We start from the raw sequence: 213,352 nt of genomic DNA on the forward strand, positions 1-213,352 counted from the left end.
CAGTTCGGTGAACGCGTTCGCGGCCTTCGAGACCTCGGCGAGGAGGTCGTTGTAGGTCAGCGACCGGGAGTCGCCGGGCTCGCCCTCGAAGTGAATGGCGACGCGGTCACCGTTGCCTGCCTCGACGTGCCGGTCGACGCAGTTGTAGGCGACGTTCAGCGACCCGCCGACGAACCATTTCGCGACCGGGGCGTCGGACCAGTCGAGTACCTGCGTCCACGGGGTGGCCCAGTCCAGGCGCTTGGCCTGGGTGTCCCAGAATGCGAGGCGGTCCGCATCGGCAGCTGCCTGCAACTCCGGCCCCGCATTCGCCTGCGCGGCGAACCCCGGGCTCGGCGGGTAGATCTCGGATCCGTGCTCGGTGGCGTTGGTGTCGGCGGTGCTGGTCATGTCGCCCGTACCCTCGTTTCGGTGTCGTGATGCGGTTGTCGGCGCAGTTGTGAGGGTAGTCACATGGCATCCCGGACGCATCGTTGCATCCCGCTGCAACGGCGTTCCTGCGATGGCCGGTCGTTTCGGCGCGACCGATGGTGGCGCCACGCGACGAATGGTCCGGCGGGGTGGCGGCGCAGGTGTGGTTGGGTGGAGGCATGCGTCAGCACGTGAATGTCGTCACCCTCGGCGTGGCAGACGTCGGGCGATCGCACCGCTTCTACGTCGACGGCCTCGGATGGACCGCGACGCTGCACGTGCCGGGGGAGGTGCTGTTCCTTCAGATCGGCGGCGGAGTCCTGCTCGCGCTGTGGTCCGTCGACGCGATGACCTCCGAGGCAGGCGCGACCGCGCGGCCCGACGGCGAGCAGGGTCGGGCGGCCGTCACGCTCGGACACAACGTCGCGGACGAGGCCGAGGTGGACGCCGTTCTCGCCGACGCGGTGCGGGCAGGCGGTACGGTGCTCGTGGCGGGGGCGCGCAGATCCTGGGGTGGCTACAGCGGGTACTTCCTCGACCCCGACGGCTTTCGCTGGGAAGTTGTCCACAACCCCGGACTCGTGGTTCGTGCCGATGGAACGGTCGTGTTCGAGGGGTAGGCCCTACTGCATGTGGTACCGGTCGCACGGGTAGCGTCGACCGATGTGAATGATCCGCTCCAGGCCCTGGTGGAGTTGCCCGGTGTGCGCGAGGCGTCCGATCGTGCGCGCGACGCGCTCGGCGAGGTGCATCGGCACAAGACCAATCGACGGGGATGGCCGACGACCGCGGCGGAGGCCTCTGTGCGTGCGGCGCGGGCGTCCGCATCGATCGACGGTGGCAGCACCGAACTGCCCGCCGCCGGTGTTGCGGGGGATCCGGTACTGACCGGGGCGTTGCGGGTCGCGCAGGCACTCGACGGTGACGCGTTGACGATCACGGTCTCCACCTGGCAACGGGCGCCGCTCCAGGCCTTGGCGAAGCTGCACGTGCTGGCGGCGGCGGGACTCGTCGAGGACGAGTCGGATCTCGGGCGCCCTCGAACGGACCCGGGGGTGGCGGAGCGGCTGGATCTGCTCGCCCAGCTCGTGACAGGGGGGACGAAGGCCCCCGCCCCGATTCTGGCGGCAGTGGTGCACGGCGAATTGATGGCGCTGAAGCCGTTCGGGACGGCCGACGGTGTCGTTGCGCGCGCGGCGTCGCGGTTGGTGGCCGTTTCGACGGGACTCGACCCGCACAATCTGGGCGTGCCCGAAGTCAGCTGGCTGCGTCGTCGGCAGGCCTATCTGGACGCGGCGGTCGGGTTCGCCGCGGGCACGGCTCACGGGGTTGGTAGCTGGGTGGTGCTGTGCTGCGGAGCCCTCGAAGCCGGTGCCAGGGAAGCGCTTTCGATTGCGGAGTCGGCGGCTCCCTGATCTGGACCCGTCTGGCCGTGTGGATGTGAACTGCGAATCGTACTGCGCTGTTGGGTGGTTCGCGATTCACGTGAAACGGGCGACGCTGCCGACCTCCGTCGACTTCGCCGCCCGCTAGCACGGACTACCTGGTTACCATGCGTGCAAAAGTGGCCTGTGTTCCGGCCTCGGCGTAGGCGCGGGAACCGTCGGTTCGCCTCTGCAACATGTGCAAGGTTCTCGCCAACGTGTACCCGAGTCACGCAGGCCCACAATGACTCTGCCCTTATAGTGGCTTGCGCTCCGCGTGGGTGCCTGGTGTCCGTGCTGGGACTTTACGACTGGGAGACCGCCCCTTCTCTTCCGAGTCGATCCTGGCCTGCCGTTCGTCCGTAACTCCTTTGTACCCGTTGGCTCCGTCCACTTCAAGGGTTAAACGCGCTGGATCGACTCGAGTTTTCCGGGCCCGTCAGCGACGCTTACGGAGCGCCGCGTACACGAGCGCGCCTGCGGTCATCGTGGCCAGCACCATTGCCGCCGTAGCGACGGTCGACGTGGTGTCGGGTGTCGGAATTCGGGACCTGATCGGAACCGGGTTGGAGAAAGTCAGTACGGGCCAACCGTTTTCGGACGCAGTACGTCGCAGTGGGCGATCGGGGTTCACTGCAGTCGGGTGGCCGACGGCTTTCAGCATCGGAAGGTCGGTCGACGAATCCGAGTAGGCGTACGACCGGTCCAGGTCGTAGCCGTACTCGGCGGCGAGTTCGCGGATGACGTCCGCCTTGCCTTCGCCGTGGCAGTAGAACTCGAGTTCGCCGGTGAAGCGGCCATCCTCGACGTCCATCCTGCTGGCCGCCGAATGGTCGGCGCCGAGCATCGCAGCGATCGGCGTGACCACTTCGTCGCCGGACGCGGACACCACGATCACGTCGTGTCCGCGCGCCTTGTGGTCGGCGATGAGGTCGGCGGCTTCCGCGAACACCAACGGTTCGACGACGTCGTGGAGGGTCTCGGCCACGATCGCGCGGACCTGGTCGACGTCCCAGCCGGCGCACATGTTCGTCAGGTGGACGCGCATCCGCTCGGTCTGGTCGTGGTCCGCGCCGGAGACGAGGAAGAGGAATTGGGCGTAGCTGCTCTTGAGCACGGAACGTCGGTTGATCAGCCCCTGGTCGAAGAACGGCTTGCTGAAGGCGAGCGTGCTCGATCGAGCGATGACCGTCTTGTCGAGGTCGAAGAAGGCCGCGACCCGTTGTTCACCGAGCCTGTCGTGCGCGTTCGCCGTCACCGCTTCAGGATAGGCGGGACGCGGTCCCGGAGTGGGGCGGCGACCGGAAATGGACATGTGACCAGATGAACTTGCAGATTCTCGGTCGCCCAGGTGTAGTATCAACGACACCTGGACTTGATCTAGGTGTGTTCAGTCCGACCCCCCGGGACTGAACACCGAAGACCCCCGCCTCCTCCCCCCCCTGGCGGGGGTCTTCTCTGTTCTCTCCCCCGAAATCGGGGCAGTGCCCCCACCGTGATTCCTGTCCTCGGGCCGTGCCCGGACGGTTTGTCCACAGCCCGCGAAGTTATCCACAATCGCCTCACACCCCCTGGTGACGGCGTCGCTGCGGCCGCACGCTCGATTCATGGACACCACGAACGCCGGGTCGCCCGTGCTGGCGATCACCTCCGACGAGGAACTCGCCGCCGGAATCCGACGCGCCTGCGCCGCCGCGGACCGCGACGTCCAGGAGCTTCCGGTACCCGTACCCCGACGCGTGTGGGCCCGCGCTCCGCACGTCGTGCTGGATACCGCGGCGGCCCGGGCCTGCCGGGACGCCGACCTGCCGAGACGCGCCGGGATACACCTGGTGTCCGGGGGCGTGGCGGGGCTCGCCGAGTGGCAGACCGCAGCGGCAGTAGGCGCCGAATCCGTCCTGGTCCTTCCCCTCGGTGAACCGGACCTCGTCGTCGCACTCGCCCGCCGCGTCGAGGCCGCAAGCGGTAGCGGCCCCGTAGTCGCCGTGGTGGGAGGCCGCGGCGGCGCGGGTGCGTCCACTCTGGCCGCAGCGCTCGCACTGACCGCCGAGACGCGATTCCCCGGCCGCCGGGCGCTGCTCGTCGACTGCGACTCGACAGGGGGAGGACTCGATCTGCTGCTCGGGGTCGAACACCGCCCCGGACTCCGGTGGCCGTCGCTGATCGTCGAGGCGGGCGCGGTGTCGGCCTCCGCGCTGCACGCGGCGCTCCCCGGGGTCGGGGGCAGCGTTTCGGTTCTCTCGTGCGGGCGCGGGTCCGGACCGGTCGAACCGGGAGAAGCCGCGCTGACCGCGGTCGTCGAGGCAGGCCGTGCCGCGGGTGACATCGTGGTGTGCGACGTCCCGAGACAGTCCCGCTCCGTCGCTGATGTCGCACTCGGACTCGCCGACGTCGTCGTTGTGGTGGTGCGGGCGCAGGTTCGCGCCGTGGCGGCCGCCGGATCCCTGATCGCGGGAATCGCGCCAGACCATCCGAATGTCGTTGTGGTGGTGCGTGGTCCGTCTCCGGGTGGGTTGCGCAGTGGCGAGGTGGCCGACCTGCTTGGCCTGCCGGTCCTGGCAACGATGCGGCCCGAACCGGGCCTGGCGACCGCTCTCGAGCGCGGTGGGCTGCGGCTGGCCAGACGGTCGCCACTGCGCCGCGCGGCCGGCGCCGTGCTCGACATCCTCGCCGGAGGTGCGGCATGAGCGGGCTCGTGTCGGCCGCGTTGCTCGACCGGGTGCGGACCCGACTGGCGCTGACGTCCGACACACCGACCGCCGCCACTGTTGCCGCGGCCATCCGTGCGGAATCGTCAGGGGTGCTCGGCGACACCGACCTGCTCGACGCGCTGCGCACCCTGCAGACGGAGTTGACCGGTGCGGGAGTGCTCGAATCGCTCCTGACCCAACCGGACGTCTCCGATGTCTTGGTGACGGCGCCCGACGAGGTGTGGGTCGATCGCGGTCACGGACTCGAGCGTGCCGATGTCGACTTCGCCGACGAAGCGGCAGTGCGCCGACTCGCTCAGAGGCTCGCCCTGGCCGCCGGACGCAGGCTCGACGATGCGCAACCGTGGGTCGACGGCCGGCTTCCCGGAACGCCCGGCGCGAACTTCGGAGTCCGACTGCACGCAGTGCTGTCCCCGGTCGCGCAGGCGGGCACCTGCCTGTCGCTTCGCGTACTGCGTCCGGCCACGCAGGGGCTGGACGCTTTGCACCGTTCGGGAACCCTGAGCGACGAGGCCTACGAGCTGCTGCAGCGAATCATCACGTCACGTCTGGCCTTTCTCGTCGTAGGAGGTACCGGCGCGGGCAAGACGACACTGCTCGCCGCGTTGCTGGGCATAGTGTCGTCGCGGGAGCGGATCGTCTGCGTCGAGGACGCGGCAGAGCTGGCGCCGAGCCATCCGCATGTGGTGCGCCTCGTCGCGCGTCCCGCGAATGTCGAAGGAGTGGGCGAGGTTTCGGTACGGCACCTGGTTCGGCAGGCCCTGCGGATGCGTCCCGACCGGATCGTGGTCGGCGAGGTTCGCGGCGCCGAGGTCGTCGACCTGCTGACCGCGTTGAACACAGGGCACGACGGAGGTGCGGGCACGGTACACGCGAACTCGCCGGAGGAGGTGCCCGCCCGGCTGGAAGCGCTTGCCGCACTGGGTGGAATGGACCGGGCGGCGCTGCACAGTCAGCTCGCCGCCGCAGTCCAGGTCGTGCTGCACTGCCGACGGGACGCGGGCGGCAGGCGCACACTCGCCGAGATCGCGGTGCTCGAGCGCCCTTCCGGTGACGAGGTCGTCGTCGTGCCTGCATGGCGTGACGGGTGGGGACCCGGCGCGGACCGCCTCCGCGCACTCCTGGAACGGGCGAACCGATGACGGCCGCGTTACTCGTCGCCGCGCTCGCGGTGCTGTGTGCACCGACGTCCGTGGCCCGTCGCAGGCTGACACCGCCGACGTCCGGTGGACGTCGGCCCGGTATCACCCGGCCCGGGGTCGGTGTCGCGGCGGTGGTGGCCGTCGTCGCGGGTGCCGTTCTGACGGCACCGACCGTCGGCATCGCGGCGGCGACGGTCGGCGGCACCGTGGCCCACCGGATGCGCCGCGCACATCAGGACCGCCGTCGGGACAGGGAGGTCCGGGCACTGCTCGCGGGCCTCGACGTCGCGGTCGCGGATCTTCGGGTGGGTGCGCACCCCGAATCCGCTTGCCTCGCTGCAGCGGCCGAGTCCACGGGCCGGCCTGCCGAGGCATTCCGATCCGCGGCGGCGACCGCGCGGCTCGGCGGCAGCGCGGCAGCCGGGCTGCTCACCGGGGCGCAGCGCGGAGACAACGACGCCTCCGGCGTCGCCTCGGACCTCGGGCGTATCGCCGTGGCCTGGCGGATCGCCGAACGACACGGCATCCCACTCGCCGAACTTCTCGATGCTGCTCGAGCGGATCTGTTGGGAAGAAGAAGGTTTCGCTCACGTGTCGAGTCGGGACTGGCGGGTGCACGCTCCACCGCCGCCGTGCTCGCCTGCCTGCCGGTCCTGGGCATCGCGCTCGGTCAGATGATGGGCGCAGACCCGGTCGGCGTCCTGCTGTCGGGAGGGATCGGCGGTGTCCTGCTCGTCGTCGGGACCGCCCTCGCCTGTAGCGGGCTGGCTTGGGCAGACCGGATGACCCGGGCGGTGACGGCGTGAGCGCCGCGGCGCTGCTCGTTCTCGGTGTCGCGCTCGTCGTCGCGCCGGGCGCCGGCGCCGCCCACGCGCGGTTGCGCGGCCCCGCAGCCGACGCAGGCGACTCGAAGCCGACGACGTCCCCGTCGGATCCGCTGGCACTCGCAGGCTCCTACGACCTGCTCGCCGCGTGCCTACGAGCCGGGATGCCGGTCGCGTCCGCCGCGACCGCGGTCGCCGAACAGGCCCCCGAACCGCTCGGTGAAGCGCTGAGGCGTGCCGCGAACCTGCTCTCTCTCGGCGGCGAATCCGACGCCGCGTGGCAGTACGCGGGCGCGCACGTCGAGACGGAGGCCCTCGCACGCCTTGCGCGCCGCTCCGCCCGATCGGGCAGCGCATTGGCCGATGCCGTCACGGAACTCGCCGCGCAGCAGCGCGCGGCCGTCGAGGATTCCGCGGCGGCCGCCGCGGAACGAGCCGGGGTGCTCATCAGCGGGCCGCTCGGACTGTGCTTCCTGCCCGCATTTCTGTGCCTCGGCATCGCGCCGGTCGTCATCGGGCTCGCCGCGCACGTTCTCGGGGAGGGAGTGCTGTGACACCACATGCACGTGGTCACGGATCGGCCGTGACGCGAAACAAGGGGGAACAAGATGAGGAACAGCGCACTGCGTGTGGTCTGGACGATCCGGGCCCGGCTGCTCATCGCGGCGACGGCGGACGACGGCATGTCCACCGCGGAATATGCGATCGGCACGATTGCCGCCGCGGCGTTCGGCGCGGTCTTGTACTCGGTCGTGACAGGCGATTCCATCGTGTCGGGGCTCACCGAGATCATCGACAAGGCACTGGACACCGCGGTCTGAGGGCGGTCCGTGCCCCGGTCCGCGACGACCGGGGTGCGGTCACCGTCGAGGCGGCGATCGCGTTGGCGGCGATCGTCGTCGTGGTGGCGCTGTGCATTGCGGGCATCGTCGCCGTGACGGCCCAGGTCCGGTGCGTCGACGCTGCTCGCGAGGCGGCGCGGCTGGTCGCGCGGGGCGACGCCGACGAGGCGCTGTCCACGGCGCGGCGGGTGGCGCCGTCCGGTGCCCGGATCGAGGTCCGACAGGAGAACGGTCACGCGGTCGCCCGGGTCTCGGTCGACGCCGCACTGCTGCCCGGACTCGACGTGTCGGCGGAGGCGGTGGCCGCCATGGAGGAGCAAGCGACCGAACCGAGCGCCGGGCCGGCACCGCGATGAGGGACGACCGAGGGTCGGCGAGCGTGACGGCGTGCTTCGCGATCCTGGCGTTGGTCGCGGTGACCGTGGCCCTGGCTCACGTCGGTTCCGGGGTGGTCGCGCGCCACCGCGCCCAGTCGGCTGCCGACCTGGCGGCGCTGGCTGCGGCTGCGGAATCGGTGCGCGGCGCGGAACGGGCCTGTTCCGCTGCGGGCGAGGTCGCCGGACGCGTCCGAGCCGCCGTGCGCGGCTGCCGGATCGACGGCTGGGATGTCGTGGTGACGGTGACCGTCCCGGTGGGACTCGGATCGGGTGTGGCGACGGCCGCGGCGCGTGCGGGGCCCGCGGGCGAGACCTGACGGCTGTACCAGCAGTCCCTCGCGCAACACGCGCGCAACACCGGCGCGGCGCCGCGGAAGCAAAATGGCAGGATGCCGGATGTGACAGTCCACCGACCCGCTCCGCGCCCGCTCCCGGAAGATGCCGTTCCACTCGGGCGCCGCAGGTCGGTACCAGGCACCGCCGAATGAAGGTCGACGGCCGGGAAATCCCGGTACACGGGAGCTTGCTGCAGCCGCTGCGCCGCCGGACCAGTGACCAGATCCGGGTTGCAGTGTCCGGGCTCGCGGTGGTGGCCGTGGTGCTCGTGTCCTACTACACCAAGGGCCGCTGGGAGTCGCTGGAGAACTCGATCTCCGACCTCATCGGGGTCGCGTCACCCGAACTGTCCAACCGCGTCTACACCCTGTACGGGGTGGCGATCCTGGCCCTGCCGTTCGCGATCCTCGTCGGCATCGTGTTCGGGCGACGGTGGAAGCTTCTCGCCGGCTACGCGGCGGCCGCGGTACTCGCGGGCATCGCACTCTCGATCACCGGTGACGGGATCGCGGCCCCGCAGTGGAACCTCGACCTGCGCGAGAATCGTGCGACGTTCCTGTCCCAGTTCCTGGACGACTCGCGGTGGATCGCGATGCTCGCCGCCGTGCTGACGGTGTGCGGGCCGTGGCTGCCGCGCCGGTGGCGCCGCCTGTGGTGGGCGCTGCTCCTCGCATTCATCCCCATCCATCTGTTCGTCAGCGCGGTCGTCCCGGCCCGCGCGCTGCTCGGACTGACCGTCGGATGGTTCGTCGGCGCACTCGTCGTCCTCTTCGTCGGTACGCCCGCGCTCGAGGTGCCCGTCGATCTGGCGTTGCGCGTCCTCGGCAGACGTGGACGCGGCGTGCAGGCACTCACCGTCCTGAGCCCGGCCGGACCGGGACCGCTCGTCCTCGCGGCGCGCTGCAAACTCGAACCCGGCCTCGACGTCGGACACGGACCCTTTCCGCCCGTCGAACCGGTCGGGGATCGGACGCCGCCGGGAGACGGCGAGCCGGAGGAGACGACCCTCGTCCTCGACCTCTTCGGGCAGCATCAGCGCAGCGAGGGCGTGGTGCGGCAAGCGGGCCGGTGGCTCACCTTCAGGAGCACCGAGACGCTGCCCCCGTTCGCGTCACTGCGTCGTTCCGTCGAACACCGGGCCCTGATGTCGACGGCCTTCGGGTCGTTGGGGCTCGCCGCGAACGTCCCGGTCGCCGTCGCCGTTCTCGACCGCGGCTGGATGATGTACGCCCACACCACCTCGCGCGGCGCACCCCTGGACCGGCACGATCCCGCCCACCTCGACATCGCGTGGGACGGACTGCGGCGGCTGCACGCGCACCAGATGTCCCACGGCGACCTGCGCCCCGAGAACATCCGCATCAGTGACGGCGCGGCCCACTTCGACGGATACGCGCGGACGGAGGTCGGCGCATCCGACTCCCTGCTCCTGTCCGACGTCGCGCAACTGCTCCTCGTCACCGCCGACATGTACGGCGTGGAGCGCGCGGTGTCGGCGGCGATCGACGCGATGGGAGCCGACCGCGTCGTGTCGGCGTCGGGGCGACTGACGCGCACCGCCACCCCGAGCAGGATCCGGCGGGCCGTACGCGACCCGGGGCAGTTGATGGCCGCCACCAGAGCAGAAGTCCGGGCCCGCACCGACACCGACGTCATTCGCGATCAACAGGTCACCCGGTTCTCTCGCAACCAGCTCATCCAGCTGGTCCTGCTCATCGGACTCGTCTACGTCGCTTACCCCTTCGTCAGTCAGGTCCCGACTTTCCTGACGGAGATGGGATCCGTGATCTGGTGGTGGGTGCTGCTCGGTCTCGCGGTGTCCGGCCTGACGTACATCGGGGCCGCCGCCGCCCTGTGGGCGTGCGCGACGGAATCAGTGAACTTCCGGCACCTGACGATCATGCAGTTCGCCAACACGTTCGCCGCCACGACGACGCCCGCAGGCGTGGGCGGCCTCGCGTTGAGCGCGCGATTCCTCCAACACAACGGGCTCGGCGGGGTGCGCGCGACCGCGGCCGTCGCACTGCAGCAGACGGTGCAGGTCGTCACGCACCTCGGCCTGCTGATCGTGTTCAGTGTCGTCGCGGGCAAGAACGCCGACCTGTCCCACTTCATCCCCAGCGCGACCGTCATCTACCTCATCGTCGGAATCCTGCTGGGCGCCGTCGGCGCGTTCATGGTGGTGCCGAAGCTGCGACGCTGGCTGCGCGAGGACCTGCGGCCCCAGATCGCCGACCTGACGACCGAACTCGTCGACCTCGCCCGCGACCCCGGACGCTTCCTCATCATCGTCGGCGGCTGCGCCATGACCACCGTCGGAGCGGCACTGGCACTGTGGGCGTCTGTCGAGGCATTCGGCGGGGACGTCGCCTTCGTGACCGTCACCATCGTGACGATGGTCGGTGGAACGCTCGCCTCCGCCGCGCCGACACCCGGCGGTGTCGGCGCCGTCGAGGCGGCACTGATCGGTGGCCTCGCAGCCTTCGGCGTTCCCGCCTCGGTCGCGGTCCCGTCGGTGCTGCTGTACCGGGTGCTGACCTGCTGGCTGCCCGTGTTCATCGGGTGGCCGACCCTGCGCTGGCTGCAGCGCAACGACTTGGTCTGACCCCGCCCGCGTTCCCTGATGTCACATTGGGGGTCGCCAAGTGAGCCGATGTGACATCAGGGAACACGCGGCGGAAAGGTCAGCGGGACAGGGCGCCGAGGACGGCGGTGAGGAGGCGTACCGCTCCGGCCTTGTCGAGAGGGTTGTTGCCGTTGCCGCACTTCGGGGATTGCACACACGACGGGCAACCGGCGACGCATTCGCAGGCGTCGATGGCGTCGCGGGTCGCGGTCAGCCACGGACGCAGTTGGGCGTGTCCGCGGTCGGCGAATCCGGCGCCGCCCGGATGCCCGTCGTAGACGAAGACCGTCGGCAGGCCGGTGTCGGCGTGCAACGCTGTGGACACCCCGCCGATGTCGCCGCGATCGCACGTCGCGACGAGGGGGAGCAGTCCGATCGCGGCGTGCTCGGCAGCGTGGAGTGCTCCGGGGAGCCGGTCGGCGGGAATCCCGGCTGCTTCGAGTAGTTCCGTTGTTGCCGTGTACATCACGGCTCGCGTCGGCAGGGTCTGCTCGGGCATGTCCAGTTCGACGGAGTCGAGGACCTCGCCGGACGGGAGTCGTCGGAGGTAGCCGACCACCTGATGGGTGACCTCGACCTCGACGAGCGCGACGGCGACGGCGCCGTGATCCGCGTGTTCGACGACGCGGGTGATGGTGATGTCGGTGGTCTCGCGAGCGGAGGTCGTCCACTCGGGGGTTTCGGGGTGGACGAGGGCCAACCCCTCCTCGAGGTCGAGCGTGTCGACGACGAATGTCTCGCCCTGATGCAGGTAGACGGCCCCGGGATGGGTGGTTGCCGGGGCGCGGCCACCGTCGACGGTGCCGAGCAGGCGGCCGGAGTCGGCGTCGACGATCGCGACCTGGACGCCGATTCCGCCGCGGATGTCGACGAAGGCGTGCGGGTTGGAGTCGGCGGTGACGAACCATCCGTGTGCGCGACGCCGGATCAGGCCCTGTGCGGCGAGGTCGGTGAGCAGGTCGACGGCGTCGTACTCGGCGACCTCGGTGTCGGTGAGGGGCAGTTCCATTGCGGCGCACAGTAGTTGCGGGCCGAGGACGTACGGGTTGGTCGGGTCGGTGACGGTGGCCTCGACGGGCTTGTCCAGCAGGGCCGCCGGATGGTGGACGAGGTAGGTGTCGAGGGGGTCGTCGCGGGCGACCAGCACGACGAGGGAGCCTTCGCCGCGTCGCCCGGCGCGTCCCGCCTGCTGCCAGAAGGACGCGACGGTTCCGGGGAACCCGGCGACCACCACGGCGTCGAGTCCGGCGATGTCGACGCCCAGTTCGAGGGCATTGGTGGTCGCCGCCCCGAGCAGGGTGCCGTCGGCCAGGGCCGCCTCGAGGTCGCGACGGTCCTCGGCGAGATAGCCTGCGCGGTAGGCGGCGACACGATCGACGAGATCCGGATCGACTTCCGCGAGAATCTTTTTGGCGCCCATCGCAGTCAGTTCCGCGCCTCGCCGTGAGCGGACGAACGTGAGGGTCCGAGCGCCCTCGACGACGAGGTCGGCCATGATCCGGGCGGACTCGCTGCCCGCCGCGCGCCGCACCGGTGCGCCGTTCTCGCCGGTGACGTCGGTGAGCAGTGGGGGTTCCCACAGCGCGACCGTGCGAGGCCCGTGCGGGGATCCGTCGTGGACGACCTCGGCGCAGGGAGCACCGACCAATCGGGTGGCCGCGGCTCCGGGGTCGGAGGTGGTGGCGCTGGCAAGGACGAACACCGGGTCGGCGGCGTACCGGTGGGCGATGCGGCGGAGGCGGCGCAGGACCAGTGCGACATTGGAGCCGAAAACTCCACGGTACGAGTGGCATTCGTCGACGACGACATAGCGCAGGTGTCGGAAGAAGTGCGCCCAGCGTTGGTGTGATCGCAGCATGCCGACGTGCAGCATGTCGGGGTTGGTGAACACCCACCGTGAGTTGGCGCGCACCCACTGTCTGACCTCGGTTGGGGTGTCCCCGTCGAAGGCGCTCGGATAGGCGTCGACGAGCTCGTCGACGCCATCGCACAGCGTTACGGCGGCGCGGATCTGGTCGGCGCCGAGGGCTTTCGTCGGGGCCAGGTACAGCGCCGTCGCTCGCGGATCCTCCGCAAGCGACGTCAGCACCGGTAGCTGGTAGGCCAGGGATTTTCCGGATGCGGTGCCGGTGGCGACGACGACGTTGGTGCCGCCCGCGGCGAGTGTTGCGGCGTGTTCCTGGTGGGTCCACGGAAGGGGGATGCCGGAGTCGCGGAGTGCGGCGACCACTTCTGGGTGGGCCCAGGCCGGCCATTTGCCGTAACTCGACGCGCGGGCAGGCAGTTCCGCGATGTGGGTGACGGGCTCTTCGTGGTTCGGGGTGCCCGCAAGGACTCGATTCAGGAGTTGACGTCCGTAACTCTCGTCCACTCGCTGTTCTCCGCGTTCTGTATCGGCCGGGTCGTGCGGTCGACCTGGGTTTTTGATGCTACTGGTGGCGCCTGGGCGTGTCAGTGTGGGCCCCGGAGCGCGGACCTGGGGGGTCCTGAACTGGGGTTACCCGCGAGTACAATGCAACAAGATCATTTCATTGTGGTTTTAGGCTGTTGCACTCGCACGAAGCGTGGTTGACTAACTCCCGGTCGCAGCTTCTGTGTTCGTGTACGCGCTCGCAGGACGATGTTGCGAGCGCGGTGCGCGATGCTTTCCTGAGGGGGAATCAGCGGTACAGCGGTCGGAACCGGCCCGGTGGGCTGTGAGCGCCGCCCGCCGCATCCGGTGTTAGAAAGAGAAGGAACAGCATGGCACAGGGCACTGTGAAGTGGTTCAACGCGGAAAAGGGATTCGGCTTCATCGCCCCCGAAGACGGATCCGCTGACGTTTTCGTCCACTACTCCGAGATCCAGGGTAGCGGCTTCCGCACCCTCGAGGAGAACCAGCGCGTCGAGTTCGAGGTCGGCCAGGGCACCAAGGGTCCCCAGGCGACCGGCGTTCGCGCCATCTGATTCGAGTACCGCAACAGGTTCGAATCCCTCGTCCCCCGCCGCCATGCGGTAGCGGGGGACGAGTCGTGTCCGGAGCAATTCGGGACATGTTCGCGCGGTAGGTCGCACCTGCATCCGCTGAAGAACCCCACGACCGGGGTTACTGTCCTGAAGGTGAACCAGCTGTCCTTCTTCTCTGCGGACACCGTCCCACCGGAGATTGCGGACCTCGACGGTCTGCTCGCCGGGCCGGGTCAGATCGTGGCCACCGCCGACCGTGCCCGGGTGTCGGTGGTCGTCGACGCGCAGTGGCGAGCCGACGCGATCGCCGAGATGATCGAGGACGCGGGACTCGTCGCCGAACTCACGCGATCCGACGAGGGCAGCCCGCTCGTCCGCACGGCGTCGGTGCCGGAGCTGGCGGTCCTCGCCGCGCGCTGGACGAGAGGCGCCGTGAAATCGGTTCCGAGCGGATGGGTACCCGGACCTCGCGCATTGCGGGCCTGGGCGTTGGCCGCCGGGCGCGCAGACAACGACGGCAGCAGGTTCGTGCTCGGCCTCGACCCGCATGCGCCCGACACCCATCCCGTCCTCGCGCAGTCGCTGATGCGGGCAGGTGTCGCTCCGACCCTGTTCGGTACCCGCGGCACCGGCCCGGGACTGCGGATCGTCGGGCACCGTCGCCTGCTGAGACTGGTCGAGAACATCGGTGAACCGCCTCCAGGGGCGGAGGCGGTGGCCGCGTGGCCGCGGGTGTAAAACGGTCGACACGGAACTGATCTGCAAGGATTGTTCCGCGGTGTGTCACTCTGGTAGCCGGGTGATCGCCGAACATTGGGCGAGAAAGGTGCAGGCAGAGACGTGGCAACTCGGGACAAAGACACAGCAGGGGACACCACCACTGCTGCCGGCCGGACGCGTCGGCTCGTGATCGTCGAGTCGCCGACCAAGGCCCGCAAAATCGCCCCGTACCTGGGCAAGGACTATGTCGTGGAGGCCTCGGTCGGGCACATCCGTGACCTGCCGCGCGGCGCCGCGGACGTCCCCGCCAAATACAAGGGCGAGTCGTGGGCACGTCTCGGCGTGAACGTCGACCACGACTTCGAGCCCCTCTACGTGGTCAGCCCCGACAAGAAGTCGAAGGTCACCGAGCTCAAGAGCCTGCTCAAGGACGCGGACGAACTGTTCCTCGCCACCGACCCCGACCGCGAGGGCGAGGCCATCGCCTGGCACCTCCTCGAAACCCTGAAGCCGAAGATCCCGGTCCGCCGGATGGTCTTCCACGAGATCACCAAGCCCGCGATCCTGGCCGCCGCCGAGGACACCCGCGATCTGGATCAGGACCTCGTCGACGCGCAGGAGACCCGCCGCATCCTCGATCGTCTCTACGGCTACGAGGTCAGCCCGGTCCTGTGGAAGAAGGTCATGCCGAAGCTGTCGGCGGGCCGCGTCCAGTCGGTGGCGACCCGCGTCATCGTCCAGCGTGAGCGTGAGCGGATGGCGTTCCGTTCCGCCGAGTACTGGGACATCTCCGCCACCCTCGACGCCGGTGCGCAGGCCAGCCCGCGCACGTTCGGCGCCCGCCTGGTCGCCGTCGACGGCAACCGGGTGGCGACGGGCCGCGACTTCGGCGCCGACGGTGCGCTGAAGGCTGCGAGCAACGGGACCGCGTCCGGCGGAGTGACCGTCCTGAACGAGGCGGCGGCGCGCACCCTCGCGGAGGCGTTGCACGGAGTCGACCTCACGGTCGCGTCCGCGGAGGACAAGCCGTACACCCGCAAGCCGTACGCGCCGTTCATGACGTCGACGTTGCAGCAGGAGGCCGCGCGTAAGCTGCGGTTCTCGTCCGAGCGGACGATGCGCACCGCGCAGCGGCTGTACGAGAACGGCCACATCACCTACATGCGTACCGACTCGACGACGCTGTCGGAGTCGGCGATCAATGCGGCCCGCGCGCAGGCCACCGAGCTGTACGGCGCCGAGTACGTGAGCCCCTCGCCGCGCCAGTACACCCGCAAGGTGAAGAACGCGCAGGAAGCGCACGAGGCGATCCGTCCCGCCGGCGACGTCTTCGCGACGCCGGGCCAGTTGCACAGCCAGCTCGGCACCGACGAGTTCAAGTTGTACGAGCTCATCTGGCAGCGCACCGTCGCATCGCAGATGCAGGACGCCCGCGGTACGACGCTGACGCTGCGCATCACCGGGACCGCTCGGTCCGGGCAGGAAGCGACCTTCTCGGCGTCCGGCCGCACCATCACGTTCCCCGGCTTCCTCAAGGCCTATGTCGAGTCGGTCGACGAGGAAGCGGGAGGCCAGTCCGACGATGCCGAGTCGCGCCTGCCGGTTCTCGTTGCGGGACAGGGTGTCACGGCAACCAAGCTCGATCCGGACGGTCACACGACGAATCCGCCCGCCCGATTCACCGAAGCGAGCCTCATCAAGACGCTCGAGGAACTCGGCATCGGCCGGCCCTCGACCTACGCGTCGATCATCAAGACCATTCTCGACCGCGGTTACGTCTACAAGCGAGGTAGCGCGCTCGTGCCGTCGTGGGTGGCGTTCGCCGTCATCGGCCTGCTGGAAGCGCACTTCGGCCGGCTCGTCGACTTCGACTTCACCGCTGCGATGGAGGACGACCTCGACGAGATCGCCGGGGGGCGTGAGCAGCGCGGGAACTGGTTGTCCGGCTTCTACTTCGGAGGCCAGGAGGGTCCGGAGGGATCCGTCGCCCGCGCCGGTGGCCTGAAGAAGATGGTCGGGGAGAACCTCGAGGGCATCGACGCCCGCGAGGTGAACTCGATCCGGTTGTTCGACGACGCCGAGGGCCGCGAGGTGCACGTCCGGGTCGGCCGGTTCGGTCCGTACCTGGAGCGGATGGTCGTCAATCCTGATGACCCCGACGGCGATCCGATCTCGCAGCGGGCGAACCTGCCCGACGATCTGCCGCCCGACGAGCTCACCCCGGAGTACGCGGAGAAGCTGTTCGCGACCCCGCAGGACGGCCGTCGTCTCGGTGTCGATCCGCTGACCGGACACGAAATCGTCGCGAAGGAAGGACGATTCGGGCCGTACGTCACCGAAATCCTGCCCGAGCCCGAACCGACCCCGGAACCCGACATCGTCCCCGTGCCGGTCGCCGATGCGTCGGTCGACGGTGCCGCCGCCGTCGCGACCAAGGCGCCCGCCAAGAAGGCGGTCAAGAAGGCCGCGAAGAAGGTCGCAGGACCCAAGCCGCGCACCGGGTCGCTCCTCAAGTCGATGGACGTTGCGACGGTGACGCTCGAGGACGCGCTGCGGTTGCTGTCACTGCCGCGTGTGGTCGGCATCGACCCCGAGTCGAAGGAAGAGATCACCGCGCAGAACGGTCGCTACGGCCCGTATCTGAAGAAGGGCACCGACTCTCGCTCGCTCGCGAACGAGGAGCAGATGTTCACCGTCACCCTCGAGGAGGCGCTGAAGATCTACGCCGAGCCCAAGCGTCGTGGACGTCAGGGTGCCGCAACACCGCCGCTGCGCGAACTCGGCAACGACTCGGCGACCGACAAGCCGATGGTCATCAAGGACGGACGCTTCGGGCCGTACGTCACCGACGGCGAGACCAACGCCAGCCTGCGCAAGGGTGACGAGGTCGAGACGATCACCGACGAGCGTGCATCGGAACTGCTGGCGGACAGGCGTGCTCGTGGCCCGGTGAAGAAGAAGGCCGCGGCCAAGAAGGCGCCCGCCAAGAAGGCTCCGGCGAAGAAGGCGGCAGCCAAGAAGGCTCCGGCGAAGAAGGCTCCGGCGAAGAAGGCTCCGGCGAAGAAGGCGCCCGCCAAGAAGGCATCCGGCACCGAGGACTGACGCGGTCGCCGTGTACCGGGAACTGCCGATCGCGTTGCCGGGCACGGTTGCCTGGTCGGTGGACGCGCTCGGTTCGGGCGGGGCGTTCGTGCTGCCGGACGGCTGCATGGACCTGATCTGGCACGAGGGCGGCATCCTGGTGGCGGGACCCGACACCCGGGCCCATCGCACCACGGCGGCGGGCCCGCGTGCGATCGGATTGCGGTTCGCTCCCGGGCTCGGCCCGACGGTTCTCGGGGTCGCGGCCGACGAATTACGCGACACCAGAGTCGAATTGAACCAACTCTGGTCGGACGCCGCCGTCCGTCGGCTGTCGGATGCGGCGGAACGCGACCCGCTCGATGCCCTCGCCGGCGAGGTCCGACGCAGGCTCGGTGCGGCGGACCCGCCGGTCGAGGCGACGATCGCGGCCCGGTTGGCGGCGGGCGTGTCCGTCGCCGAAGTCGCGTCCGCACTCGGCTGGAGTGTCCGGAAGCTGCACCGGAAGTCGTTGGTCGCCTTCGGCTACGGCCCCAAGATGCTCGACCGGGTACTGCGTTTCGACCGCGCACTGTCGGCGGCCCGCGCAGGCGTCGGGTTCGCGCGCGTCGCAGCCGACGCTGGGTATGCCGACCAGTCGCACCTGGCGCGTGAAGTGCGCGCGCTCGCTGGTGAGTCGCTGTCGGAACTCCTGTCTCAGCCGGGCAGTGCGGCGAACAGGTCGACGTGATTGCCGTCCGGGTCGGTCAGCGTCGCGTACCGCTGACCCCAGAACGCGTCGAAGGGCGCGAGCGTCGAGGTGCCACCGACGGTGAGCAGGTCCGCATACGTCGAGTCGACGCCGTCCGGCGTGCCGCAGTCGAAGGCCAGTGACGGGCCACCGCCGGTGGTGTGGACGAAGTCGGGGTCGAACGAGCGGATCGTGGCGACCGTGTCGAACGCGAGTCGCAGACCGCCGGGCAGGGTGACCTCGACGTGCGGCTGCGCCGCCGCCTCCTCCGGGATGTCGAGGCCGAGGCGGCGGTAGAAGGCGAAGGTACGGGCGAGGTCGGCGGAGACGAGGCCGATCACGGAGAAAGTCGGGGTCATGCCTCGACGGTAGGCGCCGGGCACCGTGGCGTCTTGAACGTTTCGGACACCGCAGCCCGTCATCCCCCCAATCGGGCGGGAGGATGTCGCGACGGGAGTGGCCGGTGGGCGAGCAGGATCAGGTGAACATGAGGGCGACGGCGTCGGCCAGTTCCTCGCCGGTCACCTCGACGGCGCCGTCGAGCCAGGCCGTGACCAGTTCGGCCATGCCGCCGATGAACAGCAGGCCCGCGATCTCGCTGCGGTTGCGGTTCTCATCGCCGGTGCCCCACTTTCCGTGCGTTTCCTCGGCTGCGAGGTGTCCGAAGTGGCGGAGCAGTTGGGTGCGACGCCGGCGCAGTGCGGGGATCGCGACGGACTCGATGATCGCGACCCGCCCCTTCCTCGGGTCACGTTCGACGAGGGCGACGAAGGCGAGGACGGATGCGCGAACGCGGGCGGTGAGGTCGTCTCCCGCGGCGTCGGCTGCTGCCGTGCTCGTCTGCTCGATCTCGGTGGCGATCGTCTCCATCACCGCGGTCAGGGCGTCGTCGACGGTGCGGAAACTTTCGTAGAAGTAGCGCTCGCTGAGGCCGGCTTCGGCGCAGATCCGCGTCATCGTGACGCGTTCGTCGCCGGACCAGACGGACAGCGTCGCGTCGAGTAGACGGGATCGACGCTGGGCAGCGCGGTCCTCGGCGCTCACTCCGCGGTATGTACCCGACTGCACGGCCATGCCGAACAGCCTTGCACGACGACGTCGCGGGCCACATATTGACAGAGCATCCTTCCTGAATGATAGTGGTGCCGATCACACTCGTTTGGCCTGTACACGGCACCGAAGGGGGAGTTTGCGATGGTCGGATCGTCGAGTCGCCTTTCCGATACCGCGGAGTCGCCCGCACGGGACCTGCCGCCGATCCGCCGCGCCGACCGCGGGATGCCCGTGCTGGGTCGCGCGCTCGACTACGCCCGGTCGCCGATGGTCATGTTCGAGCGGCAGTGGGACCACTACGGCGAGATCACCCCGATCCGGATGATCGGCCGCACCTGGGTCGTCGCGCTCGGTCCCGACGCGTGCGAGGAGATCCTTCTGAACCGGAGCAAGGCCTTCGCCAACGGTCCGGCGTGGACCTACGTGGTGGGTCCGTTCTTCCGGCGCGGGTTGATGTTCCTCGACTTCGACGAGCACCTCCTGCACCGGCGCATCATGCAGCAGGCGTTCGCCCGCGCGCGCCTCGACGCCTACACGACGGCGATGCACCCCGCGATCGAGACGGCACTCGAAAAGTGGGGGAGCACCAAGGGATTCAAGGCCTACCCCGCGCTCAAACAGTTGACACTGTCCATCGCCACCGACACATTCATGGGTGGGGCGCCCGACACCACCCCGGCAGAGATGGACCGCATCAACCGGGCGTTCATCGACTGCGTCCAGTCGGCGGCGGGGATCGTCCGCCTCGACATCCCGCTGACCCGCTGGGGTCGCGCGCACCGCGGCAGGCGCAGGCTCGAACGGTTCTTCCGCCACTACCTGCCGTCGCGCCGCGCGACCCGCACCGACGATCTCTTCTCCGTGCTGTGCCACATCGAGAGTGAGGCCGGCGAACGCTTCAGCGACGACGACGTCGTCAACCACATGATCTTTCTGCTGATGGCCGCGCACGACACCTCGACGAGCACCCTGTCGGCGATGCTCCAGTACCTCGGCCAGCATCCCGACTGGCAGCAGCGGTGCCGGGACGAATCGCTCGCGCTCGGGCCGCGGCCCACACTCGCCGAACTGGAGGCGCTGGAATCGCTCGACCTCGTGATGAAGGAGTGCCTGCGACTGCGGCCACCGGTGCCGGTCGTCGTGCGCCGCAGCATGACCGACGTCGAGGTGCGCGGCATCCGCATTCCCGCAGGTACCGACGTCGTGGTGACACCGCAGTTCTCGCACATGATGGACGCGTACTGGACCGACCCGCAACGCTTCGACCCCGAGCGGTTCGGGCCGGAGCGTCGGGAGGACCGTTCCCACCACTACGCATGGGAGCCCTTCGGCGGCGGCGTGCACAAGTGCCTCGGGATGCATTTCGCGGGCGGCGAGGTGAAGGCCGTCATGCACCACCTGCTGCGTGGGTACGAATGGCGGGTCGACCCCGGTTACGTCGCGCCGATCAACAACCATTCGCTGCCGTTCCCCAGCGACGGTCAGCCGATCGACCTCGTGCGCCGCTGACGACCTCGTGCGCCGCTGACACGTTGTCGTGGCCGCTCGATAGGGTGGGCGCATGGCGGGAGTGTTCGATCGGCTGGTGGGCCAGCACGAAGTCGAGGTCGGGCTGATCGCTGCCGCCACTGCGGCGCGAGGCAGCGTCGACGCGACCGCCCCCGAGGGTTCCGGCTCCCGGATGACGCACTCGTGGCTGTTCACCGGCCCGCCCGGGTCGGGTCGCTCGGTCGGCGCGCTGTGCTTCGCCGCAGCCCTCCAGTGCACGAGCGACGGCGTCCCCGGCTGCGGGCAGTGCCATGCCTGCACCACAGTTCTCGCGGGCACCCACGGCGACGTGCGCCGAGTGATCCCCGAGGGCCTGAGCATCAGCGTCAAGGAGATGCGCGAGATCGTGCAGACCGCGGCGCGGCGACCCAGCACAGGACGCTGGCAGGTGATGATCATCGAGGACGCCGACCGCCTCACCGAAGGCGCCGCGAACGCACTCCTGAAGGTCGTCGAGGAACCACCGGAGCGGACGGTGTTCCTGCTGTGCGCGCCGTCCGTCGACCCCGAGGACATCTCGGTGACCCTGCGGTCGCGGTGCAGGCACGTGGGGCTGGTCACCCCCTCGGTCGAGGCGATCGCCGGGGTGCTGCGCGAGCGTGATGGGCTCGACGAGCAGACCGCGCTCGATGCGGCGCGGATCAGCGGAGGCCATGTCGGGAGGGCCCGCAGGCTGGCCACCGACGAGGCCGCCCGGCGCCGACGCGACCAGGGGCTCGGCCTCGCGTCGGCCGCGACGAGGTGGTCGACGCGCTACTCCCTCGCCGAGGAACTGGTCCGCGAACTCGAGGTCGAGGCCAAGGAACTCAACACCGAGATCAACGACCGCGAAACCGAGGAACTGCGCACCGCCCTCGGGGCAGGTGGCACGGGCAAGGGCGCGGCCGGTGCCCTGCGCGGGTCGGCCGGTGTGCTCAAGGACCTCGAGCGCAGACAGAAGTCACGCGAGACACGGATGAAGCGCGACGCACTCGATCGGGCGCTGATCGACCTCGCGGGCCTGTACCGGGACGCACTCGCCGCGGCCTTCGGATCGTCCGCGACGGCGAACCATCCCGACCGCGCCGATCAGGCCAGGAAGATGGCAGGCGTCGGCAGTCCCGACGCACTACTGCGCTGCATCGAGGCGGTGCTCGACTGCCGCGAGGCGCTCGACACCAACGTGAAACCCCAGTTCGCGGTGGCGGCCATGATGGCGAAGCTCGGCGCCGAGCTGGGCTGACGGACCCCGTTTTCGTATTCCGAGGCCGAGCCGTTAGACTTCCGTTGCTCGGTCGACAGGCCGGGCGCGCTGCCTTAGCTCAGTCGGTAGAGCATTTCACTCGTAATGAAAAGGTCGAGAGTTCGATTCTCTCAGGCAGCTCAGCGAAACCCCAGGTGAGAGTACAAGTCACCTGGGGTTTTCTGGTTTCTCGAACCTGATTGCCTTGCCGCTGGTTAGCCTGCCGGGGTGAAGAAGCTGATGGTGGCGGCGGTCGGTCTCGGAATGCTGTTCGTGGCGGGGTGCGGCAGCGACGACTCGCCGGCCACCCAGGGGGACACGGCCACCCAAGGGGACACGGCCACTCAGGCGACGACAGCGGCGGCGACGTCCACGGCAGCTCAGCCGTCGGGCACGCCTGGCGTGTTCAAAGTGGGGGAACCCGTCGACAACGGCGGGCTCACGGTGACGATCGCGTCGGTCGAGACGGTGCCTGCCGTCGCGGTCTCGGATGGCACGGGCGGATACGGCGATCGGACGGCGCCCGAAGGTCAGCAGTTCGTCGTCCTCGACGCCGACATCGCGAACGGAACGACCACCCCGATCGACCTGAGTTGCGGCACGACGATCGGAACCCGACTTCTCGACACACAGAAGCGGCAGCACAACGTGATCGACGACCTCGAGTCGGTGCAGGGCAACCGGCCGTGCGGCGACCAGGTCGCGCCCGGCGCCGGCGGTGAGATCCGGTGGGTGTTCGAGGTTCCCGCCGATGCGGTGCCGAGGCTCTTCGCCTTCCTCAACGAGGCAGGTCCGGATCCGACAGCCGTGACGGTTGTCGATCTGTCGGTGAGCTGACGGCACCTGCAGTCAGTGCCTGTGGACAACTCGGCCGGGCGGTCCGGTGACCACGGACGAAGCCCGGTCGAGTTTGCCCGATCGGTGCCGGAAGAAAAGTTGTCAACAGGTACGAACGAACGGATGTGCGCAGGTCGGGAACGTTTAGCTCCAGTGATCCTGGGCACTATCCACAGTTATTCACAGTCTGTCCACACCCTGACCAGGCCGTGTGAGTTGTTCGTTCCACAGCTGTGGACAACTTGACCGGCAGGGTGCACAGATTCGGGCTACCTTTCCACTACCGGACATCCCGGGACGGAAAGGATGGTTGTGATGACCGATCCCGAACACCCGGACGCGCAGTCCCCGGGCCCGGCGCAGCCGCCGCCCGGCTTTCCGCAGCACGGCCCTCCGCAGCAGGGCCCTCCGCAGCAGGGCCCTCCGCAACAGGGCCCTCCGCAACAGGGCTACCCGCAGCAAGGTCCTCCGCAGCAGGGTTACCCACAGCAGGGTTACCCGCCGCCCGGCTATCCACAGCAGGGTTACCCGCCGCCCGGCTATCCGCCGCAGTACGCGGCGCGGCCGATGCCCGTCTACCCGTACGCGTCGTGGGCGTCTCGGTTCGCGGCCTACCTGCTGGACGGCATCGTCATTCCCCTCGTCGGATACGTGATCGCGGGGATCGGCGCGTTTCTCGCCTTCAAGGACGCCAGTTCCACCACCGTCACCTACAGCGGTGACTACTACGATGAGACGACGACGAACCTGGACGGCGTCAACGGTGCCGGAATCGCGATCATGGTCGCGGGGTTCCTGCTCGCGGTGGCGCTCGTGGTGTGGAACAACGTCTTCCGTCAGGGGCGCACAGGGCAGACCGTGGCGAAGTCGTGGATGGACATCGCGGTCGTGCGGGAGGTCGACGGGCGACCGCTCGGCGCGGGAATGGCCTTCGTCCGGTGGCTGCTGCTCGTCGTCCTCGGCGATCTGTGCTTCCTGAATTTCCTGTGGCCGCTGTGGGAGGAACGCAAACGGTGCTGGCACGACATGCTGGTCTCGACGGTGGTGATCCGGACGGCGTGAGCACGACTGGCGAACTCGACACCGCGGCACCGACCGGGCGTGCCGGCCCCAGACGCTGGGCGGGCCCGGTCGCGGTCGCCGCCGCGGCGCTGGCCGGGGCAACGCTGCTGTACGTGCGTGACCCACACCGGCCGGGGGCCTACGGGCTGTGCCCGTTCCAGGCGCTGACCGGGCTGTGGTGTCCGGGCTGCGGCGGCCTGCGCGCGGTCCACCACCTCACCCACGGTGACGTGGTGGCGTCGCTGTCGAGCAACGTGTTCGTGCTGCCTCTGGTACTGGTCCTCGCCGTTGCGTGGGTGCGATGGGTGGGGAAGCGGTGGCGGGGCGAGAACGGGAGGATGATCGTGTTGGGGCCTGTCGCGACAGCGGTCGTGCTCGGTGCACTCGCCGTTTTCACCGTCGTCCGCAACACCCCGTGGGGTTCGGTCCTCGCACCCGGCTGACCCTCGACCGTGCGAATCCGAGGAGGAATTCGATGGCCATGCAGATCTTCTCGCTGATCGTGCTGATCGGCGCGCTCGTCATGCTGATCCCGGTGGCGCGGCGCGTCTTCGGCAAGCGCGACGAGTAACGCACCACCACGCCACCGCTCTCGACACAGGCACGAGAACGGACCATGCTCAATCATGGCCGAATCACTGCGTGACCGGGTCCGTGAGAAGTTGTTGCGCCAGATCGCCGAGGACGGCGGTGGGCCGTCGGAGCGTGCTGAAGACGATCCGCGCCTCATTTCGCTCGACGACGATCTCGCCGTCCTCGATCGCGCTCAGGACGGCGACCCGGTGATCGAGGAGCTCGCCGCCAAGTACTGGGTTCCCTAGTTCCGAGCGCCCACCCCACCCTGCCGGATTTCTTTCGCCTAGCGTATAAATACATCTTGTGTCTAAGTTGCGTTCCGCGTCCGAGCAGGTCTACTTGGAGGTCAAGGAGCGGATCCTGTCCGCGACCCTCCCCGGCGGTGAGCTGATCAGCGAGGGCGAGATCGCGTCCGAGATGGGGACGAGTCGCACCCCCGTCCGTGAGGCCTTTCTGCGTCTCGAGGCCGAAGGCTGGATGAGGCTGTTCCCGAAGCGCGGCGCGCTCGTCGTCCCGGTCGCCGACGGCGAGACCGAGCATGTTCTCGCGGCGCGTCTGCTCCTCGAATCCGATGCCGCGCACGCGGTCGTTCGCGGCCCGGCACACCTGCGCACCGACCTGGTCGAAGCGCTGCGCGCCAACCTCGACTCCCAGCGAGCGGCTGCAGTGAACGCCGACGTCGCCGAGTTCAGCGGCCTCGACGCCGACTTCCACGGGCTGATCGTCCGTGCGGGCGGGAACCCGCTGCTGGTGACCTTCTACATCGGTCTGCGCGAGCGTCAGCGCCGGATGACGGCCAAGTCCCTGGTCCGCGACCCCCGGCAGTTGCAATCGATCATCGACGACCACACCCGTCTCGCCGACCTGATCGAGGCTGGCGACACCGACGCCTTCACCGCATCCGACGACGCCCACATGCGCCGCGTCCACGGACTCCCGATCGCCACCGAGGACGGTGCGCGATGAGCGTCCAGTGTGACACTGCCGTCGACACCCCGACCCCGTCGCGGTCGCGGATCGCGCCGTGGGCGCTGGTCTCGGCGGCCATGTTCGCCGTGGCCTGGGGCGGCAACGAGTTCACGCCCTTGCTCGTCATGTACCGGCTCGACCACGGGTTCTCGCCGGTCGTCGTCGACGCCTTCCTGTTCGCGTACGTGCTCGGCATCGTGCCTGCACTGTTGCTGGGCGGACCCCTGTCGGACCGGCTGGGTCGCCGTCCGGTCATGCTCCCTGCGCCCGTCATCGCCGCCGCGGGTTCTCTCGTGCTGGCGTTCGGTGCGGATAGCGCGCTGCTGCTCGTGATCGGACGCATCCTCAGCGGGATCGCGCTCGGGCTCGGCATGGCGGTCGGTGGCAGCTGGCTCAAGGAACTGTCGGTGCCGCCGTGGGACACCGCCGCCGGGCCCGGCGCGGGCGCCAGACGCGCGGCGATGAGCCTGACGGCCGGGTTCGCGATCGGTGCGGGAACTGCGGGTGTGCTTGCACAGTGGGCGCCGTGGCCGAGCGGACTGGCGTACGCACTGCACATCACGATCACCATCGGCGCCGGGATCGCGCTGGTCGCGGCACCCGAATCGCGCCCGGCGACCCCTGTGGGTGAGCGGGCGCCGCTGATCGACGACCTGAAGATCCCGGCCGCGTCCCACCGCAGGTTCTGGCTGGTCATCGCCCCGGTGGCGCCGTGGGTGTTCGGCGCGGCGAGCTGTGCGTATGCCGTCATGCCCGCGCTGATGGCGGACCACAGCGGCGGCCGTCCCATCGCGTTCTCCGCACTCCTGTGCGTTGTCGCGTTGGGCTGCGGGTTCGCGATCCAGGCGCTCGGACGGCGCATCGACACCCCACGCAGCGCTCGTGCCGTGATCGTCGCACTGTCCTTTCTGGTGGTCGGCATGGTGCTGGGCGCTGTCGCCGCCGGCCGGTTGACCGTGCCGCTGGCAGTGCTCGCGGCCGCGGTCCTCGGCTGCGGATATGGCATGGCGCTGGTGTCCGGGCTGCAGGAGATCCAGCGCATTGCGCGACCCGACGACCTCGCCGGGCTGACCGCGGTGTTCTATTCGCTGACGTACATCGGATTCGCGATTCCGGCGATCCTCGCGCTGGTCGTCGAGAACTGGCCCGCGGTGGGGTATCCGGTGATGTTCCTGTTCGGAGCGGCCGTGGCCGCTGCGAGTCTGGTGCTGGTGATCGGTAACAGCCGGGCGCATCTCCCGGAAACAAGCAGTGACAGAGGGAATCCGGATCGTTAGGGCGTGCGCCCGGATCGTGGGCTGATCGCGACCTTTCGGCGACCACGCGGCCACATTGCCGGGCGTAGCGTTGCGGGTGGGGAACGTGAGAGTGAGGTGCCGTGGTCGCATCGTCCGCGGCGCGGAGCGTCGGGAACCTACCCCACGAGCTGACCAGTTTCGTCGGTCGGCGCCGCGAGGTGACCGAGGCGCGGCGCTGCCTTGCCTCCTCCCGGCTGGTCACCCTCACCGGGATCGGCGGCGTCGGCAAGACACGTTTGGCGCTGCGAGTGGCGCACGAATCGCAACGCTCGTTCGCGGATGGCGTGTGGCTCGTCGAATTCGGCGGGTTGTCGGCACCGGAGCTCGTCGAGAACGCGGTCGCGGCCGCACTCGGGATCCGGGAGATAATGCCGGGGCAGCATGATTCCGTCGTCGACCACATCGGGGATCGAAACCTGATGCTGGTCCTCGACAACTGCGAGCACCTCGTCGCCGCCGTCGCCGAACTTGCCGGCCGCCTGCTGCGGAGCTGCCGGAATCTGCACATCCTCGCCACCAGCCGCGAACCACTCGGGGTGACCGGGGAAACGGTGCTCCGCGTGCCGCCGCTCGGTGTACCCGACCCGGATCACCCTCGCCGTCGGGGCTTGATTCACTCCGAGGCGGTGACGCTGTTCGAGGAACGTGCGGGCGCTGTGGTTCCCGGTTTCGACCTCAACGACACCAACCGCGCCGCGGTGACCCGGATCTGTCAGCGCCTCGACGGGCTGCCACTCCCGATCGAACTGGCCGCGGCAAGGCTGCGCGCGATGTCCCCGGATCAGATCGTTCAGCGCCTCGCGGACATGTTCATGCTGCTCAGTGCGGGTGGCAGGGAAGTGCCGACGCGGCAACAGACCCTGCGGTTGTGCATCGACTGGAGCCACGACCTGTGCACCCCGCGGGAGCAGGCGGCGTGGAGTCGGTTGGCGGTGTTCAGTGGGCGGTTCGAACTGGATGCGGCCGAGGCGATCTGCGCCGAGACGCTCGCGTCCCACGAACTGCTCGACGTGGTGACGTCCCTGGTGGACAAGTCCATCCTGATCCGGGACGAGGAGGCAGGCGGAGTGGGCTACCGGATGCTCGAGACACTCCGCGACTACGGGCGGGAGAAGCTCGAGTTGACCGGTGACGGTCCCCGCCTGCGCCGTCGCCACCGCGATTGGTACGAGGCGTTCGTGGTGCCGGTCGAGGAGGAACTGCTCGGTCCGGGGCAGGCCGAATGGCTCGCCCGGCTGCACAGCGAACGCCCCAATCTGCGGGCGGCGATGGAGTTCTGTCTCGCCGATCCGATGGAGGCCGAGTCCGGCTTGCGGATCGCGACCGCGATGTGGCCCTACGCGTTGTCCCGTGGCCAGTTGGAGGAGGGCCGGTACTGGTTGGAGCGGGCGCTTGCCCATCAGGGTGGCGAGGCGACTGCCGTGCGGGCGCGTGCGCTGTGCGCGTACATCCTGCTTTCCAGCAACGAGGGCAGAACGGATGCGGCGGGCGCCAGCCTCGACGAGGCGCGCGCCGTCGCTGCAGCCGTGGGAGATCCGGTCATCGATGCGCAGTTCGCGCACGCCGAAGGATACTTCGCGTTGTTCTCCGGTGACGTGAGCGGAGCGCTGGACCGGTTCGCCGCCTGCCTCGACGTCTTCCGTGCCAGCGATCCGCTGCGGCTGGTGTCGGCGCTGCTCGGTATCGGTCTGGCGGCCGGGATCCTGGGCGACGTCGACCGGGCGGTGCGATACCAGGAGGAGGCGCTGGCCATCGCGGAGGCGCACGACGACTCGGTCTACCGCGCGTACTGCCTCCTCGTGCTCGGCTTGGCGCTCGTACGAACCGATCGCGACCGGGCGCGGACACTCCTCGACCAGGTCGTGCGCCTCGAAAGGGATATCGGCGACCTCCTGGGGACAACGGTGGCGGTCGAGGCGCTGGCCTGGGTCGCAGAGGCGGACGGGGAGCCTCAGCGAGCGGCGGTGCTGCTGGGATCGGCTCAGTCGATGTGGAACGCCGTGGGCAGCGGCAGCGTGAACGTACTGGCGATGCGCGCCTTCCACGACGACTGTGTCGAGCGGACGACCCGCGCGCTCGGCGTGGCCGCGTACGCGGCGGCGTTCCGGCGCGGACTGGAGTCGAGCACCGAGGATTCGGTCGCGTACGCGCTCCGGGAGGCCACCGTCGACGTGGCCGCGCCGGCCGACGACCTGACGCGCCGCGAACGGCAGGTCGCGGACCTTGTCGCCGACGGTCTCACCAACCGGGCCATCGCGGAGCGACTGGTCATCTCGCCCCGGACGGTCGAGGGTCATGTGGAGCACGCGCTGACCAAACTCGGGTTCCGGTCGCGCAGTCAGCTCGCGGCCTGGGTCGCCGAGCAGAAGCAGCGAAAGCGCTCCGACCACTAGAAATGGCCACCGGTGGAGATTCGGGTACGGCGCCCTGCCGGGAAAAACAGGTATGCGAACGGGTACTTCTGCCGTCGTCGATCGGTGCATCGATCGGGAACATGGAACATGACAGTTCCAGTGCTCCAGGCAGAGGTGCGTTCGATGATCGAAGGCTCACATGTCGCCGTTCTTCCCCACGTCGCGGCTGACCGTCTGATGCTCCGCAGTTGCGACGACTGCAGCGCGCTGTCCGCTCCGGGCAGCGCTCACTGCTCGGACTGCGGCGGAACCTCGCTGTCCCGCGTCCCGTCGTGCGGCGTCGGGTCGATCGTCTCGAGCACGGTCGTCACCAGCCGCCCACGACGCGGCCCGGCCGCGGTCGAGGTGCCCTGCACCATCGCGATCGTCGAACTCGACGACGGACCGTGGACGTATGCGTGGATCGAAGGGCGCCCGCCCGCGCGGTCCGATGCCCGGGTCCGCGTCCGGTTCGCCCACGAGGAGCCGGGGGAGCGGTACCCGTACTTCGTCTGCGCGGCCTGATCCGAGGTTGCGCGTACGTGCGCGGGTGGCTCAGGCTCCGTCCCGGAGCGCGGGCAGGTTCCTGTCGAACAGCCAGCCGTCCCACAGCGGCCGGAGCGAGTGATCGGCGAAGTGCGCCGCCAGGTCCGTGAAGTCCTCGGTCGTGACGGTTCCGTACCGGTGCTTGGCGGTCCACCTGTGGAGCAGCGCGAAGAAGTTGTCGTCGCCGAGTTCCGTGCGCAGCGCGTGCACGGTGAGCGCACCCCGCTTGTAGACCCGGTCGTCGAACATCAGCGTCGGTCCCGGATCGCCGAGCACGAGGTCGTACGGCAGCCCCGACTGTGTCCGATGCACCTGGACTGCGATCTCCCGGGCGGTGGGGCCGCCGGAGTTCTCCGCCCACAGCCACTCCGCGTAACAGGCGAATCCTTCGTGCAGCCAGATGTCTCGCCACGCGCCGAGCGTGAGGCTGTTGCCGAACCATTGGTGCGCCAGTTCGTGAGCGACGAGCCGCTCCGATCCGCGCCTGCCGTCGCAATGGTTCGCGCCGAACACGGAAATTCCCTGTGACTCAACAGGAATCTCGAGTTCATCGTCGGTGACGACAACGGTGTAATCGGCGAACGGATACGGTCCGAACAGTCGGATGAACGTCTCCATCATCTTCGGCTGACGTCCGAAGTCGTGGTCGAATCGGGTGCGCAGACGCTGCGGCAGCACGGCGTGCATCGGCACCGACGTGTTGTCGGCGACCCGGCGCCGTTCGTAGTGGCCGATCTGGACGGTCGCCAGATACGTCGCCATCGGCTCGCTCTGCTCGTACACCCAGGTCGTGTGGCTGGCGCGAATCTGCTTGCGCACCAACGCGCCATTGGCGACCACATGGTAGGGAGAATCGGTGGTCACCGAAATCTGATAACTCGCCTTGGAGCTCGGATGGTCGTCGCACGGGAACCAGGACGCCGCACCATTGGGCTGGCTCGCGACGAGGGCGCCCTCGCTCAGCTCCTCCCAGCCGACCTCGCCCCACGGCCCGCGGACCGGCTTCGGGGTGCCTGAGTACTGGACCGTCACCGACAGTGCTCCGCCCGACGGGATCTTCTGGGCGGGTGTGATGGTGAGCTTGCCGTTCTGGTGCGTGTACTTGGCGGCGCGTGAACCGTTGACCGTCACCTTGGACACGGCCAGTGTCTGCGACAGGTCGAAGGCGAACTTGTTGCGCGTCTGCGTCGTTGCCGCTGTGATGATCGCCTTCCCCGACAGTCGGTTGCTCGCGACCTTGTACGTCAGGTCCAGTTCGTAGCGCGACACGCGGTAGCCCCGGTTGCCCGCCTTCGGCATGTACGGGTCGATCGGCTCCTCGTAGAACTTGTTGCCTGCGCCGCCGGCGGCAACGGCTTTGGCAGTACCGCCGGTGGCAGCGGACTTGCCTGCACCGCCGGGGACGGCCATCTTGCCCGGTTTCATGTCAGGCACCCGTCCACGGGCCGATCGGGTTGCCTTGCCATCGGGTGCTCGGCGGCACGACGTCACCGCGCATGACCAGTGAGGCCGGGCCGACCGTCGCGCCGTCGCCGATTCCGGATGCGGGCAGCGCGACGCAGTGCGGCCCGAGGGTCGCGCCTGCGCCGAGGGTGACGGTGTCCATGGCCATGATCCGATCATGGAAGAGGTGTGTTTGCACGACACATCCGCGTTCGACCGTGGCGCCGTCGCCGAGGGAGACCAGGTCTGCCTCGGGTAGCCAGTACGACTCGCACCACACGCCTCGGCCGATGGTCGCGCCCATTCCTCGCAGCCACACGTTCAGGACTGCGGTGCCGGTCGCGGCCCGTGCGAACCAGGGCGCCGCAACGGTTTCGACGAAGGCGTCCGACACCTCGTTGCGCCATACGAACGAACTCCACAGCGGGTGCTCGGTGCGGCCGATCCGGCCAACCGTCAGCCACTTCGCCGCGACCGAGATCACACCGGCGGCGGCACCGGCGACCAGCAGCACGACACCGCTGAGGAGGGCCGCCGCCCAGTATCCGACGGCCCCGGCGAGCGCCTGCAGCGCGAACAGCACACCCAATCCGATGCCGAACGTCACCATGACCGGCAGCAGGCGGCACGTCTCGACGGCGGCCCTCGCGACCTTGAGTCGCGTCGGCGGCGCGAAGGTGCGCTCGGCGTCGCCGTCGCTGGCCGCGCGCCGCAGCTTCACCGGCGGACTGCCCAGCCAGGACGAGCCGGACTTCGCCTTGGTCGGTGCCGCCGACAGCACCGCGACGAGGCCGTTCTTCGGGACGCGGCGCCCGGGCCCGGCCATGCCGGAGTTGCCGAGGAAGGCGCGCTTGCCGACCTTGGCCTCCTGGATGTGGAGCCATCCGCCGCCCAGTTCGTAGGACGCGACCATGGTGTCGTCGGCGAGGAACGCGCCGTCGGCGACGGTGGTGAACTTCGGCAGCAGCAGGACGGTCGACGCCTCGACGTCCTTGCCGATGTTCGCGCCGAGCAGTCGCAGCCAGACCGGGGTGAGGAGGCTGGCGTAGAGCGGGAACAGGAAGGTGCGCGCGGAGTCGAGGAGGCGTTCGGTCGCCCACACCTGCCAGCCGACGCGGCTGCGGACGGGGTGGTAGCCCTCGGTGAGTCCGATGCCGAGGGCGCGGACCGCGGCGACGGTGAGGGCGGCGAACACGAAGAGGGCGAGCAGCGTCGCGACGGGCAGCCACAGCAGTGCCCGCGGGACCGCGGAGCCGAGGTCGGGTGCGTCGGCGATCGCGGCGCCGATCACGGCGATGCCGGCCGCGAGGGCGATGATCGGCAGGGACGCGATGGCCAGCGACGTCAGGCCGTACACGGGAACCCACTGGCTGGCCTGCTGTGGTCGCTGCGTCGGCCACGGATGCTCGGCCTTGCCGACCTTGACTGCCGGTGAGCCGGCCCAACTCTGGCCGGCCTTCACGCGTCCGATGACGGCGGATCCGGGAGCGACCTCGGCGTTCTTGCCGATTTTCGCTCCGGGGAAGAGGGTCGAGCGGGAGCCGATGGCGGCGCCGTCGCCGATGCGGATGCCGCCGATGTGGATGACGTCGCCGTCGATCCAGTGCCCGGACAGGTCGACCTCGGGTTCGACGGAGCAACCTTCACCCAGTTCGAGCATCCCGGTGACGGGAGGAAGGGTGTGCAGGTCGACGCCGCGTCCGATCGTGGCGCCGAGCGCGCGGGCGTAGTAGATCATCCACGGCGCGCCGGACAGGTTGGCGGCACCGCTGGCCTCGGTGAGCCGGTGCGCGACCCACAGCCGCAGGTGTTCGCGCCCGCCGCGCGGGTAGGTGCCGGGTTGCAGGCCGCGCAGCAGGATCCGGCAGCCCGCGACGGCGATGCCCATCCGGCCGATCGGCGTGATGAACAGGAGCACGCCGAGGAGCACCCACCACCACGACACCGCGGGCGCCCAGGGCACGTCGGCGAACCAGGCGAGGACGTTGTTCACGACGGCCAGCCACGTCACCCACTGCAGACCGGTCAGGGTGGTCAGCGGGATCGTCCACAGAATCTGCTTCCACTGCGCCGACCGCGGTGTCGGCTCGACGGTGCGAATCTCGACGGCGTCGGTGGGGGCGAGGGAGTCGAGGTGTTCGGCGAGCGAACCCAGTCGGGGGTGGTCGTAGAGTTCGGCGACGGTGACCTCGGGGAATCGCTCACGCAACGCCGTCACGAGCTGCGCGGCCGACAGCGATCCGCCACCCGCGGCGAAGAAGTCGTCGTCGGCGCCGGTGATCTGTGCACCGAGGATCGACGACCACAGGCCCGCGACCCAGGCGGCGGTTCCGTCGAGTCCGGACTCCACGGCGGAGTCGTCGGCGCCCGGCAGCGGCCACGGCAGCGCGGCCCGGTCGACCTTCCCGGACGTTCGGGTCGGCAGCTCGGCCATCAATGCCAGGCGTGGGACGAGGGCGGCGGGCAGTTGCTCGGCGAGGAGGGTGCGTGCGGCCGCGAGGTCGAAGTCGGGGTCGGTGCTCGCGAGATAGCCGACGAGGATCGAGTGGCCCGTCGAGGTCTTCCGGACCGCGGCGGCGGCACCGGCGACGCCGGGCAGGTTCTGCAACGCGTTGTCGACCTCACCCAGCTCGATGCGTCGCCCGCCGATCTTGACCTGGTCGTCGGCGCGACCCTGGAACAGCAGCCCGTCCAGTTCGAGACGCACCAGGTCGCCGCTGCGGTAGGCGCGTTCCCAGCCGAGCGACGGCATCGGCGCGTACTTCTCGGCGTCCTTCGCCGGATCCAGGTAGCGGGCCAGCCCGACACCGCCGATGACGAGTTCGCCGACGTCGCCGACCTGGACCGGGTTGCCGTCCCCGTCGACGACGGCGAGGTCCCAGCCGTCGAGGGGGAGTCCGATGCTGACGGCGGACGTGCCGTCCATCTCGGCGGCGCACGCCACGACGGTGGCCTCGGTCGGGCCGTACGTGTTCCACACCTCGCGGCCCGGGGTCGCGAGCCGTTCCACCAGTTCGGGCGGGCAGGCCTCGCCGCCGAAGATCAGCAGCCGCACGTCCTCGAGGGCTTCGGCGGGCCACAGCGCTGCCAGTGTCGGGACGGTGGAGACGACGGTGATGTCGCGGGACACCAGCCACGGGCCGAGGTCCATGCCGCTCCGGACCAGCGAGCGCGGGGCGGGAACGAGGCAGGCGCCGTGGCGCCACGCCAGCCACATCTCCTCGCATGACGCGTCGAACGCGACCGACAGGCCTGCGAGGACGCGGTCGCCTGGGCCGAGCGGTTCGCCCTGCAGGAACATGCGGGCCTCGGCGTCGACGAACGCGGCGGCGTTGCGGTGGGTGACGGCGACACCCTTCGGCGTCCCGGTGGACCCGGACGTGAAGATGATCCAGGCGTCGTCGTCGAGGGCCGGGGGGTGTGGTGTGTTCTCGCGGGCGGGTGCGGTGCCCGCTTCGACGCCCTTGCCGGTGAGGACGGCCGCGACCTGGGCTTCCCCGAAGACCAGGTCGGCGCGTTCGTCGGGGTCGTCGGCGTCGACCGGGACGTAGGCCGCGCCTGCGGCGAGCACGGACAGAATCGCGGTGTAGAGGGCGTGGGAGCCGGACGGCATGCGGATGCCGACGCGGTCGCCCGCGCCGACTCCGAGGTCACCGAGCCACTGCGCGCCCCGCTGGATCTCGTCGAGCAGTTCGGCGTAGCTGAGAGTGGTGTCACCGTCGTCGATGGCCGGGGCGTCGGGATGCGCCTGCGCGGTCGCGGTGACGATGTCGACGAGGGTGCGGGGTGCAGGAGCCAGTGGCGACCGAAGGTACGCGGCCGGGATCTGTTGGGAGCGATCCGAAGGTGATTGCAGGTGCAACGCCGGTGGTTCCTTCTCTCGTGGCTACCGAGTCCCCTGACCAGTGTCTCTCATGGTCGGCGGGCCTCGTGCCGGCGAAGTCGTGACCTCGCCGGCCGTTCGCGTGGTTCTCTCACGTCAAGTTTGCGAGTTGGTGAACGGATTTGCCGGACCGACGCGCGGCGAGCCTGCGCCGAGACCCTGTTCAGCGCCGTGTCGCAGCGGGTAGGTGGTGGTACGGCCGATACGCTGCGCCGATGAACTCGCTCGCGACGATCGGCCGCCTGCGTTCGCTGATCGAGCATCCGAGGACCGGCGCCGAGGAACGAGATGCCGCCCAGCGGATGCTCGACCGACTGCTCGCAAAGACCCCCGGGACGGCAGGCTCCGGCCGGTCCGGTGCGCGCCGCGCCGGACTCGGCAGGCACGTGCGGATCGATCCCATCGTGGACGCCATCCGAACCGACATCACGCTTTCCCGGACCGTGCGCCTGGTGTCGGCGGTGCCGGGGGTCGCCGTCCGCGACCTGATCCGGGACGCACCGGACGGCGTCACCTTCGATGTGGCCGCCGACGGCGAGTGCGCGATCGTCGTCACCATCGAGGGCGTTCCGCCGTCCTGGGGATGGGTGGACGACGGCGGTGTGGAGTCGGTGAGCCCGGAGCTGCAGGCCCTCGCGGACCGGCTCGCCGACGTCGTGAAGGGATACAACGACCGCGGTCCCGACGGCACGCCGCGCTTCTTCGGACGTGTCCGGATTCCGGGGCACACGCTGGTCTGGTAGCGGGCGTCTCAGGTGGGCGGCCCCGGGTACGTCGCCCGCCGCGCTGCCAGCGCCGCGACGAGTCGCACCACGTCCGGTGCCGACGCGACGTCCAACGCGGTCAGCGCGGCCACCTTCCGCAGCCGGTAGACCACGGTGTTCGGGTGGACGTGCAGTGCGGACGCCACGGCCGCGCGGTCGCATCCCGCATCGAGGTACGCCTCGAGCGTCTCCAGCACGGCCGGGTGGGAGTCGAGGGGCGACAGCAGGTTCGCGAGGACGGGGGACGCGGTGGTCGGCCGGGTGAGCTGGTATTCGAGTGCGACGTCCCGCAACTGCATCGTGCCCGAGCGGTGGCCGTAGCGGAGCGCGACGTCGAGGATCTCCTGGGCGTGCACGTAGGCCTGCGGGACGTCGGCAGGCGCCGCCACCGCCACACCGGCCAGGACGGCGGCGCCGATGGCCCGCTCCATGTCCCGCAGGCTCCGGCTCAGCTGTGTGTACTGCGCGCTGTCCTGCCAGTCTCCGGCGCCGGGTTCGGCCGCGAGGATCGGGATGAGCACACCACCGCCGCTGCCGGACAGGTTGCTCAGCGCCTCGTCGCGGCCGAGGGTGTCGAGTTCGCGTTGCAGGCGCCGCACCTTGCGACGCTCGGCGACGACGGCGTCGACGGCAGCGGACTGCTCGTCCGGGTGCGGCTCCACGTGCAGCGCGACCACCCAGTAGAGCCTCGGCAGTTCGGCGCCCGTGCGTTGCGCGGCCACCGTCGGGTCCGCGCCCGACGTCAACGCCACGAACAGGGCGCGCCGTGCGGAGTCGTCGTCGCCGGGCAGCGCCCGGTCGGATCCGTAGCCGGCGAGCACGGCTGTCGTCGCGGCGAGCAGGTGCGAGTGGAGCAGGGTGCCCGCGCGGGCCACGTCGCCGGTGTCCTCGGGCCCGGCCAGGTCGCCGATCGCCGTCCACCAGTGCTCGACCCCGAGGTGGTACGCGCGGAGCACCTCGGCCAGCGGCACCAGTTCCTCGGCGCGTCGCCGCGCCGAATCCCGTATTCCCGCGAGGTCGTCGGCCTCGAGTGGTCGCAGTGACCGCAGGCTGGCGACGAACAGCTCGAGGTTGCGCCGGACGATGGCGGTGACGTCACCGCGCACCGCTTCATCGGGCAGCGACCGGTAGTAGGGCACCTGCGTCCACACCGCCTCGACGGTGGCGGTGGTGATCGCGTGGGTGCGTTGGGCCAGATGATCCGCGAGGGGGCGACCACCCACGACGATCGGTTTGTCTGTGGACACAAAATCCCCTTGATTGTCGATTCGGACACACAACGACCACCTGCTGCTTTCTGGCCAGTATGTAATCCACGCCACTCGGGATCAGACAAATCCGTGCATCCGGCGTCACCGAACCGAAGGAGACGAGTCTCGTGCACCTCAGGACCCGAACGGCCGTCGTCGTCGCAGCCGCAGGCTGCCTGCTCGCCGCCTCGGCAGGCGGTTCCGTGGCGCAGCCCGCCGGGACACTCGACTACGTCGCGCTCGGCGACTCGGCCGCAGCAGGGCCGCTGATTCCGGACCAGGACCCCGCGACCCCGGGCTGCCTGCGGTCGCTGCACAACTACCCGTCCGTCGTCGCGCAGTCCCTCGGCGCCCGCCTCACGGACGTGACGTGCTCGTCCGCGCGGAGCAGCCACATCGCCGACGCCTCGCAGACCACGTTCACCGGCGCCGTCCCACGGCAGGTCGACGCGCTCACCGCCGACACCGACCTCGTCACCGTCACGATCGGCGCCAACGACGTCAACCTGTTCACGACGGCGCTGCGGTGCCTCAACCCGCTGCCCGAACCGTCAGGCACCTCGTGCGCCGACACGTTCACCACAGGTGGCGTCGACCAGATGCGCGGACTCGTCGACCGCGCCGCTCCGCAGTGGGGCGAGACCCTGGACGAGATCCGGGCGCACGCCCCGAATGCCGAGATCGTCGTCGTCGGCTACGGCACCTACACCCGCCCCGGCGGATGCCCCGACCGACAGCCGATGTGGCCGCGCGACGCCGACTACCTGCAGCGCGTGATGGATTCCGTCAACGACGCGATGGCGGAGCAGGTGCGTTCCCGCGCAATGACCTTCGTCGACATCCGGACCGTCACGGCCGGGCACGACATCTGCGCCGATCCGAGCCGGGCGCACTACGCCGGTGCCGTTCCGGCGGAATCCGCGGCGCCGCTGCACCCGACCGCGCTCGGCATGCAGGCGATCGGCGCGTACGTCGCCGACCAACTCCGCTGACCCGAAGTTCCCTCCAAGTCTCCCCGACCCGTCGACACCGAGGTTCCCCATGACGCGACCCGCGACGATCACCCATGCCCCGGCCACCGGCCGCACCACCATCCTGTCCGGCGCGCTGGTCGCGCTGTTCCTTGCCAATCTCCTCAACTTCTTCGACCGCGCGATCCCCTCGGTCGTCGCCGAACCCATCAAGACCGAATTCGCGCTCAGCGATCTGCAACTGGGCCTCGTCACGTCGGCGTTCACCGTCGTCTACGCAATCGCCGGACTCCCACTCGGCAGGCTCGCCGACCGGGGGAACCGCCCGGGGATCATCGGCGTCGGCCTGCTCGTGTGGAGCGGTCTGACTGCGGCGACCGGCGCCGCAGGCAACTACGTCCTGTTCATCCTCGCCCGGCTGGGCGTCGGGGTGGGGGAGGCCGCCTTCACGCCCGCCGCCAACTCGATGATCGGCGACCTCTATCCCGCGGATCGCCGCTCGCGGGCGGTCGGCATCTTCATGCTCGGGCTTCCGGTAGGTCTCATGCTGGCGTACTTCACCGTCGGACGGATCGCCGAGACCTTCGACTCGTGGCGGGCGCCGTTCTTCTTCGCCGCGGTCCCCGGTGTCGTCCTCGCGCTGGTGATGCTCCGGATGCGTGACCCCGAACGCGGTGCCGCGGAACAGGTCTCGACAACGGACTCAGGTCCGGTTCCGAACCCGATCCGGCACCTGCTGTCGATCCCCACACTGCGGTGGCTGATCCTCGCCGGGCTGACCTTCAACTTCGCGGCCTACGCGGTCAACTCGTTCACCGTCCCGCTCCTGATGCGGCAGTACGAGCTGAAGCTGACGTCCGCTGCCGTCCTCACCGGCGTGATCGTGGGGCTGACCGGGTTGTTCGGTCTGCTGCTCGGTGCCCGTTACGCGGACCGCGCCTCGGCCACGTCGCCGCGGGCTCGGCTCACCATCGGGGTCGTCACGACCGCAGCCGCGGCGCCGCTGACCGTGTTCGCGTTGATGCAGAACGGTGGGAGCGTCGCCGCGTTCACCGCCCTGTTCGCATTCGGCTGGCTGCTCGCCTACGGCTTCTACATCAGCGTGTACCCGGCGATCCACGACGTCGTCGTGCCGCGACTGCGAGCGACGGCGACCGCCCTGTTCTTCGCCGCGATGTACCTCCTCGGCGGGTTCGCCGGACCGGTTGTCGTCGGCGGGCTCTCCGACTTCTTCGCCGAGCGCGCAGCGGAAAGCGCAGGGGTGCAGGATGTCACGGCGTTCGCCGGCGACGGCCTGAACTCCGCGATGTATCTGGTGCCGCTGATGCTCGCGCTGACCGCAGTGTTCATCCACCTCGCTGCTCGCCGCGTCGGTGCGGATTCGGCGCGGATGCACGCAAGCCTGACCGAATGACCCTCGAACCGAAAGGTGAACCAGCAATGCCGAAAGCGCGTGTGATGCTCCGCAGGACCGCTCTCGCCGCCGCCGTGTGCGCGGTACTCGGGATGACCGTGCCGATGGGCACGGCCACGGCCCAGTCGTCCGCGATCCCCGAGGTGGGTCATCGCTGGGCCGATGCGGGGCCGTACACCCCGGAGGTCTCGATCGGGGTCGTGCACACCCTGTACTACCCACGTGAGCTCGGTGCCCGCGGCGAGAAGCATCCGGTTGTGTTGTGGGGCAACGGGACCGGCGTCGTTCCCGGCGCCTACACCTCGCTGCTGCGTCACTACGCGAGCCACGGATTCATCGTGGTCGCGGCGAACACTCCGACGAGCAACTTCGCGATCACCATGCGGTCCGGCATCGATCTGGTCGCGGCCGAGGCGGCCGACCCCGGGAGCAGGTTCTACGGCAAGGTCGATCTGGACCGCATCGGTGCTGCAGGGCACTCGCAGGGCGGCTCCGGCGCGATCAACGCTGCGATCGACGACCGCGTCGACACCGTCGTCGCCATCCAGCCCGGGCCGCTCAACGACGTCGACCTCATCGACGAGCCGGTGCTCTATCTCGCGGGTCAGGTCGACCTCGTCGTCTGGCCGTCGGTGGTGCGCGCGATGTACCGCGACGCCGACCACGTACCCGCCGAGTACCTGGAACTGCGCGGCGCCAGCCACTTCGGCACCGGCATCACCGGCGGTGCGATGCGCGGCCCGAGCACGGCCTGGCTGAGGTACTGGCTGCTCGACGACCCTAATGCCCGCGCGGAGTTCTTCGGCCAGAACTGCGGGTACTGCTCGGACACTCAGCAGTTCTCGGGTTTCGACCGTAACGATCTGGCCCGGCAGATCCCGGGCTGATGCAACCTCGCGATCAGGTGATCACCGGGTGGCCAGGAATCTGCGGCGCTGCAGCAGATCCCGGCCCATCCGGCCCATCTGGTCGCGGACGTCGCCTGCGACGTCCCGCCCCGCGACTCCGGGACGCCGCAGTGCGCTCGCGACCGCGGCAGTGTTCCGGAGCGGTGTCTGGTCAGTGGGTGGCGATTCGCTTCGGAACCACTCTTGCCGATTGGGCAAGGTTCATTGCCGAAGTGCGGCTCTCGCGGCAAGGTTGTCGGGGAGATCCACAGAGGAGTGACGGATGAAGATGGACGCCCGGTTCTGGGACGAGAGGTACGCAGGCACGGAACAGCTGTTCAGCGGTGCCGCCAACGGGGTGCTGGTCACCGAGGTGGCCGACATGACGCCCGGACGAGCACTGGATGTCGGGTGCGGTGAGGGCGGCGACGCGCTGTGGCTGGCCGAACAGGGCTGGCGGGTGACGGCACTCGACGTGTCCCAGGTCGCCCTCGACCGCGCCGCCGCGCTGGACGTCGACGGCCGCGTCGAGTGGAGGCAGGCCGACCTGACGGCGTCCGCACCGACCCCGGGCTCGTTCGATCTCGTGTCCGCGCAGTACTTTCCGGTCGTCCGGCAGCACGACCACGCGACGGTCCTCGGCCTGCTCGCGGCGGTGGCGCCGGGCGGAACCCTGCTGATCGGCCATCACGATTTCGGGGACCTGCCGCCGCGCGAGGAACTCGACTTCGACCCCGCCGACTTCTACGCGCCCGCCGACATCGCCGACCTCCTCGGCGACGAGTGGACGGTGGAGATCAACGAGACCCGGGCGCGGACGGCGCCTGCGCCTGCCGGGACGCACCACTCGCACGACACCGTGCTCCGTGCCCGCCGCGTGAGGTGACGACGGCGACCACGGCCCCGACCTGCGCGGTGACCTCGCGGCGGTCGCGTAGACGCAGCGCGAGCCCGAGCATCGCCAGGTGTGTGCGGACATGGGGCCACGGGAACGCCTCGGTCATCAGGTGGGCCAGTTCGAGGTGATCCCACTTCGCCGCGTCGGTGCTCGCGGTGCGGGCGTCGTACATCTCGGCCTCGTATGCGGAGTGGACACGGTCGGGCATCGTCGGCATCGGACTCTTTCGGCTCGGGCTCTCGGGACGCGGTGCGCGCTCTGGACCATGCTGGCCGAGCCATGCTTAGCGGACGCTGAGTAGCTGTTCGCCGGGTAGGGCGTCCTGGCTACTGTCGTTTCCGTGCGACCCCGAATCTCGACGTTGGCGGGTCGGGTCCGGCGGTGGGCTCGACCGGTACGTGTCCGCCTGACGCTGCTGGCGACGCTGCTCGTCGCGGTCACCGTGACCGTTGCCGCGGGTGCGGTGCTCGTCGCGCTCTACCGCTCGGCGGGGTACTCGGCCGACGTTGCGACCACGGCCCGGGCGAGGCAGATCGAGGACATCGCGCGTTCGGACGGTGTCGGGGCCCTTGACGAGTCGGTGCTGACACCCGGCAGGCATGTGGACATCGTCCAGGTCGTCGACGGTGACGGCCGCGTCATCGTCAGCGGTCAGCGGTACCCGTCGGGATCGTTGGGTCCCGCACTGCTGCCGGGCGGATCGGACCGGATTACCGGCGTGCGGGCCGGTCCGGATGGAACCCGGTACCGGGTCTCGTTCATCGGTGTCTCGACGCCGGACGCGGGCCCGGTCACAGTGGAGGTGGGTGCCGACGAGACCCGGCTCTACTCGCGGGTCCTGTTCCTCGGCGCGCTCAGTGCCGTGGTGATCCCGTTCGTCGTGCTGGGGGCCGCGTTGCTCGCGTACTACGTCATCGGCCGTGCGCTGACACCGGTGCGGGACATTCGCAGGCAGGTCGACGAGATCTCCGGCGGCGACCTGAACCAGCGGGTCCCGGTGCCGGACACCGGTGACGAGATCGCCACGCTCGCCGTCACGATGAACGCGATGCTCGACCGGATCGACACCGCGCGCAGCGAGCAGATGCGGTTCGTGAACGATGCGTCGCACGAGCTCAACAGTCCGCTGACCACCCTCGTCGGTCTGCTCGACCTGTCGCGGACGACGCACCGTCCGATCGACCCGGAGACCGTCGAGACGGTGATGATGCCGGAGGCGCTTCGGCTGCAGGGCATGGTCGCGGACCTGCTGTTCCTGGCCCGCGCCGACGAGAACGGTGTGCCGCTGCGCGTGGCGGACGTCGATCTCGACGAGGTGGTCGCGGCGGATGTCGCCCGCCTGGAGGCGCTCGGCGGGCGGGTGGTGACCGCGCACATCGTCGCGGCGCGTGTTCGCGGCGACGAGGAGAAGTTGGCGCGCGCCCTGCGGAACATCACCGAGAACGCGGTCAGGCACGCCGACGGCAGCATCGACGTAACGATGACCGTCCGGGACGGGCGGGTGAGCGTCGTCGTCTCCGACGACGGACCGGGAATCCACGAGTCCGACCGGGAACGTGTCCTGGAGCGGTTCGTTCGCCTCGACGCCACCCGTGAACGGGCGCGCGGCGGGTCGGGTCTCGGTCTCGCGATCGTCACCGAGATCGTCCGTGCGCACGACGGTCACGTCACCGTGGCGGGCGCCTCGAGCGGCGGCGCGGCGGTCGGGTTCGAGCTGCCGCTGCAGACGTGGGCGGATCAGCCGCCGGAGACATAGGGCGGCTCAGCCGCCGGAGACATAGGGCGGCTCAGCCGCCGCCGTCGGCCGCGAGCCGGTAGCCGACACCACGGATCGTCTCGATGGCCTTGCAGCCGAACGGGGCGTCGATGCGGCGCCTCAGATAGCTGATGTACACCTCGACGACGTTCTCGTCGCCCCGATAGTTGACGTCCCACACCGCCTGCAGGATCTCCGCCTTCGTCACGACCTCGCCCTTGCGTCGTGTCAGGTACTCGAGCACCCCGAATTCTCGTGGTGTCAGGGTCAATTCGGTGTCGCCGCGCATCGCGACATGAGACGCGGGGTCGACGGTCAACGATCCGGCCGTCAGCACGGTCGGTCGGGCCGGCGCCCCTCGACGTACCAGCGCACGCAGTCGCGCCGTCAGCACCACGAACGAGAAGGGTTTCGTCAGGTAGTCGTCGGCGCCGAAGTCGAAGGCGTCCGCCTGGTCGTACTCCCCGTCCTTCGCGGTCAGCATCAACACCGGCGTCCAGACGCCCGTGGTCCGGAGTTGCCGCACCACCTCGTACCCGTTGAGCCCGGGCATCATGATGTCGAGGATCACGACGTCGAAGTGTTCCGTACTCGCCTTCTCGAAACCGGCGCGCCCGTCGTGCGCCACGTCGACGACCCAGCCCTCCGCAACCAGCATGCGGCGGACCGTTTCCGCCACGCCGGGGTCGTCGTCCACCACGAGTACTCGCACGGACCCCACTATTCCCGTTCTCGCCGCCGCCGTGTTGTGCGTCGCGGCGGCGAGAACGGCCGGGCTACGGGGTGACGATCGCGAAGTCCGGGTCGGGCTCGTCGAGGTAACCGACCATCTCGACCAGCACCGCCGGGTCGCCGCCCACGGTGATCGTGCCGTCGGCGATCATCGCGGCCATGTCGCCGCCGCCGATCAGCGCGGAGTGCAGGGCGGGGTTCGACAGCGTGAAGGTCGCGTCGGGGCTCGCGAGGTCACCGGTCACGTCGAAGTGGACGAGAAGCCCATTGCGCAGATGGGTGCGGTGCACGACGTCGGAATCACTCACCTTCCAGTCGATGGCAATGTCCGCGGACCACGCCTTCGGCCCGTCGACGCGCAGCGCGATGGCGTCGAAGAGCTGCTCGACACTCAGCGCATTCGCGATGTCGGGGGACGCGGTCGCCGTCGGCGTCCCGACCGGTCCGTTGCGCAGTTCGTAGGCGCCCATCAGGAAGAAGTTCCGCCACGTGCCGTTCTCCGACCCGTACCCGAGCTGCTCGAACGCGTCCGCCTGCAGTGCCTTGGCTTCCGCGTTGTCGGGCTCGGCGAAGATCACGTAGTTCACCACCTGCGTCACCCAGCGGAAGTCGCCCTCGTCGAACGACTTTCGGGCCTTCTCGAGGACCGCGTCGACGCCGCCCATGAACTCGACGTGACGCGCCGCGGACTCGGCGGGCGGATGCTCCCACAGGTGCGCCGGGTTGCCGTCGAACCACCCCATGTAGCGCTGGTAGATGGCCTTCACATTGTGGCTGACCGAGCCGTAGTAGCCGTGCGTGTGCCACACCTGCTCGACGCCGGGCGGCAGTTGGATGTCCTCGGCGATCTCGATTCCGGTGGCGCCCTTGTTCAGTGCCCGCAACGTCTGGTCGTGCAGGTACCCGTAGAGGTCGCGCTGCACCGACAGGAACTCGGTGAGCCGTTCCGTCCCCCACGTCGGCCAGTGGTGCGACGCGAACAGCACGTCCGAGCGTCCGGCATACCGGTGGATGGACTCGGTGAGGTACTTCGCCCACACGTGCGGGTCGCGGACGAGCGCACCGCGAAGCGTCAGCAGATTGTGCAGGGTGTGCGTGGCGTTCTCCGCCATGCACAGCGCCCGCAGGTCGGGGAAGTAGAAGTTCATCTCGGACGGTGCCTCGGTGCCCGGCGTCAACTGGAACTCGATGGTGATGCCGTCGACCACCTCCGTCTGCCCGGTGTGGTCGATGTCGAGGGTCGGGTTGATCAGCGTCGGGGTTCCGGTCGACGTCGTCGGGCCGAGACCTGCGCCGATGGAGCCGCGCGGTCCCCGCGGCAGTGCGGCCCCGTACATGTAGGCGGCACGCCGTCCCATCGCCGTTCCGGCGTAGACGTTCTCGGCGACCGCGTGCTCGACGAAACCGGTCGGTGCGAGGACAGGGCAGCGGCCCGCGTCGACGTCCTCCTGTGTCGTGACACCCTTGACGCCGCCGAAATGGTCGATGTGGCAGTGTGAATAGATCACGCCCGTCACCGGACGGTCCCCGCGGTGCTCGCGGTACAGGGCCAGGCCCGCGGCGGCCGTCTCCTCGGAGATCAGCGGATCGATCACGACGACGCCCGTGTCGCCCTCGACGAGAGTCATGTTGGACAGGTCGAGTCCGCGGATCTGGTAGATGCCGTCGGCGACCTCGTACAGGCCCTGCATGGCGCACAGTTGCGACTGGCGCCACAGGCTCGGGTGGACGGTGTCGGGGCACTCCTCGGAGAGGAACGCGAAAGCATCGCTGTTCCAGACGGTCTCGCCTGCATCGTTGCGAACGATGCCCGGTTCGAGTTTGGCGATCAGGCCGCGCTGCGCGTCTTCGAAGTCCTGGGTGTCCGAGAATGGCAAGGCGCGCCTCGACTCGGCGTGCTGTGCATCGATGCTCGCGACAGCGGGTTTCTGGTCGGTCATCGTTCTCCTCGTTCAGTTGGTTCGGGCGGACCTCGCGACACCGCTCAGCAATGTCACGATGGCGATTCCGACGACGAAATAGATGGCCGCGCTGCAGAGCCGGGACGCGACCGTCCCCGCGGCCGCGAACGGCAACAGTGCGACGGCGATGGTCGCGAGCACACCGATCCAGCCGAAGAAGCTCGTCGCCCGGGGCGTGGTGAGCAGCAGGACGTGGAGCAGTGCGGTGGCGATCAGGGCAGCGACCACCGCGTGCCCGGCAAGGTTCGCGGCCTGGGAGTCCCCGATCCCGGTCGCGGGCGTGATGACCGGAACATCGAGGACGTCGCGGACGAGGAGCAGTCCCACGAGTGCGGCGAGCGCCGCGACCAGGGCCGTTGCAGCCCCACCCGCCCACAGTCGCTTCGCGTCGACCGTCGTGGTGGATGGCTCGGGTCGATTCGTGGTCAACGAGAACCCCTTCCGTCGGTGCCGTCGGTTACCGGTTCCGACGCTAGGGTGTCCGGGCGGACCCTGGCCTCATCCCACGCGGGTGAGGTGTGGACGCCTTGGCAGGGCAGAGAATGGCGCGGCTCCGCTGCCTGGGGCGGAGGGGCCGCGCAGGTGTACGCGGCCCTTACTGCCGGGCCGGAACACGGTGCTCCTCCGGGTGTGGAGTGAGCGACCGCGCGGGTTCGCTCGCCGACGCGGTGATGCCGATGCTCGCAACCACGACGAGTGCGATGGCAGCGAGGCGGGTGAGCCCGACGGACTGGTCGAGGAGCAGCCATCCGGCGACGAGCGCCATGATCGGCTCGAAGCTGAGGAGCACCCCGAAGACGTGACGGGGCAGGCGGCGCAGGGCGGCGAGTTCGAGCGTGTACGGAATCACCGACGCCAGGACGGCGGTGGCCGCCGCGATCGCGAGCAGTCGCGGGTCGGTCAGCGCACTCGCGGCACCCGACGCGCCGACGGGGAGCACACAGACCGCCGCGACCGCCAGTGCGACCGCGAGGCCCCCGTGGCCCGGCACGGTCTCGCCCACCTTCGCCGTCGCGAGCACGTACAGCGCCCAGAACACCGCCGCGACGAGAGCGAAGGCGATGCCGACGGGGTCCAGGGACGATGCGGTCAGGGCGTTCTCGAGTCCGAGGAGCGTCATGCCCGCCAGTGCCAGCGCCACGCACGCGAGATCGCGCCGGCGTCGGGAGAGGACCGCAGCGAGCAGGAGTGGACCGAGGAACTCGATCGAGACCGCGACCGCGAGGGGAATGCGGGCGATGGAGGCATAGAAGAACCCGTTCATCCCGGCGAGGGCGCCGCCGAGGACGAGCACGGACCGCCACTGATGACGTGTCCACCTGTCCGCGCGGGGACGGACCACGACGAGGAGGATCGCCGCCGCGATCGTCAGTCGCAGCGCCGTGACCGCCCACGATCCCATGACGGGAAAGAGGCGGGCGGCCGTCGCCGCCCCGAACTGCAGCGAGACGCACGATCCGAGGACCAGTGCCACGGCGGGCGCGTTCGCGCTGGCGCGAGTGGGGCGGGGGAGGACGGTCACCTATTCAGCATTGTCACCGCCGTATCATCAGTCCAGCGAATTGTTCTTCGCTATTTCGGTCAGTTGAACTAATCAATGGGTGGAGTCGCCGTGCTGAACGTCATGCGGTTGCGGATGCTGTGCGAACTCCACCGTCGCGGCACGCTCGCCGAGGTCGCGCAGGCACTGTCGTACACGCCGTCCGCGGTGTCGCAGCAGTTGTCGCTGCTCGAACGGGAGACGGGCGTGACGCTGTTCGAGCGCGTTGGCCGGGGAGTGCGCCTCACCGACGACGCCGTCGGTCTCGTCGCGCACGCCGAGGCCGTGCTGGCCCGCCTCGAACAGGCCGAATCCGAGCTTGCCGCCGCGCAGCCCCAGATCCGGGGCACGCTGCGCGTCGCGTCGTTCCAATCCGTCGTCGTCGAGTTGGCCCCGCCCGCACTGACCTTGCTGGCGGAGCGGCATCCGCAGCTGCGAGTGGAGATCAGTCATCGCGAGGTCGGGCCCGCCTACAGTGCGCTCCTGTCGCATCAGTTCGACGTCATTCTCGGGGAGGAGTATCCGGGTCTGCCCGATGAGATCCGGGTCGGCGTCGACCGAGCCGATCTCGTCCGCGACCGGCTGTGCCTGGCCGTCCCCGCCACCGGACCGTGGGCGTCGGTGCCGACTGTGTTGGCGGATCTGCGTGCGGCGCCGTGGGCGCTGGACCCGGCGGACTCGCCGACCGGGGCGTGGGGGCGGGCCGTCTGCCGCGCCGCGGGGTTCGAGCCTCCGATCGCGTTCGAGAACTCCGATCCGCTCCTGCAGGCACACCTCGTGAGCTCGGGACATGCCGTTGCCTTCATTCCTGCGCTGATCGCCGGACGGCATCAGGGCGGTGTCCAGCTGATCGGCCTGCCCGGCGACCCGCATCGGACGCTGCACACCGCCGTGCGCGACGGACGGGCGGCGCATCCCGCGGTCCGTGCCTTCCGGGCGGCGCTCGCGGAGGTTGCGTCGGAGCGCGCGGCGATCCCGGTCGCGCGGTGGCTGGACGACGCCTGACAGAGGCTCTTTCGTGTGCCGGCGATGCAACGTTCGTGTGACGCTTGCGTTACCACTGCCGGGGTCATGATTCCATCGGGTTGCCAAGTGCTGCAACCCGATCCGCGTTAACTCAGAGTTCACGCGTACCGCTTGCGTGCCGTGAGGCGGCGGTCCACTCTCGGGTGACGACGATTCCCTCCGTAAGACGGGCGTCGCACCCACCGCCGATCGAGCGGTGGCTCCTTCGAACGTAAAGGTGGACCGCATGGATCAGGCTCTTGCCGCGGCCAATACCGCCTGGATCCTCGCCGCCACCGGCCTGGTGGCGTTGATGGTTCCGGGTCTGGCGCTCTTCTATGGCGGCATGGTGAGTGTCCGCAGCACCCTCAACATGATGATGATGACCTTCGGTGCGTTCGCACTGGTCGGCGTCCTGTGGGTGCTCTTCGGCTACTCCGCGGTCTTCGGCGACTCGCTCGGCGGCGCCGGACTGCTCGGCGACCCGCTCGAATACCTCGGCCTCGGCCAACTTCTCGAGGCTCCGGCCGAACCCGGACTGCCGCCCGCCCTCTTCGCGGCGTTCCAGATGCTCTTCGCCGCCATCACCGTCGCCCTCATCTCCGGTGCCGTCGCGGACCGCCTCAAGTTCGGCGCGTGGATGGGCTTCACGGCAATCTGGCTCACCCTCGTCTACTTCCCGGTTGCCCACTGGGTCTTCGCATTCGACAGCTCCGACGGCTCCGTCATCGGCGGCTGGATCGCGAACACCCTCGGTGCCATCGACTTCGCCGGCGGCACCGCCGTCCACATCAACGCAGGCATCGCCGCCCTCGCGCTGATCCTGGTGCTCGGCAAGCGGCACAACTTCGCGAACCCGCCTCGCCCGCACAGTCTTCCGCTGACCATGCTCGGCGCAGGCATCCTGCTCTTCGGCTGGCTCGGCTTCAACGGTGGCTCCGCGCTCGCGGCGAGCAACAGCGCTTCGGTGGTCGTGCTGAACACCCTCGCGGCGTCGTGTGCAGGCATCTGCGCCTGGCTGCTCGTCGAGCGGATCCGCACCGGCCACTCCACCACGCTCGGTGCGGCCTCCGGCCTAATCGCGGCACTCGTCGCCATCACCCCCGCCTGTGGTGCGGTCTCCCCGATCGGCGCTCTCGTCATCGGCGCCGTCGCCGGTGCGGTGTGCTGCGTGGCGATCTCGCTGAAGTTCAAGCTCGGCTACGACGATGCACTCGACGTCGTCGGCATCCACCTCGTCGGCGGTGTGCTCGGCACCCTGCTGATCGGGTTCCTCGCCACCGAAGCGGCCCCGAACGGTGTCGCGGGCCTGTTCTACGGCGGCGGACTCGGTCTCCTCGGCAAGCAGACGGTGGCCGTGGTTGCGGTCCTCGCCTACTCGTTCGCTGTCACCTGGCTCATCGCCAAGGGCATCGACAAGGTCACCGGCCTGCGCGTCGACCACGAGGTCGAGCGTGACGGCCTCGACGTCGCGGTGCACGGCGAATCCGCCTACTCCGTCGAGGCACCCGAACTCGGCGGGGCGGTCGTCACCACCGACGCCGACGACGTCGCCGTCGCCGCGGAGGCCATCACCGAGAAGGCGGTCACCGAGAAGGTCACCTAGGGCATGTCACCCGATCCCTCGGGTTCAGGGGTAGGACCGTCCCCAGCAACGCGGTTCTGAACCCGAGTACGCGAAAGACCCCCGGTGTCGCGTCGTCCTCCACGCCGACATCGGGGGTCTTTCCCTGTGTTCCTTGCCCTTTCGGGAGCTAGTTCTTCGGGACCCGGATGATCAGGGCGTCACCCTGTCCGCCGCCGCCACACAGGGCAGCCGCACCGACACCGCCGCCGCGACGCCGGAGTTCGAGGGCCAGGTGCAGCGCGATGCGGGCCCCCGACATGCCGAGGGGGTGGCCGAGCGCGATGGCGCCGCCGTTGACGTTCACCTTCTCCGCGTCGATGCCGAGTTCGCGGGCCGAGACGATTCCGACCGCGGCGAATGCCTCGTTGATCTCGATCAGGTCGAGGTCGGTCGGGTCGATGCCCTCCCGCGCGCAGGCCTTCGCAATGGCGTTCGCGGGCTGGGACTGCAGAGTCGAGTCCGGTCCGGCGACCTGTCCGGAGGCGCCGATCTCGGCGATCCAGTCCAGGCCGAGTTCCTGTGCCTTGGCCTTGCTCATCACCACGACCGCTGCCGCACCGTCGGAGATCTGCGACGCCGAACCGGCGGTCACGGTGCCGTGCTTCGAGAACGCCGGACGCAGCGTGCCGAGCGACTCGGCGGTGGTGTCCGCGCGGATGCCCTCGTCGGCGGCGAAGAGGATGGGGTCGCCCTTGCGCTGCGGGATCGAGACGGGCACGACCTCGTCGTCGAAGATGCCGTCCTTCCAGGCGCGGGCCGCGCGCTGGTGCGACGCGGCCGCGAACGCGTCCTGCTCGGCGCGGGAGACGAACCGCTCACCGGCATTGGCGGATTCGGTCAGGTTGCCCATCGCCTGGTCGGTGAATATGTCGTGGAGGCCGTCGTACGCCATGTGGTCGCGCAGGGTCACGTCGCCGTACTTGAAGCCGGCGCGGGACTTCTCGAGCATGTGCGGGGCCTGGGTCATCGACTCCTGGCCGCCGGCGACGACGATGTCGAACTCGCCTGCGCGGATCATCTGGTCGGCCATCGCGATGGCGTTGACGCCGGACAGGCACACCTTGTTGATGGTCAGTGCGGGCACGCTCATCGGGATGCCTGCGGCGACCGCGGCCTGCCGTGCGGGGATCTGTCCGGCGCCCGCGGTGAGGACCTGGCCCATGATGACGTAGTCGACCTGCTCGGGGGCAACGCCCGCCTTGTTCAGGGCGCCCTTGATCGCGACCCCGCCGAGATCGGATCCCGAGAAGTCCTTCAGCGATCCCTGCAGGCGTCCCATCGGGGTACGGGCTCCGGCAACGATGACCGAGACGTTGTTCGTCATGTGTTCGACCTTTCAGACGAGTTCGGGGAGTCGGACGTCGAGCTGGGCGCCGGTGGCGGCGACGACGTCGTCGACCGTCACGCCGGGCGCCAGCTCGACGAGTGCGAGGGTGCCGTCACCGACGACGTCGATCACCGCGAGGTTGGTGATGATCCGGTTCACGACGCCCTGACCGGTCAGCGGCAGGCTGCAGGACTCGACGATCTTCGCGCCGCCGTCCCGGTCGTTGTGCTCCATGACCACGATGACGCGGTTCGCGCCGTGCACGAGGTCCATCGCGCCGCCCATGCCCTTGACCATCTTGCCGGGCACCATCCAGTTGGCGAGGTCGCCGGTGGCGGAGACCTGCATGCCGCCGAGGACGGCGGTGTCGATGTGGCCGCCGCGGATCATGCCGAACGAGAGCGCCGAATCGAAGTATGCGGCACCGGGATTGACGGTGACGGTCTCCTTGCCCGCGTTGATGAGGTCGGCGTCCACGGCGTCCTCGGTGGGGTAGGGGCCGGTGCCGAGGATGCCGTTCTCCGAGTGCAGCGTCACCTTCACGTCGTCGGTGAGGTAGCCGGGGATCAGCGTCGGCAGGCCGATGCCGAGGTTGACGTACTCGCCGTCGATCATCTCCGCTGCCGCGCGGGCGGCCATCTGGTCGCGGGTCCATCCCTGCGTCATCGCGAAACTCCTTCGGTGACAGTGCGCTTCTCGATGCGCTTGTTCTGGGGTCCGGTGTGCACGATCCGCTGGACGAACACGCCCGGCAGGTGCACCTGGGCCGGATCGAGCTCGCCGGCCGGAACCAGTTCCTCCACCTGCGCGATGGTGACCTTGCCCGCCATCGCCGCGAGGGGGTTGAAGTTCAGGGCGGTCTTGTCGAAGACCAGGTTGCCCGCGGTGTCGCCGCGGACGGCATGGACGAGGGCGAAGTCGGCGTTGATGCCGAGCTCCATCACATACCGCTTGTCGCCGAACTCGCGGGTCTCCTTCGGCGGCGACGCGAGTGCGACGGACCCGTCGGCGTGGTAGCGCCACGGGAGTCCGCCGTCGGCGACCGGGGTGCCGACACCGGCGGGGGTGAAGAACGCGGGGATACCCGCGCCGCCCGCACGGAGTCGCTCGGCGAGGGTGCCCTGCGGCGTCAGCTCGACCTCGAGCTCACCGGAGAGGTACTGCCGCGCGAACTCCTTGTTCTCGCCGACGTATGAGGCGGTGACGCGGCTGATCTGCTTGGCGCCGAGCAGGATTCCGAGGCCGTGGTCGTCCACGCCGCAGTTGTTGGAGTACACCTCCAGGTTGCCGACACCGGACGCGGCGAGCGCGGCGATCAGGGCGTCGGGGATCCCGCACAGGCCGAAGCCTCCGACTGCGATCGAGGCGCCGGTGCCGATGTCGGCGACGGCCTCGGTCGGTGTGGCGAACACGGTCGTTCCCATCCGATTCCTTCCTCCCTGCCGTGTCCATCGAACGGACACCGCGGATTGACTCTGCGGACCAGTTAAACGAGCAGGTAATCAACGTTCAAGGTCAGCGGACTCTCGGGGCGGATTCTGTTCGGATGATGAAACGTGGACGCCCAAGTGTTCACTGAATGGACGTATGATCGGGCGCATGGAGTCCGACGCCAAACCTCAGGTGATCCGCCGGGTGGGTGCCCTGCTGCGGGCCGTGTCTGCCGCCGAACCGGCCGGAGCCTCGACGTCGGACCTGGCGCGCGCCGCGGAACTGGCCAGGCCCACCGCCCACCGCCTGCTGGCGTCCCTGGCCGAAGAGGGCCTCGTCGACCGCGACAACAAGACGGGACGCTGGTCGCTCGGGCCGGAGCTGTACCTGCTCGGGGCGCAGGCCGCGACGAGGTACGACATCTCCGACGCGGCCCGCGACATCCTGCGCGAGTTGGCCCGCGACACCGGCGAGAGCGCGTTCCTGTCCGCGCGCCGCGGCGACGAGACGGTGTGTATCGCAAGCGAGGAGGGCAGCTTCCCGCTGCGCTCGCACGTCCTGCACGTCGGACTGCGGCTCCCGCTCGGCGTCGCGTCCGCCGGGCTGGTGATCCTGTCGCACCTGCCGGACCGCGAGATCGACGACTACCTCAACAGGCGAGAGCTCGCCGAACGCTGGGGAGACGAACACAGCACCGCGGGCATCCGTGATCGCATCGACGCGACCCGGCTGACCGGCTACTGCCTCAACCCCGGACTGCTCGTCGAAGGCAGTTGGGGGATGGGCGCCGCCGTGTTCGACTCCGCCGACCAACCCGCGTGGGCGCTGAGCCTGACCGGAGTCGAGTCCCGCTTCCCGCCCGAGCGGCGCGGCGAGCTCGGCGAACTGCTGCTCCGGCAGGCACACCGGTTGACGCAGCGGCTGCGCGGTGGGCGTTGAACCGACGCTCCCTGCGCGTGACGCGGCGGTGACCCGACATCCGGCCGGCCGGGAACGTCACCGGCGGATGCAGCGAAAACCGATGTGGCTCATCCCCGTGTCGACCATCTGCGGTCGCCTCGCGGAGGGCCGGTATCGCATGCAGTAGCTGTCCGCGCAGAGGAACGAGCCGCCTTTGACGACCCGGCGAGGGATCGCGAACCGAGGCTGGGACGGATCGTAGGACTCGGTGCCGCAGCACGGCGTGGTCGACCGGTCCTCGCCGTAGAAGTCGGCCGTCCACTCCCAGACGTTGCCGGCCATGTCGAACAGGCCGTAGCCGTTGGCCGGAAAGCTGCCGACCGGAGTGGTCTGCCCGTACCCCTTGTCCGGGAGATACGGGAACTCGCCGTGCCAGTAGTTGGACAGCTTCTGGTCGGCCCGCTCCGGCTCGTCGCCCCACGTGTAGGTCGCGCGATCGAGCCCGCCCCGCGCTGCGACCTCCCACTCTGTCTCGGTCGGCAAGGATTGCGCCGCCCACTCGGCGTACGCCTCCGCATCCTCGTACGCGATGTGCACGACAGGATGGTTCTCGCGGCCTCGCACCGACGACCGCGGCCCGCGCGGGTGCTGCCAGCACGCGCCCGGCGTCCACGTCCACCACTGACTGAGGTGTCTCAGGTCCACCGGGCCCGCCGTGCGGTGGAACACCATCGACCCGGGCTGCAGGTTCGCAGGCGGTGCACCGGGGTAGTCGGCTGGGTTCAGCGGACGCTCCGCGACTGTGACATATCCTGTGGTGGAAACGAATTCGGCGTACTGGGTGTTGGTCACCTGATGCTTCTGCATCCAGAATCCCTCGACCGAGACCGTCCTCGGCGGCCCTTCCTCCGGGTAGTCGTTGTCGGCGCCGACCGTTGTCGACTGCGCGGGGATCCAGACCGCGTCCGTGTCCAGGCCGGGATCGGTTGTGAGAGTGTCAGGCACCGAAAACCGTCTTCCAATCGTTCTTGATGCTGGCGACGACCCACCCGTCGTCGGCTGCCCTGTGCAGCGCCGTCTCTGCGCCCGACCTGTAGTCGAACTCGCGTTCGGCGTCGTCGTGCAGGATGAGCAGTTGCAGCGAGGGATGCCCGGACGAGGCGGTGAACTCCAGCATCTCGATGTCGCCGTTCGAGTTGCCCGCCGCGAAGACGGGTCTGCGTCCGATCCGATCCCACAGCCGGACTGGCTTGCCGGGCCCGTCGTCGACGAACTGCAGGTCGGCGGTCGTGTACACGTCGGCATCCCGATAGACGAGGTTCACCGTGCTGCCCACCACCCGCTCCGGCGGAATCCCGTACATCGGGCCGGATATCGGACGCATGAAGTCACGTCCACCGCCCGACACGATGTAACAGGTGAACCCGTTGTCCTCGAGGTACCGCAGCAACTCGACCATCGGCGAGTACCCGCATTCGGTGTACGGGCGGCCCAGTGTCGGATGCCGGGCGGCCTCGAAGAACTCGGCGATCACGGCCGCATGCTCGTCGACCGAGATCTCCTGATGGGCCGCGAGGATCGCGGCCGTCAGCGGGGCGAAATCGCTGTCGTCACCCTGATAGTGCTTCGCAACTGCGCCACCGAGCCACGCCAGGTCGCCGGTCCAGGCGGCCTTGTACGGCTGCGCCTCCCGTAGTGCCGGGTCGGCCTCTGCCTGTTCCCGGAATCGCCGGATCAGGAAGTCCAGTTGGACGTACATCGGCTTCTCGCACCACAGGGTGCCGTCGTTGTCGAAGACGGCAACCCGGGCATCCGGTTCCACGTGGTCGGGTCCTTCGGCGGTGACCCGCTCGACGAAGTCGACTATCGCCGACTTCGTCGAGCCGTTCGTCCAGGTGTCGAGCACGGCTCAGTCCCTCGCCAAGAACTTCTGGAGCTTCTCGACAGCGTGGTCCACGTTGAAGCTGGCCGGTTCGTGTCGTGGCGGGAACTCCTCGAAGGTCTCGAGGAACTTCGAGGCCATCGCGGTCATGTAGAAGATGAAGTAGTCGTGCCGCAAGAACCATTCGTAGTAGGTGTTGGAGGTGATGTCGGCGAACTCGTACGGGTCGGTGCGCAGGTTGAACAGCTTGGGCACACGCAGGTGCACGAACGGCTCCGCCCACACCTGCAGGGTGCCCGGGCAACGTTGCTCCAGGAACACAGCCTTCCAGTTCTCGAACCGCATGGCGACGAGATCACCGTCGTCCGAGAAGTAGAAGAATCCGCGCCGGGGGCTCGCCTCGACCTCACCGGTGAGGTAGGGCAGCAGGTTGAACCCGTCGATGTGAACCTTGTACTCGGTCTCGCCGTCGGCGCCGGCGGCGTGGCCCGCCTTCAGCTTCTCGACGATGTCCGGTTCGCCCGCGGCAGCCACCAGCGTGGGAAGCCAATCGTGGTGCTGGACGATCTCGTTGGACACCGAACCGGCCTCGATCTTCCCCGGCCAGCGGATGAGCTCCGGGACCCGGAACGCGCCCTCCCAGTTCGTGTCCTTCTCGCTGCGGAACGGTGTCGTGCCGGCGTCGGGCCAGGAGTTGCGGTGCGGTCCGTTGTCGGTGGAGTAGATGACGATGGTGTCCTCGGCGATTCCGAGCTCGTCGAGCACGTCCAGCACCGTCCCGACGTTCTTGTCGTGGTCGATCATCGCGTCGTGGTACGGCGACTGCCACAGTCCCGCCTGGCCGCGGCTCTCGGGTTTGACGTGCGTGTACAGGTGCATGTGGGTGAAGTTGCACCACACGAAGAACGGGTTTCCCTCCTCGTTCTGCCGCTTGATGTAGTCGACGGTGAGGTTCGCGATGTCGTCGTCGATCGTCTCCATGCGTTTGGCGTTCAGCGGGCCGGTGTCCTCGATGGTCTGCTTGCCGACCGGGCCGAACCTCGGATCGTCGGGCTCGGTGGACACCTCGGTCGTCGCCTTGCACCTGAGTACGCCCCGGGGGAGCGCGAAGTCGTGCAGCCTGGGGAACTGGTCGGCGTGCGGGTAGTCGACGTTCTCGGGTTCCTCCTCGGCATTGAGGTGGTAGAGATTGCCGTAGAACTCGTCGAAGCCGTGGACCGTCGGCAGGAATTTGTTCAGATCCCCGAAGTGGTTCTTGCCGAACTGGCCCGTCGCGTATCCGAGGGGCTTGAGAAGCTCTGCGATCGTAGGATCTCCTGCGGCCCAACCGATGTCGACACCAGGCACGCCGACCTTGCTCATTCCGGTGCGGTAGACGCTCTGCCCGCTGATGAAGGCCGCACGTCCGGCGGTGCAGCTCTGCTCACCGTACGAATCGGTGAACCTCATGCCTTCGTCGGCGAGTCGGTCGATGTTCGGTGTGCGATAGCCCATCAGGCCGTCGCTGTAGCAGCTGAGATTGGAGATTCCGATGTCGTCACCCCAGATGACGAGAATGTTCGGCTTGCCGTTCGGCATCGTCAGAGGCCCCTTCGTTCGATCGAGACGTCGAATCCACTGATGCGTCGAATTCTATGGGCGATGGGTGGTGTCCGCCGGGTAACCGGGCCACCCCGGCCAATTCAGACCTGCGGCGTGCCGATCTCCACCACCTGTGCCCATTCCGGTGGCCGGTCCGAGCCAGCGTCGTGGTCGGGCCGGCCCCAGGGGCGCGCCCGGGGGAACAGGCCGACCACGGTCCGGCATGCCGGTCGGCTGCTCGGCCAGGGCGTCTGCCCATCGGTGAGGACGACCACCACATCGGGTCCGGGCCGTGTGCGCAGGGCTCTGGTGAATCCGGTGCGCAGGTCCGTGCCGCCGCCCCCGAACAGCGGGATGCCCTCGGCCCGGCACAGCGGGTCCACAACCCGTGCCGCCGCGTCACACGACAGCACCGTGACCAGGTCCCGGCGCCCGCCCACGGCCCGCGTGATCGCGGCCACCTCGAGCAGTGCGCTCCCCAGGTCCGCGTCGCTGACCGATCCCGACGTGTCGACGATGACGCTGACCCGGGGTGGGGTGCGTCGCAAGCTCGGTAGCACCGCGCCGGGCACGGCGGCCGAGCGGCGAGCCGGGCGCCGATAGGTGTAGTTCTCGCCGGTGCCTGATGACGTGGTGGCCGTGCGGATCGCCGCACCGAGCAGGGCTCGCCACGGCTGCGTCGGGTGCAGGGCCTCCTCCGCCCACCGCTGCCATCCGAGGGGTGTGTCTCCACGCCGACCGACAATGCTGTGCGCCACCCGGAATCGAATTGCGTCGCGTTGCTGTTCACTGAGAACGTTCGCACCGTCGGGACCCAGTTCCCACTCCCGAGGCAGTCCGTCGGCGCCGCTGCCACAGTCGAGCCACGTCGCCGCGTCGGTGCTGGGACCGAGGCTGAGCCGGCCGAGGTAGTCCTCCATGAGCTTGCCGCTGGGCAGCCACAGCGTCGACGGCAGAACGGCATCGTCGGGCGTCGGCAATCCGTCGCCGAACGCGTCATCGTTGATCTCCGCATCGGCGGCGAGGTTCATCCGTAGTCGATCCGCGCGGGAGGTCAGGTCGTGTGCGCGGGCGTAGCGGTCGCTGCGGTCGTGGTGGTCGCGCAGCAGATGCGACACCTCGTGCACCAGCATCGAGGCCAGCTCCTCCACCGGCCGCTGTGCGACGAAGGCGGGGGAGACGTAGCAGCGCCAGTGCCGGTCCACGCCCATGGTCGGTACGCGGGGCGACGCGACGATGTTCATCGCATACAGGGCGGTCGCCAGGTAGGGCCGGGCTCGGGCGGCGTGCAGCCGGGCGGCGTAGATCTTGTCCGGGTCGAGCGCCGACGACACTGTCATCGCCGGGCCCGCGCGGCGGCGCGGTCCGCCACCATCGACACGGACACCACACCGGCGAGCTGGTCGATGGCCGCCGGGGCCTCCCAGTCGTCCCGGCGCAGGGTCGCCAGTGTCGTCGCAGGCACGACCACGAGGTCGGGTGGGCCGGTCTGCACCGCTGCGACGAGGAGCGTCCACGCAGCGTCCCAGCGTGCCTTGTCCGGCCGCCGGCGGACGGCGGCGACCACGGCGTCGAGAACGGCCTGACGCAGATCGCCGCGATCGGGGAGGTCGGCGGAAGCCGGATCGGCGAGCAGTGTCTCGGGATCGGGGAGGTCCATGCGGTCGATGGCGGCCAGCAGCTCGAAGCCGGGCCCGTCACCGACGCTGCCCCGGACCAACAGGGACAGCACATCCGTCGACGACGAGGCGGCGGTGGCGAACGCGACCAGCCGCACCGTCATGTCCCAGCTCCGCGGCGACGGCCAGGCACCGCCCCGGCGGGTCTGACTGCCGGGGAGTTGGTGCACCAGGGCGGGGCGCGCGGTGAGAAGCTCACAGACCGCGCGGCGGGCGAATGCCACCGCGTCGGAGAACCTCTGCGGGTCGAGGTGGGGCAGCGTGGCGCGCGGCCAGGTGCCGCTGAGGCCGCGGACGACCACCTCGTGGTCGTGGGTCCAGTGCAGGTGCACGAAACGGTTGGCCAACGGTGGACTCAGCTCCCAGCCGTCCGCGGCCGAGGACGGCGGGTTGGCGGCGGCCACGATGCGCACTCCGGACGGGAGTTGCAGTGCCCCGATTCGCCGCTCCAGGACGAGACGCAGCAGGGCCGCCTGCACGGCGGGCGGTGCCGTCGACAGTTCGTCCAGAAACAGCAGGCCCCGCCCGGCCTGCACGAGCCGCACGGCCCAGTCGGGCGGGGCCATCGGAACACCGTGTGTCGCCGGATCGTCCCCGAGGACAGGCAGACCCGAGAAGTCCGACGGCTCGTGCACGCTTGCGATGACTGTGGTCAGTGGTAGGTCCAGCGCCTCGGCGAGCTGGGTCAGTGCGGCGGTCTTGCCGATTCCCGGCTCGCCCCACAGCAGCACCGGGAGATCCGCCGCCACCGCCAGGGTGAGGGCCTCGAGTTGGTCGTCCGGTCGTGGCTCGGTGGTGACGGTGTCGAGCATCGACAACAGCGTTGCGGCACTGTCGAGTTCGGTGGTGTCTCGGGTTCGGGTGGGGAGGAGTATGGCAGACATGTGCATCACCTGTGGTGTGGGAGGGGTCGCCGGATGGGGCCATCCGGTCGCAGTGCGGGGGCCTTGTCGGGGTGGGAGGCAGGGTCAGCGCGCGCGGAGCCGACGCGACCGCCTGGGGTGGCGAGCTCGCGACGTGGGCGGCGGCTCCACCGGTTCGGTGCGGTACCGGTCGTACCTCTCGCGGCGGTCCACCGACGCGTGGAGTTCGTCGAGCAAGGGGCCGTCGCGGAAGACGGCGTTCGGGCCGAGGAGACCTTCGACGACGGCCAGCGCCCCGGCGGCGTCTCCGTGGTCCAGGCGTCCCTGGACGTCGGGCAGCCAACCCGGACGACGATGGGCCAGGTCGACGGCCTGCAGGCACGGCAGCGGGGTACCGCCCAGTGCCGCCAGCAGTTCCTCACGTCGGAGCACGGTGGGGTCGTGATCGAGTGCGGTCAGTGCGCCGTTCACCAGGGCGATCCGGTGCCGTTCGCCGCGGCAATCGACTAGGTGAATCCGGTTGTCCCGGTCCGGTGCCCGGGTGGGAGTCGGCGGTGTCCACTCCGGCGCCAGCGCGGCGGCGACCAGCGGGTGCAGGCGGTCGACGGTGATCGCTCCCGACCGGATCAACTCCAGGTCGGGCAGCACCCGGGTCGCGGCATCGGGCAGCACCGGGAGTGCGCCGAGTCGGCCACGCGGGTAGTCGTCGACCAGCCGTACCGCAGCTGGATCGCCGTCGTCCGGCTCCACCACCAGGTCGTGCCGGCCGCCGCACCGCACCCGCACGGGGCCGTCGCGCCGACCGTCCGCGCGGAGCAGAATGCCGACTTCGGCCGTCCAGCGGTCGACGGCACAGCCCTCCGGAACCGCCCGTGCGAGGCGATGTCCTTCGGGCAGTCGTCCTGTCCCGCAACGTATTCGCAGTTCATCAGATCTGCGCGCGTCCCACAGGTGCCGATGGAGGTCGAGTCGGTATCGCCGGTTGGGTCGGGGATGGGGATGCCTGGTGGGCTCCGAGCCGTCCCACAGGGCCAGCGCGATTCGCTGGCCGCCGTCCGCCCACACCGGGGCCGTTCGGGCCACCAGGTGCACCGAACCGCCTCCACCACAACGACTTCGGTGCTGTTCGGGTCCGTACCGGGCCAGCGTGACGGTGAGTGCGGGGCGCAGCAGCCCGTCGGGGGCGATCCGCGGCAGGTGCCAGCGCAGCAGATCGGGTGCCAGATGTTGCAGGTCGGCGAGGACCTGTGCCGCGATGTCGCGGCCGTGCTCGCGGGTCAGTGCCCGCAGGTCGATGTCGGTGTCGAAAGCCGCTGCGGCACAGGCGCCGGACCAGTCACCGGCGAGGCGTCGGTCGGTTGCGGTCTCGATCATGGACGGCGGCACGGCGAACTCGCGCACGCGCAGCCAGAAGGACGGTCGGGGATCGGTCCCGTTCGCGATGGGAGGGTGCATCAGCACTCACCGTGAGCGAACTGGGCCCCCAATCTTGGATCGGAGTAAGTAGACATCGGCGCAATCGTAGCGTGCCGAGGCGATCTCGGCCAGTTCTTCGCCGTCAGAAGTCGTACCGTTGCGGGTGATTCCTCGGGCTCCCGGGGAACAGGATCCGCAAAGGAGGGAGATGCGCAGTGAGCGATCCACTGACCGATCTCGGTGAGATACTGGCGTCGCTCGACGTCACGGTCCGACCCGATCCCTACGTCTTCGCAGTCGTGGACGCCGGGTCACCTGTGGTCGGTGACGCGCACGCGGTGATCGTCGAGGACGAGGGCGTCACGGTGGTCGTCACCGCCACCCGTGCCCGGGACCACGTAGTCGCGGATGTGCCGGCATTCGCCTGGCTGGCGCTCACCGTGCATTCTTCGCTCGAAGCCACAGGGTTGACGGCGGTGGTCTCGGCCGCGTTGGCCGACGCGGGGATCAGCTGCAACGTTCTCGCCGGATACCACCACGATCACCTGCTCGTTCCGTGGGCGGAGCGACACCGTGCGGTGGCCGTGCTGCGCGCTCTACGCCCACCGGCGTGACGACCTGCGCGTGCTGTTCGGCGCGAGAGCCCACTGTCCTCCACGTGCCCCCGGTGTCGGCGGCTTGTGACACGATCGCGCCATGTCCGCCATCCTCGACTACTTCGCCGCGGCCTCGGATCAGCACGCCGCCGCCGCGCTCGACAACCTCGTCGACCTGGATCCCGACACGATCGGCGACATGCCTGGCCTGTCTCCGGACACACCGGCCCGGCCACGAATTCGGTTGGCCGCGAGCGGCACCCCGGTACTCCAGCTGAAGGGCGTCGAGCCGATCGTCGCGCTCGGCAGGCTCGAGGCCGCGCTCACCGCTCGCCCGTACGACGAGGTGGCGTCGGGCGCGCGCCACGGGTCTCTCGTCGCCATGAGCGACGACGGAGACTCCCTGGTGCTCACCGTCACCGACGAGTTGCGTGATGCGCTCGCGGAGCTGGATGCCGCCGCTGTCGCCGCCGCTGCGCGTGTCTGGGCGATCGACGAGGAGGGCGAACCCTCGAAGGAGTCGGTTCCCGTTCTCTCCGCGTTCGTCGAGCTGTCAGCGGGAGCCGTGAATCGCGGCGAGCACATATACTGCCGCGTCATCGTCTGAGGTTCAGCCCTGGTGGTTGTCCGGGTAGGCGGTGATCGCGAGGAAGCGAATCGGCAACTCCACCAACTCGTTCGGGCCGTGCAGGCCCTCCCCGTCGAGGAGCAGTGCGTCGCCCGGCTTGAGTCGGTACTCGCTCTCGCCGTGCCCGTAGACCATCTCCCCCTCGAGCATGTAGAGCAGTTCGGTACCCGGATGCTGGAAGAGCGGAAACACCTCGCTGGCGTTCGTCAGCGTCACCAGTACCGGTTCGAGGCGCTTGTGCTGCCCACGCAGCGCGCCGAGCATCTCGTAGTGGTGGCCGACGCGGGTGCCTCGGCCGACGATCTCGGCGCCCTGCCCGGCGGAGGTGAAGACGGCGTCCCGTGTCGAGTCCGCGCCGCGGAACAGGGACGTCACGGGAACGTCGAGGCCGGCGGCGAGCCGCGCCAGCGTCGAGAGGCTGCACGAGGTCTGCGCGTTCTCGATCTTCGACAGCATCGCCTTCGAGATGCCGATCTTCGTCGCCATGTCGCCGACCGACAGCCCGGTCGCCAGCCGGAGCTTGCGCACCTGCCCGGCGATCACGCGTTCGAGATCGACGCCGGTCGGTGTGTCCGCCGGAACTTCACGCGGCTCGGTGTCGTGGTGCACGGGGCGGTTGGGGCTGGACATTCACCCAGGATAGCGACGGGTTTCTCCACAGTGGACGCGGCGCGCGATGAGTTCCGGGCCCTCGCGGCGTCCACCCTGTAGTGGGACACTCACGCGAGGAGGCGTGTCATGGGCACTGCACTGGACAGAGAGTTCGTCGCCACCCTGGTCAAGAGCCCCGCGAAAGGCGGCTGGACGTACCTGGTGTGGCCGGAGTCCGTCGAGTACTTCGGCACCCGCGGCCTGGTCAAGGTTCGCGGCACCGTCGACGGGCACCCGTTCGAGAGCTCGTTCATGGCGCTCGGCAACGGCGCCCACAAGCTGCCGGTCAAGGCGTCGGTGCGCGACGCGATCGGCAAGCAGGTGGGTGACGAGGTGACGGTGCGACTGCTCGAACGCCTCGCCTGAACAGCCCGGTCAGCGGTCTGCGGCCCCCGCTGCGGCGATGAGATCGGCGGCCAGGGAGCGCAGTTCGCCTGCGGGGCCGTTCGCCGGATAGAGCCCACCCGTCGTCAGCGCACCCACGATCACCAGGTGGAGCCGGTCGGCCAAGCGGTCACTCTCGGCGATGCCGAGCCGCCCGGTCGCCTCTCGCAGCCGGCGCCGGAGTTCGTCCTCGTGCGCTAGGCAGCGTTCCCTGATCTCGGGCGACTCGTCGCCGTCGAATTCCGCTGCGGTGTTCACGAAAGCGCAGCCACGATAGCCGTGCAGGGTCGCGAGATCCTCGATCCACGACAGCTGGGCATCGAGCTGCTCACGCGGGTCGGGTCGGCGCACGGCGGTGGCATCCCACTGTGCCCAGAACAGGTCGTCGCGCCGCTGCAGCACGGCGAGAACGAGGTCGTTCTTGTGTGGGAACCAGCGGTACAGGCTCGCTTTCGCGACCCCGGCCCGCCGGACCACCTCGTCGACCCCGACGGCACGAACACCGTTGGCGTAGAACAGCTCCGCTGCGATGTCGACAAGCTTGTCCCGCAGCGCCTGTCCCCGTACCTGCTTGGACTCCTCACCCACCGGCCTCACGGTACGCCCGTCACGATCGCGGCCTTGCCGAAGCCGGCCCGGTTCTGCACCCACTGCTGGGCTTCGACGGCGCGGGACAGGTCGAACTCCGCGCCGACGACCACCCGAAGTCGGCCCGTGTCGGCTAGGGCGGCGATCGCCCGCAGTGCCTCGGGATCCGGTTCGACGAGATACGAGACCGCCCGGATCCCGTACGTCGCGGCGGCGGCCTCGTAGTCGGGGATCGACCACGCGTTCGCCAGCGAGATCGAGCCCCCGGCAGCGACGAGGCCGAACAGCGACCGGCCGAACTCGCGACCGACGAGATCGACCACGGCATCGACCGTTCCGATGGCCGCGACCGCCGCCGGGTCGGTGTGGTCCGCGCACGAGTGTGCGCCCAGTTCGTACAGGGCCGCGTGATTGCCGGGCCGTGCGAGGGCGACGACGGTGGCGCCCCGCGCGGCCGCCAACTGCACGGCCAGGTGCCCGACCCCGCCGGAGGCGCCGCTGACGAGAACGCGATGCCCGGCGAGGTCCCGAGTGCCGTTCGCGGCGACGGAGTCCAGCATCTGCCACGCCGTGAGCGCCGCCATCGGCAGGCACGCTGCTTCGGTGAACGACAGCGATGCGGGCATTGCTGCCAGGTGGTGCGCGGGGACCGTCAGGTACTCCGCGTAGGTTCCGGCGGGTTGCGGGAACGACGCCAGTCCGAAGAGTCGGTCACCGACGGCATGGCGGGTCACGCCGTAGCCGACCGAGTCCACGACGCCCGCGACATCCCAGCCGGGGATGCACGGCAGCTGCATGGACTGTTCGTAGCCGACGTTGTACCCGGTGTAGATGTCGATCGGATTCACGCTTGTCGCCTGCACCGCGATACGTACCTCACCCGCTGCGGGTTCGGGCCGGGGAACCTCGGCGATCTCGAGCGCCGCACCCCACTCACGATGCAGTGCCGCGCGCATCGTGGCGCTGCTGGGTCGGCGGCCACCGACGATCACGACGCCGCCACCAGGTCGGATGCCTCGACGCCGCACTGACGAGCGACCCCGGCGACGTCGAAGTGGAAGCTCTCGTAACTCACGCGGCCGTCCTCGAATCGGAACAGCATGAAGACCGGCACCGTTGCCCGCACCCCGTTCAGTGCGACCCCGGTCCACGTGAACGACGGAGTGAACGAGATCTCGCCACAACAGCACAACGTCTCGCCGTGCAGTCCGTGACCGTCGACGCGAACGGTGTAGTCGGGTGCGAATGCGAACCACCCCACGACCGCGTTCTCGACCTCGGGCCCCGCGTGCCGAGTTCCCAGCGGCGGTGACTCGAGTACCGCGTCGGGGTGGTAGACCGCCATCGCCGCAGTCACGTCCTGCCGGCTCTTCGCCTGCGCCAACCGTTCCACGATCCCCATCGCATCGGTGGCCGAAATGAATTGTTCGATCATCCTGCGTTCGCCTCCCCTGAAGTCCGTATCGAGACAGATCTGTCTCTATTTAGCATCGGGGAGGCAGGTCGTGTCAATGGGACGCGAAGGCGCGGCGACCGTGCGCGACGAGTTCGCGGACCGCCGGGCGCACCGCGTCCTTCCACACCAGGGCCAGCAGCGCGGGCGCCCCCGCGTCGTCGATCCTGCGGGCGACCAGATCGGGGTAGGCGGTGGCCATCGACTCGCTGAGGATCGCCACCCCCAGTCCGCGCGCGGCGAGGTCGGCGATGGCGTCGGAAGCCCCGGCCTGCAATGCGATCCGTGGGGTGAGACCCGCTGTGGTACAAGCATTGTCGAAGACGGCGCGCAGGCCGGTTCCCGGCGGCATGCACACGACGGTGTCGGCGCACACGTCCCGCAGGCTGACCCGGCGTCGTCGGGTCAGGGGGTGATCCGCGGGCGTGACGACGACCAGAGGCTCGCTGACGACGGTGATCGATTCGAGGTCCGTGGGGGGCGCCGCCGTGCCGATCAGTGCGAGGTCGACGGTGCCGTCGCGGACGGAGTCGAGCAGGCGGTCCGAGTTGTCCTCGAGCAGGCTGAGTTCCACGCCGGGGTGCGCACGATGGAACCCTGCGAGTGCATCGAACAGTGGGGTGACCGTGCATCCGACGACCATCCCGATGGTCAGTTCGCCGCGGATCAGATCGGTGACCTCGCCGACTGCCTGCGTGAGTGCCTCGGCCGACGCGAGCGCGGCACGGGCGTGGGCGAGTGCGGCCTTGCCTGCGACGGTCAGGGTCGCGGTGCGGGCGGAGCGGTCGAACAGTTCGGCGCCGAGTTCGCGTTCGAGCGAACGGATCTGAGCGCTGACCCCGGACTGGCTGATGTGCACCCGCTCGGCGGCGCGGGTGAAGTTTCGTTCCTCGGCGACCGCAACGAAGTACTCGAGCTGCCTCAGTTCCATAACTAGTAATTCTAGAACTGATCAGAACCATCTGTTGGACTTCTCGTCGGGGGGCGGCGACGCTGGAAGACGAACCGAACGCGAGGACAGGAGAACGTCATGTACGAGAAGGCCATGCATCCCGAGGACATCACCCGGCTGTTCGTCGAACGGTCCAATGCAGGCGACGCGGCCGGCGTCGCGGCGCTGTACGCGGAAGACGCGGTGATGGCCTACCCGCCCGGCAGTCGGACCGTCGGCCGCGCCGCGATTGAGGAGTTGTGGGCAGCCGTCCTGGCTGGGCGCCCCCACTTCGTGCCCGAGGAGTCGTTGCCGACGCTGATCAGCGGCGACCTCGCCCTGACGTCCACGCCGCCGCGAGACGGTGCGGGCGCCCGCGCTCAGGTCGTCCGGCGTCAGCCCGACGGGAGCTGGTTGCGGGTCCTCGACCAGCCGGAATTCGTGCCAGTCAGCGTCGAGTGAGCGCTTCCGCGATCGGTGTGCCGCCGTTGTTGAACCCGATGGTGCGGCCGACGGTGGTCGGGTCGGCGAGGGTAGCCGCGACCACCGCGGCGACGTCCTCGCGCGACACCGACGTGGCTGCCGGAGTCGGGCTCACCTCGATGCGCCCGGTGCCCGGCTCCAGGGTGAGGGTCCCGGGTCCCAGAACCGTCCAGTCCAGGTCGGTGCCGCGCAGGTGCTCGTCGGCCGCTGCCTTCGCTTCGGCGTAGGCGAAGAACGAGTTGTCCTGAGGGACACCGTGGTCCGTGCGCGCACCGAGGTACGAGACCATCACGTACCGGCGCACTCCGGCGGCCGCGGCAGCGTCCATCGAACGGATCGCGGCGTCGCGGTCGACGGCGTAGGTGCGTGCGGGGTCGCCGCCGCCTGCACCCGCGGACCACACGACCGCATCGTGGCCGTGCAGGACATCCGCGATCTGATCGGTGGTCATGTTCTCGACGTCCGCGACCTGCGGCCGTGCGCCCGCCGCCTCGATGTCGGCGGCGTGGTCGGGGTTGCGTATCAGTGCGGTCACCTCGTCACCGCGTTCGCTCAGGATTCGTTCCAGGTGCAGGGCCACCTTGCCGTGGCCACCGATCACGACGACACGAGTCATGCGTCCAACGCTACGGCGGCGAAGCGGCTACCGCATCTCGCCGGCGCCCTCGTACGGGTTGAGACTGAGCAGCAGATCGCCCTCCGCGAACCGGGAGTACCGGAAGTCGTGCGGGTTCACGTTCGGAAGGGTGGTCGCGCCGTCGTCGAGGAGCATGTCGGCGACTAGCTTGCCGACAGCGGGGGAGATCTTGAAGCCGTGCCCGGAGAAGCCCGTCGCCAGGAACAGGCCGTCGACAGGTGCCGGGCCGATGATCGGGTTGTAGTCCGGTGTCACGTCGTACGCGCCGACGTAGCTGCTGGTGATGCGCGGATCGGGCATGTCCGGCAGGCGGTTGCCCAGCTTCATGATGTTCTTCTCGATCGTGCTGTCGTCGGCGCGGTTGCTGTAGTTGTCCGGGTCGATGTACTCCGGTGCCTGGTGATCCGAATTCCCGACCAGCAGTTCACCGTTCGGCTCCCGGCAGATGTACTGCAGGCCCGCGAGGTCAGACAGGACCGGGACCTCCGGGGTGGGGACGCCCTGATCGACGAGGACCAGCTGCGCGCGTTGGGCCTTCACGTCCACGTCGACACCGACGCCCGCCGTCAGCGCAGGCGTCCACGGCCCGGCGGCGACGATGACGTGCTCGGCGTGCACCTCGGAACCGTCGGCGAGGACAACGCCGTACACGCGTCCGACCGCGTTCTGCAGCAGTGATGCGACCGGCGTCGACTGCCTGATCCTGACGCCCATCTTCCGGGCGGTCGCCGCGAACGCCATGCCCGTCATGTACGCCTCACCGCGACCGCCGAGCGGCTCGTACGCGAACAGCGCGAAGTCGTCGAGGTGCATGCCAGGCCACAGGTCGGCCATGGTGTCGTGGTCGATGAATTCGGTGGCAATGCCGAGTCCCTGCATCATCTCGATGTTCGCCTCGAGTGGCTTGACGTTGTTCTCTCCGACGCCGACCACGTAGCCGCACTGCCGGAATGCCATGTCGTCGCCGAAGATCTCGGTCGCACGGGTGAAGATGTCGACGCCGTACCAGGACATCGCCGCCAGGGATGGCGTCCCGTAGTGGCAGCGCACGACGCCGCTGGATTTGCCGGTCATGCCGGAGCACAGCGTGTCGCGCTCGAGCACCAGCACGTCGGACTCGCCTCGGTCGGCGAGCGAGTAGGCGATGGCCAAGCCTTCGAGGCCGCCGCCGACGATCAGGAACTTGGTTGTCTGCGTCACGTGAGGATCCTTTGAACGGTGGTCGGGAGATTCAGGAGTGGAGACGGATGCGAACGAGCAGACCCCGTGCGTTGCCTCGCAACGGGACTTCGCCCTGACGGACGACGAGGCAGTCGCCAGGCTCGGCCCGGTGGACCTCGGCGATTGCGGTGCCCGTGTGGACGAACAGTGCCGTCACCTCGGCGGGTCCGGTGACGATCGGGCCGATGTCGAGATCGACGGTCGTGACCGCGGCGTCCGCGGCTCCGGCAGCCACCATGACGTTCAGTGCGCTGGTCGCGCCCGCCGGAATGCAACGCGGTGCCTGCCCGCCTGCGAACGAGTGCGGGCACCACGGCGGCACCGTCGCGCAGTGCGTGTCCCACTCCAGCGTGACGCCGTGGTCGCCGACGACCGTGAAAACCCGGTCGACGCCGTCGAACGCGGAGAATGCGGTCGGTGATTCACCCAGATCGGCGAGACTGATCCGCCAGAGCGGCGCTCCCGCAGCGGTGTCGGGGCAGGCGGCGATCTGCTCCGTGAACCCGGCGCCGTTCCGCCACGCGACACGACGACGATCCGCGGCGCGGACCAGGCGAACTGTCGCCATCACGCACCGGCCGTCCAGTCCGCCATCACGTCCGCGAGAGCCTCGGCGCCGATGTTGCAGTCGTCCGGCTCGGCGAACTCGTGGGGTGAATGCGAGACCCCGGTCGGATTGCGCACGAACAGCATTGCGGTCGGCACCTTCTCCGCAAGGATGCCTGCGTCGTGTCCGGCCTGGGTGGGCAGGACCGGGATGTCGCCGAGGTGGGAGAGGGCGCGCCTCAGACGTTCTCGCGGTCCGGAGGGAAACTCGACGATCGGCGTAATCGACTCGGCGAACACGTCGAGTGCGATGTCGTCGACGGACGAGTGGCGACGCGCCTGCGCCTCGATCTCGGCGACCAGTGTGGTGAGCGTTTCCTCGTCCGCGGCGCGGGCGTCCAGCCACGCCTTGATCTCCGACGGAATGGCGTTGGCGCCGTTCGGGAGAACTTCGAGCTTGCCGAACGTCGCGACGGCACCGAGGTCGGCGGCGCACGATCGTGCGCTGTGCACCGACGACGCGTAGGCCAGCATCGGGTCGCGGCGGTCCACCAGACGCGTCGCACCGGCGTGGTTGGCCTCACCGGTGAACGTGAACTGCCACCGCCCGTGCGGCCAGATCGACGACGCGACCGCGACCGGCGCGTCCACGAGGTCGAGTGCCCGGCCCTGCTCGACGTGCAGTTCGACGTACACGCCGACCCGGGCGACCAGCGTGGGGTCGGCGCCGACGTGCTCGGGGAGGCGTCCGGCGCGGGTCATGGCTTCCGCCAGCGTGATTCCGTCCCGATCTCGCAACCCCAACGCCCTGCCTGGTGCCAACCCGCCGGTGGTGAGTTGGCTGCCGATGCACGCGACCCCGAATCGGGCGCCCTCCTCGTCCGAGAATGCGGTGATCGCGATCGGGACGGTCGGGATGACTCCGCGGGCACGCACGATGTCCACGGCGGCGAACGCCGACACGACCCCGAGTGGGCCGTCGAAGGCGCCGCCGTCGGGCACCGAGTCGAGGTGTGATCCGGTGACGAATGCGTCGGTCGGGTCGCCCACCCAGCCCTCCGGAAGCCACCACGCCCACAGGTTCCCGTTGCGGTCCTCCTCGGCATCCATGCCACGCTCGGCGGCGCAGCCACGGAACCACTCGCGGAGCGTGAGGTCGGCGTCGCTCCAGGCGAAGCGGCGGTAGCCGCCGGTGGTCGCGTGCTTGCCGACATCGATGATCGACGCCCAGAGTGAGTCGAATGCGGTCATGAACAGCTGTCCTTCCGACGAGAATTCCTGGAGCTCAGTACTGGCCGGGAATCCAATTGGTGCCTGCCAGCGGTACGCGGGCCATCGCGGACGCCTCGACGGTCAGCGCGACGAGGTCCTGGGGCTCGAGGTTCCGCAGGTGCGACTTGCCGCAGGCTCGGGCGATGGTCTGTGCCTCCATCGTGAGCACCCGCAGGTAGTTCGCGAGACGGCGGCCGCCCTCGATCGGATCGAAGCGCGCCTGCAGCTCCGGATCCTGGGTGGTGATGCCTGCCGGATCCTTCCCGTCTTGGAAGTCGTCGTAGAAGCCGGCGGCCGACCCCAGCTTCTCGTACTCGGCCTGGTACCTCGGATCGTTGTCGCCCAGCGCGATCAGAGCGGCGGTGCCGATCGCGACGGCGTCGGCGCCCAGGGCCATCGCCTTGGCGACGTCGGCGCCGGACCGGATACCGCCCGAGACGATCAGCTGCACGCCACCCGGAGTGCGGTGCATTCCCATCTCCTGCAGTGCCTGCACCGCCTGCGGGATGGCGGCCAGCGTCGGGATGCCGACGTGCTCGATGAACACGTCCTGGGTGGCGGCGGTGCCGCCCTGCATGCCGTCGACCACGACGACATCGGCGCCTGCCTTCACCGCGAGCTTGACGTCGTAGTAGGTGCGGGTGGCACCGACCTTGACGTAGATCGGCTTCTCCCAGCCGGTGATCTCCCGCAGCTCGACGATCTTGATGGCGAGGTCGTCCGGGCCCGTCCAGTCCGGGTGCCGGCACGCGCTGCGCTGGTCGATGCCGACCGGCAGGGTGCGCATCCCTGCGACCCGCTCGGTGATCTTCTGGCCCAACAGCATTCCGCCACCGCCCGGCTTCGCGCCCTGGCCGAGCACGATTTCGATCGCGTCGGCCTTGCGCAGGTCGTCCGGGTTCATGCCGTAGCGGGACGGCAGGTACTGGTAGACCAGGTTCTTCGACTGCCCGCGCTCCTCGGGCGTCATGCCGCCGTCGCCGGTGGTGGTCGACGTCCCGACCTCGCTCGCCCCGCGACCCAGCGCCTCCTTGGCGCGGCCCGAGAGCGCACCGAAGCTCATCCCTGCGATGGTGACCGGAATGTCCAGGTGCAGTGGAAACTTCGCGTTCCGGTCACCGAGCACGACATCGGTGTCGCACTTCTCGCGGTAGCCCTCGAGCGGGTAGCGGGACATCGATGCGCCGAGGAACAACAGATCGTCGAAGTGCGGGAGCTTGCGCTTCGCGCCCCAGCCGCGGATGTCGTAGATGCCGGTCTCGGCGGCGCGCTGGATGTCGTGGATGACGCCGCGGTCGAAGGTGGCCGACTCGCGCAGTCCGGGCTGGAACGTCGTCATGGTGTACTCCTGAAGTGTTCGCGGAAGTGGCGGGGTAGGGGCGCCGGGATCAGTACGCGGACGTGTTGTCGACGTGGAAGTGGTAGAGACTGCGGGCGGATCCGTAGCGGGTGAAGTCGGCCGGGTCGGCGTCGAGACCTGCGGCCGTCAGCAGTTCGCGTAGTTCGTCCAGGTGCTCCGGCCGCATGTCCTTCTTGACGCAGTCCGCGCCGAGCGAGGCGACGGTGCCCCGCACGTAGATACGCGCCTCGTACAGCGAATCACCGAGCGCCTCACCGGCATTGCCGAGAACGACGAGGCGTCCGGCCTGGCCCATGAAAGCGCTCATGTGTCCGATGTCGCCGCCGACCACGATGTCGACGCCCTTCATCGAGATACCGCAGCGGGCTGCGGCGTTGCCCTCGATCACCAGCAGTCCGCCGTGCGCGGTGGCGCCCGCGGACTGCGAGGCGTCACCGGTGACCCGGACGGTGCCCGACATCATGTTCTCGGCGACGCCGACGCCGACGTTGCCCTCGACGGTGACCGACGCGTGCTTGTTCATGCCTGCGGTGTAGTAGCCGGTGTGGCCCTCGATGGTGACGTCGACGGGGCGGTCGAGGCCGCAGGCGAGTGCGTGGGCGCCCTGCGGGTTGACCGCCCGCACGGTGGCGGGAGACTCGGTCGCGTGCAGCGCGGCGTTGAGCTCACGCGTCGAGATCTCCGCCAGGTCGTAGGTGGTGGTGACGGTGGGGGTGTCGGTCAGTGTCACGGTCGGCTCCGGAAGGTCAGGGGTGGTCGGGTCAGCTACACGGGACGCAGAGCGCCGGCGCCATCGAGCGCAGGACGTCAGCGGTTCCAGACGTAGACGCGGTCCGGTTCGGGTTCGAACAGGTGCGCGTCCGCGATGCCAGGGAGGTGGGCCAGGGCGCGGAACTCCGACGCCATCGCGACGTAGGCGTCGGTTTCGGCGACGATCGCGGGCTTGCAGGCGATCGGGTCCCGCACGACGGCAAAGGAATCGGCGGTGGAGACCAGCAGGGTGTAGAAGCCGTCGAACCGCTCGCCGAGCAGGCGGAGCGCCTTCTCGAGGTCCGCTCCCTCGGCGAGGTGCTTGGCGACGAAGCGGGCACCGACCTCGGTGTCGTTCTCGCTGTCGAACTGCACGCCTTCGGCCTCGAGTTCGCGCTTGACGGAGAGGTGGTTCGAGAACGAGCCGTTGTGCACCAGGCACTGGTCGGGTCCGACGGCGAACGGGTGCGAACCGGCGGCAGTGACCGCGGATTCCGTGGCCATGCGGGTGTGCCCGACTCCCTGCCAGCCGGAGGCTGCGGGCAGGCCGAATCCGCGGGCCAGGTCCAGCGGATCGCCCATGCCCTTGAGGACGGTGACCTCCTCGCCGAGGCCGATGACGGTCGCACCGGGGTCGACGGACCGGATGACCGCGGTCAGTTCGTGTGCCGGAACGGGGGCGTGCAGCACGGTCGTCGGCGGGAGGTCGATGGCTGCCACGTCCACTCCGAGGACGGCGCCTGCGGCGGCCGCCAGGCCGGTGTCGGCACCGAGCACGGACACCGACGCGTGGCCGGCGGGGGAGAAGATGGGGTCGCCGTAGATCGCCATACCCGCGGAATCCGGTCCGCGGTCGACCATTTCACCGAGCATTCCGGTCAAGAGTTCACCCAGTCGAGGGTGGAGGGAGGGCTCACGCAGGTGGAGCCCGACGATGCCGCACATGGCAGTCTCCTAGTTGTGTTGGACGCAGTGGGGGTCGGTTTTCGGGGGCCTAGAAGGCGGTGAGGTAGGTGTCGACCTCCCACGGCGTCACCGTGTTGTGCCACGAGAAGAACTCCTCGCGCTTGAGGCCGGCGAAGTAGTCGGCGACGCCGGGACCCGCGGCGTCGAGTGCCCCGCAGACGACGGGATCGGCAGCGAGTGCGTCCATCGCGTGCAGCAGCGTCATCGGCAGCGTGTCCGGGCCCGATCCCGCTCCGGGCTCGCCCGGGTCGAGGTCGCGGTCGATGCCGTCGAGTCCGGCCCCGATCGCAGCGGCCGCGGCGAGGTACGGGTTCGCGGAGCCGTCGCCGCCGCGCAGTTCGACTCGGTTGTGGTCCGGCACGCGCAGGTAATGGGTGCGATCGTTGCCGCCGTAGGTGGCGTAGCGGGGTGACCAGGTGGCGCCGCTGCTCGTCGCGGTGGCACCGGTTCGCTTGTAGGAGTTGACGGTCGGCGCGATCACGCCCTGCAACGCGCAGGCGTGTTCGAGGATCCCCGCGATGAACGAGTAGGCGGTCTTCGACAGACCGAGGCCGCGCGGGTCGGAGGCGTCCGGGAACGCGGATTCGCCGTCCCTCCACAGGGACAGGTGCATGTGGAGGCCGCTGCCGGTGCGGTCGGCGAACGGCTTCGGCATGAACGTGGCGGTCATGCCGCGCTCCTCGGCGAGTACCGAGATCAAGTAGCGCAGCGTCACGACGCGGTCGGCGGTGGTCAGGGCGTCCGCGTAGTTGAAGTTCTGCTCGAACTGACCGTTGCCGTCCTCGTGGTCGTTGGCGTAGTTGCCCCAGCCGAGGGAGTTCATCGCCGCGGAGATGGACGTCAGGTGCTCGTACATGCGGGTGACGTCGCGGGCGTCGTAGCAGGGCTGCCGAGAGGTGTCGAGAGCGTCGGCGGTGCGCAGTCCGCCCGTGTCGTCCTTGTTGACGAGGAAGTACTCGATCTCGGCGCCGATGTTGACGTCGAGGCCCTTCTCGGCCGCTTTGGCCAGCATGTTCTTGAGGATGACGCGGGGCGCGAACGGCCAGGGCCTGCCCTCGACGTGCGGGTCGCAGTGCACGAGCGCGAGGCCGGGCCGGACGAACGGGATCGGGGTGAAGGAGGACGGGTCGGGAACGGCGACGAGGTCGGGGTCCTTCGGCTCCTGGCCCATCGCGCCCGCCGCGTAGCCGGCGAAGCCGACGCCGTCGGTGGCCAGCTCGTCGACGGCCTCGACGGGAACCAGCTTCGCACAGGGCTTGCCGGCCAGGTTGACGAAGATCGCCAGGATGAAGCGGGTACCGGTGGCGTGGGCGAGGCCGGCGAGGTCGGTGGGTGCCGTGTGGGACGACGAGGGTAGACGCGTCACGTTCAGGTCGGTGGTGTCGAGCGTCATCAGGGCTCCTGGTCTCGGCTGCGAGTCGTTCTGCATGTCGTTTCACTGTGTGAATCGCTGTCGAATACCAGGAAACATAACATCCATGACGGGCGTGTTACGGATGCGTCAGGTTGTCGTGACGAGCCCTCGGGTGGCCGGGTTGTCGAATTCGGTTGAGCGAGAGAGGAATCGGTTACACGAGTTAACCGCCGCGCAATTGCCGGGAGGGTTTCCTCTCAGTAGCGTCTGTTTCACGCCAGCGATTCGGCGCTTTCCTCCACCCCCGCCGGCCCTCACCCGGCCCCATCGCCAGGAGCAGTCATGGCAGACGTCACCACCACCGTTCGCGCCAGCAGCGACACCACGGCGGTTCCCGCCAGCAGCGACACCACGGCGATTCCCGCCTTCCGGGTCACCTCCGGCTTCTGGAAGTCCCTCCCGCAGATGCCGGTGGCCGAGTTCCCCGGCACCGAGGGCTACATCGACGACGTCTACCCGAACCCCGAGGGCTCGGAGATGGCCGCCGGCTACTTCAAGCTCGACCCCACCGACGCGCCCCTCGACTACACCTACGAGTACGACGAGATGAAGGTCGTCCTCGACGGCGAGTTCCGCCTCGAGAACCTCGACACCGGGCAGGTCGAGACCGCGGGGCCGCGCGACGCGATCTTCTTCCCGAAGGGCTCCCGAATCCGGTTCACCACTCCGGCCGGAGCGCTTGCGTTCTACGTCGGCCAGCGCAGCTTCGCGCCGTAGGGGTCCGGCCATGACCGTCTGTATGGGCACGACCACCGTCGGACGGTGGCACGCCGAGCGGACCGCCGTCGCCGACGGCGGCCGCACGGTCACCGTCCTCTCGTTCGGCGCCGCGGCCGGACGCCGCGCACAGGAACTCGTCGGCAGTTTCGCCGGCACCCGCGTGGACTGGCTCCGGCTGCCGCCGGACTGGACGCAGATCGCGTCCGACGTCCTCGATCGCAGGCTCGCCGCCGCCCGGGTCGGGTGGCGGCTGGTCCTCGTCGGCGCCGAGGCGCCGGTGCTCGCTGCCCAGGCGAGAGCGCAGGGCGCGGGCCTGCTCGATGCGGAGATCCTCGCCGAGGTCGTCGACGACGGAGGCCCCGATGCCGACATCCGCAGCGTCCACTGCGCGCACTGCGCCACCGTCCACCTCGCGGCGGTGCCCGTCGGCGGACTCACGCGTTGCCCCGAGTGCGCCGCCGATCTGATCGTGTACCACCATCTCTCGCGCCGAACCGGCGCCTACCTCGGCTACATGCACGATGCGGAGGAATGCCCGTGACCCTGACATCCGACCTGCCGGTCCGCGGTGACGCCGCTACACGCCCCGTCGTCGTCGACGCCGTCGACACCCCGGTGGACGGCGTCCGCCACGCGAGATTCACCGACCCCGGCGGCGCACCCCTGCCGTCCTTCACCCCGGGTAGCCACATCGTGGTGTCGTGCGGAATCGCCGCCGACGGACGGCCCCGACGCAACTCGTACTCGCTGACCGGACCCGAATTCGAGCCCGACGCCTACGAGATCTCCGTCCGCCTGAACCCCACCGGGCGCGGCGGATCACGATGGATCCACGACCTCGCCGTCGGGGACGTCGTCGAGATCAGCCGTCCCCGAAGCACATTCGCCCCCGTTCTCACGGCCCGTCATCACCTGCTCGTCGCGGGCGGTATCGGCGTCACGCCGATCCTGTCGCATGTCCGGGCGGCCGTGGCCTGGGGTCGGTCGTTCGAGGTGCACTACACCTTCCGGCCCGGCGACGGTCCGCACCTGGACGAGCTTCGCGAGCTGTGCGGCGACCGGTTGCACTGCTACCACACGCCGGACGAGTTCTGGGGTGCACTCGGACCCGCGCTGTCCGACAGCCCACTCGGAACCCACCTGTACGCATGTGGTCCTGGTGTCCTCATCGACGATCTCGTCGCGCGAGCGGGTGCGGCCGGCTGGCCCGGTGCTCGAATCCACTACGAACACTTCGGTGTCGGCGACCTCGACGCGGGCGAACCGTTCACGCTACGACTGCGGCGCAGCGGCATCGACGTCCCAGTACCAGCCGGGGTCAGCGCGCTCGACGCGCTGGAACAGCAGGGTGTCCCGGTCCCGAACCTGTGCCGCCAGGGCGTCTGCGGCGAGTGCCGCACTGCAGTCGTCGGTGGTACGCCCCTGCACCGCGACCTCTATCTGACCGACAGGGAGAAGGAGTGCGGCGGCCACTTCATGCCCTGCGTCTCTCGCGCCGACGGCAACCGAATCGAGGTCGACCTGTGACAGCCTTTGCCCTGCCCGCCCGCGTGGCCCGATTCCCGTTCCCCTTCCCGCACGAGACCTACCGCTACAGCACCAACGTCGAGCCGGCAGGTACGCGGGCCGTCACCGCCGCGGGAAGCTGGGGCGAGGATCCCGTTGACGTCGACGAGTTCTACCTGGGCGATCTGGCGGAGCGTGACCGCATTCTCGGCGCCGATCCGGATCGCTTCCAGGCGCTGCCGCACATGGAGGCCGCGCAGTGGGAAACGATGACGACGCTCATGCGGATGCTTGCCGACGCCCACCCCGACCGGTTCTCCCTGGCTCGGGACGGCGACCGATGGCATTGGCGCAATGGTGAACTCGGATGGGATCAGTCCTTCGTCGTCGGGGTCGCCGACAGTCTGCCCGAGCCGCCACTGCGGTACATCGGAAGGCAGGTCCAGGAGGACGTCGTCCTGCTCGACCAGCGTGAGGGCGCGCTGTGGGGTGACGCAGGTCTGGTCACCTTCGCTGCCGACTGGTCGTTGCGGTTCGATGTCGGGATGAGCTTCCTGCAGATCCACGGACCCGTTCCCCGCGTCCACGAGGAGGGCGTCATTCCGCGGGCGCAACAGTTCCTGATGGGACTGCAAGCGGGACAACGGTACCGGCGCACCAACTGGACGCTGACCGTCGACCGCAGGCTCGACACCGCCACCGAGACCTACCCTGACTGGGGTCGCGACCGGCGTCTGCTCGGGGAAGGCCCGTTGGCCGACGTCGGACGACGCCTGCACCTGCGAGTCGAGGTACAGCACCTCATCCGCCTGGGCGCGTCCAATGCCATCCTGTTCCTCATTCGCACCCACCTGCTGCCGTTCGAGGACGTCGCGTTGGTTCCCGAATGGGCGCAGCGACTTCACGACATCCTCGTCGAACTGCCCGACGACATGGCCGACTACAAGGGCATCGCCCGCACCCGAGGACCCGGAATCGACTGGCTCCGTGCCCATACGGGGGTGAACGCATGAGCATCGGATTCGACCACCTATAGGTCGCAGGCCATCCCACCGGGCAGTGCCTACAGCGCGCTGCCCGCGCGCCACTGGTCCCAGGGCAGGCTCCAGTCTCCGTTCTGCCACACCTCCAGCGGTGCGCCGCCGGTGTTGCGGACCTCGACGACGTCTCCCGGCTGCGAGAAGCCGAAGAACCACTGCGCGTTCTCGGGATTGAGGTTGAGGCAGCCGTGTGAGGTGTTGGTGTTGCCCTGCGCCCACACGCTCGACGCCAGCTCGTGCAGGTAGATGCCGTCCGAGCTGATCCGCGTTGCCCAGTTGATCGTCTCCTTGTATCCGAGCCGCGAATTGATCGGCAGCCCATACGTCGACGAGTCCATGATCACCGGGTTCGCCTTGTCCATCACCGTGTAGACCCCGGGTTGCGTCCAGAACGACAGCGTCGTGTCGCCGATCGTCTCCGTGCCACCCATGCCCATCGACGTCGGCATCTCCCGAACCACCTGGCCGTTCTCGTAGACGGTCACCATCTTGGTGTTGTCGTCGGCGATCGAGACGTGGGAGTCGCCGATCCGGAAGGACACCGCCTCGTCCTGCTCGCCGTACAGGCCGTTGCCGAGATCGGTGCCGTAGATCTTCGCGTCGACCGACACCGTCGTGCCGGGCGCGTAGTACTGCTGTGGGCGCCAGTGCGCGTTCTGGTCGTCGACCCAGAACCACGAGCCCTGGACCGGTGGATTCGTCGTCACCGCCATCGCCTTCTCCGCGGCGGCACGGTCCCCGATCGGCTCGTCGAAGTGCCCGACGACGACCAGTCCGACGCCGTAGGTGCCGCCGTCGACGAGGGACTGTCCACCGGTGGTGTTCAGGTACAGGCGGGTCTGGTTGTTCGGGGTCACGGTGGTGAACGTGGCGTCCCGAGACGTTGCGACGCCGCGACCGTCGACCGCCTGCGCGGCCAGGTCGTACGTCTTCCCGTAGCCGAGAGGCTCGCCCGGCTTCCACGACGTCTCGTCCGGCGTGGTGATGCCCTCGATCACCTTGCCCTCCGGGTTGGTGAGCGTGACCGATGTCAGTGACCCGTCCGCCACGTCGACGGTGATCGGGCTGAGCGGGTCCACCGGCGCCGTGAGGTCGGCGGGGGTGAAGGTGATCGTCGCGTCGGAGTCCTGCGAGCCCGACGCGGCCGGACCGGACGAGTCGGAGCCGCCCGAGCATCCGGCCACCAGCACGACCGCTGCGACTGCAGCCGCGAGGGCGATGGACATTCGACGAAGATTCGGCACGAGACGCCTCCCAGGTTCGAACTGTCCGACCAGCCTATAGACGGACCGGGAACAGGTGTTTTCCGCTGGTGGGCGGGCTCGCGACCGTTGCGTTCGGACACGGGGGAGTGATGGAGGTCACCGTGGGGCCTCGGAGCTTCGGGTTGACAGCCGCTCGGCAAGGCTGCCATTCTCGCTGCAGGTTATGAGTGCCAGCGCTTAGCCCCGGCTTGCTGGCCGGCAACCCTCCACCGCGGTGGGGTGCCCCGGGTGACGACCTGGCCGTGAATCCAACACCGGACACGGCAAGCGCGGACTCGATGCACAACCACCTCACGCACGGGTCCCTGAGTTCAAGGGATGACGCCATGACCGCAGTTCTGGAATCCACCGCCTGTGCCGACCTCTCGGTCAATGAAAATGCGTGCGACACTGCCGCTTTCGCTCCCGTGTGCGGATCCGACCTCGTCGCCCCGCTCGCCGACGGAACCTCCGCCACGTACGCGAACTTCGATTACGCGGCCAGCGCTCCCGCACTGACCGCGGTCGCGGAAGCCGTGCAGAACCTGCTGCCCTTCTACGCCAGCGTTCATCGCGGCGCGGGCTTCGCATCGCAGGTGTGCACCGAGCGGTACGAGGGTGCGCGCGGCGTTGTCGCGAACTTCGTCGGAGCCCGTGAGGACGACGTCGTCGTGTTCACCCGCAACACCACCGACGCCCTCAACCTGCTGGCCTCCTGCGTGCCTGGCGACACCGTCGTCCTCGACATCGAGCACCACGCAAACCTGTTGCCCTGGAACCGGAATGGCGCCCGGGTCGTGCGGTCCGCCGATACGGTCGAGGAGACCATCCAGCGGATCGTCGCCGAGCTCTGCACGCGTCCCGCCGCGCTGCTCGCCGTCACCGGGGCGTCGAACGTCACCGGTGAGGTCCTGCCGATCGCCCGCCTCGCCCGCATCGCACACGAGTGTGGTGCGCGCATCGTCGTCGACGGCGCCCAGCTGCTGCCGCATCGTCGCGTCGACATCGCCGAACTCGGCGTCGACTACCTCGTCTTCTCCGGGCACAAGCTCTACGCACCGTTCGGTGCCGGCGCCCTCGTCGGCCGCGCAGACTGGCTCGACGCCGCCGAGCCGTACCTTTCGGGCGGCGGCGCCACCAAGAACGTCGACCTCGACGACGTCCAGTGGGCCACCGCACCGCAGCGGCACGAGGCGGGCACCCCGAACGTTCTCGGTGCCGTCGCCATCGCCGCTGCATGCGAGGCGCTCGCCGGATTCGACGCCGACGAGGCCGAGCTCCACGAGCGGATTCTGTGCGACCGGCTCACGGTCGGACTCTCCGACATCGACGGCGTCGAGATCCTTCGGATCTGGCCCGACTCGCCGGACGCGGTCGGCATCGTCACCTTCACCGTTGCGGGCGCACAGCCCCGCGAGGTCGCGACGTTCCTGTCCGACGGGTACGGCATCGGTGTGCGCGACGGCCGCTTCTGCGCCCACCCGCTGCTCGCACGTCTCGGGCACGTCGAGGGGGCCGTTCGTGCCAGCCTCGGACTCGGCAGCAGCAGTGGCGACGTCGACCGGTTGGTCTCCGCCATCGCGGATTTCGTTCGTGAGCGCGCGACGACCTCCGCAGCGGGACGCTAGTATCGGGCGCATGACTTCGGAAGCGGCAGAGACGATCGGCGGCCAGTGGTGCCGCAGGCATGTCGATCTGTGCCGCACCGCGTCGGGCATCTGTCCGGTCTGAGTATCACCTCGACCGCCCCGATCATCCCCGTCACATTCCGAGGACAGTCATGTCTGCTTCCTTCTCGAACCCGTCGTCCAGGCCGCTGCACGTGGCCGTCGAACTCTCCGGTGCCGGTCGTCACCCGGCTGCCGCCGCCCACACCGACTTCCGAATTCCACTCGGCCTCAGCGACTACTGGGTCGAACTGACGTCGTCGACCCTCGACCTCGCGGGCGACCCCGACTCCGTTGTCAGGATTCGCGCGCACGACCTGGGGGAAGCGCAGCGTCGGCGCGACGTCGCCCGAGCCCGCGCCGAACGCGACGGCCGCGATCCCGATTCCGTTGCCGTTCTGCTCGACGTCGAGGTGCTCCTCGCCGACGACCATCGCGGAGCCCGACGCGAACTTGCCCGGCTCGACGCGGGACTGCGTGAACCTCGTGTGCCGGAATCGATCTCGTACGTCGGCACTGCGTCCGGGCTGGTGGGTCTGCTCGCGGACATCCGGGCCGCGGGTGTCGCGGACGGCGTCACCCTGCTCCCGCTCGTTCTGCCGCAGGTGCTCGACAGGGTCGTCGACGACGTCCTACCGGTGCTGCACGAGCAGGGGGTGACCCGGCCGTCGACGGTCCTGGGCGAGATCCTCGGCCGGTTCGGCCTCACCACGCGCGCCCTCGCCTCCTGACCTCCGCTTCGACCCCTCGGGGTGAGGGGAGCCCTGCCCGGTCCGACCGCCTTCGGGTTCCCCTGACACCGAGGGGTGGGGTGCTCAGTCGACGTCGATGGGCAGGCCCGCGGTGATGCGGACCAACTCGCGGAAGGTCGTTCGGAACACCGCGTCGGGGTGGCCGGCGGCCGCCCACAGTTCCGGAAACGCCTCGAGCGAGGCGTCGACGTAGGTGGACAGGTTCGTCGGATGACCGACCGGGGCAACCCCGCCGATCGGTTGCCCGGTCACCTCGCGCACGAGCGACGCGGGTGCTCGCGCCAACGTCCCCTCGAGACGTTTACCGGTGCGCTCGGTGTCCACCTGATGTGCTCCGGAGACGAGCAGCACGACGGGCTCGTCGTCGAGCAGGAACACCAGCGACTTCGTGATCGCGCCGATGTCGACGCCGAGGATCGCGGCCGCCTCCGCCGCGGTGTGGGTCGGCTGGTCCAGCGTGACCACCACCCCGTGGTGGCCCCGCGCGATCAGCGTCCTCGCGACGTTCGCCGCGTCCGGATGCAGTGTCCTCGCCATGACCCACCTTAGGACGTGAGAGGCACCGCTCGCTCGGCGAAACGTTCGTCAAGCGGAACGTGTCCGCCGAGATCGGACGGCGGTGAATCCGAACACGGCCGCGAGGCCGGCGACTGCGTACACGACCAGTGTCACGACCGGCTGCCCGAGCCCGGTTCCGTGGAAGTACACGATGCTCCGCACACCCTCCGTCCCGGCTCCCGGCGTGATCCACCGGCCGATCGCGGCGTAGAACGAGGGCAGCACATTCGACCCGAATGCGCCTCCTGCGCTGGGATTTCCGAGCACGACGAAGATCAGGATCGCCAGCGGAACGGCGAGGATGCCGATCGCCGCCCGCAGACCCATCGTGAACATGCCGGTCGCGAACACCACTGCCGCGCCCAGCAGGGACAGGGGCAGCAGATGCCCGGTGAACGTGCCGAGGATGTTGGTGGCGATGAGCGCGCCGAGGAATCCCGACACCACCGCGTACGCGGCCATGAGCGCGGTGTGCACACCAGCTTCGCGCAGCGTCCTCGGTGCCCCGATGAGCAGGCCGATCGCGGCTGCCAGCAGGTATCCGCCGACCACCCAGCCGATCGACAGGTAGAACCCGGACAGGCCACGGTTGTCGTGCGCCCCGACGGGTACCTCGTCGCGGACGACGAACTCCCTCCCCATGTCCGCTGTCGCGGAGGTGAAGATGCCCTCGAGCGCGGTCGCTGCGGAACTGCCTGCTCCGCTCGCGACGATCAGGGTGTCGGGGCCGGATGACGCGATGACGTATCCGCCCATGACCTCCCGCGCGCCGATCAGGGTGCGTGTCTCGTAGGTGCCGGCGGCGAGCCGCGCCTGGACCGGATGCCCGTCGATCGCGTTGAGGCGGTCGACGACCTGCTGGCCGGTGCCCGCCGGCAGTGCGGAGTCCGCGACCACGGTGATCGGGATGTCCCGCGGGGTCGGCTGATGGAAGGCGGCGACGTAGCTGGTGATGAAGCCGATCTGCAGCAGCAGGACGCCGATCGCGACGGCGACCAGGATCTGTCGCTGGCTGTACCTGTCGGTGGGGCTGGTGGATCGGTGCGCCACCGTGTCCTCCCGAATCGCGCTCGTCTCGCGCGCGTTCGCGTCGACTGTCGTGCTCATGTACGCCCCTGCCTTGTCGATACCTGAAGTATTGAATACCGTAGGTATCGAAAATTGGAGTCGTCAAGCCGGAAAATGGACATCGTGGAAACTGAGTCGAGCGCGACACCGGACCAACTGCCGCGGATTGCGCCACACGGCGAGCCGATCGCCCGCCCGTCGCGCAACGAGGTGCGACGGCGGATCCTGGGTGCCGCGGCCGAGGAATTTGCCGTTCGAGGCTTCGCGGCCGCCAAGCTCACCGAGATCGCGCGGCGTGCGGGCTTCACCAAGGGGGCCGTCTACTCGAACTTCGAGTCCAAGCAGGACCTCTTCGCGGAACTGTTCGCCGAGCGCTCACTCGAACTCGCGGGCCGGGTCCTCGCGGAGATCGCGGACCTCGACATCGCCGATGCCGTCGGCCGCGGCGGCGAGACGATCAGCACCTGGCTCGTCGGGGAACCCGGATGGGCGTTGCTCGTCCTCGAATTCGGAGTCCAGGCCGCACGCGAACCGGCCATTGCCGAGGCGTACCTGCGGGAGCGGCGATCGCTGCGGAGCCAGCTCGAGGACCTCATCGCCGGACGAGCCGACGCGTGGGGCATCGCGGACCGTGTCGACGCCCACGTCCTCGCGATCACGATCATGGCGCTGATCTCGGGGCTCATGCTCGAACACGCCGTCGACCCCGAACAGGTCGATCAGCAGGCGGTGCAGTCCGCCGTCGCGGGAGTGTTCGCCGGCGCCTTCGCGCGGCCCTGACCTGCGAATATCCTCAGTAGTAGTTGTCGTAGCCGCCCTCGGGCCCGAGCATGCGCCGGATCCTTGTCCGGTTGACCTTCGCCAGTTCGCCGAGCATCGTCTTGCGCTCGATGTCGGGGGAGTGGGACATGCGCAGGTCGAGGTCGCCGAGCAGATCGACGGCGTCACGTCCGGATGCGCACCACAGGTACGGGTATCCGAACTGGCGTAGGTAGCGGTCGCATGCGGCGACGACGGCGAGCATCGTCTCCTCGTCGGGCGCCCAGACCGCGCACTGTTCGAGCGACGAGGCGGTCGTGCGAACCCGGTGCGCAATGCCCCGGTGTGAATGCAGAGCGGTGTCGACGGCCTCCGGGGAGAGCTCGAAGAGTTCGGAGTCCGCCCTGGTCAGAAGGGCGTCGTGGGTGGCGTAGGGGCGGCCGGACGCGAGTGCGCCTGCCCAGATCACCGAGGAGCAGCATTCGAACAGGGCATGGGTCGCCCGGCGCTCGGACAGGGTGTTGAACCCGTCGAGTCCGATTCCCTGGTGCATCAGCATGTGGCCTCCCTGCGATGCGGCCGCCCGTCACATCGGATCGGCGGTGGTCCCTTCATCCTGAGCGGTGGTCGCCGGTCGATCCAGCGGAAATCGATGAAGTTTTCCCAGGCTTAACGGGCGCCCGGCGCGAAGGTTACTCTTGAGTAATGACTCAACATTCCTGGAAGGCCTTCACGGTCGACATCAAGGACAACGTTGCTCAGGTGACGCTGATCGGTCCCGGTAAGGGCAACGCCATGGGCCCCGACTTCTGGGACGAGCTGGTGCCGCTGTTCGCCGAACTCGACGCCGACCCCGAGGTTCGCGCCGTCGTCCTCGCCGGCGAGGGCAAGCACTTCTCCTTCGGTCTGGACCTCCAGGCGATGGCACCCGCCATGGCACCGGTGCTCGCCGACAAGGCGCAGGCCGCGCCGCGCACCGACTTCCACGGCGTCATCCGGAAGATGCAGAACGCCATCACCGCCGTCGCCGACTGCCGCAAGCCGGTTGTCGCGGCCGTCCAGGGCTGGTGCATCGGCGGCGCCGTCGACCTCATCACCGCCGCCGACATCCGCTACGCCAGCGCCGACGCGAAGTTCAGCGTCCGAGAGGTCAAGGTCGCGATGGTCGCCGACGTCGGAACCCTCGCTCGACTGCCCCGGATCATCGGCGACGGTCACCTGCGTGAACTCGCCCTCACCGGCAAGGACATCGACGCCGCCCGCGCCGAGAAGATCGGTCTGGTCAACGACGTGTACGCCGATGCCGAGGCCACCCTCGCCGCTGCGCACGAGACCGCCGCCGCGATCGCCGCCAACCCGCCGCTCGTGGTGCAGGGCGTCAAGCAGGTCCTCGACCACACGCGCAAGCCCGCCGTCGACGACAGCCTCCGCTACGTCGCCGCGTGGAACTCCGCCTTCCTGCCCTCCGAGGACCTCGGCGAGGCCATCGCCGCCGTGTTCCAGAAGCGGGCACCGGAGTTCAAGGGCCGCTAGAAGCGAGGGTCAGCCGAGAGGCTTCGGGTGACCGGCCGAACATCCCCAGCGTGCGGGCGTGCTGGTGGATGCGTCGGCTGGTTGCCCGAGTGACGGGGAACACCACATACTTGCCGTCAGCACACAGTTGGTGAGGCCCCGAGGAGTGACAGTGACAACCCCGCCCGACCGCGAGATCGAGCCGACGTCGGACGACGTCGACTCGCTCGCAGACCGCATCGGCAACCACCTCGTCCGACTGCAACGGGTTCGGGACCGGACCATCGCGCACGCGAAGGCCACCGACGGGATCGACCCCGCGGCGTACGCCTGCCTGTTCCGGCTGATCCACGACGGACCGATGCGGTCGGGCGCGCTCGCAGAGGTCATGTACTCCGATCCGTCGACCGTCAGCAGGCAGGTCACCCAGCTGGTCGAGCGCGGCCACGTGGAGCGCCAGCCCGACCCGACGGACGGTCGCGCCAGCGTCCTAGCGGTCACCGAGAGCGGAAGGGCAGCGGCCACACGAATCCGCGCGCTCCGCAACGAGAAGCTGGGCCAGGTCGTCGCGGAGTGGTCCATCGACGACCTCAACGAGTTCACGCGCCTGCTCGACCGCTTCGTAGAGGACTACGAACGAATGCGGCCGATCTTCGACCGGGCGCGGGACGCGCGATGACCCTGGCGGAAGCCGCAGACCAGAACGCACCAGAACGCACCGAGAGCCACCCGACAGGGGACGAGGCTCCGGCGTCCGAGGGCGTTTTCACGCATCGGCAGATCCTGGTCGTTCTGTCCGGGCTGATGCTCGGCACGTTCCTCGCCTCGCTCGACGAGATGATCGTCGCCACCGCGATCCGCACCATCGCCGACGACCTCGACGGCTATGCCATGCAGGCCTGGGTGACGACCGCATACCTGGTCACCGCAACGCTGGCCACCCCGCTGTACGGCAAGCTCTCCGACATGTACGGCCGAAAGCCGTTCTACCTGGCGGCGGTCACGATCTTCGTGGCCGGATCGCTGCTGTGCACCCTCGCACAGTCGATGTACATGCTCGCCGCGTTCCGGGCGATCCAGGGACTCGGTGCGGGAGGACTGCTGGCGCTGGGCCTGGCGATCCTCGGTGACATCGTCGCGCCGGCGGATCGGGCCAAGTACCAGGGCTATTTCCTCGCCGTGTTCGGTTCGTCCGCCGTACTCGGACCGGTGCTCGGCGGAGTGCTCGCCGGGCAGGACGTCATCGCGGGGATCACAGGCTGGCGCTGGGTGTTCCTGGTCAACGTCCCGATCGGTGCGTTCACCCTGGCCGTGGTGTGGAAGGTGCTGAACCTGCCGAAGACGCGCCGATCGGGGGTCCGGATCGACTGGTGGGGTACCGCGGCGCTGGTGGTCGGCCTCGTCCCGCTGCTGGTCGTGGCCGAACAGGGACGCATCTGGGGTTGGGGGAGCAGCCGATCGATCGCCTGCTACGTCGTCGGCGCGGTCGGCGTGTGCGTGTTCGTTCTCGTCGAGCGGCGTATGCGGGACGCGGCCGTGATCCCGTTGCGGATGTTCCGCAACTCCACCTACGCGCTGGGCGTCGTCATCTCGATCGTCGTCGGCGCCGCGATGTTCGGCGCCATCGCCCTGCTCCCGCAGTACCTTCAGGTGGTCCAGGGGTCGAGTCCGACCCTCGCCGGCTTCCAGATGCTCCCGATGATGCTGGGTACGGCGACAGGCTCGATCCTCTCCGGGCAACTGATCGCCAGGACCGGCAGCTACCGGATCTACCCACTGATCGGCGCCGCGACGCTCACCGTCGGGGCGTTCCTGCTGCACTACGTCACCGCCGACAGTCCACTCGCTCTCGTGATGGCGGGCATGGCGATCATCGGGTTCGGTCTCGGCAACCTGATGCAGCCGCTGACCCTCGCCATCCAGAATTCGTTGCCGCCGCAGGACATGGGGGTGTCCACCGCATCGGCCACCTTCTTCCGGCAGATCGGCGGCACCCTCGGCGTCGCGGTCTTCCTGTCCATCCTGTTCGCACAGCTGACGCCGAACATCACCGGTGCGTTGCACTCCGCCGCCGCCGATCCGGCGTTCCGTCAGACCGTCATCGACAGCCTGCACAGTGACAACCCCACCGACGCCGCGCTCGCCGCCGGCCTCGTGAGCGGTGACACCTCCGCCGCTGCCGAGGTACTGGACGACAGTTCGGTGATCCAGCAGCTCAGCCCTGTGTTGTCGAAGCCGTTCAAGGTCGGCTTCGCCGAGTCCATGTCGGCGGTGTTCCTCGGCGTGACCGTCATGTCGCTGATCGGTCTGGTGCTGGTGGCCTTCTGGAAGGAGGTGCCGCTGCGCACCGGCGGTGGTCTCGCCGCCGCAGCAGCAGAACGCGACAGGCGCGACTGAACGAGCCGGGCGTGGCGTGCCGTTCGTGCGGCACTCAGGTGGGAGGATCGGCGCGAGCGGGACTCCAACCGGACGAGGCTCGGGAGTGCACATGACGTCAACGGACACGCTTCGGTCAAGAAGATGCCGCCGCCGAACACCCTGTACACCCGCGACACCACGCGCTGGCTCTACAGCGGCGTCACACTCAATCCCCTGTACTGGCCTGCGCGGCACGACGAGACCCTGCTGATGCATGCGATCTACCGATTCCATCCCGACTTCACCGATGCCACCGTGTGGTGGGGTGGTGCCGAGAAGGACTGGGGATTGGCGACTTTCGAAGGTGGCGACGTGATGCCGGTCGGCAACGGCGCGGTACTCAGGCATCCACACCTTTTCGCTGCGGCCCGGTGACAAGGTGCCCGAGGTGACCGAGGAGACCAAGCCGTTCGTTGACGTGGTTGCGGAGGCGCTGAACTTCGACAAGCTCCGTGTGGTGCCGACCGGAGGCGGCTACTACGCCAACGAACGGCAGCAATGGGACAGCGGCAACAACCTCGTCGCGGTCGAACCGGGTGTGGTGTTCGCGTACGACCGCAACACCCACACCAACTCGGCGCTGCGCAAGGAGGGGGTCGAGGTGATCACGATCGTCGGAGCCGAACTCGGCCGCGGACGTGGCGGCGGACATTGCATGACCTGTCCGATCGTCCGCGACCCCGTCGACTTCTGACGTCCGCCTCAGAGGCGGCGCATCACCGAGACGACGCGACCGAGGATCGCGGCCTCGTCACCGTCGATGACCGGGTATGCGTCGTTGCGCGGTTCGAGGGTGACGTGCCCACCGCGGCGGCGCAGCACCTTGACGGTGGCTTCGCCGTCGATCATCGCCGCCACGATCTGTCCCGAATGCGCCTCCTGCTGCTGGCGCACCACGACGATGTCGCCGTCGCAGATGGCGGCATCCACCATCGAGTCGCCGCGCACCCGCAGGCCGAACACCGTGCCGGAGCCGACCAGGTCGCGCGGCAGGGACAGCACGTCGTCGGTGTGCTGCTCGGCGAGGATCGGGGTTCCGGCCGCGATGTCGCCGACAACGGGGACCTCCACCGACGCGTCCGAGGCGGAGCGTGCCGTAGTGCCCTGCAGGAAGGGGCGCACGTCGATCGGTCGCGACACCGCGGGGCTGCGTCCGAGGAAGCCCTTGTCCTCCAACGACTTCAGATGCTTCGACACCGTCGACGTCGACTGCAGGCCGACTTCGTCCGCAATCTGCCGGGTGCTCGGCGAATATCCGTGCGCGACAACCCAGTCCCGGATCGTGGCGAGGATGCGCTGCTGGCGTTCGGGCAGCGCGCTGGGGTCGAGGCCGCCGAAGGGGTCGAGGTCGTCGTATCCGGTCACGTCGCGAATCGTAGTGGCGACCACCGACATACCCCGAAACGACAAGTGCGGCATTCCTCCGGTTTCCGGGGGGAATGCCGCACTTCTCGGATGAACTCAGTGGCCGCCGTTGGCCTTCAGGCGCTCGAACGCCTCCGCGATGACCTTCTCGGCCTCCTCGCGTCCGACCCAGTCGGCGCCGGTGACGTGCTTGTTCGGCTCGAGGTCCTTGTAGTGGACGAAGAAGTGCTTGATGGCATCCAGCTCGAACTGCGAGACGTCCGAGATGTCCTGGACGTGATCCCAGCGCGGGTCGCCTGCAGGCACGCACAGCACCTTGTCGTCGCCGCCTGCCTCGTCGACCATCTTGAACATGCCCACGGGGCGGGCCTCGACGATCACGCCCGGGTACACGGACTCGGGCAGCAGCACCATCGCGTCCAGCGGATCGCCGTCCTCGCCGAGGGTGTCCTCGATGTAGCCGTAGTCGGCGGGGTAGCCGAACGACGTGTACAGGTAGCGGTCGAGCTTGACGCGTCCGGTGACGTGGTCGACCTCGTACTTGTTGCGCTGACCCTTGGGGATCTCGATGGTGACGTCGAACGACACGCGTCTTCCTCGCTTTGTCTCGGTGAATGGTGCGACGAACAGGGTAACCGGTCAGGGATAATGGCGGACAAAGTACGACATGCAGCGTCCGGAGCCACGCGCCCGGACCATCAGATCATCGGAGGGATGTTGGGCAACGCAGGGGCGAAGGACCGCAAGATCGGGTCCCTGGCCGCACGACGGCGCACACGGGTCCGGCTCCTGCTCGGGGTGGCCGCTGTCGGCGTCCTCGCCGCGCTCGCCGCGGTCGTCGTGATCCAACAGCCCGGATTCGGGGCCGACGCGACGACCGCCACCACGGTCGCGGCGCCACCACCGGTCACCGCGCAACCGCAGGTGGCGCCCGTCTCCGACGGCGCACCGACGCCGACACCCGAAGCGCTGGCAGCCGCGCTGGCGCCCGTCGTCGGCAACCCGGACCTCGGCGCATTCACCGGAGTCGTGTCCGACGCGGTCACCGGGAAGGTCCTGTGGAGCCAGGGGCCCGACATCCCGATGATCCCGGCGTCGACCGCGAAGGTGCTCACCGCCGCGGCCGCGCTCCTCACGCTGCCACCCGAACACCGCGTCGCGACCCGAGTGGTGCAGGGCACCGAGCCCGGCCAGATCGTGCTGGTCGGCGGCGGCGACCCCACCCTGACAGCGCAACCGGCCGGTCAGCCCGGCTACTACCCCGGCGCTCCACGGCTCGACGACCTCGTCGCCCAGATTCGCGGCACCGGCACCGCCGTGACGTCCGTCGTCGTCGACAGCAGTGCCTACGTCGGTCAGGCGATGGCCCGCGGCTGGATGCCGACGGACATCGCCGCCGGCTACATCGCACCGATCGAGCCCGTGATGCTCGACGGTGCCCGCCGCGAAGCGCTCGTCGACGAGTCGTCCCGCAGCGCGACCCCCGCGCTCGACGCGGGCCACGCGCTCGCCGCCGCCCTCGGAGTCGCACCCGAACGGGTCACCGCGGGTGTCGCGCCGTCGGGCGCCGCACCCCTCGCCTCCGTCGAATCCGCGCCGCTGCGGAACCGTATCGGCCAGATGATGGAGCACTCCGACAACGTGCTCGCCGAGACGATCGGCAGGGAGATCGCGGCAAAGGTCGGTGCCGAGCCGTCCTTCGCGGGCGCGACCGCGGCGATCGTGCAGGTCCTGGGCGACGCCGGGTTCGACGTCAGCGGCGTCGCGCTGTACGACGCGAGCGGGCTGTCCGTCGACGACCGCATCCCCGCCCGCCTGCTCGACGAGATCCTCACCGCTGCGACCGGCGACAGCATGCCCGAACTGCGTCCGATGCTCGACGACTTGCCGGTCGCGGGCGCGACCGGAACCCTCTCCGCGCGCTACGGAACCGGTGCCGGAGCCGGCTGGGTGCGCGCGAAGACCGGGACGTTGTCGCAGGCCAGCGCGCTCGTCGGATACGTCACCGATGTCGGCGACCGCGTCCTCGCGTTCGCGCTGATGTCCAACGACCGGTCGCCGGACGTGAGTCGTCCCGCTCTCGACGCCATCGCATCGACCCTACGGTCCTGTGGGTGCACTTAACGCTTCCCATGCCTGAAGGCAGGAGATTCCACGCTCAGACCGCAACCCGACCAACTCCTGGAGGGAGGTGATCAGATTGACTGACATCGTCAACACGTGTGTGGCCGCGCTCTGCCACAGCCAGGACCACCCCGGCAGCGTTCCGATCCCGACCCTCTACATGACCACAGGACCAGCATCGGAAGACTCGTTCACCGAGCCCGAGGCGCTGCTTGGCTCTCGCGAAACACCTCGAACACGTCATGCTCGTGTACGTGGGCCGCACCAACACCACCTTCCGGCCGGCCCGCACGCCCCGTTCGATCAACTCTCGCTTCGCGCCGCCGATCGCAGCATCGGCGGCCTTGCGCGCCATCGTCGACTTTGCCAGGAATCTCGGCGTGAAATCCTCCACCGCGATCAACTCGTGACTGTCGACGACGCGTTTCGCCCACACCCGCGAATCGTGTGCGGTCTGTCGGGCCGCTTGCTTCTGCAGCCTCGCGGCCTGACGCTTCGCCCGCCCGTAGCCCTTGGATTGCGGGCCCCGCTTTCCGGTGTGGCGGCGGGCCATTGTCCGCTGCGCCTTCGCCAACTCCGCCGCACACCGCTTCCGGTGGCCGAGATACGCCAGGTCGAAGGCGGCGTCGGTGGTGGTGGCCGTGGTCGTCACACCCCAGTCGATGCCGATCCCACCCGTCGCATCCGGGACAGGTGGAACCTCGCGTCGGACGACGAACGAGGCGTACCAGTGGCCGAGCGAATCCCGGGTGATCTGGACACTCGACGGCTCCGACGGCAACTCCCGCGACCACACCACGGGAACGGAAACGCCTTTCGGCAGAATCAGCCGACCGTCGTGGATCCGGAATCCACGACGCGTGAACTCCAACGTCAGAGGTGCCTTCTTGCGGGCTTTGAATGTCGGCCGGCCACGACCCTTCAGCGTGAACGACTGATCAAGCGCCCGCGCATGCGTGCGCAGCATCTGCTGCTGCGCGACTTGCGATCCCTCCCGAAGCCAGGCGTTACGCGCCCTCGCCTTCGTCAGCATCTTCGACAGGGTTCCGAGTGTCGGCCGTGTGCCCGACTTCTGTTGGTGGACGGCCTCGTTCCACAGGAATCGGCACCGATCCCACTCCGCGACCAGGGCATGCTCCGCCTGAGCGCCGGGCCGGAGCCGGAACGTGTACCGAACGACCTCTTCCCCCATGCACGGCAACGTATCGGAGACCCCCGACAGACAGGAGGATGGCGCTTTCACTCTCCCGTGAACGAGGGAGTACCCGCGCCAAACATCTGATGACCGATGACCGGACCGGTGGACTCGGTGGGGCGGTGGACTGGGATGTCGCCGCACGCACCGGTGTCCGGCTGGTTCGGTCCGGGCCGCGCATCACCAGGGAGGAAGCCGAACGGGTCGTCGACGACCTGGCGGATGCGTCGATCCGTGCGGAAGGACCGGTCCGTGACGTCACCGGACTCGCCGACGGACTGCCGGTCCCGCAGGCCCGGATCGTGGACAGGAGCGGCTGGATCAGGGCAGCGTCCGCGTCGATGGCGCACCTGACCGGTGACGACACCCCAGGAAGGACCGGGCTGCTCGGTGGGCGCCCGGCCGGGGTCCAGGCAGGCGCGATGCTGGCCTTCCTGTCGTCCGCGATCCTCGGCCAGTACGACCCGTTCACCGGCGAACACGGCACCCTGCTGCTGGTCGCGCCGAACGTCGTCTCGGTGGAGAAGTCCCTCAAGGTGCCGTCCGCCGACTTCCGGTTGTGGGTGTGTCTGCACGAGGTCACCCACCGGGTGCAGTTCTCGTCGGCGCCGTGGATCGCCGACTACATGCGGGAGACCGTCGCGACGCTCGGGGAGATCGGCGACGACTCGATCCTCGATCTCGCGGGCCGACTCACGGGAGCGCTGCAGTCGCGGCGTCAAGGCGCGGACCAGCCGCCCGAGGAACGCGGCATCGTCGGCCTCCTCCGAGCCACCCAGGCGCAACCCCAGCGGGACGCCCTCGACCGGTTGCTCATGCTCGGCACCCTGCTCGAGGGGCACGCCGACCACGTGATGGACGCCGTCGGACCCGACGTCGTTCCGTCGGTGGCCCTGATCCGCCGCGCCTTCGACCGGCGCCGCGCCACCCAGAGCAATCCGGTGCAGCGACTGCTGCGTGCGCTGCTCGGCATCGACGCGAAGATGGCGCAGTACGTGCGAGGCAAGGCATTCGTCGACGCGGTGGTCGAGCAGGTCGGGATGGCCGAGTTCAACACCATCTGGACGGGTCCGCAGACGCTTCCGCGCACCCAGGAGATCGAGAACCCGCAGGCGTGGATCGACCGGGTCCTGGCATGACCGAAACGCGCGGACGCCTGCCCGAAGGGCCCGCGCTCCTCGAGGTTCGGCACGGAATCCGGCGCTGGCTCGCCGCCCACGATCCGGTCGACGGTGTCGCGGTCGCGCTGTCGGGGGGAGCCGACTCGCTGGCGCTCACCGCCGCGGCGGTCGCCGAGATCGGAGAAGTACACGCCCTCGTCGTCGATCACCGACTGCAGGCAGGCTCGGGCGATGTGGCGCAGCGGGCAGCGGACCGGGCGCGGACGCTCGGCTGCGCCTCCGCTCGGGTGTTGGCCGTCGACGTGACCGGGCGCGGTGGTGTCGAGGCGGCCGCTCGTTCCGCCCGCTACGCCGCGCTCGACGGCGCCCGCGCGAACCGTCCGGTGCTGCTCGGACACACCCTCGACGATCAGGCGGAGACCGTCCTGCTCGGGCTCGCCCGCGGCTCCGGGCCCAGGTCGATCGCGGGCATGCGGGACTGGGACGAGCCGTGGGGACGGCCCCTGCTCGGGGTGCGGCGCGACACGACCGAACGGGCGTGCGGCGAACTGGGACTACAGCCGTGGCACGACCCGCACAACGCCGATCCGGCGTTCACGAGGGTCCGGCTCCGGACCGAGGCCCTGCCGCTGCTCGAGCAGATCCTCGGCGGCGGTGTCGCGCAGGCCCTCGCCCGGACCGCGGCCCAGTTGCGCGAGGACGGGGAGGTTCTCGACGCGTCCGCGGCCGAATTGCGACGAGCCGCGACGGTGCATTCGGAGACGGGGGGTGACGAACTCGACACCGACGTCCTCGGTGCCGCACATCCGGCGATCCGCAGGCGAGCGATGCGAGAATGGCTGCAGGTCAGTGGGGTCGTCGGTCTCACCGACGTCCAGTTGCGGGCCGCCGACGACCTGGTCGGTCGGTGGCGCGGGCAGGGTGGTGTCGCGCTCGGTGGCGGTCGTCACGGCGCCAGGTTGGTGCTCACGCGGCGGCGTGGCAGGCTGTCGGTCGGGTTCGTCACGAGTGAACCCGCAGGTCGATGAACGAAGGGGCTAACGCCGTGTACGAAGGCGACATCGCATCGGTTCTGATCTCCGAAGAGGAGATCCGCGACAAGACGGCCGAACTGGCCGCAGCGATCGCCGAGAAGTACCCCGAAGGTGCGCCCGAGGGTGACCTGCTCCTCGTCGGCGTGCTCAAGGGCGCGATCTTCTTCATGACGGACCTCGCGCGGGCGCTGCCGATCCCGACGCAGATGGAGTTCATGGCCGTCAGTTCCTACGGCTCGTCGACGTCCTCCTCCGGTGTCGTCCGGATTCTCAAGGACCTCGACAAGGACATCGCCGGGCGCAACGTCCTGATCGTCGAGGACATCATCGACTCCGGTCTCACGCTGTCGTGGCTGATGCGCAATCTGTCCACCCGGAACCCGGCGTCGCTGACGGTCGTGACGTTGCTGCGCAAGCCGGAGGCCACCAAGATCGACGTCAACGTCGAATGGGTGGGCTTCGACATCCCCAACGAGTTCGTTGTCGGCTACGGCCTCGACTACGCGGAGCGGTACCGCGACCTGCCCTACATCGGCACCCTCGAACCGAGTGTCTACGGCGGCTGAGCCCGTCTTCCTCCGCGCATAATCGGGTGATGGACCCGGATTTCACCGCCACTTCCATCGCCCGTCGAGTACGCGCGGGGACGTTGACGCCGGTCGACGCCGTCGACGATGCGTTGGCCCGGATCGCGGCCAGGGATCCGCGGCTCGGGGCGTTCGTTGCCGTCCGGGGCGAGCAGGCCCGCGCCGAGGCCGCGGCGGTGTCCGCACGGCCCGATCTGGCATCGCTGCCACTGGCCGGAGTCCCGATCGCCGTCAAGGACAACGTCCCCGTCGCCGGTCACCGGCTCGGCAACGGTTCGATGGCGTCGTCGGCCGAGCCCTCCGAAGCCGACCATCCCGTCGTCGCGCGCCTCCGGGCCGCAGGCGCCGTCGTCGTCGGGCTCACCGCCGTTCCGGAACTGTGCGTGTGGGCCGCGACGGACACCCCGGACGCCGTCACCCGCAATCCCTGGAACCCCGGGATCACCTCGGGTGGCTCGTCCGGGGGGTCCGCGGTCGCGGTCGCGTCCGGAATGGTTCCCGCTGCGCACGGCGCCGACGGGATGGGGTCGATCCGTATCCCCGCCGCGGCGTGCGGGGTGTTCGGCATCAAACCGGGGCGCGGGGTGGTGCCGGCGGAGTTGGGCGTCGACTCCTGGTTCGGGATGTCGGAGAACGGGCCGATCGCGACGACGGTCGCCGACGCGGCGCTGTTGCTGTCGGTGATGGCGGACCGGCCCGACCTCGCCGACATCGAGGACCCGGGCCGCTTGCGGATCGCGGTGTCGGTACGTTCGCCGCTGCCGGGCGTGCGCGTCGATCCACACTGGCGGGCGGCGGCCGAGCGGGCCGCGGCGGCGCTGGGCGCCCTCGGTCACCACGTCGCCACCGCGCCGCTGCCCTATCCGGCGAATCCGGTTCCGCTGCTGTCGCGGTGGACCGCCGGAACGGCCGCGGACGCCGCCGGTCTCGACAGAGCGCTGCTGCAGCGTCGCACCCGAGGTCACATCGCTGCGGGAAAAGTGATGCGCCGCTGGGTGAATCCCGCACAGGTGGAGTCGGTCGACCGAGTTCTGCGTCGCTTCTTCACCGACCATGACGTCGTCATCACGCCGACGCTCGCGTCCGTTCCCATCGCGGCGGAGCGCTGGAGTGACCGCTCGTGGCTCGCGAACCTGGTCGCCAACATCCGGTACGCGCCCTTCCCGTCGCTGTGGAACTTCGCCGGGTGGCCTGCCGCGAGCGTGCCACTCGGAATCCACCCCGAGACGGGCACTCCGCTCGGGGTGCAGATCGCCGCGCCTCCTGGTGGGGAGGCGCGGATCCTGGCGGTGGCGGCGCAGTTGGAGTCGCTGTTGCCATGGCCGCGGGTCGCGGCGGTGTGAGAGCAGCGGGTCGCGGCGGTGTGAGAGCAGCGGGTCGCGGCGGTGTGCTGTCGTCGCGCCAGCCCTACTCGGCGGGCAGGACGCGTTCGACGACGGCGGTGATCAGCTCGCCCATGCGGTCCCCGGGGAAGACGTCGGGCAGGGTGAGGTGTTCGACGATGAGCCAGTTCATCGCGAGGTACAGCGTGAGCACCGTGGTGGCGTCGCCGGGGAGTCCGGAGTCGAGGTGGTAGGCGACGTTCGCGTCGACGTCGGCGCGAATCCTGTCGGTGAGGACGGTGCGGAGTTCCGGCCGTCGGGTCGCCTCCAGCCGTAGTTCGAGCAGCGCGAGGTAGCCGGTGCGGAAGGCGCTGATCCGATCGACGAGTTCGTGCATCAATTCGACGACGCGGGCGCGGTCGCGGGGACCCGCCAGGCTGCCGGCGAGGGTCGGTGCATCCGGTTGGAGCCGCTGGTAGATGCGGCTTCCCGCCTGGGTGAACAGGTCGTCGCGGTTGGTGAAGTAGTTCGATGCGGTGCCTGCGGGCACGTCGGCCTGGGTGTCGACGGATCGGAAGGTGAGCCCGCGGGCACCTTCCCGTGCCAGGACTTCGATCGCGGCGTCGACGAGTGCTGCACGACGTTCCGGGTTTCGCCTCACCATTGACACCACTCCATCTGTAGTACTACGTTGCTACCACTTCAACTATAGTGGTTTGGCAACGAACGGGGTGGAGCATGCGCAAGCTCGTGTATTACGTGGGAACGTCCATCGACGGCTACATCGCAGGACCGGAAGGAGAGTGGGATTTCTACCCGGTCGGTGCCGACCTCGCCGAGTACATGAACACCCAGTTCCCGGAGGTGGTCCCGGCGCACGTCCGCGAGGCCATCGGCCTGGAGGCCGACCCGATCCGCTACGACACCCTGGTCATGGGCCGCGGCACCTACGAACCGGCGCTCGCCGTCGGGATCGCGAGCCCGTACTCGCCCCTGCGGCAGTACGTCGTGTCCTCCACCCTCGGCGCGGTCGATCACCCGGATGTGGAGGTGTACTCCGGCGACCCGGTCGACCTCGTGCGCCGACTCAAGGGCGAGGACGGTCGGGACATCTACCTGGCGGGCGGAGGCCGGCTGGCGGCTGCACTGCTCCCCGAGATCGACGAGATGATCGTGAAGCTGTATCCGGTGGTCGCGGGTACCGGAATCCCCATGTACTCCGGAGGATTCCGGCCCACCGCCTTCACGCTGACCGGCTCGCGCACCTTCGACAACGGCACAGTGGTGCTGAACTACGCCAGGACGTGACGCGTCAGTCGGAACGTGACGCGGTGTCGTGGGAGACGACGCGCTCGAGTGCCTGCAGATCCGTTTCGAGTTGCCGGAACAGCCAGTAGGCGCCGACGAACGCGAAGATCGCACCCACCGACAACACCCTGACCGCGCCGATCACCTCCCCGATCTGCGCGGGGGTCAGGAACGTCACTCCCGCGACCGCGACCAGCGGCACGGACGCGGCCACCGCGAGATAGCGGGTGCTGCGGCGATCCAGACCGCGGAGTTCACGGTCGTCGTCGCTGCTGGTGATGCCGAGCGGCAGCAACACCGGATACAGGTAGCGCACGGCGTAGAAGGTGACGAAGAAGAACGGGTACGCCACCGCGATCGCCCCACACACCAGCAGTGACCCGACGAAGTGCAGATACGCACTCGGTGGGATGCCGCCCGCGATGATCTGCAGTGTCACCGGGTACACGAGGCCCGCGATCGCCCACAGCGTGAACACGACCGCCACGACCCTGTCGCCGAGCAGCAGGGTGTCGGTGCGGGCCCGCGCGAGGGTCGGGGCGTCGTAGCGTCTGCCCTTGCGCAGCCCGCGCGGCACGGTCAACGGATAACGACACAGGTAGAGCAGGATGGCCGCGCCGAGCGGGAACGCGATCGCGTTGATCACGTACTGGATCTGGTCGAAGTTCCGTTGTACGAGTGGGTCGAGATTGTCGATGATCAGCGTCTTGTTGTGGTGGTAGTTGTAGGCGCCCGCGAGGGCGTTCGGGACGGCGACCGCCGCGATCAGGATCGGAACCGTCCAGCGCTGAAGCAGTCGGCGGCGCCGGCTCGGAGGCGGGTCGACCAGGTCACGGGCGTGCGGGTCGAGGCACAGATCGAACTGGCGCGCCAATTCGGCGCCGCTCGGCCAGCGCCCTTCCGGATCGGGATCCAGGCAGGTGCGCAGGACCCGCACGAGGGTCGCCGGGCAGTCGGAGGGCAATGCTGCCTGCGCGTCGCCGCGGACCCCGGACTCGCGCAGTGCCAGCATCCCGTCCAGCGGATCGGCGTCCGGTACGTCGGGGAAGGGCCGGCTCCCGGCGAGCAACTCCCACAGCACGACGCCGAGAGAGTAGACGTCGCTGCGGGTGTCGAGGTCGGCGGCCGTGCATGCGCGGCCGGGGTGACAGGCCCGCAACTGCTCGGGCGACATGTAGGCGAGGGAACCGCCGAAATAGGCGACGGGGCTGGTGTCGGCGACGGATTCGCTGAAACTGATGTTGAAGTCGGCGAGCTTCGGCACACCCTCCGCCGTCAACAGCACGTTCGCCGGTTTCACGTCGCGGTGCAGAACCCCGCGACGGCCCGCGTAGTCGAGTGCGTCGGCGAGTCGTCGGCCGAGCCAGGCGACGGTCTCCGGCCACGACAGCGCCGCGATCTCGGCCCGGACGCTGGAATCGGTCGGCACGATCTCGCCCTTCGCGGCGAGTGTCGCGTCCACGGCCTCGAGCAGCAGCGCACCCGACCGCTGCTCAGGCGGCGTCTGCCGGACGCGTCGCAGCACCGACAGCAGCGTCCCGCCCGGGACGTACTGCATGTACAGCACCTTCATCTCCAGATCGGGGACGAGGCGCTGATCGAAGACTCGGACGATGTAGTCGTGGTCGAGTTGTGCGAGGGTCTGTGGCTCGGTGCCGTGGTCGCGGGAGATCTTCACCGCCACCATGCGCTGCATCGATCGCTGCCGGGCCAGGAACACCCGCGCGAACGCCCCCCGGCCCAGTGCGACGAGGAGATCGAAGTCGTCGACACGGTCACCGACGTCCAGGTCGTCGAGTGTGACGCCGTCTCCCGCGGGGCGAGTGGTTGTGGCACCGCCCGCGGAGCGGGTGGTCGGGTCGTGATCGTCGGCGGGCGCCGTGGCGGTCGTCGGGTCGAGTGCGGTGGCGGTCGCGACCTCCGTTGCCTCGGCGTCGTGGGGTGCGGGCGACCCCACCGTGGCGGTCGCCGCCACGGTTTCGTCGGGAACGGATCGTGCTCGGCGCTGTTTCACGAACACCTGCTCCGCAGTTGTTGTGTCATGAACACCCTGCCGGACCGCTGTGTGCCGGCATCGACTCCTCGGGCCTGAACCCTCAGGATAGTCCCGGAGTCAGAACGGCCAGGTGGGAACGGTGGGGAGGTCGGGCCGGGTGGGACGACCGATCAGCCATGCCAACAATTCGGCGCGTGGCAGCGCAGGCGGCACGAGGTCCGGTGCCAGCGCAGCCAGTGCCGGCAGTTCGGTGGCGAGCGTGGACTCGACGAACGCGGAGGGCCAGTCATCGCAGGTGTAGCCGACAGCGAGGTCGAGATGGTGGATCTCCAGCTCCCGCCAGCGGAGGGCCGGGATGAACCGGGCGGGCACAGGAGTGCGCCACTTCACCGGGGTGTCGAGGCCGGTGGACCCGACGGCCCGCAGGTCGTCGATGAGGCGGCCGCCCGCGAAGCGGAGATCGGCTGCGAGCAGGTCGACGGGACGGTCCGCGCCCTCCTCGATGGCGGCGGCACGCGCGTCGGGTCCGCCTGGGTACATCTCGGATGGAACGCCGGACCGTACTCCGACGACGAAACGACGCAGGCCGTCGGCGTTGCGCGCGAGATGTGTCGCCACGTGCCCGCGACTCCAGCCGGGCAGCGCGGACGCGCCCCGCGCCTGCTCCTCGGAGAGCCCCGCCAGCGTCAGGTCCAGCCGCGCCTGCGACCGCTCGACATGGTCGATCGTGTCTTCGTATGTGTCCCCCACAGTGGTCGAGAGTAGTGGGGGCGGCCGACATCGCGCGCCCGGAACCATCGCATCCGTCCGCACGTTGGTCTAGTGGAGTCGGTGTGGGATCCTCGCCGGAACGCGGGTGACGTGGCCTCGGAGATCACCACCCCGGTTCGCGGTAATCTGAGGTGTCCGGTAAGCAGCCGGAAGCCGGCGCACCGAGCTCGACCCGAGCTGATTGGCTCGACCGGAACTGGAAAGGACTGGCCCTCGCGGCTGAACCTGTATGAACCGTAAGACAGTGTTTCGCAACCTGGCGATCGTCGCCGGCATCCTGCTGATCATCTACGCGTTCAGCTACTTCGGCAACGACACCCGCGGGTACACGACCGTCGACACCTCGGTGGCGATCGCGCAGCTCGACGCGAAGAACGTCACAGACGCGCAGATCGACGACCGCGAGCAGCAGATCCGGTTGACCCTCAAGCAGGGCAACGATGCGACCGAGAACGCCACGCAGATCCTCGCCAAGTACCCGATGGCGGCGTCCGAGCAGATCTTCACCGAGGTCCAGGACGCCGGACTCGAGAACTACAACACCAAGGTCAGCACGCAGAGCTGGCTGACCCAGATCCTGCTGTTCGTGCTTCCGATGATCATTCTGCTCGGCCTGTTCGTCTTCGTGATGGGCCGGATGCAGGGCGGCGGCCGCGGCGGCGTCATGGGCTTCGGGAAGTCGAAGGCCAAGCAGCTCTCCAAGGACATGCCCAAGACCACGTTCGCCGACGTCGCGGGCGCGGACGAGGCCGTCGAAGAGCTCTACGAGATCAAGGACTTCCTGCAGAACCCGGCGCGCTACCAGGCGTTGGGCGCGAAGATCCCGAAGGGCGTCCTGCTCTACGGTCCGCCCGGAACCGGCAAGACTCTCCTCGCGCGCGCGGTCGCGGGTGAGGCCGGGGTGCCGTTCTTCACGATCTCCGGTTCCGACTTCGTCGAGATGTTCGTCGGTGTCGGCGCGTCCCGCGTTCGTGACCTGTTCGAACAGGCCAAGCAGAACAGCCCCTGCATCATCTTCGTCGACGAGATCGACGCGGTCGGCCGCCAGCGCGGCGCAGGCCTCGGCGGCGGTCACGACGAGCGTGAGCAGACCCTCAACCAGCTGCTCGTCGAGATGGACGGATTCGGCGACCGGCAGGGCATCATCCTGATCGCCGCGACGAACCGGCCCGACATCCTCGACCCGGCACTGCTGCGTCCCGGTCGCTTCGACCGCCAGATCCCGGTGAGCAACCCGGACCTCGCCGGTCGCCGCGCGATCCTGCGGGTTCATTCGCAGGGCAAGCCGCTCGACCAGCACGCGGACCTCGAGGGCCTCGCCAAGCGGACCGTCGGCATGTCCGGCGCTGACCTGGCGAACGTCATCAACGAGGCGGCGCTGCTCACGGCCCGCGAGAACGGTGCCGTCATCACCGAGGCTGCGCTCGAGGAGTCGGTGGACCGAGTCATCGGCGGCCCCCGCCGCAAGAGCCGCATCATCAGCGAGCACGAGAAGAAGATCACCGCGTACCACGAGGGTGGTCACACCCTCGCGGCGTGGGCGATGCCCGACATCGAGCCGATCTACAAGGTCACCATCCTCGCGCGCGGCCGCACCGGCGGTCACGCCATGACGGTGCCCGAGGACGACAAGGGCCTGATGACCCGCTCCGAGATGATCGCGCGCCTCGTCATGGCGATGGGTGGCCGCGCGGCCGAGGAACTGGTGTTCCACGAGCCGACGACCGGTGCGTCCTCCGACATCGACCAGGCCACGAAGATCGCCCGCGCGATGGTCACCGAGTACGGCATGAGCGCCAAGCTCGGCGCGGTCCGCTACGGGCAGGAGGGCGGCGATCCGTTCCTCGGCCGGTCGATGGGTCAGCAGTCCGACTACTCGCACGAGGTCGCCCGCGAGATCGACGAGGAGGTGCGCAATCTGATCGAGGCGGCGCACACCGAGGCATGGTCGATCCTCAACGAGTACCGCGACGTGCTCGATGTGCTCGCAGGGCAACTCCTCGAGCACGAGACCCTCACACGCAAGGACCTCGAAGCGCTCTTCACGAGCGTCGAGAAGCGGCCGCGGATCACCGCGTTCAACGACTTCGGTGACCGGGTGCCGTCGGAGAAGCCGCCGATCAAGACGCCGAAGGAACTGGCGATCGAACGCGGTGAGCCGTTGCCGGAGGAGCCCTCGCGCGTCCCGACGTATGCGAGTCGTGACACGGCGTCGCAGCCCGTCCCTCAGCAGCCCGCCCCGCCGCAGCCGCAGAACGGATACCAGGTCCCGCCCGCCGGGTACCCGCCGTACCCGCCGCCGCAGCACCAGCAGGCCCCGCAGGGATCGGTCCCCGACTACGGCGCCCCCGCCGGATGGTCGGCGCCGGGTTGGCCGCCGCGCGGAGACACGCAGCACGCGCGTCCCGCGACGAACCCCTACCCGGAGTCGGAGAATCCGTACGCCGGATATCCGCAGTGGAACCCGCCGCCGCAGCCGGCGCACCCTCCGGCCGACGACAAGGATGCGTCGACGCAGCGTTGGGACGGGCCGAACGGCAAGGAGTAGGCCCCGCTAGTGTTTGACGAGGTTCGCCGAGGTGCGGATCGGCGGTTCGAGCGAGGTGGAGGTGCGGTCCAGGTGTCGGTTCATCAACTCGGTGGCGCTGGAACAGGTGAGGCGGGCGACGTGTTGCAGTCGATCGAGTCGGGGCGTGTCTTCGACCAGCCGCGAGCCGAAGCAGCGGTCCGGGAACTGCTGATCGCGGTCGGCGAGGATCCGGACCGTCCCGGACTGCTCGACACCCCGGCGCGGGTCGCGCGCGCGTACCGCGAGGTGTTCGCCGGTCTCTACACCGATCCGGACAGTGTCCTCGACACCACTTTCGACGAGGGACATCAGGAACTCGTGCTCGTGCGCGACATCCCTATGTACTCGACCTGCGAACATCACCTCGTCTCCTTCCATGGTGTCGCGCACGTCGGCTACATTCCGGGACCGACCGGCCGGGTGACCGGCCTGTCGAAGCTGGCACGCGTGGTCGACCTGTACGCGAAGCGTCCGCAGGTGCAGGAGCGGCTGACGAGCCAGGTCGCGGACGCCCTGATGCGCAAACTGGACCCCCGCGGCGTCATCGTCGTCGTCGAGGCCGAGCACCTGTGCATGGCGATGCGCGGCATCCGGAAGCCGGGCGCCAGCACCACGACCTCCGCGGTCCGTGGCCTCTTCCAGACCAGCGCGGCCTCCAGGGCCGAGGCGCTGGACCTCATCGTCCGCAGATGACCGTGCTCCCGACACCCGGACGATGCGTGGTGATGGGTGTTCTCAACGTCACCAGCGACTCCTTCTCCGACGGCGGGCGCTACCTCGACCGGGACGCGGCGATCGCTCACGGACTCGAACTGCGCAGGCTCGGTGTCGACATCATCGACGTCGGTGGCGAGTCGACGCGTCCCGGCGCACAGCGGGTTGATCCCGACGTCGAGGCGCAGCGCGTGGCCCCGGTCGTCGCCGACCTCGTCGCCGAAGGCATCCCGGTCAGTGTCGACACGATGCGGGCGTCGGTGGCGCAGGCCGCGATCGAGGCGGGTGCGCACGTCGTCAACGACGTGTCGGGTGGTCGCGCCGACCCGGCGATGGCGTCGGTGATCGCCGATGCAGGCGTGCCGTGGATCCTGATGCACTGGCGTTCGGCGGGGGAGTACGTCCACGCGGGCGGGGTCCTGCACTACGGCGATGTGGTCGCCGACGTCTGTGCCGAACTGACCGAGACGGTCGACGCCGCGGTGCGCGCGGGCGTCGACCCGTCGCAGTTGATCGTCGATCCCGGTCTCGGTTTCGCCAAGACGGCAGAACACAATTGGGCGCTGCTCGGTGCATTGCCCGAATTGCGGGCCCTCGGTTTCCCCGTGCTGATCGGCGCGTCCCGCAAGCGTTTCCTGGGCACACTGCTCGCCGACCGGGACGGCGATCGCGCCCCCGACGGCCGCGAGATCGCGACGGCGGTGGTGTCCGCGTTCGCCGCTCGCGGAGGAGCGTGGGGTGTCCGGGTGCACGACGTCCGAGGATCGCGGGACGCGATCGCGGTCGAGCAGGCATGGCGTGGCGCACAGGAGGCTCGAGGTGTCTGACTGCATCGAACTACGTGGACTGCGGGTACGCGGGCATCACGGCGTCTTCGAGCACGAGAAGCGCGACGGCCAGGACTTCCTGATCGACGTCACTGTGTGGATGGACCTCGCGGGCGCTGCGGCGTCGGACGACCTCGCCGACACCCTCGACTACGGCGCGCTCGCGCAGACCGCGGCCGACATCGTCGCGGGGCCGCCGCGGGACCTGATCGAGACGGTTGCCGCCGAGATCGCCGACGCCGTGCTCACCGACGGTCGCGTCGCGGCGGTGGAGGTCACCGTGCACAAGCCGTCCGCTCCGATCCCGCTGACGTTTGCCGACGTTGCGGTGGTGGCGTACCGGTCGCGGACGGGGTCGCGCTGATGGCAAGGGTGGTGCTGTCGATCGGTTCGAACCTCGGCGACCCCCTCGCGAATCTGCGTTCCGTGGTGGACGAACTCGGCCCGCGGCTCGTGGCGGTCTCGAGTGTCTACGCAACCGCGCCGTGGGGTGGCGTGGATCAGCAGGATTTCCTCAACGCGACGCTGATCGCGGATGACGACGAGCTGGACTGCCGGGGCTGGCTGCGATTCGGGCAGGATCTCGAACAGCGCGCGGACCGGGTGCGGGATGTGCGGTGGGGACCCCGGAGTCTCGACGTGGACGTGATCGACTGCGGCGGTGTCGTCAGTGTCGACCCGGAGTTGACGCTTCCCCATCCGCGGGCACATCTGCGGGCGTTCGTGCTGGTGCCCTGGTTGGAGATCGATCCGGACGCCGTGCTCACGGTCGACGGGTCGGCGGTCGGGGTCGCCGAACTCGCGCGGTCGCTGGACCCTGCGGACGTGGCCGGTGTCCGCCGCACCGACATGGTGTTGGCGGTGTCGTGATGAAGCCGACACGGGGTCGTGACCTGGTGGCGTTGGCCGCATTCGCGGCCGTCGTGACGTGGATCCTCGTCCGGTCCTTCTACGGCTCACTACCCCCGGTGTCCGTATTTGCCGGAGCCTCGCTGTATCCGGTGGCGCTGATCGAGTTCGTCCTGGCTTTCGTCATCCGCTCCCGGGTCGACGACCGCAGGATCGGGACGGACCGGCATCAGCTGCACCCCATCACCGCTGCGCGAGCCGTCGCTCTTGCGAAGGCGTCATCACTGGTGGGGGCGGCCAGTGCGGGTGTGTGGTTCGGCTTGCTCCTGTATCTCCTGCCGGAACGGGCCGAGGTCGATGCCGCGGCGCAGGACACCGCCGGAACCGTCGTCGGGTTGGTCGGCGGCGTGGTTCTGGTGGCGGCAGCGATGTGGCTGGAACATTGCTGCCGAACTCCCGACGAGCCGCCGGACGAGCCCGCGATGTAGCTCGGTTCGGCCGGACATCGCGTTCCGGCGTCCCGGACTCCAGGCCGCCGACGGCTATCCTGGGCGCCATGACGTTTTCTGGTCGCGCGGGTTCGATTCGAAGGAACAGGCGCAGCGCGAGCCAGGTCATCGTTGCCGGTCTCGTGGTGCTGGCGGTCGTCGCCAGCCTGTTCCTCATTTTCGGTGACAGCGTTCAGATTCTGCGGATCGGACTCGTCGCCGCCCTGTGGGCCGCCGTCGTCGGTGCCATCGCCATGACGAAGTACCGGCGCGAGTCCGCGGCGGACAAGGCGAAGATCCGGGACCTGCAGACGGTGTACCAACTGCAGCTCGAACGTGAGGTGACCGCCCGCCGCGAGTACGAGGCCGGTGTCGAGGCGCGCGTGCGTAGCGAGACGAGCCTGGAGGCGTCCGAGATCGCCGCGCTGCGGGCCGAGCTTGCGGCACTGCGCGGCAGTCTCGAAGTGCTGTTCGAGGGCAGGCTCCCCGCCGACCGTGTCGCGATCGAATCGGAAGGAACGCGTCGAGGTGAGCTCGGTCCGGGTGCGGCCGGCGCCGTGCCCTTCGCCCCGAAACCCGCGTACGCGGATCCCGGAGCGGGCCCGAAGTTCGCCTCACCGGACGACGAGCCCGTGACCGCCGAGGTGGACGTCGTGCCCGAGGACGAGACCGGGCCGATTCCCGTCCCGGGCCGCGCGCCCGATCCGGTCCCCGCCCGTGGGCGCGTGGACAGCAGTGCACCCGTCACCGCGAACGACGACAGGCCGCAAGCGCCGGAACCTCCCGACGAAACACCGTCGCCGGACGCCGAGGAGCAGGACGAACCCGACCTCGAGCCGGCCGAGCCCGACCCGACGGGCCAACCCGGTCCTACAGCGGAATCGCCGGCCCAGGCGCCGACGACTCGGGGTGGGCGGCGACGCGCCGCCGAGGGCGAGGAGGGTGACGGAGCACATTCGAGTGGACTCACCGTCGCCGAGATTCTCGCGAACGTACGCGCCGAGAAGTCCGACGCCGACGGACCGCGACAGGGCCGTCGCCGTCGTGAGTGAGCCGTAGATCACTGTTTCCACCGTGGCGGCGCGCTGGAGCGGCCGACTATCCTCGCTGTGAACGTCCGGTACCCGCCATGCGGGACTGGAACGAACTGAGAGGAACAACGGTGACCTCTTCCGAGATCACTCGAGGTGGGTCCTTTTCGGACCCGGCGCCCGCACGGCTGACGGTAGGAATCGTCTCGGCGGGACGCGTCGGCACCGCTCTGGGTGCAGCACTCGAACGCGTCGGCCACCTGGTCGTGGCATGCTCCGCCGTCTCCGAGGCGTCGGTGCGGCGTGCCCAGCAGCGCCTTCCCGACACCCAGATCCTGCCCGCCGCCGACGTCGCGTCGCGGTGCGAACTCCTGATCCTCGCCGTTCCCGACGCCGAGCTCGCGGACCTGGTGCACGGTCTCGCCGCCACCGGCTCGCTCCGTCCGGGGACGATCGTCGCGCACACGTCCGGCGCCAACGGCATCGCCGTCCTGTCGCCCCTCACGGCGCGGGGTGCGGTTCCCCTCGCGATTCACCCCGCGATGACGTTCACCGGCCACGACGAGGACGTCTCCCGGCTCGCGTCGACCTGCTTCGGGATCACCGCCGCCGACGAGGTCGGGTACGCGATCGCGCAGTCCCTGGTGCTCGAGATCGGTGGTGAGCCGGTCCGCGTTCGTGAAGAGGTGCGGCCGCTGTACCACGCCGCTCTCGCGCACGGCAGCAATCACCTCGTCACCCTGGTCTCCGATGCCGTCGCCGCACTTCGCGTCGCGTTGTCGGGTGACGAACTGTTCGGGCAGCAGGTCGTCGATGCCGCGCCGAACGGTGTCGCGGAGCGGGTGCTGGCACCGCTGCTGTCCGCGGCCCTGGACAACGCGCTGCGCCGCGGACCCGCGGCCCTGACCGGTCCCGTCGCACGCGGCGACCGGACCGCCGTCGCCACACACCTGCGGGTGCTCGGTGAGGTGGACCCACAACTTGCCGCCGGCTATCGGGCGTTGTCGCTGCGGTCGGCACAGGTCGCCGGGGCGGACCCGGCGTTGATCGAGTTCTTGGAGGACCAATCGTGAACGGCTACACGCGCGGCGAGCTGACCGTGCACCACGAACCCGCAGAGCTGACGCGGGTCACGCGGGCACTGCGCGGTGTCGGACGGCAGGTGGCGTTGGTGCCCACGATGGGCGCCCTGCATGCCGGGCACATCGAGTTGGTGCGTCAGGCCAAACTGCGCGGTGCGGTCGTGGTGGTCTCCATCTTCGTCAATCCGCTGCAGTTCGCCGCGGGCGAGGACCTCGATGCCTACCCGCGGACACTCGATGCCGACCTCGAACTGCTGCGCGGCGAGGGTGTCGAACTCGTCTTCGCTCCGTCGGCAGCGCAGATGTACCCGAACGGACCGCGCACCACGGTGCTTCCGGGCCCGCTCGGCGGCGAACTCGAAGGTGGCAGCAGGCCGACGCACTTCGCCGGGATGCTCACGGTGGTCGCGAAGTTGCTGCAGATCGTCGCCCCGAACACCGCGTACTTCGGCGAGAAGGACTACCAGCAGCTGACGCTGATCCGTCAGATGGTCCGCGATCTGAACTTCGACGTCGAGATCCGCGGAGTGCCGACTGTCCGTGAGCAGGACGGGCTCGCGCTCTCGTCGCGCAACCGCTACCTCGACGAGGAGCAGAGGGCCGCGGCGGCAACGATTTCCGCGGCCCTCGTCGCGGGTGCACACGCCGCTGCGGGTGGCGCCGAGGCGATCCTCGCGGTGGCGGGCGAGGTGCTTGCCACCACCCCGGAGATCGTCGTCGACTACCTCGAGGTGCGCGGCGTCGATCTCGGTCCGGCGCCCGAGCGGGGTGACGGGCGACTGCTGGTCGCTGTCCGGGTGGGAAACACCCGGCTCATCGACAACGTCGGTGTCGCCGTCGGCACCGGATTCCTCGAGCGGGACGAGGATCCCGCACTCATCTCCAATGTTGCCGACGATCAGATCGTTCGCTAGAACCGTAAGGGGCAGTACATGTTTCGCACGATGATGAAGTCGAAGATCCACCGCGCCACCGTGACCCACGCCGACCTGCACTACGTCGGCTCCGTCACCGTCGACCAGGACCTGATGGACGCCGCCGATCTCCTCGAGGGCGAGCAGGTGTGCATCGTCGACATCGACAACGGTGCCCGCCTCGAGACCTACGTCATCGCGGGGGAGCGCGGCACCGGCGTGATCGGGATCAACGGTGCGGCAGCGCATCTCGTCAACCCGGGCGACCTGGTGATCCTCATCGCCTACGGCGTGATGAACGAGCAGGAGTGCCGCGACTACAACCCGCGCGTCGTGTTCGTGGACGCGGACAACAAGCAGGTCGAACTCGGGTCGGATCCCGCACACGCGCCCGAGGGCTCCGGTCTGATCACCCCGCGGATGCTGAGCACCCTCGAGAACACCTCGGCACTGGTGTAGGCCGTGCTCCTTGCGGTCGACGTCCGCAACACCACCATCTCGCTCGGGGTGTTCACCGGATCAGGGGACAACGCTCGGCTGGAACAGGATTGGCGGATGCGCACCGATCCGCGGATGACGGCCGACGAGCTCGCCCTGCTGCTGCGCGGGTTGCTGGGGTCGCGGGTCGAGACGATCGTCGGCGTGTCGGCACTGTCGACGGTCCCGTCCGTGCTGCGCGAGCTTCGGGTGATGCTGAGCCGGTACTGGGATCACGTCCCGCATGTCGTCGTCGAACCCGGCGTCCGTACGGGTGTGCCGCTCCTCGTCGACAACCCCAAAGAGGTGGGTGCCGACCGGATCGTGAACAGCCTTGCCGCGCATCATCTCTACGGTGGACCGTGCATCGTCGTCGACTTCGGTGTCGCGACGTGCGTCGACGTCGTGTCGGCGAAGGGGGAGTTCCTCGGGGGCGCGATCGCGCCGGGGCTGGAGACGTCCACCGACGCCCTCGCCTCCCATTCGGCCGCGCTGCGTCAGTTCGAACTGGTCCGACCACGAGCGGTCGTGGGCAAGAACAGCGTCGAGTGCATGCAGTCGGGTGCGGTGTTCGGATTCGCCGGCCTGGTCGACGGATTGGTGCGCCGCGTGCGCGCCGAACTGCCCGCGTTCGCTGGGACGGACGTGACGGTGCTCGCGACGGGAGACAGCGCGCCGTTGGTGATGCCGGAGTCCGAGACCATTGCGCACCTCGAGCGTCACCTGGCGCTGGAGGGGCTGCGCATCGTCTACGAGCGCAACCAGGCCAGACGGGCCGCGAAACGCGCCCCCGTGGTGTGAGCTTGTCCCTGCACCCTTTGCCGATCCCGGATTCTGTGTCACACTTGTCGGCGTGATTGCTCGCATGGTTGCTCAGGAGTGTTGTCGAGGCTGACTGCCGCCTCGATCTGTTCGAGGCATGTCCTTTGCCCTCGAACGATTCCACCTCCTGGAGCTGTTTCCATGCTTTCCACACCTGTCTTTTCCGGGCCTCGTCCCGCGCGACCATCGGTGTCGCCCACCCGCCTCCGTCCCGCTGACCTGCTGCGTATCACCGATCAGGGTGCGCAGGACGTGCTCGACGGCCGTTTCGCCCACCTCATCCCCGGTGCGGACGAGTGGCCCGTCGCCGAGCGCTGGTCCTCCCGGTTGCACGCCGACGACGACGTCGACGTCTGGCTGATCAGCTGGGTTCCCGGCGAATCGACGGAACTGCACGACCACGCAGGTTCCCTCGGTGCGCTCACCGTCCTCAGTGGAACGCTTGCCGAATACCGCTGGGGTGGAAGCGAACTCAAGTACCGCACGTTGGCCGCGGGCGACCAGGCGTCGTTCCCTCTCGGCTGGGTGCACGACGTCGTGCAGGCGCCCGACACCGAATCGGGTCCCGGTGCACCGACACTCAGCGTGCACGCGTATTCGCCGCCGTTGACCGCGATGTCCTACTACGAGGTCACCGACCAGGGCAGCCTGCGTCGCACCCGCACCACACTGACCGATCTTCCGGAAGGGCTCTCGGCATGACCATCGACGAAATGCTCGACGAGGCCCGGTCCCGCATCGACCGGATGTACGTGTTCGAGGTTGCCGACGCCGTTCGCCGTGGTGCCGTCTTCGTCGACATCAGGCCCCAGGCCCAGCGTGAACGCGAAGGCACCCTGCCCGGCGCGCTCGCGATCGAACGCAACGTCCTCGAATGGCGGACCGATCCGACCAGCAGCGCACACCTGGCCCTCGCCGTCGATCACGACGTCGAATGGGTGATCGTCTGCTCCGAGGGGTACACGTCGAGCCTTGCGGCGGCGTCGCTGCGTCAGCTCGGCCTGCACCGGGCGACCGACCTGGTCGGCGGCTACCAGGCGTTGCGGTCCGCCGGACTGCTCGGGGCGCTGATCGGGCAGACACACTGCACCCGCGAACTGTCGACGGTCGCCGCACACTGACCATTTCGGGTTCAGCTGCAGTTCACCGACCGTCCAGTTCTGGTCTTCTGCCCCGGCTAGGGTCGCGGCGAGGACGCGCCGCGTCCGAACCGCCGACCATCCAGGAGACCCGACAATGCGTCTGACAGGACGTCCCGCCCTCGCCGCCATCGCGGCGGTGACCGTGTTCGGCGGCCAGCTCACAACCGCAGGTATCGCCGCCGCACAGGTACCGACCGGTCCGCAGGCCGTTCAGATCCAGGGCGGCGCCGCCGCCGCAATCGAGTCTGCACTCGGCTTGCCTGCAGACGGATACGGGCTCGACCAGCTCGCGCGCATCTACCCGTCGGACCTCCCGGCACGCGGCACCTACATCGCCCTGATGGACGGCTTCAACGCTCTGCGCGCAGAGCGACCCGATGTCATCGCGAAGAACCTGCAGACGGTCGTCGACGTCAACAACTCCGCCGACACGCGGACAGTGGAGCGCGCGATCTTCGACAACTACGAGGACCGCGAGATCTCCCTCGCCGACTCGCTCGGCGACGAACTCGGTGCGGCGTTCCTCGACGCCTACGAGGGCGGGCGGCTTCCCAAGGTGAAGGCGTTGCTCGGGGGGTACCTCTCGCGGGCAGGCGGACTGGTCAACTCGTCGCTGATCGAGAAGACCGTCTACAACAATCCCCGCCCGTTCGTCGTCGACCCCGCCAGGATCGTGCGCCACGACGACGCCCGCGGCACCGTGTACTCGTCGGTCGAGTCGAGCGGCTCCTACCCGTCCGGCCACACCTCGGGCGCGTACCTGACGGCCTCGCTCCTCGCCACGATGGTTCCCGAGTTGGCGCCGAAGATCCTGACCCGCGCCTCCGAGATCGGCAACAGCCGCATCGTGCTCGGCGTGCACTACCCGCTCGACGTGATCAGCGGCCGCATGCTCGGCACCGCCGCCGCCGCGGACCGGCTCGCCGACCCGGCGTTCGCTCCGCTCGTCGACGAGGCAGGAGTCGAGCTGCGGACGGTGCTCGAACGCGAGACCGGCCGGCCGTTGTCTCAGGTGATCGCCGAGGACTCGGCCTACCTGTCGGCGGACGAGGCGACGCGCGTCTACCGCGAGCGGATGACGTACGGGTTCGACCGGGTCGGGGCGTCGGGCGTGCCGATCGAGGTTCCGGCGGAGGCCGCCGCGCTGCTGCGCGGAGTGTTCCCCGACCTGACCGACGCGCAGCGCCTCCAGGTGCTGGCACAGACCGCCGCCGACTCCGGGTACCCGCTGGACAAGACGGGCCCGCAGGGTGGGTGGCAGCGCCTCGACCTCGCAGCCGCGTCGGCGGCAACGGTGACCGTCCGCCCGGACGGCTCCGTGGCGGTGTCCTGAACCGAGACATGTCCGACCGCCGCGCGGCCCAGCAGTCGCGCGGCGGTGGTGGCCCTATAGTCTTGGAGCCCGTGAGTGATGCACCGGCCCAGCATGTAGACGACACCCCCGAGCAGCTGCGTATCCGCCGGGAGAAGCGTGAGCGTCTCCTGGAACAGGGACTGGAGGCGTACCCCGTCTCGGTGCCCCGGACCCATTCGCTCGGCGAGATCCGCGCCAAGTTTCCCGATCTCGAACCCGACACCGCCACGGGCGAGCAGGTCGGCGTCGCGGGCCGCGTCATCTTCGTCCGCAACACCGGCAAGCTGTGCTTCGCGACGCTGCAGGAGGGTGACGGAACCCAGCTGCAGGCGATGCTGTCCCTCGCGAACGTCGGCGAGGACGCGCTGGCAGCGTGGAAGGCGGACGTTGACCTCGGTGACCACGTCTTCGTCCACGGCGAGGTCATCAGCTCCCGTCGCGGCGAGCTCTCGGTCATGGCGGACGCGTGGCAGCTCGCGTCGAAGTCGCTGCGTCCGCTCCCTGTCGCTCACAAGGAGATGAACGAGGAGTCGAGGGTCCGCCAGCGGTATGTCGACCTCATCGTGCGGCCGGAAGCCCGCGAGACCGCGCGCAAGCGCGTCGCCATCGTCCGGGAACTGCGGAACGCGCTCGAGAGCCGCGGCTTCCTCGAGGTCGAAACCCCGATGCTGCAGACGGTCGCAGGCGGTGCGGCCGCGCGGCCGTTCGTCACGCACTCGAACGCACTCGACATCGACCTGTTCCTGCGTATCGCGCCCGAGTTGTTCCTCAAGAGGTGCGTCGTCGGCGGAATCGAGAAGGTCTTCGAGATCAACCGCAATTTCCGCAACGAAGGCATCGACTCGACGCATTCGCCGGAGTTCGCGATGCTCGAGACCTACGAGGCGTACGGCACGTACGACGATTCCGCGACGATGATTCGTGAGCTGATTCAGGAAGTCGCGCAGAACGCTCTCGGGACGCAGGTCGTGACGCTGGTCGACGGTACCGAATACGACCTGAGCGGCGAGTGGAAGACGATGGAGATGTATCCGTCGTTGTCCGCGGCCATCGGTGTCGAGGTCACGCCGGACACGACCGTCGACGAGTTGCTCGCGCTCGCCGCGAGGGTGGGGCTCGAGGTTCCGAAGGACAAGGGCTACGGGCACGGCAAGCTCGTCGAGGAGTTGTGGGAGCACCAGTGCGGCGACCAGTTGCACGAGCCGACGTTCGTCCGGAACTTCCCGGTCGAGACGTCCCCGCTGACCAGGCAGCATCGATCGCTTCCCGGCGTCACCGAGAAGTGGGACCTGTACGTCCGCGGGTTCGAACTGGCCACCGGCTACTCGGAACTCGTCGACCCGGTGATCCAGCGTGAGCGGTTCGTCGATCAGGCGCGTCTCGCGGCAGCGGGCGACGATGAGGCGATGGTCCTCGACGAGGAGTTCCTTGCGGCAATGGAACACGGCATGCCGCCGACCACCGGCACCGGTATGGGTATCGACCGACTGCTGATGGCATTGACCGGATTGGGTATCCGCGAAACCATCCTGTTCCCAATTGTGCGTCCTTCTGCGCGTTGATCGAATTACAACGGAATTCTCAGAATTCTCGGTAATCGTGATTCTTGTTCCGGGGGTAGACTCGCCGAAACCGGTTCACCGGGGTTGGTAATGATGCGCTCAATTCGAAGGGAACTCGACTCATGGCGAAGAAGGTCACGGTCACACTGATCGACGACGTGGATCAGGAGTCGGCTGCCGATGAAACTGTCGAATTCGGCCTTGACGGCGTGACCTACGAGATCGACCTGTCGTCCGAGAATGCGGAAAAGCTGCGTGACCAACTCGCGGTGTGGGTGACGCACGCGCGCCGCTCCACCGGTCGACGTCGCGGGAAGGTTGCTGCGCCCACCGGCAAGGCAAGGGCCGCAGTGGATCGTGAGCAGAGTGCCGCGATTCGCGAGTGGGCGCGTCGCAATGGTCATCCGGTCTCCGCGCGCGGTCGAATCTCCGCGGAAATCACGGAACTGTACAACAAGGCGAACTGACCCGCCGAGTTTTTCGTTCGTTCTGCCTGTTCGCGTTCGGCTCCCCTGTTAGCCTGCCGCGAACAGGCGGAACGAACGAAAATGGGGGGCGCGGTGCGTGTTCGAAATGTAGTCGCGGCATTGGTTGGGGTGGCCGCACTATTCCTCGGGTCGGGTACGGCGGGCGCGGATCCGCTGCCGGTTCCCTATCAGTTCCTGGCCGGAGTTCCGTTGGAACTGACCAATCCCGGCGGTTCCGCCCCCGGATCGAACGATTGGTCGTGCAGGCCCACCGCGGAGCATCCGAATCCCGTCGTTCTCGTGCACGGCACCGCCGGTAACCGCCAGACCAACTGGGCGACGTACGCGCCCCTCCTTGCGAACGAGGGCTACTGCGTCTTCTCGCTGACCTACGGGGCCCACGAAGAACTGCCCTGGCCGCTCAGCGCGATCGGCGGCATGAAACCGATGGATCAGAGCGCTGCGCAACTCGGCGCGTTCGTGGATCAGGTGCTCGCCGCGACCGGCGCAGAGAAGGTGGATCTCGTCGGCCATTCCCAGGGCACCCTGATGCCGACGTACTGGGTGAAGTTCCTCGGTGGCGCGGACAAGGTGGACAAGTACGTCTCGCTGGCTCCGGTCTGGAAGGGGGAAGGCGCCTTCGACCTCGATCGGAACGCTGCCGCGCTACGCGCAGGCGGCATAGACGTGGCCGGACCTGCGCTGGCGCCCCTCTGCGGTGCGTGCGGACAGCTGGTCGCGGGTTCGCCTTTCATGAACGCCGTCCGGGACGGTGGAGTCTACGAACCGGGCATCACCTACACCAACATCATCACCCGCTACGACGAGATCGTGATCCCGTACACCAGCGGGTACGAAGAGGGACCGAACACGACGAACCTCGTTGTTCAGGACTTCTGCGACCGCAACTTCGGCGAGCACCTCTCGATCGCCGGTGAGCCCGTCGCCGCGGCTCTTGTCCTCAACGCGCTCGATCCGGCGAATCAGCGTCCCGTGCCGTGCGTGTTCGTTCCACCGGTCTTCGGCTGACGATCAGCCGAAGGTCAGCACCTGCGCGACCGGCCTACGCGGCGTGATGTTCAGCGGCGCCGGGTGGGTGGATGTGCCCACCCGGAGCAGCAGTTGCGGTACACCCGCACCGGGCGCGAGTGCCCGGATCGTGTCGCGGCTGCGTTCGATGTCGGTCAGGTGCGTCAACGGGCACGTCGCCAGGCGTTGCACCGTCGCCTCCAACGTCACCGCCGACATCGCCTCGCCGCATCGAATCCAGTCGGTGGGGGAGTCACCCGGTGTGCTGAGCAGCATCACCGTCGACTGGTCCGATGGTCCCGGCTCCGCGGACACGACCGCGTGCGAGTCCGGGAAGGCGCGGCCGACGGGCACCCGCTCGCGCTCGGCGCGCGAGGCCAGTGCGGTGTCCGGAATTCCCTCGGTGTCGAAACCGTGCCCGGCCCACCAGTGCAGTTCGGCCTGGTAGGACGCGTCGTAGCGGCGCACCGCGGAGCTCATTTCGGTGGCCGCCGCCAACGCGGGCCGCGTGTCCTCGCCGAGAACCGTCAGGGTCGCATCGGTGCCCGCGGCGGTCCGCAACAACTCGGGCAGCAGCGGGTTCACCGGCAACGGTTCGAACGGGGTGCGATCGGTGCGGCGGCGGCGGATGGCGGCGAGCAGGTCGAAGTCGTGGGACTGAGGGCGCGCATCGCGACTGAACGTGACCGACGCGACCAGTCGCGGCGCCAGCGGGTCGGGGAGCAGGCGAACGTGGGTACGCCAGCGCAGCGACGTCATCGCGACCGTCAGATGATGCAGTGCGGCGCCGCAACTGATGAGCAACTGACGTCCGCGGGGGTCGGCGGCGACGAGGAGTCGCGTCGGGTCGGCATACAGGTCGAGTCGGCCGGCGTCGTACCGCCACTGCCACGGCTGACTGTTGTGCACCGACGGTGCCCGGCACGCCAGATCCACCGCCGTGCGTACGACATCGGTATCGGGAATGAGCGCGTCCATGATCGGTCCTCACTGTGCGTCCTGATAACCAGTGTCGATCTGCTGGAATCGGGCGACTAGGGCCGATGGTCCCGACTTGGGCGCTACTTCCAGCCGAGTCGGGTGAGCATCTTCTCCAGCGTTGGGACGGCCTGCGTGCACCACGTCTCGTCGGGATCGAGGCCGGCGGCGGCGACCTTCTCCACGCTGGGTGAGACGAGAAGGAACAGGCCGCGCCCGTCCTCGAACCGTCCGTGTGCGAAGCATCGATCCGGTGATTCGGTCAGCACCACGTCGACACCCGCGATCTTCTGGGGGGCGGAGTCCGGGAGGCGCCCTGGTACGCCGATCACCACACCGATCATTCCCGCGGGGGCATTGTCGGGCGGAAGCCAGTCGCATGCGGCCCCTTCCTTGTCCGGCGGGACTTGCCTGCTGGGCGTCAGCGGTGCGAATCCGACTGCGTCCTGCGCCTCGGCGGCGGTCAGCAGAGTGCACGGGTCGATGCCGATTCGGTTGACGGCATCTTCGGCGGCTGGTGCTTCGGTCAGGCCGGTGCTTGTCGCGGTGGCAGTACTCGTCGCGTCTGCGTCGGATTCCGACGTGGAGCAGGCGGGCGCCACGGCGAGCGCAACGGCGCACAGTCCGAGCCCGGCGAAACGGCTGAACTTCACTGTTCTCCTGTCGAGGGGCGGGATCATTCCCAAGGAATGCGGTACGGCTCGGGCTCGTCCGGCTCGAGAGCCGGCGGCGGTGTGGCGTTGGGATACCAGCGATAGATGCCGGAGTTCTTGATGTGGTCGACCTCGGGGGGAATGGGGTGGCACCGGGATTCGATTTCGTGCCAACGGCATTCGTCGGCCGCGACGCGCACGGCATAGGCGCGGATCGCGGGGGAGGCGTCGTCGAGCTGCGCGGTCCGTTCCATGATCGCGTCCGTGACGTCGATCAGATCGTCCCAATCGCCTTCGCGGACCTTCGCGGCACGTATTCGGGCGGTGGCGGAAACGTCGATCGCGTCCATCAGACGGTTGTAGGCGGAGCGCAGGAAGGGTGGGATGTCCTCGGTCATGCTGCGTCTTCCCATGGTTCGGTGCCGGCTCCCGGTGAGTAGTCCTCGTCGGGTCGGTGCAGAGGCCCGTCTGCGTCGGCAGCAGCCTTGATGTCCAAACCGATTTCGGCCTTCCGCCGCGTGTCCCGGACCCGCTCCGCGATCGGCCCCAGAGTTTCTTCGGAGATCGCGTTGGCGCTGTCGTTCATGGCGATGAGCGGTTCGAGGAAGCTCTTGATCGCGTCGACGATGCCCTGCACCTGTGCGACCAGCTGTTCGACCCTGCCCTTGACGCTGATGATGATGTCGTAGACCGCCCAGGCCTGGTAGGACGTCCCGACGACGGGAATCTTCTTCGCGAGCAACTTGACCAGGCTCTTGATGCTGTCGCCTTCCACCTCCTTGGCCAAGAGGTCGGCGAGCTGCCGCACGACCTCGATGCATGCGTCCTGTATCTCGGTCCCGGCGGCGTCGAGGGCCTCCTTGGTGAGCCGTCCGACCGGCCCCTCCCACTTCATCGACTCGACCTGTCGGCGCGCGTAGTCCTGGAAGGACTCCTCTGCCTTTCCGCTCCAATGGTCGGCGACCTGCTCTGCGCCGGCCTCGAGGTTCTTGCCGCACTTCTCCATCGCTTCACCGGCGATCTTGTGCGACTCGCCGATTCGCTTGAGTTCGTTCCAGTTTCCGCTGATCGGCTTGATGACCTCTTCGAGCGCGGACCACTTGGTCACCGCCTTGACGGCGTCGTCGACGTCGCCGAGCCAGCCCGCCTCGTCGGCGATGATCTTTCGGATGTCCTCGGCTGCGGTCTCCGGCGGATCGAGCTTGACCGACTCGCGCGCGACGTACCGGGCCGGGTTCTCGTAGTCGTTGGCGAGACCGGGGGCCGGCGCCGTGTCGCTGTAGCTCGCAGGGTCGAGGTTCTCGAGGCCGATCACGTTCGCGTTGAGCGCGGCGTAGTTGCGGGCCTCCTGGTCGTGGTACATCCACGCCGTCCGGTTCAGGTTCACGCCGATGCCGCGGCAGTTCTCGTGGTTGGCGTCGTAACGTCGGACCACGGCGTCGCTGTACATGCCGAGTGGCTCGTACAGGGCCCACATCGCGCCGTCGCCGAAGTCGCCCAGAGGTGGTGTGTGACTGCGGGCGAAGTTGGTTGTCTCCCAGGCGTCGTCGGCAATCTTGTGGGCGAGGACCGACAGTCCGGCAATCTCGGTTGGTTCGGACTTGAATTTTTCACGCATGTCGGGGGTTCCCCTTTTCCATCTCAGGACGGGCGGAGGGTGCTGATGATCTGGTCGGCGACCGTCTCGTCGAGTGATTCGGGAAGGCCGAGCGCGCTGTCGATGACGAGGAGCATGACGTCGGCGGTCGCGAGGGCGGGGGTGGCGACGATGTCGTAGCGGGCCTCGGGTGGGTCGCAGTCGACTTCACGTGGCAGTCCCGTCACCGACAGAGTGATGCGGACGGCGGATCGGCCGTGAATCCGGACCTCGGTCGGTGCCGTGCGATGGAAGCGGATGTCCGGCGCCTCGGGTTCGGTGAGGCTGCGTTGGATCTTGTCGGCCTCGTCGACTGCGGCGGTGGCGGCGTCCATTCCGCGGCGGCCGGTGGCGCCGGACATGGCCAGTTGTGCGTAGCCGGATTCAGGGCAGTGATCGTCGCCGAAGAGTCCGACGGCACCGTACGCGACCGATTCCGAGTGGCCGTTCCAGCCGGCCACGCCGGTAGAGAAGTTCCGCCAGTCGGCGGGGATGTCGTAGGTGAGACCGAACTTGGTGGCGATCGGCTGGGGTTGCCCCTCCGGCACCTCGATCTTCGGTGGCGGTCGGTCCATCGAGGGGAAGCCCGGAGGCAGCGGTGGCGGCGCCGAGGTCGCGACGGCTGCTGCGCTGGTGCTGGGGACCAGGGCAGTGGCGAGCGTGTCCACGTCCGGCACGGCCTCGTTCTTCTGGTTCGCGACCTGGGTCACGCCCCAGACCACGACAAAGCTTCCGGCGATGATCAGCAGTCGGGTGCCGATGGACCGTTTCGAACGCAAGGCGCCGTTCCCCCCGTGTGACCGCCGCCTCCCCCTGAGACGACCGGCGCGAGCGTAACAGGGTGATCGGTCTGAAATTGTGTCCGCTCAACCGGGCAAATCGGCCCCACAGGCGTGTTCGCTGCGGGCGTAGCGCTGATCGGGAAACGAAAGCCCTGGCTGCTGCGTTGGTACCCATGAGCAGGCAGACTGTCCGCAGTGAATGGGGATGGACACGGCGCAGCCCGTATCACCGGCCACTACAGTGGAGGTACGGCTCGTAAATCCCGCTTGGGGATCTACCCATAAAGAACGTGAGGGAGAGCGATGTTCGAGAGGTTCACCGACCGCGCACGGCGCGTTGTTGTCCTGGCCCAAGAAGAGGCCCGGATGCTCAACCACAACTACATCGGCACGGAACACATCCTGCTCGGCCTCATTCACGAGGGCGAAGGTGTGGCGGCGAAGTCGCTGGAGTCGTTGGGCATCTCCCTCGAGGGCGTGCGCAGCCAGGTGGAAGAGATCATCGGGCAGGGGCAGCAGGCTCCGTCCGGTCACATCCCCTTCACCCCGCGCGCCAAGAAGGTGCTGGAGCTCAGCCTGCGTGAGGCGCTGCAGCTCGGCCACAACTACATCGGCACCGAGCACATCCTGCTCGGCCTGATCCGCGAGGGCGAGGGCGTCGCCGCACAGGTGCTCGTCAAGCTCGGCGCCGACCTGAACCGGGTCCGTCAGCAGGTCATCCAGCTCCTGTCCGGTTACCAGGGCAAGGAGCCCACCGAAGGTGCAGGCACCAGCCGTGGCGAGGCAGGAACGCCGTCGACGTCGCTGGTCCTCGACCAGTTCGGACGCAACCTGACGCAGGCCGCTCTCGAAGGCAAGCTCGACCCGGTCATCGGCCGCTCGAAGGAGATCGAGCGCGTCATGCAGGTCCTGTCCCGCCGCACCAAGAACAACCCGGTGCTGATCGGTGAGCCCGGCGTCGGCAAGACCGCCGTCGTCGAGGGTCTCGCGCAGGCCATCGTCAACGGTGAGGTCCCCGAGACCCTCAAGGACAAGCAGCTGTACACCCTCGACCTGGGTTCCCTGGTCGCGGGCAGCCGCTACCGCGGTGACTTCGAGGAGCGACTGAAGAAGGTCCTCAAGGAGATCAACACCCGCGGCGACATCATTCTGTTCATCGACGAGCTGCACACCCTGGTCGGTGCAGGCGCGGCCGAGGGCGCGATCGACGCGGCCTCGATCCTCAAGCCGAAGCTGGCCCGCGGCGAGCTGCAGACCATCGGTGCGACCACCCTCGACGAGTACCGCAAGTACATCGAGAAGGACGCCGCCCTCGAGCGCCGGTTCCAGCCGGTGCAGGTCGGCGAGCCGACGGTCGAGCACACCATCGAGATCCTCAAGGGTCTGCGGGATCGGTACGAGGCTCATCACCGCGTCTCGATCACCGACGGCGCGCTGGTCGCGGCGGCGACGTTGGCCGACCGCTACATCAACGACCGGTTCCTGCCGGACAAGGCGATCGACCTCATCGACGAGGCCGGTGCCCGGATGCGCATCCGCCGGATGACCGCTCCGCCGGACCTGCGCGAGTTCGACGACAAGATCGCCGACGCGCGCCGGGAGAAGGAGTCCGCGATCGACGCGCAGGACTTCGAGAAGGCCGCGAGCCTGCGCGACAAGGAAAAGCAGCTGGTCGCGCAGCGCGCCGAGCGGGAGAAGCAGTGGCGTTCCGGTGACCTGGACGTCATCGCCGAGGTCGACGACGAGCAGATCGCGGAGGTCCTGGGCAACTGGACCGGCATCCCGGTGTTCAAGCTGACCGAGGAGGAGACCACCCGTCTGCTCCGCATGGAGGACGAGCTGCACAAGCGGATCATCGGCCAGGAGGACGCTGTCAAGGCGGTCTCGAAGGCCATCCGCCGCACGCGCGCAGGCCTGAAGGATCCGAAGCGTCCGTCCGGATCGTTCATCTTCGCGGGACCGTCCGGTGTCGGTAAGACCGAGCTGTCCAAGGCGCTGGCGAACTTCCTGTTCGGCGACGACGACGCGCTCATCCAGATCGACATGGGCGAGTTCCACGACCGCTTCACCGCGTCGCGGCTGTTCGGTGCCCCTCCGGGATACGTCGGCTACGAAGAGGGCGGCCAGCTCACCGAGAAGGTGCGCCGCAAGCCGTTCTCGGTGGTGCTGTTCGACGAGATCGAGAAGGCGCACCAGGAGATCTACAACACGCTCCTGCAGGTGCTCGAGGACGGTCGTCTCACCGACGGTCAGGGTCGCACGGTCGACTTCAAGAACACGGTGCTGATCTTCACCTCGAACCTCGGTACGTCCGACATCTCGAAGGCCGTCGGCCTGGGCTTCACGTCCGGCAGCGGCAGCGAGTCGAACTACGAGCGGATGAAGAACAAGGTCCACGACGAGCTGAAGAAGCACTTCCGGCCCGAGTTCCTCAACCGTATCGACGACATCATCGTCTTCCATCAGCTCACCCAGGAGCAGATCATCCAGATGGTCGACCTGATGATCGGGCGAGTCGAGAAGCAGCTGAAGAACAAGGACATGGACATCGAGCTGACCGAGCAGGCGAAGTCGCTGCTCGCGAAGCGCGGGTTCGACCCGGTGCTGGGTGCGCGGCCGCTGCGTCGCACCATCCAGCGCGAGATCGAGGACCAGCTGTCGGAGAAGATCCTCTTCAACGAGCTGGGCCCCGGGCAGATCGTGCTCGTCGACGTCGAGGGCTGGGACGGCGAAGGCTCCGGAGAGAACGCGAAGTTCACGTTCGCCGGATCCCCGAAGCCGGTCAAGGTTCCCGATTCGCCCGCCGAGGCGCTGGCAGGCGCAGGCGAGTCCGACGTCGCCTCCGGCGAATAGCAAGCGCACGAACCGACGCCCCGCACGCATCGCGTGCGGGGCGTCGCGTTTTCGGGCCCTCTCACGGCTGTCCACACACCTTTTCGAGTGTCCGCAGCGCTCTTGCCCGACGAAAAGGGGTGCGGACGCCGCAATAGGTGTGCGGACCTGGGCGGTCACGGCGAGCGGAAGTCGGTCTGATCGCGCACCATTGACTCTGTGACCACGCTCACCGACGGCCGCCCCGCGCGCGCAAACCTGGTTCTGGCGTCGCTGATTCTCGTCGCCGCGGTCGCGAATCTGAACCTCGCCGTCGCGAACGTCGCGCTACCCGACATCGGCAAGGCCTTCGACGCCAGCCAGACCTCGTTGAATCTGATCGCCGTCGGGTTCTCACTCGGACTCGCGGCCTCCGTGCTGTACCTCGGCGCGGTGGGCGACCGCTATGGGCGCAAGACGTTGCTCGTGCTGGGCATGTCACTGTCGGTCCCAGCGTCGCTGCTCGCGGGTTTCGCCCCCAACGAGCAGGTGCTGTTCCTGGCGCGGGTGATCGGTGGGCTCTCGGCAGGCATGGCGTACCCGACGACCCTCGCGCTCATCACGGCGTTGTGGTCCGGCGCGGGGCGGACCAAGGCGATCGCCCTGTGGTCGTCGATCGGCGGCGGCCTCTCCGCGTTGGGGCCGCTCGTTGCAGGTGCGCTGCTGGAGTGGTTCTTCTGGGGTTCGGTGTTCCTGGTGACCATTCCGCTCGCGGTGATCGCACTGGGCATGACGCTCTGGTTGGTGCCGAGCCACGTCAACGAATCCACCGACTCCGTCGACCATTTCGGCGGCATGGTCTCGGTGGTGTTCGTCGGCGCGCTGGTGCTCGGAATCAACTTCCTGCCGATCGACGGGATGAAGACCACCGCGGTGATCTCGCTGGGAGTGGCGGTCGTGGCGGGAATCGTGTTCGTGCTGAGGCAGATGCGAGCCCGCAATCCGCTGTACGACCTGCACGTTGCGGCGCGGCGGATCTTCTGGGTTGCCGCTGTGGCAGGCATCGTCGTCTTCGGCACCCTGATGGGCGTCATGTACATCAGCCAGCAGTACATGCAGAACGTGCTGGCGTACGACACCCTCGAGGCGGGGTCGGCGGCGCTGCCCGCGGCGATCGTCATGGTCCTGGTGGCACCCCAATCGGCGAAGCTGGTGGAGGCCAGGGGCGCGCGATTCACGTTGCTCTGCGGATACGTCGCGATCCTGCTCGGTCTCGCAGTGGCGCTGCTGCTCTGGGACGAGAGCACCAGCTACTGGGCGATCGCGCTCGGGTTCATGTTCCTCGGTGCGGGCGTCGGGCTGGCCGGAACGCCCGCATCGCATTCGCTGACCGGATCGGTCCCGGTGTCCCGGGCGGGAATGGCGTCGGGGACCGCCGATCTGCAACGCGATCTCGGCGGTGCGATCGTGCAGTCGATCCTCGGTGCCCTGCTCACCGCCGGGTACACGGCATCGTTCACGGCGACCGTTGCTGCGACGCCGCAGGCGGCATCGGTGAGCGAGCAGACGGAAGCCGCGTTGGAGAAGTCGTTCGCGGGCGCGGTGAACATCGCCGAACGCTATCCGCAGTACGCGCAGCAGATCATCGGTGCCGCGCGCTCCGCCTTCCTGGACGGGGATACCCGCGCGTACACCGCGGCGATCGGGATCGTGCTGATCGGTGCGGTCCTCGTCTTCTTCGTCTTCCCGAAGCGTGACGAGGAACGTGCGCTGCTCGCCCGGTACCAGGCCGAGGACGAGTCGTCGGAGGGTGCCGTTCGCAACGTGTGACGCGCACCTCGGTTCGGGAGAAGACAGTGCAGGGAAGATTCGTCGCCGGCCGGATGGCCGGCACCACGGAAAGGTTGGTCCATGCCCACTCGTACAGCTCGCACCGCCTGGAACGGAACGTTGCAGGACGGTGGCGGCCAGACCGAACTCACCAGCTCCGGACTCGCGACGTTCGACGTGTCGTTCCCCAAGCGTGCCGCCGACGACGCGAACGGTGCCACGAGCCCGGAAGAGTTGATCGCCGCCGCGCATTCGGCGTGCTACGCGATGCAGTTGTCGGCACTGATCGGTGAGGCGGGCGGCGTCCCGCAGAGCCTGGAGGTGACGGCCGTCGTCGGGCTCGGCCCGGACACCGTCGGCTTCAAACTGACCGGGATCACCTTGACGGTGCGCGGTGAGGTGGAGGGACTCGACGCCGACGGTTTCGCGCAGGCGGCGCAGGCTGCGAAGGAGACCTGCCCGGTGAGCAAGGCGCTGACCGGCGTCGAGATCACGCTGGACGCCGCCCTGGTCTGAGCCGTTCACCCCGGGGGTGTCGCGACGGTCGCGGCACCCCTGTTCTTCGCGATCGCTATTGACGTTGACGTCAACGTCAACACATACTGTGACAGTGACCACGAGCGAGCAGCAGGAGCAGGCGAGGTCGGCGCGACGCGCGTCCGACGGCCGGCGCCGCCGGGACCTGCTCGAGGCCGCGACGTCGTGCTTCGGCGAGCTCGGCTACGAGGCGACAACCGCGCAGGCGATCACGGCGAGGGCGGGAGTTTCCCGGGCCACCTTCTACGCCTACTTCTCCTCCCGCGAGGAGATCTTCGGTGCGGTCGCCGGGCAGGTGTGCCAGGAACTCCTCGACGCCCAGCATCTCGAGGGGGCGATCGTCGACGACCTGCGCGAGGTCCTGCGTGCCACGACGACCGCCGTGATCACCGCATACTTCCGGCACGGCGCGATCGTCGGACTCGTCGACCACCGTGCGCGGCTCGACCCGGCGATCGGAGACCTGTGGTCGTCCGTCCGGGAGCGGCTCGTCGCCCGCTACGCGCGGTTCATCTCCCGAATCGCGGAAGCGGGGGAGGCGACGCCGTGTGCTCCGCCCGCGACGGTGGCGCAGACCCTTGCCGACGCGCAACTCGTCGGCTCCGCTCGGCTCGCATCCGCCTCGGATGACGAAAGGGCACAGTACATTTCGGACATGATCGTGATGTCCGAGCGACTCATCGGTTTCACCTGATCGAACCGGGCCGGAACGCATGCGTCCGGTCTTCGGATCGCTGAGAGAACGAAAGCGGGCACCCATCGTGACATCAATTCTCGACACCGCGCTGGCCGAACTGCGGGAGTTGCAGCAGGCGCACTGGCCTGCCGACGTCCCGCGCGACATCGAGTACCCCCTCGCGGGAGGAGGGCTCGTCGACTACCTGCGGCACTGGGCGTCGGAGCGGCCGGCCACGGTTGCCATCGACTACTACGGCCGCGAGATCACCTACGCGGAGTACGACGAGTTCTCGGACAGGTTCGCCGGGTGGCTGCTGGCGAACGGTGCAGCGCGCGGTGATCGGATCGGAGTCCACCTGGGCAACTGTCCGCAGTTTCACATCGCGATGCTCGGCATCCTCAAGATCGGTGGCGTCCACGTTCCCGTCAACCCCATGCTGCGCGAACACGAACTGGCGCACGAGCTTTCCGACGCCGGGGTTACCGTGGTGTTGACGATGCCCGCCCTCGCGCCGCTGGTCGAGGCGGTGCGCGCGCAGACGCCGGTGCGGCTCGTCGCCGTCACCGACATGTCCGACATGTCCTCCGGATCGGCGGAGAACGCGGTGGTCACGGACTGGTCCGCCATCATGGAAAGCGATCGCGCGGAACCGATTCCGACGGACCCGGACGCACTCGCCGCACTGAACTACACGGGTGGAACCACGGGACTGCCCAAGGGGTGTGAGCACACCCAGCGGCACATGGTCTACACGGCAGCGACCGCCACCGCAGCGGCGGGTCGCCGTGTCGGCGACAGTTCGCTCACCGCGCTGGTGTTCCTGCCGGTGTTCTGGATCGCAGGTGAGGACTTCGGCATTCTCCTGCCCCTCGTCAACGGTGGGACGGTGGTGCTGCTGTCGCGGTGGGATGCGGGAGTCGCCCTGGCCTCCGTGGAGAACCGCCGCGTCACGTCGATGGTCGGCACCGTGGACAACTACGTCGAGATGATGGACCGCGAGGACTTCGCCGACCGCGACCTGACCAGCCTGGACACGCCGATGGCAGTCTCGTTCGTGCTCAAGTTGGACTCCGCGATCCGTGCGCGATGGCGGGACGCGACCGGGCACGTGCTGCGTGAGGGGAGTTACGGCATGACCGAGACGCACACCGCCGACACCATCACCCTCGGCTTCCAGGACGACGACTACGACCTGAGCGGCGACCCGGTGTTCTGCGGAATTCCCGTGCCGGGCACGGACATCCTGATCGTCGACGCGGACGGAGTTCCGGTCCCGATCGGCGAGCAGGGACAGATCATCGTGCGCAGCCCGTCGGTGATGACGGGTTACCACGGCAACCCGGCGGCGACCGCGGACGCGTTGCGGGACGGATGGCTGCAGACCGGCGACCTCGGCAAGTTCAGCGAACGCGGTGCGCTGCATTACCTCGCGCGCAACAAGGAGATGATCAAGACCAACGGGATGAGCGTGTTCCCGTCCGAGGTCGAGGCGCTGCTCATGCTGCACCCGGCGATCGAGAAGGCGGCCGTGGTCCCGAAGCCCGATGCCGCCCGCGGTCAGGTTGCGTTCGCGTTCGTCCAGCTCGTCGACGGGACCGACGCCGGCGCAGACGAACTCGTCGGATGGGCACGCGAGAACATGGCCGGCTACAAGGTGCCGCTGATCGAGATCCTGGACGTGCTCCCGATGACCGCGACCGGCAAGGTCCGCAAGGGCGACCTGTTCACCATGGCTGAGGAGCGCTGACGATGCCCGATCTGTCCACGGTGCTGGTCGCGAACCGCGGCGAGATCGCCCTGCGGATCATCCGGTCCGCAACGGAACTCGGCCTCGATACCGTCGCGGTCTACGCGACCGACGATGCCGACGCGCCCCACGTCGCCGCCGCGACGACGGCGGTCGCGCTCGCCGGATCCGGCCCGTCCGCCTACCTGGACCGTCGCGCGATGCTCGCGGCGGCGACGACGACCGGCGCGACCCTGGTCCATCCCGGCTACGGATTTCTCAGCGAGAAAGCCGATTTCGCTCGGGACTGTGCGGCCGCGGGGTTGACGTTCGTCGGTCCCGACGCCGCACTGCTCGACGTGTTCGGAGACAAGGCGTCGGCCCGCGCGGCGGCGATCGCGTCGCGGGTTCCGGTGCTCGCCGCCACCGACGGCGGCGTCGGTGAGGACGACGTCCGCGCGTTCCTGGCAGCCCACCCGGCGGGCGTGATGATCAAGGCCGTCGCGGGCGGTGGGGGTCGCGGGATGCGCGCCGTCCGCGGAACCGACGAGGTCGCGGACGCCTACCGCGCTGCCGCTGCCGAGGCCGAGCTGGGATTCGGCAATCCGGCCCTGTTCGCGGAGGCGCTGTGCGTGGGTGCCCGCCACATCGAGGTACAGGTCGTCGCCGCGGTCGACGCGGACGGCCGCAGCCGAGCACTCGCACTGGGCGACCGGGACTGCAGCGTGCAGCGCCGCCACCAGAAGCTGATCGAGGTCGCGCCCGCCCAGAATGTGAGCGACGCCGTTCGCCTCGGGCTGCACCGTGCCGCGGCCACGCTGTGCGCGGACCAGGGCCACCGGGGTCTCGCCACCGTCGAATTCCTCGTCACCGGAGACGAATTCGTCTTCCTCGAGGTGAATCCGCGGATCCAGGTCGAGCACACGATCACCGAGGAGGTCACCGGAACCGACCTCGTCGCCGTCGGTCTCGACATCGCACGGGGCGCGTCGCTCGGTGACCTCGACCTGCCCGGCGGTGTCGTCGCGCACGGCGGTGTCGTCACGGGCACCCCCGCCCGCGCGCGCGGCATCGCGATTCAGGCTCGCGTCAACATGGAGTCGATGACGCCGGACGGCGCGACCGTGCCGTCCGCTGGCACGCTCACCGCCTTCTCCGTACCCGCAGGGCCCGGTGTGCGCGTCGACACCTTCGGTCGGACCGGGCTCGTGACGAGTGCCCGCTACGACTCCCTGCTCGCCAAGGTCGTCACGCACACCCGCGCCGACGACTTCGCCGCCGCGATCCGCAAGAGCGACGCCGCGCTCCGCGAGTTCACCGTCGAGGGAGTGGCGACCAACATCGGCTTCCTGCTTGCGATCCTGGGGGACAAGGACTTCGGCTCGGGTTTCGTGCCGACGACGTTCCTCGGTGAACGCATCTCTGATCTGGTCGCGGACACGGGCGCCGCCCCGGCGCCGGTCTCGGCCCCGGACCTCGCATCGGGGGAGGGCGTCGTGCGGGCCGCGTTGCCGGGCACCGTCGTCGAGGTCGCGGCAGTCGGCGACGAGGTCGCGTCCGGTGCGCAGGTCGTCGTGCTCGAAGCAATGAAGATGCAGCATGTCGTCGTCGCGGAGTCCGATTCGCAGATCCTGCGACTGCTGGTTCGGCCGGGCCAGGTGGTGAACGTCGGCGACCCCCTCGTGGTCGTGGCCGCGAGCGACACGGGATCCGCGGCCGACGTGGACGCGACATTCGACGCCGACCGCATCCGGCCCGATCTCGCGGAGGTGCTCGACCGGCACGAGGTCACACTCGACGCGCGGCGCCCCGCCGCTGTCGCCAAGCGGCACCGCTCCGGTCGTCGAACGGCCCGCGAGAACATCGCCGACCTCGTCGACGAGGGCAGCTTCGTCGAGTACGGAGCGCTGGCGCTCGCGGCCCAGCGGACCCGGCGCTCGGAGCAGGACCTGATCGAGAACACGCCCGCCGACGGACTGATCGGGGGAGTCGCGACGATCGGTGCCGACACCTTCGGCGCGGCCGCGGCGGAGGCGGTCGTCGTCTCCTACGACTACACCGTCCTCGCAGGCACGCAGGGCATGCGCAACCACACCAAGACCGACCGAATGCTGGAACTGGCCGCGCGCAAGCGCATTCCGTTCGTCCTGTTCGCGGAGGGCGGTGGCGGGCGTCCGGGCGACACCGACGCGAACGGAGCAGCCGGGCTCGAACTCGGGACGTTCCGTGCGATGGCAGCGCTGCGCGGTGTCGTCCCGACCGTCGCCGTCGTGTCGGGACGCTGCTTCGCGGGCAACGCCGCGCTCGCAGGCGCCTGCGACGTTCTGATCGCGACGCCCGACGCCAACATCGGGATGGGTGGTCCGGCGATGGTGGAAGGCGGCGGTCTCGGGGTGTTCCGCCCCGAGGACATCGGCCCGATCGACGTCCAGACCCGCAATGGTGTCGTGCACGTGCTCGCCCGCGACGAGGCGCACGCCGTCGATCTCGCGAAGCGGTACCTCTCGTACTTCCAGGGCGCCGTCGACGACTGGACGGCGCCCGACGAGCGCCTCGCACGCCACGTCGTCCCCGAGAACCGGTTGCGCGCGTACGACGTTCGCGAGGCGGTCACGGCGATCGCCGACGTCGACTCGGTGCTGGAACTGCAGCCCGACTACGGTGTCGGGTTCGTGACGGCGCTGATCCGGGTCGAGGGCGTCGCGTACGGCGTCCTCGCCAATTCCAGCCACCACCTCGGCGGTGCGATCGACGCCGAAGCGGCCGACAAGGGCGCCGAGTTCCTGGCACTGTGCGAGGCGCACAGGCTGCCGGTCCTGACCCTCTGCGACACGCCGGGATTCATGGTCGGCCCCGACTCGGAGCAGGAGGCGACGGTGCGGCGGTTCAGTCGACTGTTCGTTGCGGGAGCCAGGCTGACCGTGCCGTTCGGCACGATCATCCTGCGCAAGGGGTACGGGCTCGGTGCGATGGCGATGGCGGGCGGCTCGTTCCACGCGCCGCAGTTCACGGTCGCATGGCCGACCGGGGAGATCGGGCCGATGGGGCTGGAGGGCGCGGTACGACTCGGGTTCCGGAAGGAACTCGAGGCGATCGACGATCCGGCCGAACGCGACGCCCTGTTCGCGACGCTGCTGGGGAAGGCCTACGAGCACGGCAAGGCGCTGCACGCGGGTACGACGTTCGAGGTCGACGACGTGATCGACCCGGCGCGGTCCCGAGCCTGGATCCGGCAGTTGGGACGCGCGCGGGCCTGACGGAACAAACCGGCGGTGGTGGACGTTTCAACTACTTGTGAGCATCGAATCTCCCGAGAAGTCCACCGCCGCCGCTGTCGTGCTGGAGGTGTGGTCCGACATCGCCTGCCCCTGGTGCTACATCGGCAAGACACGGTTCGAGGCGGCGCTCGCGCAGTTCCCGCATCGGGATCAGGTCGAGGTCGTCTGGCGCTCCTACCAGCTCTCCCCGGACACGCCCGCCGGACTCCGGCGTTCCGAGATCGACACGCTCGTCGAGATGAAGGGCATGCCTGCCGGCCAGGTACGACAGATGCTCGCGCACGTCGCGAGCACCGCGGCCGCCGACGGCCTGGCCATGGACTTCGACACCGTCATCGCCGCCAACACCTTCGATGCGCACCGGCTGATCCACTTCGCGGGTGACCGCGGCACGGAAGTCATGGCGGCGCTGTTCCGCGCGCACTTCGAGCAGGGCCGCGTGATCGACGACCGCGACGAGCTGGTGGCCGTCGCGGCCGAGGTCGGGCTCGACGCCGACGCCGTGCGCGCGGCCCTGGGCTCGGATGTCGAAGCGGATCGCGTCCGCGACGACCTCGCCCAGGCCCGAGCCCTCGGGGTCACCGGCGTCCCGTTCTTCGTCGCCAACCGCGCGATCGGCGTCTCCGGCGCCCAGCCCGTCGGGGTGTTCACCCAACTGCTGGAGAAGGCATTCGCCGACGCGAAGCCGATCGTCACCCTCGCCGGAGCGGCCGATGCGGACGGCGCCTGCACCGATGGGTCCTGCGCGGTCTGAGATCCTGCGTTGCCCCTGCTCCGCTCGACCGACTGTGGCCGTTGATCACGTGAAGTGATCAACGGCCACATTCGGTCGGTGCGGGGATGGGGTTGACGGGCGTCAGTGCGCGCCGGCGAGCGCGGGCTGTGAGCGTGTGGCGCGTTCGGTGAGGAACGCGAACGCAGCGCCGAGCGTCAGCCACAGCGTCGCCTGGATCGCCAGCGACGAGATCCGGAAGTCCCACAGCAGGGATGCGGGGAAGTCGGCGCCGACTTCGTTGATGTCGGGCAGCACGGCGTAGCCGACCGCGACGATCACCAGGAATGCCACCACCGGCGCCGCGACCTGCGCGGACACGTAACCCGACGCGGCGACCAGTTGTCGCACGTAGGCGGCGACGGCGACCGCGAACAGTCCGAACACCACCGACGCCAGCCACAGCCAGGTGCGCTGGTTGATGGTGTCGGGGTCGCCGACGGCAGGCGGGTTCGCCGGGTACTTGAAGAACGGCACCACCTCGATCGCGAGCCATCCCAGCCCGGCCAGAGCCAGCGCCAGGACCGGTCCCGACGCGGTGGTCACCCGGCGAGCGTAGTGCGCGACGGCCGCGAAGATCGCGCCGAGCGCCAGCCCGGCGAGCGTGGTCGCGAGGAACAGGCCGACCTTCTGGCCGTCGCGGCTGACCAGGGCGTCCTCGCCGTGCGAATGGCCCTCCTCGGCCGCTGCTCCGGCGTCGTGCGAATGGCCTTCCTCGGCCGCTGCTCCGGCGTCGTGCGAATGGCCGGCGTCCGCCGCGGGCTCGGCGTCCGCGGAGGCAGCTTCCTCGATCGCGATGGCGGCCTCGATGTGCGGCTCGCCGAGAACGAAGGCGACGGCCCCCGCCAGCAGGCCTGCGACGAGTCCGGCCAGCAGGCCGCGGATGAGGAGTTGCGTGAATTTTCCGGTCAGTGGCACGGAAGCCCCAGCAGGTGACGACCGTCGTGCATGAGTTCATGCATGTACATGCCGGTCCGCGACACCGCGCCCTGGTCGAATCCGACCAGGTAGAGGGTGAGCATCGCGAGCAGGACGACGCCAGCCACGATGAGTGCGATACCGGCCGACTCGGTCGACCTGTCCGGGGTGTGAACGACAGCCATGGGTTCCTCCTGGGATAACGCGTCCCGTAAATCCTTGCGCCGTCGACGGTGTCTGGCTTCTCGAGGCGTACCTCGATCACAGTGGCGCGACCGCTCCGGAGTTGCACCGGAATTCCCGTTTCGACGTCGCGTTTACTCGCGCACTGTCGCATCGACTCGCCGTTGCTGTCAACAGCCCGACCCAGCCGTCGCCGGTCCGATCTGAACCGAACCGGCGACGGGACGGCTCAGGACGGAATCTTGTCGAGGAACCCGAGGACGTGCGCCAGTCGTCCGTCGTCGCCGCGTTCGATGACGTCGAATCCCTCGATCAGGTTCTCCGCTCCTGCGGGTCCGAGTTGCCAGCCGAAGCGTGCTTGTTCGTGGTGGCCGTCGACGTCCCCGCGGAGGCGGAACCGCATCCCGGCGAACTGGCCCTGCACTGCAGCGATCGCCGCGTCGATGTCAGTGTGACCGTGCGCGGCGACGGCGGGATCGACGTACCGTCCGTCCGGTGCCCACAGGTCCTCGATCGCGGCGCGTCGGGCATCCGGATCGGTCTCGTTCCACACCGCGATGTATTTCGTTGCGAGGGTGTCGAAGTCGTTCATGTCGTCGCTCTCGTTCTCTCTGTGCCGGCGCTGGCCGCCGGGCGATGAGACAACTGTGCGGCGGGCGTTGCGGCGCGTCGATTACCTCGGAGGTAATGGTCCTGCTTCCGTCGCGAATCTAAGCTCGCCCCATGACCACGCTCGCCGAACCGACCGTCGGGGTACTGCTCCGGAACTGGCGTGAGCGCCGCCGGATGAGTCAACTCGAGTTGGCGGCCCGAGCGGAAGTGTCCGCGCGGCATGTCAGTTTCGTCGAGACGGGTCGGTCACGTCCGACGCGTACGATGCTGCTCAAACTCAGTGACCAGTTGGAAATTCCTCTGCGGGAACGTAATTCACTGCTCCTGGCAGGCGGGTTCGCTCCCGCGTATCCGGAGCATGCACTCGGTGACGTTCCGATGGCGTCGGTGTCGCGGGCGATCGGTCAGATTCTGCACGCGCACCGGTCGTCGCCTGCAGTGGTCGTCGATCGGCACTGGAACCTCGTCGATGGCAACGATGCCGTCGCTCTTCTCGTGGACGGGTGTGCCGCGGACCTGTTGGAACCGCCGGTGAACGTCTTACGCCTGAGCCTGCACCCCGACGGCATGGCCACCCGAATCGGCAACCTCGGACAGTGGCGAGTGCATCTGCTGCATCGCCTCGATCATCAGATCGCGGTGACCGGGGACGCCGAACTCGTTGCGCTCGCCGCGGAACTCGCGGGCTATCCGTGCGACGATCCCGATGTCGACATGGAACCGGGCGCACTCGTCGTCCCCATCAGAATCGCGACGGCAGCAGGGGAACTCGCCTTTCTCAGCACGACGACGGTGTTCGGGACGCCACTCGACGTCACCGTTGCCGAGCTCGCGATCGAGACCTTCCACCCGGCGGACGAGGCCACCGCCGAGGCGTTGCGCCGCCACCTGGGATGACGGCGGGCACCGGCCGCCCGACGGGCGACCGGTGCGGGGAGTGCTGCGTCAGGACTGCTTGGCGGCGACGTCGAGGACGACCTCGAACTCGAGCAGCGAGGCGCCGGTCGCGACCGGCTTCTTCGCCTCACCCGCATGCGCGGCACGGGCGTCGCCGTCACGCCACGCCGCGAACGCGTCCTCGGACTCCCACTGCGTCACCACGAAGTAGCGGGTCTCGCCACCGGTGGGGCGGAGCAGCTGGAAGCCGAGGAACCCGGGCGAGTTCTCCACGGTTCCGGCGCGCGCTGCGAACCGCTTCTCCAGTTCGGGACCGGCGCCCTCGGGCACCTCGATTGCGTTGATCTTCACCACTGCCATGGCCGCGAGCGTACTCGCGCGACACACGGGGCGGGCGCGACCTCGTAACCGAAAAGCGAAACCCGACGGGAGTCGCGGTGCCGGACCGCTAACCTCGGTGCCGTGCTCCATGACGAGGGTGGGACCGGCGAACCGATTCTGTTGCTACACGGGCTGATGGGCAGTGCCCGCACCTGGCGACGGCACGTGCCGTGGCTGCGTGAACACGGCCACGTGTACACCTTCGACGCCGCGGGGCACGGCCGGCCGGCCCCCGCCGAGCCGAGCACCGAGGCGTTCGTCGCCGACCTCACCGAGGCCGTCGCGTCGATCACGGAGCCGATGATCGTGATCGGCCACTCGATGGGCGGTCTGCATGCGTGGTGTTTCGCTGCCGCACATCCGGATCGGGTGCGCGCCGTCGTCGTGGAGGACATGGCGCCCGACTTCCGTGGTCGGACTGCCGCCGACTGGGCGGCGATGATCGCCGCCTGGCCGACACCGTTCCGCGACGAACCGACGATGGTCGAGTTCTTCGGCCCCGTCGCGGCCCAGTACTTCATGGACTCCTTCGAGTTGCGCGACGACGGATACCACCTGCACGGCGAGGTCCCGGTCTGGCGGGACATCTCCGAGGAGTGGGGGACCAGGGACTTCTGGACCCAGTGGCGGTCCGTGCAGGCGCCCGCGCTCCTGCTCGAAGGGGAATTCACGATCACGCCCATCGGTCAGATGCGCGAGATGGCGGGCACCCCGCGGCAGGCGGAGACCCGCTACGAACTCGTCGCGGGCGCCGGTCACCTCGTGCACGACGACCGCCCCGCCGAGTACCGCGCCGCGGTGGAGTCGTTCCTGACCGACCTCTGACGCCCGGTCAGCGGCGGGCGTCGCCCTCTCCGGCGAGGGCGAACAGGCCGCCGTCGGTCTGCTCGACCAGTCCGTCGACGAGCAGCGAGTCGAGGGCCCGGTCGCGCTGAGCGGTGTCCGTGAGCCACACCCGGTCGAGCAGTGCGCGCTCGACCGGGCCGTCGCTGCCCCGCAGCACGTCGAGCAGTCGGCCGCGGACCTGACGGTCGGTGCCCGCGAACTTCTGCACCTTGCGGGCGGGTCCGGTGTGCGCCGGACGTCCGGCCGTCACCCACGCGCAGTCGTCGAGGGGGCAGCGTTCACATTCGGGGCTGCGCGCGGTGCACACCGTCGCGCCGAGTTCCATCAACGCGGCCGAGAACACCGCCGCCCGGGCCCGCGTGCGGGGCAGCAGGGCGTCGGCGTCGGCGAGATCGCGTCTGGTCGACGGATTGCCGGGTTCGGCGGCGCCGTGCACCGCTCGGGCGATCACCCGTCGAACATTGGTGTCCACCACCGGAACCCGCTGTCCATACGCGAAGCAGGCGACCGCTCGCGCGGTGTAGTCGCCGATTCCCGGAAGCGACAGCAGCACATCTACGTCGTCGGGGACCACGTCCCCGTGCTCGGAGGCCAGCACTCCCGCGCATTCGTGCAATCGCAGCGCCCGACGCGGATAGCCGAGCTTGCCCCATGCGCGCAGCACCTCGCCCTGGCTCGATGCGGCCATCGCCGACGGCACCGGCCAGCGTTCGACCCACTGCTCCCAGATCGGCGCCACCCGGACCACCGGGGTCTGCTGCAGCATGATCTCGCTCATCAGCACGTGCCATGCCGTCACGTCGTCGCGACGCCACGGCAGGTCGCGGGCCGCTCGCTCGTACCAGCCGATGAGTGCGGAGGAATTCACGGGATCGTCATACCTTCCTTCTGGGCTTTCTCCAGGTCGGGCCGTCACGGGATTCGGTGCGGGGTGCACAATGGCAGGCATGCCCAACTCGAATCCCATTTCGGCCTGGAAAGCCCTCAAGCAGGGTAACGAGCGGTTCGTCGGCGACACGTCGATACACCCGAGCCAGGGAATTGCCGATCGCGCGAAGCTGGTCGGCGGCCAGCACCCGACCGCGGTGATCTTCGGCTGCGGTGACTCACGCGTCGCGGCCGAGATCATCTTCGACCAGGGACTCGGCGACATGTTCGTCGTCCGCACGGCAGGTCACGTCATCGACAGCGCGGTTCTCGGTTCCATCGAGTACGCCGTCGGGATCCTGAACGTCCCGCTGATTGTCGTCCTCGGCCACGACAGCTGCGGTGCCGTCGCAGCGACCCTCAACGCTCTCGACAAGGGCGAGATTCCGGGTGGCTTCATCCGCGACATCGTCGAGCGGGTCGCTCCGTCCATCCTCGTCGGCCGCACCGAGGGCCTGACGACGATCGACGAACTGGAGTCCCGTCACGTCGAAGAGACCGGCAAGCTGCTCATGGAGCGCTCGCGGATCATCGCCGACAAGGTGGAGAACGGCACGTGCGCGATCGTGGGTGTCACCTATGCGCTCGACGACGGCGGTGTGAAGCTGCGCAGCGTCGTCGGCGAGATCGGCGAGGTTGCCGACGAGACAGCCGCACTCTGACAGTGCCGCCGACGCGACACGCCGGACCTGGTGGAGGTGGCGGGAACCCCGGACACCTACCGTGGTATCCGTGATGGAACCGTCCGGGCCGCTGCCCCCCGAGATCTACCGGCGCCGCCGCTGGCTTGCCATCGGTGCGGCGGTTGTCGCGCTCGTTCTGCTGATCTGGATCGTCTCCGCGGTGCGTGGGGGAGGCGACGACGAGGCCACCGACGCGGCCGCCGCCAGCGCGTCACTGACGACGACCACGACGGCGTCGCCCTCGACGTCCGCCTCCGAATCGGGATCGGCCTCGAGTTCGGGGTCGAGTGGTTCGTCGTCCGTCACGGATTCGGCGTCGGGCACGGCGGACGCACCGGCTACGCCCGTGGCCGCGGGGCAGTGCCCCGACAGCTCCCTTGCCGTCAAGGTCAGTGCGAGCAAACCCACCTACCCTGCCGGTGAGGAACCCGAGTTCGGCATCGTGGTCACGAACATCGGCAACGCGCCCTGCGACCGGGAACTCGGGGCAGGCATGCAGCAGGTGCTGGTCTACACGCTCGACACCCAGCAGCGCCTGTGGTCGAACAACGACTGCTTCCCCAACGCGGCGGCGGACGTCCGTACCCTCGCCGCCGGTGAGCAGGCCGCGTTCACGGTCAAGTGGTCCGGTGCGACCTCCGAACCCGGGTGCACGGCACCGCGCGAGCCGGTGCCTGCGGGCGCCTACTCGGTCGTGGGCCAGCTGGGGAACCTGCGCAGTGCTCCGGAGCCGTTCAATCTGAGCTGACGCGGCTCCGCCGCTGTGCGTGACCTTCACCCTCACCGGGGTGAAGGTCACGCACAGCGCTTCAGTCGAACGGTCCGGTGATCGACGTCTCCGCCAGCCGCGACAGACCCTCCCGGATGTGCCTGGCCCACAGTCCGCCGATCCCTTCGACGGCCTGCAGGTCGGCCGCGGTGGCGGCGAGCAGGCCCTGCAGCGTCCCGAACGACGCGACGAGCCGGTGCACCTGATGGAACTGCAACCTCGGCACGCGGGCGAGCACCCGGTAGCCCCGGGGGCTCATCGGTGCATCGAGCGACTCGATCGTCGCGGGGTACCCGAATGCCCGCGCCAGGGTCGTCAGGTCGAGCAGGTCGGCGTCGGTGAGTTTGTCCAGCGCCGCGAGGGTCGCTTCGACCGCCTCGGACGCGGGCTGACCGGCGCCGGCCAGGTAGTCGCGGGCGACCAACTGCCGCGCGACGTCGTTGTCCCCGACGAGTTCCTCCAACTGCAGCGCCAGCTGCCGCCCATCGGTGCCCAGTTCGAGCACGTCACGTTCGATCTCGACGGACACCCGTCGCACCATCTCCAGTCGCTGCGCCACCGTCAGGGCGTCACGGAGTGTCACGAAGTCCTCGATCTCCACGACGGAGAGCGCGCTCGTGACCTCCGTCAGCCGCGACTTGTAGCGTTCGAGAGTGGCCACGGCCTGATTGGCGCGGGACAGGATCGTCGACGAGCCCTCGAGGACGTGCCGGACCCCGCCGACGTACACCGAGACGATGCTCATCGACTGGCTGACGGAAACCACCGGATATCCGGTCTGAATTGCGGTCCGCTCGGCAGCCCGGTGTCGGGTCCCCGATTCGACCGTCGGGATCTTGTAGTCGGGAACCAGCTGCACGTTCGCCCGCACGATGCGGGTGCCGTCCGTCGAGAGCACGACCGCGCCGTCCATCTTCGACAGCTCACGCAGGCGGGTGGGCGCGAACTCGACGTCGAGGACGAAACCGCCGTCGCAGAGTTCCTCGATCTCGTCGTCGTAGCCGAGCACGATCAGTGCGCCGGTGCGTCCCCGGAGGATCCGCTCGAGTCCGTCCCGCAACTCGGTTCCCGGCGCCAACCGTGCGATTGTCTCGCGAAGCGTGGCCGCGGTGTCGTCCATCGCCGTCCCCCCTGCCTCGCAGGAACCTTGCGGCCCCGATCCGACGCGACGGAGCCTCTGGCTCCCCGCGCACATGTCGCGACTAGATTACCGAGACATGAGCGGTACCTGGATATTGCCCGACGATCTCGAGATTCCGAGTCGCCCCGACTTCTTCCCGGAGCCCGGAGGCGCACTGCCCCAGCACTGGGCCAAGTGCTTCGGCTGTGGCGACGAGCAGCCCACCGGGCTCGCGATGCACTTCACCGCAACCGAGGGGATCGAGGTCGTCGGACAACTGACCGTGGCGTCGCGCTACCAGGGTGGACCCGGCGTGATCCACGGCGGCATTCTGACCACGGCGTTCGACGAGACCCAGGGCATGGCGTGCATGGTGCTGGGGACGCCGGTGGTGACCGGCCACCTGCAGATCGACTTCGCCCGGCCGATCCCACTCGGTTCGGTACTCGAATTCCGGGCCCGGATCGACGGGACGATCCGACGGAAGGTCTACGCCAGCTCGGAGGCCCGCATCGTGGAGGGGCCCGCGGCGAGTAACGAGGTTGTCGCCACATCGCGCGGGTTGTTCCTGCGGATCAAGCCGGAGCACTTCACGCCGATGGCCGAATTCGTCGACGGTGTCCCGACGATGCCCAACTTCGGGAACTCGACCCTCTGACGCAGGCCTAGTCCCGGACCGCCCTCGCTCGCCGCGGCACGACGCGCAGCGCGTCCTGAAGGTTGCCGACCTCGATGACCTTCACGCCCTTCGGGTACGGGCCGGAGCCGCCGGGCACCACAGCTTCGGTGAACCCGAGCCTGCCCGCCTCGGTGAGCCTGCGGCCGACGGCGCTGACGCGGCGGACCTCGCCTGCGAGTCCGACCTCACCGAGCACGACGAGCCCGGACGGCAGCGACGTGTCGCGGTCGGCGGACGCGATGGCAAGGGCGAGGGCCAGGTCGGCGGACGGCTCGGTGACCCGCATGCCACCTACCGTCGCGGCGTAGACCTCCTTGTCGTGGGTGCGGATGTTGGCGTGCTTGGCGAGGACCGCCAACACCATCGCGACCCGCGCGGAGTCCATGCCACTGACCGCTCGCCGCGGAGACGGGTTCTGCGTGGGGACGACGAGGCCCTGTACTTCGCCGAGCAGGGCCCGCTTGCCGTCCATCGTGACGGTGACGGCGGTGCCGGGCACCATCGCCTCACGGTGGTGGAGGAACAGTCCCGACGGGTCGGAGACGCACTCGATGCCCTCCTCGTGCAGCTCGAAGCAGCCGACCTCGTCGGCCGAGCCGAACCGGTTCTTCACTCCGCGCAGCATCCGGAGGGTCGAGTGCCGGTCGCCCTCGAAGTGCAGGACGACATCGACGAGATGTTCGAGAGCCCGGGGGCCTGCGACCGCACCGTCCTTGGTGACGTGACCGATCAGCAGTACGGGGATCCCGCTGGTTTTCGCGAGTGTCGTCAGGGCGGCCGTGATCGCCCGTACCTGGGTGACGCCGCCGGTGACGCCGTCGACGTCCGCAGCGAGCATCGTCTGGACCGAGTCGACGATCAGCAGTGTCGGCTGCACCTGCTCGACGTGGCCGAAGATGGTGGCGAGGTCGGATTCGGCGGCGAGGTACACGCGGTCGTGTACGGCGCCGGTCCGGTCGGCCCGCAGCCGGACCTGACCCGCCGACTCCTCGCCGGTCACGTAGAGGGACCGGTCGTCCGGGCCGCGGCGCGCCCATCGATGCACGACCTCGAGCAGCAGCGTCGACTTTCCGACGCCCGGCTCTCCGGCGAGGAGCACCACGGAACCGGGGACGATGCCGCCGCCGAGCACCCGGTCGAGCTCGGGTACACCGGTCGGCTTCGCCTTGCTGATGGTGGAGCTGACCTGGGTCAGCGGCATGGCGGGGGAGTTGGGCACGAGCGCGGTGGCCGCTCGTGCGGCGCTGGCACCCGGCCGGTTGGTGACCGGGGTGAGGGCGGGGGCCGCCTCCTCGACGGAGCCCCACTCACCGCATTCCGGGCACCGGCCCACCCACTTCGCGACCGTGTACCGGCAGGCGGTGCAGCGGTAGCTGGTCTTCGTTTTCGCCACGGTGCCCAAGACTAGGTGTGGGCACCGACATCACTCAGGACGACGTCGCGGCCCGGTGCTTCTTCGCCAGTGCCTTGTAGCCCTCGGCGTTGAACTCGATATGACGGACCTCCTCGTCGGTGAGTTCGCGGCGCACCTTCGCCGGAACTCCCGCCACCAGGGACCGCGGCGGGACAACGGTGCCCTCGAGGATCACGGCCCCCGCGGCGACGAGGCAATTCGCGCCGAGCGTGGCACCGTTGAGTACCACCGCGCCCATCCCGATCAGGGAGGCGTCACCGATCGTGCAGCCGTGCACCACAGCGTTGTGTCCGACGCTGACGTTCGCGCCGACCGACAGCGGGAACCCGGGATCGGAATGCATCGACACGTTGTCCTGGACGTTGGTTCCCGCGCCGATGCTGATCGAGTCGGCGTCGCCGCGCACGACCGCGCCGTACCAGACGCTGGCGTCCTCCCCGAGGGTGACGTCGCCGATCACGGCGGCGGTCGGGGCCAGCCAGGCCGAGTCGGCGATGCGCGGCGTCGCGCCGTCGTCGAAGGACACCACGGTCGGTCCGGTCATGTCACGCTCCTGTTCGTCGGAAAGTGGGTCGACCCTATCGACCCCGACGACGGCAGGGACACCGGCCGTCCCGAGGCAGCGACACCGGCCCCCGACGGCAGCGGCCCCCGACCTGTGACAGGTCGGGGGCCGCTCGGTGTCCGTGGGACGGTCAGTGACCGCCGACGATCTCGGCGAGGGTGCCTGCACCCTCGTTGCCGGACTTGTCGGACTCGTGACGATCGGTGGCCGGGCCCGCGTCGACGGGGACGTCGACGGTGATGTCGCCGGCCCGCTCGAAGCTGAACGTGACCGGGAGCGTGAGGCCGGGGTAGACGTCCTGGCCGATGTCGTTGAGCGTCACCAGGATGATCTTCGACTCGATCTCCTCGCCCTCGTCGACGACGGTGGCGTCGACGGTGCCGGCTGCGAGCGCGGTCTGCGGCGGGATGATCCGATCGCCCGGCTCACCCGCGATGGTCACGGACGCGGCCTTGTCGGTCGTGATCTTGGTCAGGCGCTCGGCCTGGTATTCGCTCTCGTTGATCGCGGTGAACGCGAGCGCAACGGTGCCACCCGGCTCGAGGCTGTACTCCTCGCTGTTCGGGTAGACGACGTGCACGTTGCGCAGCGAGATGTCGCCCTGGTTCGCGTAATTGCCGTTGACGGCGGAAACCTGGGTGGCGGTCTGGGTGATCTGTCCCGCGCTGCAGGCGGACAGCGAGATGGCAGCTGCTGCAGCCAGGGCAACGGCGGTGGCGACTCGGCGAGTCGACGCATTGAGTGCTGTCACGGGGTGTCCTCCACGGCGTCGGGTCGTAACAACTAGGCAGAGTAGTAGTCATCGCGCGGGCGGGCGTCCCCGGGTCGACGTTCGGGCCGTACGTGTCGCCCGCGGAACGGCTCGAAAGGCGTTCCGGGCGCCTGCCCGACCGCCCCGCCGATGCATGTTCGTGACCTGGTGTCAACCCCCGTTATCTTCGCTCTGCGCGTCTGACCAGCGACGTTGGAACCGCCCCTTGTGGAACCCGTGATAAACTGGGCAGATCGAAAGGGGCACGGGACAGATGATTTTCAAGGTCGGAGACACCGTCGTATACCCCCATCACGGCGCGGCGTTGATCGAAGCAATCGAGACTCGCACCATCAAGGGTGAACAAAAGGAATATCTGGTACTGAAGGTCGCCCAGGGCGATCTCACCGTCCGGGTCCCCGCAGACAACGCCGAGTACGTCGGCGTTCGTGACGTCGTCGGTCAGGAAGGCCTCGACAAGGTCTTCCAGGTGCTGCGTGCACCGCACACCGAGGAACCCACCAACTGGTCACGGCGGTACAAGGCGAATCTGGAGAAGCTGGCCTCCGGCGACGTGAACAAGGTGGCAGAGGTCGTTCGTGACCTGTGGCGCCGGGAGCAGGATCGTGGCCTGTCCGCAGGTGAGAAGCGGATGCTGGCGAAGGCTCGTCAGATCCTCGTCGGTGAGTTGGCGCTCGCCGAGGGCACCGACGACGCGAAGGCCGAGATCATCCTCGACGAGGTTCTCGCGGCAGCGTCCTGACGGCCGCGACAGCATTCGATAACAGATGAACATCGTGAACGACCCGGTCGACGCGCGCAGCGGTGGCCGGGTCGTTGCATTGGTGCCCGCGGCCGGGCAGGGAACTCGCCTGGGTGAGGGCATACCCAAGGCCTTCGTGGCACTGCGCGGCCGGACCCTGCTGGAGCGTGCGGTCACCGGTCTGCTCGACTCCGGGGTGGTCGACGAGGTCGTGGTGATCGTGCCGGAGGAGCGTGTCGACGAGGTTCGCGCGGACCTTCCCGCCGGTGTCTCCGTGGTGGCCGGGGGAGCGGAGCGAACGGATTCGGTTCGTGCGGGAATCGAGGCGGCCCCGGACGCCGACCTGCTGCTCGTACACGACGCCGCCCGCGCGCTCACGCCGCCGGCACTGATCGCCAGGGTAGTCGCAGAACTGCGGGCCGGACGCGAGGCCGTCGTGCCCGCGCTGCCCGTCACGGACACGATCAAGACGGTCGATCTTCTCGGCGTCGTCGTCGCGACGCCCGAGCGGTCGGAACTGCGGGCCGTGCAGACTCCACAGGGGTTCGACGCCGTGCTGCTGCGCCGCGCCTACGCGGGATCCGACGTCGCCGCGACCGACGACGCCGGACTCGTCGAGAGGGTCGGAGCGAAGGTCCGCACCATCGCGGGCGATCCCCTCGCCTTCAAGATCACCACTCCGCTCGACCTCGCGTTGGCGCGGGCGTTGACGGACCCGGACACGAACGAATAGGAGTCACACGCCGTGCGAGTGGGCATCGGGACGGACGTCCATCCGATCGAGGCAGGTCGGCCGTGCTGGGTGGCGGGACTGCTGTTCGAGGGAGAGGACGGCTGCTCCGGACACTCCGACGGCGACGTGGCCGCGCACGCGTTGTGCGACGCCCTGTTGTCGGCGGCAGGTCTCGGCGACCTCGGTTCCGTGTTCGGCACCGGACGGCCGGAGTGGTCGGGTGCCAGTGGTGCGACGCTGCTCGCGGAGGTGCGCCGACTGCTCGAGGTGAACGGTTTCGCCGTGGGCAACGGTGCCGTCCAGGTGATCGGCAATCGGCCGAAGATCGGTCCCCGCCGCGTCGAGGCGCAGGAGGCGCTGTCGGCTGTCCTCGGGGCGCCGGTGTCGGTGTCCGCGACGACGACCGACGGTCTCGGATTGACCGGTCGGGGTGAGGGCATCGCCGCGGTTGCCACCGCGCTGGTCTTCCCTGCCCCTGCGGACCGGTAAGATCGCACGTCGTGACCCTGCGACTCTTCGACACCGAAACGCGGGCCCTGCGTGAGTTCGTTCCGCTGGTCCCCGGCCACGCGTCGATCTATCTCTGTGGGGCAACCGTGCAGGGGGAGCCGCACATCGGCCACGTCCGCAGCGGTGTCGCGTTCGACGTGCTGCGCCGGTGGTTGGCCGCGCACGACCTGGACGTGGCGTTCGTCCGCAATGTCACCGACATCGACGACAAGATCCTGAACAAGGCCGCGGATGCCGGCCGTCCCTGGTGGGAGTGGGCCGCCACCTACGAGCGGTCGTTCACGTGGGCTTACGACCAGCTCGGGGTGTTGCCGCCGTCGGCGGAGCCGCGAGCGACCGGGCACATCACCCAGATGGTCGAGCTGATGCAGCGCCTCATCGACGCCGGGCACGCGTACGCGGCGGCAGGCGACGTCTATTTCGACGTGCTGAGCTGGCAGAAGTACGGCGCGCTGTCCGGACACAAGCTGGACGACGTGCACCAGGGCGAGAGCGCTGCCGAGGGCAAGCGCGACCCCCGCGACTTCACGCTGTGGAAGGCGGAGAAGCCGGGTGAACCGTCGTGGCCGACGCCGTGGGGTCGCGGCAGGCCGGGCTGGCACCTCGAGTGCTCCGCGATGGCCGAGGCGTATCTCGGTGGCGAGTTCGACATCCACTGCGGTGGTCTCGACCTGGTGTTCCCGCATCACGAGAACGAACTGGCGCAGTCGCGCGCCGCGGGTGACGGGTTCGCGCGGTACTGGCTGCACAACGGCTGGGTCACCATGGGCGGCGAGAAGATGTCGAAGTCGCTCGGCAACGTGCTTTCGGTGCCGAACGTCCTCAAACGTGTACGGCCGCAGGAACTCCGGTTCTATCTCGGCGGCGCCCACTACCGGTCGATGCTCGAGTACTCCGATCACGCGCTCGACGTCGCGGCCGAAACGTATCGAGGCATCGAGTCCTTCGTGCTCAAGACGGCCGAGCGGGCGGGGCAGGTTCCGGTCGGGACCTGGACGGACGCGTTCGCCGCGGCACTGGACGACGATCTCGGCGTCCCGAAGGCGCTCGCCGAGATCCACGGCCGTCAACGCGAGGGAAACCGCGCGCTGGCCGCGGGCGACCTCGACACCGCTGTCGTCATCGCGGGACAGGTCCGCGCGATGATGGGCATCCTCGGCGTCGATCCTCTCGATCCGCACTGGGCCGCGGGGTCGACGGATGCGTCTGCCGCGCACGCGGCGCTCGATGTGCTGGTGCAGTCCAGTCTGGAAGCGCGTCAGCAGGCCAAGGCGGACAAGGACTGGGCGACCGCCGACGCCATCCGGGACCGGCTCGCCACGGCGGGCATTGCGGTCACCGACACCGCGGGCGGACCCGAGTGGTCCCTCGAGAAAAACCACGACGAAGCAGGGTAGACATGGCAGGCAATTCGAGCAGGCGCGGCGCAGTTCGCAAGTCCGGTACCAAGAAGGGCCAGGTCACCGGGTCCGGCGGCAAGGGCAGGCGCAGCCTCGAAGGTCGCGGCGCGACCCCGCCCGCCGTCGAGCGGACCAAGCATCCCGCCGCGAAGCGTGCCCGGGCGGCCGAGAAGGCAGCTGCCTCGGGACGCCCCGGCGGCAGCGCTCCGCGTGGCCGTGGCGGGTCCCCGCGCAAGGGTGAGGCAGGGCCGGAGAACGTCCTGGGGCGCAACCCCGTGCTGGAGTGTCTGCGGGCCGGGGTTCCCGCGACCGCGCTGTACGTGGCGGTCGGCACCGAGAACGACGACCGACTCTCGGAGAGCGTGCAGATCGCGGCGGACAACGGTATTTCGATCCTGGAGGTGCCGCGCACCGATCTGGACCGGATGAGCGCCAACGGGCTGCACCAGGGTGTCGCGCTGCAGGTCCCGCCGTTCCGGTACGCGCATCCCGACGACCTGATCGCCAACGCCCGCACGCAGCAGCAGCCTGCGCTGCTGGTGGCGCTGGACAACATCACCGATCCCCGCAATCTCGGTGCCGTGGTGCGTTCGGTCGCCGCGTTCGGCGGTCACGGTGTCGTGATCCCGCAGCGCCGGAGCGCGTCGGTGACGGCGGTCGCGTGGCGCACCAGCGCGGGCGCCGCAGCCCGGCTGCCGATCGCGCAGGCCACCAACCTCACCCGCACCCTGAAGGACTGGGCTGCGAAGGGTGTGCAGATCGTGGGTCTCGACGCAGGCGGTGACACCACCCTCGACGAGTACGACGGCTCCGGTCCTGTTGTTGTCGTCGTCGGATCCGAGGGCAAGGGGCTCTCGCGGCTCGTGCGCGAAACGTGCGACACGATCCTGAGCATCCCGATGGCCGGTCCGGTCGAGTCGCTCAATGCTTCCGTCGCGGCGGGTGTCGTCCTCGCTGACATCGCGCGTCAGCGCCGCTGACGCGCCCGTGCGTGGTTGTCACCCCACCGGGGTGACAACCACGCAGGGCTCGTGACCTGCGAGAACCGGATCACATCGCCGGGGGCCAGTTGCGCCGCCGCGCTCAGGTCGTCGTCGACGACGACCGCGATCACCGGGTAGCCGCCGGTCACCGGGTGGTCGGCGAGGAACAGGACCGGCTGCCCGCTGCTCGGTACCTGCAGTGCTCCCGGAACCATGCCCTCGCTCGGCATCTCGGTGGTGTCGGATCGCGTCAGGGCACACGAACCGGCGAGCCGGGCTCCCACCCTGTTCGTGTCCGGGGTCACCGTCCATTCCTGATCGGTCAGGACGCGGAGGGAGTCGGCGTCGAACATGGTGTGGCGCGGGCCGATTCGGACTCGAAGCACGACGGGACGGAGCCGCGCGGGCGGCGGCGGAGCGAGTTCCGTCGCGGGCCACTCGCTCCGTTCCTCGCCGATCGGCAGCCGGTCTCCGGGCCGTACCGGGTCGGGGCCGAGTCCGGCGAGGGTGTCGGTGGCGCGACTGCCGAGTACCCGCGGCACGTCGATGCCGCCGCGCACCGCAAGGTAGCTTCGGAGTCCGTCCGTCGGGTGTCCGACGGTGAGCTCGTCGCCGGCTCCGAGATGGAGTGTGCAGTAGTCGGGTACGTCGATTCCGTTGACGGACAACCGAACACGTGCACCTGTCGCGGCGGCCGTCACGCTCCCGGTGGCGCGGACACGGAGCCCGCCCAGCGTGACTTCCAGGGTTGCGGCTCCGGGCGCGTTGCCCACCAGACGGTTGGCGGCATCGTGCGCGGCGAGGTCGGCGGCCCCGGATCGCCCAACGCCGAGGTGCGCGAATCCGGGCCGGCCCCGGTCCTGCACCAAGACCAGGGCCCCGACGCGCTGCACCTCGAGCCAGTTCACGAAACCCATTGTCGCGCACCTCGCCGAGGGTGCCCATTGCCGACGCGTCCACTCGTGTGTCGCGCCGGCGGGTGCACGCCCGGTGCGGTCGTGTCGTGCGTCGTACCATCGCCGCATGCTGACAGCCACCCTCTACGGACTCGGTACGGCCCTGCCGATGCTGATCGGTGCCGTGGTCGGGTTGCGCTACGACCTGCCGCGTCCGGCGCTGGCCGGGCTGATGGCATTCGGTGCGGGCGCGATGGTCGCGGCCGTGTCCACCGAGCTGTTCCAACCGGCGTTCGAAGCGGAAGGGGTTGTCGTTGCGGGCGTCGCTCTCATGCTGGGCGCCCTCGTCTACGTCGTCGCCGACCACCTGATCGAGAACCGTCTCGGCCCGGCCGCTCTGGGGTGGGCGCTGATGCTCGGCGCACTGCTCGACGGAATTCCGGAGAACACCGCACTCGGTGTCTCACTGAGCGCGGAAGGGGGACTCGTTCTCCTGGTGGCGATCGCGGTGGGCAACGTGCCCGAAGCGGTGGCCGGTGCGGCGTCGATGCGTACCCAGCCGAACTTCGATGCCCGCCGGGCGCGGCTGCTGTGGGTGGTGACAGCCGTCGTCCTGGTGCTGGTCGTGGTCGCCGCGAATGCGGCGGCGGATTCGATCCAGCCGCAGCAGATTGCGGTGATCCAGGCGTTCGCCGGTGGCGCGACGATCGCGGTCCTCGCGGATTCGTTGATGCCCGAGGCGTACCGGGAGGGCGGTTGGTGGGTCGGTATCTCGACCGCGGCCGGTTTCCTCGTCGCGTTCGCGCTCGGCGGCTGATCCGGGGCGCCTCGACCGCAGGTGCGCACGCGGTGGGGTCAGACGGCGCGGAATCGGACACCGACACCCGGTCGCAGCAGCGCGGGCGGATCGCGGTCGGTGTCCCACAGGCTGACGTCGGTGCTGCCGATCAGTTGCCACCCGCCGGGGGAGGAGCGGGGGTAGATGCCGGAGAACCCGCCTGCGAGCCCGACCGACCCCGATGGTACGGACGTGCGCGGACTCGACCTCCTCGGCACGTGCAGTGACTCCGGTCCACCGACGAGATACCCGAACCCGGGAGCGAATCCGGCGAACGCCACCGTCCAGTCGGCCCCGGTGTGCGCGGCGATCACACCGGCGACGCCGAGCCCGGTGAGGTCGCCAACCTCCTCGAGGTCGGGGCCGTCGTAGTGGACACCGATGTCGATGGCGTCGGCGCGAACCCCCTCGGCCGTGTCGACGGGTCGGATGTCGCGGAGCCACGCCCGCACGGACTCGCGGTTCGTGACCCGTCGATCGAAGCGGACCAGAATCGTCCGGGCCGCAGGCACGATGTCGTCGATACCGTCAGGGCGGGACGAGTCCAGGGCGCGGAACGCGGCGAGAACGGCGTCGAGGGTGCCGAATTCGACGAGCACCGCGCCGTCACCGACGTCGAGGACACGCATCACACGAAGGGGGCGAGGTCGACTCCCGCCGCGGCGAGCAGGTCGCGGATCGCGACGGTCATCGCGACGGCATCCGGGGTGTCGCCGTGGACGCAGACCGATTCGGGTCGGGTGGCGACGACGGTGCCGTCGACGGCGTCGACCCGACCGTCCTCGACCATCCGAAGGACACGCGCCGCGACGAGGTCGGGGTCGGTGAGCACGGCGCCGGGCTGGGTGCGCGGGACGAGTTCGCCGGTCGGGAGGTAGCCGCGGTCGGCGAACGCCTCGGCGACGGTGCGCAGGCCCGCGGCCTCCGCTTCGGCGAAGAAGACCGACCCGGGCAGTCCGAGGACGGGCAGGGTGGGGTCGTAGGCGACGATGGCGGCGACGACGGCCTTCGCCTGCTCCCGGTGGTGCACGATCGTGTTGTAGAGCGCCCCGTGCGGTTTGACGTACCCGACCGCCGACCCCGACGCCTGGGCGAGGCCGTCGAGGGCGCCGATCTGATAGATCACCTCGGCGGTCAGGTCGGCGGAGGAGATGTTGACGAAGCGGCGTCCGAACCCGGCGAGGTCGCGGTAGCCGACTTGCGCGCCGATCCGCACGGCGCGATCCGCGGCGCCGCGACAGGTCGCGAGCAGCGTCGCCGGGTCGCCCGCATGGAATCCACAGGCGACGTTGGCACTGGTCACCAGCGTCAGCATCGCCTCGTCGTCGCCGAGTCGCCAGGCGCCGAAGCTCTCACCGAGGTCACTGTTCAGGTCGATGGCCACGACCCCAGACTAGGCCGCCGCGACGGCAAGCCTCCCCGCACAACAGGCCGCCCCGAATCAGGCCGCGACGAGCCGCCCCGCACATCAGGCCGCGACGAGCCGCCCCGCACATCAGGCCGCGACGAGCCGCCCCGACACATCAGGCCGCGACGAGCCGCCCCGACACATCAGGCCGCGACGAGCCGCCCCGAGTGCGCGCGGCGCCGCGACCCGATGAGGCGGCAGATCAGGTAGATCACGAACGAGATGGTCGTGACGAATGTCGACACCGGCACGCCGGGGGCGAGGGACAGCACGATTCCGCCGACCGCGGCGAGTTCGGCGAACAGGATCGCCAGCAGGGTGGTTTTCAGTGGGCTGGAGGTGACGCGGGCGGCCGCGGCTGCCGGGGTGATGAGCAGCGACAGCACCAGCAGCGCGCCGACGATCTGCACGCCGAGGGCGGCGGCGACTCCGACGAGCACCGCGAACACCAGCGACAGTCCGCGGATCGGGACGCCGCGGGCCCGCGCGACGTCGGGGTCGGTGCTGGCGAACAGCAGCGGCCGGTACACGACCGCGAGGACGGCGAGAACGACCACCGCGCACACCAACAGCAGTTGCAGTCCCTCGTTGCCGACGCCGACGATCTGGCCGACGAGCAGGGAGAAACTGGTGCCGGTGCGGCCCGGGTAGAGCCACATGAACAGGACGGACAGGCCGAGACCGAACGACATGATGACACCGATGACGGAGTCCCGTTCACGGGCCTTGCTGCCGAGCAGCGCGAAAAGCACTGCGGCGACGACGGATCCGATGATGGCACCGACGCCGACGCTGATGCCTGCGAGGAGGGCGGCGGACGCGCCGGTCAGCGACAGTTCGCTCGTTCCGTGCACCGCGAAGGACATCTGCCTGCTGATGATGAGCGGACCGATGGCACCCGCGAGGAGCCCGAGAATCGCGGCGGCGAGGATCGCCTGCTGGACGAAGTCGTACTGGAGCAGATCGAGAGTCGTCTGCCAGTCGAGCATGTTGCCGAGCGCCTCGGACAGTTTGTCGTTCATGCGTGGTCCTCGTGGTGTGCGCAGTCGGTGCTCAGTTCGCCCGCGCCGCCGAGCGCGTCGATGGCGTCACCGGTACCGACGACGACGAGTCGGTCACGGACGCGCAGCACCTCGACCTCGGTTCGGTACAGCTCGGAGAGCACCGCGGAGGTCATCACCTCTGCGGCGGTACCGATGCGGAAGCGTCCGTCCACGAGGTACAGGACGCGGTCGACGAGCGGCAGGATCGGGTTGATCTCGTGGGTGACGAACAGGACCGCGGTGTCGTGGCTGCGGCGCCGGGCGTCGATGAGGTCGGCGACGCGTCGCTGGTTCGCGAGGTCGAGGCTCAGGAGCGGTTCGTCGCACAGCAGGACGCTGGGGTCGCCGACGAGTGCCTGTGCGACGCGCAGTCGCTGCTGCTCACCTCCGGACAGGGCGCCGATCGGCGCGCCCGCATACGACTGCGCTCCGACCTCGGCGATGGCAGCGTCGATGATGGCGTTTCTGGCGCGTCGACCACGAAATCCGAGGCCCCAACGGTGTCCGTCGACGCCGAGTCCGACGAGGTCGCGGCCGCGCAGCGGCAGTCCCTCGTCCATCGTCTTCTGCTGCGGGATGTAGCCGATGTGCGGGTTTCCCGCGCGGACGGGTTCACCGGCGATGCGAGCGGTCCCGGACGTCAGCGGCACCTGCCCGAGCAACATCTTCAGCAGCGAGGTCTTGCCGGACCCGTTGGGGCCGAGGACCGCGACGAATTCGCCTGGCGCGACGTCCAGGTCGAGTCCCGACCACAGGGTGCGGGGTCCGTAGGACAGTTCGGCGCCCTGCAGGGCGACCGTGGGTGTCGCGGTCACTCGGACGCCTCGACGGATGTGCCGTCGAGGGCGGCGGCGAGCTGCTCGGCGATCGAGACCTGCCACTGCACGTAGTCGACGCCTTCGGGCAGGGTTTCGGTGACCTCGACGACGGGGATGCCCGCTGCTTCGGCGGCCGAGCGCATGTCGCGGGTGACCTTGTCCTCGGTCTGGCTGTTGTAGACGAGGACGGCAACCTGCTTGGCGCTCATCAGGTCCCGGGTCGCGGCGATCGCGGCGGGCGGCGGGTCGTTGCCCTCCTCGATCGCGCGGGTGAAGTCCTCGGGGGTGCGGTCGTCGAGTCCTGCAGCCGCGAGCAGGTAGTAGGCGGTGGGCTCGGTCTGGGCGACCGGCGTATGCGGGTGCTTCGCGGCGACGTCGGCGGTGATGGCGGACACGTCGTGCAGTTTCCCGTGGAACGCCTCGGCGTTCGCGGTGTAGGCGTCGGCGTTGGCGGGGTCGAGTGCGCTCAGTTCGGCTGCGATCGCGTGCGCGACGGTGTCGACGGTGGCGACATCGTACCAGACATGTTCGTTGACGCCGCCGTGGCTGTGACCGTGACCCGCGTGCGAGTCGGCGTCCTCTGTCGCATCGTGCTCGGCCGCTCCGGTTGCTGCCGTGTCCATTTCGGCTTCGTGGTGGTGCCCGGCATGCAGGTCGGATTCCGCGCCGTGCAGTTCGAAGGCGTTGACGGTCGGCTTGTCGCCCTCGGCCGCGAGGATGTCGTCGATGAACTCGTCGTAGCCGCCCCCGTTGTAGACGACGAGGTCGGCATCGGTGACGTCGGCGGCGTTGCGCGGGCTGGCCTCGTACGAGTGTGGATCGGCGGAGGGTTCGGTGATGATCGCGGTCACGTCGGCACGGTCGCCCGCGACGGCGGCGGCGACGGATCCCCACACGTTGGTCGAGGCAACGACGCTGATGCGACCGTCGTCGGCGGCGTCGGAGGTGGCGCTGCAGCCGGCGAGAACCAGCGCGGTGGCCATGGTCAGCCCCACTGTCACCGCGGTCGCGCGTCCGGTTCGTCGGTGACGACGGGTGTGGGCACGGCGACGTGCGTGGGGTGCGAGGGGCATGGCGTAAATCTTAATGGAAACCGTTTCCGTTGTACATTGGCGGGGTCGTGCTTTCGATCACGCAGGGCACCCAGTACCGTCCCGATATGCCCCGCTCCGGTCATCCGCGTCGTCAGGCGACACTGGCGTCCCTGGCCGCCGAGTTGAAGGTCTCCCGCACGACCGTCTCGAATGCGTACAACCGGCCAGACCAGTTGTCCGCCGAACTCCGCACCCGGGTTCTCGAAGCGGCCAAGCGTCGCGGCTACCCCGGTCCCGACCCGGTCGCGCGCTCACTGCGCACCCGGAAGGCGGGCGCGGTCGGTCTCCTGCTCACCGAGGCGCTCAGCTACTCGTTCCGAGACCCCGCGGCGACGAGCTTCGTCGCCGGGCTCAGCGAATCGTGCGAGGAGGTCGGACAGGGGTTGCTGCTCATTCCCGCCGGCCCCGGACGCGACGACGTCGAGGCGGCGGCCGTCGTCCAACAGGCCGGAGTGGACGGGTTCGTCGTCTACTCCGTAGCCGACGACGACCCGTATCTCGCCGCCGTCCTCGAACGGCGACTGCCCATGGTCGTGTGCGACCAGCCTCGCGAGATCGAGGGTGCGTCACTGGTCGGCATCGACGACCGCGGCGCGATGCGGGAACTCGCCGACTACCTGCTCGCTCTCGGGCACACGCGCATCGGGGTGCTGTGTATGCGCCTGGGGCACGACGCCCGAGACGGCCGGGCCGACGCCGAACGCTTGCAGTCCCCGCATTTCCACGTGCAGCGCGAGCGCATCGCGGGGGTGCAGGACGCGATGCTGGCCGTCGGTCTCGACCCGGCGACGTTGACGGTCGTGGAGAGTTCCGAGCACACGGTGAATGCGGGCCATGCGGCCGCGGAACGCACGTTCGCGATCAACCCCGACATCACGGCGCTGATCTGTACGACCGACGTACTGGCGCTCGGTGCACGGGAATTCGCGCGGTGGCGCGGCATCGACGTGCCCTCCGAGTTGTCCGTGACCGGTTTCGACGGCGTTCCCGAGGCACTCGCGACGGGTCTGACAACAGTGCGTCAGCCGGCCGAGGAGAAGGGACGCCGAGCAGGCGCGCTGCTGCTGCGCGACTCGCATTCTGGTGTCCCGAGCGTCGAGATCCTCGACACGGAACTAATTCGCGGGCACACCGCCGCCCCGCCCCGCACCTGGCAGCGGGGCCCGGCGGAATAGGCGCCACGAGCTGCGCCCCCCTTACGGGGGACGCAGCTGCCTAGCTCAGAAGCTGGGCGCAGCGGAGCAGGCCGATGTGGCTGTACGCCTGCGGGTGATTGCCCAGCGAGCGTTCGGCGACCGGGTCGTACTCCTCCGCGAGCAGTCCGGTCGGGCCCGCCGCGGCGACCAGCTGCGCGAACAGGGCTTCGGCGTCGGCGCGCTGCCCGATCAGCAGGTATGCCTCGACGAGCCAGGCCGCACAGAGATGGAACCCACCCTCGCCGCCGGGCAGGCCGTCGTCGTGGTGGTACCGGTACACCGTTGCACCGCTGCGCAATTCGGCCTCGGTGGCGGTGACGGTCGCCGCGAATCGCGGATCGGACGGGTCGATCAGCCCCGACAGCCCGATGTAGAGGGTCGCGGCGTCGAGGTCGGTGCCGTCGTACGCGGCGGTGAACGAGTTGGCGCGGTCACTCCAGCCCCGGTCCCGGACCTCGTCGGAGATCTCGCGCCTGAGCGCCGCCCAACCGGTCCCGGCGTCGCGCCCGAACTCGGCGGCCAGGGCCAGGGCTCGGTCCACCGTCACCCAGCACATGACCTTCGAGTACACGTGGTGACGCGGGTTCCCGCGGATCTCCCAGATGCCGTTGTCGGGTTCGGACCAGCGGCGTTCCACCGCGGATACCATGGCCAGCACCAGGTTCCAGTCCCGGTCCGTCAGCGCCTCTGTGATGCCCTTGTCGCGGCGGGCATGCGCCAGATGCGCGATGAGTTCGACGATCGGCCCGAACACATCCAGCTGGACCTGCGAGTTCGCGGCGTTGCCGACGCGGACAGGCCGCGAACCTCCGTATCCGGGGAGTGAGTCGATGACGGCCTCGGGCGGCAGGTTGGAGCCCTGGATCGTGTACAGCGGATGCAGGCGTTCCGGCCCGGGCAACGTGTCGAGGACGCGGTGCACCCATTCGAGGAACGCCTCCGCCTCGCCGAGCGACCCGAGTGCCACGAGGGCCGAGGCGGTCATCGACGCGTCACGCAGCCAGCAGTAGCGGTAGTCCCAGTTGCGGACACCGCCGAGATCCTCCGGCAGGGACGTGGTCGCGGCGGCCAGGATCGACCCCGAGTCGGCGTGGACGAGCCCGCGCAGCGTCAACGCCGACCGCTTCATCAGTCCGGTCTTGCGGGAGGGCAGCGTCAGGCCGTCCGCCCAGTCCCGCCAGTACGCCTCCGCCTCGCCGCGGCGCTCGGCTTCCGGCGTGACCGACGGCGTCAGGTCGGCCGTGCCGCACCGTAGTTCGAGAATGACGGGACCGTCGCTCGGATCGACGACGGCGTGCGCGGTCTGCTGGACGCCGTCGCTGGTGATCTCCCAGGCGACGCCCGGCGATCGGAGGACCATCGGGTCGTTGGACCCGTACACCCGCAGGCCGTCCTCCTCCTGCTCGAGGTGGATCTGGACCTGACCGAACTCGGGACGCGGCGCGAACGTCACGACCGCCTTCGCGCGGCCGGTGATGACGCGAGTCAGTTCGGTGCGCCCGGTGGGGACGTCGTGCGGCAGGTAGTCGGTGACCTGCAGGCTCGCCCAGCTGGTCCGGACCGTCATCGTGCCGTCGACGTATCGCTGGCTCAGGGGCAGGCCGGCACGGTGCGGCTCGATGCTGAAGTGGCCGGCGCCGACGCCCCCGAGGAGGTGCGCGAACACGGCGGCGGAGTCGGGTTCCGGATGACACAGCCAGGTGACGGACGCGTCGGGTGTCAGCAGGGCGACGGTCCGCGGGTTGGCGAGCATCGACAGCCGCTCGATCGGGGGCGCGTTCTCGCCGTGCAGCCAGGTGCGCCGCTCCTCGAGGAGGAAGGCGAGTGCGGTGCCGACGTCCTCGGTGTTGTCGATGCGGAACTCGGCAAGTGAGTCCCCGGGGCCGATCTTGACGCCGATGTCGGGACCCTGCAGGCGTGCGAACGCCTTCTCGTCGGTGACGTCGTCGCCGAAGAACACGGCTGCGGCCGCACCTTCCCGGTGCCGCAGGATGTCCAGGGCCTCGCCCTTGTCGGTGACGATCACGGCGAGTTCGATGACGGCCTTGCCCTCGGTCACCTGGACGCCGTTCCACTTGGCGGCGCCTTGCCGCACCCGCTCGAGGGCGCGCTCCCCGACGTCCGGGTCCGCGTTGCGCACGTGCAGCGCCGCGCTGGCCGGCTTCGTCTCGACGGCGACGCCGGGCGCCTCCTGGGCGATCGCCTGCAGTTCGGCGGTGACCTCGCGCAGCAACCTCTGGGCGTCGTCGCTGATCTCGTGGACGAATCCGACGTCGAACTCGGAGCCGTGGCTGCCCACGAGCTGTACCTCGACGGGGAGCCGCGAGAGCATCGCCAGGTCGCGCAGCGCACGACCGGAGATCACTGCGGACGTCGTCCCCGGGAGGATCGCCAGCGCGCGCATGGCACGCACCGCGTCCGCGTGGGGAAACGCCTTGGCTGGATCCGACACGATCGGCGCCATGGTGCCGTCGTAGTCGGACGCCACGAGAAGACGCGGCGTCCGCGCGATGGCGACGAGACGTCGTCGGAGCTCGACTGGTAGATCCTGCGCACTCACTGCGCAGAGTCTACTTACGATCCCGCTTGATCCTTGTAGCCACCGAGCAACAGTTCGACAGTCAGTTCCAGACGCTTCGCGACATCGGTCGCCGACGACCGTCGGGTCAGCCACGCGACGAGGTTCGACAGCCACACGTCGGAGACGACGCGCGCGATCTGGAGCTGCTCTTCGGAGGGGACACCGTCGCTCATCGCGCGGGCGAACAGCGAGTCCATCAGGCGACCGACCTGGTCGACCTCGGCGGCCGCGGAGGCGTCTGCGAACATGAACGCCCGGGTCATCGCCTCGGTGAGCAGCGGGTCGCGCTGCATGGCGCGGGTGATCTGTCCGAGGATCAGGTGCATGCGCTCGATCGGGCTCTCGCCGGGGGGCATCCGCCTGCGCGCGTCGATCTTCTCGAACTCGCGGGCCAGGGCCGAGACGAGCAGGTGCACCTTCGACGGGAAGTACCGGTACAGGGTGCCGACGGCGACGTCGGCGCGTTCTGCGACTGCCCGCATCTGAACGGCTTCGTACCCGCCCTTGGACGCGAGCGCGAGCGTAGCGTCGAGGATGCGCTTGCGACGTTCGCGCTGGGCGTTGGAGCTCAGGTCGTCGTCCGTCAGGGTGGAGACGGCGCCGTTCGTCCCGGCCTTCGCAGCCGGACGCGTGCGGGGGGAGGAGGTCATCAACAACTTCCTTGAAATCGCTAGGGGAGCTATGTACGGGCCCGGTCTTGACTGAGAGCCGACTAAGAGATTAGAACACGTTCTAGACGGTTTTGTCAGTACTGAGAAGGGCGACCAGGCTTGTGACGATAGCCACGACAGACGAGCAGCGAGCAGTGCAGGAATCGATTCGGTCCTGGGCGCGCTCCGCGAACCCGGTCGAGACGTTGCGTCAGGGACCGGCCGATTCGTGGCGGACGCACTGGGATGCGCTCGCCGAACTCGGCGTGTTCATGGTCGCCCAGTCCGAGGAAGTGGGCGGTGCGGACGGTGAGGTCGTCGACCTCGCCGCCATGCTCGAGGCCACCGCGGGAGCCCTGGCCTCCGGCCCTGTTCTCTCCACGGCGCTGGCCTCGCTCGTGGTCGGTCGCAGTGGCGAACCCGCCGCCAAGCAGTGGGGGCCGGAACTCGCCGAGGGTGCCCTTCCGGTCGGTGTCGCGCTCGGCGGCAATGTGACGGCGACCGTCGAGGCCGACGGGTCGCTGGTGCTCGGCGGGGCGGCCGGGTACGCGCTCGGCGCCGCACCCGACCTCGGTGTCCTGCTGTCCGCGACGCGCGGCGACGACGTCGTGTGGTGCCTGGTCGAGGCCGGTGCGGCGGGGCTGACGGTCGACGCTGCGCAGAACGTCGACGTCACCGTTCCGCTGGCGACGGTGACCTGCGACGGCGTGCGGGTGTCGGGCGACCGCGTGCTGACCGACGTGCCGGCGGGCCGGGTCCGCGACCTCGCCGCCACCCTGGTTGCGGCGGAGGCCGCGGGCGTCGCAGGCTGGTGTCTGACCACCGCTGTCGAGTACGCGAAGATCCGCGAGCAGTTCGGCAAGCCGATCGGGTCGTTCCAGGCAATCAAGCACCTGTGCTCCGAAATGCTGTGCCGCACCGAGCAGATCCGTGCCGTGGCGTGGGACGCCGCCGTCGCGGCCGAGACGGGCGAGGAGCTGCCGATCGCGGCGGCCGTTGCCGCGGCCGTCGCGCTGGACGCGGCCGTCGACACGGCGAAGGACTGCATCCAGGTGCTCGGCGGCATCGGCTTCACCTGGGAGCACGACGCTCACTTCTACCTTCGCCGCATGATCTCGCTGCGCCAGCTACTCGGCGGCGGCGCCGCGTGGCGCGCCCGGGTCGCCGAACTCACCCGCGGCGGTGCCCGCAGGCATCTCACCGTCGACCTCGGCGACCTGGAGTCGCAGCGCGAGGGCGTCCGCGCGGACATCGAGGCGATCGCGGCACTGCCCGAGGCGGAGCGGCGTGTCGCGTTCGCCGAGTCCGGTTACCTGGCCCCGCACTGGCCCGCGCCGTACGGCAAGTCCGCGAAGGCTGCGGAGCAGATCCTGTTCGGCGAGGAGCAGTCCCGGGCTGGACTCGAGACCCCGAACCTGGTGATCGGCTGGTGGGCGGTGCCGACCATCCTCCAGCACGGCACGGCCGAGCAGATCGAGCGGTTTGCGATGCCGACCCTGCGTGGCGACCTGATCTGGTGCCAGCTGTTCTCCGAGCCGGGCGCCGGGTCCGACCTCGCCGCCCTGCGCACCACGGCCGACAAGGTCGACGGCGGCTGGAAGCTCAACGGGCAGAAGGTGTGGACGTCGCTCGCCCGTGAGGCGGACTGGGCGATCTGCCTGGCCCGCACCGACAAGGACGCACCCAAGCACAAGGGCATCACCTACTTCGTCGTCGACATGCGCAGCGCCGGGATCCGGGTGTCCCCACTGCGTGAGATCACCGGCGACGAGCTGTTCAACGAGGTGTTCCTCGACGACGTGTTCGTGCCCGACGACTGCGTCGTCGGTCAGGTGAACGGCGGCTGGAAGCTCGCCCGGACCACGCTCGCCAACGAGCGGGTCGCGATGAGTGGCGGATCGTCGCTCGGCAAGGCGATGGAGGACCTGCTCGAACTCTCGGCCCGCGGCGGCATCGACCCCGTCATCGAGGACCGGATCGGCTTCCTCGTCGGTGACGCGATGGTCGGCTCACTGCTCGAGCACCGCACCACCCTGCGGCAGATCGACGGGCAGGATCCCGGACCGGAGTCGAGTGTGCGGAAGCTGGTCGGTGTGCGGCATCGGCAGGCCGTCGCCGAGTTCGGACTCGAATGCGCGGGCATCGTGGGCGCGGTCGAGGGTCCGCTGGCCAAGCAGTTCCTCAACACGCGCTGCCTGACGATCGCGGGCGGTACCGAGCAGATCCTGCTCACGGTTGCCGCGGAGCAGCTCCTCGGGTTGCCGCGTTCCTGAGGCCTGAACCGGTTCGCCGGGTCCGCCACTGGCCGGACCTCGGTGAACCTGATACAACTTGGAACACGTTCTAACTCGTAGGCGGGATGTTCAGCGTGGATTTCTCTCTCGATCAGACTCAGGAAACGGTGGCGGAGATCGTCGTCGGGCTGCTTGCCCGCGAGGCCTCCGACCCCGCCGATCCCAGTGGCGTCAACCCGGCGCTGTGGGAGGCGATGGCGAAGGCAGACCTGCTTTCGCTCGCGCTTCCCGAGCGCCTCGGCGGTGCGGACCTCGGGCTGCCCGAGGTCGCGACCGTGCTCACCGAGGTCGGCCGCGGCGCCGCCCCGGTGCCTGCGCTCGCGACCCTCGGCTTCGGCCTGCTGCCGGTGCTCGCACTCGGCACCCCCGAGCAGCAGGACGCGCTGCTCGGTGAGGTCGGCACCGGACGGGTGCTGACCGCGGCCCTGTGCGAACCCGGCGCGGCGTTCCCGGCCACGCCCGCGACCACCGCGGTCGCGGACGGCGACGGCGTCGTCGTCACCGGGCTCAAGGTGGCGGTGCCGTTCGCGGACACCGCGTACCGGATCCTCGTTCCGACGGACGCCGGTGTCGTGCTCGTCGACCCGACCGCGGACGGCGTCACCCTTGCACCCATCTCGACGTCCTCGCGTGGACCCGAGTTCTCGGTGCGCCTCGACGGTGTCCGGGTGCCCGCGGCCGAGGTTCTCGGCGGCGACAACCAGGTGCTGTACCGGATCGCGTTGGCCGCGATCGGCGCTTACGCGGACGGACTGCTCGCCGGGGCGACCACGCTCACGGCCGAGCACCTGCGTACCCGCGAACAGTTCGGCAAGCCGCTGGCGACGTTCCAGGCCGTCGCGCAGCAGATCGCCGACGCGTACGTCACCTCCCGGACCCTGCACGTCGCGGCGCTCGCGTCGGTGTGGCGGGTGTCCGAGGGGCTCGATGCCGACAGTGCGATCGAACTCGGTTCCGCCGACGGCGATCTCGAGGTGTTGTCCTACTGGCTCGCCGCCGAGGTGCCCGCCGCGATGCGGACCCTGCACCACCTGCACGGTGGTCTCGGTGTCGACGTGACCTACCCGATGCACCGCTACTTCTCCATTGCCAAAGACCTGGCCCGCCTCGTCGGCGGAGCCTCGTCCCGACTCGACCTCGTGGGGGCCCGGTGTTCATCGATCTGACACCGCAGCAGCGTGAGCTGCAGGCGGAACTGCGCCGATACTTCGCCAACCTGATCTCGCCGGAGGAGGCCGAGGTCATGCTCACCGAGCGGCACGGTCCCACCTACCGCGAGGTGATCCGCCGGATGGGCAAGGACGGCTGGCTCGGTGTGGGCTGGCCGACCGAGTTCGGTGGCCGCGGCTTCGGCGAGATCGAACAGCAGATCTTCGTCAACGAGGCCGTCCGCGCGGACGTCCCGCTGCCGTCGGTGACGTTGCAGACCGTCGGCCCGACCCTGCAGACGTACGGCACCGAGGAACAGAAGCAGAAGTTCCTGCCCGCGATCCTGGCCGGCGAGGTGCACTTCGCGATCGGCTACTCCGAGCCCGACGCCGGAACCGATCTCGCGGCGCTGCGCACGACGGCCGTCCGCGACGGTGACCACTACGTCGTCAACGGCCAGAAGATCTTCACCACCGGCGGCCACGACGCGGACTACATCTGGCTCGCGGTGCGCACCGGTGACGCGGACTCGCGCCACCGCGGCATCTCGATCCTGATCGTGGACACCAAGGATCCCGGTTTCACGTGGACCCCGATCATCACCGCAGACGGTGCGCACCACGTCAACGCCACGTACTACTCCGACGTCCGGGTGCCCGCGAGCATGCTGGTCGGCGAGGAGAACAAGGGCTGGAAGCTCATCACCACCCAGCTCAACCACGAGCGCGTCATGCTCGGACCGGCCGGCCGTGTCGCCGGGCTGTACGAGAAGGTGCACGAGTGGGCGGCCAAGCGCGATCTGCTGTCCGAACCGGACGTACAGCGCGGGCTCGGCGAGATCCACGCCACCTACCGGCTCAACGAGCTGCTGAACTGGCAGGTCGCCGCCGCGACCGGTGACGTCGACGTCGCCGACGCGTCGGCCACGAAGGTCTTCGCCACCGAACGCATCCAGCGGGTCGGACGCATCGCGGACGAGATCGTCGGCGCGCACGGCGATCCCGGCGATCCCGAGACCGCGAAGCTGATGCGCTGGCTCGACGTGCAGATCAAGCGCAACGTCGTGATCACGTTCGGCGGTGGCGTCAACGAGGTCATGCGTGAGCTGATCGCGATGGCCGGGCTCGGACTGCCGAAGGTGCCCCGATGACCGTGACGGAGAACCCTGTGAGCGAGAAGGAAGCCTCGATCCTGGCTGCGGCGCAGCGGGTTCGGGACGGCGGCGCCAGCAAGGCCCGTGCAGGACGCGATCCGATCAACATGCCGATGATCCGCAACTGGGTCGAGGCGATCGGCGACGAGAACCCCATCTACGTCGACGAGGACGCCGCGGTCGCTGCTGGCCACGGCGGCATCGTCGCCCCGCCCGCGATGGCGCAGGTGTGGACGATGCGTGGTCTCGGTGCCGTCCGCGAGGAGGACGATCCGCTCGGCCGGATGACCGAGATCCTCGACGAGGCCGGGTACACCTCGGTCGTCGCGACGAACTGCGATCAGACCTACCACCGGTACCTGCGTCCCGGCGAAGAGGTGACGATCGAGTCCGTCCTCGAAGACGTTGTGGGACCGAAGAAGACGGGCCTCGGTGAGGGCTGGTTCTTCACCACTCGCAACTTCTGGAAGGTCGGTGACGAGGTCGTCGCCGAGATGCTGTTCCGCATCCTGAAGTTCGCACCGCCCGCCAAGGCGGAGGCCGCGCCGGCGCGCGAGGCCTCGTCGAGCCTCGGCGAGTCGCTCGACGACCTCGACCCGACCCGGATGCTGCGTCCGTCCGTTTCGCGGGACACCGAGTTCTTCTGGGAGGGTGTGGCCGCGCACGAGCTGCGCATCCAGCAGCGTCCCGACGGATCGCTCCAGCACCCGCCGGTGCCCGCGATCTGGAAGGACAAGACCGAGCGCACCGACTACGTCGTCGCATCCGGGCTCGGCACCGTGTTCAGCTTCGTCGTGCACCACGCCCCGAAGGTGCCCGGACGTTCGCTGCCGTTCGTCGTCGCGCTCGTCGAACTCGACGAGGGTGTGCGCATGCTGGGCGAGCTGCGCGGCGTCGACCCTGCCGACGTGACCATCGGAAGCCGTGTCCAGGTCGAGTTCCTCGACCTGCCCGGTGACGACGAGACCGATCAGAAGCCGTGGACGCTGTACGCGTGGCGTCCCGCGAAGGAGCAGTGATGAGCTCGACCCTGCAGGTGAACGTGGGGGAGACCCTGCCCACCCTGTCCATTCACGGCGACCCGACCTTCATCGTGTCGACGGCGTTGGCCACCAGGGACTTCCAGGACGTCCACCACGACCGGGACAAGGCGCAGCAGCGCGGGTCGAAGGACATCTTCGTCAACATCCTCACCGACACCGGCCTCGTGCAGCGGTACGTCACGGACTGGGCCGGCCCGCGCGCGGTGATCAGGTCGATCAAGCTGCGCCTCGGTGTGCCCTGGTATGCCTACGACACCCTGACGTTGACCGGCACCGTCGCCTCCGTCGAGGACGGACTCGTCACCCTCGACATCGTCGGCAAGGACAGCCTCGGCGACCACATCAAGTCGACGGTCACCCTCGTGATGGACGGAGCGGACGCATGAGCGACGCACTCTCGGGCAAGGCCGCGATCGTCGGCATCGGTGCGACCGACTTCTCCAAGGACTCCGGTCGCAGCGAACTGCGTCTCGCCGCGGAGGCGGTGCAGGCCGCACTCGACGATGCGGGTCTGAAGCCGTCCGACGTGGACGGGCTGACGTCGTTCACGATGGACACGAACACCGAAGTGGCCGTGGCCCGTTCGGTCGGCATCCCGAACCTGAAGTTCTTCTCCCGCATCCACTACGGCGGCGGCGCGGCCTGCGCGACGATCCAGCAGGCGGCGATGGCCGTGGCCACCGGCGTTGCGGACGTCGTGGTCGCGTACCGCGCGTTCAACGAGCGTTCGGGAATGCGCTTCGGGCAGGTCAATTCGGCTCTCGTGCAGCAGGTGAACTCGTCGGGTACCGACAACGCCTTCTCCTACCCGCACGGCCTGTCGACCCCGGCGTCGTTCGTCGCGATGATCGCGCAGCGGTACATGCACGTGTACGGCGCGACCAGCGCGGACTTCGGTGCCGTCGCGGTTGCCGACCGCAAGCATGCGGCGACCAACCCGAACGCGTTCTTCTACGGCAAGCCGATCACCATCGAGGACCACCAGAACTCGCGGTACATCGCCGAACCGCTGCACCTGCTGGACTGCTGCCAGGAGACCGACGGCGGCATCGCCATTGTCGTGACCTCCCCGGAACGTGCCAAGGACCTGCCGAACACGCCCGCGATCATTGCGGCCGCGGCGCAGGGCAGCGGGGCGGACCAGTACATCATGACCAGCTACTACCGGGACGGCCTGAGCGGTCTGCCGGAGATGGGACTGGTCGGGGACCAGCTGTGGGCGCAGTCGGGTCTGCGGCCGCAGGACATGCAGACCGCGGTCCTGTACGACCACTTCACCCCCTACGTGCTGATGCAGCTCGAGGAGCTCGGGTTCTGCGGTCGCGGCGAGGCGAAGGATTTCATCGCCGACGGCGCAATCGAACTCGGCGGCAGACTGCCGCTGAACACCCACGGCGGCCAGCTCGGCGAGGGCTACATCCACGGCATGAACGGCATCGCCGAGGGCGTGCGCCAGATCCGCGGTACCTCCGTGAACCAGGTGCCGGACGTGCAGAACGTGCTCGTCACCGCGGGTACCGGCGTCCCGACATCGGGCCTGGTGCTCACGGCGTAGGAACCTTCGGCGCTCGTGCGCGTTTTACGGGTCGAGGGCCCCGTAAACCGTGCACGGGCGCCGTTGTCGTCTACTGGACGTCGAGACGCTCGAACGCGGCGACGGCAGCGACGAGAAGGACGGCCGCGATGCCGATCAGGATCGCGGCCCAGGCCACGGACAGCCCGTCGGTGAGCTGGTTGTCGCCGACGGCGTAGAAGAACGGTGACACGAACCGGAACGGGTGCAGCCAGTTCACCACCGGTGCCAGCGAATTGAGCAGGTAGGTGGCGGCCGCGACGGCTGCGGTGATGCTGACAGCGGAGCCTCGGCTTCCGGTGAGGGCGCCGAGCGTCATCGCCAACGCGCCGAACACGACGCCGAGCAGGACGACGCCGACGGTGGTGCCCACGAGGGCACCGAATCCGACGGTCAGTTCGAACCACCTGCCTGCAAGGGAACACAATCCGGTCACCACACACACGGGGATCGCGAGAAGCGCCATCACCGCGAACTTCTGCACCACGATCGAGCGCCGGGTCACCGGTTCCGTGGCGACCAGACCGAGTGTGCCGTCCTCGTTCTGGCCGGCCAGGCACGACGCGCCGTAGCCGATCGTCACCAGCAGCACCACCAGTGGCAGGAAGTTGCTGTAGATGTTCGCGTTCAACCATCCGGCGGGTGAGGTGAGCGACCCGCTGATCCCGAACAGTGCGGCCATGGTCTCGCTGCTCGACGCGAAGTCGTCGAGGCCGGAGTCGTCCTTGAACGTCGGGTAGAGGGCGATGACGACGAGGGCGTAGACCCCCATCCCGAACGCGTACCAGATCAGCGACTTCCGGCGCAGCAGCAGGTCGATGGCCGCTATCTCGGAGTGGACCCCGCGGAACGACCCTGGGACGGTGCGCATCGTCAGTCTCCGCTCTGCTCGTCACGGTAGAAGCCGAGAAACAGTTCGTCGAGGTCGGCGCGACGGGCCGAGACATCGACGGCACCGAGGTTTCCCGCGACCGTGAGTAGTTCCGACACCGCGCCGGTCACCGACAGCGTCACCCGTCCGTCGTCGATCCCGCGCACCTCGACTCCGGGCAACTGCTGGAACTCGGCGGCGGTCACGGGGTGGTTGAACCGGAACTCGACGGTGCGGGGCGCGGTGCGGCGCAGGCCCTCGACGGTGTCGGTGACGACGATCCTGCCCTCCTTGATGATGGCGACCCGATGCGCGAGTTCCTGTACCTCCTCCAGATCGTGTGAGGACAGGAGGACGGTGCGACCGTCGTCGACGGTTTCGCGGATCAGGCGCGCGAACTCGTTCTGCATCAGCGGATCCAGGCCCGAGGTCGGTTCGTCGAGCACCAACAGTTCGGGTCGGTGCATGAAGGCCAGGACGAGTCCGATCTTCTGCCGATTTCCCTTCGACAGGGCGCGCACCGGTTGGTCGAGTTGCGCCCCGAAACGCCGTACCAACTCGTCGCGGTAGCCGACGTCCGTCAGGTCGCGGATCCGGGCGATCCGCTCCAGGTGCTGCGCGCCGGTCAGTTTCGGGTGCAGTGCCAGCTCGCCGGGCAGGTATCCCACGCGGCGGAGGATGGGAACACTTTCGTGGGTGGGGTCGTGGTCGAAGACCCGCATCCGACCGGACGTCGGTCGGTACAGGCCGAGCAGCAGGCGGATGGTGGTCGACTTACCCGCCCCGTTCGGACCGAGGAATCCGAACACCTCGCCGGGGGCGATGGTGAACGAAACGTCGGCGATGCCCCGCCGTTCACCGAATCGGCGGGTCAGTCGGTCGACGTCGACGATAGGAGCCGTCTGCGGCCGCGTCATTTCCGGGGCCGCGTCATCGCTGGGGCCATTGTCCGAATATAGGGCGGCTCCGCCGCATGTGCGCGGTGTCGGCGGTCAGGACCGCCGACACCGCGCACATGTGCGACGCACCTAGCTGTTGTCGGCCGCCCACTGGGCCACCCGCTGGGCGCTCTCGGTTTCGGACAGGTCCTCGACGCGGGTCATGATCGACCAGCGGATACCGAACGGGTCGCGGATGGACGCGTACCGGTCGCCGGAGACGAAGGTGCTCAGCGGCTCGCGGACGGTTGCGCCCGCCCGTTCGGCGCGCGCGACGACCTCGTCGGCGTTCGGGCAGTACAGACCCATCGAATAGCAGTCGGTGCCGCCGGTCGGCGCCGCGACGAGCCCATATTCGGGGTTGGGTTCCCCGAGTTGGAGCCGGCCCTGGCCGAAGTCGAGGTCGGCGTGGACGACGATGCCGCCCATCTCGGTGACGTCGACGACGCGTGCGCCGAAGACGGTGCGGTAGAACTCGATTGCCTCCCGCGCGTTCGGAACGGCCAGGAACGGGGTGAGGCTGGTGTAGCCGTGGGGTGTGCCGTCGGTGGTGTGGGCGCCGGTCACGCCGGTCGCGATGCTGTTGGTCATGCACTCGACGCTAGGGGCGCGGTGTCGGTGGCGGCTTGTAGATTCGCGACATGCGGGGGCCTGTGCGACATGGATGAGATCGACGGTCGGGGCGTGCTGTACCCGGCTCGGCTTCCCACGTTTCACAGGGAACCGGCGCCTCGGGCGCTGGCGGGTCTCGTCCGCTGGTTCTGGATTCCCGAGTGGCACCTCGCGCCGGGGCGGTCGTCCCGCCAGGAGGTGTTGGCGTTCCCCGCGTCGAACCTGACGGTCGAGCAGGCTCAGGTGACGCTGACCGGGCCGACCACCCGTCGGTCGCACCGTGATCTCCACGGCCGTGGGTGGGCGGTCGGTGCGCTGCTCCGCCCGGCGGGGATCGCGTCGCTGGGAATCGATCCGCGGAGCATCCGCGACCGCGAGAGCGCCTTCGACGCACCGGGACTGATCCACGATGTGACGGCGGCGATGACGATCACCGACGCCGCGGCGCGTCGGACGCGCGCCGCCGCGGAGTACGCCGCGTGGATCGCCGACCGCCTCGATCCACCCGATGCCGACGGAGACCTCGCCAACGCGATGGAGGACGTCATCGCCACCGACCGGTCGGTGATCCGGGTCGAGGACGTGGCACGACGACTCGGACTGTCCGTGCGCGGGGTTCAGCGCCTCGCGCAGAGGTACGTGGGCGTTCCGCCGCTCGCGATGATCCGTCGCTACCGACTGCAGGAAGCGGCGCAGGCGCTGCGGGAGGATCCGGACGTCACCATCGGGCAGGTCGCCGCCGAACTGGGATACGCCGACCAGGCGCACCTGTGCTCGGACTTTCGCGCGGTACTCGGCTTCACCCCGAGCACCTACCGGCGGGGCGCGGCCCCGGGCGACGGTTCGGAAACTCCGTCCGGCTGATCCGGGGCGGTGCGGCGGTAGGTGATCGCCCAGCCGAACAGTGCCGCCAGCGGGAACATCATCACGCCGTACACCGCGGCGGGCACCGCGATCCGGGTGCTGTCGAGCAGGCTGATCGCGATGGTGATGGCCAGCGTGCTGTTGTGGATTCCGATTTCCATCGAGCAGGCGATGGACTGCCGATACGTCACGCCGAGTCCGCGCGGAACCAGGAACCCGATGCTCAGGCTCAGCACGCAGAACAGGAACACCACCACGCCGATGTCGGCGAGATATCCGCCCACATTCTCTCGCTCGGCGACGACCGTGCCGACGATCACCAGCGCCAGCACCACGGCGGAGCCCACCCGGACCGGGCGATCCATCCGATCCGCGAACGCGGGCCGGATTCGGCGCACCCACACGCCGAGCGCGACCGGGATCAGGACGATCGCGAAAATCTGTACGACCTTCGCGAACTGCAGGCCCAGATTCGCACCCTCGGGCGGATCGAAGTACCCGAGAGCGAAATTGGTGATCAGCGGCAGCGTCACCACCGCGATCACCGAATTGACCGCCGTCAGCGACACGTTGAGTGCGACATCGCCCCGGAACAGGTGGGAGAACAGGTTCGCCGTCGTGCCGCCGGGGGAGGCGGCGAGCAGCATCATGCCCACGGCGAGCAGCGCCGGTAGGTCGAACAGCAGGACCAGTCCGAACGCGATCGCAGGCAGCACGATCAACTGGCACACCAGCGCGATGCCGACGGCCTTCGGGTGTCGTGCGACCCGGGCGAAGTCGGAGACGGTGAGGGAGAGCCCGAGGCCGAACATGATGATCGCCAGGGCTATCGGGAGGGCGGTGGTGGAGAGTGCGGAATCCATACTTGCCCCGTCGTTCGGTCGGGTGGGTCACGGCCGGATCCAACCTAACGAGCCCACGGCCATTGCGCGGACGAATCGGGCAATCCCGACGCCGGTACCGGTGGCCGGGAGTTCGACCCCGTGTGCCGGGGCAACGGGGTAGAGATGGCCCCGAATCACGAGGCGAGGAGACGAACATGGGTGAATTCGACGGCAGGGTCGCACTGATCACGGGTGGCGCTCGCGGGCAGGGACGGGCGCATGCGGTGGCATTCGCCGAGGGTGGCGCGGACGTCGTGATCTGCGATCGGTGCGAGGACAGCGACGTGGTGTTCTACCCGCTCGCCTCTGAGGACGATCTCGCCGAGACGGCCCGGCTGGTGGAGGCGGCCGGTCGTCGCTGCATCGCGGTCAAGGCCGACACCGCGGACCGGGCAGCGATGGATGCGCTGGTTGCGCGCGCCGAATCGGAGTTCGGCCGCATCGACGTCGCGGTCGCCAACGCCGGAGTCTCGATCGCCGCGCCCGTCCAGTCGATGACGTCGGCGCAGTGGAACGAGGCGATCGCCAGCAACCTGACCGGTGTTTTCAACACGGTCGGGGCCGTCGCACCCGGAATGATCGAGCGCGGGTACGGCCGGATCGTGACGATCTCGTCGATGCTCGGCCGGGCGGGCAGCACCAACATGGCTGCCTACTCCGCATCGAAGTGGGGTGTGATCGGGCTGACGAAGAGCTCGGCGCTCGACCTCGCGAAGCACGGCATCACCGTCAATGCCATTGCTCCGGGAAACATCTCGACACCGATGATCCACAACGACGCCCTGTACTCGATGATGCGTCCCGACCTGGAGAAGCCGACCGCCGACGACGTCGCGCCCGTTTTCGCGTCGCTGCACGCGCAGCCGGTCCCGTGGCTCGAGGCCGAGGAGATCACCCGCGCCGTGCTGTTCTTCGCTGCCGAAGCCGGTGCTCACATCAGCGGAACCGTCCTGCCGATCGACGCGGGCAACGCGGCACGCGTGACGGGCTAGGAACGCCGAAGGTCCGGCACCCGTGCAGGGTGCCGGACCTTCGGACGAATTCCGCGGGGGCCGCACGAGCGACCGCGCCGTGGAAAAGGCTACGGCAGAAGCTGATCCATGAAGGAGTTGCTGTAGACCTTGTGCGGGTCGAACTCGTTGAACGCCGCGACCGCGGTGTCCCAGTTGTCGCCCCCGGGGAGGCCGTCACGGTAGCTCTGCGGCAGTGCGCCACTGATGATGGCGCCGTCGGTGTACGGCAGTTCGGGGCCGAACGCCCAGCCCTTCGACCACTCGGGACGGAAGGTGTAGGCGTCGCCGGTGTAGTGCGAGCGCATCCACTGCTCCATCTCGCGGTAGAACGCGAACATGCCCGGCGTGCCGGGGACGCCGAGGACGTTGAGCCAGATGGCGGTGTCCCACTCCGGGTGGTCCGGGCGGGGACGCATCGCGGAGATGGTCGGAGCGCCTGCCGTCGGAACCTTCACGTCCGCCTGCTGGTCCAGGCCGCAGCAACGGATCTCGACGGGACCGTTGAGCGGGTACTGGCCCTTGGACTTGTAGAACTCGATGCGCTCGTTGAACCACACGGCGAAGTCGTGGATGACCTGGCCGATGTTCTCGCGGCTGGTGATGACGGCGCCGCCGCCTTCGGTCAGGCGCAGGGTGGTGGCCTTGATGTAGAACTGGATGTCCTTCGACCAACCCCAGATGTCGGTTGCGTTCGTCGCGGCGAGGCCGGCGACCGTCGTCGTGTACATCGTCTTACCGAACAGGGGCGCGATACCCGGTGCGCCGCTGTTCATCTGTCCGAGCAGGTCGGTGACGGCCTCGGGCAGGTTGTCGGAGAACGGGTAGTTGTACGGACCGGTGACCTCCTTGGAGCCTGCCGGCTTGGTCGGCGCCACCGACCACACCTTGAGCCACGGCTTCTCCGTGAAGGGGTACCAGATCGCCTCGACGCCACCGTTGGCCTTGACGTAGCTCTCGAAGGTGCGGCCGGAGGCGCCCTTCGGTGCGAACATGTCCTGCCACGGGATGTCGGTGTAGCTCTGGCAGCGCATCCGGAAGTTCGGACCTGCCTGCATGGTCACCGACGTGATGAAGGTGCGGCCGAGGTTGGTGAGCAGCGGCTTGATCTTCGGGTCGTTGCGCGAGAAGCTGCGCTCGGCGTACGCGGTGCCGTTCCACACCACCGCGGTCAGCGAGGTGATGAGGTTCGACAGCGAACCGTAGGTGTGTCCGGGCTGCGTGGACTGGCCGTCCGCGGGCAGGGCCGCGCCGTGCGCGTCGACGGCGAGGCATCCGGCGATGGTCAGGACGCCGGGTGCGGGCAGGTTCGCCCAGCCGAGGCCCTTGTCCTGCAGCGCGGTGGTGATCGCGTCGAGGGTGGCGCCCGGGCCGGCGGTGACGGTGGCGGGGGAGCCTGCGCCGTTGACCACGACACCGTTGAGGTGCACGGTCGTGTCGACGAGGATGACCTTGTCGACGGACGCGCCGTTGACGACCGTCAGCGGGGTCCACCCGTGCATCGCGCCACGCGGACGCAGCGTGTATCCAGCCGAGTGCGCCCAGTTGGTGAGGCGGACAACGTCACCCGAGTTCTTCGGGGTGGCGGTCCAGACGGAGTCCAGCATGATCTCCTTGGACCAGTTCTGGTACGCCTGCTGGGCGAGATCGATGTCGGTGGGGAAGTCCGGCGGTGCGGGCAGGGTGGGCCCGCCTGCAGATCCCGAGTCGAGCGAGCCGGCTGCGCGGAGCGGAAGCGCGTGGACGGGCGTCCAGCCGCCCATCGCGGTCACGGCAACCGCGCCCGCGCCTGCGGTGAGGAATCCCCGCCGGGAGAAGCCGGAGGAGTTCTCGGTTTTCGACATTGTGTCTCCAGAAATGGTGAAAGGGGGTAATTCCGATGGAGCGCTTTCGCGCGCAGATTTCAGGAGCTTAGGCGGTCGTCGGACTCGCGTCAGCCCGTTTGCATAGTTGTCGTTCCGGTGGGTGACATGCGAGATCGCATGTCGCCCAGACTCGGTCAGATATGCGTTCACCCACGCCGGTAGGCGTGGGTGAACGCATATCTGACCGGAGGGGCGGCCGGATTCACCGGCCGCCCTGCCGCTCATGCCAGGGTGAGGACGACGTCCGCCAGTGCGGGGGAATTCTCCCGCGCCGGAACCGAAGCGGAGATCAGCAGACGCCCCGCCTCTTCCCAGATCCGGACGAGGAGCGTCTCCCCGGGGTACACGACACCGGCGAACCGAGCCTTGTAACCCTTGACCCGGGTGGCGTCCGCATCGAGCGCGGTGTCGACGGCGGCCTTGCAGACGATGCCGTAGGTGCACAGCCCGTGCAGGATCGGTGCCGGAAACCCAGCACCGGCAGCGAATTCCGGATCCGAGTGCAGCGGGTTGCGGTCGCCGCACATGCGGTACAGGAGTGCCTGCTGGGGCAGCGTGGGCACCTCGACCTCGTGGTCGGGGGCGCGGTCCGGCAGGGCCACGGCCTCCGACGGGCCACGCTCGCCACCGAAGCCGCCTTCGCCACGGGCGAAGATCGACGACCGTGAGGTCCACAGCGGATTGCCTTCGGCGTCGGTGGTCACCGACTCCTGCACGACCACGGCCGCCTTGCCCTTGTCCCAGACCTCGGCGATCCGGGTCGTCGTCCGGCCGGTGCCTTCCGCCGGAATCGGCTGGTGCACGGTCACTTCCTGGCTGCCGTGCACCACCTTTGCCAGGTCGATCTCGACACCCGGGAACGACACCTTGGGTGCCTCCGTGGCGTGGATGTTGGCCACGACGGTGGCGAAGGTGGGCAGCACCTGGGGCTTGGCGTCGTCGAGGTAGCGGAGCTCGCTCGAGTCGAGCGGGCGGGCACCTGCGCCGATGCCGAGGTGGTAGAGCTGAACGTCCGAGGCTGTCCAGGTGAAGTCCTGGACCGGCAGTTCGGCTCCGATCGCGATCGAGGGATCGATGGGCACGGTCGGTTCCTTGTCAGTTCGAAGTGGCGGCGGCGGAATCGGATTCGGTGGCCTTGGCGCGCTTGGCAATGTCGAGCACGGCGAGGTAGCCGAACGTGATCGCGGGTCCGATGGTGGCGCCGGGCCCGGCATAGGTGTGGCCCATGACCGGTGCGCTGGTGTTGCCTGCCGCGTAGAGGTTCTCGATCGTCGTGCCGTCCTCGCGAAGGACGCGGCCGTTGACGTCGGTGACGAGACCGCCCTTGGTGCCGAGGTCGCCGGGGACGATCTTGGCCGCGTAGAACGGGCCCTGCACGAGTCCGGCGAGGCACGGGTTCGGCTTGACGGTCGGGTCGCCGTAGTACTTGTCGTAGGCGCTGTCGCCTCGGTGGAAGTCCTCGTCGACGCCGGTCGCGGCGAATCCGTTGAAACGCTCCACGGTCGCGGCGAGGTTCGACTCGGGCACACCGAGTTTCGCGGCCAGGTCGGCCAGCGTCGGCGCGCTGACGATGTTGTCGTTCTCCATCCAGCGGGACGGAATCTTCTGACCCGGCTGGAGGGCGGCGAACATGTAGTTGTTGCGGTACCGCTGGTCGAAGACGAGCCATGCCGGGATGTTCTCGCCCGGACCCTCGCCCTCGCCGTAGGTGCCGCCGTACATCGTGTGCACGGCCTCGACGTACGGTGCCGACTCGTTGCCGAACCGCTTGCCTTCGGCGTTGACGATGATGCAGCCGGGCAGGTTGCGCTCGGCCAGGCAGAACCACGGCTTGCCGCTCTTGAAGATCGTCGGGCCCCACCAGGCGTCGGCCATGACGTCCAGGGCGCCGCCGAGGTCGCGGCCCGCGATGATGCCGTCGCCGGTGTTGGCGGGAGCGCCGGTCGTCCACTCGGTCGTGATGGGCTGGCGCTGGTACTGCGCACGCATCTCGGCGTTGTGCTCGAAGCCGCCCGTGCCGAGCACGACGCCGTGGCGGGCGATGTACTCGACCTCTTCGCCGTTGTGCGTCGCACGCACACCGATCACGCGGTCGTTCTCGACGACCAGGCCGGTGAGCGGAGTGTTGAGCAGAACGGGAACGTTCGCGTCCTGCAGGCCCTTGCGGATGGCGGCGGCGAGCGCCTGGCCCATGCCGAGCAGGTGCTTGCCGGTGACGCGCGCCCAGGTGGCGCGGATGCCGACGCGCAGCGCCCGCGTCATGCCGACGGTGGGCTTGCGCTTGAGCAGGTTCAGCTTCACGAAGTCCGCCTGGGTGACGACGAAGTTCAGTGGTGCCTTGCTGTACGGCGGCTCGAGATTGAAGCGCTCGGCGCCGAGGGACTTGGCGTTGAACGGGGCCGGTTCGCAGGAGCGTCCCGACGACAGGCCTCCGGGGGCCTCGGGGTAGTAGTCCGAGTAGCCCGGAACCCACTTCATCTTCAGCGGGCTGTGGTCGAGGACGAAGTCGAACGCCTCGGCGCCGCGGTCGATGTAGGTGTCGATCTTCTCCTTCGGCGCCGCGGTGCCGATGATCGAGTGCAGGTACTTGCGTGCCTCCTCGCGGTCGTCCGGTCGGCCCGCAGCGAGAAGCGCCTTGTTGCCGGGGATCCAGACGCCACCACCCGAGCGGGCGGTGGAGCCGCCGTAGTGGGCGGCCTTCTCAAGGAGGACCACGCTCAGGCCCTGGTGGGCGGCGGTGAGGGCGGCTGTCATGCCGGCTGCGCCACTGCCGACGACGACGATGTCGTATTCCTGCTTGCTCATGTAGAACACGTTATAGAATGACCCCCGGCTAGGTCCATGCTTTCTGCCAGGAAGTATCGCCCGGTGCTGGTAAACCCTTCGACTCGAACGGAAACACGTTCACCGAACACGGAAGGTGGTGCGCGGTGGCCTGGGATCTGTCCGCGGACGTAGTGGTCATCGGTATGGGTGTGGCGGGGGCATCCGCTGCGATCGAAGCGCTGGACGCCGGTGCGGACGTCGTCGCCGTCGACCGGTTCGGCGGCGGCGGAACGAGCACCATCTCCGGCGGAATCTTCTATGCGGGCGGCGGCACCGCGGTCCAGACCGAAGCAGGCGTCACCGACACCGTCGACGCCATGTACGCGTATCTCTCCCGAGAGGTGGGGGACGCGGTTCGCCCCGACACGTTGCGGCGATTCTGCGAGAGCAGCCCCGCCACCGTCGACTGGTTGATGGACAACGGGGTGCCGTTCGAGGGCTCACTGTGCCCCTACAAGACGTCCTACCCCACGGATCGGCACTACCTGTACTTTTCGGGCAGCGAAGCGGCGGGCGGGTTCCGCGACGTGGCGCCGCCCGCGCCGCGCGGCCACCGGGCGAAGGGGCGCGGGACGTCCGGGAAGATGCTGTATCGGCCGTTGATCGAATCCGCGCTGGACAAGGGCCTGCGGTTGGAACGCCAAACCCGTGCGGTTCGGCTTATCACGGACGACAATGGGGACGTGGTCGGCGTGGAGTGCCTGAGCCTTCGCGACGCACCCGCCCGGGTGCGCGCCCGGCATGCCCGACTCGCCTCGATCTCCGCGAAACCCGGCATCTACTACCCGCCGCTGCGCCGGGCGCTCGACAGGGTCGTCAACCGGATCGAGGCCCGCTACGCGAAGCCGCTGCGCATCGAGGCGCGTGGGGGCGTGATCCTCAGCGCGGGCGGATTCATCGGAAACCGGGACATGGTGGCCACGCACGCGCCGCGTTATCTCGCCGGTCTACCCCTCGGGACCTCGGCCGACGACGGAAGCGGCATCGCGATGGGAGCCGAGGCGGGCGGCGCGACCGACAAGCTCTCCCACATCTCGGCGTGGCGGTTCATCGTTCCGCCCAGCGCCTTCCTCGGTTCCGTGCTGGTCGACCGGCACGGCAACCGCATCGTCGACGAGTCGCGCTACGGCGCCGCGCTCGGCCACGCGATGATCGCCGAGGGTGACGGCCACGGCTGGCTGGTGGCCGATGCCGCACTCGTCGAGCAGGCCCGGTCCCAGCTCGGCAGCCAGACCAACTGGTTCCAGCGGATCCAATCCGAAACCATGATGCGGCTCGACGGCACCACTGCGGCCACCCTCGAGAAGGCCGCGACCGCCGTCGGAATCGACCCCGATGGGCTGGCCGCCACCGTCGCCGCCCACAACGCCGCGATCGCGGACGGTGAGCCCGACCCGATGGGCAAGCCCGACGACTTCCGGCGGCCGCTGACCTCGGGGCCCTACTCCGTGTTCGATGTCTCCCTGAAGAAGAGTCTGACCAATCCACTGCCGATGATCACCCTCGGCGGCCTCGTCGTGGACGAGGACACCGGCGGGGTCCTCGACCGGGCGGGTGCGCCCGTCACGGGGCTCTACGCGGCCGGTCGTACCGCGGTCGGGATCTGCTCGAACTCCTACGTCAGTGGACTCTCACTCGCGGACGCGGTGTTCTCCGGGCGACGGGCCGCCGCGCACGCCGCGGACCGAAGTCGGTCGCCGATCACCGAGCCGGCCACGGAGCGGCCGGCCTAGCAACGGAGGACGCCATGACACCGTCGGGAACGTCGCACGCCAAGGCACGCGTCGCGGTCGTCGGGTCAGGCAACATCGGGACCGACCTGCTGTACAAGCTGCAGCGGTCGGAGTGGCTCGAGCCGCGCTGGATGATCGGGATCGACCCCGACAGCGAGGGTCTGGCCCGTGCCCGCGCGATGGGACTCGAGACCTTCGCGGACGGCGTCGACCGGCTGCTCACGCAGGCGGAGAAGCCGGACCTGGTGTTCGAGGCGACCTCCGCCCGCGTCCACCTCGACGCGGCGCCGAAGTACGCGGCCGCGGGAATCCGCGCGATCGACCTGACGCCGGCCGCGGTCGGTCCCGCCGTGGTACCGACGGCCAACCTCCGCGAACATCTCGACGCGCCGAACGTCAACATGATCACGTGCGGCGGCCAGGCCACCATCCCGATCGTGCACGCGGTCTCGCGCGTCGTCGACGTCCCGTACGCCGAGATCGTCGCATCCGTCGCATCGGTGTCCGCCGGACCGGGCACCCGCGCCAACATCGACGAGTTCACCAAGACCACCAGTCGCGGCGTCGAAGTGATCGGCGGCGCCGTTCGGGGCAAGGCGATCATCATCCTCAACCCGGCCGACCCCCCGATGATCATGCGCGACACCATCTTCTGTGCGATCCCGGACGGTGCCGACCAGGCCGCGATCACCGATTCGATTCACCACACGGTCGCCGACGTACAGGGGTACGTACCCGGCTACCGACTGCTCAACGAACCCCAGTTCGACGAGCCGAGTGTCGTGTCCGGCGGTCACGCCACCGTCACCACGTTCGTCGAAGTCGAGGGCGCGGGTGACTTCCTGCCGCCGTACGCGGGCAACCTCGACATCATGACCGCGGCGGCAACCGCAGTGGGCGAGGAGATCGCCCGCACACTCCTGAGCGTGGAGGCGTGACGACATGACACGCACCGACAGCGCCGTTCATCTCGACCCGACGTTCGACGTGCGGGTCACCGACACCTCGTTGCGCGACGGCTCGCATCACAAACGACACCAGTTCACCGGTAACGAGGTGCGCGCGATCGTCGGGGCCCTCGACGCGGCAGGTGTTCCCGTCATCGAGGTCACCCACGGCGACGGACTCGGCGGATCGTCGTTCAACTACGGGTTCTCCCGGACACCCGAACAGGACCTGATCGGGGTTGCCGTCGATACAGCGAAGCGGGCGAAGATCGCCTTCCTCATGCTGCCCGGTGTCGGGACGAAGGAGGACATCGCCGAGGCGCAGGACAACGGCGCCGCCATCTGCCGGATCGCGACCCACTGCACCGAAGCCGATGTCTCCGTTCAACATTTCGGACTCGCGCGTGGGCGAGGACTCGAAACCGTCGGGTTCCTGATGATGGCGCACACCGTCACACCGGAGAAGCTGGCCGCGCAGGCCCGGATCATGGCCGACGCCGGTTGCCAGTGCGTCTACGTGGTCGACTCGGCGGGTGCGCTCGTGCTCGAACAGGTCGCGGACCGGGTCGAGGCGCTCGTCGCGGAACTCGGCAGCGACGCGCAGGTCGGCTTCCACGGGCACGAGAACCTGGGGCTCGGTGTCGCGAACTCGATCGCCGCCGTCCGCGCGGGCGCCAGGCAAATCGACGGCAGCACCAGGCGATTCGGTGCGGGTGCGGGGAACGCGCCGGTCGAGGCGTTCGTCGGGGTGTGCGACAAGATCGGGGTCAAGACCGGTATCGACTTCTTCGCGATCGCCGACGCCGCCGAGGATGTCGTCCGCCCCACGATGCCTACGGAATGCCTGCTCGATCGGCAGGCGCTGATGATGGGGTACGCCGGCGTCTACTCCAGCTTCCTCAAGCACGCCGAACGGCAAGCCGAGCGGTACGGGGTGTCCGCGGCGGAGATGCTCGTGCGGGCAGGCAAACGCAAACTCGTTGGCGGGCAAGAAGACCAGTTGATCGACATCGCGCTCGAGCTACAGAAAGAAGCGGCGGGCACCTGACTCGCCCCGCCTGTTGGAGTCCTCCCCGCCATTGACCGAATGTGGCGTTCAGTCACTTCAACTGACCGAATCACACATTCGGTCAGATACGGCGACGCTCGAACTCGGGGAGTGTGGTCGTCCCCGGCCACCGACAACCGGGGCGGAACGACGAAGGGGCGTGCATCCGTGTACGGATGCACGCCCCTTCGTTCGGTGCCGACTACTCGGACTTCGTGTTGCGGACCTCGATGATGCCCTCCATGACGGCGTGGTTGATCGACGCCGTCAGGCGCGGGCAGGACTGCTGCGCTCCCGGCCGCGCGCCCGCGAGTTCCGGGCACACGGTCGCGGGTTCGGCCTCCCACTGAATGCTCGTGTGGTTGAAGCTGTTCTTGCGGACGAGCACGCAGGTGTGACAGGTGCGGCATTCGACCTGCTGCAGACCGTCTTCGAGGTAGGTGCGCAGATCGGTCGTGGTCTGGGCGCGGACCGCCTCGACCCGGTCCGGGCGGTCGGCGAAGTCCGGGGCCTTGGACCAGGTCGAGGAAGTCATGTCACACGCCCGTCTTGTTCTCGGCTTCTTCGGCGGCAGCCTTCTCGGAGGCCTGGCGGGCCAGGTTCTCCTCGACCTCGCGCTGCCACGCCTCGATTGCCTTGGTGGTGTCGATCTCGAACTCGAAGCGAGCCGTTGCCTTCGGGTCGATGTCAGCGACGTCGACGTAGAACTGCTCGTACCAGCGACGGAGCTGGTAGACCGGGCCGTCCTCCTCGCAGAGCAGGGGGTTCTCGATCTTGGTCTTGTTCTTCCAGATCTCGACGTCCTGCTCGAAGCCCATCGTGACGCCCTCGGTGAACTTGCGGGCGAGCTTGCTGGTGGTCTTCTCGTCCAGGCCCTTCGGCTTCTCGACGCTGACGCCGTACATCAGCATGAAGGAGTCCTGGGTGATGGGGTAGTGGCAGTTGATCAGGACGCTCTCGACCTTGTAACCGCTGTAGTCGTTGTGCAGCCAGTTGATCATGAAGGACGGGCCGAAGTACGAGGCCTCGGAGTCCAGCACCGACTCGCCGTACTGGGTGCCCATGGAACCGACGTCCGGCCGGCCGTGGTTCTGCAGGTACTGGCTGGCGACATGGCCCTCGAAGACGTTCTTGAAGTACTTCGGGAATCCGAAGTGAACGTAGAAGAAGTGCGCCATGTCGACGACGTTGTCCACGATCTCGCGGCAGTTCGAGCCCTTGACCTCGAGGCGGTGCCACTCCCAGTCGGTCCAGTCGTCGGTCAGGACCTCCGGGAGTTCCGGGATCGTGACGTCCTCCGGCGGCGGGTTGCCCTCGGGGTCGTTCCAGACGAACAGCATTCCGTTGCGCTGCAGCGTCGTCCACGCACGGGTGCGGGCGAGCGGCGGAACACGCCGGGCGTAGGGGATGTCGGTGCACTTGCCGTTGCCGCCCCAGCGCCAGTCATGGAAGGGGCACGCGACGGAGTCGCCCTTGATGCTGCCCTGGCTCAGGTCGCCGCCCATGTGCCGGCAGTACGAGTCGAGAACCTTGAGCTTGCCCTCGCTGTCGGCGAAGACGACGAGCTTGGTGCCGAACGCTTCGACACCGTGCGGCTTGCCGTCGAGGAACTCTCGCTCGAGGCCGATGCAGTGCCAACCACGCGCAAACCGCGTGGGGGTGGTTCCCACGTCGATCTCGCGAACCTTGCGGCTTGCGGAAGCGCCGCTCGTCTGCGTCATCTGTGGCCTCACATTCCTTCGATGGCTGTCGCTAGAACACGTTATAGAAGTTGGTCGACTTTCGCTACACAATTTGAGGAGTTGTTCCTGTCGCGAGCCCGTGACCAGGGTATCGTTCCGGCTCTCGACACAGATGGGAACCTGTTCTAGTCTCAGGGACGGGTGAACCGCCGAGTCGGGCGACGATCCGTGCACGACGGATCGACGACACCGCAGATCGACTACACAGCAGATCGACAGACAAAGGGAGCGACCAGTGGGCGAGCACGACAGTCACGTGGTGATGGAGAAGCTGGACGAGCTACTGCCAACCCTCCGCGAGCGCGCGCAGGAGACCGAGGACCTGCGGCAGATCCCCGAGGCGTCGATCAAGTCCCTGCAGGAAGCCGGCTTCTTCCGGCTGCTCCAGCCCAAGCAGTGGGGCGGCTACGAGGCCGATCCGGTCACCTTCTACACCGCGGTGCGCAACATCGCGAGCGCGTGCGGTTCGACCGGCTGGGTCGCGGGCATCATCGGCGTCCACAACTGGCATCTGGCGCTGTTCGACCAGCAGGCGCAGGAAGACGTCTGGGGCACCGACACCGACGTCCGCATCTCGTCCTCGTACGCCCCGATGGGCGCCGGTGAGGTCGTCGACGGCGGTTACAAGGTCAACGGCGCCTGGGCCTGGTCCTCGGGTTCCGATCACGCCACGTGGGTCGTCGTCGGTGGACCGGTCATCAAGGACGGCCGCCCGGTCGACTTCGGCAGCTTCCTGATCCCGCGCGAGGACTACGAGATCGACGACGTCTGGAACGTGGTCGGTCTGCGTGGCACCGGGTCGAACACGGTCGTCGTCAAGGACGTCTTCGTGCCGCGGCACCGCTTCCTCAGCTTCAAGGCGATGAGCGACCTGACTGCGCCGGGCCTGCAGCAGAACACCGCGCCCGTCTACAAGATGCCGTGGGGCACCATCCACCCCACCACCATCTCCACTCCGATCGTCGGTATGGCCTACGGTGCCTACGACGCCCACGTCGAGCACCAGGGCAAGCGCGTTCGTGCCGCCTACGCGGGCGAGAAGGCCAAGGACGACCCGTTCGCCAAGATCCGGATCGCGCAGGCGTCCAGCGACATCGACGCCGCGTGGCGTCAGCTGTCCGGCAACGTCGCCGACGAGTACGCGTACCTGCTTGCGGGCGAAGAGGTTCCGATGGAGCTGCGCCTGCGCGCTCGTCGTGACCAGGTGCGGGCGACGGGTCGCGCGATCGCGTCCATCGACCTGCTCTTCGAGAACTCCGGTGCCACCGCACTCCAGAACGGGACGCCGATCCAGCGGTTCTGGCGCGACGCCCACGCCGGACGCGTCCACGCCGCGAACGATCCCGAGCGTGCCTATGTCATGTTCGGCGGCGCCGAGTTCGGCCTGCCGCTCGCGGACACGATGGTCTAGGGGGACGACACATGACGGCAACCGAAGAACTCACCTACGAGTCGACCTCCCGATTCGCCCAGGTCCGCCCGGACCTGAAGCTGCACTACCACGAGGCAGGCGTCGGCAACGGTCCCACCATCGTGCTGCTGCACGGCGGCGGCCCCGGCGCATCGTCGTGGTCGAACTTCTCGAAGAACATCCCGGTGCTCGCCGAGCAGTTCCACGTCATCGCGGTGGACCAGCCCGGCTACGGCAAGTCCGACAAGCCGACCGAGCACCCGCAGTACTTCGTGCACAGCTCCTCGGCGCTGAAGGATCTGCTCGACACCATTGGCATCACCGATCGTGTTCACCTGCTGGGTAATTCGCTCGGTGGTGGCGCGGCGGTCCGCTTCGCACTGGACTACCCGGACCGCGCAGGCCGGCTCGTCCTCATGGGCCCGGGTGGCCTCAGCGTCAACCTGTTCGCGCCCGACCCCACCGAGGGCGTCAAGAACCTCGGCAAGTTCAGCTACCAGCCGACCCGCGAGAACCTCGAGGCGTTCCTGCGGATCATGGTGTTCGACCAGTCCCTGGTGACGCCCGAGCTCGTCGAGGAGCGTTTCGCTGCCGCGAGCACTCCCGAGTCGCTCGCCGCGGCGAAGGCGATGGGCAAGTCGTTCTCCAGCGGCGAGTTCGAGAAGGGCATGCTGTGGCGTGAGGCGTACAAGCTGCGCCAGCGCGTGCTGCTGATCTGGGGCCGCGAGGACCGCGTCAACCCGCTCGACGGTGCGCTGGTCGCGCTGAAGATGATTCCCCGTGCGCAGCTGCACGTGTTCGGCGGCTGTGGGCACTGGGCACAGCTCGAGAAGTTCGACGAGTTCAACAGGCTCGCTGCGGACTTCCTCACCGAGGGAGGTAACTGATGGGTATTCGCTCCCTGGGGTACATGCGGATCGAAGCCACCGACATGGCGGCCTGGCGGGACTACGGTCTCAAGGTGCTCGGCATGATCGAGGGCAAGGGCACCAACCCCGATGCCCTGTACCTGCGGATGGACGACTTCCCGGCGCGCCTGGTGATCGTCCCCGGCGAGAAGGACCGCCTGCAGGTCTCCGGCTGGGAGACCGCGAACGCCGCAGAGTTGCAGGAGGTTCGCGACAACCTCGCCGCGGCCGGTGTCCCGTTCAAGGAGGGCACCGCGGACCAGTTGGCGGACCGCCGCGTGGTCGAGCTCATCACGTTCGAGGACGTCTCCGGCAACACGCTGGAGGTCTTCCACGGCGTCGCGCTCGAGCACCGTCGCGTGGTCAGCCCGTACGGGCACAAGTTCGTCACCGGCGAGCAGGGCCTCGGCCACGTGGTGCTCACCACCGACGACGACGACGCGTCGCTGCGCTTCTACCGCGACGTGCTCGGTTTCACGCTGCGCGACTCGATGCGTCTGCCCCCGCAGATGGTCGGTCGTCCGGCCGATGGCGAGCCGGCCTGGTTGCGTTTCCTCGGCTGCAACCCGCGTCACCACAGCCTGGCGTTCCTGCCGCTCCCGAACCCCACGGGCATCGTGCACCTGATGATCGAGGTGGAGAACTCCGACGACGTCGGACTCTGCCTGGATCGCGCGCTGCGCAAGAATGTGAAGATGTCGGCCAGCCTCGGTCGGCACGTCAACGACCAGATGCTGTCCTTCTACATGAAGACGCCCGGCGGCTTCGACGTCGAGTTCGGTTGCGAGGGACTCGAGGTCGAGGACGAGAGCTGGATCGCCCGGGAGAGCACCGCGGTCAGCCTGTGGGGCCACGACTTCACGGTCGGATTCAAGTAGTGAGCACCCCGGAGGAGACGACGGCGCCCGTGGCGGCGATCGACCCGCGTCAGTTCCGGAACGTGCTCGGCCAGTTCTGCACGGGCGTCACCATCATCACGACGGTGGACGACGGGGAACCGGTCGGGTTCGCGTGCCAGTCGTTCGCCGCACTGTCCCTCGATCCGCCGCTGGTGCTGTTCTGCCCGACGAAGGGGTCGCGGTCCTGGGCGGCGATCGAGCGGACCGGGAAGTTCTGCGTCAACGTGCTCGCCGAGGAGCAGCAGGCGGTGTGCGCGCGGTTCGGTTCGCGTGAGCCGGACAAGTTCGCCGGAATCGGCTGGGAGGCATCGCCTCTAGGTTCGCCGATCATCGACGGATCGCTCGCGCACATCGACTGCACGGTCGAGACCGTGCACGACGGTGGCGACCACTACGTGGTGTTCGGCCGCATCTCGTCGATGAGCGAGGTCAAGACCGAGCGGCCGCTGCTGTTCTATCGGGGCCAGTACACGGCCATCGAACCGGACAAGACGGTTCCGGCGCCGTGGCGGGACGACCTGGAGGCGTTCCTCACCGCGACCACCGAGGACACCTGGCTGTAGAAGCGTGAACATGACGAAGCCCGCCACGGAAATCCGTGGCGGGCTTCGTCGTTCCGCGGTGCCGACCTGTCCACAGTCTGCGGGCTTTGTCCACAGTGCCTGGGGATTACTCGAACTCGACCTCGAGCATGTCGGCGCGCGGCAGCGCCTGGCAGGCCAGGATGTAGCCGTCCGCGATGTCGTCCTCCTCGAGGACCTGGTTGTTCACCATCTCCACCGAACCCGCCGTCAGTCGGCACTCGCACGACGCGCAGACACCCTCCGCGCAGGACGACGGCACGACGATGCCGTTCGCGTCGAGCGCCTGCAACAGTCGCTGGTTGGCCGGCCACTGCACGGTGTGTTCCTCACCGCCCTTGCGCACGGTCACCGTCGAGACCGCGACGGGCTCGGACGTCGGGGCGGGCTCGGGTTCCTCGGTGCCGGCGAACGGATCCGACCCGAGTGAGGTGAACCGCTCGATATGCAGGTTCTCCCGGGGAAAGCCCATCGTGGACAGTGCTTTACGTGTGCACTCCATGAACGGCTGGGGTCCGCACACGAACACCTCGTCGAAATCCCAGTCCCGGAACAGGGCTGTCAGCTGGTCCGAGGTCGGCCTGCCCAGGGTGGACTCGATCCAGTGCTCGACCCAGAGCCGATCGGGGTGTCGGGCGCAGAGTGCGCGCAGCTCGTCGTCGAAGATCACCGACTGCTCGTCGCGATTCGCGTAGAACAACACCACCTCACCGCTCCCGACACCGAGAACCGATTTGAGGATCGACATGATCGGTGTGACTCCGCTGCCGCCCGCAACGAGCAGGTAGCGCGAGTCGAAGCCCTTCGGGGTGAACACGCCGGAAGGCTCGAGCACTTCGATTTCGGTACCGCGACGGGCGTTGTCGCACAGCCAGTTCGAGCCGAGTCCCTGATCGACCCGCTTGATCGTGATCTTGAGTTCGTCGTCGAGATCGGGTGCACTCGCCAACGAGTAGCAGCGCGCGTGTGTCGTGCCGGGGATCCTCAGCGTGAGGAACTGCCCGGGGCGGTAGTCGAAGCGGTCGCGGATCGCGGCGTCGATCTCGAACACCACCGACCGGGCGTCGGCAGTCTCCTCGATCACGTCGCTCACGCGGAGACGGTGGATCGTCGGTGCGGGCATGGGCGGTGCGCTCCCGTGGCGTCGGCTGGTCTCGTGTGAACCGTCTGTGCCATTCATACGAGATGGACAGGTGTCTGGACTGTAGTCTGTACCGATGTACGGGCGCAACGGCTGAGCGCCGCAGACGAGGACGGGAGTGAACGGGATGGATGCCGACGTGGAGCGTCACCTCGACGGACGAGGGGCGATCGTGACGGGCTCGAGCCGCGGAATCGGGCGCGGCGTCGCGCACGCGCTCGTCGCTCAGGGCGCCGGAGTCGTGGTCAACGGTCGTGACGGTGCGGTCGCGCAGGCAGTGGTCGACGAGATCCGCGCGGAGGGGGGTCGCGCGGTCGCCGTCGCCGGTTCGGCGGCGTCCCGACCGGTCGCGCAGGAGCTGGTCGACGCGGCACAGAGCGAGTTCGGTGGCGTCGACATCCTCGTAAACTGCGCCGGTGTCGCGGAACCGCCGGGATCGTCGATTCTCACGGTCACCGACGAGGAGTGGGACGACCTCGTCGACGCCCACCTGACGGCGACCTTCCGCACCTGCCGGCTCGTCGCGCCCCTGATGGCCGATCGTGGATCGGGCGCGATCGTGAACACGAGTTCGTTCGCGTTCCTCGGCGACTACGGCGGCACCGGCTATCCGGCGGGCAAGGGCGCCGTCAACAGTCTCACCCTCGCGATCGCCGCCGAGTTGGCCGAGTCGGGAGTGCGGGCCAACGTCGTGTGCCCGGGCGCGAAGACCCGGTTGTCGGAGGGCGAGGAGTACGCGGCGCACATCGAGGAACTGCACAGCCGCGGAATGCTCGACGACGCGTCCCGATACGGTTCTCTCAATCCAGCACCGCCCGAGTACGTCGCGCAGCTATACGCGTTCCTCGCCAGCGACCTCGCGAGGTCGATCACCGGCCAGATCTTCGTCGGCTCGGGCGGATTCGTCGGCCGGTTCGATCGTGCGGCGCCCACCGTCCTGGCATACCGCGACCACAACACCGAGCCCCCGTGGACTCTCGGCGACTTGAGCGGCTTCGTCTCCCGCGAGCGGGAGGTGCCCCCGGCCCGCGCGTGAGTGTGGTGTCCAGAGCCACGACACTCACGCGCGCGTAGGCCCCTAGACGGTGAAGGGTGCGGAGGTCCCGGTGAACGCGGTGATGGAACCGTCCGGGTTCTTCCGGTCACCGAAGTGCTGGATCCGGTAGGTTCCCGCCGGTGTCCCGGCCGGGACGTCCCAGGTGATCCGGGCGACGGACGCGTTCGATCCCTCACGCCGCCAACGGAATTTCGTCGACCAGTCGCCGTCGTCGGCGTGCCGAAGCCAGCGCGCGCCGTCCTCACGCTGGACCTCGAAGAACGTGCCGCCGCGATGCAGGTTGTTCTTGGGGTGGCCAGTGACGAACTCGACCGCGACCTGTGTACCCGCTGACGCCGTCGAGGCGGGCTGCACGAGCACGTCACCGAACTGTCGTCCCGCGAGCGGGGCGTCCACCGGAACCTCCGGCCCGAAGTTGGGCTGGAACCCCGACATGTCGCGGGGCGCCGGGCCGCGGGGCACGTCCGCTCCGGTGTGCATCGCCGCGGCGAGTGCTGCGTAGCCCTGCTGATATGCGGGAAGGGTGTTGCGGCCGAACAGGGTCGAGCCGCCCTCGTACTGCTGCGCCTCGTACTCCTCGGGCGTGGTGCAGTAGCTCGAGTACGAGTTGGCGTAGCCCTGGAAGATGACGTTCTCCAACGGCACGCCCAGTTCCTCGGCGACGGTGCGGCGGATCCGCAGGCCCGACACGATCGTGAACTCGGCAGGCCCGCCGACGACGTACACGTCCCCGATCCGGAGGATCTGGATCTTGAGGACGTGCGGAACCCAGCCGTCCGGCGGCAGGAGGCCCACGGCGACAAGCACGAGCTTCGGTGCCTGCGCGTCCGCGAGCCAGTTCGGCACGGGGGCGTTCATGCCGCCGAGGGCGTCGACGAGGGGGTTGCGGGCGCCCTCGGGGAAGAGCGGGAGCGCGGGCCCGTCCTCGGTGCTGCCCGCGCTCATGGCGGCGCCGACACACGCCGGTGCCGTGCGGCGCTGCTGGCCGTCCGGGGTGAAGCGTCCGTCGACCACCTGATTCGCCATGTCCAGGTACATCACGCGGGAGTCGACTGTGGTCGCCGACATCGTCTCCGCGTCCGCGAACGCATTGCGGGCAGCGGCGACTTGACGCTCACCGATGATGCGGGCGTTCTCGAACTCGTCGTCGGTCGGTCCCTTGCCCGGTTCGAGGTGCAGGTTCGGGGACATGTCGCCGGAGTTCGTCTGAGGGAAGGCCGCCACGAATCCCGGCGCGCCGTCGAGGTACCGGACCCCCTCGCCGTCGTGCTCCCAGAAGTACGAGGCCGCGCCCTTGTTGTCGCCCGAGATCAGGAGGTTCTCGTTGGTCAGTGATGCGCAGTGCGTGGCAAACCAGTTGATCGCGCCGACGTCGGTGCCGGACCGGGTGATCCGCAGGGTGCGCATCGACGAGTCGATGCCGAGCGGGTAGTAGTCCTTGTCGCGCTGCGGGTTTCGGTCGAAGGCGATGCGGGACCGGTTCACGCTGGCGTCGGTCAGTTCGCTGCGGCCGTACGCGACCGTGCCGGGGGCGAGATCGTCGTGTGCGGCGGTGATCGCCTCGACGATGCCGTCCACCTCGGCCTGGAAGGTCAAGGGCTGGAAGCCGAGGTTGGCGAGCGTGTACGCGTAGTCGTGGGACGCCCCACCGCACGCGGCGTGGGAGTGAACGGCGGTGAGCATGACGTTGCGTTCGGTGTAGGCGCCTCCGAATGCGGTGTGCAGGCGGCGGATCACCTCGTCGTGGACCGACTGGAACACCATGCAGGTGTCGACGCAGACGTACACCACCCGAGTGTCGGCGGCGTCGGCGAAGACGTAGGCGCGGGCCCTGGTCCGCTGGTGCAGACCCTCGGCGACCTGGTCGAAACTCGAGTACCCCATCATGCCGTTCTCGGCGACGGGGCCGGTCACGTCGGCGATGCCGACGCCGACCCGCAGTCCGGTTCCGGACGGGGCCGTGCGAAGGGGTGCGGCCTGGGCCGAACCGGCGCTCAGGGCGGCGAGGGCAGGTACGGCGGCCGCACCGGCGAGCACGCTGCGTCGACTGATCTTCACTGGGGAATTCCTTTGCAAGGCTGCCGAAATGCAAGTTGGTCAAGTGTCCAATTGCTACCTCATCACGACAACACCGCCCTTGGCAAGGGCCCTCGCGGCCTTCTGTCGTGACCCGTTCCGGGACTACGATGGGAAAGCCAACAAGATCGCGGTCGGGGACTCGAGCGGGCATGCGCAGGGACGTTCGCGATGCCTGAGGTATGTGGCGCCACGACGTGCCGTGCCGGCTCGACAGTGCGATAGCGGATGTGTCCGATCGAGGTCGCGATCCCAGCGCGCTCGACTCTCGGGCGTGCGTATCCCACGAGGCAGGAATTGCCATGGCCAAGACGCTGAGGACCGAGGAATCGATCATGATTGCGCGTCCGGTCGCCGACGTGTTCGAGTACATGTCGAATCCGGACAACGCACTCGCCTGGAACGGAAACGTCGTCGACTACAACCTGGAGTCGGGCAAGCCCGACGAGGTCGGCTCGGTGACGTCGTTCACCGCCAAGGTCGCCGGATTCAAACTGGAGGCAACGGAGGAACTCACCGACTACCAGGCGAACAAGCGACTCGGGTTCCGCTCGGTGAAGTCGAAGGTCGGTTACGACCGCGAACTCGACTTCGCGGTCGACGGCGAGCACACCCGGGTGACCTGGGTTTCCGAAGCGGAGGCGGGCACCGGTGTCTTCAAGTTCGCCGATCCCATCGTGCAGAAGCTCCATGCGCACGACGTCCGCAGCAGTCTCGAAAAGGCGAAGACGATCCTGGAAGCCTGACTGTCACACCGCTGTTGCTTCTCCGAAGGTCATTTTCAGGTCGGGGATGGAGGTGGTCATCAGGGCCCGGCGTGGCAGTCCGAGCGACCGCAGCTCGTCCGCGATCGGATGCGACCCGAGTGTCACCTCCGCACCGCCGAGGCGGGTGCGGACACCGTCCGGGTTCATGTCCCACGACGTGCATCGCGTGATGGCGTCGATGTGCGAGTAGGCCTGCATGGTGGTGCTCTTCGCGGCGCCGGGCGCGCGAAATCCGCGCTTGACCGTGAGGTCGACGATGAGTTGGCCCTCCTGGCTGACTGATGCGCGCTTGACGTCCGACGCATGGTCGGCCTCGAACTCTGCCAGTACCTTCGGGAAGCCCCAGATCCCGCGCCCGGCGGCGAGGGTGAAGTCCCCGTCGACGGGGAGTTGGTGGATCAACGCTCCGGAGCCACCCGTCGCCAGCGCACGCAGGTCACCGGGAACGGATCCGCCGCGGGTGCGGTGATCGCGAACCATGAACACGACACCGAATTCGTTGTACGGACCGAGATCTCCGTCCACGTAGTCGACGAACACCAGTCCGCACAGGCCGCGGCCCGGCCGGTACTGCAGGATCTCCAGGCCGGTCGGGTCGATCAGCCGCTGCGCCGCCGAGGTGGGGACGGAGTACATCGCCATGAACGCCGTCGCCTTCCGGATCTGCACCGGCATCGCGACCTGCCTGCCGAGTATCTCGTGGGAGGTCACGGCGCCACCACCCCGCGCAGTCCGTCCTCGCCGTACACCTGCTCGAGCATCGAGCTGAAGTCGGGACCGCGGCGCAGCATCTGACCTCCGTCGACGTTGATGACCTGCCCGGTGATCCAGGTGGACTCGTCCCCGAGCAGGAAGCGGGCGAGCCGTGCGATGTCCTCCGGTTCCCCGATGCGGGGCAGCGGCGTGCACGCCCGGTAGTCCTCGAGGAGGGGCCCGCCGTCGGTGATGACGGTGACGAGATCGGTTCGGGTGAGGCCCGGTCGGATGCAGTTGACGCGGACGTTGCTCGCGCCGAGTTCGTCGGCGCCGAGTTGCACGAGATGGTCCACCCCGGACTTCGAGACGCCGTAGGCGCCGAACCAGCGGTGGGTGTTGCTGCTCGCGATCGAGGAGATCGCCACGAACGAGCCGCCGCCTCCTCGCACCAGTTCTCGGGCAGAGTGCTTGAGCGTCAGCATCGTTCCGGTGACGTTCAGTTCGACGGTTCGGCGCCAGGCGTCGACGTCGATCTGGGTGACCGGTGCGATGGTCTCGTTACCGCCCGCACAGGCCACGGCGCCGTCGAGTCGACCGGTGACTGCGGTGGCGGCCGCAACGGCCTGGTGAACCTGGTCCTCGATGGTGACGTCGGCAACGTGGTGGGTGATCGAGCCGCCGTCCCCCGGCGTGATCGTCGACGCTGCCGCGACGAGGCGGTCCTCGGTGCGTCCGACGATGGTGACGTGAGCGCCGGAACGGGCGAGCAGGTCCGCGACCCCGAGCCCGATGCCGCTCCCGCCTCCCGTCACCAGGATCGACTTGCCGCGAAGGCCATCGGCGCTGCTCGTGTTCACTGGGCCGTTCATGTGCTCCGGAGCTCCCCTCGGCTCGTGTGATCGGTGCGGCCACCCTGCACGTGGTGGAACCTGTTCTACCACCGCCGCCCGGTTTTGAACATGCATTGCATCGGAGAGGCATACGCTCGGGCTGACACCTGTCGCGAGCGAGACGGACCGAGGGGACGGACACGATGCGACCCGACTTCGAACTGGTCGACGGACGCTTCTACGCGTGGGAACTGGGTGATCCGAGGAAGGCCTACGCCTGGATGCGGGCGAACGAGCCGGTGTTCCGGGATCGCAACGGCATGGCGGGGGCGTCGACCTATGCGGCGGTGATCGACGCGGAGCGTGATGCGGGCCTGTTCTCCAACGCGGGCGGAATCCGGCCGGAGGTCGGGCCGCTGCCGCACATGATCGACATGGACGACCCCGAGCACCTGAAGAGGCGCAAGCTCGTCAACACCGGCTTCACCCGCAGGCAGGTCGAGTCGAAGATCGACGACATCGGTCGGATCTGCGACGAGCTGATCGACGCGGTCGTGGCGAAGGGGGAGTGCGACTTCGTCCGCGACCTCGCGGCGCCACTGCCGATGGCGGTCATCGGGGACATGCTCGGCGTCCGCCCGCACGAGCGGGCGATGTTCCTGGAGTGGAGCGACGACCTCGTGAAGGCCCAGGGCAGCAACGTATCCGACGACATGATCGCGAAGATGATGTCCGCGTATGTATCGTACGTCGACTTCACCATGCGGACGATCGCGGAGCGCCGCTCGGAGCCAACCGACGACCTGATCAGTGTTCTCGTGCACGCGGAGATCGACGGGGACCGGATGACGGACGAGGAGATCGTCGCCGAGACCCTGCTCATCCTGATCGGTGGTGACGAAACCACCCGGCACGTGCTCAGCGGAGGGATGGAGCAACTTCTCCGAAACCCGGAGCAGCGCGACAAACTGGTCGCGGACCGCTCGCTGCTGCCGCTCGCACTCGAGGAGATGTTGCGCTGGGTGTCCCCGGTGAAGAACATGTGCCGCACCGTGACTCGGGACGTCGAGTTCCACGGGACGCAGCTGCGCGCGGGGGAGAAGATGATGTTGTTGTTCGAGTCGGCGAACTTCGACGAATCGGTGTTCGAGGATTCCGAGACCTTCGACATCGCCCGGAACCCGAACCCGCACATCGCCTTCGGATTCGGATCGCACTTCTGTCTCGGCAACCAGTTGGCTCGACTCGAGGGTCGGTTGATGTTCGAGCGACTGCTCGAACGGATCCCGGCGATGGAGTTGGTGACCGACGGGCAGTTGCCACGCCGGCCGGCCAACTTCGTCACCGGGATCGAGGCGATGCCCGTCCGGTGGTAGGCGGCGGAGCGGCCTACGCGGCGAGCGGTGCGAGGACCGCGGCCGCGGCAGCGGCGAGCATCAGGACACCTGCGGGGGCGATGTTCTTGTCGTTGGCGCGCAGGTGCATGACCACTGCGCCGAGGAAGTAGGCGACGACGCCGACGGCGGCCGCGACACCGATCGGCCACCAGAACAGGCCGACGACCAGACCGGCAGCGCCTGCGAGTTCGGCGATCGCGAGCAGCCACATCTTGTCGACGGGGAAGTTCACGGCGGTCATGCTCGCGACCTGCATGGGGTTCTTCGTGAGCTTGCCGAAGGCCGAGAAGGTCAGCATGAGGGCCAGGAGGATCGAAACGATGGCGGCGGCGATGAACATGGGTGGCTCCTGAGGGATTGGCGCCGTCGAACCGTCGGCATGGCGCTTCGGAAAAACTAGCAACATCGAAGAAGCTAGCTTACTTCGGAAAAGCTAGCAACTAGTGACGTGATAGCCGAGGGGTAGGGTGGGGGCATGCAGAAGGACGCCGAACACCACGAGCCGCGCGCGTGCGACGCGGGGTTGAGCCGGGCGTTCAACTTTCTGGGCAAGCGGTGGAACGGCGTGCTGATCGGCACCCTGGTGCAGGGTCCCGCCGGATTCTCCGAGCTCAAGCGGGCCGTGGCCGGGATCAGCGACTCGGTCCTCTCCGAGCGACTGACCGAATTGACCGCCGCCGGGCTGGTGGAACGGACCGTCGAGGACGGGCCGCCGATCACCGTCGTCTACCGCGCCACCGCCGCGAGCGAGGCGCTGATTCCCGCGCTCGACGCGATCGCCGTGTGGGCGCGGGACAACCTGAAGGGGTAGCGCCCGAGGACTGACAAGTTCGGATTCCCGCCCGACGATCCTGTAGGCCGCTCAGGGCTGAGGCGTCGTCGTTCCGGTGGCCCACATGTGCGACAGGAACCGGTGGCTCGGGATGTCCTCGAGCGAAACCAGCGACTCGTAGATCCGGGCGTAGGACGTGCGGGTGATGCGCCAGCGGCCGTCCTCGTCGCGTCGGTACTCGTCCGAGTAGTAGCCCGCGCCGCGGATCAGGCTCTTGGCATCCGGCACGATCACCGTGTCCTCGAAGCACCACGAGCCGGTCGCGGTATCGCCGGTGACGGTGATCTCGGGATGGTTGGCGATGTGGACCGTGGTGATCGCGGAGCCGAGCGTCTTGCTCATGAAGCCGGCCAGCGCGTCGCGGCCCTCGAAGACGAGGGGGTCGGAGAGGGCGTGGGTGCCGTACTCGGCGACGACGTCGTTCGCGAGGGTGTCCGCGAACTCGTCCCATCGCTTCAGGTCCAGCGTCCGGAAGTACCGGTATTTGAGCTGACGGATCTCTTCGAGTGCTGCCAGGTCCATCGGCGGAGCATGACAGCCCCGAGCGTGTGCGGGAGGCGGATTCGACGAATCCGCCTCCCGGCGATCACGCGGACAGGCCCGCAGAGCCCTCGAGCGAGTGCAGATGCGTGCGAGGCTGGCCGAACAACTGTGCGCTGCCGTGCGCACGCTTGAAGAACAGCTGGGCGTCGTGCTCCCAGGTGATCGCGATGCCGCCGTGCAGCTGGATCGCGTCGCCGGTCACGGCTTGCAGTGCCTCGGAGCAGTAGACCTTCGCGACCGTGGCGTCCGTTGCCGCGGACGCGGCACCCTCCGACAACGACGCGACCGCGGCGTACGACGCCGACCGGGCCGTCTCCACCAGGAAGTACAGGTCCGCCATGCGGTGCTTGAGTGCCTGGAAGCTGCCGATCGCGCGACCGAACTGGACCCGCGACTTGCTGTACTCGACGGTGCTCGCGAGGATCTGCTCCGCGGCGCCGACCTGCTCGCCGGACAGCGCGACGCACGCGATCTCACGGACCCGCTCCAGCGCCGCGGCGCCGTCGGCGGTGAGCAGTCTGCCGGTCGCCCCGGCGAACTCGACGACCGCGACGCTGCGGGTCGGGTCCATCGTCGGGACCCGCCGCCGCGTCACCGCGTCCTGCGCGGGGTCGACCTCGAAGAGCGCGACTCGGCCGTCCACGGATGCCGCGACGACCAGCACGTCCGCGTAGGAGCCGTCGAGCACGAAATGGCTGCTGCCGGTGAGGGAGTCGCCGTCCGCGGTGACGCCGACACGCTCGGTGTCCCAGGAACCGTCGGATCCGGTCCAGCACAGTGCGGCGATGGACGCGCCCTCGGCGATGCCGGGGAGCAGCCGCTCGCACGCCTCGACGTCACCCGACGCCAGGATCGCCTGCGCCGCCAGGACGACTGACCCCAGCATCGGTGTCGGGGCGAGGGTACGGCCCAGCTCCTCCATCACGAGATGGGTTTCGACCGCGGACGCACCGATGCCGCCGAACTCCTCCGGAATGGCCAGTGCGGCCACGCCGACCTGCTGGCACAGCAGATCCCACAGGGTCGCGTCGAACCCGTGCTCGGATTCGGTCGCCTTGCGGACGGCCGCCTGGTCGGCGTGCTTGGTCAGCAACGCGCGGACGGTCTTGCGCAGTTCGAGCTGTTCGTCGGTGAACGCACCGACCGCCGCGACGCTCACAGCGCCTCCATCACTCGGGCGCGGTGCTCCGCCGGGGTGCCCCAGGCGGTCAGCAGTGCGCGGGTCTTGGTCAGCCACAGCGACAGGTCGTGTTCCATCGTGTAGCCGATCGCGCCGTGGACCTGCAGCGCGATCCGCGACGCGCGGTACGCCGCGTCGCCGCAGGCCACCTTCGCGGCGGAGATGTCGCGACGCGCGGTGAGGGAGTCGTCCCGAACGGCCATCGCGGCGCCGAGGAGCAGCGGACGCGCCATCTCGAGGCCGACCGCCACACCGGCGAGGTGATGCTTGATCGACTGCTGGCTGCCGATCGCCTTGCCGAACTGCTTGCGCTGCTTGGCGTACTCGGTGGTGATGTCGAGCATGGTGCGGCCGAGTCCGAGCAGCTGCGCGGCGGTCGCGAGCGCGCCGAGGTCGAAGGCGCGTTCGGTGTCCGCGTCGCCGAGGGTCTCGGCGGCGGTCACGGCGAACAGTCCCCGGGAGCGGTCCACCGACCCGCGGCGTTCACCGTGGGTTGCGGTGCTGACGGTGGTGCCCTCGACGAGCAGCGTCAGGTCGACGGCGTCCGCGTCGACCGCGAACGGCACCCGCGGCGGAGCGGCGACGGTGGCGAGCGATCCCTCGGCGAGTGCGGACAGCCGGTCCGGTGCCGCGCCTGCCAGGAGGATCGGTGCGACGGCGACCGTCTCGGCGACCGGACCGGGGACGGCATGGCGTCCCAGCTGTTCGAGCGCGACGACCAGGTCGATCGCGTCGGCACCGAGGCCGTCGTGGGCCTCGTCGATCAGCAGTCCGGTGACGCCGGTCTCGGCGAGGCGCTGCCACACCTTCAGGCCGGGAGCGGTGTCGCCCGCGTTCCAGGACCGGATGACGGCAGGCATGTCGGACTTCGCGAGCAACGAGTCGATGCTGTCCGCGAAGTCGGTGTGCGAGGAGTCGAGCGCGAATCTCATCGGTCAGCCTTCGGTAGGCCGAGCAGCCGCTCGGCGATGACGTTCTTCTGGATCTCGTTGGTGCCGGCGTAGATCGGGCCGGAGAGGGAGAACAGGTAGCCGTCCATCCACGCGGTGTCGGCGAGCTCGGCCTCGGGGCCGAGCAGGTCGAGTGCCGTCTCGTGGGTGGCGACGTCCCATTCGGACCAGAACACCTTGTTGATGGAGGACTCCGGGCCCAGCTGGCCGCCGTCGGCGAGACGGGTGACGGTGCCCCACGTGCTCAGTTCGTAGGCGCGCGAGCCGATCCACGCGTCGACGACGCGGTCCCGCAGCGCGGTGTCCGACTGGTCGCCAGCGTCCTTCCACAGCTGCACGAGCCGGTCGGTGGCGGCGAGGAAGCGGCCCGGGGAGCGCAGCGACAGGCCGCGCTCGTTGCTGGCGGTGCTCATCGCGACGCGCCAGCCCTCGTTGACGGCGCCGATCACGCCGGACTCACCGGGGTTCGCCGGATCGTCGGGGACGAAGACGTCCTCGAGGAACACCTCGGCGAAGCCGGGCAGGCCGTCGAGCTGGTCGATCGGACGGACGGTGACACCCTTCGACCGCAGGTCGAACATGTAGTAGGTGATGCCCTTGTGGCGCTGAGCCTCCGGGTCGGAGCGGAACAGCCCGAAGCCCCAGTCCGCGAACGCGGCGCGCGAGCTCCACGTCTTCTGCCCGTTGAGCAGCCAGCCGCCGTCCACCTTGGTGGCGGTGGCGCGCAGGCTGGCCAGGTCGGAGCCGGACTCCGGCTCGGACCAGGCCTGGGCCCAGATGTCGTCAGCGCGGGCCATGCGCGGCATGATGCGCGCCAGCTGTTCGGGCTTGGCGTGCTCGAAGAGCGTGGGTGCCAACAGGAAGATGCCGTTCTGGCTCACACGTCCGGGCGCACCCGAGCGGTAGTACTCCTCCTCGAAGATCACCCACTGCTCGAGGGTCGCGTCACGTCCGCCGTACTCGGCGGGCCACGACACCACCGACAGGCGGGCCTCGGCGAGGGTGCGCTCCCACTGGCGGTGCGCCTCGAAGCCCTCGGCCGTGTCCATGTGCGGCAGGGGTTCGGAGGGGACGTTCTCCGCGAGGAATGCACGCACTTCGTCGCGGAACGCGACTGTGGCGTCGTCGAATTCGAGATCCACTACTGCTCTCCAGCCTTCTTTGTCACGGCTGCGCCGTGCTGCTTCATTGAGGTTGCATCCATACCGCCGAGGGGGCCGGAGCCGATCTCGGCATTGTGGGCATGCGCGAAATGGTGCAGGCCGAACACCGAGTCCATGCCTGCGCGGATTCCCATCAGGTCCTCGCACTGGTTGACGGCCTTCTTGGTCAAGGCCAGGCCGAACTGCGGCATCGTCGCAATGCGGTCGGCGAGATCCATCGCCGTTGCTCCGAGGTCGTCACGCGGGACCACCCGGCTGACCATGCCCCACTCGTAGGCGCGCTGCGCGCTGAACCGATCGCCGGTGTAGAGGATCTCCTTCGCCGCGCGCGTGCCGAGCACCCACGGGTGGGCGAAGTACTCCACACCCGGAATTCCCATCCGGACAACGGGGTCGGCGAAGAATGCGTCGTCGGACGCGACGATCAGATCGCACACCCACGACAACATCAGGCCGCCGGCGATGCACGCGCCCTGCACCATCGCGATCATCGGCTTCGGCAGGTCCCGCCAGCGGCGGCACATCCCGAGGTAGACCTCCATCTCGCGGGCGAAACGCTGGTCGCCGCCCGGGCGGTCGACGTGGTCCCACCACATGACGGCCTTGTTCTCGTACGAGACGTGGTGGTCGCGTCCGACGGTGCCGATGTCGTGGCCCGCGCTGAAGTGGTCGCCGTTGCCCGCCAGCACGATCGCGCCGACGTCCGGGTCCTCGACGGCCCGCTGGAAGGCGGCGTCGAGGGCGTACGTCATGACCGAGTTCTGGGCGTTGCGGAACCGCGGACGGTTCATCGTCACGACGGCGACGCGTCCTCGCACCTCGTAGGTGACGACCTCTCCCTCGTCCGGAACCGAGTCGGCGGGGACGTGATCGGTGGACGCTGTCACGACTTGTCCTCTCGCAGTTCGTTCTTGAGGACTTTGCCGGACGGATTGCGCGGCAGGGTATCGACGATGCGGATTTCGCGCGGAACCTTGAAGTTCGCCAGGTTCTCCTTGCAGTACGCGCGCACCTCGTCGGCGTCGACGACACGTCCCGGCTTGGCGACCAGGTAGGCGCGGCCGACCTCGCCCATCCGCTCGTCGGGGATGCCGATCACGGCCGTCTCGGCGACCGAGTCGATGCGGGCGAGCGCGTTCTCGATCTCCGCGGGGTACACGTTGAACCCGCCCGAGATGTACATGTCCTTGAGGCGGTCGGTGATGTCGATGTAGCCGCGCTCGTCCATGACCCCGACGTCGCCGGTGTGCAGCCAGCCGTCCGCGTCGATCGTCTTGGCCGTCGCGTCGGGGTCGTCGAGGTAGCCGAGCATGACGTTGTCGCCGCGGACGAGAATCTCGCCATGGTCGCCGATGCGGACCTCCATGCCGGGTACGGCGCGTCCCGACGTCGTGGAGACGGTGACCGGGTCGTCGTCGGTGCGGCACATGGTCACCACGACGGCTTCGGTCTGTCCGTACGCGGTCAGGACCGCCTTGTAGGACAGTTCGCTCTGCAGTCGTTCGACCAGTGTCACGGGGACCGCGGCTGCGCCGGTGACGGCGACCCGCAGGCTCGACAGGTCGAAGTCGTCGCGGCCCGGCAGGTCGAGGATGGACTGGTGGATCGTCGGGGCGCCGGGCAGGACGCTGATCCTCTCGTCCGCGATCTTCGCCGCGACCTTCGGTACGTCGAACACGGCCATCGGGACGATTGTCGCGCCGTTGAGTACGCAGACGACGAACCCGGCCTTGTAGCCGAAGGTGTGGAAGAACGGGTTGATGATGAGGTAGCGGTCGGCGGACGTGATCTCGGCGCATTCCGCCCACGCGTCGGCTACACCGATGGTTTGCCGGTGCGCGGTCATGACGCCCTTGCTCTTCCCGGTGGTGCCGGAGGTGAACAGGATGTCGGCGACGTCGTCGGGGGAGACGGCGCCGGCGCGGGCGTCGGCAACCTCGGCAGGCACGCCGGCTGCGAGCGTGTCGAGTTCGCTCCACTCGATGACGCCGTCGGCCGGGGCGTCCCCGTCGAAGGGGATCCGGATGACGGTGTGGAGGCTGTCGAGGTCGCCGGGAGACGCCGCGCGCTGCAGGTCGGCGTACCGGTCGGACTTGAGGAACGCCCCGACGACGACCAGCGCCTTCGCCTTCGTGCGCACGACGAGGTCGAGGGCTTCGCTGCCCGTGTACCGGGTGTTGATGGGCACGATGACGGCGCCTGCGTACTGGGCTCCGAGTGCGGCCACCACCCAGTGGTGGGTGTTCGGGGCCCAGATCGCGACCCGGTCACCGGGTTCGATTCCCCGGGCGATCAGGGCGCGGGCGGCCGTGCGGACCCGGTCGAGGAGACCCGTGTAGCTGATTCGGACGTCACCGTCGGCGATGGCGTCCTTGTCACCGAATACGCTCGCGGCCCGCGCGAGTGCTGCGGGTGTTGTCTTCACGTCAGTGGTCACTGGACTCCTCTACCTAGCAAGTGCTTGGTAGGTTACTCTACCGATGTGGATGCAAGCCAGGGGCTGGGAACAGCAGTAGACGACGAGAAGTTCGCCGCCACCGTCCGTGAGTGGCTGGCCGACAACCTGACCGGCGAGTTCGCCGGACTGAAAGGCCTCGGCGGGCCGGGTCGCGAGCACGAGGCGTTCGACGAGCGCCTCGCGTGGGACCGGCACCTCGCCTCGGCCGGATGGACCTGCCTCGGCTGGCCGAAGGAGTACGGCGGCAAGGAAGCAACCATCAGCCAGCAGGTGATCTTCCACGAGGAGTACGCCCGTGCGGGCGCTCCGGCGCGGGTGAGCCACCTCGGCGAGGAACTGCTCGGCCCGACGCTCATCGCGTTCGGCACCGAGGAGCAGAAGCGCCGCTTCCTGCCCGGAATCAATACCGTCAGCGAACTGTGGTGCCAGGGTTACTCCGAACCCAATGCCGGCTCCGACCTGGCCGGCGTCACCACGTCCGCCCGACTCGACGGCGACCAGTGGCGCATCAACGGGCAGAAGGTGTGGACCTCCCTCGCGCACGTCGCACAGTGGTGCTTCGTCGTCGCGCGCACCGAACCCGGATCGCAGCGCCACAAGGGCCTGTCCTACCTGCTCGTCCCGATGGACCAGCCGGGCATCGAGGTCCGGCCGATCCTCCAACTCACCGGCACCTCCGAATTCAACGAGGTGTTCTTCGACGACGCCCGCACCGACGCAGACCTCGTCGTCGGCGAGCCCGGCCAGGGCTGGGCCGTCGCTATGGGCACCCTCACCTTCGAGCGTGGCATCTCCACTCTCGGCCAGCAGGTCGGGTTCGAGAAGGAACTCGCCGCCATCGTCGAGCAGGCCGAACGCAACGGCGCCGCCCAGGATCCCGTCATCAAGGACAAGTTGACGCGCGCGTGGATGGGCCTGCAGGTGATGCGCGCGCATGCCATGCGCACCCTGTCCTCGGTCGATGCCACCGGCAACGGCGGCGAGGCGTCCGTCGCGAAACTGTTGTGGGCCAACTGGCATCGCGGCCTCGGTGAACTCGCGATGGAGGTCGCGGGCGCCGACGGACTGCTCGCAGGCGACGGGCCCTTCGGAGCCGACGCCGACCTCAGCGACGAGCAGCGACTGTTCCTGTTCAGCCGCGCCGACACCATCTATGGCGGATCCAACGAGATCCAGCGCAACATCATCGCCGAGCGGGTGCTCGGCCTTCCCCGAGAGGCACGCCCGTGACCACCTCAGTCCAGTCGCCCCTGTCCGTCGCCCCCGCCGAGATCGAGGGCCACAACCTGCTCAAGGGCAAGAAGGTCGTCGTCACCGCGGCCGCAGGCACCGGCATCGGCTTCGCCACCGCCCGTCGCGCACTCCTCGAGGGCGGCGACGTCCTCGTCTCCGACTTCCACGAGCGTCGCCTCGGCGAGACCGTCGAGAAGCTCGCCGCCGAATTCGGTGGACAGCAGATCGAGTCGTTCGTGTGCGACGTCTCCAGCACCGAACAGGTCGATGCCCTCATCGCAGGTGCCGCCGAGAAGCTCGGCCGCATCGACGTTCTCGTCAACAACGCAGGCCTCGGCGGCGAGACCCCGATCGTCGACATGACCGACGACCAGTGGGACCGCGTCCTCGACATCACCCTGAACAGCACCTTCCGTGCCACCCGCGCGGCGCTGCGATACTTCAAGTCGGTCGAGCACGGCGGCGTCCTGGTCAACAACGCGTCGGTCCTCGGCTGGCGCGCGCAGCACTCGCAGTCGCACTACGCCGCCGCGAAGGCAGGCGTCATGGCGCTGACCCGCTGCTCCGCGATCGAGGCCGCCGAGTACGGCGTCCGCATCAACGCGGTCGCCCCGTCCATCGCGAAGCACCCGTTCCTCGCGAAGGTCACCAGAGACGAACTGCTCGACACCCTCGCCTCCCGCGAGGCATACGGCCGCGCCGCCGAGGTGTGGGAGATCGCCGCGACCATCGCCATGCTCGCGAGCGACTACACCACATACCTCACCGGCGAGATCGTCTCCATCTCCAGCCAGCGCGCGTAGGCACTCGGCACCCGGCCGGCCTTCATGCACCTTTCCTGAATGGCCCATTGATTCAGTTCGACTGAATCAATGGGCCATTCAGGTTGAGGGGGAAGAACGGTGGAGCGGGGTCAGGCGGTGTAGCCGCCGTCGATGTTCAGCTTCTGGCCGGTGACGAAGCCCGCATTCTCGCTGACGAGGAACGCGACGGCCGCCGCGACGTCGGTGGCACGGCCGAAGCGGTTCAACGGGATTCGGCTCTTCGCGACCGCGAGTGCGCGCTCGTCGAGGTCTGCGCTGCCGATGAGTCGTTCGGCCATGCCGTCGGTGAGCATGCCGGGGCCAACGGCGTTGAATCGGACTCCGTACCGGCCCTCTTCGACGGCGAAGGCGCGAACGAGCGCCTCGACGGCGCCCTTCGTCCCGGACGACAGTCCGTCGCGGGCGGGGAAGCGGTCGGTCGCGGCGGTCGTCACCGCGACGACGGAACCCTGGGTTGCACGCAGGGCAGGCAGCAGGGCGTGCACGACCGCGAAGAAGGCGGTGGCCTCGGCGTTCAGGTGCTGGGCGTAGACGTCGGGGGACACGGACGACAGGTGGACCATCGGGATGTGCGGGCCCGCGGCGTGAACGAGGACGGACGGTTCGCCGAAGTCGGTGCGGACTTGGTTCGTCCAGTCCGCGACGTCGGCGCTGTCGGTGAGGTCGACGCGGTCCGCACGGGCGCGACCTCCGGCGTCGGCGACCTCGGCGACGACGGCGTCGGCGCGTTCGGAGTTGCTGCGGTACGTGAGTGCGACGGGGTGTCCTGCCGCGGCCAGGTGCCGGACGACTTCGATTCCGATTCCGCCGGTCCCACCGGTGACGACAGCGCAGCGTGACGACTCGACCATCCGTCTACCCTAGCAATTGCTTGGTTGGTATGGTGGCGAGGTGAGCCCATCGCCCCGCGCCGAAGAAACTGCCGCCAAGTCGGGCCGTCGAGCAGAACTGCTCGACCTCGCGGCCGCGCTGTTCGCGGAGCGCGGCACCCGCGCAACCACGGTCCGCGACATCGCCGACGCGGCGGGAATCCTGTCCGGCAGCCTGTACCACCACTTCGACTCGAAGGAGTCGATGGTCGACGAGATCCTGCGCGGATTCCTCGACGACCTGTTCGGACGCTACAGCGTCATCACGGAGTCCGGGCTCGGCGCGCGCGCCACCCTCGAGGCACTCGTGGTCGCGTCGTTCGAGGCGATCGACAGTTCGCACGCCGCCGTCGCGATCTACCAGGACGAGGCCAAGCACCTCGTCGGGAACGAGCGGTTCGCCTACATCACCGAACGCAACCGGGAGTTCCGGACCCTGTGGGTGTCCGTCATCGAATCGGGTGTCGCCGACGGCAGCTTCCGGCCCGACATCGACATCGAACTGGTCTACCGATTCATGCGGGACACCGTGTGGGTCGCGGTCCGGTGGTACCGGCCCGGCGGCCCGATGACCGCGGAAACCGTAGCCAAGCAGTACCTCGCCATCGTGCTGGACGGGCTGTCCAGCCCCGACGCACAGCACTGACACCGTAGGAGTACCCATGCCCGAGGCATACATCGTCGACGCGATCCGCACCCCGATCGGCAAGAAGAACGGCGGCCTGTCCACTGTTCACCCGATCGACCTCGGAGCGCACATCCTCAAGTCGCTCGTCGAGCGCACCGGCATCGACGCGTCCGAGGTCGACGACGTCGTGTTCGGCTGCGTCGATGCCATCGGCGGCCAGGCGGGCAACATCGCGCGCATGTCGTGGCTCGCCGCGGGTCTGCCGCAGCACGTCCCGGGCGTGACCGTCGACCGTCAGTGCGGGTCGAGCCAGCAGGCGATCCAGTTCGGTGCGCAGGCGATCCTGTCCGGCACCGCGGACCTCATCATCGCCGGCGGCGTGCAGAACATGAGCCAGATCCCGATCTCGGCCGCCATGATCGTCGGCAAGGAGTATGGCTTCACCACGCCGACGTCCGAGTCGACCAGCTGGACCGAGCGCTACGGCGACCAGGAGGTGTCGCAGTTCAAGGGCGCCGAGATGATCGCCGACAAGTGGGACATCAGCCGCGAGGACCTCGAGAAGTGGGCACTGCAGAGCCACGAGCGCGCGAAGGCCGCGATCGCCGAGGGCCGCTTCGACAACGAGATCGTGCCGCTCGGTGACGCGACCGTCGACGAGGGCCCGCGTGAGACCAGCCTCGAGAAGATGGCGAGCCTGAACGTGCTCGTCGAGGGCGGCAAGCTGACGGCTGCCGTCGCCAGCCAGATCTCCGACGGCGCCAGCGCGCTGCTCCTCGCGTCGGAGGAGGCCGTCGCGAAGCACGGGCTCAAGCCCCGCGCCCGGATCCACCACATGAGCGCTCGCGGCGACGACCCGATCTTCATGCTGTCCGCGCCGATCCCGGCCACCCAGCACGCGCTCGCCAAGACCGGCCTGACCATCGAGGACATCGACCTGATCGAGATCAACGAGGCGTTCGCGCCGGTCGTGCTCGCATGGATCAAGGAGATCGGCGCCGACCCGGCGAAGGTCAACGTCAACGGTGGCGCCATCGCTCTCGGGCACCCGCTCGGCGCGACCGGCACCAAGCTGATGGCGACGCTGCTCAACGAACTCGAGCGCACCGGCGGACGCTATGGCCTGCTCACCATCTGCGAGGGTGGCGGCACCGCCAACGTCACGATCATCGAGCGCATCGAGCAGTAGCCCGATCGCACGAAGAACGCCCCGACAGCTATGGGCTGTCGGGGCGTTCTCGTGTTCGGTGGCCGCTACCGCAGCGTGTCGATGACGGCGTAGAGCGCGTCGGCCAGGTGTTCGCACCACTCGTCCGCGCCCTCGTAGCCGTGCGCGACACCGCGAATCATGGTGGACGACATCAACATGTCGAACACAATCTCGACCGTCGCCTCCGCCTGCGCTCCCGCATACGGACGTGCCCCGAGGACCCGTTCGACCAGTGCCGCGCGGGTGGGTGCTTCGGCCCGCTCGACCAGGCGCTCGTGGACCCCGTCGTGGTGGTGGTACGCAGACAGCAGACCGGGGATGGCCGAGCGGGCCGCCGGGTGCGCGGTGCGATCGAGGAATTTGCGAGTCCACGCCAACAGGTCCGCGCGCAGGTCGTCGGTCGCCGGGGGAATCGGTACGTCGGCGCCGTCCTGGAGGCCGAAGATGGCGTCCTCGATGATCATCTCGCGAGTCGCCCAGCGTCGGTAGATCGCGGGTGCGCTGACCTGCGCCCGCCGGGCGATCGCCTGGATCGTCGTCTTCTGGTAGCCCTCCGCGACCAGCAGATCGATGGTGGCGTCGAGGACCGCACGATCGACCTGCGGATCGCGCGGACGGCCAGGGCCGCCCGCGTCCGGTCGTCGATCGCGTGTCAGGTTCACAAGGGCGGACACTACCGGAGGTGAGACGGTCGGCCGCCCGGATCGGCGACGGTGGTGGTCGGAGTGGAGCCCGCGCGACGGGTTGCCGTGACGGTGAAACCCGTCGGCATCATGGTCAGCCGCTCCTGCACCCGGAGCCGGTAGGCCGGGTCGCCGCGCAGGTCGTAGCGCTGCAGGAGGGTTCCGAGCACGAGCATCGCCTCGTGGATCGCGAACTGCCGTCCGATGCATGCCCGTTCGCCGGTACCGAAAGGCTTGTACGCGTGCGGAGGACGGCCGCGCATACGTTCGGGGAGGAATCGGTCGGGGTGGAACTCGTCGGCGTCCGGCCCCCAGACCGGGTTCCGGTGCAGCGCCGGGATCAGCACGAGCATCCAGTCACCTGCCGCCATCCGGTGGCCGCAGCGCAGCGTCGTGTCCGAAATCGCCTCGCGCGCATAGGCGGGAGCCGTCGGCCACAACCGCAGCGTCTCGTCGAGGACCCGCCGCACGTACCGCAGCTTCGCGACCTGTTCGTAGGTGGGCCGTGCAGTCGGGTCGGTTCCCCAGACGCGGTCCACCTCCTCCTGTGCGCGGGCCAGCAGATCCGGGCGCCGAGTGAGGTGGTACAGGGCGAACGACAGTGCACCGGAGGTGGTTTCGTGTCCGGCGACGAGGAACGTGATCACCTGGTGTCGGATGTTGAGCTCGTCCACACGATCAGGGTCGGCGTCCCGCTCGGCGCGCAACATGAGTTCGAGCAGGTCGTCCGGGGTCGTGCCGTCCGGTGCGCCGCGGCGGGAGCGGATCACCGCGTCGACGACCTCCGCGAGATACGCGACATCGGCGTCGTGGCGGGCGCGGCGGCGCCTCGTCGTCACCAAGCCGAGCGGGGTGACCGCGCGCTGCGCGTCGGTCAGTGCCCGCACCATCGCCGCGACGAACGGGTGCGTTTCGGTGCGCTCGAACGAGCCGAACGGAAAGCTGAAGCCGGTGCGGCCGATGGTCTCGAGCGTCAGTGTCGTCATGTCGGAGGAGACGTCGATCGGCGCCCCGGGGGACCGGTCCCAGTGGGCGGTCAACTCGGCGGCGACGTCGACCATGGTGTCGTGGTAGCCGCGCATCGCCGACTGCGTGAACGCCGGGGCGAGCAGAGTGTGCGCCTTCCGCCAGTTCGGTTCCTCCGTGTACGCGGTGAACAGTCCGTCGCCACCGATCCCGCGCAGCGCCGCCACCGCGGGGGTCAGGTGCTTGCGGAACCGGGATTCATCGGACAGTTCGGCCACGACGTCCGGGTCGGACACGATCACAAAACGCTTGCCGAGCACCTTGCGTTCGAAGATCGGACCGAGTTCGACGGAGAACCGCATCGAATCCTGAACCGGGGTGCGGGGACTGACCCCGAGCACGTCGCCGAGCAGTGGGACGCGCCACTTCGGGTGCGGGATGGTGAAGCCGGGCGGCGACAGTTCGACGGTCATGCGTTTCCCCCTGATGGCGTCATCGGCCACCACGGTACGCACCGGAGGGGCTCGTCGCGGCGTGCTTTCGGGGTTACCGTCGAGGCATGTGCCGAAACATCACCGAGTTGCGCGGCCTGGAGCCGGCTGCGACCGCGGAGGAGATCGAGGCCGCCGCGGTCCAGTACGTCCGGAAGGTCAGCGGAATCCACAAACTGTCCGACCACACGCGCGAGCCGTTCGAGCTGGCCGTCGCCGAGGTCACAGCGGCCACGCAGCGGCTGTTGGACGCACTGCCGGAGCGGCGCCAACCGCCGCAGACCGTCCCGCCGCTGCGACGCCCCGAGGTGCAGGCCCGCATGGCGGCAGCCGCCGCGAAAGGCTGAAGGGCACCTTCGGCCGGGTTGATCCGGTCGAAAGTGCCCTCCGGTCTGGACTGTGTCCTCAGGCGTGCAGCGGCGGTGCCGTTCAGGCCTTCAGCGCGCCCACGGCGTCGATGCGCTTGACCGCGTCCGCGACGATGCGGTCGATCAGTTCCTGGCAGCTGGGCAGGTCGTCGATCATGCCGACCACCTGACCCGACGCCAGCACGCCCGCCTCGGTGTTGCCCTCGACCAGGCCGGCCTTGAGCAGCATCGGGGTGTTGGCGGCCATGATGATCTGCTGCCACGTTCGGTCGCCCGACTTCTTCATCGCCAGGCCGTCCTTGGCGAGCGTCGACCACTTCATGCCCGTCATCGACTTGAACTTCATCGCGTTCTTGGCCGCGGCGACGAGTCCCTTTGCATAGCTGGACTTCTCGAGGGCGTTCACCAGGTCGGTGTTGAGCACCCGGTGGGGCATGCCGTCGACCTTCACCGACACGGTGGTGTCGGTCAGGCCGCGCTGGAGGTACTGCTGCTTGACCGAGTCCGGCACCGCCGAATCACTGGTCAGGAGGAAACGGGTACCCATCGCGACACCCGCGGCGCCGTACGACAGCGCCGCGGCGAGGCCGCGGCCGTCGAAGAAGCCGCCGCCCGCGATGACGGGGATGTCGACGGCGTCGAGCACCGACGGCAGCAGCAGCGTCGTCGCGACACCGCCCGTGTGGCCGCCGCCCTCGCCGCCCTGCACGACCACCGCGTCGGCGCCCCACGAGGCGACCTTGACGGCGTGCTTGGCGGCACCGATCGACGGGACCACGACGATGCCGTTGTCCTTGAGCTTGGCGATCAGGTCCTTCTTCGGCGCCAACGCGAACGAGGCAACCTTGACGCCCTCGCGGATCAGCAGGTCGCACCGCTGACCGGCGTCCGACGCGTCGGCACGCATGTTGACGCCGAACGGCTTGCTCGTGAGCTGCTTGGTCTTCTTGATCGCCGCTTCGAGCTCGTCGTACGTCATCGTCGCCGAGGCGAGGATGCCGAGACCGCCCGCGTTGCAGGTGGCGGCGGTCAGACGGGGGCCGGAGACCCAGCCCATGCCGGTCTGCACGATCGGATGCTCGATGCCGACCAGTTCGGTGAGGGGAGTGCGGAGAACTTGCCCGCTCACGCCGACACCTCGCGGTCACGGAAGTTCTTCGGGTCGAGCACCTCGCGGATGATGCGCAGCTCTTCCGCGGTGGGTTCACGGGTGACGCCGGCCTCGGCGAGCCCGGCGACCTCGAAGGAGGTGTTCTCGGCGACCTCGTCGGCAGTGACGCCGGGGTGCAGGGTGACGGCACGGAAGGTGCGGCCGGGACCCTGGAAGTCGAACACACCGAGGTTGGTGATCACCTGATAGTTGTTCAGGAAGCGGAACGCCGGGTTCTCCGGGTCCACCTTGTCGTAGCCGACACCGCACACCACGTCGACCTTGTCGGCGAAGACGCGGGTGGAGTGCTTGCCGACCCAGTAGCTGGTGGCGTGGTTGATCGAGTTGCCGGGGGCGCCGCGCAGACCGAACATCTGGCGGGTCGGCTTGTCCAGCGGGCCGAACGCGGACAGGTTCTGGTTGCCGAACTTGTCGATCTGGTTGGCACCCATCACCACGTGGCGACGACCGGATGCGACCACGTCGAAGACCTTCGAGAACGGGATGTAGCCCTCGATCGGCGCGCTGCCGCCGATGGCCGGGGCCTCGGCGAAGATCAGGGCCTCACCGTCGGTGATGATCAGATCCGGCTCAGAGGTGAGCTTGGCCAGCCGGGCACCGATGAGCGACATCGTCGACATGGGCGAGGCGAAGATCTCGCCTGCATCGGCGAACAGGTCGGCGCACGCGATGGCGCAGTACTCGGCGCGGGTTACCTCGGTCATGCGTTCTGCTCCTCTGCGAACTTGCGCACGGCGGCCTGGTAGTCGTCCTCGCTGCCGGACAGGTAGGTGTCGGCGAAGGCCTGCCATGCCTCGGGGGTCTTGGCGGCCTCGGCGTAGTGGCGCTGGAACTTCTCGTCGCGCTTGTACCCGCCGGCGAAGGTGAAGTGGGCTCCGTTCGGGGCCTCGGTGACGGTGTCGACCATCGCGCGGTTCAGGATCAGGGCCTGGTTCGGGACGGACTTGACGAGCTCCTCGGTCGAGACGATCTTGTCGACGCTGAGGATGCGCTGCTCGGCCGCGAGGCAGAACAGGTCGTCGAAGTACGGGTCGACGCCGGTGTAGGCGGCGTTGCCGCGCTCGTCGGCCAGATCCAGGTGGACCAGGGCGGCGTCGAGCTTGAACGCGGGCATCGCGATCAGGGTCTCGGTGCGGCCGTCGGCGTCCGGGTACGGGGACGCGACGGTCTTGAGCTCGTCGCCCCAGACGGTCTGCGCATCCGAGCCGAGGCCGGCGCGGATCGGCATGAACGGCAGGCGCGCGGCGGCTGCCTGCAGGCCGGCCTTGACCATGCCCTCGTCCATCTCGCGGGACTCGATGGTCCCGGCGACGCGGGCCTGGGCGAACCAGGGGTCGTAGAAGGGCGCCGAGTCCAGGGACACGAAACCGTAGTAGGCACGCTTGACCTTGCCTGCGGAGATCAGCAGACCGAGGTCCGGGCCCAGGTAGCCGACGACGGTCAGGTCCTTGACGTCGCTGCGCAGGAGGGCGCGCACGAGGGCCATCGGCTTGCGCCGGGAGCCCCAGCCGCCGATGCCGATGGTCATCCCGCTCTGGATGCCGGCGACGGCCTCGTCCAGTGAGCGGCGCTTGTCGCGCTTCTCGGCCATTAGTTGCCCTCTCCCTTGGGTGCGGTGGTGTTCGACTTCGGCTTGCCGGTGGCGACGAACTCGTCCCGGTGCTCGTCGGCGACGCCGGCCAGGTTCAGCTCGAAGGTGAAGCCCTGCTCGATCCGGTAGCTGGTGTGCACGTCCATCACGTCGATACGGTTGATGGCTTCCTTGGCCCGGCGGATGACCCGGGTGTCCTTGGCAGCGATCTCACCGGCGATCTTCAGCGCGCAGGCGTCGAGTTCCTCGCGGGGAACGACGTCGTACACGGACCCGAAGTGCTTGAGGGTCTGGGCGTCGACGTTCTTGGCCGTGTAGTACAGCGTGCGCATCATGTGCTGGGGGACCAGGCGGGCGAGGTGCGTGGCCGCGCCGAGCGCACCGCGGTCCACCTCGGGCAGGCCGAAGATGGCGTCGTCGGAGGCGACGATGACGTCCGCGTTGCCGACCAGGCCGATGCCGCCGCCGACGCAGAATCCGTTGACCGCCACCACGACCGGAACTTCACAGTCGTAGACGGCGGAGAACGCTGCGGCGCAGCCGTGGTTGGCCTCGATCAGGGCGCCGTGGCCCTCGGTGGCCTGCATCTCCTTGATGTCGACGCCGGCGTTGAAGCCGCGTCCCTCGGCCCGCAGGATCACCACGTGGGTGCTCATGTCCTTGCCGGCCTCGCGGATTGCGTCCGCCAGTTCGAACCATCCCTTCGAGGGAATGGCGTTCACGGGCGGGTAGTCGACGGTGACCGTGGTGATGCCGGCCCCGTCGGAAGTGGAGGTGATTCCCATCGTGTTTCCTTAGGTAGGTCGCCAAACCAAGCGATTGCTTGGTAAGTTAGCACACCTGCGGGTCGAGCCGGAGTCCGTTGCGTGCTGCGACGGAGGGAACCCTCGACCCGCAGAACAACTCGAACCCGTCCCGGGTGGGCAACTCGAACCCGTCCCGGTGGGACAACGCGAACCCCGTCTCGGGGCGTACAGCGGAGGTATGTGGTGGATCTGGGTCTGGACGGCAGCGTCGTGCTCGTCACCGGCGGCGTGCGAGGGGTGGGCGCAGGCATCAGCCGCGCCTTCCTGCGGGCAGGCGCGACGGTGGTGACGTGCGCCCGGCGTCCCGCCGACGAGGCGATCGAGGTGGACGGTCGGACCGTCGACTTCGTCGAATGCGACGTCCGCGACCCGGAGCAGGTGCAGGCGATGATCGAGGGGATCGTCGAGAGGCACGGCCGCCTCGATGCCCTGGTCAACAACGCGGGCGGTTCCCCCTCTGCCCTCGCCGCCGACGCGAGCCCGCGGTTCCACGCGAAGATCGTCGAACTGAACCTGCTCTCACCTCTCCTCGTCGCGCAGGCCGCGAACGCGGTGATGCAGAAGCAGGACACCGGCGGCGCCATCGTCAACATCTCGAGCGTGAGCGGGTCGCGGCCGTCGCCCGGCACCGCCGCATACGGCGCGGCGAAGGCGGGTGTCGACAGCCTCTCGCAGTCACTCGCGGTCGAGTGGGCACCGAAGGTCCGGATCAACTCGGTCGTCGTCGGCATGGTGGAGACCGAGCAGTCGCACCTGTTCTACGGCGACGATGCGGGCATCGCCGCCGTCGGCGAGACCGTCCCGCTGGGCAGGCTCGCCCGGCCCGACGACATCGGGAACTGTGCAGCATTCCTGGCATCACCGCTGGCGTCCTACGTCAGCGGCTCGACCCTGACCGTCCACGGTGGCGGCGAACGTCCCGCCTTCCTGGCGGCGGCAAACACCGATTCGAACAAGTGAGTGGAGTAGAAGTGAGCGGACTGGTAGACGGTCGCGTCGTCATCGTGACGGGCGCGGGCCGCGGCATCGGGCGGGCGCACGCACTGGCGTTCGCGGCGGAAGGCGCGAAGGTCGTCGTCAACGACATCGGCGTCGGCAGTGATGGCAGCGCAACGGGTGACAGCCCCGGCGAGCAGGTCGTCGCCGAGATCATCGCCGCCGGCGGCACCGCGGTCGTCAACGGTGACGACGTCGCGGACTGGGAAGGCGCACAGAACCTGATCAAGACCGCCATCGACAACTTCGGTGGGCTCGACGTCCTCGTCAACAACGCCGGCTTCCTGCGCGATCGGATGCTGGTCGGGATGAGCGAGGAGGAGTGGGACGCGGTGATCCGCGTGCACCTCAAGGGGCACTTCGCGCCGCTCCGTCACGCCGCCGCCTACTGGCGCGCGGAGTCGAAGGCCGGCCGCCCCGTCGACGCCCGGATCATCAACACCAGCTCCGGCGCCGGACTGATGGGTTCCATCGGTCAGGGCAACTACGCCGCCGCGAAGGCAGGTATCGCGGAGATGACCATCCAGGCCGCAGCGGAGCTGAAGAACTACGGCGTCTCGGTGACCGCGATCGCTCCGGCTGCGCGCACCCGGATGACCGTCGGCGCAGGCGGTGCGATGGCCGAGGCGATGGCGGCCCCGGAGGAGGGCTTCGACGCCATGGCGCCGGAGAACATCTCCCCGCTCGTCGTCTGGCTCGGTTCGACCGAGTCGAAGGACGTCACCGGTCGCGTGTTCGAGGTCGAGGGCGGCCAGATCACGGTTGCCGAGGGCTGGCGGCACGGCCCCACCCAGGACAAGGGTGAGCGCTGGGATCCCAAGGAGATCGGTCCCGTCGTGGCCGACCTGCTGGCCAAGGCCGAGGTCCCGACCCCCGTCTACGGGGCGTAAGCAGCTGCGCGGGTTCGGTGGCCGGAGCTACCGAACCCGCGCACATGCGCTAGGCGCCTGAGGGGCTCCGGACGACGACGATCGTGCCGGGGAAGTATGCGGCGAGCTCACTGCGCGACTGCTTGAGCGCGGCGGTGCCGTACCCGTGCTTGCGGGCACTCGGATCCACCCAGACCGCGATGTCCACTTCCTGGCCGGTCAGTTCGCCGAAGACCAGGCCGACGCTCCGCGGGCTGTCACCACTGAGGTCCTCGCACACGAACCAGGCGGCGGACTCGTCGTCGACGCGGCGCAGTCCCTCGGCCCGCTCGGATTCGACCCGATCCGCCGACCACGGCTGTCCGTCGTCGCCGATCTGCTCGGCGGACCGGCGACGGAACAGTTCGACGTCCTCGGCACTGGAGCTGAACGGGCGAAGGTGGACGCCGACGCCGGTCGCGGCGGGACGCTGCTCGGGCAGCCACTTCAGGGTCGCGTCGAGGTTCTGCACCTCGTCGCTGAGCCGGTCCCGCTCCAGCCGGGTGAGCCGGCCGAGTTGCAGCGCGAGCACCATCTCGGCGTTGGCCTCGGTACTACCGAGTAGGCCGCTCACGGCCCGGACCGCGCCTGCGTGGTCGTCGCTGTCAACGATCGCGTCCAGAACTTCGTGCCTCATTTCGAGCGCCTTGAGCAGCGCCTTCGCGAGTTCGCGGCGGTCCAGGATCTGATCTTGGGGTCCGGCAGTCATGTCGAATCTCGCTCTCCGTCGTGTGTTCGGCAGGGGAGCGCCCGCGGCCGGTGGGCCGACGGGCGATCCTTCTCGCATTGTCGGCCACCGGCGGCGGAATTTCCACGAACACGGACTACGAGCAGACGACGACGGGGATCTTCCGGTCGGTCCAGGACTGGTAGTCGTCGAACTCGGGGTACATCGCGACCAACTTCGGCCACAGCTCGCTCCGCTCGGCGTCGTCGGCGACGTTCGCGGTGAGAGTGCGTACCCGGGAACGGATCTGAACGGTCACGGTCGGGTTGGCCTTGAGGTTCAGGTACCACAGTGGGTTCTTCGGCTGTCCGCCCTGCGACGCGACGAGAATGACGCGGTCGCCGTCCTCGAGGAACAGCAGCGGACTGACGCGAGGCTCACCCGATTTGCGGCCGGTGGTGGTGAGGAGGCAGATCGGCAGCCCGTTCTTCGCGGCACTGCCGACCCGCCACTTTCCCCCGATTCGCCCACCGGTGAGCCGGTACGCAACCACGTTGGACTTCGACATCCATTTGATGATCGTGCGGGTGAACTGCGTGTCCAGCATCGGTGGGCGTTTCATCGTGGTGTCAGAGCCTTTCGATGATGGTGCCGGTGGCGAGCGCGCCGCCCGCGCACATCGAGATCAGTGCGGTGGAGCCGTCGCGGCGCTCGAGTTCGTGCAGGGCCGTGGTGATCAGGCGTGAGCCGGTGCTGCCGACGGGGTGGCCGAGGGCGAGTGCGCCGCCGTTGACGTTGACCTTGTCCATGTCGGGGCCGTGCACCTGCGCCCAGGACAGTGCGACGGACGCGAAGGCCTCGTTGACCTCGAACAGGTCGAGGTCGCCGATCTTCATGCCGGCCTTCTCGAGNACCTTCGCGGTGGCCTGGACGGGTACGTCGAGGTGGAAGTCGGGCTCGGCGCCGAGGAGGACCTGGGAGACGATGCGCGGGCGGGGCTTG

213 protein-coding genes, 1 tRNA gene, 2 pseudogenes and 2 riboswitches are annotated in these 213,352 nt (G+C 68.8%); of the genes and pseudogenes, 118 read left to right on the forward strand and 98 right to left on the reverse strand.

The features are described 5' to 3' along the window. Positions 1 to 390, reverse strand: a 390-nt coding sequence (locus RHCRD62_RS04350; protein WP_301280711.1) for an acetyl-coenzyme A synthetase N-terminal domain-containing protein, incomplete at its 3' end; no start/stop codon positions are given. Between the two features lie 200 nt (positions 391 to 590). Here RHCRD62_RS04350 and RHCRD62_RS04355 point away from each other — a divergent pair. Beyond that, on the forward strand, positions 591 to 1,031 hold the full coding sequence (locus tag RHCRD62_RS04355; RefSeq protein ID WP_050063670.1) for a VOC family protein: 441 nt from the start codon (positions 591 to 593) through the stop codon (positions 1,029 to 1,031). 45 nt (positions 1,032 to 1,076) lie between these two features. Next, complete coding sequence (locus RHCRD62_RS04360) at positions 1,077 to 1,826, forward strand: Fic family protein (RefSeq protein ID WP_050063671.1); 750 nt, start codon at positions 1,077 to 1,079, stop codon at positions 1,824 to 1,826. 448 nt (positions 1,827 to 2,274) lie between these two features. Here the strand turns inward: RHCRD62_RS04360 and RHCRD62_RS04365 are convergent, their stop codons facing one another. After that, positions 2,275 to 3,093 carry an HAD family hydrolase gene (locus tag RHCRD62_RS04365; RefSeq protein ID WP_050063496.1) on the reverse strand — a complete coding sequence of 273 codons (819 nt, stop codon included), beginning with the start codon at positions 3,091 to 3,093 and terminating at the stop codon, positions 2,275 to 2,277. Positions 3,094 to 3,442: 349 nt separating this feature from the next. On the opposite strand from RHCRD62_RS04365, the gene ssd reads away from it, so the two are divergent. From ssd to RHCRD62_RS04405, 8 genes are all read left to right on the forward strand, one after another. Then, on the forward strand, positions 3,443 to 4,522 hold the full coding sequence (gene ssd, locus RHCRD62_RS04370; RefSeq protein ID WP_050063497.1) for a septum site-determining protein Ssd: 1,080 nt from the start codon (positions 3,443 to 3,445) through the stop codon (positions 4,520 to 4,522). Then, the gene (locus RHCRD62_RS04375) at positions 4,519 to 5,688 is read left to right on the forward strand and encodes a TadA family conjugal transfer-associated ATPase (RefSeq protein WP_050063498.1); all 1,170 of its coding nucleotides are present in this window, start codon (positions 4,519 to 4,521) and stop codon (positions 5,686 to 5,688) included. Before ssd ends, RHCRD62_RS04375 begins: the two co-directional genes overlap by 4 nt. After that, the gene (locus RHCRD62_RS04380; RefSeq protein ID WP_050063499.1) at positions 5,685 to 6,494 is read left to right on the forward strand and encodes a type II secretion system F family protein; all 810 of its coding nucleotides are present in this window, start codon (positions 5,685 to 5,687) and stop codon (positions 6,492 to 6,494) included. Before RHCRD62_RS04375 ends, RHCRD62_RS04380 begins: the two co-directional genes overlap by 4 nt. Beyond that, positions 6,491 to 7,066, forward strand: coding sequence for a type II secretion system F family protein (locus tag RHCRD62_RS04385; protein WP_050063500.1), 576 nt, complete (start codon positions 6,491 to 6,493; stop codon positions 7,064 to 7,066). Before RHCRD62_RS04380 ends, RHCRD62_RS04385 begins: the two co-directional genes overlap by 4 nt. A 54-nt stretch (positions 7,067 to 7,120) precedes the next feature. Beyond that, positions 7,121 to 7,333 (forward strand): DUF4244 domain-containing protein, encoded by a 213-nt coding sequence (locus tag RHCRD62_RS04390; RefSeq protein ID WP_050063501.1) that lies wholly within the window; start codon positions 7,121 to 7,123, stop codon positions 7,331 to 7,333. Continuing rightward, a complete protein-coding gene (locus RHCRD62_RS04395) occupies positions 7,330 to 7,710 on the forward strand; it encodes a TadE family type IV pilus minor pilin (RefSeq protein ID WP_084734095.1) in 381 nt (126 codons plus the stop codon). The genes RHCRD62_RS04390 and RHCRD62_RS04395 overlap by 4 nt, the downstream gene beginning before the upstream one ends. Then, positions 7,707 to 8,048 (forward strand): Rv3654c family TadE-like protein, encoded by a 342-nt coding sequence (locus RHCRD62_RS04400; RefSeq protein ID WP_050063502.1) that lies wholly within the window; start codon positions 7,707 to 7,709, stop codon positions 8,046 to 8,048. Before RHCRD62_RS04395 ends, RHCRD62_RS04400 begins: the two co-directional genes overlap by 4 nt. 167 nt (positions 8,049 to 8,215) lie before the next feature. Further along, complete coding sequence (locus tag RHCRD62_RS04405; RefSeq protein WP_050063503.1) at positions 8,216 to 10,672, forward strand: lysylphosphatidylglycerol synthase transmembrane domain-containing protein; 2,457 nt, start codon at positions 8,216 to 8,218, stop codon at positions 10,670 to 10,672. Positions 10,673 to 10,751: 79 nt separating this feature from the next. Here RHCRD62_RS04405 and RHCRD62_RS04410 read toward each other — a convergent pair whose 3' ends face one another. Next, positions 10,752 to 13,064, reverse strand: a complete 2,313-nt coding sequence (locus RHCRD62_RS04410) for a DEAD/DEAH box helicase (protein ID WP_050063504.1) — start codon at positions 13,062 to 13,064, stop codon at positions 10,752 to 10,754. Positions 13,065 to 13,435: 371 nt separating this feature from the next. Between RHCRD62_RS04410 and RHCRD62_RS04415 the strand changes: the two genes are divergently transcribed. From RHCRD62_RS04415 to RHCRD62_RS04430, 4 genes are all read left to right on the forward strand, one after another. Continuing rightward, positions 13,436 to 13,639, forward strand: a complete 204-nt coding sequence (locus RHCRD62_RS04415) for a cold-shock protein (protein WP_005515803.1) — start codon at positions 13,436 to 13,438, stop codon at positions 13,637 to 13,639. 153 nt (positions 13,640 to 13,792) lie between these two features. Beyond that, positions 13,793 to 14,377 carry a hypothetical protein gene (locus tag RHCRD62_RS04420; RefSeq protein ID WP_050063505.1) on the forward strand — a complete coding sequence of 195 codons (585 nt, stop codon included), beginning with the start codon at positions 13,793 to 13,795 and terminating at the stop codon, positions 14,375 to 14,377. A 102-nt stretch (positions 14,378 to 14,479) separates the two neighbouring features. After that, positions 14,480 to 17,461 (forward strand): type I DNA topoisomerase, encoded by a 2,982-nt coding sequence (gene topA, locus RHCRD62_RS04425; RefSeq protein ID WP_050063506.1) that lies wholly within the window; start codon positions 14,480 to 14,482, stop codon positions 17,459 to 17,461. 10 nt (positions 17,462 to 17,471) lie between these two features. Further along, complete coding sequence (locus RHCRD62_RS04430; protein WP_050063507.1) at positions 17,472 to 18,170, forward strand: helix-turn-helix domain-containing protein; 699 nt, start codon at positions 17,472 to 17,474, stop codon at positions 18,168 to 18,170. On the opposite strand, the gene RHCRD62_RS04435 is transcribed toward RHCRD62_RS04430, so the two are convergent. Together RHCRD62_RS04435 and RHCRD62_RS04440 are read right to left on the reverse strand one after the other, a co-directional pair. Continuing rightward, complete coding sequence (locus RHCRD62_RS04435; protein WP_050063508.1) at positions 18,137 to 18,529, reverse strand: VOC family protein; 393 nt, start codon at positions 18,527 to 18,529, stop codon at positions 18,137 to 18,139. The genes RHCRD62_RS04430 and RHCRD62_RS04435 overlap by 34 nt on opposite strands. Positions 18,530 to 18,647: 118 nt before the next feature. Beyond that, positions 18,648 to 19,244, reverse strand: coding sequence for a TetR/AcrR family transcriptional regulator (locus RHCRD62_RS04440; RefSeq protein ID WP_050063509.1), 597 nt, complete (start codon positions 19,242 to 19,244; stop codon positions 18,648 to 18,650). A 120-nt stretch (positions 19,245 to 19,364) separates the two neighbouring features. On the opposite strand from RHCRD62_RS04440, the gene RHCRD62_RS04445 reads away from it, so the two are divergent. The 11 genes from RHCRD62_RS04445 to RHCRD62_RS04495 all read left to right on the forward strand — a co-directional run bounded on the left by RHCRD62_RS04445 (position 19,365) and on the right by RHCRD62_RS04495 (position 29,653). Continuing rightward, a complete protein-coding gene (locus tag RHCRD62_RS04445; RefSeq protein WP_050063510.1) occupies positions 19,365 to 20,732 on the forward strand; it encodes a cytochrome P450 in 1,368 nt (455 codons plus the stop codon). Between the two features lie 52 nt (positions 20,733 to 20,784). Beyond that, positions 20,785 to 21,993 (forward strand): DNA polymerase III subunit delta', encoded by a 1,209-nt coding sequence (locus RHCRD62_RS04450; protein WP_050063511.1) that lies wholly within the window; start codon positions 20,785 to 20,787, stop codon positions 21,991 to 21,993. Between the two features lie 68 nt (positions 21,994 to 22,061). Next, positions 22,062 to 22,134, forward strand: a tRNA-Thr gene (locus RHCRD62_RS04455). 87 nt (positions 22,135 to 22,221) lie between these two features. After that, positions 22,222 to 22,830: a DUF4352 domain-containing protein gene (locus RHCRD62_RS04460; protein ID WP_050063512.1), complete on the forward strand. Its 609-nt coding sequence runs from the start codon at positions 22,222 to 22,224 to the stop codon at positions 22,828 to 22,830. Between the two features lie 315 nt (positions 22,831 to 23,145). After that, entirely contained in the window at positions 23,146 to 23,892 is a 747-nt protein-coding gene (locus RHCRD62_RS04465; RefSeq protein WP_253277196.1) for an RDD family protein, read from the forward strand. After that, complete coding sequence (locus tag RHCRD62_RS04470) at positions 23,889 to 24,335, forward strand: DUF2752 domain-containing protein (protein WP_050063513.1); 447 nt, start codon at positions 23,889 to 23,891, stop codon at positions 24,333 to 24,335. Before RHCRD62_RS04465 ends, RHCRD62_RS04470 begins: the two co-directional genes overlap by 4 nt. Before the next feature lie 183 nt (positions 24,336 to 24,518). Then, positions 24,519 to 24,713, forward strand: a complete 195-nt coding sequence (locus RHCRD62_RS04475; protein ID WP_050063514.1) for a hypothetical protein — start codon at positions 24,519 to 24,521, stop codon at positions 24,711 to 24,713. Between the two features lie 58 nt (positions 24,714 to 24,771). Then, a complete protein-coding gene (locus RHCRD62_RS04480) occupies positions 24,772 to 25,434 on the forward strand; it encodes a GntR family transcriptional regulator (RefSeq protein WP_050063515.1) in 663 nt (220 codons plus the stop codon). Beyond that, the gene (locus RHCRD62_RS04485) at positions 25,431 to 26,714 is read left to right on the forward strand and encodes an MFS transporter (RefSeq protein ID WP_050063516.1); all 1,284 of its coding nucleotides are present in this window, start codon (positions 25,431 to 25,433) and stop codon (positions 26,712 to 26,714) included. The genes RHCRD62_RS04480 and RHCRD62_RS04485 overlap by 4 nt, the downstream gene beginning before the upstream one ends. A 101-nt stretch (positions 26,715 to 26,815) precedes the next feature. After that, positions 26,816 to 29,128: an ATP-binding protein gene (locus RHCRD62_RS04490; RefSeq protein WP_050063517.1), complete on the forward strand. Its 2,313-nt coding sequence runs from the start codon at positions 26,816 to 26,818 to the stop codon at positions 29,126 to 29,128. A gap of 144 nt (positions 29,129 to 29,272) precedes the next feature. Further along, positions 29,273 to 29,653 (forward strand): Zn-ribbon domain-containing OB-fold protein, encoded by a 381-nt coding sequence (locus RHCRD62_RS04495; RefSeq protein WP_172671004.1) that lies wholly within the window; start codon positions 29,273 to 29,275, stop codon positions 29,651 to 29,653. A 30-nt stretch (positions 29,654 to 29,683) separates the two neighbouring features. On the opposite strand, the gene RHCRD62_RS04500 is transcribed toward RHCRD62_RS04495, so the two are convergent. Then, positions 29,684 to 30,973: a M1 family metallopeptidase gene (locus RHCRD62_RS04500; protein WP_050063675.1), complete on the reverse strand. Its 1,290-nt coding sequence runs from the start codon at positions 30,971 to 30,973 to the stop codon at positions 29,684 to 29,686. 127 nt (positions 30,974 to 31,100) lie between these two features. After that, positions 31,101 to 34,979 carry a Pls/PosA family non-ribosomal peptide synthetase gene (locus RHCRD62_RS04505; protein WP_050063518.1) on the reverse strand — a complete coding sequence of 1,293 codons (3,879 nt, stop codon included), beginning with the start codon at positions 34,977 to 34,979 and terminating at the stop codon, positions 31,101 to 31,103. 236 nt (positions 34,980 to 35,215) lie between these two features. Here RHCRD62_RS04505 and RHCRD62_RS04510 point away from each other — a divergent pair, with 236 nt between their 5' ends. Next, entirely contained in the window at positions 35,216 to 35,743 is a 528-nt protein-coding gene (locus RHCRD62_RS04510; RefSeq protein ID WP_050063519.1) for a hypothetical protein, read from the forward strand. Between the two features lie 8 nt (positions 35,744 to 35,751). Here RHCRD62_RS04510 and RHCRD62_RS04515 read toward each other — a convergent pair whose 3' ends face one another. Next, a complete protein-coding gene (locus tag RHCRD62_RS04515; protein WP_050063520.1) occupies positions 35,752 to 37,011 on the reverse strand; it encodes a PucR family transcriptional regulator in 1,260 nt (419 codons plus the stop codon). A gap of 131 nt (positions 37,012 to 37,142) precedes the next feature. Between RHCRD62_RS04515 and RHCRD62_RS04520 the strand changes: the two genes are divergently transcribed. Genes RHCRD62_RS04520 through RHCRD62_RS04530 form a run of 3 tightly spaced genes read left to right on the forward strand, consistent with a single transcriptional unit; the run spans position 37,143 to position 40,286 of the window. Beyond that, a complete protein-coding gene (locus RHCRD62_RS04520; protein WP_084734084.1) occupies positions 37,143 to 38,006 on the forward strand; it encodes an SGNH/GDSL hydrolase family protein in 864 nt (287 codons plus the stop codon). Between the two features lie 49 nt (positions 38,007 to 38,055). Then, positions 38,056 to 39,399 (forward strand): spinster family MFS transporter, encoded by a 1,344-nt coding sequence (locus RHCRD62_RS04525; RefSeq protein ID WP_084734085.1) that lies wholly within the window; start codon positions 38,056 to 38,058, stop codon positions 39,397 to 39,399. A 26-nt stretch (positions 39,400 to 39,425) separates the two neighbouring features. Further along, positions 39,426 to 40,286: an alpha/beta hydrolase family protein gene (locus tag RHCRD62_RS04530; protein WP_050063521.1), complete on the forward strand. Its 861-nt coding sequence runs from the start codon at positions 39,426 to 39,428 to the stop codon at positions 40,284 to 40,286. 21 nt (positions 40,287 to 40,307) lie between these two features. Here the strand turns inward: RHCRD62_RS04530 and RHCRD62_RS25710 are convergent, their stop codons facing one another. Beyond that, a complete protein-coding gene (locus RHCRD62_RS25710; RefSeq protein WP_157050807.1) occupies positions 40,308 to 40,505 on the reverse strand; it encodes a hypothetical protein in 198 nt (65 codons plus the stop codon). A 64-nt stretch (positions 40,506 to 40,569) separates the two neighbouring features. Between RHCRD62_RS25710 and RHCRD62_RS04535 the strand changes: the two genes are divergently transcribed. Then, entirely contained in the window at positions 40,570 to 41,172 is a 603-nt protein-coding gene (locus tag RHCRD62_RS04535) for a class I SAM-dependent methyltransferase (RefSeq protein WP_253277197.1), read from the forward strand. Here RHCRD62_RS04535 and RHCRD62_RS25350 read toward each other — a convergent pair. Next, complete coding sequence (locus tag RHCRD62_RS25350) at positions 41,084 to 41,392, reverse strand: DUF3703 domain-containing protein (protein ID WP_253277198.1); 309 nt, start codon at positions 41,390 to 41,392, stop codon at positions 41,084 to 41,086. The two genes, RHCRD62_RS04535 and RHCRD62_RS25350, sit on opposite strands and share 89 nt — an antisense overlap. A gap of 132 nt (positions 41,393 to 41,524) precedes the next feature. Between RHCRD62_RS25350 and RHCRD62_RS04540 the strand changes: the two genes are divergently transcribed. Beyond that, positions 41,525 to 42,940, forward strand: a complete 1,416-nt coding sequence (locus RHCRD62_RS04540; protein ID WP_253277199.1) for a sensor histidine kinase — start codon at positions 41,525 to 41,527, stop codon at positions 42,938 to 42,940. A 31-nt stretch (positions 42,941 to 42,971) separates the two neighbouring features. Here the strand turns inward: RHCRD62_RS04540 and RHCRD62_RS04545 are convergent, their stop codons facing one another. From RHCRD62_RS04545 to RHCRD62_RS04560, 4 genes are all read right to left on the reverse strand, one after another. Then, complete coding sequence (locus tag RHCRD62_RS04545) at positions 42,972 to 43,652, reverse strand: response regulator transcription factor (RefSeq protein WP_050063679.1); 681 nt, start codon at positions 43,650 to 43,652, stop codon at positions 42,972 to 42,974. Between the two features lie 64 nt (positions 43,653 to 43,716). Next, a complete protein-coding gene (locus tag RHCRD62_RS04550) occupies positions 43,717 to 45,612 on the reverse strand; it encodes an alkyl/aryl-sulfatase (RefSeq protein WP_050063523.1) in 1,896 nt (631 codons plus the stop codon). 12 nt (positions 45,613 to 45,624) lie between these two features. Continuing rightward, the gene (locus RHCRD62_RS04555; RefSeq protein WP_050063524.1) at positions 45,625 to 46,062 is read right to left on the reverse strand and encodes a DUF6069 family protein; all 438 of its coding nucleotides are present in this window, start codon (positions 46,060 to 46,062) and stop codon (positions 45,625 to 45,627) included. A gap of 166 nt (positions 46,063 to 46,228) precedes the next feature. Then, positions 46,229 to 47,155, reverse strand: coding sequence for an EamA family transporter (locus tag RHCRD62_RS04560; protein WP_253277200.1), 927 nt, complete (start codon positions 47,153 to 47,155; stop codon positions 46,229 to 46,231). A gap of 90 nt (positions 47,156 to 47,245) precedes the next feature. On the opposite strand from RHCRD62_RS04560, the gene RHCRD62_RS04565 reads away from it, so the two are divergent. Together RHCRD62_RS04565 and RHCRD62_RS04570 are read left to right on the forward strand one after the other, a co-directional pair. After that, positions 47,246 to 48,178 carry a LysR family transcriptional regulator gene (locus tag RHCRD62_RS04565; protein WP_050063681.1) on the forward strand — a complete coding sequence of 311 codons (933 nt, stop codon included), beginning with the start codon at positions 47,246 to 47,248 and terminating at the stop codon, positions 48,176 to 48,178. A 247-nt stretch (positions 48,179 to 48,425) separates the two neighbouring features. After that, positions 48,426 to 49,784: an ammonium transporter gene (locus tag RHCRD62_RS04570; RefSeq protein WP_050063525.1), complete on the forward strand. Its 1,359-nt coding sequence runs from the start codon at positions 48,426 to 48,428 to the stop codon at positions 49,782 to 49,784. Between the two features lie 148 nt (positions 49,785 to 49,932). On the opposite strand, the gene RHCRD62_RS04575 is transcribed toward RHCRD62_RS04570, so the two are convergent. From RHCRD62_RS04575 to RHCRD62_RS04585, 3 genes are read right to left on the reverse strand one after another with little or no spacing between them, the layout of a single operon-like run. Then, positions 49,933 to 51,129, reverse strand: coding sequence for an acetyl-CoA C-acetyltransferase (locus RHCRD62_RS04575; protein ID WP_050063526.1), 1,197 nt, complete (start codon positions 51,127 to 51,129; stop codon positions 49,933 to 49,935). Positions 51,130 to 51,141: 12 nt separating this feature from the next. Then, on the reverse strand, positions 51,142 to 51,798 hold the full coding sequence (locus tag RHCRD62_RS04580; RefSeq protein ID WP_050063527.1) for a 3-oxoacid CoA-transferase subunit B: 657 nt from the start codon (positions 51,796 to 51,798) through the stop codon (positions 51,142 to 51,144). After that, positions 51,795 to 52,556 (reverse strand): CoA transferase subunit A, encoded by a 762-nt coding sequence (locus RHCRD62_RS04585; protein WP_050063528.1) that lies wholly within the window; start codon positions 52,554 to 52,556, stop codon positions 51,795 to 51,797. Before RHCRD62_RS04585 ends, RHCRD62_RS04580 begins: the two co-directional genes overlap by 4 nt. A gap of 175 nt (positions 52,557 to 52,731) precedes the next feature. On the opposite strand from RHCRD62_RS04585, the gene RHCRD62_RS04590 reads away from it, so the two are divergent. Next, positions 52,732 to 53,502: an IclR family transcriptional regulator gene (locus RHCRD62_RS04590; protein ID WP_050063682.1), complete on the forward strand. Its 771-nt coding sequence runs from the start codon at positions 52,732 to 52,734 to the stop codon at positions 53,500 to 53,502. A gap of 57 nt (positions 53,503 to 53,559) precedes the next feature. Here the strand turns inward: RHCRD62_RS04590 and RHCRD62_RS04595 are convergent, their stop codons facing one another. The 6 genes from RHCRD62_RS04595 to RHCRD62_RS04620 form a co-directional block, all read right to left on the reverse strand. Further along, positions 53,560 to 54,438, reverse strand: a complete 879-nt coding sequence (locus RHCRD62_RS04595; protein WP_050063683.1) for a formylglycine-generating enzyme family protein — start codon at positions 54,436 to 54,438, stop codon at positions 53,560 to 53,562. 22 nt (positions 54,439 to 54,460) lie between these two features. Then, on the reverse strand, positions 54,461 to 55,369 hold the full coding sequence (locus RHCRD62_RS04600; protein WP_050063529.1) for an HAD family hydrolase: 909 nt from the start codon (positions 55,367 to 55,369) through the stop codon (positions 54,461 to 54,463). A gap of 3 nt (positions 55,370 to 55,372) precedes the next feature. Then, positions 55,373 to 56,923, reverse strand: coding sequence for an arylsulfatase (locus tag RHCRD62_RS04605; RefSeq protein ID WP_050063530.1), 1,551 nt, complete (start codon positions 56,921 to 56,923; stop codon positions 55,373 to 55,375). Between the two features lie 104 nt (positions 56,924 to 57,027). Continuing rightward, positions 57,028 to 58,266, reverse strand: a complete 1,239-nt coding sequence (locus RHCRD62_RS04610) for a vWA domain-containing protein (protein WP_050063531.1) — start codon at positions 58,264 to 58,266, stop codon at positions 57,028 to 57,030. After that, the gene (locus tag RHCRD62_RS04615; protein WP_050063684.1) at positions 58,263 to 59,495 is read right to left on the reverse strand and encodes an AAA family ATPase; all 1,233 of its coding nucleotides are present in this window, start codon (positions 59,493 to 59,495) and stop codon (positions 58,263 to 58,265) included. The genes RHCRD62_RS04610 and RHCRD62_RS04615 overlap by 4 nt, the downstream gene beginning before the upstream one ends. A 78-nt stretch (positions 59,496 to 59,573) precedes the next feature. Further along, entirely contained in the window at positions 59,574 to 60,923 is a 1,350-nt protein-coding gene (locus RHCRD62_RS04620) for a hypothetical protein (RefSeq protein ID WP_050063685.1), read from the reverse strand. A 176-nt stretch (positions 60,924 to 61,099) separates the two neighbouring features. Between RHCRD62_RS04620 and RHCRD62_RS04625 the strand changes: the two genes are divergently transcribed. Together RHCRD62_RS04625 and RHCRD62_RS04630 are read left to right on the forward strand one after the other, a co-directional pair. Beyond that, complete coding sequence (locus RHCRD62_RS04625; protein WP_216596612.1) at positions 61,100 to 61,498, forward strand: ACT domain-containing protein; 399 nt, start codon at positions 61,100 to 61,102, stop codon at positions 61,496 to 61,498. A gap of 82 nt (positions 61,499 to 61,580) precedes the next feature. After that, entirely contained in the window at positions 61,581 to 62,087 is a 507-nt protein-coding gene (locus RHCRD62_RS04630; RefSeq protein WP_050063532.1) for a hypothetical protein, read from the forward strand. A 3-nt stretch (positions 62,088 to 62,090) separates the two neighbouring features. Here RHCRD62_RS04630 and RHCRD62_RS04635 read toward each other — a convergent pair whose 3' ends face one another. Further along, complete coding sequence (locus tag RHCRD62_RS04635) at positions 62,091 to 62,738, reverse strand: helix-turn-helix domain-containing protein (RefSeq protein ID WP_050063533.1); 648 nt, start codon at positions 62,736 to 62,738, stop codon at positions 62,091 to 62,093. A 108-nt stretch (positions 62,739 to 62,846) separates the two neighbouring features. On the opposite strand from RHCRD62_RS04635, the gene RHCRD62_RS04640 reads away from it, so the two are divergent. Beyond that, entirely contained in the window at positions 62,847 to 63,125 is a 279-nt protein-coding gene (locus RHCRD62_RS04640; protein WP_050063534.1) for a DUF1905 domain-containing protein, read from the forward strand. Between the two features lie 9 nt (positions 63,126 to 63,134). Here RHCRD62_RS04640 and RHCRD62_RS04645 read toward each other — a convergent pair whose 3' ends face one another. The 4 genes from RHCRD62_RS04645 to RHCRD62_RS04660 all read right to left on the reverse strand — a co-directional run bounded on the left by RHCRD62_RS04645 (position 63,135) and on the right by RHCRD62_RS04660 (position 66,115). Continuing rightward, on the reverse strand, positions 63,135 to 63,731 hold the full coding sequence (locus RHCRD62_RS04645) for a TetR/AcrR family transcriptional regulator (RefSeq protein ID WP_050063535.1): 597 nt from the start codon (positions 63,729 to 63,731) through the stop codon (positions 63,135 to 63,137). A 5-nt stretch (positions 63,732 to 63,736) separates the two neighbouring features. Beyond that, positions 63,737 to 64,687, reverse strand: coding sequence for an NADP-dependent oxidoreductase (locus RHCRD62_RS04650; RefSeq protein WP_253277201.1), 951 nt, complete (start codon positions 64,685 to 64,687; stop codon positions 63,737 to 63,739). A 32-nt stretch (positions 64,688 to 64,719) separates the two neighbouring features. Then, positions 64,720 to 65,166 carry a nuclear transport factor 2 family protein gene (locus RHCRD62_RS04655; RefSeq protein ID WP_050063537.1) on the reverse strand — a complete coding sequence of 149 codons (447 nt, stop codon included), beginning with the start codon at positions 65,164 to 65,166 and terminating at the stop codon, positions 64,720 to 64,722. A 73-nt stretch (positions 65,167 to 65,239) separates the two neighbouring features. After that, positions 65,240 to 66,115 (reverse strand): LysR family transcriptional regulator, encoded by an 876-nt coding sequence (locus RHCRD62_RS04660; RefSeq protein WP_050063538.1) that lies wholly within the window; start codon positions 66,113 to 66,115, stop codon positions 65,240 to 65,242. 99 nt (positions 66,116 to 66,214) lie between these two features. Between RHCRD62_RS04660 and RHCRD62_RS04665 the strand changes: the two genes are divergently transcribed. Beyond that, the gene (locus tag RHCRD62_RS04665) at positions 66,215 to 66,577 is read left to right on the forward strand and encodes a YybH family protein (protein WP_050063539.1); all 363 of its coding nucleotides are present in this window, start codon (positions 66,215 to 66,217) and stop codon (positions 66,575 to 66,577) included. On the opposite strand, the gene RHCRD62_RS04670 is transcribed toward RHCRD62_RS04665, so the two are convergent. From RHCRD62_RS04670 to glnT, 8 genes are all read right to left on the reverse strand, one after another. Then, positions 66,564 to 67,214: an SDR family oxidoreductase gene (locus RHCRD62_RS04670; RefSeq protein WP_050063540.1), complete on the reverse strand. Its 651-nt coding sequence runs from the start codon at positions 67,212 to 67,214 to the stop codon at positions 66,564 to 66,566. The two genes, RHCRD62_RS04665 and RHCRD62_RS04670, sit on opposite strands and share 14 nt — an antisense overlap. A gap of 27 nt (positions 67,215 to 67,241) precedes the next feature. Continuing rightward, the gene (locus tag RHCRD62_RS04675; protein ID WP_050063541.1) at positions 67,242 to 68,435 is read right to left on the reverse strand and encodes an NAD(P)/FAD-dependent oxidoreductase; all 1,194 of its coding nucleotides are present in this window, start codon (positions 68,433 to 68,435) and stop codon (positions 67,242 to 67,244) included. Between the two features lie 31 nt (positions 68,436 to 68,466). Continuing rightward, positions 68,467 to 69,024, reverse strand: a complete 558-nt coding sequence (locus tag RHCRD62_RS04680; RefSeq protein ID WP_050063542.1) for a HutD/Ves family protein — start codon at positions 69,022 to 69,024, stop codon at positions 68,467 to 68,469. After that, positions 69,024 to 70,253, reverse strand: coding sequence for an allantoate amidohydrolase (locus RHCRD62_RS04685; protein ID WP_050063543.1), 1,230 nt, complete (start codon positions 70,251 to 70,253; stop codon positions 69,024 to 69,026). The genes RHCRD62_RS04680 and RHCRD62_RS04685 overlap by 1 nt, the downstream gene beginning before the upstream one ends. A 34-nt stretch (positions 70,254 to 70,287) precedes the next feature. Beyond that, the gene (locus RHCRD62_RS04690; RefSeq protein ID WP_050063544.1) at positions 70,288 to 71,613 is read right to left on the reverse strand and encodes an FMN-binding glutamate synthase family protein; all 1,326 of its coding nucleotides are present in this window, start codon (positions 71,611 to 71,613) and stop codon (positions 70,288 to 70,290) included. A 49-nt stretch (positions 71,614 to 71,662) separates the two neighbouring features. Next, a complete protein-coding gene (locus RHCRD62_RS04695) occupies positions 71,663 to 72,364 on the reverse strand; it encodes a GltB/FmdC/FwdC-like GXGXG domain-containing protein (protein WP_172671005.1) in 702 nt (233 codons plus the stop codon). A gap of 77 nt (positions 72,365 to 72,441) precedes the next feature. After that, positions 72,442 to 73,329: a class II glutamine amidotransferase domain-containing protein gene (locus RHCRD62_RS04700; protein ID WP_050063545.1), complete on the reverse strand. Its 888-nt coding sequence runs from the start codon at positions 73,327 to 73,329 to the stop codon at positions 72,442 to 72,444. A gap of 49 nt (positions 73,330 to 73,378) precedes the next feature. After that, positions 73,379 to 74,743, reverse strand: a complete 1,365-nt coding sequence (gene glnT, locus RHCRD62_RS04705; protein ID WP_050063546.1) for a type III glutamate--ammonia ligase — start codon at positions 74,741 to 74,743, stop codon at positions 73,379 to 73,381. 303 nt (positions 74,744 to 75,046) lie between these two features. Between glnT and RHCRD62_RS04710 the strand changes: the two genes are divergently transcribed. The 4 genes from RHCRD62_RS04710 to RHCRD62_RS04725 are packed head-to-tail and all read left to right on the forward strand — an operon-like array spanning position 75,047 to position 78,003. Then, entirely contained in the window at positions 75,047 to 75,481 is a 435-nt protein-coding gene (locus RHCRD62_RS04710; protein ID WP_050063547.1) for a cupin domain-containing protein, read from the forward strand. A 10-nt stretch (positions 75,482 to 75,491) separates the two neighbouring features. Further along, the gene (locus RHCRD62_RS04715; RefSeq protein WP_253277202.1) at positions 75,492 to 76,025 is read left to right on the forward strand and encodes a dimethylamine monooxygenase subunit DmmA family protein; all 534 of its coding nucleotides are present in this window, start codon (positions 75,492 to 75,494) and stop codon (positions 76,023 to 76,025) included. A 2-nt stretch (positions 76,026 to 76,027) separates the two neighbouring features. After that, on the forward strand, positions 76,028 to 77,011 hold the full coding sequence (locus RHCRD62_RS04720; protein ID WP_253277206.1) for a PDR/VanB family oxidoreductase: 984 nt from the start codon (positions 76,028 to 76,030) through the stop codon (positions 77,009 to 77,011). Then, positions 77,008 to 78,003: a heme-dependent oxidative N-demethylase family protein gene (locus RHCRD62_RS04725; protein ID WP_050063549.1), complete on the forward strand. Its 996-nt coding sequence runs from the start codon at positions 77,008 to 77,010 to the stop codon at positions 78,001 to 78,003. The genes RHCRD62_RS04720 and RHCRD62_RS04725 overlap by 4 nt, the downstream gene beginning before the upstream one ends. Before the next feature lie 50 nt (positions 78,004 to 78,053). Here the strand turns inward: RHCRD62_RS04725 and RHCRD62_RS04730 are convergent, their stop codons facing one another. Beyond that, positions 78,054 to 79,256: a L,D-transpeptidase gene (locus tag RHCRD62_RS04730; RefSeq protein ID WP_050063550.1), complete on the reverse strand. Its 1,203-nt coding sequence runs from the start codon at positions 79,254 to 79,256 to the stop codon at positions 78,054 to 78,056. A 198-nt stretch (positions 79,257 to 79,454) separates the two neighbouring features. Beyond that, positions 79,455 to 79,571: riboswitch (SAM riboswitch) on the forward strand. 50 nt (positions 79,572 to 79,621) lie between these two features. On the opposite strand from RHCRD62_RS04730, the gene RHCRD62_RS04735 reads away from it, so the two are divergent. Genes RHCRD62_RS04735 through RHCRD62_RS04740 form a run of 3 tightly spaced genes read left to right on the forward strand, consistent with a single transcriptional unit; the run spans position 79,622 to position 81,672 of the window. Further along, positions 79,622 to 80,902, forward strand: a complete 1,281-nt coding sequence (locus RHCRD62_RS04735) for an aminotransferase class V-fold PLP-dependent enzyme (RefSeq protein WP_050063551.1) — start codon at positions 79,622 to 79,624, stop codon at positions 80,900 to 80,902. A gap of 10 nt (positions 80,903 to 80,912) precedes the next feature. Continuing rightward, the gene (locus RHCRD62_RS26705) at positions 80,913 to 81,005 is read left to right on the forward strand and encodes a putative leader peptide (RefSeq protein WP_349303991.1); all 93 of its coding nucleotides are present in this window, start codon (positions 80,913 to 80,915) and stop codon (positions 81,003 to 81,005) included. A 49-nt stretch (positions 81,006 to 81,054) separates the two neighbouring features. Further along, positions 81,055 to 81,672, forward strand: coding sequence for a hypothetical protein (locus RHCRD62_RS04740; RefSeq protein WP_050063552.1), 618 nt, complete (start codon positions 81,055 to 81,057; stop codon positions 81,670 to 81,672). A gap of 84 nt (positions 81,673 to 81,756) precedes the next feature. On the opposite strand, the gene RHCRD62_RS04745 is transcribed toward RHCRD62_RS04740, so the two are convergent. Beyond that, the gene (locus tag RHCRD62_RS04745; RefSeq protein ID WP_050063553.1) at positions 81,757 to 82,230 is read right to left on the reverse strand and encodes a YbaK/EbsC family protein; all 474 of its coding nucleotides are present in this window, start codon (positions 82,228 to 82,230) and stop codon (positions 81,757 to 81,759) included. Between the two features lie 48 nt (positions 82,231 to 82,278). After that, on the reverse strand, positions 82,279 to 83,358 hold the full coding sequence (locus RHCRD62_RS04750) for a hypothetical protein (protein WP_172671006.1): 1,080 nt from the start codon (positions 83,356 to 83,358) through the stop codon (positions 82,279 to 82,281). A gap of 171 nt (positions 83,359 to 83,529) precedes the next feature. Between RHCRD62_RS04750 and RHCRD62_RS04755 the strand changes: the two genes are divergently transcribed. Next, positions 83,530 to 84,099, forward strand: coding sequence for a TetR/AcrR family transcriptional regulator (locus RHCRD62_RS04755; protein WP_050063690.1), 570 nt, complete (start codon positions 83,530 to 83,532; stop codon positions 84,097 to 84,099). Between the two features lie 13 nt (positions 84,100 to 84,112). On the opposite strand, the gene RHCRD62_RS04760 is transcribed toward RHCRD62_RS04755, so the two are convergent. Continuing rightward, positions 84,113 to 84,637 carry a 2-oxo-4-hydroxy-4-carboxy-5-ureidoimidazoline decarboxylase gene (locus tag RHCRD62_RS04760; RefSeq protein WP_050063554.1) on the reverse strand — a complete coding sequence of 175 codons (525 nt, stop codon included), beginning with the start codon at positions 84,635 to 84,637 and terminating at the stop codon, positions 84,113 to 84,115. A gap of 146 nt (positions 84,638 to 84,783) precedes the next feature. On the opposite strand from RHCRD62_RS04760, the gene RHCRD62_RS04765 reads away from it, so the two are divergent. The 4 genes and pseudogenes from RHCRD62_RS04765 to RHCRD62_RS25355 all read left to right on the forward strand — a co-directional run. Next, positions 84,784 to 85,611, forward strand: a complete 828-nt coding sequence (locus RHCRD62_RS04765) for a crotonase/enoyl-CoA hydratase family protein (RefSeq protein WP_050063555.1) — start codon at positions 84,784 to 84,786, stop codon at positions 85,609 to 85,611. A gap of 151 nt (positions 85,612 to 85,762) precedes the next feature. Next, the gene (locus RHCRD62_RS04770) at positions 85,763 to 86,269 is read left to right on the forward strand and encodes a MarR family winged helix-turn-helix transcriptional regulator (RefSeq protein WP_050063556.1); all 507 of its coding nucleotides are present in this window, start codon (positions 85,763 to 85,765) and stop codon (positions 86,267 to 86,269) included. Then, positions 86,266 to 87,987, forward strand: a complete 1,722-nt coding sequence (locus RHCRD62_RS04775; protein ID WP_084734088.1) for an MDR family MFS transporter — start codon at positions 86,266 to 86,268, stop codon at positions 87,985 to 87,987. Before RHCRD62_RS04770 ends, RHCRD62_RS04775 begins: the two co-directional genes overlap by 4 nt. A 105-nt stretch (positions 87,988 to 88,092) precedes the next feature. Continuing rightward, a pseudogene (locus RHCRD62_RS25355) lies at positions 88,093 to 88,702 on the forward strand (arginine deiminase family protein); the annotation flags it as partial. Between the two features lie 8 nt (positions 88,703 to 88,710). Here the strand turns inward: RHCRD62_RS25355 and lexA are convergent. Further along, a complete protein-coding gene (lexA, locus tag RHCRD62_RS04790) occupies positions 88,711 to 89,427 on the reverse strand; it encodes a transcriptional repressor LexA (RefSeq protein WP_249353253.1) in 717 nt (238 codons plus the stop codon). 42 nt (positions 89,428 to 89,469) lie between these two features. Next, entirely contained in the window at positions 89,470 to 89,961 is a 492-nt protein-coding gene (locus RHCRD62_RS04795) for an inorganic diphosphatase (RefSeq protein ID WP_050063559.1), read from the reverse strand. A gap of 126 nt (positions 89,962 to 90,087) precedes the next feature. On the opposite strand from RHCRD62_RS04795, the gene dacB reads away from it, so the two are divergent. Continuing rightward, complete coding sequence (dacB, locus tag RHCRD62_RS04800; RefSeq protein WP_050063560.1) at positions 90,088 to 91,497, forward strand: D-alanyl-D-alanine carboxypeptidase/D-alanyl-D-alanine endopeptidase; 1,410 nt, start codon at positions 90,088 to 90,090, stop codon at positions 91,495 to 91,497. Positions 91,498 to 91,531: 34 nt separating this feature from the next. Here the strand turns inward: dacB and RHCRD62_RS04805 are convergent, their stop codons facing one another. Then, positions 91,532 to 92,689 (reverse strand): RNA-guided endonuclease InsQ/TnpB family protein, encoded by a 1,158-nt coding sequence (locus RHCRD62_RS04805; RefSeq protein ID WP_050063561.1) that lies wholly within the window; start codon positions 92,687 to 92,689, stop codon positions 91,532 to 91,534. An 89-nt stretch (positions 92,690 to 92,778) separates the two neighbouring features. On the opposite strand from RHCRD62_RS04805, the gene RHCRD62_RS04810 reads away from it, so the two are divergent. The 4 genes from RHCRD62_RS04810 to RHCRD62_RS04825 are packed head-to-tail and all read left to right on the forward strand — an operon-like array spanning position 92,779 to position 96,777. Beyond that, the gene (locus RHCRD62_RS04810; protein WP_050063562.1) at positions 92,779 to 93,831 is read left to right on the forward strand and encodes a zinc-dependent metalloprotease; all 1,053 of its coding nucleotides are present in this window, start codon (positions 92,779 to 92,781) and stop codon (positions 93,829 to 93,831) included. Further along, positions 93,828 to 94,841 carry a tRNA lysidine(34) synthetase TilS gene (gene tilS, locus RHCRD62_RS04815; protein WP_050063563.1) on the forward strand — a complete coding sequence of 338 codons (1,014 nt, stop codon included), beginning with the start codon at positions 93,828 to 93,830 and terminating at the stop codon, positions 94,839 to 94,841. The genes RHCRD62_RS04810 and tilS overlap by 4 nt, the downstream gene beginning before the upstream one ends. Positions 94,842 to 94,858: 17 nt before the next feature. After that, on the forward strand, positions 94,859 to 95,413 hold the full coding sequence (hpt, locus tag RHCRD62_RS04820) for a hypoxanthine phosphoribosyltransferase (protein ID WP_050063564.1): 555 nt from the start codon (positions 94,859 to 94,861) through the stop codon (positions 95,411 to 95,413). 26 nt (positions 95,414 to 95,439) lie between these two features. Continuing rightward, positions 95,440 to 96,777, forward strand: a complete 1,338-nt coding sequence (locus RHCRD62_RS04825) for an amidase (RefSeq protein WP_050063565.1) — start codon at positions 95,440 to 95,442, stop codon at positions 96,775 to 96,777. A gap of 64 nt (positions 96,778 to 96,841) precedes the next feature. Here RHCRD62_RS04825 and RHCRD62_RS04830 read toward each other — a convergent pair whose 3' ends face one another. After that, on the reverse strand, positions 96,842 to 97,420 hold the full coding sequence (locus tag RHCRD62_RS04830) for a TetR/AcrR family transcriptional regulator (RefSeq protein WP_172671007.1): 579 nt from the start codon (positions 97,418 to 97,420) through the stop codon (positions 96,842 to 96,844). 74 nt (positions 97,421 to 97,494) lie between these two features. Between RHCRD62_RS04830 and RHCRD62_RS04835 the strand changes: the two genes are divergently transcribed. Further along, positions 97,495 to 98,064 carry a dihydrofolate reductase family protein gene (locus RHCRD62_RS04835; protein WP_050063566.1) on the forward strand — a complete coding sequence of 190 codons (570 nt, stop codon included), beginning with the start codon at positions 97,495 to 97,497 and terminating at the stop codon, positions 98,062 to 98,064. 4 nt (positions 98,065 to 98,068) lie between these two features. Here the strand turns inward: RHCRD62_RS04835 and RHCRD62_RS04840 are convergent, their stop codons facing one another. Further along, the gene (locus RHCRD62_RS04840; RefSeq protein ID WP_253277203.1) at positions 98,069 to 100,078 is read right to left on the reverse strand and encodes a serine/threonine-protein kinase; all 2,010 of its coding nucleotides are present in this window, start codon (positions 100,076 to 100,078) and stop codon (positions 98,069 to 98,071) included. Positions 100,079 to 100,177: 99 nt separating this feature from the next. Beyond that, positions 100,178 to 100,810, reverse strand: coding sequence for a maleylpyruvate isomerase family mycothiol-dependent enzyme (locus tag RHCRD62_RS04845; RefSeq protein ID WP_253277204.1), 633 nt, complete (start codon positions 100,808 to 100,810; stop codon positions 100,178 to 100,180). A gap of 250 nt (positions 100,811 to 101,060) precedes the next feature. Between RHCRD62_RS04845 and ftsH the strand changes: the two genes are divergently transcribed. From ftsH to RHCRD62_RS04930, 17 genes are all read left to right on the forward strand, one after another. Beyond that, positions 101,061 to 103,379 (forward strand): ATP-dependent zinc metalloprotease FtsH, encoded by a 2,319-nt coding sequence (ftsH, locus tag RHCRD62_RS04850; protein WP_050063568.1) that lies wholly within the window; start codon positions 101,061 to 101,063, stop codon positions 103,377 to 103,379. Positions 103,380 to 103,451: 72 nt separating this feature from the next. Further along, positions 103,452 to 104,093, forward strand: coding sequence for a GTP cyclohydrolase I FolE (gene folE / locus RHCRD62_RS04855; protein WP_050063695.1), 642 nt, complete (start codon positions 103,452 to 103,454; stop codon positions 104,091 to 104,093). Next, complete coding sequence (folP, locus tag RHCRD62_RS04860; RefSeq protein WP_050063569.1) at positions 104,090 to 104,941, forward strand: dihydropteroate synthase; 852 nt, start codon at positions 104,090 to 104,092, stop codon at positions 104,939 to 104,941. The genes folE and folP overlap by 4 nt, the downstream gene beginning before the upstream one ends. Further along, positions 104,934 to 105,305, forward strand: a complete 372-nt coding sequence (folB, locus tag RHCRD62_RS04865) for a dihydroneopterin aldolase (RefSeq protein ID WP_050063570.1) — start codon at positions 104,934 to 104,936, stop codon at positions 105,303 to 105,305. The genes folP and folB overlap by 8 nt, the downstream gene beginning before the upstream one ends. Beyond that, complete coding sequence (gene folK / locus RHCRD62_RS04870; protein WP_050063571.1) at positions 105,305 to 105,811, forward strand: 2-amino-4-hydroxy-6-hydroxymethyldihydropteridine diphosphokinase; 507 nt, start codon at positions 105,305 to 105,307, stop codon at positions 105,809 to 105,811. The genes folB and folK overlap by 1 nt, the downstream gene beginning before the upstream one ends. Beyond that, a complete protein-coding gene (locus tag RHCRD62_RS04875) occupies positions 105,811 to 106,278 on the forward strand; it encodes a DUF3180 domain-containing protein (RefSeq protein WP_050063572.1) in 468 nt (155 codons plus the stop codon). Before folK ends, RHCRD62_RS04875 begins: the two co-directional genes overlap by 1 nt. Positions 106,279 to 106,346: 68 nt before the next feature. Continuing rightward, positions 106,347 to 107,330, forward strand: coding sequence for a DUF6779 domain-containing protein (locus RHCRD62_RS04880; RefSeq protein WP_050063573.1), 984 nt, complete (start codon positions 106,347 to 106,349; stop codon positions 107,328 to 107,330). A 110-nt stretch (positions 107,331 to 107,440) separates the two neighbouring features. Beyond that, complete coding sequence (locus RHCRD62_RS04885) at positions 107,441 to 108,382, forward strand: Rossmann-like and DUF2520 domain-containing protein (protein WP_050063696.1); 942 nt, start codon at positions 107,441 to 107,443, stop codon at positions 108,380 to 108,382. Further along, positions 108,379 to 109,305, forward strand: coding sequence for a pantoate--beta-alanine ligase (panC, locus tag RHCRD62_RS04890; RefSeq protein WP_050063574.1), 927 nt, complete (start codon positions 108,379 to 108,381; stop codon positions 109,303 to 109,305). Before RHCRD62_RS04885 ends, panC begins: the two co-directional genes overlap by 4 nt. A gap of 18 nt (positions 109,306 to 109,323) precedes the next feature. Next, positions 109,324 to 109,764: an aspartate 1-decarboxylase gene (panD, locus tag RHCRD62_RS04895; RefSeq protein WP_050063575.1), complete on the forward strand. Its 441-nt coding sequence runs from the start codon at positions 109,324 to 109,326 to the stop codon at positions 109,762 to 109,764. 3 nt (positions 109,765 to 109,767) lie between these two features. Continuing rightward, positions 109,768 to 110,583, forward strand: coding sequence for a type III pantothenate kinase (locus RHCRD62_RS04900; RefSeq protein WP_050063576.1), 816 nt, complete (start codon positions 109,768 to 109,770; stop codon positions 110,581 to 110,583). Between the two features lie 162 nt (positions 110,584 to 110,745). After that, the gene (locus tag RHCRD62_RS04905; RefSeq protein WP_050063577.1) at positions 110,746 to 111,306 is read left to right on the forward strand and encodes a cysteine dioxygenase; all 561 of its coding nucleotides are present in this window, start codon (positions 110,746 to 110,748) and stop codon (positions 111,304 to 111,306) included. Then, the gene (locus tag RHCRD62_RS04910) at positions 111,303 to 111,725 is read left to right on the forward strand and encodes a rhodanese-like domain-containing protein (protein WP_050063578.1); all 423 of its coding nucleotides are present in this window, start codon (positions 111,303 to 111,305) and stop codon (positions 111,723 to 111,725) included. The genes RHCRD62_RS04905 and RHCRD62_RS04910 overlap by 4 nt, the downstream gene beginning before the upstream one ends. Before the next feature lie 115 nt (positions 111,726 to 111,840). Then, positions 111,841 to 113,079 carry an acid phosphatase gene (locus tag RHCRD62_RS04915; protein ID WP_050063579.1) on the forward strand — a complete coding sequence of 413 codons (1,239 nt, stop codon included), beginning with the start codon at positions 111,841 to 111,843 and terminating at the stop codon, positions 113,077 to 113,079. A gap of 71 nt (positions 113,080 to 113,150) precedes the next feature. After that, positions 113,151 to 114,662, forward strand: a complete 1,512-nt coding sequence (gene lysS / locus RHCRD62_RS04920; protein ID WP_050063580.1) for a lysine--tRNA ligase — start codon at positions 113,151 to 113,153, stop codon at positions 114,660 to 114,662. A gap of 122 nt (positions 114,663 to 114,784) precedes the next feature. Beyond that, positions 114,785 to 115,129, forward strand: a complete 345-nt coding sequence (locus RHCRD62_RS04925) for a histone-like nucleoid-structuring protein Lsr2 (protein WP_050063581.1) — start codon at positions 114,785 to 114,787, stop codon at positions 115,127 to 115,129. A 129-nt stretch (positions 115,130 to 115,258) separates the two neighbouring features. After that, positions 115,259 to 116,158 (forward strand): esterase/lipase family protein, encoded by a 900-nt coding sequence (locus tag RHCRD62_RS04930; protein ID WP_050063582.1) that lies wholly within the window; start codon positions 115,259 to 115,261, stop codon positions 116,156 to 116,158. Between the two features lie 3 nt (positions 116,159 to 116,161). On the opposite strand, the gene RHCRD62_RS04935 is transcribed toward RHCRD62_RS04930, so the two are convergent. From RHCRD62_RS04935 to RHCRD62_RS04955, 5 genes are all read right to left on the reverse strand, one after another. Continuing rightward, complete coding sequence (locus RHCRD62_RS04935; RefSeq protein WP_050063583.1) at positions 116,162 to 117,136, reverse strand: Acg family FMN-binding oxidoreductase; 975 nt, start codon at positions 117,134 to 117,136, stop codon at positions 116,162 to 116,164. A gap of 83 nt (positions 117,137 to 117,219) precedes the next feature. After that, entirely contained in the window at positions 117,220 to 117,789 is a 570-nt protein-coding gene (locus RHCRD62_RS04940) for a DUF3558 family protein (RefSeq protein ID WP_050063584.1), read from the reverse strand. Between the two features lie 23 nt (positions 117,790 to 117,812). Further along, a complete protein-coding gene (locus RHCRD62_RS26030) occupies positions 117,813 to 118,187 on the reverse strand; it encodes a hypothetical protein (RefSeq protein WP_050063585.1) in 375 nt (124 codons plus the stop codon). After that, a complete protein-coding gene (locus tag RHCRD62_RS04950; protein WP_050063586.1) occupies positions 118,184 to 119,407 on the reverse strand; it encodes a hypothetical protein in 1,224 nt (407 codons plus the stop codon). The genes RHCRD62_RS26030 and RHCRD62_RS04950 overlap by 4 nt, the downstream gene beginning before the upstream one ends. Positions 119,408 to 119,430: 23 nt before the next feature. After that, a complete protein-coding gene (locus RHCRD62_RS04955) occupies positions 119,431 to 120,204 on the reverse strand; it encodes a DUF8017 domain-containing protein (RefSeq protein WP_050063587.1) in 774 nt (257 codons plus the stop codon). A 306-nt stretch (positions 120,205 to 120,510) separates the two neighbouring features. Between RHCRD62_RS04955 and RHCRD62_RS04960 the strand changes: the two genes are divergently transcribed. The 7 genes from RHCRD62_RS04960 to RHCRD62_RS04990 all read left to right on the forward strand — a co-directional run bounded on the left by RHCRD62_RS04960 (position 120,511) and on the right by RHCRD62_RS04990 (position 131,822). Next, a complete protein-coding gene (locus RHCRD62_RS04960) occupies positions 120,511 to 123,060 on the forward strand; it encodes an ATP-dependent Clp protease ATP-binding subunit (protein WP_050063588.1) in 2,550 nt (849 codons plus the stop codon). Positions 123,061 to 123,258: 198 nt separating this feature from the next. Continuing rightward, on the forward strand, positions 123,259 to 124,848 hold the full coding sequence (locus tag RHCRD62_RS04965) for an MFS transporter (RefSeq protein ID WP_157050810.1): 1,590 nt from the start codon (positions 123,259 to 123,261) through the stop codon (positions 124,846 to 124,848). A gap of 81 nt (positions 124,849 to 124,929) precedes the next feature. Further along, positions 124,930 to 125,364 carry an OsmC family peroxiredoxin gene (locus tag RHCRD62_RS04970; RefSeq protein ID WP_050063590.1) on the forward strand — a complete coding sequence of 145 codons (435 nt, stop codon included), beginning with the start codon at positions 124,930 to 124,932 and terminating at the stop codon, positions 125,362 to 125,364. An 88-nt stretch (positions 125,365 to 125,452) separates the two neighbouring features. After that, a complete protein-coding gene (locus RHCRD62_RS04975) occupies positions 125,453 to 126,079 on the forward strand; it encodes a TetR/AcrR family transcriptional regulator (protein ID WP_050063591.1) in 627 nt (208 codons plus the stop codon). A gap of 19 nt (positions 126,080 to 126,098) precedes the next feature. Next, the gene (locus RHCRD62_RS04980; RefSeq protein ID WP_050063592.1) at positions 126,099 to 127,811 is read left to right on the forward strand and encodes an AMP-binding protein; all 1,713 of its coding nucleotides are present in this window, start codon (positions 126,099 to 126,101) and stop codon (positions 127,809 to 127,811) included. Positions 127,812 to 127,813: 2 nt separating this feature from the next. Continuing rightward, positions 127,814 to 131,047 (forward strand): acetyl-CoA carboxylase family protein, encoded by a 3,234-nt coding sequence (locus RHCRD62_RS04985; RefSeq protein ID WP_050063593.1) that lies wholly within the window; start codon positions 127,814 to 127,816, stop codon positions 131,045 to 131,047. A 37-nt stretch (positions 131,048 to 131,084) separates the two neighbouring features. Further along, positions 131,085 to 131,822, forward strand: a complete 738-nt coding sequence (locus tag RHCRD62_RS04990; RefSeq protein ID WP_050063594.1) for a DsbA family oxidoreductase — start codon at positions 131,085 to 131,087, stop codon at positions 131,820 to 131,822. Between the two features lie 102 nt (positions 131,823 to 131,924). On the opposite strand, the gene RHCRD62_RS04995 is transcribed toward RHCRD62_RS04990, so the two are convergent. The 3 genes from RHCRD62_RS04995 to RHCRD62_RS05005 form a co-directional block, all read right to left on the reverse strand. Then, positions 131,925 to 132,758, reverse strand: a complete 834-nt coding sequence (locus RHCRD62_RS04995; RefSeq protein WP_050063595.1) for a CbtA family protein — start codon at positions 132,756 to 132,758, stop codon at positions 131,925 to 131,927. Then, on the reverse strand, positions 132,749 to 132,943 hold the full coding sequence (locus RHCRD62_RS05000; RefSeq protein WP_050063596.1) for a CbtB domain-containing protein: 195 nt from the start codon (positions 132,941 to 132,943) through the stop codon (positions 132,749 to 132,751). The genes RHCRD62_RS04995 and RHCRD62_RS05000 overlap by 10 nt, the downstream gene beginning before the upstream one ends. 26 nt (positions 132,944 to 132,969) lie before the next feature. Next, positions 132,970 to 133,114, reverse strand: a riboswitch (cobalamin riboswitch). A gap of 56 nt (positions 133,115 to 133,170) precedes the next feature. Then, positions 133,171 to 133,533: a nuclear transport factor 2 family protein gene (locus tag RHCRD62_RS05005; RefSeq protein WP_050063597.1), complete on the reverse strand. Its 363-nt coding sequence runs from the start codon at positions 133,531 to 133,533 to the stop codon at positions 133,171 to 133,173. Positions 133,534 to 133,664: 131 nt separating this feature from the next. On the opposite strand from RHCRD62_RS05005, the gene RHCRD62_RS05010 reads away from it, so the two are divergent. Then, positions 133,665 to 134,450, forward strand: coding sequence for a helix-turn-helix domain-containing protein (locus RHCRD62_RS05010; RefSeq protein ID WP_050063598.1), 786 nt, complete (start codon positions 133,665 to 133,667; stop codon positions 134,448 to 134,450). Between the two features lie 48 nt (positions 134,451 to 134,498). Here RHCRD62_RS05010 and RHCRD62_RS05015 read toward each other — a convergent pair whose 3' ends face one another. Next, positions 134,499 to 134,810 carry an antibiotic biosynthesis monooxygenase family protein gene (locus RHCRD62_RS05015; protein WP_050063599.1) on the reverse strand — a complete coding sequence of 104 codons (312 nt, stop codon included), beginning with the start codon at positions 134,808 to 134,810 and terminating at the stop codon, positions 134,499 to 134,501. A 102-nt stretch (positions 134,811 to 134,912) separates the two neighbouring features. Here RHCRD62_RS05015 and RHCRD62_RS05020 point away from each other — a divergent pair, with 102 nt between their 5' ends. Continuing rightward, a complete protein-coding gene (locus RHCRD62_RS05020) occupies positions 134,913 to 135,656 on the forward strand; it encodes an alpha/beta fold hydrolase (RefSeq protein WP_050063600.1) in 744 nt (247 codons plus the stop codon). A gap of 7 nt (positions 135,657 to 135,663) precedes the next feature. Here RHCRD62_RS05020 and RHCRD62_RS05025 read toward each other — a convergent pair whose 3' ends face one another. After that, positions 135,664 to 136,545, reverse strand: a complete 882-nt coding sequence (locus RHCRD62_RS05025; protein WP_050063601.1) for an HhH-GPD family protein — start codon at positions 136,543 to 136,545, stop codon at positions 135,664 to 135,666. 79 nt (positions 136,546 to 136,624) lie between these two features. On the opposite strand from RHCRD62_RS05025, the gene RHCRD62_RS05030 reads away from it, so the two are divergent. After that, positions 136,625 to 137,266: a carbonic anhydrase gene (locus RHCRD62_RS05030; protein ID WP_050063697.1), complete on the forward strand. Its 642-nt coding sequence runs from the start codon at positions 136,625 to 136,627 to the stop codon at positions 137,264 to 137,266. A gap of 70 nt (positions 137,267 to 137,336) precedes the next feature. Then, entirely contained in the window at positions 137,337 to 138,035 is a 699-nt protein-coding gene (locus tag RHCRD62_RS05035; RefSeq protein WP_050063602.1) for a hypothetical protein, read from the forward strand. A 61-nt stretch (positions 138,036 to 138,096) separates the two neighbouring features. Here the strand turns inward: RHCRD62_RS05035 and disA are convergent, their stop codons facing one another. After that, positions 138,097 to 139,176, reverse strand: coding sequence for a DNA integrity scanning diadenylate cyclase DisA (disA, locus tag RHCRD62_RS05040; protein ID WP_050063603.1), 1,080 nt, complete (start codon positions 139,174 to 139,176; stop codon positions 138,097 to 138,099). Positions 139,177 to 139,273: 97 nt separating this feature from the next. On the opposite strand from disA, the gene RHCRD62_RS05045 reads away from it, so the two are divergent. Then, positions 139,274 to 139,834 carry a PaaI family thioesterase gene (locus tag RHCRD62_RS05045; protein WP_050063604.1) on the forward strand — a complete coding sequence of 187 codons (561 nt, stop codon included), beginning with the start codon at positions 139,274 to 139,276 and terminating at the stop codon, positions 139,832 to 139,834. A gap of 7 nt (positions 139,835 to 139,841) precedes the next feature. Here RHCRD62_RS05045 and radA read toward each other — a convergent pair whose 3' ends face one another. The 3 genes from radA to RHCRD62_RS05060 form a co-directional block, all read right to left on the reverse strand. Continuing rightward, a complete protein-coding gene (gene radA, locus RHCRD62_RS05050; protein WP_050063698.1) occupies positions 139,842 to 141,248 on the reverse strand; it encodes a DNA repair protein RadA in 1,407 nt (468 codons plus the stop codon). A gap of 34 nt (positions 141,249 to 141,282) precedes the next feature. Continuing rightward, positions 141,283 to 141,813 carry a gamma carbonic anhydrase family protein gene (locus RHCRD62_RS05055; protein WP_050063605.1) on the reverse strand — a complete coding sequence of 177 codons (531 nt, stop codon included), beginning with the start codon at positions 141,811 to 141,813 and terminating at the stop codon, positions 141,283 to 141,285. A gap of 151 nt (positions 141,814 to 141,964) precedes the next feature. Continuing rightward, entirely contained in the window at positions 141,965 to 142,585 is a 621-nt protein-coding gene (locus RHCRD62_RS05060) for a copper chaperone PCu(A)C domain-containing protein (RefSeq protein ID WP_050063606.1), read from the reverse strand. 274 nt (positions 142,586 to 142,859) lie between these two features. Between RHCRD62_RS05060 and carD the strand changes: the two genes are divergently transcribed. From carD to rlmB, 5 genes are read left to right on the forward strand one after another with little or no spacing between them, the layout of a single operon-like run. Then, complete coding sequence (carD, locus tag RHCRD62_RS05065; protein WP_007528440.1) at positions 142,860 to 143,348, forward strand: RNA polymerase-binding transcription factor CarD; 489 nt, start codon at positions 142,860 to 142,862, stop codon at positions 143,346 to 143,348. A 25-nt stretch (positions 143,349 to 143,373) separates the two neighbouring features. Continuing rightward, positions 143,374 to 144,081 (forward strand): 2-C-methyl-D-erythritol 4-phosphate cytidylyltransferase, encoded by a 708-nt coding sequence (gene ispD / locus RHCRD62_RS05070; RefSeq protein ID WP_050063607.1) that lies wholly within the window; start codon positions 143,374 to 143,376, stop codon positions 144,079 to 144,081. Between the two features lie 12 nt (positions 144,082 to 144,093). After that, on the forward strand, positions 144,094 to 144,570 hold the full coding sequence (gene ispF / locus RHCRD62_RS05075; RefSeq protein ID WP_050063608.1) for a 2-C-methyl-D-erythritol 2,4-cyclodiphosphate synthase: 477 nt from the start codon (positions 144,094 to 144,096) through the stop codon (positions 144,568 to 144,570). A gap of 11 nt (positions 144,571 to 144,581) precedes the next feature. After that, positions 144,582 to 145,988 carry a cysteine--tRNA ligase gene (gene cysS, locus RHCRD62_RS05080; RefSeq protein WP_050063609.1) on the forward strand — a complete coding sequence of 469 codons (1,407 nt, stop codon included), beginning with the start codon at positions 144,582 to 144,584 and terminating at the stop codon, positions 145,986 to 145,988. Between the two features lie 2 nt (positions 145,989 to 145,990). Further along, positions 145,991 to 146,971 carry a 23S rRNA (guanosine(2251)-2'-O)-methyltransferase RlmB gene (rlmB, locus tag RHCRD62_RS05085; protein ID WP_050063610.1) on the forward strand — a complete coding sequence of 327 codons (981 nt, stop codon included), beginning with the start codon at positions 145,991 to 145,993 and terminating at the stop codon, positions 146,969 to 146,971. Here rlmB and RHCRD62_RS05090 read toward each other — a convergent pair. Beyond that, positions 146,959 to 147,882, reverse strand: coding sequence for a 5-oxoprolinase subunit C family protein (locus tag RHCRD62_RS05090; protein WP_172671009.1), 924 nt, complete (start codon positions 147,880 to 147,882; stop codon positions 146,959 to 146,961). The two genes, rlmB and RHCRD62_RS05090, sit on opposite strands and share 13 nt — an antisense overlap. A gap of 115 nt (positions 147,883 to 147,997) precedes the next feature. Between RHCRD62_RS05090 and RHCRD62_RS05095 the strand changes: the two genes are divergently transcribed. Then, complete coding sequence (locus tag RHCRD62_RS05095) at positions 147,998 to 148,687, forward strand: ZIP family metal transporter (RefSeq protein WP_050063612.1); 690 nt, start codon at positions 147,998 to 148,000, stop codon at positions 148,685 to 148,687. Between the two features lie 38 nt (positions 148,688 to 148,725). Here RHCRD62_RS05095 and RHCRD62_RS05100 read toward each other — a convergent pair whose 3' ends face one another. The 5 genes from RHCRD62_RS05100 to RHCRD62_RS05120 form a co-directional block, all read right to left on the reverse strand. Then, entirely contained in the window at positions 148,726 to 149,337 is a 612-nt protein-coding gene (locus RHCRD62_RS05100) for a 5-oxoprolinase subunit B family protein (protein ID WP_050063613.1), read from the reverse strand. Next, positions 149,337 to 150,092, reverse strand: coding sequence for a LamB/YcsF family protein (locus RHCRD62_RS05105; RefSeq protein ID WP_050063614.1), 756 nt, complete (start codon positions 150,090 to 150,092; stop codon positions 149,337 to 149,339). Before RHCRD62_RS05105 ends, RHCRD62_RS05100 begins: the two co-directional genes overlap by 1 nt. A 167-nt stretch (positions 150,093 to 150,259) precedes the next feature. Beyond that, a complete protein-coding gene (locus tag RHCRD62_RS05110; protein ID WP_050063615.1) occupies positions 150,260 to 151,138 on the reverse strand; it encodes a metal ABC transporter permease in 879 nt (292 codons plus the stop codon). After that, positions 151,135 to 151,974, reverse strand: a complete 840-nt coding sequence (locus tag RHCRD62_RS05115; RefSeq protein WP_157050811.1) for a metal ABC transporter ATP-binding protein — start codon at positions 151,972 to 151,974, stop codon at positions 151,135 to 151,137. Before RHCRD62_RS05115 ends, RHCRD62_RS05110 begins: the two co-directional genes overlap by 4 nt. After that, positions 151,971 to 152,960, reverse strand: coding sequence for a metal ABC transporter solute-binding protein, Zn/Mn family (locus RHCRD62_RS05120; RefSeq protein ID WP_050063700.1), 990 nt, complete (start codon positions 152,958 to 152,960; stop codon positions 151,971 to 151,973). Before RHCRD62_RS05120 ends, RHCRD62_RS05115 begins: the two co-directional genes overlap by 4 nt. 176 nt (positions 152,961 to 153,136) lie before the next feature. Between RHCRD62_RS05120 and RHCRD62_RS05125 the strand changes: the two genes are divergently transcribed. Next, complete coding sequence (locus RHCRD62_RS05125) at positions 153,137 to 154,246, forward strand: LacI family DNA-binding transcriptional regulator (RefSeq protein ID WP_050063616.1); 1,110 nt, start codon at positions 153,137 to 153,139, stop codon at positions 154,244 to 154,246. A 40-nt stretch (positions 154,247 to 154,286) separates the two neighbouring features. On the opposite strand, the gene otsB is transcribed toward RHCRD62_RS05125, so the two are convergent. Next, entirely contained in the window at positions 154,287 to 156,827 is a 2,541-nt protein-coding gene (gene otsB / locus RHCRD62_RS05130) for a trehalose-phosphatase (protein ID WP_050063617.1), read from the reverse strand. 14 nt (positions 156,828 to 156,841) lie between these two features. After that, the gene (gene kstR, locus RHCRD62_RS05135; RefSeq protein ID WP_050063618.1) at positions 156,842 to 157,498 is read right to left on the reverse strand and encodes a cholesterol catabolism transcriptional regulator KstR; all 657 of its coding nucleotides are present in this window, start codon (positions 157,496 to 157,498) and stop codon (positions 156,842 to 156,844) included. Positions 157,499 to 157,620: 122 nt separating this feature from the next. Between kstR and RHCRD62_RS05140 the strand changes: the two genes are divergently transcribed. The 6 genes from RHCRD62_RS05140 (at position 157,621) to RHCRD62_RS05165 (ending at position 164,692) form a co-directional block, all read left to right on the forward strand. Then, on the forward strand, positions 157,621 to 159,771 hold the full coding sequence (locus RHCRD62_RS05140; RefSeq protein ID WP_050063619.1) for an acyl-CoA dehydrogenase family protein: 2,151 nt from the start codon (positions 157,621 to 157,623) through the stop codon (positions 159,769 to 159,771). Positions 159,772 to 159,866: 95 nt separating this feature from the next. Further along, complete coding sequence (locus tag RHCRD62_RS05145; RefSeq protein WP_050063701.1) at positions 159,867 to 160,958, forward strand: acyl-CoA dehydrogenase family protein; 1,092 nt, start codon at positions 159,867 to 159,869, stop codon at positions 160,956 to 160,958. Then, positions 160,943 to 162,091: an acyl-CoA dehydrogenase family protein gene (locus tag RHCRD62_RS05150; protein ID WP_050063620.1), complete on the forward strand. Its 1,149-nt coding sequence runs from the start codon at positions 160,943 to 160,945 to the stop codon at positions 162,089 to 162,091. The genes RHCRD62_RS05145 and RHCRD62_RS05150 overlap by 16 nt, the downstream gene beginning before the upstream one ends. Next, complete coding sequence (locus RHCRD62_RS05155) at positions 162,088 to 163,113, forward strand: bifunctional MaoC family dehydratase N-terminal/OB-fold nucleic acid binding domain-containing protein (RefSeq protein WP_050063621.1); 1,026 nt, start codon at positions 162,088 to 162,090, stop codon at positions 163,111 to 163,113. The genes RHCRD62_RS05150 and RHCRD62_RS05155 overlap by 4 nt, the downstream gene beginning before the upstream one ends. Then, complete coding sequence (locus tag RHCRD62_RS05160) at positions 163,113 to 163,523, forward strand: MaoC family dehydratase (protein WP_050063622.1); 411 nt, start codon at positions 163,113 to 163,115, stop codon at positions 163,521 to 163,523. Before RHCRD62_RS05155 ends, RHCRD62_RS05160 begins: the two co-directional genes overlap by 1 nt. After that, positions 163,520 to 164,692, forward strand: a complete 1,173-nt coding sequence (locus RHCRD62_RS05165) for a lipid-transfer protein (protein WP_050063623.1) — start codon at positions 163,520 to 163,522, stop codon at positions 164,690 to 164,692. Before RHCRD62_RS05160 ends, RHCRD62_RS05165 begins: the two co-directional genes overlap by 4 nt. Before the next feature lie 70 nt (positions 164,693 to 164,762). Here the strand turns inward: RHCRD62_RS05165 and RHCRD62_RS05170 are convergent, their stop codons facing one another. The 3 genes from RHCRD62_RS05170 to RHCRD62_RS05180 all read right to left on the reverse strand — a co-directional run bounded on the left by RHCRD62_RS05170 (position 164,763) and on the right by RHCRD62_RS05180 (position 167,110). Then, positions 164,763 to 165,581: an ABC transporter permease subunit gene (locus RHCRD62_RS05170; RefSeq protein ID WP_050063624.1), complete on the reverse strand. Its 819-nt coding sequence runs from the start codon at positions 165,579 to 165,581 to the stop codon at positions 164,763 to 164,765. Between the two features lie 2 nt (positions 165,582 to 165,583). Further along, positions 165,584 to 166,498, reverse strand: a complete 915-nt coding sequence (locus tag RHCRD62_RS05175; RefSeq protein ID WP_050063625.1) for an ABC transporter ATP-binding protein — start codon at positions 166,496 to 166,498, stop codon at positions 165,584 to 165,586. Positions 166,499 to 166,609: 111 nt separating this feature from the next. Next, entirely contained in the window at positions 166,610 to 167,110 is a 501-nt protein-coding gene (locus RHCRD62_RS05180; protein WP_050063626.1) for a VOC family protein, read from the reverse strand. A gap of 69 nt (positions 167,111 to 167,179) precedes the next feature. Between RHCRD62_RS05180 and RHCRD62_RS05185 the strand changes: the two genes are divergently transcribed. Further along, a complete protein-coding gene (locus tag RHCRD62_RS05185) occupies positions 167,180 to 167,995 on the forward strand; it encodes a helix-turn-helix transcriptional regulator (RefSeq protein WP_050063627.1) in 816 nt (271 codons plus the stop codon). On the opposite strand, the gene RHCRD62_RS05190 is transcribed toward RHCRD62_RS05185, so the two are convergent. After that, the gene (locus tag RHCRD62_RS05190) at positions 167,944 to 168,858 is read right to left on the reverse strand and encodes a bile acid:sodium symporter family protein (protein ID WP_050063628.1); all 915 of its coding nucleotides are present in this window, start codon (positions 168,856 to 168,858) and stop codon (positions 167,944 to 167,946) included. The two genes, RHCRD62_RS05185 and RHCRD62_RS05190, sit on opposite strands and share 52 nt — an antisense overlap. Positions 168,859 to 169,034: 176 nt before the next feature. Between RHCRD62_RS05190 and RHCRD62_RS05195 the strand changes: the two genes are divergently transcribed. Then, positions 169,035 to 169,871 (forward strand): mycofactocin-coupled SDR family oxidoreductase, encoded by an 837-nt coding sequence (locus tag RHCRD62_RS05195; RefSeq protein ID WP_050063629.1) that lies wholly within the window; start codon positions 169,035 to 169,037, stop codon positions 169,869 to 169,871. An 89-nt stretch (positions 169,872 to 169,960) separates the two neighbouring features. On the opposite strand, the gene RHCRD62_RS05200 is transcribed toward RHCRD62_RS05195, so the two are convergent. The 3 genes from RHCRD62_RS05200 to kstD all read right to left on the reverse strand — a co-directional run bounded on the left by RHCRD62_RS05200 (position 169,961) and on the right by kstD (position 174,559). Continuing rightward, positions 169,961 to 171,733 carry a cholesterol oxidase substrate-binding domain-containing protein gene (locus RHCRD62_RS05200; protein ID WP_050063630.1) on the reverse strand — a complete coding sequence of 591 codons (1,773 nt, stop codon included), beginning with the start codon at positions 171,731 to 171,733 and terminating at the stop codon, positions 169,961 to 169,963. 242 nt (positions 171,734 to 171,975) lie between these two features. After that, on the reverse strand, positions 171,976 to 172,836 hold the full coding sequence (locus RHCRD62_RS05205; protein WP_050063631.1) for a MaoC/PaaZ C-terminal domain-containing protein: 861 nt from the start codon (positions 172,834 to 172,836) through the stop codon (positions 171,976 to 171,978). A 13-nt stretch (positions 172,837 to 172,849) separates the two neighbouring features. Further along, complete coding sequence (gene kstD / locus RHCRD62_RS05210; RefSeq protein ID WP_084734099.1) at positions 172,850 to 174,559, reverse strand: 3-oxosteroid 1-dehydrogenase; 1,710 nt, start codon at positions 174,557 to 174,559, stop codon at positions 172,850 to 172,852. 125 nt (positions 174,560 to 174,684) lie between these two features. Between kstD and RHCRD62_RS05215 the strand changes: the two genes are divergently transcribed. The 3 genes from RHCRD62_RS05215 to dmpG are packed head-to-tail and all read left to right on the forward strand — an operon-like array spanning position 174,685 to position 178,308. After that, a complete protein-coding gene (locus RHCRD62_RS05215) occupies positions 174,685 to 176,313 on the forward strand; it encodes an FAD-binding protein (protein WP_084734092.1) in 1,629 nt (542 codons plus the stop codon). Between the two features lie 14 nt (positions 176,314 to 176,327). Continuing rightward, positions 176,328 to 177,251 carry an acetaldehyde dehydrogenase (acetylating) gene (locus tag RHCRD62_RS05220; protein WP_050063633.1) on the forward strand — a complete coding sequence of 308 codons (924 nt, stop codon included), beginning with the start codon at positions 176,328 to 176,330 and terminating at the stop codon, positions 177,249 to 177,251. A gap of 4 nt (positions 177,252 to 177,255) precedes the next feature. Beyond that, the gene (gene dmpG / locus RHCRD62_RS05225; protein WP_050063634.1) at positions 177,256 to 178,308 is read left to right on the forward strand and encodes a 4-hydroxy-2-oxovalerate aldolase; all 1,053 of its coding nucleotides are present in this window, start codon (positions 177,256 to 177,258) and stop codon (positions 178,306 to 178,308) included. Positions 178,309 to 178,510: 202 nt separating this feature from the next. On the opposite strand, the gene RHCRD62_RS05230 is transcribed toward dmpG, so the two are convergent. Both RHCRD62_RS05230 and RHCRD62_RS05235 read right to left on the reverse strand, forming a co-directional pair. Continuing rightward, entirely contained in the window at positions 178,511 to 178,843 is a 333-nt protein-coding gene (locus tag RHCRD62_RS05230; RefSeq protein ID WP_050063635.1) for a hypothetical protein, read from the reverse strand. Between the two features lies 1 nt (position 178,844). Beyond that, positions 178,845 to 180,029, reverse strand: a complete 1,185-nt coding sequence (locus RHCRD62_RS05235) for a 3-ketosteroid-9-alpha-monooxygenase, oxygenase component (RefSeq protein WP_050063636.1) — start codon at positions 180,027 to 180,029, stop codon at positions 178,845 to 178,847. 256 nt (positions 180,030 to 180,285) lie between these two features. Between RHCRD62_RS05235 and hsaA the strand changes: the two genes are divergently transcribed. The 4 genes from hsaA to hsaB are packed head-to-tail and all read left to right on the forward strand — an operon-like array spanning position 180,286 to position 183,831. Then, complete coding sequence (gene hsaA, locus RHCRD62_RS05240) at positions 180,286 to 181,461, forward strand: 3-hydroxy-9,10-secoandrosta-1,3,5(10)-triene-9,17-dione monooxygenase oxygenase subunit (RefSeq protein ID WP_050063637.1); 1,176 nt, start codon at positions 180,286 to 180,288, stop codon at positions 181,459 to 181,461. 11 nt (positions 181,462 to 181,472) lie between these two features. Next, on the forward strand, positions 181,473 to 182,348 hold the full coding sequence (hsaD, locus tag RHCRD62_RS05245; RefSeq protein ID WP_050063638.1) for a 4,5:9,10-diseco-3-hydroxy-5,9,17-trioxoandrosta-1(10),2-diene-4-oate hydrolase: 876 nt from the start codon (positions 181,473 to 181,475) through the stop codon (positions 182,346 to 182,348). Continuing rightward, complete coding sequence (gene hsaC / locus RHCRD62_RS05250; protein WP_050063639.1) at positions 182,348 to 183,247, forward strand: iron-dependent extradiol dioxygenase HsaC; 900 nt, start codon at positions 182,348 to 182,350, stop codon at positions 183,245 to 183,247. Before hsaD ends, hsaC begins: the two co-directional genes overlap by 1 nt. Continuing rightward, entirely contained in the window at positions 183,247 to 183,831 is a 585-nt protein-coding gene (gene hsaB / locus RHCRD62_RS05255) for a 3-hydroxy-9,10-secoandrosta-1,3,5(10)-triene-9,17-dione monooxygenase reductase subunit (RefSeq protein WP_050063640.1), read from the forward strand. The genes hsaC and hsaB overlap by 1 nt, the downstream gene beginning before the upstream one ends. Before the next feature lie 106 nt (positions 183,832 to 183,937). Here the strand turns inward: hsaB and RHCRD62_RS05260 are convergent, their stop codons facing one another. Further along, a complete protein-coding gene (locus RHCRD62_RS05260) occupies positions 183,938 to 184,972 on the reverse strand; it encodes a ferredoxin--NADP reductase (protein WP_050063641.1) in 1,035 nt (344 codons plus the stop codon). Between the two features lie 145 nt (positions 184,973 to 185,117). On the opposite strand from RHCRD62_RS05260, the gene RHCRD62_RS05265 reads away from it, so the two are divergent. Continuing rightward, complete coding sequence (locus RHCRD62_RS05265; RefSeq protein ID WP_050063642.1) at positions 185,118 to 186,026, forward strand: SDR family NAD(P)-dependent oxidoreductase; 909 nt, start codon at positions 185,118 to 185,120, stop codon at positions 186,024 to 186,026. Positions 186,027 to 186,068: 42 nt separating this feature from the next. On the opposite strand, the gene RHCRD62_RS05270 is transcribed toward RHCRD62_RS05265, so the two are convergent. After that, positions 186,069 to 188,105, reverse strand: a complete 2,037-nt coding sequence (locus tag RHCRD62_RS05270) for a neutral/alkaline ceramidase (RefSeq protein WP_050063643.1) — start codon at positions 188,103 to 188,105, stop codon at positions 186,069 to 186,071. A gap of 320 nt (positions 188,106 to 188,425) precedes the next feature. Here RHCRD62_RS05270 and RHCRD62_RS05275 point away from each other — a divergent pair, with 320 nt between their 5' ends. Then, on the forward strand, positions 188,426 to 188,869 hold the full coding sequence (locus RHCRD62_RS05275) for an SRPBCC family protein (protein ID WP_050063644.1): 444 nt from the start codon (positions 188,426 to 188,428) through the stop codon (positions 188,867 to 188,869). A gap of 3 nt (positions 188,870 to 188,872) precedes the next feature. Here the strand turns inward: RHCRD62_RS05275 and RHCRD62_RS05280 are convergent, their stop codons facing one another. Then, positions 188,873 to 189,601 (reverse strand): acetoacetate decarboxylase family protein, encoded by a 729-nt coding sequence (locus tag RHCRD62_RS05280; RefSeq protein WP_050063645.1) that lies wholly within the window; start codon positions 189,599 to 189,601, stop codon positions 188,873 to 188,875. Then, the gene (locus tag RHCRD62_RS05285) at positions 189,598 to 190,455 is read right to left on the reverse strand and encodes an SDR family oxidoreductase (protein WP_050063646.1); all 858 of its coding nucleotides are present in this window, start codon (positions 190,453 to 190,455) and stop codon (positions 189,598 to 189,600) included. The genes RHCRD62_RS05280 and RHCRD62_RS05285 overlap by 4 nt, the downstream gene beginning before the upstream one ends. A 164-nt stretch (positions 190,456 to 190,619) precedes the next feature. On the opposite strand from RHCRD62_RS05285, the gene RHCRD62_RS05290 reads away from it, so the two are divergent. Continuing rightward, positions 190,620 to 191,792 carry a cytochrome P450 gene (locus RHCRD62_RS05290; protein ID WP_050063647.1) on the forward strand — a complete coding sequence of 391 codons (1,173 nt, stop codon included), beginning with the start codon at positions 190,620 to 190,622 and terminating at the stop codon, positions 191,790 to 191,792. 13 nt (positions 191,793 to 191,805) lie between these two features. On the opposite strand, the gene RHCRD62_RS05295 is transcribed toward RHCRD62_RS05290, so the two are convergent. After that, positions 191,806 to 192,153, reverse strand: a complete 348-nt coding sequence (locus RHCRD62_RS05295) for a DoxX family protein (RefSeq protein WP_050063648.1) — start codon at positions 192,151 to 192,153, stop codon at positions 191,806 to 191,808. A 135-nt stretch (positions 192,154 to 192,288) separates the two neighbouring features. On the opposite strand from RHCRD62_RS05295, the gene RHCRD62_RS05300 reads away from it, so the two are divergent. Continuing rightward, a complete protein-coding gene (locus tag RHCRD62_RS05300) occupies positions 192,289 to 192,624 on the forward strand; it encodes a winged helix-turn-helix transcriptional regulator (protein ID WP_050063649.1) in 336 nt (111 codons plus the stop codon). A gap of 51 nt (positions 192,625 to 192,675) precedes the next feature. Here RHCRD62_RS05300 and RHCRD62_RS05305 read toward each other — a convergent pair whose 3' ends face one another. From RHCRD62_RS05305 to RHCRD62_RS05330, 6 genes are all read right to left on the reverse strand, one after another. After that, positions 192,676 to 193,167, reverse strand: coding sequence for a nuclear transport factor 2 family protein (locus RHCRD62_RS05305; protein ID WP_050063650.1), 492 nt, complete (start codon positions 193,165 to 193,167; stop codon positions 192,676 to 192,678). A gap of 64 nt (positions 193,168 to 193,231) precedes the next feature. Next, entirely contained in the window at positions 193,232 to 194,347 is a 1,116-nt protein-coding gene (locus RHCRD62_RS05310) for an acyl-CoA dehydrogenase family protein (protein WP_050063651.1), read from the reverse strand. Continuing rightward, positions 194,344 to 195,300, reverse strand: coding sequence for an acyl-CoA dehydrogenase family protein (locus RHCRD62_RS05315; protein ID WP_050063652.1), 957 nt, complete (start codon positions 195,298 to 195,300; stop codon positions 194,344 to 194,346). Before RHCRD62_RS05315 ends, RHCRD62_RS05310 begins: the two co-directional genes overlap by 4 nt. Next, positions 195,297 to 196,460, reverse strand: a complete 1,164-nt coding sequence (locus tag RHCRD62_RS05320) for an acyl-CoA dehydrogenase family protein (protein WP_050063653.1) — start codon at positions 196,458 to 196,460, stop codon at positions 195,297 to 195,299. The genes RHCRD62_RS05315 and RHCRD62_RS05320 overlap by 4 nt, the downstream gene beginning before the upstream one ends. After that, complete coding sequence (locus tag RHCRD62_RS05325) at positions 196,460 to 197,368, reverse strand: enoyl-CoA hydratase (RefSeq protein WP_050063654.1); 909 nt, start codon at positions 197,366 to 197,368, stop codon at positions 196,460 to 196,462. The genes RHCRD62_RS05320 and RHCRD62_RS05325 overlap by 1 nt, the downstream gene beginning before the upstream one ends. Next, complete coding sequence (locus RHCRD62_RS05330) at positions 197,365 to 198,918, reverse strand: FadD3 family acyl-CoA ligase (RefSeq protein ID WP_050063655.1); 1,554 nt, start codon at positions 198,916 to 198,918, stop codon at positions 197,365 to 197,367. The genes RHCRD62_RS05325 and RHCRD62_RS05330 overlap by 4 nt, the downstream gene beginning before the upstream one ends. A 45-nt stretch (positions 198,919 to 198,963) precedes the next feature. Between RHCRD62_RS05330 and RHCRD62_RS05335 the strand changes: the two genes are divergently transcribed. Together RHCRD62_RS05335 and RHCRD62_RS05340 are read left to right on the forward strand one after the other, a co-directional pair. Continuing rightward, positions 198,964 to 200,169, forward strand: a complete 1,206-nt coding sequence (locus RHCRD62_RS05335) for an acyl-CoA dehydrogenase family protein (protein WP_050063656.1) — start codon at positions 198,964 to 198,966, stop codon at positions 200,167 to 200,169. Then, on the forward strand, positions 200,166 to 200,975 hold the full coding sequence (locus RHCRD62_RS05340) for an SDR family oxidoreductase (protein WP_050063657.1): 810 nt from the start codon (positions 200,166 to 200,168) through the stop codon (positions 200,973 to 200,975). The genes RHCRD62_RS05335 and RHCRD62_RS05340 overlap by 4 nt, the downstream gene beginning before the upstream one ends. A 110-nt stretch (positions 200,976 to 201,085) precedes the next feature. Here the strand turns inward: RHCRD62_RS05340 and RHCRD62_RS05345 are convergent, their stop codons facing one another. Then, entirely contained in the window at positions 201,086 to 201,847 is a 762-nt protein-coding gene (locus tag RHCRD62_RS05345; protein WP_050063658.1) for an SDR family NAD(P)-dependent oxidoreductase, read from the reverse strand. 40 nt (positions 201,848 to 201,887) lie between these two features. Between RHCRD62_RS05345 and RHCRD62_RS05350 the strand changes: the two genes are divergently transcribed. Together RHCRD62_RS05350 and RHCRD62_RS05355 are read left to right on the forward strand one after the other, a co-directional pair. Continuing rightward, a complete protein-coding gene (locus RHCRD62_RS05350; RefSeq protein WP_050063659.1) occupies positions 201,888 to 202,511 on the forward strand; it encodes a TetR/AcrR family transcriptional regulator in 624 nt (207 codons plus the stop codon). Between the two features lie 16 nt (positions 202,512 to 202,527). After that, on the forward strand, positions 202,528 to 203,682 hold the full coding sequence (locus tag RHCRD62_RS05355; RefSeq protein WP_050063660.1) for an acetyl-CoA C-acetyltransferase: 1,155 nt from the start codon (positions 202,528 to 202,530) through the stop codon (positions 203,680 to 203,682). Positions 203,683 to 203,747: 65 nt separating this feature from the next. Here RHCRD62_RS05355 and RHCRD62_RS05360 read toward each other — a convergent pair whose 3' ends face one another. Further along, on the reverse strand, positions 203,748 to 204,365 hold the full coding sequence (locus RHCRD62_RS05360; RefSeq protein WP_253277205.1) for a TetR/AcrR family transcriptional regulator: 618 nt from the start codon (positions 204,363 to 204,365) through the stop codon (positions 203,748 to 203,750). An 11-nt stretch (positions 204,366 to 204,376) separates the two neighbouring features. Beyond that, positions 204,377 to 205,825, reverse strand: a complete 1,449-nt coding sequence (locus RHCRD62_RS05365; RefSeq protein ID WP_084734094.1) for a cytochrome P450 — start codon at positions 205,823 to 205,825, stop codon at positions 204,377 to 204,379. Positions 205,826 to 205,911: 86 nt separating this feature from the next. Between RHCRD62_RS05365 and RHCRD62_RS05370 the strand changes: the two genes are divergently transcribed. Then, positions 205,912 to 206,190, forward strand: a complete 279-nt coding sequence (locus RHCRD62_RS05370; protein WP_050063661.1) for a DUF2277 domain-containing protein — start codon at positions 205,912 to 205,914, stop codon at positions 206,188 to 206,190. An 82-nt stretch (positions 206,191 to 206,272) separates the two neighbouring features. Here RHCRD62_RS05370 and RHCRD62_RS05375 read toward each other — a convergent pair whose 3' ends face one another. From RHCRD62_RS05375 to echA20, 4 genes are read right to left on the reverse strand one after another with little or no spacing between them, the layout of a single operon-like run. After that, complete coding sequence (locus tag RHCRD62_RS05375) at positions 206,273 to 207,340, reverse strand: NAD(P)H-dependent flavin oxidoreductase (RefSeq protein ID WP_050063662.1); 1,068 nt, start codon at positions 207,338 to 207,340, stop codon at positions 206,273 to 206,275. Then, positions 207,337 to 208,086, reverse strand: coding sequence for a CoA-transferase subunit beta (locus tag RHCRD62_RS05380; protein WP_050063663.1), 750 nt, complete (start codon positions 208,084 to 208,086; stop codon positions 207,337 to 207,339). Before RHCRD62_RS05380 ends, RHCRD62_RS05375 begins: the two co-directional genes overlap by 4 nt. Continuing rightward, positions 208,083 to 208,973 carry a CoA transferase subunit A gene (locus tag RHCRD62_RS05385; protein WP_050063664.1) on the reverse strand — a complete coding sequence of 297 codons (891 nt, stop codon included), beginning with the start codon at positions 208,971 to 208,973 and terminating at the stop codon, positions 208,083 to 208,085. Before RHCRD62_RS05385 ends, RHCRD62_RS05380 begins: the two co-directional genes overlap by 4 nt. After that, on the reverse strand, positions 208,973 to 209,758 hold the full coding sequence (gene echA20 / locus RHCRD62_RS05390) for a (7aS)-7a-methyl-1,5-dioxo-2,3,5,6,7,7a-hexahydro-1H-indene-carboxyl-CoA hydrolase (RefSeq protein ID WP_050063665.1): 786 nt from the start codon (positions 209,756 to 209,758) through the stop codon (positions 208,973 to 208,975). The genes RHCRD62_RS05385 and echA20 overlap by 1 nt, the downstream gene beginning before the upstream one ends. Before the next feature lie 204 nt (positions 209,759 to 209,962). Between echA20 and RHCRD62_RS05395 the strand changes: the two genes are divergently transcribed. Together RHCRD62_RS05395 and RHCRD62_RS05400 are read left to right on the forward strand one after the other, a co-directional pair. Next, positions 209,963 to 210,739, forward strand: a complete 777-nt coding sequence (locus RHCRD62_RS05395; RefSeq protein ID WP_050063666.1) for an SDR family oxidoreductase — start codon at positions 209,963 to 209,965, stop codon at positions 210,737 to 210,739. A gap of 11 nt (positions 210,740 to 210,750) precedes the next feature. After that, positions 210,751 to 211,665, forward strand: a complete 915-nt coding sequence (locus tag RHCRD62_RS05400; protein ID WP_050063667.1) for an SDR family oxidoreductase — start codon at positions 210,751 to 210,753, stop codon at positions 211,663 to 211,665. 49 nt (positions 211,666 to 211,714) lie between these two features. Here RHCRD62_RS05400 and RHCRD62_RS05405 read toward each other — a convergent pair whose 3' ends face one another. From RHCRD62_RS05405 to RHCRD62_RS05415, 3 genes and pseudogenes are all read right to left on the reverse strand, one after another. After that, positions 211,715 to 212,392 carry a GNAT family N-acetyltransferase gene (locus RHCRD62_RS05405; RefSeq protein ID WP_050063668.1) on the reverse strand — a complete coding sequence of 226 codons (678 nt, stop codon included), beginning with the start codon at positions 212,390 to 212,392 and terminating at the stop codon, positions 211,715 to 211,717. Between the two features lie 115 nt (positions 212,393 to 212,507). Further along, a complete protein-coding gene (locus RHCRD62_RS05410) occupies positions 212,508 to 212,972 on the reverse strand; it encodes a nitroreductase family deazaflavin-dependent oxidoreductase (protein ID WP_050063669.1) in 465 nt (154 codons plus the stop codon). Positions 212,973 to 212,979: 7 nt separating this feature from the next. After that, positions 212,980 to 213,352 (reverse strand): annotated as a pseudogene (locus RHCRD62_RS05415) (steroid 3-ketoacyl-CoA thiolase); the annotation flags it as partial.

The organism is Rhodococcus sp. RD6.2, assembly GCF_001040705.1.
GTDB lineage: Bacteria > Actinomycetota > Actinomycetes > Mycobacteriales > Mycobacteriaceae > Rhodococcus_G.

Bases quoted from the DNA above. Each gene is read 5' to 3' on its own strand.
- RHCRD62_RS04575 (WP_050063526.1), bottom strand. From the start codon at position 51,129: ATGACGAACAACGTCTCGGTCATCGTTGCCGGAGCCCGTACCCCGATG.
- folK (WP_050063571.1), top strand. From the start codon at position 105,305: ATGGCAAGGGTGGTGCTGTCGATCGGTTCGAACCTCGGCGACCCCCTC.
- RHCRD62_RS05370 (WP_050063661.1), top strand. From the start codon at position 205,912: ATGTGCCGAAACATCACCGAGTTGCGCGGCCTGGAGCCGGCTGCGACC.
- RHCRD62_RS04535 (WP_253277197.1), top strand. From the start codon at position 40,570: ATGAAGATGGACGCCCGGTTCTGGGACGAGAGGTACGCAGGCACGGAA.
- RHCRD62_RS04830 (WP_172671007.1), bottom strand. From the start codon at position 97,420: ATGGTGAGGCGAAACCCGGAACGTCGTGCAGCACTCGTCGACGCCGCG.
- RHCRD62_RS04525 (WP_084734085.1), top strand. From the start codon at position 38,056: ATGACGCGACCCGCGACGATCACCCATGCCCCGGCCACCGGCCGCACC.
- RHCRD62_RS04390 (WP_050063501.1), top strand. From the start codon at position 7,121: ATGAGGAACAGCGCACTGCGTGTGGTCTGGACGATCCGGGCCCGGCTG.
- RHCRD62_RS04485 (WP_050063516.1), top strand. From the start codon at position 25,431: ATGAGCGTCCAGTGTGACACTGCCGTCGACACCCCGACCCCGTCGCGG.
- RHCRD62_RS05265 (WP_050063642.1), top strand. From the start codon at position 185,118: ATGGATGCCGACGTGGAGCGTCACCTCGACGGACGAGGGGCGATCGTG.
- RHCRD62_RS26705 (WP_349303991.1), top strand. From the start codon at position 80,913: ATGACTTCGGAAGCGGCAGAGACGATCGGCGGCCAGTGGTGCCGCAGG.
- RHCRD62_RS04585 (WP_050063528.1), bottom strand. From the start codon at position 52,556: ATGGGAACGACCGTGTTCGCCACACCGACCGAGGCCGTCGCCGACATC.
- RHCRD62_RS04910 (WP_050063578.1), top strand. From the start codon at position 111,303: ATGACCATCGACGAAATGCTCGACGAGGCCCGGTCCCGCATCGACCGG.
- RHCRD62_RS05365 (WP_084734094.1), bottom strand. From the start codon at position 205,825: ATGACCGTCGAACTGTCGCCGCCCGGCTTCACCATCCCGCACCCGAAG.
- RHCRD62_RS26030 (WP_050063585.1), bottom strand. From the start codon at position 118,187: ATGACCGAGGACATCCCACCCTTCCTGCGCTCCGCCTACAACCGTCTG.
- RHCRD62_RS04665 (WP_050063539.1), top strand. From the start codon at position 66,215: ATGTACGAGAAGGCCATGCATCCCGAGGACATCACCCGGCTGTTCGTC.
- RHCRD62_RS04835 (WP_050063566.1), top strand. From the start codon at position 97,495: ATGCGCAAGCTCGTGTATTACGTGGGAACGTCCATCGACGGCTACATC.
- RHCRD62_RS05000 (WP_050063596.1), bottom strand. From the start codon at position 132,943: ATGGCTGTCGTTCACACCCCGGACAGGTCGACCGAGTCGGCCGGTATC.
- RHCRD62_RS04610 (WP_050063531.1), bottom strand. From the start codon at position 58,266: ATGACAGTGTCGTCGGCGCTCGACCCGGACAAGATCTACGCCGCCCGG.
- RHCRD62_RS04655 (WP_050063537.1), bottom strand. From the start codon at position 65,166: ATGATCGAACAATTCATTTCGGCCACCGATGCGATGGGGATCGTGGAA.
- RHCRD62_RS04590 (WP_050063682.1), top strand. From the start codon at position 52,732: ATGGAGTCCGACGCCAAACCTCAGGTGATCCGCCGGGTGGGTGCCCTG.
- RHCRD62_RS05410 (WP_050063669.1), bottom strand. From the start codon at position 212,972: ATGAAACGCCCACCGATGCTGGACACGCAGTTCACCCGCACGATCATC.
- RHCRD62_RS05160 (WP_050063622.1), top strand. From the start codon at position 163,113: ATGAGCTCGACCCTGCAGGTGAACGTGGGGGAGACCCTGCCCACCCTG.
- RHCRD62_RS04700 (WP_050063545.1), bottom strand. From the start codon at position 73,329: ATGTGCGGCATCGTCGGGCTCCACCTGCGTGAGCCCTCCCTCCACCCT.
- RHCRD62_RS04620 (WP_050063685.1), bottom strand. From the start codon at position 60,923: ATGCACCCTCCCATCGCGAACGGGACCGATCCCCGACCGTCCTTCTGG.
- RHCRD62_RS04570 (WP_050063525.1), top strand. From the start codon at position 48,426: ATGGATCAGGCTCTTGCCGCGGCCAATACCGCCTGGATCCTCGCCGCC.
- RHCRD62_RS05045 (WP_050063604.1), top strand. From the start codon at position 139,274: ATGAGCGGTACCTGGATATTGCCCGACGATCTCGAGATTCCGAGTCGC.
- RHCRD62_RS04475 (WP_050063514.1), top strand. From the start codon at position 24,519: ATGGCCGAATCACTGCGTGACCGGGTCCGTGAGAAGTTGTTGCGCCAG.
- RHCRD62_RS04660 (WP_050063538.1), bottom strand. From the start codon at position 66,115: ATGGAACTGAGGCAGCTCGAGTACTTCGTTGCGGTCGCCGAGGAACGA.
- RHCRD62_RS05300 (WP_050063649.1), top strand. From the start codon at position 192,289: ATGCAGAAGGACGCCGAACACCACGAGCCGCGCGCGTGCGACGCGGGG.
- RHCRD62_RS04740 (WP_050063552.1), top strand. From the start codon at position 81,055: ATGTCTGCTTCCTTCTCGAACCCGTCGTCCAGGCCGCTGCACGTGGCC.
- RHCRD62_RS04375 (WP_050063498.1), top strand. From the start codon at position 4,519: ATGAGCGGGCTCGTGTCGGCCGCGTTGCTCGACCGGGTGCGGACCCGA.
- RHCRD62_RS05355 (WP_050063660.1), top strand. From the start codon at position 202,528: ATGCCCGAGGCATACATCGTCGACGCGATCCGCACCCCGATCGGCAAG.
- RHCRD62_RS05125 (WP_050063616.1), top strand. From the start codon at position 153,137: ATGCCCCGCTCCGGTCATCCGCGTCGTCAGGCGACACTGGCGTCCCTG.
- RHCRD62_RS04510 (WP_050063519.1), top strand. From the start codon at position 35,216: ATGAACTCGCTCGCGACGATCGGCCGCCTGCGTTCGCTGATCGAGCAT.
- echA20 (WP_050063665.1), bottom strand. From the start codon at position 209,758: ATGGGAATCACCTCCACTTCCGACGGGGCCGGCATCACCACGGTCACC.
- RHCRD62_RS05305 (WP_050063650.1), bottom strand. From the start codon at position 193,167: ATGGACCTGGCAGCACTCGAAGAGATCCGTCAGCTCAAATACCGGTAC.
- rlmB (WP_050063610.1), top strand. From the start codon at position 145,991: ATGGCAGGCAATTCGAGCAGGCGCGGCGCAGTTCGCAAGTCCGGTACC.
- RHCRD62_RS04875 (WP_050063572.1), top strand. From the start codon at position 105,811: ATGAAGCCGACACGGGGTCGTGACCTGGTGGCGTTGGCCGCATTCGCG.
- RHCRD62_RS05155 (WP_050063621.1), top strand. From the start codon at position 162,088: ATGACCGTGACGGAGAACCCTGTGAGCGAGAAGGAAGCCTCGATCCTG.
- RHCRD62_RS04950 (WP_050063586.1), bottom strand. From the start codon at position 119,407: ATGCGTGAAAAATTCAAGTCCGAACCAACCGAGATTGCCGGACTGTCG.
- RHCRD62_RS04650 (WP_253277201.1), bottom strand. From the start codon at position 64,687: ATGCGCGCGGCACTGCATCGTGAGTGGGGTGCGGCGCTCGAGATCGCC.
- RHCRD62_RS05295 (WP_050063648.1), bottom strand. From the start codon at position 192,153: ATGTTCATCGCCGCCGCCATCGTTTCGATCCTCCTGGCCCTCATGCTG.
- RHCRD62_RS05235 (WP_050063636.1), bottom strand. From the start codon at position 180,029: ATGACGCAGACGAGCGGCGCTTCCGCAAGCCGCAAGGTTCGCGAGATC.
- tilS (WP_050063563.1), top strand. From the start codon at position 93,828: ATGACCGAAACGCGCGGACGCCTGCCCGAAGGGCCCGCGCTCCTCGAG.
- RHCRD62_RS05005 (WP_050063597.1), bottom strand. From the start codon at position 133,533: ATGAACGACTTCGACACCCTCGCAACGAAATACATCGCGGTGTGGAAC.
- RHCRD62_RS05100 (WP_050063613.1), bottom strand. From the start codon at position 149,337: ATGCGTGTCCTCGACGTCGGTGACGGCGCGGTGCTCGTCGAATTCGGC.
- lexA (WP_249353253.1), bottom strand. From the start codon at position 89,427: ATGCCGCACTTGTCGTTTCGGGGTATGTCGGTGGTCGCCACTACGATT.
- disA (WP_050063603.1), bottom strand. From the start codon at position 139,176: ATGGACGACACCGCGGCCACGCTTCGCGAGACAATCGCACGGTTGGCG.
- hsaD (WP_050063638.1), top strand. From the start codon at position 181,473: ATGACGGCAACCGAAGAACTCACCTACGAGTCGACCTCCCGATTCGCC.
- kstR (WP_050063618.1), bottom strand. From the start codon at position 157,498: ATGACCTCCTCCCCCCGCACGCGTCCGGCTGCGAAGGCCGGGACGAAC.
- RHCRD62_RS05290 (WP_050063647.1), top strand. From the start codon at position 190,620: ATGCGACCCGACTTCGAACTGGTCGACGGACGCTTCTACGCGTGGGAA.
- RHCRD62_RS04445 (WP_050063510.1), top strand. From the start codon at position 19,365: ATGGTCGGATCGTCGAGTCGCCTTTCCGATACCGCGGAGTCGCCCGCA.
- RHCRD62_RS04925 (WP_050063581.1), top strand. From the start codon at position 114,785: ATGGCGAAGAAGGTCACGGTCACACTGATCGACGACGTGGATCAGGAG.
- RHCRD62_RS04440 (WP_050063509.1), bottom strand. From the start codon at position 19,244: ATGGCCGTGCAGTCGGGTACATACCGCGGAGTGAGCGCCGAGGACCGC.
- RHCRD62_RS05095 (WP_050063612.1), top strand. From the start codon at position 147,998: ATGCTGACAGCCACCCTCTACGGACTCGGTACGGCCCTGCCGATGCTG.
- RHCRD62_RS04680 (WP_050063542.1), bottom strand. From the start codon at position 69,024: ATGGCGACAGTTCGCCTGGTCCGCGCCGCGGATCGTCGTCGTGTCGCG.
- RHCRD62_RS04980 (WP_050063592.1), top strand. From the start codon at position 126,099: ATGCGTCCGGTCTTCGGATCGCTGAGAGAACGAAAGCGGGCACCCATC.
- RHCRD62_RS05055 (WP_050063605.1), bottom strand. From the start codon at position 141,813: ATGACCGGACCGACCGTGGTGTCCTTCGACGACGGCGCGACGCCGCGC.
- RHCRD62_RS04605 (WP_050063530.1), bottom strand. From the start codon at position 56,923: ATGCCGAACGGCAAGCCGAACATTCTCGTCATCTGGGGTGACGACATC.
- hsaC (WP_050063639.1), top strand. From the start codon at position 182,348: ATGGGTATTCGCTCCCTGGGGTACATGCGGATCGAAGCCACCGACATG.
- RHCRD62_RS04550 (WP_050063523.1), bottom strand. From the start codon at position 45,612: ATGACCGACCAGAAACCCGCTGTCGCGAGCATCGATGCACAGCACGCC.
- RHCRD62_RS04465 (WP_253277196.1), top strand. From the start codon at position 23,146: ATGACCGATCCCGAACACCCGGACGCGCAGTCCCCGGGCCCGGCGCAG.
- RHCRD62_RS04380 (WP_050063499.1), top strand. From the start codon at position 5,685: ATGACGGCCGCGTTACTCGTCGCCGCGCTCGCGGTGCTGTGTGCACCG.
- RHCRD62_RS05220 (WP_050063633.1), top strand. From the start codon at position 176,328: ATGACACCGTCGGGAACGTCGCACGCCAAGGCACGCGTCGCGGTCGTC.
- ftsH (WP_050063568.1), top strand. From the start codon at position 101,061: ATGAACCGTAAGACAGTGTTTCGCAACCTGGCGATCGTCGCCGGCATC.
- RHCRD62_RS05195 (WP_050063629.1), top strand. From the start codon at position 169,035: ATGGGTGAATTCGACGGCAGGGTCGCACTGATCACGGGTGGCGCTCGC.
- RHCRD62_RS04810 (WP_050063562.1), top strand. From the start codon at position 92,779: ATGACCGATGACCGGACCGGTGGACTCGGTGGGGCGGTGGACTGGGAT.
- RHCRD62_RS04880 (WP_050063573.1), top strand. From the start codon at position 106,347: ATGACGTTTTCTGGTCGCGCGGGTTCGATTCGAAGGAACAGGCGCAGC.
- RHCRD62_RS05190 (WP_050063628.1), bottom strand. From the start codon at position 168,858: ATGGATTCCGCACTCTCCACCACCGCCCTCCCGATAGCCCTGGCGATC.
- RHCRD62_RS05180 (WP_050063626.1), bottom strand. From the start codon at position 167,110: ATGACCAACAGCATCGCGACCGGCGTGACCGGCGCCCACACCACCGAC.
- RHCRD62_RS04935 (WP_050063583.1), bottom strand. From the start codon at position 117,136: ATGGACGCGCTCATTCCCGATACCGATGTCGTACGCACGGCGGTGGAT.
- RHCRD62_RS04960 (WP_050063588.1), top strand. From the start codon at position 120,511: ATGTTCGAGAGGTTCACCGACCGCGCACGGCGCGTTGTTGTCCTGGCC.
- RHCRD62_RS05385 (WP_050063664.1), bottom strand. From the start codon at position 208,973: ATGGCCGAGAAGCGCGACAAGCGCCGCTCACTGGACGAGGCCGTCGCC.
- RHCRD62_RS04730 (WP_050063550.1), bottom strand. From the start codon at position 79,256: ATGTCCATCGCCCTCGCGGCTGCAGTCGCAGCGGTCGTGCTGGTGGCC.
- RHCRD62_RS05380 (WP_050063663.1), bottom strand. From the start codon at position 208,086: ATGACCGAGGTAACCCGCGCCGAGTACTGCGCCATCGCGTGCGCCGAC.
- RHCRD62_RS04530 (WP_050063521.1), top strand. From the start codon at position 39,426: ATGCCGAAAGCGCGTGTGATGCTCCGCAGGACCGCTCTCGCCGCCGCC.
- RHCRD62_RS04775 (WP_084734088.1), top strand. From the start codon at position 86,266: ATGACCCTGGCGGAAGCCGCAGACCAGAACGCACCAGAACGCACCGAG.
- RHCRD62_RS05315 (WP_050063652.1), bottom strand. From the start codon at position 195,300: ATGAGATTCGCGCTCGACTCCTCGCACACCGACTTCGCGGACAGCATC.
- RHCRD62_RS05110 (WP_050063615.1), bottom strand. From the start codon at position 151,138: ATGAACGACAAACTGTCCGAGGCGCTCGGCAACATGCTCGACTGGCAG.
- kstD (WP_084734099.1), bottom strand. From the start codon at position 174,559: ATGAGCAAGCAGGAATACGACATCGTCGTCGTCGGCAGTGGCGCAGCC.
- RHCRD62_RS04415 (WP_005515803.1), top strand. From the start codon at position 13,436: ATGGCACAGGGCACTGTGAAGTGGTTCAACGCGGAAAAGGGATTCGGC.
- panD (WP_050063575.1), top strand. From the start codon at position 109,324: ATGTTTCGCACGATGATGAAGTCGAAGATCCACCGCGCCACCGTGACC.
- RHCRD62_RS05285 (WP_050063646.1), bottom strand. From the start codon at position 190,455: ATGAACGGCCCAGTGAACACGAGCAGCGCCGATGGCCTTCGCGGCAAG.
- RHCRD62_RS05120 (WP_050063700.1), bottom strand. From the start codon at position 152,960: ATGGCCACCGCGCTGGTTCTCGCCGGCTGCAGCGCCACCTCCGACGCC.
- RHCRD62_RS05030 (WP_050063697.1), top strand. From the start codon at position 136,625: ATGCCCAACTCGAATCCCATTTCGGCCTGGAAAGCCCTCAAGCAGGGT.
- RHCRD62_RS05200 (WP_050063630.1), bottom strand. From the start codon at position 171,733: ATGTCGAAAACCGAGAACTCCTCCGGCTTCTCCCGGCGGGGATTCCTC.
- RHCRD62_RS04450 (WP_050063511.1), top strand. From the start codon at position 20,785: ATGGCGGGAGTGTTCGATCGGCTGGTGGGCCAGCACGAAGTCGAGGTC.
- RHCRD62_RS04735 (WP_050063551.1), top strand. From the start codon at position 79,622: ATGACCGCAGTTCTGGAATCCACCGCCTGTGCCGACCTCTCGGTCAAT.
- glnT (WP_050063546.1), bottom strand. From the start codon at position 74,743: ATGACGCTCGACACCACCGACCTGAACGTGACGCGTCTACCCTCGTCG.
- RHCRD62_RS04685 (WP_050063543.1), bottom strand. From the start codon at position 70,253: ATGACCGCATTCGACTCACTCTGGGCGTCGATCATCGATGTCGGCAAG.
- RHCRD62_RS04915 (WP_050063579.1), top strand. From the start codon at position 111,841: ATGCGTCTGACAGGACGTCCCGCCCTCGCCGCCATCGCGGCGGTGACC.
- RHCRD62_RS04710 (WP_050063547.1), top strand. From the start codon at position 75,047: ATGGCAGACGTCACCACCACCGTTCGCGCCAGCAGCGACACCACGGCG.
- RHCRD62_RS05275 (WP_050063644.1), top strand. From the start codon at position 188,426: ATGGCCAAGACGCTGAGGACCGAGGAATCGATCATGATTGCGCGTCCG.
- RHCRD62_RS04745 (WP_050063553.1), bottom strand. From the start codon at position 82,230: ATGGCGAGGACACTGCATCCGGACGCGGCGAACGTCGCGAGGACGCTG.
- RHCRD62_RS04500 (WP_050063675.1), bottom strand. From the start codon at position 30,973: ATGCCGAAGGCGGGCAACCGGGGCTACCGCGTGTCGCGCTACGAACTG.
- RHCRD62_RS04760 (WP_050063554.1), bottom strand. From the start codon at position 84,637: ATGCTGATGCACCAGGGAATCGGACTCGACGGGTTCAACACCCTGTCC.
- ssd (WP_050063497.1), top strand. From the start codon at position 3,443: ATGGACACCACGAACGCCGGGTCGCCCGTGCTGGCGATCACCTCCGAC.
- RHCRD62_RS04905 (WP_050063577.1), top strand. From the start codon at position 110,746: ATGCTTTCCACACCTGTCTTTTCCGGGCCTCGTCCCGCGCGACCATCG.
- RHCRD62_RS04750 (WP_172671006.1), bottom strand. From the start codon at position 83,358: ATGAGCACGACAGTCGACGCGAACGCGCGCGAGACGAGCGCGATTCGG.
- dmpG (WP_050063634.1), top strand. From the start codon at position 177,256: ATGACACGCACCGACAGCGCCGTTCATCTCGACCCGACGTTCGACGTG.
- RHCRD62_RS04640 (WP_050063534.1), top strand. From the start codon at position 62,847: ATGGGCACTGCACTGGACAGAGAGTTCGTCGCCACCCTGGTCAAGAGC.
- RHCRD62_RS04715 (WP_253277202.1), top strand. From the start codon at position 75,492: ATGACCGTCTGTATGGGCACGACCACCGTCGGACGGTGGCACGCCGAG.
- RHCRD62_RS05175 (WP_050063625.1), bottom strand. From the start codon at position 166,498: ATGACGCGGCCGCAGACGGCTCCTATCGTCGACGTCGACCGACTGACC.
- RHCRD62_RS04400 (WP_050063502.1), top strand. From the start codon at position 7,707: ATGAGGGACGACCGAGGGTCGGCGAGCGTGACGGCGTGCTTCGCGATC.
- RHCRD62_RS05405 (WP_050063668.1), bottom strand. From the start codon at position 212,392: ATGACTGCCGGACCCCAAGATCAGATCCTGGACCGCCGCGAACTCGCG.
- RHCRD62_RS05230 (WP_050063635.1), bottom strand. From the start codon at position 178,843: ATGACTTCCTCGACCTGGTCCAAGGCCCCGGACTTCGCCGACCGCCCG.
- RHCRD62_RS04635 (WP_050063533.1), bottom strand. From the start codon at position 62,738: ATGTCCAGCCCCAACCGCCCCGTGCACCACGACACCGAGCCGCGTGAA.
- RHCRD62_RS04355 (WP_050063670.1), top strand. From the start codon at position 591: ATGCGTCAGCACGTGAATGTCGTCACCCTCGGCGTGGCAGACGTCGGG.
- RHCRD62_RS05260 (WP_050063641.1), bottom strand. From the start codon at position 184,972: ATGCCCGCACCGACGATCCACCGTCTCCGCGTGAGCGACGTGATCGAG.
- carD (WP_007528440.1), top strand. From the start codon at position 142,860: ATGATTTTCAAGGTCGGAGACACCGTCGTATACCCCCATCACGGCGCG.
- RHCRD62_RS04495 (WP_172671004.1), top strand. From the start codon at position 29,273: ATGATCGAAGGCTCACATGTCGCCGTTCTTCCCCACGTCGCGGCTGAC.
- RHCRD62_RS04615 (WP_050063684.1), bottom strand. From the start codon at position 59,495: ATGCACATGTCTGCCATACTCCTCCCCACCCGAACCCGAGACACCACC.
- RHCRD62_RS04630 (WP_050063532.1), top strand. From the start codon at position 61,581: ATGTCCGCCATCCTCGACTACTTCGCCGCGGCCTCGGATCAGCACGCC.
- RHCRD62_RS04670 (WP_050063540.1), bottom strand. From the start codon at position 67,214: ATGACTCGTGTCGTCGTGATCGGTGGCCACGGCAAGGTGGCCCTGCAC.
- folP (WP_050063569.1), top strand. From the start codon at position 104,090: ATGACCGTGCTCCCGACACCCGGACGATGCGTGGTGATGGGTGTTCTC.
- RHCRD62_RS04690 (WP_050063544.1), bottom strand. From the start codon at position 71,613: ATGACGACGTTCCAGCCCGGACTGCGCGAGTCGGCCACCTTCGACCGC.
- RHCRD62_RS05165 (WP_050063623.1), top strand. From the start codon at position 163,520: ATGAGCGACGCACTCTCGGGCAAGGCCGCGATCGTCGGCATCGGTGCG.
- dacB (WP_050063560.1), top strand. From the start codon at position 90,088: ATGTTGGGCAACGCAGGGGCGAAGGACCGCAAGATCGGGTCCCTGGCC.
- RHCRD62_RS04405 (WP_050063503.1), top strand. From the start codon at position 8,216: ATGAAGGTCGACGGCCGGGAAATCCCGGTACACGGGAGCTTGCTGCAG.
- RHCRD62_RS04580 (WP_050063527.1), bottom strand. From the start codon at position 51,798: ATGACGCAGGGATGGACCCGCGACCAGATGGCCGCCCGCGCGGCAGCG.
- RHCRD62_RS25350 (WP_253277198.1), bottom strand. From the start codon at position 41,392: ATGCCCGACCGTGTCCACTCCGCATACGAGGCCGAGATGTACGACGCC.
- RHCRD62_RS04985 (WP_050063593.1), top strand. From the start codon at position 127,814: ATGCCCGATCTGTCCACGGTGCTGGTCGCGAACCGCGGCGAGATCGCC.
- RHCRD62_RS05170 (WP_050063624.1), bottom strand. From the start codon at position 165,581: ATGCGCACCGTCCCAGGGTCGTTCCGCGGGGTCCACTCCGAGATAGCG.
- RHCRD62_RS05010 (WP_050063598.1), top strand. From the start codon at position 133,665: ATGACCACGCTCGCCGAACCGACCGTCGGGGTACTGCTCCGGAACTGG.
- RHCRD62_RS04970 (WP_050063590.1), top strand. From the start codon at position 124,930: ATGCCCACTCGTACAGCTCGCACCGCCTGGAACGGAACGTTGCAGGAC.
- ispD (WP_050063607.1), top strand. From the start codon at position 143,374: ATGAACATCGTGAACGACCCGGTCGACGCGCGCAGCGGTGGCCGGGTC.
- RHCRD62_RS05185 (WP_050063627.1), top strand. From the start codon at position 167,180: ATGGATGAGATCGACGGTCGGGGCGTGCTGTACCCGGCTCGGCTTCCC.
- RHCRD62_RS05015 (WP_050063599.1), bottom strand. From the start codon at position 134,810: ATGGCAGTGGTGAAGATCAACGCAATCGAGGTGCCCGAGGGCGCCGGT.
- RHCRD62_RS04435 (WP_050063508.1), bottom strand. From the start codon at position 18,529: ATGACCCCGACTTTCTCCGTGATCGGCCTCGTCTCCGCCGACCTCGCC.
- RHCRD62_RS05345 (WP_050063658.1), bottom strand. From the start codon at position 201,847: ATGGTCGAGTCGTCACGCTGCGCTGTCGTCACCGGTGGGACCGGCGGA.
- RHCRD62_RS04765 (WP_050063555.1), top strand. From the start codon at position 84,784: ATGACTCAACATTCCTGGAAGGCCTTCACGGTCGACATCAAGGACAAC.
- RHCRD62_RS04805 (WP_050063561.1), bottom strand. From the start codon at position 92,689: ATGGGGGAAGAGGTCGTTCGGTACACGTTCCGGCTCCGGCCCGGCGCT.